At 57.3% G+C, this 230,686-nt stretch carries 205 protein-coding genes, 4 tRNA genes, 1 other RNA gene and 1 riboswitch (1 of these 211 cut by a window edge); of the genes, 67 read left to right on the top strand and 143 right to left on the bottom strand.

Translation table 11 applies throughout. The annotated features are described in order from the left end of the window. From C4N24_RS03430 to C4N24_RS15750, 4 genes are all read right to left on the bottom strand, one after another. On the bottom strand, positions 1 to 833 hold the 5' portion of the coding sequence (locus tag C4N24_RS03430) for a TRAP transporter large permease (RefSeq protein WP_055184998.1). It extends 508 nt beyond the left edge of the window; 833 of the gene's 1,341 nt are visible here — the first part of the coding sequence; its start codon is at positions 831 to 833; its stop codon lies off the left edge, out of view. Between the two features lies 1 nt (position 834). Further along, entirely contained in the window at positions 835 to 1,356 is a 522-nt protein-coding gene (locus tag C4N24_RS03425; RefSeq protein WP_055184996.1) for a TRAP transporter small permease, read from the bottom strand. A gap of 97 nt (positions 1,357 to 1,453) precedes the next feature. Then, positions 1,454 to 2,548, bottom strand: a complete 1,095-nt coding sequence (locus tag C4N24_RS03420; RefSeq protein WP_112090323.1) for a TRAP transporter substrate-binding protein — start codon at positions 2,546 to 2,548, stop codon at positions 1,454 to 1,456. A 314-nt stretch (positions 2,549 to 2,862) separates the two neighbouring features. Beyond that, complete coding sequence (locus tag C4N24_RS15750; RefSeq protein ID WP_181573041.1) at positions 2,863 to 5,565, bottom strand: right-handed parallel beta-helix repeat-containing protein; 2,703 nt, start codon at positions 5,563 to 5,565, stop codon at positions 2,863 to 2,865. A gap of 69 nt (positions 5,566 to 5,634) precedes the next feature. Between C4N24_RS15750 and C4N24_RS15120 the strand changes: the two genes are divergently transcribed. Beyond that, complete coding sequence (locus tag C4N24_RS15120) at positions 5,635 to 5,817, top strand: hypothetical protein (protein ID WP_146746788.1); 183 nt, start codon at positions 5,635 to 5,637, stop codon at positions 5,815 to 5,817. Positions 5,818 to 5,857: 40 nt separating this feature from the next. On the opposite strand, the gene C4N24_RS03410 is transcribed toward C4N24_RS15120, so the two are convergent. Genes C4N24_RS03410 through C4N24_RS03400 form a run of 3 tightly spaced genes read right to left on the bottom strand, consistent with a single transcriptional unit; the run spans position 5,858 to position 9,200 of the window. After that, positions 5,858 to 6,862, bottom strand: a complete 1,005-nt coding sequence (locus tag C4N24_RS03410; RefSeq protein WP_112090321.1) for a TRAP transporter substrate-binding protein — start codon at positions 6,860 to 6,862, stop codon at positions 5,858 to 5,860. After that, positions 6,859 to 7,674 (bottom strand): response regulator transcription factor, encoded by an 816-nt coding sequence (locus C4N24_RS03405; RefSeq protein WP_112090320.1) that lies wholly within the window; start codon positions 7,672 to 7,674, stop codon positions 6,859 to 6,861. Before C4N24_RS03405 ends, C4N24_RS03410 begins: the two co-directional genes overlap by 4 nt. Beyond that, positions 7,671 to 9,200, bottom strand: a complete 1,530-nt coding sequence (locus C4N24_RS03400; protein WP_112090319.1) for a sensor histidine kinase — start codon at positions 9,198 to 9,200, stop codon at positions 7,671 to 7,673. The genes C4N24_RS03405 and C4N24_RS03400 overlap by 4 nt, the downstream gene beginning before the upstream one ends. A 164-nt stretch (positions 9,201 to 9,364) precedes the next feature. Between C4N24_RS03400 and C4N24_RS03395 the strand changes: the two genes are divergently transcribed. Beyond that, positions 9,365 to 9,895, top strand: coding sequence for a YcxB family protein (locus tag C4N24_RS03395; protein WP_112090318.1), 531 nt, complete (start codon positions 9,365 to 9,367; stop codon positions 9,893 to 9,895). Between the two features lie 140 nt (positions 9,896 to 10,035). Here C4N24_RS03395 and C4N24_RS03390 read toward each other — a convergent pair whose 3' ends face one another. Together C4N24_RS03390 and uxuA are read right to left on the bottom strand one after the other, a co-directional pair. After that, the gene (locus C4N24_RS03390; protein ID WP_112090317.1) at positions 10,036 to 11,622 is read right to left on the bottom strand and encodes a mannitol dehydrogenase family protein; all 1,587 of its coding nucleotides are present in this window, start codon (positions 11,620 to 11,622) and stop codon (positions 10,036 to 10,038) included. A gap of 5 nt (positions 11,623 to 11,627) precedes the next feature. Further along, on the bottom strand, positions 11,628 to 12,725 hold the full coding sequence (gene uxuA / locus C4N24_RS03385) for a mannonate dehydratase (protein WP_112090316.1): 1,098 nt from the start codon (positions 12,723 to 12,725) through the stop codon (positions 11,628 to 11,630). 414 nt (positions 12,726 to 13,139) lie between these two features. On the opposite strand from uxuA, the gene C4N24_RS03380 reads away from it, so the two are divergent. Continuing rightward, complete coding sequence (locus tag C4N24_RS03380) at positions 13,140 to 14,510, top strand: D-serine ammonia-lyase (RefSeq protein WP_112090315.1); 1,371 nt, start codon at positions 13,140 to 13,142, stop codon at positions 14,508 to 14,510. A gap of 82 nt (positions 14,511 to 14,592) precedes the next feature. Here the strand turns inward: C4N24_RS03380 and C4N24_RS03375 are convergent, their stop codons facing one another. Both C4N24_RS03375 and C4N24_RS03370 read right to left on the bottom strand, forming a co-directional pair. Then, positions 14,593 to 15,330: a YebC/PmpR family DNA-binding transcriptional regulator gene (locus C4N24_RS03375; protein WP_112090314.1), complete on the bottom strand. Its 738-nt coding sequence runs from the start codon at positions 15,328 to 15,330 to the stop codon at positions 14,593 to 14,595. 168 nt (positions 15,331 to 15,498) lie between these two features. Continuing rightward, positions 15,499 to 17,037, bottom strand: coding sequence for an RsmB/NOP family class I SAM-dependent RNA methyltransferase (locus C4N24_RS03370; RefSeq protein WP_112090313.1), 1,539 nt, complete (start codon positions 17,035 to 17,037; stop codon positions 15,499 to 15,501). A gap of 106 nt (positions 17,038 to 17,143) precedes the next feature. On the opposite strand from C4N24_RS03370, the gene C4N24_RS03365 reads away from it, so the two are divergent. After that, positions 17,144 to 17,332 (top strand): hypothetical protein, encoded by a 189-nt coding sequence (locus C4N24_RS03365; RefSeq protein ID WP_097779635.1) that lies wholly within the window; start codon positions 17,144 to 17,146, stop codon positions 17,330 to 17,332. Between the two features lie 100 nt (positions 17,333 to 17,432). Here C4N24_RS03365 and C4N24_RS03360 read toward each other — a convergent pair whose 3' ends face one another. The 13 genes from C4N24_RS03360 to C4N24_RS03300 all read right to left on the bottom strand — a co-directional run bounded on the left by C4N24_RS03360 (position 17,433) and on the right by C4N24_RS03300 (position 31,300). Then, positions 17,433 to 17,837, bottom strand: a complete 405-nt coding sequence (locus C4N24_RS03360; RefSeq protein ID WP_005923368.1) for a Mini-ribonuclease 3 — start codon at positions 17,835 to 17,837, stop codon at positions 17,433 to 17,435. Positions 17,838 to 17,849: 12 nt separating this feature from the next. Further along, positions 17,850 to 19,133, bottom strand: coding sequence for a GTPase ObgE (obgE, locus tag C4N24_RS03355; RefSeq protein ID WP_112090312.1), 1,284 nt, complete (start codon positions 19,131 to 19,133; stop codon positions 17,850 to 17,852). Between the two features lie 142 nt (positions 19,134 to 19,275). Continuing rightward, positions 19,276 to 19,527: a 50S ribosomal protein L27 gene (gene rpmA / locus C4N24_RS03350; RefSeq protein ID WP_005923362.1), complete on the bottom strand. Its 252-nt coding sequence runs from the start codon at positions 19,525 to 19,527 to the stop codon at positions 19,276 to 19,278. 14 nt (positions 19,528 to 19,541) lie between these two features. Continuing rightward, positions 19,542 to 19,853, bottom strand: a complete 312-nt coding sequence (gene rplU, locus C4N24_RS03345) for a 50S ribosomal protein L21 (protein ID WP_015537858.1) — start codon at positions 19,851 to 19,853, stop codon at positions 19,542 to 19,544. 147 nt (positions 19,854 to 20,000) lie between these two features. Beyond that, complete coding sequence (gene lgt / locus C4N24_RS03340; RefSeq protein WP_112090311.1) at positions 20,001 to 21,050, bottom strand: prolipoprotein diacylglyceryl transferase; 1,050 nt, start codon at positions 21,048 to 21,050, stop codon at positions 20,001 to 20,003. Continuing rightward, positions 21,047 to 22,360: an EF-P 5-aminopentanol modification-associated protein YfmH gene (gene yfmH / locus C4N24_RS03335; protein WP_112090310.1), complete on the bottom strand. Its 1,314-nt coding sequence runs from the start codon at positions 22,358 to 22,360 to the stop codon at positions 21,047 to 21,049. The genes lgt and yfmH overlap by 4 nt, the downstream gene beginning before the upstream one ends. Continuing rightward, entirely contained in the window at positions 22,347 to 23,648 is a 1,302-nt protein-coding gene (locus C4N24_RS03330) for a M16 family metallopeptidase (RefSeq protein WP_181573040.1), read from the bottom strand. Before C4N24_RS03330 ends, yfmH begins: the two co-directional genes overlap by 14 nt. Before the next feature lie 43 nt (positions 23,649 to 23,691). Next, positions 23,692 to 24,513 (bottom strand): M15 family metallopeptidase, encoded by an 822-nt coding sequence (locus C4N24_RS03325; protein WP_112090309.1) that lies wholly within the window; start codon positions 24,511 to 24,513, stop codon positions 23,692 to 23,694. Between the two features lie 169 nt (positions 24,514 to 24,682). Continuing rightward, positions 24,683 to 25,882 (bottom strand): aspartate kinase, encoded by a 1,200-nt coding sequence (locus tag C4N24_RS03320; protein WP_112090308.1) that lies wholly within the window; start codon positions 25,880 to 25,882, stop codon positions 24,683 to 24,685. 82 nt (positions 25,883 to 25,964) lie between these two features. Next, entirely contained in the window at positions 25,965 to 26,870 is a 906-nt protein-coding gene (gene thrB / locus C4N24_RS03315) for a homoserine kinase (RefSeq protein ID WP_005923334.1), read from the bottom strand. An 18-nt stretch (positions 26,871 to 26,888) separates the two neighbouring features. Next, positions 26,889 to 28,124 (bottom strand): homoserine dehydrogenase, encoded by a 1,236-nt coding sequence (locus C4N24_RS03310; protein ID WP_112090307.1) that lies wholly within the window; start codon positions 28,122 to 28,124, stop codon positions 26,889 to 26,891. A 27-nt stretch (positions 28,125 to 28,151) separates the two neighbouring features. Then, positions 28,152 to 28,592, bottom strand: coding sequence for an ACT domain-containing protein (locus tag C4N24_RS03305; protein ID WP_005923329.1), 441 nt, complete (start codon positions 28,590 to 28,592; stop codon positions 28,152 to 28,154). Between the two features lie 164 nt (positions 28,593 to 28,756). After that, positions 28,757 to 31,300, bottom strand: a complete 2,544-nt coding sequence (locus C4N24_RS03300) for a transglycosylase domain-containing protein (RefSeq protein ID WP_112090306.1) — start codon at positions 31,298 to 31,300, stop codon at positions 28,757 to 28,759. A gap of 277 nt (positions 31,301 to 31,577) precedes the next feature. Here C4N24_RS03300 and C4N24_RS03295 point away from each other — a divergent pair, with 277 nt between their 5' ends. Beyond that, complete coding sequence (locus C4N24_RS03295; RefSeq protein ID WP_112090305.1) at positions 31,578 to 31,952, top strand: hypothetical protein; 375 nt, start codon at positions 31,578 to 31,580, stop codon at positions 31,950 to 31,952. Between the two features lie 50 nt (positions 31,953 to 32,002). On the opposite strand, the gene C4N24_RS03290 is transcribed toward C4N24_RS03295, so the two are convergent. From C4N24_RS03290 to C4N24_RS03280, 3 genes are all read right to left on the bottom strand, one after another. Beyond that, on the bottom strand, positions 32,003 to 33,781 hold the full coding sequence (locus C4N24_RS03290; protein ID WP_005923318.1) for a Na/Pi cotransporter family protein: 1,779 nt from the start codon (positions 33,779 to 33,781) through the stop codon (positions 32,003 to 32,005). An 868-nt stretch (positions 33,782 to 34,649) separates the two neighbouring features. Further along, positions 34,650 to 35,306, bottom strand: coding sequence for a sortase (locus C4N24_RS03285; RefSeq protein ID WP_112090304.1), 657 nt, complete (start codon positions 35,304 to 35,306; stop codon positions 34,650 to 34,652). A gap of 61 nt (positions 35,307 to 35,367) precedes the next feature. After that, positions 35,368 to 36,348 carry a Na/Pi cotransporter family protein gene (locus tag C4N24_RS03280; RefSeq protein ID WP_242983174.1) on the bottom strand — a complete coding sequence of 327 codons (981 nt, stop codon included), beginning with the start codon at positions 36,346 to 36,348 and terminating at the stop codon, positions 35,368 to 35,370. 222 nt (positions 36,349 to 36,570) lie between these two features. Between C4N24_RS03280 and C4N24_RS03275 the strand changes: the two genes are divergently transcribed. The 3 genes from C4N24_RS03275 to C4N24_RS03265 are packed head-to-tail and all read left to right on the top strand — an operon-like array spanning position 36,571 to position 41,174. Then, a complete protein-coding gene (locus C4N24_RS03275; RefSeq protein ID WP_242983173.1) occupies positions 36,571 to 37,080 on the top strand; it encodes a MarR family winged helix-turn-helix transcriptional regulator in 510 nt (169 codons plus the stop codon). Then, positions 37,064 to 39,361, top strand: a complete 2,298-nt coding sequence (locus C4N24_RS03270) for an ABC transporter ATP-binding protein (RefSeq protein ID WP_112090302.1) — start codon at positions 37,064 to 37,066, stop codon at positions 39,359 to 39,361. Before C4N24_RS03275 ends, C4N24_RS03270 begins: the two co-directional genes overlap by 17 nt. Position 39,362: 1 nt before the next feature. Continuing rightward, a complete protein-coding gene (locus C4N24_RS03265; RefSeq protein ID WP_112090301.1) occupies positions 39,363 to 41,174 on the top strand; it encodes an ABC transporter ATP-binding protein in 1,812 nt (603 codons plus the stop codon). Between the two features lie 208 nt (positions 41,175 to 41,382). Here the strand turns inward: C4N24_RS03265 and C4N24_RS03260 are convergent, their stop codons facing one another. Beyond that, complete coding sequence (locus C4N24_RS03260) at positions 41,383 to 42,306, bottom strand: LysR family transcriptional regulator (RefSeq protein ID WP_112090300.1); 924 nt, start codon at positions 42,304 to 42,306, stop codon at positions 41,383 to 41,385. Between the two features lie 173 nt (positions 42,307 to 42,479). Here C4N24_RS03260 and C4N24_RS03255 point away from each other — a divergent pair, with 173 nt between their 5' ends. The 4 genes from C4N24_RS03255 to C4N24_RS03240 all read left to right on the top strand — a co-directional run bounded on the left by C4N24_RS03255 (position 42,480) and on the right by C4N24_RS03240 (position 48,536). Further along, positions 42,480 to 44,519 (top strand): FAD-binding protein, encoded by a 2,040-nt coding sequence (locus C4N24_RS03255; protein ID WP_112090299.1) that lies wholly within the window; start codon positions 42,480 to 42,482, stop codon positions 44,517 to 44,519. A gap of 201 nt (positions 44,520 to 44,720) precedes the next feature. Continuing rightward, positions 44,721 to 45,641 carry an AAA family ATPase gene (locus tag C4N24_RS03250; RefSeq protein WP_112090298.1) on the top strand — a complete coding sequence of 307 codons (921 nt, stop codon included), beginning with the start codon at positions 44,721 to 44,723 and terminating at the stop codon, positions 45,639 to 45,641. Next, positions 45,641 to 47,395 (top strand): hypothetical protein, encoded by a 1,755-nt coding sequence (locus C4N24_RS03245; RefSeq protein WP_112090297.1) that lies wholly within the window; start codon positions 45,641 to 45,643, stop codon positions 47,393 to 47,395. The genes C4N24_RS03250 and C4N24_RS03245 overlap by 1 nt, the downstream gene beginning before the upstream one ends. Positions 47,396 to 47,777: 382 nt before the next feature. Beyond that, complete coding sequence (locus C4N24_RS03240) at positions 47,778 to 48,536, top strand: hypothetical protein (protein WP_112090296.1); 759 nt, start codon at positions 47,778 to 47,780, stop codon at positions 48,534 to 48,536. 176 nt (positions 48,537 to 48,712) lie between these two features. Here the strand turns inward: C4N24_RS03240 and C4N24_RS03235 are convergent, their stop codons facing one another. The 17 genes from C4N24_RS03235 to C4N24_RS03155 all read right to left on the bottom strand — a co-directional run bounded on the left by C4N24_RS03235 (position 48,713) and on the right by C4N24_RS03155 (position 68,103). Then, positions 48,713 to 50,440, bottom strand: coding sequence for a peptide ABC transporter substrate-binding protein (locus C4N24_RS03235; RefSeq protein WP_112090295.1), 1,728 nt, complete (start codon positions 50,438 to 50,440; stop codon positions 48,713 to 48,715). A 214-nt stretch (positions 50,441 to 50,654) separates the two neighbouring features. Beyond that, positions 50,655 to 51,650, bottom strand: a complete 996-nt coding sequence (locus tag C4N24_RS03230) for an ABC transporter ATP-binding protein (RefSeq protein WP_005923266.1) — start codon at positions 51,648 to 51,650, stop codon at positions 50,655 to 50,657. After that, on the bottom strand, positions 51,647 to 52,648 hold the full coding sequence (locus tag C4N24_RS03225) for an ABC transporter ATP-binding protein (RefSeq protein ID WP_005923264.1): 1,002 nt from the start codon (positions 52,646 to 52,648) through the stop codon (positions 51,647 to 51,649). Before C4N24_RS03225 ends, C4N24_RS03230 begins: the two co-directional genes overlap by 4 nt. Before the next feature lie 14 nt (positions 52,649 to 52,662). Continuing rightward, entirely contained in the window at positions 52,663 to 53,712 is a 1,050-nt protein-coding gene (locus C4N24_RS03220) for an ABC transporter permease (RefSeq protein ID WP_112090294.1), read from the bottom strand. An 18-nt stretch (positions 53,713 to 53,730) separates the two neighbouring features. Continuing rightward, the gene (locus C4N24_RS03215) at positions 53,731 to 54,648 is read right to left on the bottom strand and encodes an ABC transporter permease (RefSeq protein WP_112090293.1); all 918 of its coding nucleotides are present in this window, start codon (positions 54,646 to 54,648) and stop codon (positions 53,731 to 53,733) included. A gap of 539 nt (positions 54,649 to 55,187) precedes the next feature. Continuing rightward, the gene (locus C4N24_RS03210) at positions 55,188 to 55,976 is read right to left on the bottom strand and encodes a hypothetical protein (RefSeq protein ID WP_005923257.1); all 789 of its coding nucleotides are present in this window, start codon (positions 55,974 to 55,976) and stop codon (positions 55,188 to 55,190) included. A 64-nt stretch (positions 55,977 to 56,040) separates the two neighbouring features. Continuing rightward, entirely contained in the window at positions 56,041 to 56,793 is a 753-nt protein-coding gene (locus tag C4N24_RS03205) for a tyrosine-protein phosphatase (RefSeq protein ID WP_112090292.1), read from the bottom strand. A 12-nt stretch (positions 56,794 to 56,805) separates the two neighbouring features. Next, positions 56,806 to 57,573 carry a CpsD/CapB family tyrosine-protein kinase gene (locus C4N24_RS03200; protein ID WP_112090291.1) on the bottom strand — a complete coding sequence of 256 codons (768 nt, stop codon included), beginning with the start codon at positions 57,571 to 57,573 and terminating at the stop codon, positions 56,806 to 56,808. Between the two features lie 4 nt (positions 57,574 to 57,577). Continuing rightward, positions 57,578 to 58,288 carry a YveK family protein gene (locus tag C4N24_RS03195; RefSeq protein ID WP_112090290.1) on the bottom strand — a complete coding sequence of 237 codons (711 nt, stop codon included), beginning with the start codon at positions 58,286 to 58,288 and terminating at the stop codon, positions 57,578 to 57,580. A gap of 235 nt (positions 58,289 to 58,523) precedes the next feature. Next, the gene (locus C4N24_RS03190; protein WP_097785893.1) at positions 58,524 to 59,441 is read right to left on the bottom strand and encodes an ABC transporter permease; all 918 of its coding nucleotides are present in this window, start codon (positions 59,439 to 59,441) and stop codon (positions 58,524 to 58,526) included. Between the two features lies 1 nt (position 59,442). Further along, the gene (locus C4N24_RS03185; RefSeq protein WP_112090289.1) at positions 59,443 to 60,612 is read right to left on the bottom strand and encodes an ABC transporter permease; all 1,170 of its coding nucleotides are present in this window, start codon (positions 60,610 to 60,612) and stop codon (positions 59,443 to 59,445) included. 3 nt (positions 60,613 to 60,615) lie between these two features. After that, a complete protein-coding gene (locus tag C4N24_RS03180; RefSeq protein WP_112090363.1) occupies positions 60,616 to 62,130 on the bottom strand; it encodes an ABC transporter ATP-binding protein in 1,515 nt (504 codons plus the stop codon). 265 nt (positions 62,131 to 62,395) lie between these two features. Further along, entirely contained in the window at positions 62,396 to 63,577 is a 1,182-nt protein-coding gene (locus C4N24_RS03175; protein ID WP_112090288.1) for a BMP family lipoprotein, read from the bottom strand. A gap of 210 nt (positions 63,578 to 63,787) precedes the next feature. After that, a complete protein-coding gene (locus C4N24_RS03170; RefSeq protein ID WP_112090287.1) occupies positions 63,788 to 64,240 on the bottom strand; it encodes a cytidine deaminase in 453 nt (150 codons plus the stop codon). A 75-nt stretch (positions 64,241 to 64,315) separates the two neighbouring features. Then, positions 64,316 to 65,035, bottom strand: a complete 720-nt coding sequence (gene deoD / locus C4N24_RS03165; protein ID WP_044960247.1) for a purine-nucleoside phosphorylase — start codon at positions 65,033 to 65,035, stop codon at positions 64,316 to 64,318. 70 nt (positions 65,036 to 65,105) lie between these two features. Beyond that, entirely contained in the window at positions 65,106 to 67,001 is a 1,896-nt protein-coding gene (locus C4N24_RS03160; RefSeq protein WP_242983172.1) for a M23 family metallopeptidase, read from the bottom strand. 190 nt (positions 67,002 to 67,191) lie between these two features. Further along, positions 67,192 to 68,103: an RluA family pseudouridine synthase gene (locus tag C4N24_RS03155; protein ID WP_112090285.1), complete on the bottom strand. Its 912-nt coding sequence runs from the start codon at positions 68,101 to 68,103 to the stop codon at positions 67,192 to 67,194. A 108-nt stretch (positions 68,104 to 68,211) separates the two neighbouring features. On the opposite strand from C4N24_RS03155, the gene rnpB reads away from it, so the two are divergent. Then, an RNA gene (gene rnpB, locus C4N24_RS03150) (RNase P RNA component class A) lies at positions 68,212 to 68,549 on the top strand. A 123-nt stretch (positions 68,550 to 68,672) separates the two neighbouring features. Here the strand turns inward: rnpB and C4N24_RS03145 are convergent. The 4 genes from C4N24_RS03145 to C4N24_RS03130 all read right to left on the bottom strand — a co-directional run bounded on the left by C4N24_RS03145 (position 68,673) and on the right by C4N24_RS03130 (position 73,573). Beyond that, positions 68,673 to 70,361: an LCP family protein gene (locus C4N24_RS03145; protein WP_112090284.1), complete on the bottom strand. Its 1,689-nt coding sequence runs from the start codon at positions 70,359 to 70,361 to the stop codon at positions 68,673 to 68,675. Between the two features lie 15 nt (positions 70,362 to 70,376). Then, entirely contained in the window at positions 70,377 to 70,730 is a 354-nt protein-coding gene (locus C4N24_RS03140) for a NusG domain II-containing protein (protein WP_112090283.1), read from the bottom strand. A 3-nt stretch (positions 70,731 to 70,733) separates the two neighbouring features. Next, positions 70,734 to 72,662 carry an NAD(+) synthase gene (locus C4N24_RS03135; protein WP_112090282.1) on the bottom strand — a complete coding sequence of 643 codons (1,929 nt, stop codon included), beginning with the start codon at positions 72,660 to 72,662 and terminating at the stop codon, positions 70,734 to 70,736. Positions 72,663 to 73,123: 461 nt separating this feature from the next. Beyond that, the gene (locus C4N24_RS03130) at positions 73,124 to 73,573 is read right to left on the bottom strand and encodes a hypothetical protein (RefSeq protein WP_112090281.1); all 450 of its coding nucleotides are present in this window, start codon (positions 73,571 to 73,573) and stop codon (positions 73,124 to 73,126) included. A 258-nt stretch (positions 73,574 to 73,831) separates the two neighbouring features. Between C4N24_RS03130 and C4N24_RS03125 the strand changes: the two genes are divergently transcribed. The 3 genes from C4N24_RS03125 (at position 73,832) to sigG (ending at position 76,620) form a co-directional block, all read left to right on the top strand. After that, positions 73,832 to 74,668 (top strand): sigma-E processing peptidase SpoIIGA, encoded by an 837-nt coding sequence (locus C4N24_RS03125; RefSeq protein WP_112090280.1) that lies wholly within the window; start codon positions 73,832 to 73,834, stop codon positions 74,666 to 74,668. 322 nt (positions 74,669 to 74,990) lie between these two features. Continuing rightward, positions 74,991 to 75,695, top strand: coding sequence for an RNA polymerase sporulation sigma factor SigK (gene sigK / locus C4N24_RS03120; RefSeq protein WP_112090279.1), 705 nt, complete (start codon positions 74,991 to 74,993; stop codon positions 75,693 to 75,695). Positions 75,696 to 75,852: 157 nt separating this feature from the next. Continuing rightward, complete coding sequence (gene sigG, locus C4N24_RS03115; RefSeq protein WP_112090278.1) at positions 75,853 to 76,620, top strand: RNA polymerase sporulation sigma factor SigG; 768 nt, start codon at positions 75,853 to 75,855, stop codon at positions 76,618 to 76,620. An 82-nt stretch (positions 76,621 to 76,702) separates the two neighbouring features. On the opposite strand, the gene C4N24_RS03110 is transcribed toward sigG, so the two are convergent. Next, a complete protein-coding gene (locus tag C4N24_RS03110) occupies positions 76,703 to 76,951 on the bottom strand; it encodes a sporulation transcriptional regulator SpoIIID (protein WP_015537824.1) in 249 nt (82 codons plus the stop codon). 110 nt (positions 76,952 to 77,061) lie between these two features. Further along, positions 77,062 to 77,162: riboswitch (TPP riboswitch) on the top strand. Between the two features lie 85 nt (positions 77,163 to 77,247). On the opposite strand from C4N24_RS03110, the gene thiT reads away from it, so the two are divergent. Together thiT and C4N24_RS03100 are read left to right on the top strand one after the other, a co-directional pair. Continuing rightward, entirely contained in the window at positions 77,248 to 77,814 is a 567-nt protein-coding gene (thiT, locus tag C4N24_RS03105) for an energy-coupled thiamine transporter ThiT (protein WP_005923196.1), read from the top strand. A 161-nt stretch (positions 77,815 to 77,975) separates the two neighbouring features. Beyond that, a tRNA-Ala gene (locus C4N24_RS03100) sits at positions 77,976 to 78,051 on the top strand. Positions 78,052 to 78,153: 102 nt separating this feature from the next. Here C4N24_RS03100 and C4N24_RS03095 read toward each other — a convergent pair. The 6 genes from C4N24_RS03095 to C4N24_RS03070 form a co-directional block, all read right to left on the bottom strand. Beyond that, positions 78,154 to 79,365 carry a carboxynorspermidine decarboxylase gene (locus C4N24_RS03095; protein ID WP_112090277.1) on the bottom strand — a complete coding sequence of 404 codons (1,212 nt, stop codon included), beginning with the start codon at positions 79,363 to 79,365 and terminating at the stop codon, positions 78,154 to 78,156. After that, positions 79,365 to 80,624, bottom strand: coding sequence for a saccharopine dehydrogenase family protein (locus C4N24_RS03090; RefSeq protein ID WP_112090276.1), 1,260 nt, complete (start codon positions 80,622 to 80,624; stop codon positions 79,365 to 79,367). The genes C4N24_RS03095 and C4N24_RS03090 overlap by 1 nt, the downstream gene beginning before the upstream one ends. Before the next feature lie 39 nt (positions 80,625 to 80,663). Next, the gene (gene speB / locus C4N24_RS03085; protein WP_112090275.1) at positions 80,664 to 81,539 is read right to left on the bottom strand and encodes an agmatinase; all 876 of its coding nucleotides are present in this window, start codon (positions 81,537 to 81,539) and stop codon (positions 80,664 to 80,666) included. After that, entirely contained in the window at positions 81,539 to 82,396 is an 858-nt protein-coding gene (gene speE / locus C4N24_RS03080; RefSeq protein WP_055186663.1) for a polyamine aminopropyltransferase, read from the bottom strand. Before speE ends, speB begins: the two co-directional genes overlap by 1 nt. Before the next feature lie 12 nt (positions 82,397 to 82,408). Further along, on the bottom strand, positions 82,409 to 83,875 hold the full coding sequence (locus tag C4N24_RS03075) for an aminotransferase class I/II-fold pyridoxal phosphate-dependent enzyme (protein ID WP_015537818.1): 1,467 nt from the start codon (positions 83,873 to 83,875) through the stop codon (positions 82,409 to 82,411). A gap of 660 nt (positions 83,876 to 84,535) precedes the next feature. Beyond that, positions 84,536 to 85,546, bottom strand: a complete 1,011-nt coding sequence (locus tag C4N24_RS03070; protein ID WP_242983171.1) for a GDSL-type esterase/lipase family protein — start codon at positions 85,544 to 85,546, stop codon at positions 84,536 to 84,538. A gap of 339 nt (positions 85,547 to 85,885) precedes the next feature. On the opposite strand from C4N24_RS03070, the gene C4N24_RS03065 reads away from it, so the two are divergent. From C4N24_RS03065 to C4N24_RS03040, 5 genes are all read left to right on the top strand, one after another. Further along, positions 85,886 to 87,109 carry a 6-phosphofructokinase gene (locus tag C4N24_RS03065; RefSeq protein ID WP_015537805.1) on the top strand — a complete coding sequence of 408 codons (1,224 nt, stop codon included), beginning with the start codon at positions 85,886 to 85,888 and terminating at the stop codon, positions 87,107 to 87,109. An 84-nt stretch (positions 87,110 to 87,193) separates the two neighbouring features. Continuing rightward, positions 87,194 to 88,426: a 6-phosphofructokinase gene (locus C4N24_RS03060; protein WP_005922005.1), complete on the top strand. Its 1,233-nt coding sequence runs from the start codon at positions 87,194 to 87,196 to the stop codon at positions 88,424 to 88,426. Between the two features lie 192 nt (positions 88,427 to 88,618). Beyond that, positions 88,619 to 88,703, top strand: a tRNA-Tyr gene (locus tag C4N24_RS03055). Between the two features lie 345 nt (positions 88,704 to 89,048). After that, entirely contained in the window at positions 89,049 to 89,525 is a 477-nt protein-coding gene (locus C4N24_RS03045) for a YhcH/YjgK/YiaL family protein (RefSeq protein WP_112090273.1), read from the top strand. A 19-nt stretch (positions 89,526 to 89,544) separates the two neighbouring features. Further along, on the top strand, positions 89,545 to 89,784 hold the full coding sequence (locus C4N24_RS03040; protein WP_112090272.1) for a hypothetical protein: 240 nt from the start codon (positions 89,545 to 89,547) through the stop codon (positions 89,782 to 89,784). Positions 89,785 to 89,842: 58 nt separating this feature from the next. Here C4N24_RS03040 and C4N24_RS15295 read toward each other — a convergent pair whose 3' ends face one another. The 6 genes from C4N24_RS15295 to dapF all read right to left on the bottom strand — a co-directional run bounded on the left by C4N24_RS15295 (position 89,843) and on the right by dapF (position 94,197). Then, positions 89,843 to 90,001, bottom strand: coding sequence for a hypothetical protein (locus tag C4N24_RS15295; RefSeq protein ID WP_181573039.1), 159 nt, complete (start codon positions 89,999 to 90,001; stop codon positions 89,843 to 89,845). 1 nt (position 90,002) lies between these two features. Continuing rightward, a complete protein-coding gene (locus C4N24_RS03035; RefSeq protein ID WP_005922015.1) occupies positions 90,003 to 90,644 on the bottom strand; it encodes an ABC-2 transporter permease in 642 nt (213 codons plus the stop codon). Continuing rightward, entirely contained in the window at positions 90,641 to 91,486 is an 846-nt protein-coding gene (locus C4N24_RS03030; RefSeq protein WP_112090271.1) for an ABC transporter ATP-binding protein, read from the bottom strand. Before C4N24_RS03030 ends, C4N24_RS03035 begins: the two co-directional genes overlap by 4 nt. A gap of 2 nt (positions 91,487 to 91,488) precedes the next feature. Then, the gene (locus tag C4N24_RS03025; protein ID WP_347475207.1) at positions 91,489 to 91,908 is read right to left on the bottom strand and encodes a GntR family transcriptional regulator; all 420 of its coding nucleotides are present in this window, start codon (positions 91,906 to 91,908) and stop codon (positions 91,489 to 91,491) included. An 87-nt stretch (positions 91,909 to 91,995) separates the two neighbouring features. Further along, positions 91,996 to 93,183: an LL-diaminopimelate aminotransferase gene (locus tag C4N24_RS03020; RefSeq protein WP_055185828.1), complete on the bottom strand. Its 1,188-nt coding sequence runs from the start codon at positions 93,181 to 93,183 to the stop codon at positions 91,996 to 91,998. A 174-nt stretch (positions 93,184 to 93,357) separates the two neighbouring features. Beyond that, positions 93,358 to 94,197, bottom strand: a complete 840-nt coding sequence (gene dapF, locus C4N24_RS03015; RefSeq protein WP_112090270.1) for a diaminopimelate epimerase — start codon at positions 94,195 to 94,197, stop codon at positions 93,358 to 93,360. Between the two features lie 276 nt (positions 94,198 to 94,473). Here dapF and acpP point away from each other — a divergent pair, with 276 nt between their 5' ends. Both acpP and proS read left to right on the top strand, forming a co-directional pair. Continuing rightward, positions 94,474 to 94,710, top strand: a complete 237-nt coding sequence (gene acpP, locus C4N24_RS03010) for an acyl carrier protein (RefSeq protein WP_015537798.1) — start codon at positions 94,474 to 94,476, stop codon at positions 94,708 to 94,710. A gap of 123 nt (positions 94,711 to 94,833) precedes the next feature. Further along, the gene (proS, locus tag C4N24_RS03005; protein ID WP_005922033.1) at positions 94,834 to 96,273 is read left to right on the top strand and encodes a proline--tRNA ligase; all 1,440 of its coding nucleotides are present in this window, start codon (positions 94,834 to 94,836) and stop codon (positions 96,271 to 96,273) included. A gap of 383 nt (positions 96,274 to 96,656) precedes the next feature. Here the strand turns inward: proS and C4N24_RS03000 are convergent, their stop codons facing one another. From C4N24_RS03000 to C4N24_RS02990, 3 genes are all read right to left on the bottom strand, one after another. After that, positions 96,657 to 97,538: an aldose 1-epimerase family protein gene (locus C4N24_RS03000; protein WP_112090269.1), complete on the bottom strand. Its 882-nt coding sequence runs from the start codon at positions 97,536 to 97,538 to the stop codon at positions 96,657 to 96,659. Between the two features lie 95 nt (positions 97,539 to 97,633). After that, complete coding sequence (locus C4N24_RS02995; protein ID WP_112090268.1) at positions 97,634 to 98,782, bottom strand: sensor histidine kinase; 1,149 nt, start codon at positions 98,780 to 98,782, stop codon at positions 97,634 to 97,636. Then, complete coding sequence (locus C4N24_RS02990) at positions 98,779 to 99,456, bottom strand: response regulator transcription factor (RefSeq protein ID WP_112090267.1); 678 nt, start codon at positions 99,454 to 99,456, stop codon at positions 98,779 to 98,781. The genes C4N24_RS02995 and C4N24_RS02990 overlap by 4 nt, the downstream gene beginning before the upstream one ends. Before the next feature lie 157 nt (positions 99,457 to 99,613). Here C4N24_RS02990 and C4N24_RS15290 point away from each other — a divergent pair, with 157 nt between their 5' ends. The 4 genes from C4N24_RS15290 to C4N24_RS02975 all read left to right on the top strand — a co-directional run bounded on the left by C4N24_RS15290 (position 99,614) and on the right by C4N24_RS02975 (position 102,270). Further along, the gene (locus C4N24_RS15290; protein ID WP_333490614.1) at positions 99,614 to 99,757 is read left to right on the top strand and encodes a CD1871A family CXXC motif-containing protein; all 144 of its coding nucleotides are present in this window, start codon (positions 99,614 to 99,616) and stop codon (positions 99,755 to 99,757) included. Next, positions 99,750 to 100,634 carry a 4Fe-4S binding protein gene (locus C4N24_RS02985; protein ID WP_112090266.1) on the top strand — a complete coding sequence of 295 codons (885 nt, stop codon included), beginning with the start codon at positions 99,750 to 99,752 and terminating at the stop codon, positions 100,632 to 100,634. Before C4N24_RS15290 ends, C4N24_RS02985 begins: the two co-directional genes overlap by 8 nt. A gap of 4 nt (positions 100,635 to 100,638) precedes the next feature. Further along, positions 100,639 to 101,520, top strand: a complete 882-nt coding sequence (locus C4N24_RS02980) for a TlpA family protein disulfide reductase (RefSeq protein ID WP_112090265.1) — start codon at positions 100,639 to 100,641, stop codon at positions 101,518 to 101,520. 126 nt (positions 101,521 to 101,646) lie between these two features. Continuing rightward, on the top strand, positions 101,647 to 102,270 hold the full coding sequence (locus tag C4N24_RS02975) for a hypothetical protein (RefSeq protein ID WP_242983170.1): 624 nt from the start codon (positions 101,647 to 101,649) through the stop codon (positions 102,268 to 102,270). Here the strand turns inward: C4N24_RS02975 and C4N24_RS02970 are convergent. Continuing rightward, a complete protein-coding gene (locus C4N24_RS02970; protein ID WP_112090264.1) occupies positions 102,248 to 103,813 on the bottom strand; it encodes a recombinase family protein in 1,566 nt (521 codons plus the stop codon). The genes C4N24_RS02975 and C4N24_RS02970 overlap by 23 nt on opposite strands. Before the next feature lie 61 nt (positions 103,814 to 103,874). Then, on the bottom strand, positions 103,875 to 104,021 hold the full coding sequence (locus C4N24_RS15285) for a hypothetical protein (RefSeq protein ID WP_181573038.1): 147 nt from the start codon (positions 104,019 to 104,021) through the stop codon (positions 103,875 to 103,877). 290 nt (positions 104,022 to 104,311) lie between these two features. Here C4N24_RS15285 and C4N24_RS02960 point away from each other — a divergent pair, with 290 nt between their 5' ends. Both C4N24_RS02960 and C4N24_RS02955 read left to right on the top strand, forming a co-directional pair. Beyond that, positions 104,312 to 106,099, top strand: a complete 1,788-nt coding sequence (locus C4N24_RS02960; RefSeq protein ID WP_112090262.1) for an extracellular solute-binding protein — start codon at positions 104,312 to 104,314, stop codon at positions 106,097 to 106,099. A 25-nt stretch (positions 106,100 to 106,124) separates the two neighbouring features. Then, positions 106,125 to 108,386, top strand: a complete 2,262-nt coding sequence (locus tag C4N24_RS02955; protein WP_112090261.1) for a hybrid sensor histidine kinase/response regulator — start codon at positions 106,125 to 106,127, stop codon at positions 108,384 to 108,386. 131 nt (positions 108,387 to 108,517) lie between these two features. On the opposite strand, the gene C4N24_RS02950 is transcribed toward C4N24_RS02955, so the two are convergent. The 4 genes from C4N24_RS02950 to C4N24_RS02935 all read right to left on the bottom strand — a co-directional run bounded on the left by C4N24_RS02950 (position 108,518) and on the right by C4N24_RS02935 (position 113,327). Next, positions 108,518 to 108,988: a hypothetical protein gene (locus tag C4N24_RS02950; RefSeq protein ID WP_112090260.1), complete on the bottom strand. Its 471-nt coding sequence runs from the start codon at positions 108,986 to 108,988 to the stop codon at positions 108,518 to 108,520. Positions 108,989 to 109,223: 235 nt separating this feature from the next. Continuing rightward, complete coding sequence (gene bilR / locus C4N24_RS02945) at positions 109,224 to 111,149, bottom strand: bilirubin reductase, long form (protein WP_112090259.1); 1,926 nt, start codon at positions 111,147 to 111,149, stop codon at positions 109,224 to 109,226. 30 nt (positions 111,150 to 111,179) lie between these two features. Continuing rightward, complete coding sequence (locus C4N24_RS02940; protein ID WP_112090258.1) at positions 111,180 to 111,935, bottom strand: alpha/beta hydrolase family protein; 756 nt, start codon at positions 111,933 to 111,935, stop codon at positions 111,180 to 111,182. Positions 111,936 to 111,938: 3 nt separating this feature from the next. Then, positions 111,939 to 113,327 (bottom strand): MFS transporter, encoded by a 1,389-nt coding sequence (locus C4N24_RS02935; protein WP_055185386.1) that lies wholly within the window; start codon positions 113,325 to 113,327, stop codon positions 111,939 to 111,941. Positions 113,328 to 113,542: 215 nt separating this feature from the next. Here C4N24_RS02935 and C4N24_RS02930 point away from each other — a divergent pair, with 215 nt between their 5' ends. Further along, positions 113,543 to 114,373 carry a helix-turn-helix domain-containing protein gene (locus C4N24_RS02930; protein ID WP_242965898.1) on the top strand — a complete coding sequence of 277 codons (831 nt, stop codon included), beginning with the start codon at positions 113,543 to 113,545 and terminating at the stop codon, positions 114,371 to 114,373. Between the two features lie 68 nt (positions 114,374 to 114,441). Here the strand turns inward: C4N24_RS02930 and C4N24_RS02925 are convergent, their stop codons facing one another. The 3 genes from C4N24_RS02925 to fucO form a co-directional block, all read right to left on the bottom strand. Then, positions 114,442 to 115,401, bottom strand: coding sequence for a calcium/sodium antiporter (locus tag C4N24_RS02925; RefSeq protein WP_112090256.1), 960 nt, complete (start codon positions 115,399 to 115,401; stop codon positions 114,442 to 114,444). Between the two features lie 239 nt (positions 115,402 to 115,640). After that, positions 115,641 to 116,948 carry a putative ABC transporter permease gene (locus C4N24_RS02920; RefSeq protein WP_112090255.1) on the bottom strand — a complete coding sequence of 436 codons (1,308 nt, stop codon included), beginning with the start codon at positions 116,946 to 116,948 and terminating at the stop codon, positions 115,641 to 115,643. A gap of 182 nt (positions 116,949 to 117,130) precedes the next feature. After that, positions 117,131 to 118,279, bottom strand: a complete 1,149-nt coding sequence (gene fucO, locus C4N24_RS02915; protein ID WP_112090254.1) for a lactaldehyde reductase — start codon at positions 118,277 to 118,279, stop codon at positions 117,131 to 117,133. A 235-nt stretch (positions 118,280 to 118,514) separates the two neighbouring features. On the opposite strand from fucO, the gene C4N24_RS02910 reads away from it, so the two are divergent. Together C4N24_RS02910 and C4N24_RS02905 are read left to right on the top strand one after the other, a co-directional pair. After that, a tRNA-Thr gene (locus tag C4N24_RS02910) sits at positions 118,515 to 118,589 on the top strand. 269 nt (positions 118,590 to 118,858) lie between these two features. After that, entirely contained in the window at positions 118,859 to 119,707 is an 849-nt protein-coding gene (locus C4N24_RS02905; RefSeq protein WP_112090253.1) for a sugar phosphate isomerase/epimerase family protein, read from the top strand. A gap of 114 nt (positions 119,708 to 119,821) precedes the next feature. Here C4N24_RS02905 and rsmA read toward each other — a convergent pair whose 3' ends face one another. From rsmA to ybaK, 17 genes are all read right to left on the bottom strand, one after another. Then, positions 119,822 to 120,673, bottom strand: coding sequence for a 16S rRNA (adenine(1518)-N(6)/adenine(1519)-N(6))-dimethyltransferase RsmA (rsmA, locus tag C4N24_RS02900; RefSeq protein WP_112090252.1), 852 nt, complete (start codon positions 120,671 to 120,673; stop codon positions 119,822 to 119,824). Between the two features lie 78 nt (positions 120,674 to 120,751). Next, positions 120,752 to 122,101, bottom strand: coding sequence for a S41 family peptidase (locus tag C4N24_RS02895; protein ID WP_112090251.1), 1,350 nt, complete (start codon positions 122,099 to 122,101; stop codon positions 120,752 to 120,754). Between the two features lie 152 nt (positions 122,102 to 122,253). Continuing rightward, positions 122,254 to 123,618: a murein hydrolase activator EnvC family protein gene (locus C4N24_RS02890; protein ID WP_112090250.1), complete on the bottom strand. Its 1,365-nt coding sequence runs from the start codon at positions 123,616 to 123,618 to the stop codon at positions 122,254 to 122,256. 19 nt (positions 123,619 to 123,637) lie between these two features. Beyond that, positions 123,638 to 124,546, bottom strand: coding sequence for a cell division protein FtsX (locus tag C4N24_RS02885; protein ID WP_112090249.1), 909 nt, complete (start codon positions 124,544 to 124,546; stop codon positions 123,638 to 123,640). After that, the gene (ftsE, locus tag C4N24_RS02880; RefSeq protein ID WP_112090248.1) at positions 124,543 to 125,307 is read right to left on the bottom strand and encodes a cell division ATP-binding protein FtsE; all 765 of its coding nucleotides are present in this window, start codon (positions 125,305 to 125,307) and stop codon (positions 124,543 to 124,545) included. Before ftsE ends, C4N24_RS02885 begins: the two co-directional genes overlap by 4 nt. Positions 125,308 to 125,448: 141 nt before the next feature. Beyond that, positions 125,449 to 126,534, bottom strand: a complete 1,086-nt coding sequence (locus C4N24_RS02875; RefSeq protein ID WP_112090247.1) for a PucR family transcriptional regulator — start codon at positions 126,532 to 126,534, stop codon at positions 125,449 to 125,451. Positions 126,535 to 126,798: 264 nt separating this feature from the next. Continuing rightward, positions 126,799 to 127,500 (bottom strand): pseudouridine synthase, encoded by a 702-nt coding sequence (locus C4N24_RS02870; protein WP_112090246.1) that lies wholly within the window; start codon positions 127,498 to 127,500, stop codon positions 126,799 to 126,801. Between the two features lie 120 nt (positions 127,501 to 127,620). Then, positions 127,621 to 129,066, bottom strand: a complete 1,446-nt coding sequence (gene purB, locus C4N24_RS02865) for an adenylosuccinate lyase (RefSeq protein WP_055185348.1) — start codon at positions 129,064 to 129,066, stop codon at positions 127,621 to 127,623. A gap of 179 nt (positions 129,067 to 129,245) precedes the next feature. Then, positions 129,246 to 132,938 carry a phosphoribosylformylglycinamidine synthase gene (locus tag C4N24_RS02860; protein WP_112090245.1) on the bottom strand — a complete coding sequence of 1,231 codons (3,693 nt, stop codon included), beginning with the start codon at positions 132,936 to 132,938 and terminating at the stop codon, positions 129,246 to 129,248. Between the two features lie 200 nt (positions 132,939 to 133,138). Further along, entirely contained in the window at positions 133,139 to 134,443 is a 1,305-nt protein-coding gene (gene purD / locus C4N24_RS02855) for a phosphoribosylamine--glycine ligase (protein WP_112090244.1), read from the bottom strand. 185 nt (positions 134,444 to 134,628) lie between these two features. Continuing rightward, on the bottom strand, positions 134,629 to 135,810 hold the full coding sequence (locus C4N24_RS02850; RefSeq protein ID WP_112090243.1) for a phosphoribosylaminoimidazolecarboxamide formyltransferase: 1,182 nt from the start codon (positions 135,808 to 135,810) through the stop codon (positions 134,629 to 134,631). Between the two features lie 33 nt (positions 135,811 to 135,843). Continuing rightward, positions 135,844 to 136,644 carry an IMP cyclohydrolase gene (locus tag C4N24_RS02845; protein ID WP_112090242.1) on the bottom strand — a complete coding sequence of 267 codons (801 nt, stop codon included), beginning with the start codon at positions 136,642 to 136,644 and terminating at the stop codon, positions 135,844 to 135,846. A 176-nt stretch (positions 136,645 to 136,820) separates the two neighbouring features. Beyond that, positions 136,821 to 137,417 carry a phosphoribosylglycinamide formyltransferase gene (gene purN / locus C4N24_RS02840; protein WP_112090241.1) on the bottom strand — a complete coding sequence of 199 codons (597 nt, stop codon included), beginning with the start codon at positions 137,415 to 137,417 and terminating at the stop codon, positions 136,821 to 136,823. Then, positions 137,411 to 138,457, bottom strand: a complete 1,047-nt coding sequence (gene purM, locus C4N24_RS02835; RefSeq protein ID WP_015538200.1) for a phosphoribosylformylglycinamidine cyclo-ligase — start codon at positions 138,455 to 138,457, stop codon at positions 137,411 to 137,413. The genes purN and purM overlap by 7 nt, the downstream gene beginning before the upstream one ends. A gap of 4 nt (positions 138,458 to 138,461) precedes the next feature. Next, a complete protein-coding gene (purF, locus tag C4N24_RS02830; RefSeq protein ID WP_112090240.1) occupies positions 138,462 to 139,940 on the bottom strand; it encodes an amidophosphoribosyltransferase in 1,479 nt (492 codons plus the stop codon). 10 nt (positions 139,941 to 139,950) lie between these two features. After that, positions 139,951 to 140,451 carry a 5-(carboxyamino)imidazole ribonucleotide mutase gene (gene purE / locus C4N24_RS02825; RefSeq protein ID WP_097779922.1) on the bottom strand — a complete coding sequence of 167 codons (501 nt, stop codon included), beginning with the start codon at positions 140,449 to 140,451 and terminating at the stop codon, positions 139,951 to 139,953. A 461-nt stretch (positions 140,452 to 140,912) separates the two neighbouring features. Continuing rightward, positions 140,913 to 141,395, bottom strand: coding sequence for a Cys-tRNA(Pro) deacylase (gene ybaK / locus C4N24_RS02820; protein ID WP_112090239.1), 483 nt, complete (start codon positions 141,393 to 141,395; stop codon positions 140,913 to 140,915). A 208-nt stretch (positions 141,396 to 141,603) separates the two neighbouring features. On the opposite strand from ybaK, the gene aroF reads away from it, so the two are divergent. The 3 genes from aroF (at position 141,604) to C4N24_RS02805 (ending at position 144,250) form a co-directional block, all read left to right on the top strand. Beyond that, positions 141,604 to 142,617 carry a 3-deoxy-7-phosphoheptulonate synthase gene (gene aroF, locus C4N24_RS02815; protein WP_015538196.1) on the top strand — a complete coding sequence of 338 codons (1,014 nt, stop codon included), beginning with the start codon at positions 141,604 to 141,606 and terminating at the stop codon, positions 142,615 to 142,617. A gap of 131 nt (positions 142,618 to 142,748) precedes the next feature. Then, positions 142,749 to 143,171: a DUF3783 domain-containing protein gene (locus C4N24_RS02810; protein WP_112090238.1), complete on the top strand. Its 423-nt coding sequence runs from the start codon at positions 142,749 to 142,751 to the stop codon at positions 143,169 to 143,171. After that, complete coding sequence (locus C4N24_RS02805; protein ID WP_112090237.1) at positions 143,168 to 144,250, top strand: FAD:protein FMN transferase; 1,083 nt, start codon at positions 143,168 to 143,170, stop codon at positions 144,248 to 144,250. The genes C4N24_RS02810 and C4N24_RS02805 overlap by 4 nt, the downstream gene beginning before the upstream one ends. 342 nt (positions 144,251 to 144,592) lie before the next feature. Here the strand turns inward: C4N24_RS02805 and gpmI are convergent, their stop codons facing one another. From gpmI to C4N24_RS02730, 15 genes are all read right to left on the bottom strand, one after another. Beyond that, positions 144,593 to 146,119 (bottom strand): 2,3-bisphosphoglycerate-independent phosphoglycerate mutase, encoded by a 1,527-nt coding sequence (gene gpmI / locus C4N24_RS02800; protein ID WP_112090236.1) that lies wholly within the window; start codon positions 146,117 to 146,119, stop codon positions 144,593 to 144,595. Positions 146,120 to 146,302: 183 nt separating this feature from the next. Continuing rightward, entirely contained in the window at positions 146,303 to 147,073 is a 771-nt protein-coding gene (gene tpiA, locus C4N24_RS02795; RefSeq protein WP_112090235.1) for a triose-phosphate isomerase, read from the bottom strand. Between the two features lie 103 nt (positions 147,074 to 147,176). Further along, the gene (locus C4N24_RS02790) at positions 147,177 to 148,385 is read right to left on the bottom strand and encodes a phosphoglycerate kinase (RefSeq protein WP_112090234.1); all 1,209 of its coding nucleotides are present in this window, start codon (positions 148,383 to 148,385) and stop codon (positions 147,177 to 147,179) included. Positions 148,386 to 148,924: 539 nt separating this feature from the next. Beyond that, positions 148,925 to 149,842: a riboflavin biosynthesis protein RibF gene (ribF, locus tag C4N24_RS02785; RefSeq protein WP_112090233.1), complete on the bottom strand. Its 918-nt coding sequence runs from the start codon at positions 149,840 to 149,842 to the stop codon at positions 148,925 to 148,927. A gap of 21 nt (positions 149,843 to 149,863) precedes the next feature. Further along, positions 149,864 to 150,748 carry a tRNA pseudouridine(55) synthase TruB gene (gene truB / locus C4N24_RS02780; RefSeq protein WP_112090232.1) on the bottom strand — a complete coding sequence of 295 codons (885 nt, stop codon included), beginning with the start codon at positions 150,746 to 150,748 and terminating at the stop codon, positions 149,864 to 149,866. Further along, positions 150,748 to 151,737 carry a DHH family phosphoesterase gene (locus C4N24_RS02775; RefSeq protein ID WP_112090231.1) on the bottom strand — a complete coding sequence of 330 codons (990 nt, stop codon included), beginning with the start codon at positions 151,735 to 151,737 and terminating at the stop codon, positions 150,748 to 150,750. The genes truB and C4N24_RS02775 overlap by 1 nt, the downstream gene beginning before the upstream one ends. A 17-nt stretch (positions 151,738 to 151,754) precedes the next feature. Beyond that, on the bottom strand, positions 151,755 to 152,147 hold the full coding sequence (gene rbfA / locus C4N24_RS02770) for a 30S ribosome-binding factor RbfA (RefSeq protein ID WP_015538188.1): 393 nt from the start codon (positions 152,145 to 152,147) through the stop codon (positions 151,755 to 151,757). Between the two features lie 204 nt (positions 152,148 to 152,351). Then, the gene (gene infB, locus C4N24_RS02765) at positions 152,352 to 154,832 is read right to left on the bottom strand and encodes a translation initiation factor IF-2 (RefSeq protein ID WP_112090230.1); all 2,481 of its coding nucleotides are present in this window, start codon (positions 154,830 to 154,832) and stop codon (positions 152,352 to 152,354) included. Then, entirely contained in the window at positions 154,829 to 155,206 is a 378-nt protein-coding gene (locus C4N24_RS02760) for a L7Ae/L30e/S12e/Gadd45 family ribosomal protein (protein ID WP_005922333.1), read from the bottom strand. The genes infB and C4N24_RS02760 overlap by 4 nt, the downstream gene beginning before the upstream one ends. Beyond that, on the bottom strand, positions 155,190 to 155,489 hold the full coding sequence (gene rnpM / locus C4N24_RS02755) for an RNase P modulator RnpM (RefSeq protein ID WP_005922334.1): 300 nt from the start codon (positions 155,487 to 155,489) through the stop codon (positions 155,190 to 155,192). Before rnpM ends, C4N24_RS02760 begins: the two co-directional genes overlap by 17 nt. A 33-nt stretch (positions 155,490 to 155,522) precedes the next feature. Further along, positions 155,523 to 156,629, bottom strand: coding sequence for a transcription termination factor NusA (gene nusA / locus C4N24_RS02750; protein ID WP_097779910.1), 1,107 nt, complete (start codon positions 156,627 to 156,629; stop codon positions 155,523 to 155,525). A gap of 56 nt (positions 156,630 to 156,685) precedes the next feature. Beyond that, positions 156,686 to 157,171: a ribosome maturation factor RimP gene (gene rimP / locus C4N24_RS02745; protein WP_112090229.1), complete on the bottom strand. Its 486-nt coding sequence runs from the start codon at positions 157,169 to 157,171 to the stop codon at positions 156,686 to 156,688. A gap of 147 nt (positions 157,172 to 157,318) precedes the next feature. Then, entirely contained in the window at positions 157,319 to 158,560 is a 1,242-nt protein-coding gene (locus C4N24_RS02740; RefSeq protein WP_112090228.1) for an aminopeptidase, read from the bottom strand. 91 nt (positions 158,561 to 158,651) lie between these two features. Continuing rightward, positions 158,652 to 160,043 (bottom strand): alanine/glycine:cation symporter family protein, encoded by a 1,392-nt coding sequence (locus C4N24_RS02735; RefSeq protein WP_112090227.1) that lies wholly within the window; start codon positions 160,041 to 160,043, stop codon positions 158,652 to 158,654. 131 nt (positions 160,044 to 160,174) lie between these two features. After that, a complete protein-coding gene (locus C4N24_RS02730) occupies positions 160,175 to 161,509 on the bottom strand; it encodes an MATE family efflux transporter (protein WP_112090226.1) in 1,335 nt (444 codons plus the stop codon). 344 nt (positions 161,510 to 161,853) lie between these two features. On the opposite strand from C4N24_RS02730, the gene yfcE reads away from it, so the two are divergent. The 5 genes from yfcE to C4N24_RS02705 all read left to right on the top strand — a co-directional run bounded on the left by yfcE (position 161,854) and on the right by C4N24_RS02705 (position 166,749). Next, positions 161,854 to 162,399, top strand: coding sequence for a phosphodiesterase (gene yfcE, locus C4N24_RS02725; RefSeq protein WP_112090225.1), 546 nt, complete (start codon positions 161,854 to 161,856; stop codon positions 162,397 to 162,399). 283 nt (positions 162,400 to 162,682) lie between these two features. Beyond that, positions 162,683 to 163,636, top strand: a complete 954-nt coding sequence (gene pyk, locus C4N24_RS02720) for a pyruvate kinase (RefSeq protein ID WP_112090224.1) — start codon at positions 162,683 to 162,685, stop codon at positions 163,634 to 163,636. A 429-nt stretch (positions 163,637 to 164,065) separates the two neighbouring features. Continuing rightward, entirely contained in the window at positions 164,066 to 164,998 is a 933-nt protein-coding gene (locus C4N24_RS02715; protein ID WP_112090223.1) for a carbohydrate kinase family protein, read from the top strand. Positions 164,999 to 165,476: 478 nt separating this feature from the next. After that, positions 165,477 to 166,607: a sodium ion-translocating decarboxylase subunit beta gene (locus tag C4N24_RS02710; RefSeq protein WP_112090222.1), complete on the top strand. Its 1,131-nt coding sequence runs from the start codon at positions 165,477 to 165,479 to the stop codon at positions 166,605 to 166,607. 13 nt (positions 166,608 to 166,620) lie between these two features. Continuing rightward, entirely contained in the window at positions 166,621 to 166,749 is a 129-nt protein-coding gene (locus C4N24_RS02705; protein ID WP_015538181.1) for a hypothetical protein, read from the top strand. Positions 166,750 to 166,808: 59 nt separating this feature from the next. Here the strand turns inward: C4N24_RS02705 and C4N24_RS02700 are convergent, their stop codons facing one another. From C4N24_RS02700 to C4N24_RS02640, 14 genes are all read right to left on the bottom strand, one after another. Beyond that, the gene (locus C4N24_RS02700) at positions 166,809 to 168,125 is read right to left on the bottom strand and encodes a M18 family aminopeptidase (protein WP_055185406.1); all 1,317 of its coding nucleotides are present in this window, start codon (positions 168,123 to 168,125) and stop codon (positions 166,809 to 166,811) included. Positions 168,126 to 168,293: 168 nt separating this feature from the next. Beyond that, positions 168,294 to 169,736 (bottom strand): APC family permease, encoded by a 1,443-nt coding sequence (locus tag C4N24_RS02695; protein ID WP_112090221.1) that lies wholly within the window; start codon positions 169,734 to 169,736, stop codon positions 168,294 to 168,296. 205 nt (positions 169,737 to 169,941) lie between these two features. Continuing rightward, the gene (locus C4N24_RS02690) at positions 169,942 to 170,619 is read right to left on the bottom strand and encodes a GntR family transcriptional regulator (RefSeq protein WP_112090220.1); all 678 of its coding nucleotides are present in this window, start codon (positions 170,617 to 170,619) and stop codon (positions 169,942 to 169,944) included. Between the two features lie 267 nt (positions 170,620 to 170,886). Beyond that, the gene (locus C4N24_RS02685; RefSeq protein WP_112090219.1) at positions 170,887 to 171,351 is read right to left on the bottom strand and encodes an Hsp20/alpha crystallin family protein; all 465 of its coding nucleotides are present in this window, start codon (positions 171,349 to 171,351) and stop codon (positions 170,887 to 170,889) included. 238 nt (positions 171,352 to 171,589) lie between these two features. Then, positions 171,590 to 171,880: a hypothetical protein gene (locus C4N24_RS02680; RefSeq protein ID WP_146746787.1), complete on the bottom strand. Its 291-nt coding sequence runs from the start codon at positions 171,878 to 171,880 to the stop codon at positions 171,590 to 171,592. Between the two features lie 5 nt (positions 171,881 to 171,885). Further along, the gene (locus C4N24_RS02675) at positions 171,886 to 172,251 is read right to left on the bottom strand and encodes a DUF2500 domain-containing protein (RefSeq protein WP_112090217.1); all 366 of its coding nucleotides are present in this window, start codon (positions 172,249 to 172,251) and stop codon (positions 171,886 to 171,888) included. Between the two features lies 1 nt (position 172,252). Further along, positions 172,253 to 172,600, bottom strand: a complete 348-nt coding sequence (locus C4N24_RS02670) for a DUF6054 family protein (protein WP_112090216.1) — start codon at positions 172,598 to 172,600, stop codon at positions 172,253 to 172,255. 91 nt (positions 172,601 to 172,691) lie between these two features. Beyond that, the gene (locus C4N24_RS02665) at positions 172,692 to 173,069 is read right to left on the bottom strand and encodes an MmcQ/YjbR family DNA-binding protein (RefSeq protein ID WP_112090215.1); all 378 of its coding nucleotides are present in this window, start codon (positions 173,067 to 173,069) and stop codon (positions 172,692 to 172,694) included. A 13-nt stretch (positions 173,070 to 173,082) separates the two neighbouring features. After that, entirely contained in the window at positions 173,083 to 173,862 is a 780-nt protein-coding gene (locus C4N24_RS02660; protein WP_112090214.1) for an HAD hydrolase family protein, read from the bottom strand. Positions 173,863 to 173,957: 95 nt separating this feature from the next. Next, a complete protein-coding gene (locus C4N24_RS02655; protein ID WP_112090213.1) occupies positions 173,958 to 174,815 on the bottom strand; it encodes a YitT family protein in 858 nt (285 codons plus the stop codon). A gap of 133 nt (positions 174,816 to 174,948) precedes the next feature. Further along, the gene (locus C4N24_RS02650; RefSeq protein WP_112090212.1) at positions 174,949 to 175,719 is read right to left on the bottom strand and encodes a TraX family protein; all 771 of its coding nucleotides are present in this window, start codon (positions 175,717 to 175,719) and stop codon (positions 174,949 to 174,951) included. A gap of 109 nt (positions 175,720 to 175,828) precedes the next feature. After that, the gene (locus C4N24_RS15280; RefSeq protein WP_181573037.1) at positions 175,829 to 175,984 is read right to left on the bottom strand and encodes a hypothetical protein; all 156 of its coding nucleotides are present in this window, start codon (positions 175,982 to 175,984) and stop codon (positions 175,829 to 175,831) included. A gap of 416 nt (positions 175,985 to 176,400) precedes the next feature. Beyond that, positions 176,401 to 177,039 (bottom strand): hypothetical protein, encoded by a 639-nt coding sequence (locus tag C4N24_RS02645; RefSeq protein WP_097782421.1) that lies wholly within the window; start codon positions 177,037 to 177,039, stop codon positions 176,401 to 176,403. 161 nt (positions 177,040 to 177,200) lie between these two features. Continuing rightward, complete coding sequence (locus tag C4N24_RS02640) at positions 177,201 to 177,455, bottom strand: hypothetical protein (RefSeq protein WP_097782422.1); 255 nt, start codon at positions 177,453 to 177,455, stop codon at positions 177,201 to 177,203. 269 nt (positions 177,456 to 177,724) lie between these two features. On the opposite strand from C4N24_RS02640, the gene C4N24_RS02635 reads away from it, so the two are divergent. Both C4N24_RS02635 and C4N24_RS02630 read left to right on the top strand, forming a co-directional pair. Further along, positions 177,725 to 178,657, top strand: a complete 933-nt coding sequence (locus tag C4N24_RS02635) for an AraC family transcriptional regulator (RefSeq protein WP_097782423.1) — start codon at positions 177,725 to 177,727, stop codon at positions 178,655 to 178,657. A gap of 102 nt (positions 178,658 to 178,759) precedes the next feature. Beyond that, the gene (locus tag C4N24_RS02630) at positions 178,760 to 179,761 is read left to right on the top strand and encodes a glycosyltransferase family 2 protein (protein WP_112090211.1); all 1,002 of its coding nucleotides are present in this window, start codon (positions 178,760 to 178,762) and stop codon (positions 179,759 to 179,761) included. A 272-nt stretch (positions 179,762 to 180,033) separates the two neighbouring features. Here C4N24_RS02630 and C4N24_RS02625 read toward each other — a convergent pair whose 3' ends face one another. Both C4N24_RS02625 and C4N24_RS02620 read right to left on the bottom strand, forming a co-directional pair. Further along, entirely contained in the window at positions 180,034 to 180,942 is a 909-nt protein-coding gene (locus C4N24_RS02625; RefSeq protein ID WP_112090210.1) for an Ice-structuring protein, read from the bottom strand. A gap of 102 nt (positions 180,943 to 181,044) precedes the next feature. Then, complete coding sequence (locus C4N24_RS02620) at positions 181,045 to 181,386, bottom strand: arsenate reductase family protein (protein ID WP_112090209.1); 342 nt, start codon at positions 181,384 to 181,386, stop codon at positions 181,045 to 181,047. A gap of 112 nt (positions 181,387 to 181,498) precedes the next feature. On the opposite strand from C4N24_RS02620, the gene C4N24_RS02615 reads away from it, so the two are divergent. The 4 genes from C4N24_RS02615 to C4N24_RS02600 all read left to right on the top strand — a co-directional run bounded on the left by C4N24_RS02615 (position 181,499) and on the right by C4N24_RS02600 (position 186,297). Continuing rightward, a complete protein-coding gene (locus tag C4N24_RS02615) occupies positions 181,499 to 181,687 on the top strand; it encodes a ferredoxin (RefSeq protein WP_005925145.1) in 189 nt (62 codons plus the stop codon). Between the two features lie 274 nt (positions 181,688 to 181,961). After that, complete coding sequence (gene polA, locus C4N24_RS02610; RefSeq protein ID WP_112090208.1) at positions 181,962 to 184,532, top strand: DNA polymerase I; 2,571 nt, start codon at positions 181,962 to 181,964, stop codon at positions 184,530 to 184,532. 1 nt (position 184,533) lies between these two features. After that, on the top strand, positions 184,534 to 185,541 hold the full coding sequence (gene tsaD / locus C4N24_RS02605) for a tRNA (adenosine(37)-N6)-threonylcarbamoyltransferase complex transferase subunit TsaD (RefSeq protein WP_055186061.1): 1,008 nt from the start codon (positions 184,534 to 184,536) through the stop codon (positions 185,539 to 185,541). Positions 185,542 to 185,562: 21 nt separating this feature from the next. After that, positions 185,563 to 186,297: a nitroreductase family protein gene (locus C4N24_RS02600; protein ID WP_112090207.1), complete on the top strand. Its 735-nt coding sequence runs from the start codon at positions 185,563 to 185,565 to the stop codon at positions 186,295 to 186,297. A 282-nt stretch (positions 186,298 to 186,579) separates the two neighbouring features. Here C4N24_RS02600 and C4N24_RS02595 read toward each other — a convergent pair whose 3' ends face one another. From C4N24_RS02595 to C4N24_RS02560, 8 genes are all read right to left on the bottom strand, one after another. Next, the gene (locus C4N24_RS02595; protein WP_112090206.1) at positions 186,580 to 187,479 is read right to left on the bottom strand and encodes an NAD(P)H-hydrate dehydratase; all 900 of its coding nucleotides are present in this window, start codon (positions 187,477 to 187,479) and stop codon (positions 186,580 to 186,582) included. A gap of 138 nt (positions 187,480 to 187,617) precedes the next feature. Next, positions 187,618 to 190,200, bottom strand: a complete 2,583-nt coding sequence (locus tag C4N24_RS02590; protein WP_112090205.1) for a translation factor GTPase family protein — start codon at positions 190,198 to 190,200, stop codon at positions 187,618 to 187,620. Positions 190,201 to 190,329: 129 nt separating this feature from the next. Beyond that, on the bottom strand, positions 190,330 to 191,235 hold the full coding sequence (locus tag C4N24_RS02585) for a hypothetical protein (RefSeq protein ID WP_112090204.1): 906 nt from the start codon (positions 191,233 to 191,235) through the stop codon (positions 190,330 to 190,332). An 83-nt stretch (positions 191,236 to 191,318) separates the two neighbouring features. Then, positions 191,319 to 192,635, bottom strand: coding sequence for a 2-hydroxyacyl-CoA dehydratase (locus tag C4N24_RS02580; protein ID WP_112090203.1), 1,317 nt, complete (start codon positions 192,633 to 192,635; stop codon positions 191,319 to 191,321). An 89-nt stretch (positions 192,636 to 192,724) separates the two neighbouring features. Next, complete coding sequence (locus C4N24_RS02575) at positions 192,725 to 195,664, bottom strand: acyl-CoA dehydratase activase (protein WP_112090202.1); 2,940 nt, start codon at positions 195,662 to 195,664, stop codon at positions 192,725 to 192,727. A gap of 349 nt (positions 195,665 to 196,013) precedes the next feature. Further along, complete coding sequence (locus C4N24_RS02570; protein WP_112090201.1) at positions 196,014 to 196,853, bottom strand: sensor histidine kinase; 840 nt, start codon at positions 196,851 to 196,853, stop codon at positions 196,014 to 196,016. A gap of 23 nt (positions 196,854 to 196,876) precedes the next feature. Next, on the bottom strand, positions 196,877 to 197,608 hold the full coding sequence (locus C4N24_RS02565; RefSeq protein ID WP_112090200.1) for a response regulator: 732 nt from the start codon (positions 197,606 to 197,608) through the stop codon (positions 196,877 to 196,879). Then, positions 197,598 to 197,903 carry a hypothetical protein gene (locus tag C4N24_RS02560; protein ID WP_242983169.1) on the bottom strand — a complete coding sequence of 102 codons (306 nt, stop codon included), beginning with the start codon at positions 197,901 to 197,903 and terminating at the stop codon, positions 197,598 to 197,600. The genes C4N24_RS02565 and C4N24_RS02560 overlap by 11 nt, the downstream gene beginning before the upstream one ends. Before the next feature lie 439 nt (positions 197,904 to 198,342). Here C4N24_RS02560 and C4N24_RS02555 point away from each other — a divergent pair, with 439 nt between their 5' ends. The 3 genes from C4N24_RS02555 (at position 198,343) to C4N24_RS02545 (ending at position 202,724) form a co-directional block, all read left to right on the top strand. Next, complete coding sequence (locus tag C4N24_RS02555) at positions 198,343 to 201,540, top strand: ABC transporter ATP-binding protein/permease (RefSeq protein WP_112090198.1); 3,198 nt, start codon at positions 198,343 to 198,345, stop codon at positions 201,538 to 201,540. A gap of 118 nt (positions 201,541 to 201,658) precedes the next feature. Further along, positions 201,659 to 202,486 (top strand): TrmH family RNA methyltransferase, encoded by an 828-nt coding sequence (locus C4N24_RS02550; RefSeq protein ID WP_112090197.1) that lies wholly within the window; start codon positions 201,659 to 201,661, stop codon positions 202,484 to 202,486. A gap of 165 nt (positions 202,487 to 202,651) precedes the next feature. Then, positions 202,652 to 202,724 (top strand) — tRNA-Ala (locus C4N24_RS02545). Between the two features lie 73 nt (positions 202,725 to 202,797). On the opposite strand, the gene C4N24_RS02540 is transcribed toward C4N24_RS02545, so the two are convergent. The 7 genes from C4N24_RS02540 to C4N24_RS15575 form a co-directional block, all read right to left on the bottom strand. Further along, a complete protein-coding gene (locus C4N24_RS02540) occupies positions 202,798 to 204,522 on the bottom strand; it encodes a recombinase family protein (RefSeq protein ID WP_112090196.1) in 1,725 nt (574 codons plus the stop codon). 126 nt (positions 204,523 to 204,648) lie between these two features. Then, positions 204,649 to 204,804, bottom strand: a complete 156-nt coding sequence (locus C4N24_RS15275) for a hypothetical protein (protein ID WP_005922167.1) — start codon at positions 204,802 to 204,804, stop codon at positions 204,649 to 204,651. A 97-nt stretch (positions 204,805 to 204,901) separates the two neighbouring features. Next, complete coding sequence (locus tag C4N24_RS02535) at positions 204,902 to 205,723, bottom strand: DUF6551 family protein (RefSeq protein WP_112090195.1); 822 nt, start codon at positions 205,721 to 205,723, stop codon at positions 204,902 to 204,904. Then, complete coding sequence (locus C4N24_RS02530; protein WP_044959999.1) at positions 205,714 to 206,385, bottom strand: type II toxin-antitoxin system PemK/MazF family toxin; 672 nt, start codon at positions 206,383 to 206,385, stop codon at positions 205,714 to 205,716. The genes C4N24_RS02535 and C4N24_RS02530 overlap by 10 nt, the downstream gene beginning before the upstream one ends. Before the next feature lie 135 nt (positions 206,386 to 206,520). Beyond that, complete coding sequence (locus C4N24_RS02525) at positions 206,521 to 206,748, bottom strand: hypothetical protein (protein WP_112090194.1); 228 nt, start codon at positions 206,746 to 206,748, stop codon at positions 206,521 to 206,523. Positions 206,749 to 207,126: 378 nt separating this feature from the next. Beyond that, entirely contained in the window at positions 207,127 to 207,600 is a 474-nt protein-coding gene (locus C4N24_RS02520; RefSeq protein ID WP_112090193.1) for a sigma-70 family RNA polymerase sigma factor, read from the bottom strand. A gap of 524 nt (positions 207,601 to 208,124) precedes the next feature. Next, complete coding sequence (locus C4N24_RS15575; RefSeq protein ID WP_242983168.1) at positions 208,125 to 208,496, bottom strand: ImmA/IrrE family metallo-endopeptidase; 372 nt, start codon at positions 208,494 to 208,496, stop codon at positions 208,125 to 208,127. 3 nt (positions 208,497 to 208,499) lie between these two features. On the opposite strand from C4N24_RS15575, the gene C4N24_RS15570 reads away from it, so the two are divergent. Beyond that, positions 208,500 to 208,679, top strand: coding sequence for a hypothetical protein (locus C4N24_RS15570; protein ID WP_242983167.1), 180 nt, complete (start codon positions 208,500 to 208,502; stop codon positions 208,677 to 208,679). A 152-nt stretch (positions 208,680 to 208,831) separates the two neighbouring features. On the opposite strand, the gene C4N24_RS02510 is transcribed toward C4N24_RS15570, so the two are convergent. The 3 genes from C4N24_RS02510 to C4N24_RS02500 form a co-directional block, all read right to left on the bottom strand. After that, a complete protein-coding gene (locus tag C4N24_RS02510; protein ID WP_005922176.1) occupies positions 208,832 to 209,113 on the bottom strand; it encodes a hypothetical protein in 282 nt (93 codons plus the stop codon). A 344-nt stretch (positions 209,114 to 209,457) separates the two neighbouring features. Continuing rightward, positions 209,458 to 209,700, bottom strand: coding sequence for a helix-turn-helix domain-containing protein (locus C4N24_RS02505; RefSeq protein ID WP_112090191.1), 243 nt, complete (start codon positions 209,698 to 209,700; stop codon positions 209,458 to 209,460). 188 nt (positions 209,701 to 209,888) lie between these two features. Beyond that, positions 209,889 to 211,043 carry a tyrosine-type recombinase/integrase gene (locus C4N24_RS02500; RefSeq protein WP_112090190.1) on the bottom strand — a complete coding sequence of 385 codons (1,155 nt, stop codon included), beginning with the start codon at positions 211,041 to 211,043 and terminating at the stop codon, positions 209,889 to 209,891. Between the two features lie 283 nt (positions 211,044 to 211,326). Here C4N24_RS02500 and C4N24_RS02495 point away from each other — a divergent pair, with 283 nt between their 5' ends. The 15 genes from C4N24_RS02495 (at position 211,327) to C4N24_RS02425 (ending at position 228,093) form a co-directional block, all read left to right on the top strand. Further along, a complete protein-coding gene (locus C4N24_RS02495) occupies positions 211,327 to 213,483 on the top strand; it encodes a Helicase associated domain protein (RefSeq protein WP_242983166.1) in 2,157 nt (718 codons plus the stop codon). Positions 213,484 to 213,528: 45 nt separating this feature from the next. Continuing rightward, positions 213,529 to 214,203 (top strand): sugar transferase, encoded by a 675-nt coding sequence (locus C4N24_RS02490; protein ID WP_112090188.1) that lies wholly within the window; start codon positions 213,529 to 213,531, stop codon positions 214,201 to 214,203. A 40-nt stretch (positions 214,204 to 214,243) separates the two neighbouring features. Next, positions 214,244 to 215,374 carry a glycosyltransferase family 4 protein gene (locus tag C4N24_RS02485; RefSeq protein ID WP_112090187.1) on the top strand — a complete coding sequence of 377 codons (1,131 nt, stop codon included), beginning with the start codon at positions 214,244 to 214,246 and terminating at the stop codon, positions 215,372 to 215,374. Positions 215,375 to 215,377: 3 nt separating this feature from the next. Beyond that, positions 215,378 to 216,577, top strand: coding sequence for a glycosyltransferase (locus C4N24_RS02480; protein ID WP_112090186.1), 1,200 nt, complete (start codon positions 215,378 to 215,380; stop codon positions 216,575 to 216,577). 24 nt (positions 216,578 to 216,601) lie between these two features. Beyond that, a complete protein-coding gene (locus tag C4N24_RS02475; RefSeq protein ID WP_242983165.1) occupies positions 216,602 to 217,435 on the top strand; it encodes an acyltransferase family protein in 834 nt (277 codons plus the stop codon). A 180-nt stretch (positions 217,436 to 217,615) separates the two neighbouring features. Beyond that, entirely contained in the window at positions 217,616 to 218,797 is a 1,182-nt protein-coding gene (locus C4N24_RS02470; RefSeq protein WP_112090185.1) for a radical SAM protein, read from the top strand. Positions 218,798 to 218,800: 3 nt separating this feature from the next. Continuing rightward, a complete protein-coding gene (locus C4N24_RS02465; RefSeq protein ID WP_112090184.1) occupies positions 218,801 to 219,982 on the top strand; it encodes an O-antigen ligase family protein in 1,182 nt (393 codons plus the stop codon). Then, positions 219,975 to 221,153 carry a CDP-glycerol glycerophosphotransferase family protein gene (locus C4N24_RS02460; protein ID WP_112090183.1) on the top strand — a complete coding sequence of 393 codons (1,179 nt, stop codon included), beginning with the start codon at positions 219,975 to 219,977 and terminating at the stop codon, positions 221,151 to 221,153. The genes C4N24_RS02465 and C4N24_RS02460 overlap by 8 nt, the downstream gene beginning before the upstream one ends. Beyond that, entirely contained in the window at positions 221,140 to 222,582 is a 1,443-nt protein-coding gene (locus C4N24_RS02455; RefSeq protein WP_112090182.1) for a flippase, read from the top strand. Before C4N24_RS02460 ends, C4N24_RS02455 begins: the two co-directional genes overlap by 14 nt. After that, positions 222,579 to 223,589, top strand: coding sequence for a hypothetical protein (locus tag C4N24_RS02450; RefSeq protein WP_112090181.1), 1,011 nt, complete (start codon positions 222,579 to 222,581; stop codon positions 223,587 to 223,589). Before C4N24_RS02455 ends, C4N24_RS02450 begins: the two co-directional genes overlap by 4 nt. Beyond that, positions 223,586 to 224,437 carry a LicD family protein gene (locus tag C4N24_RS02445; protein ID WP_242983164.1) on the top strand — a complete coding sequence of 284 codons (852 nt, stop codon included), beginning with the start codon at positions 223,586 to 223,588 and terminating at the stop codon, positions 224,435 to 224,437. Before C4N24_RS02450 ends, C4N24_RS02445 begins: the two co-directional genes overlap by 4 nt. Next, on the top strand, positions 224,434 to 225,246 hold the full coding sequence (locus C4N24_RS02440) for a GNAT family N-acetyltransferase (protein ID WP_112090180.1): 813 nt from the start codon (positions 224,434 to 224,436) through the stop codon (positions 225,244 to 225,246). The genes C4N24_RS02445 and C4N24_RS02440 overlap by 4 nt, the downstream gene beginning before the upstream one ends. Before the next feature lie 2 nt (positions 225,247 to 225,248). Further along, a complete protein-coding gene (locus C4N24_RS02435; protein WP_112090179.1) occupies positions 225,249 to 226,322 on the top strand; it encodes a pyridoxal-phosphate-dependent aminotransferase family protein in 1,074 nt (357 codons plus the stop codon). A 20-nt stretch (positions 226,323 to 226,342) separates the two neighbouring features. Continuing rightward, entirely contained in the window at positions 226,343 to 227,680 is a 1,338-nt protein-coding gene (locus tag C4N24_RS02430; RefSeq protein ID WP_112090178.1) for a Gfo/Idh/MocA family oxidoreductase, read from the top strand. Between the two features lie 83 nt (positions 227,681 to 227,763). Then, complete coding sequence (locus tag C4N24_RS02425; RefSeq protein WP_112090177.1) at positions 227,764 to 228,093, top strand: hypothetical protein; 330 nt, start codon at positions 227,764 to 227,766, stop codon at positions 228,091 to 228,093. A 247-nt stretch (positions 228,094 to 228,340) separates the two neighbouring features. Here the strand turns inward: C4N24_RS02425 and C4N24_RS02420 are convergent, their stop codons facing one another. From C4N24_RS02420 to C4N24_RS02410, 3 genes are all read right to left on the bottom strand, one after another. Next, the gene (locus tag C4N24_RS02420) at positions 228,341 to 229,723 is read right to left on the bottom strand and encodes a relaxase/mobilization nuclease domain-containing protein (RefSeq protein ID WP_112090176.1); all 1,383 of its coding nucleotides are present in this window, start codon (positions 229,721 to 229,723) and stop codon (positions 228,341 to 228,343) included. 98 nt (positions 229,724 to 229,821) lie between these two features. Next, the gene (locus tag C4N24_RS02415; RefSeq protein WP_015537711.1) at positions 229,822 to 230,100 is read right to left on the bottom strand and encodes a hypothetical protein; all 279 of its coding nucleotides are present in this window, start codon (positions 230,098 to 230,100) and stop codon (positions 229,822 to 229,824) included. A 108-nt stretch (positions 230,101 to 230,208) separates the two neighbouring features. Continuing rightward, positions 230,209 to 230,541 (bottom strand): plasmid mobilization protein, encoded by a 333-nt coding sequence (locus C4N24_RS02410; RefSeq protein ID WP_112090175.1) that lies wholly within the window; start codon positions 230,539 to 230,541, stop codon positions 230,209 to 230,211. Positions 230,542 to 230,686 lie beyond the last annotated feature (145 nt).

Raw genomic sequence — 230,686 nt, 5'->3', positions numbered from 1 at the left:
TTGACGCACTCGTCCAGAGCGTGCCACACGCCCTTCCAGTCCAGACCCTTATAGACGAACACGGAAACGAGCAGAGAGTAGATAACGGCGATAGCAGCAGACTCGGTAGCGGTAAACACACCGCCGACAACGCCGAACACCACGATGATAACAGCGGCCAGTGCCCAGATAGAAGTGCCCAACTGCTTGACAAAAGCCTTGATGCTGAAGGGATCGCCCTTGGGGTAGTTGCGCTTGACCGAGATGATGTAGGAGCCGATCATCAGCACGATAGCCAGCAGAGCGCCGGGCAGGTAGCCGGCCAGGAACAGGCTGCCCACGGAGATACCACCGGCGGTGGTAGCGTAGATGACCATGTTATGGCTGGGGGGAACCAGCAGACCCTCGCAGGAGGAGGTAATGGTAACAGCGGTGGAGAAGTCTGCACCGTAGCCCTGATCCACCATCATGGGGATCATGATAGAGCCGATGGAGGCGGTATCGGCGGAAGCGGAACCGGAAATGCCGCCGAAGAAGTAGGAAGCCACGATGTTGACCATGGCCATGCCGCCGCGCATCCAGCCCACGCAGGCGTCAGCCAGTGCGATCAGCTTTTCAGAGATGCCGCCGGAGCCCATGAGCACGCCCATGGTGATGAAGAACGGAACTGCCATCAGACTGAAGGAAGAGATACCCTTGACCATCAGGCGGCAGACGTCGGTCAGTGCCTGTCCCTGCACCAGCATGCACAGCACGCTGGACAGACCAACGGCGTATGCAATAGGGAAGCGCAGGAAGATCATAACAAAGAAGCTGACAAGAAGGACAATGATTGCCAGTGTCTGAACTGTCATATTACATTTCCTCCTTTACAAAAAAGCTCTTGATATGGTTATACAGAGACTCGATCTCGAAGATGATCATGGCAACACCGGCCAGCGGCACCGGGAAGTACATCCAGAAGCGGCTCAGCCAAGGCATGGAAACATAGAAGCCACGGCCGCCCAGCGTGGTGGCGTAGTTCCAGCCGACCGCCATCATCACCACACCAAGGACCATCACAGCCACGTCGGACAGGATGTCCAGCGCCTTGACCACTTTCTTGGGCAGGTACATATCAAAGGCAGTCATGCGGATGTGTGCGCCGCGGCGGATGGCCAGTGCAGCGCTCAGCACAGCCATGTAGCTCATGCAGGTCAGAACGACCTCCTCAGACCAGGAGGGGTCCGGAATAAAGGGGACGTAACGACCGATGACCGACATCGTGGTAATGAGGATATCTGCAATCAGCAGGATCTTGCAGATGAACAGAACCACCTTGTAGGTAATGTCGTACGCCGGTCTGATCTTATCCAGAGTGGTAAAGATTTTCGGCATAGAAATTCCTCCATATAAAAGCCCGGCGAAGCCTGCGGGCGTATTCCCGTGGGCCCCCGCCGGGCAATGTACTACTTAGATTGGATGGAAAGCCAGCTTATGCCTTCATATCCAGCAGCTTCTGGTACAGCTCAGCCTGATCAGAGGTGTTGTCCTTGATGACCTTAGCGCAAGCTTCCTGCCAGGGAGTCTTGTCGTCCACATCCACAACGTTGCAGCCGGAGGAGCGCAGCTCTTCCAAAACCTTGTTCTCAGCGGTCTCGGACAGATCAGCGTTGAACTTCTGGGTGTCGGCAGCAGCAGCCATGACAGCAGCCTGCTGGTTAGCGGTCAGCTTGCCCCATGCGTTGTCGGTGATAACAGCCTGAACAGCGCCCAGAGTGTGGCCGTCCAGAATCAGGTTGTTAGCAACCTCGGGGAAGGCGTTGGACTTGTAGTTTGCGATGGGCTGCTCAGCGCCATCCACAACGCCGGTCTGCAGTGCGCTGTACAGCTCGCCGAAAGCAACGACGGTGGGGTTAGCGCCCAGACCCTCGACCATGCCGTTCATAACGGGGTCGTTGGACACACGCAGCTTCATGCCCTTCAGGTCGCCGATCGCAGCAACGGGCTTGACGGTGAAGAAGTGACGGAAGCCCTCCTCGCCGTAGAACAGGCCGCGAACGGGCAGGCCCAGCTCCTGGGGCTCGTTCAGGAACTCAGGAGCCAGATCGCTGTTGGCAAAGTTCCAGAAGTGAGCGCGGTTGTTGAAGGTGAAGGGGATGGACAGCAGCTTGGACTTGTTGCAGCCGTAGCTGGTCAGAGCGAAAGCAGAGATACGGCTGATATCAATGGAGGTAGAGCCGCCCAGAATAGCGTCCAGAACGTCGTTCTCAGAGCCCAGAACACCGGAAGCCTGCACATCGACGACCACAGAACCGCCGCTCAGCTCCTCGACCTTCTCCTTGAAGTGAGAACCGGTCTGGCCAACGATGGTATCCAGCGGGTTGACCTCGGCGTAGACCAGAGTCACCTTGGGATCGCTGGCAGCAGCAGCTGCATCACCGGCAGCAGCAGAAGCAGAAGCTGCGGTAGAGGTGGAAGCAGCGGTAGAAGTGGAGCCGCTCTTGGAACCACCGCAGGCGGTCAGAGCAACAGCAGCAGTAGCTGCACCGGCAACAGCCATAAAGCTACGACGAGAGATCATTTTCATAGGAATCGTCCTCCTTAAATAATTGTGAACTTCTCCGGGCGCACAGGTGCCGGAGCTTTCGTTCATTGACTGTACACACTTTAGCAAATTTTCCGAAATGAAACAAGGGCTTTCGAAAAATGTCCTGTTTTTCGAAAGAATGTCAAGATTGTTTTTGCTATTTTGCACAACCGTTTTCCGTTTTATTTGTGCAATACTAACGTACAGATGGATACAACTTGCGGTCCAAGTGGCTCCGAAACTGCTCTGGCCCCGGCCGGTCCGCTGTGGGGCAGACCAGCCGGGGCCTATGAGCAGGCAGAAAACCGACAGGATCACGCCACGGTGATCTTAACGGTCTTGCTTACGGGGATGACGCCGTCGTCCAGGGTAAAGGTGACCTTGTAGGTGCCCTTGGCCTTGGGGGTAAAGGTGAGGGTGTGAGAACCGGCGTCAAAGGATGCGCCCAGAGGCAGCAGGCCGGCGGTGCCGTAGGTCAGGCCGCCGTCCAGAGCCTCGATGACGGCAGCAGGCTGGGGCTGGGTGGTGCGGACGCCGTTGGCCGGGTTCCGGCCCGAGACCGTCAGGGTCAGGGTCTGGCCCAGTTGGACGGTCTGGTCTCCGATGTGGCTGAAGTAGGGGCGGTGCACCGTCAGAGGCAGGGGGTACTCCTGGGTCGGAATGGCGAACTGATAGCCGTTTTCCGGGATGGGCAGGCGGATGTTGCCATAGAGGCTGTCTGCCGGGGTGCCGGGGGCCGGGGTATCCACGGTGACCTGTTCACGGCTCAGCAGGCCCAGCTTCAGGTTCTCGCAGGTGGTGGTGAAATAGGGCTCCTCAGGCACATACTCGTTGCCCACATGGCGCTTGTAGTGGTTGGTCACGGTGACTACCGTCTTGACGCCCAGGGCAGTCTTGGCGGCCACGGTACGCAGGTCAGCGTTGGAAACGTCATCCAGCACGATGGCCGGACGCTTATCCTGGATCACATAGTTCAGGGCCACATTCTGCAGCACCAGACCCTCTATATGACGGGCGTAGATGCCGTAGGCCGGCAGGATGCCCAGGATGGAGGGCTCCGGGTACTCGGCTACCATCTCCGGCACATTGTAGGGGTCGTCTACCCAGGTGCCGTTCTTCCAGGCCACACGGGGCAGCAGGCCCTCGCACTTGCTGAAGAAGGTGTTCACCAGCCAGGGCAGCTTCTGCACAGTGGGGGCAGAGCCGCTCTGGGAGTAGACCCAGTAGGTGCCCAGCTGCCGCTGCTCCACAGCCTCCTGGAGGGACAGGCCGCCCCGGTACTGCACCGAGATGTTCCGCAGGATCACGTTCTTCACCTTGCTGTCCACCAGGCCCTCCAGCAGGATGGGGTACCGGGGATCTACGTTGGTGATGCGGATGTTGCTGATCTCCACGTTGCTGACGCTGGCCAGGTCCTTGGCAGCGGTAGCGTTGGCGTAGTAGACAGCGTCCTTCCGGCTGATCTCCCGGGTCATATCCGGCACATACTGGTGCTGGGCGTCATCCCAGCGGTAGAGGTACAGCTTGCCGTCGATCTCTGCCAGGTTGGCGTTGTTGATGCGAGTGGGGTTGGCAGGGTCTACCACCTTAAAGGAGGAAACGCCGTCGATGGAGACGGTCTTGCTCTTATTATAGGAGGGGCTGTAGCGGGCCACGGGGTACAGCTGATACTCGGCACGGTTGGGCAGCACCCAGCCGGAATTGTCCAGACGCACATCGTTGGCGGCGTTGATGGCCTGCTCAGTGGTGTGGCCGGTGACAGGGTACCGGGCACGATCGCCTACCCGGATAAAGATGGGGGAGGAGGAGACGGTGTCCATGGTGCAGTCGGTCATCACGATGTTGGTGAGGGAGCTGCCGTCCACGGCCTCCATGCAGAAGCCACGGGAACGCTCGAACCGCACCCGGGTGATGGTGACGGTGTGGTAGCCGCAGGTGGACTCAGTGCCAAACTTGACACGGGCGGTGGGGCCGCAGGCGTCGGTGGCCACGATCTTATCGGTGGTGCAGGCTCCGGTGATCACAGAACCGGCATCGTAGCCGCTGACCACACAGTCCTCGATCAGAACGTTCTGGGTGGGCATGAACACGCCGGCACCGTAGGAGGCCTTCATGACGATGGCGTCGTCCGTGAGGGAGTTGAAGTGGCTGTTGCGGACGGTAACGTCCTGGGTGCAATCGATGTTATAGGCGTCCCGGTTGGTGTCCACGATCAGGTCGTTGACGGTCATGTTCCGGGTGCCCTCAGCGATGATGGCAAAGTGGCCGCCGTTCAGGATGCGGATGCCGTCCAGCACCACATTCTCGCAGCGCACCAGTGCAATGGCCTTGTTGCCGTACCAGGTGGAGCTGTAGCCCCGGTCGGTGCGGTTTTTGGGGTTGGAGGGGTCGTTGCCGGACAGCACATTGATGAGGGTGCCGGTGTCGTCCATGTAGCTGCCGTCGATGAGGCCCTCGCCGTAGATCATGATGTCGTGCTTGTCGGCGGCGTAGAACAGGCTGTTGGCAAAGTAGGTGTGGCCGTGGTCCTGGAGACCGGCGTAGAGGTTCACTTCCGGCTCATCGTAGTTTCCGCCCTCGCCTACCATGGTCTGGTTGCCATACCAGTCGTACAGGTCTGCCCGGGCAGCCCGGATGATGCCGTTGGCGTCGATGCGGAGGTTGACGCCGCTCTGGAGACGGATGGTGTAGCTCTTAAAGTCACCTGCCGGCACCACCACGGTGCCGCCGCCGGCCTCACTGGCAGCCTGGATGGCGGCGTTGATGGCTTTAGTGTTCTGGACGGGGTCTCCCTCCGAAACAGCCCCAAAATCCGTGATGAGGTACAGGCGGCTCTCGTTCAGCAGGACGCTTTTGTCCACGGTGCTGCCGGTGGCCCGGGGGATGTTCAGGGTCTGGAAGCAGTTTTCCTCTGCCGTATCCTCTGCGGCAAAGGCAGGCAGGCCCATGGCGGCCATGGCGGTGGTCACAGCACTGACCTTCAGAAAGCTGCGGCGCGAGATCTTTTTGGAAAACATAACCCAATTTCCTCCTTTTTTGCTTTGCACGATCTGAATCCCGATGGGGTACATTTCAGGCGTTTTTGTATGGCACGATTGCTTGGTGACTTCATTGTAGTGCAAAAAAATTTAGCCAGCAAGGGGATTGATAAAATGTCCTGTTTTTTACAAAAAAGTGAAAATGCGGCTGTGCATATTCAACAAGCGTACTTGGGGGACATTGTCGATTATGCCGAAAAATGTTCGCAAAAAAACTCGTCTCTAAACTGATATATCACATAGAGACGAGCTATTTCGTATATTCTGTTCTTCAGCTCTCCCGGATCCGCTGGATCAGGTCTGCATGGCTGTGGAACCGGTCGTACATGGGCTGTACCGCTGCGCGGAAGCGGGCTTTTTCGGCCTCGTCCAGCTCGGTGACGCAGATGCCCCGCTTGCGCATATTCTGCTCTGCGTTCGCCTCCCGCCGCGCCCAGAGCTCCCGCTCTGTCTGCGCGCTCTCCCGGGCGCAGGCACGGATCACCTCCGGGAAGCTCTCGTCCAGCGCGGCAAGCTTTTCCATCACCGCCGGGCTGGCCAGCTGCACCTCCGGCACCCGGGTGTGCTCGTCCTTCAGGAAAAAGGGTGCTACCTCGTAGTGTCCCATCACTTCGTAGCTGGGCCAGTTGTTCTCTGCCCCATCGATCTCGGCGTTATGCAGGGCGGCATACACCTTGCTGTACACCACCTGCGCCGGCTTTGCGCCCAGTGCGGTGATCATGTCGCTCATCATGTCCGACTCCTGCACCCGGATGGTCAGCCCCTGCAAATCATCCAGCCCGGTCACCTTTTCCCGGGTGTAGAAGCTGCGCACACCGGCGTCGAACCACGAAAGCCCTACTAAGTCCATCCCATCCAATATGGCCAGAAACTCGTCCCCGATGCTGCCGTCCAGCACCCGCCACATCTGCTGGGCATCGCTGTACAGGTAAGGCAGCTGCAACACGCTGAGCTCCGGCTCGTACTCTGCCAGCTGGCTCAGGGACACGCGGGAAAAATCCACCCCGCCGAACTGCATCTGCTGGATGACGCTCTGCTCTGCGCCCAGTTCCGCCCCGCTGTAAACCAGCACCTTCACCCGGCCGCCCGTGCGCTGCGCCACAAGCTCGGCAAAGGCCTTTGCCGCCTTGCTGGTGGGGTAGTCCTCCGGCTGGTTCTCCGCATAGCGCAGGATGAGCGGCTTCTCCTGCTGCGAAGAAGCAGACTGCGCCGTACAGCCTGTAACTGCCAGCGCCGGAGCTGCCGCAAGCAGACGCAGCAGCTGACGGCGGGTCACAGCCGCGCCTCCCGGGCTGCCTTTGCCGCTTCCTTCCGGTACTGGGTGGGGGTCATGCCGGTGCGCTTTTTAAAGGCGCGGGCAAAGTAGCTGGCGTCCTCGTAGCCCACCATAGAGGCCACCTCCGCTGCGGAGCGGAAGGGGTCGGCCAGCAGCTCCTTGGCGGCGTTGATGCGCAGCTCGGTCAGGCAGTCCAGAAAGTTCATCTTCTGGTACTTCTTGAACTGTGCCGAAAGGTACGCCGGGCTGATGTGCAAAATTTCGCTCACGCTGTCCAGCGAGAGGTCGGCCATATAGTTATCTTCCATATACTTGCGCACATGATCCATCACCAGTGCGTTGCGGTCACTCTCCCCTTCCCCGGCGGGGTCGGTCTCCTGCTCCGGGGCGGTTTCCTGCTCCGGGGCTTCCGCAGCCAGCTCTGCCAGACGGCGTCCGGCTTCGATCTGCCGGATGGCGCGGCGGATGGCAGCTTCGGTCTCGTCCGGGTCCACCGGCTTCAGCAGATAGTCGCAGGCACCCAGATGCACCGCCTCGTGGGCGTACTGGAACAGGCTGTATGCCGTGATAAAAATCACCTTGCACTCCGGGCGCTGCTCCAGCACCGCGCGGGCGGCATCCAGGCCGTTCATTCCCGGCATCTCGATGTCCATCAAAATCAGGTCTGCACCCCAGAGCACGGCGGTATCGGCGGCTTTGCGTCCGTTTTCCGCCATTTCCACTGTTACCTCATGCTCGAACCGGCGCATGACGATATCCGCCAGCGCTTCCCGTTCCATCTTCTCATCATCCGCGATCAACAGACGAATCATTCCTCAAATTCCTCCTCATTCTCCACCAGCGGCAGATACAGGATCACCGCAGTCCCCCGCCCCGGCCGGGAGCGCACCACCACCCGGCAGCGGGCATCCAGCAGCCGCAAGCGGGCAGCCACATTATAAATACCGATATGTTCCCAGCGGGGTGCGGGCTGTTCCAGTGCCGTGCGCAGCTGCTGCAGCTGCTCCGGCTCAATGCCTACGCCGTTGTCCAGCACCCGGATGCACAGCAGACCTTTTTCCCGCAGGGGGATCATGCGGATGCGCACCACGCCGCCCTCTTCCTTGGGGCAGATGCCGTGCTTGAAGGCGTTTTCCACGATGGGCTGCAAGATAAAGGACGGCACCATGGTCTCGGTCAGGTCCAGCGAGTCCGAGAACGCCCACTGCATCTGCACCCGGTCGCCAAAGCGCACATGGTAGATGGAGTAGTATTCGTCCACAATGCGCACCTCCCGGGAGAGGGGCACCTGTTCATCGTTGCTCATCAGGCTGTAACGCAGCAGATGGGAAAGCGCCATAATGAGTGCCTGTGTGCGGTAGGCGGACTCTGTGCCCGCCATCTGCTGGATGACGTTCAGGGTGTTGAACAGAAAATGCGGGTCGATCTGGCTGCGCAGCTGCTGTAACCGGCTGCGCTCCATGCGGTTCTGCAATTCCAGTGCTTCGGTCTTTTGGCGGTGCAGCTCCCGCTCGATCTCGTTTTTCTCCTGTAAGGTACTCACCTGCTGCGCCATGGAGTGCTTCATGCGGTTGAAAGACTCCGCCAGCTGCCCGATCTCCGGCTGCTTGGGCAGCGGGATGTCCGGGGTATCGAGCTGGCTGCGACTGATGGCGCGGGAGGCCTCGATCATCTGGGAGACTGGGGTCAGCAGCCGCATGACCATCAGACCGGAAGCGCAGCCCAGTGCCACGCACAGCGCCACCACCACGATCTGCATCAGGGCGATCCGCTCGCCCAGCTCCGAGATCTCGGTGTAAGTAATCTGGGCGTCCAGAATCGAGGCTTTCAGCAGCTGCATGGTGTACTGGCTCAGATACCCGCCGCAGACCGAGACCTTGTTATAGTACAGCTGGGATGCCTTTGCATCCTGTCCGCTGGTAAGGTAACCTTCCAGCTCTTCCAGCAGGGTGTTATAGCTGCCGTAGGTGGTCTCCACCGCACCGTACAGCACCCACTGCTCATCGCTGACGTTCTGCAAGCCATCCATATTGGATCGGATGCGCCACAGCCATGCGTTGCTGGTGGAGCAGGCTGCCCGGAGCTTTTCCAGCATTTCCTCGGTCTCGCCGTTCTCCCAGCGGTACGCTTCCAGAATGCTGATGGAACTTTCCACACCGCCCTGAAACCGGCTGATGGCGTTAAAGTTGCCCATCTGGTCGTCCTGCACCTGCTGCACCGCCCGTGCCTGATAGCCGTTCAGGGCAAGCTGCAACGCAAAGGCCGCAAAAAAAGCCGCCAGACACAGCACCATACGCTGCTTGAGCGTAACGCTGCGCTTCCAGTTGCGCTTTTCCATGCAAAGCTTCCCCCTTTTTTTCGTTGGATAATATCCGTTAGATAATAACTTATTTTACCACGCTTTGCGGGCGGTTTGCAAGCCGGATGCACCGCCGCCGGTGCATCTTTTGCTTGCTTCTTGCTGATAAATGTGGTACTATGCCCAAAAAGGAGGGTAACTTTATGACCCAGAATGTTTGCGTTTCCGTTCAGATGGACGAAAAAAGCTTTCACGATTTTGCATCTTTCGACCTGCTGCGCCACAACAAGGGCTGGCAGCGCCCGGCGGTGTTCACTGCCATTCTACTGGTGTGCGCCGGGATCTGCCTGAGCCAGATCGGCAAACGGGAGGGTGCCGGGCTGCTGACCGCCGTGCTGGCCATCGTAGCCATCGGTCTGCCCGCCGTATACTTCGGTACCTTCTTTGCTAACCTCTCCAAGCAGATCAAAAAGCTGGGTCTGCCCCGCCCCTTCTACCGTTTGGAGCTGGACGCCGCCGGGCTTTCGGTCTGGATGGCCGGTGAGCAGAACAAGACCGAGCCCACCAACCGCTACACTTGGAACACCGTGTACTGCGCCTACCGCACCAAAGAGGCGGTGTACATCTACGTCCAGAAGAATCAGGCCTATCTGCTGAACGAGAGCATGGATGCCGCATGGAGCCTGCTGGGCAGTGCCCTGCCCGCCGCCAGCCTGCACGACTGCCGGAAGTAAGGAAGATTTTTTATAATTTGCAGAACAGCCAAGCCGACAGGCTTGGCTGTTCTGCTTTTTTTCACGCAGGGACAAAGCAAAAACCCACGCTGCGGCAAAGCAAAAGCGCAGCGTGGGTACGGAAATAGCGTTATAACATTTTAGCGGGCGAGGGTGTACTTGTGCAGGGTCTTGCGCACTGCGCCGTTACCGGCGTACAGCTCCTTGACCATGCCCTCGATCTTTTCGCCCAGACCAACGGCGTACAGATCCACACCGAACACATCGGCACGGCTGTACAGAGCCTTCAGGCAGCTGAAGTCCTGCTCGCCTTCCTTGACCTGCAAGGGGCTGACGATGGCCTGCAGTTCAGCCAGCAGCGGATCGGGAGAGATCTCGAAGGGCTGGCCGTTGTCGTCGATGCCCTTCAGGTAGCGGGCATAGCCTGCCAGCACCAGCGGGATCAGCACGAGGTTGGACTTGTCCAGACCGCGCTCCTCGTAAGCCTTGATGGTCTCGCCGAAGCGGATCGCCAGCTTCTGGGAGGTATCGGTAGCGATACGCTGGGGAGCATCAGGCATGAAGGGGTTGGGCAGACGGCGGTTGATGACAGCGCCGATGAACTCGTAGGGGTTCAGCACGCCGGGATCAACGACCACGGGCATCGCCTCGATATAGCCGACCTTCTGGATGAAGGAGCGCAGATCCTCGTCTGCCATCTCGGCAGAGATGAGGGTGTAGCCCAGCATACAGCCATAGATAGACATGGCAGTGTGCAGGGGGTTCAGGCAGGTGCAGACCTTCATCTTCTCGATCTTGTCCACGGTCTCGCGGTCGCAGTACAGCACACCGCCCAGCTCCAGCGGAGGACGGCCATTGGTGTAGTGATCCTCGATGCACAGGTACTGGGTCTCCTCAGCGTTGACGAAGGGAGCGGTGAAGGTGTGCTTCTCGGTAACGATGGTGTAGTTATCCTCAAAGCCATCCTTTGCCAGCATCTCCTGCACCTTTGCGTCCGGGCGCGGGGTGATCTTATCGATCATGCTCCACGGGAAGGTGATCTTGGTCTCGTCCTGCACATAGGCCAGGAACTCTGCGGGCACCAAACCCTGCTCCACCCACTTTGCAGCGTAGGCGTGGACGGCAGTCTTGACCTTATCGCCGTTGTGAGAGCAGTTATCCATGCTCTGGACGGTCAGGGGCAGCTTGCCGGCCTTGAAGCGCTCGTACAGCAGAACGGTGACCTTGCCCATAGCCAGCACGGGGGTCAGGCCGCGCTCCAAGTCAGCGGGAGCAACGCCGTAGCCCTTCTCAGTGATGGTAAAGGAGATCATCTGCAGGCTGGGGTTCTGGAAGATCTCCACCAGACGTGCCCAGTCGGCGCCGAAGGAATAGTCAGCCTTCAGGCTCTCGGTAACGGAAGCGATGACCTTCTTCTCGATCTCGCCGGTGGACTTCAGGCAGACCAGCAGGCTCAGGTTATCGTAGGGCTGGTAAGCCTTGTCGATGATCTCGTAGTCGAAGCTCTCGGCCACGATGACGCCGCGGTCGTACTTGCCGCTGTTCAGTGCGTCGTTCAGCACGGCAGCGGGGAAAGCGCGGAAGATGTTGCCGGCACCGAAGTGCACCCAAGTGGGCTCGGCGTGGGTCTTGGCCTTGACGGCCTCAATGTCGAATTTGGGCAGCTCGTAGCCCTTTTCTGCCCACTCGGCGGACAGATTGCCGTTTTTGATATCAGACAGCTTCATAGTAATCAGCCCTTCTTTTCTTCATCCAGACGGTCCAGCAGATCCCAGATACCCAGCATATACTGGATGCCCAGAGCACGGTCATACTTGCCATAGCCGGGGCGGCAGACGCCGGGGCCTTCCTCCCACAGCTGACGGCCGTGGTCGGGGCGGATGTAGCCCTCAAAGCCGCAGTCATGGTAAGCGCGCATCACCTCAATGATGCCGGTCTCGCCGCAGCAATCGCGGTGCGCAGCCTCAGAGAAGTCGCCGTTGGGGAAGTGGTGGATGTTGCGGACGTGACCGAAAGCAATACGGTCGCAGTGCTTGCGGATGATCTCAGCACAGTTATTGTTGGGGTTTGCGTTCAGGCTGCCGGTGCACAGGGTCAGGCAGTTGTACGGATCGTCCACCATCTTCAGGAAGCGGTCGATGCTGGGCTCGTCCACCAGCAGGCGGGGCAGGCCGAAGATATCCCAAGGAGGATCGTCCATGTGGATAGCCATCTTGATGTCGCACTCGCGGCAGGTGGGCATCAGGGCTTCGAGGAAGTACTTCAGGTTTTCCCACAGCTTCTCCTTGGTGACAGGGGCGTAGGCCTTGAACAGCTCGTCCAGCTTTGCCATGCGCTCCGGCTCCCAGCCGGGGAAGGTCATGTTATACTTCTCGGTGAAGGACATGATATACTCAGCCATGGCCTTGTAATCGCCCTTGATCTTGTCCTTCTCGTAGAACAGTGCGGTAGAACCGTCGCCTACCGGGTGGAACAGGTCGGTGCGAGTCCAGTCGAAGATGGGCATGAAGTTGTAGCAGATGACCTTGACACCAAACTTGGACAGGTTGCGGATGCACTGCTTGTAGTTCTCGATATACTGGTCGCGGGTGGGCAGACCGATCTTGATATCGTCGTGCACGTTGACGGACTCGACAACATCCATATCAAAGCCGTAGGCGTGGATCTGGTCTGCAACCTTCTGGATCTCGTCGATTTCCCAGATCTCGCCGGGCATCTTGTTGTGCAGTGCCCAGACGATGCTGGTCACGCCGGGGATCTGCTTGATGTCGCTCAGGGTGACGGGGTCGTTGCCCTCGCCATACCAGCGCCAACCCATTTTCATAGGCATAGAGAAGTTCCTCCTGTCGTTATTTATCATGTGGCACGCGCAGAACGCCTGCACGCTCTTCTTGCTTATATTCTAATATATCAGTTGTAAAATAGCAATACGCGCAATGCCAATTTTTTGTGTTTATTCTTGTATACTTTACACAAAAACGGCAAAATGCCAGTTTTTTAACAAGGTTTTTGGGCAGTGTGCTGCTTTCCTTCCATAAATTCCCTACTCTGCCGCTGGGCTGCCCAAGCAATAGCTTGTAACCGCCAAGCATGTAGTTCTCTGACCCGCCCGGCGCAACGCAGTCTGTTCCGGTTGACAATTCCTATAAAAACCTTTATATTCAAAACATTCAGCGCCCGCGAAACCTGCCGGGCGCACTCATCCGCTTCTATCCAAACTTCTATATATAAAGGAGGATCCGCTATGGTTTCACCTGACAAGTGCATCGCCGGGCGTTCCGCTGCCGATTGGATCGCGGCATATCCCGTGGTCTCCGACCTCTGCGCCCTGAAGGAGACTGCATGGGTAAACCCGGACAAGCTGCCCTTTGCACAGGCTGCGGCTGCCTGTCCGCTGACCCTTGCCGACATCGAGGACGCCGCCGCGCGGCTGGAGCGTTTTGCCCCCTACCTTGCCGCCGTCTTTCCAGAAACTGCTGCGACCGGCGGCATCATTGAATCCCCTGTCCGACCCATCCCCCGGATGCAAAAGGTGCTGGAAGAGCGCAGCGGCACCCCCATCGCCGGACAGATATGGGTCAAGCTGGACAGCCACCTGCCTATTTCCGGTTCCATCAAAGCCCGTGGCGGCATTTACGAGGTGCTGAAAACCGCCGAGGACATTGCCCTGCACAGCGGAATGCTGCACCTGACCGACAACTACGCCGTTCTGGCAGAGGAGCACTTCCGCAAGCTGTTCTCGCAGTATTCCATTGCGGTGGGTTCCACCGGAAATCTGGGGCTTTCCATCGGCATCATGAGCGCAAAGCTGGGGTTTCAGGTCACCGTGCATATGTCCGCTGACGCGCGGCAGTGGAAAAAAGACCTGCTCCGCAGCCGGGGCGTCAAGGTGGTGGAATACGCCTCCGATTACAGCATCGCCGTGACCGAGGGGCGCAAGCTGGCGGCGGGCGACCCCTACTGCCACTTTGTGGATGACGAAAACTCCAAGACACTCTTTCTTGGCTATGCCGTAGCCGCCCTGCGGCTGAAAAAGCAGCTGGACGCGCAGGGCGTCACCGTGGATGCAGAACATCCCCTCTTTGCCTATCTGCCCTGCGGCGTGGGCGGCGGCCCCGGCGGCGTGGCCTTTGGCCTGAAGATGCTGTTCGGCGATGCCGCACACTGCTTTTTTGCCGAGCCCACCCACTCCCCCTGCATGATGCTGGGCATGGCCACCGGCGAAAACAGCAGCGTCTGTGTGCAGGACTTTGGCATCGACAACCGTACCGCCGCCGATGGTCTTGCCGTGGGGCGTGCTTCCGGCTTTGTGGGCGGGCTGATGCGCCCCTTTATGAGCGGCTGCTACACCCTGCAGGACGAGCGGATGTATACCCTTCTGGCACAGCTGGCAGATGCCGAAGATCTTTACCTTGAGCCCAGCGCTCTGGCGGGAATGTATGGCCCGGTGCTCACCCAGCCCGGGCAGCTGCTTGGCGCTTACACCGAAGCTGCCCTGCCCGCCGGTACGCTGGCAAACGCCACCCATCTGGTCTGGGCCACCGGCGGGAATATGGTCCCCCGGGAAGAAATGCAGCGCTACTACGCAAAAGGCAAGGCGCTGGCACAGAAATAAACAAAAGCCGCCTTTCGTGCCAAACAGCACAAAAAGCGGCTTTTTATCGTCTTATTTCAAGAGCAAGGAGCCTTGCGGAAGCTTATTCCGGCAGATCCTCTTCGTTCTCGAGAGAGTGCCAGACGTTCTGGACGTCATCGTTATCCTCCAGAGAATCCAGCAGCTTGCCCATCATCTTCAGCTGATCGGGGTCGGTCAGGCGGGTGGTGGTCATGGGCACCATAGCCAGATCGTCGGACAGGATCTCGTAACCCTTCTCTTCCAGAGCCTTGACCACGGCAGAGTAGTTCTCGGGATCGGTGGTGACCTCGGCAGCGTCCTCGCTGGCATCAAAGTCCTCGGCACCGGCATCCAGAGCGTCCATCATGGCCTCGTCGGCGTCCTTATCCTCCAGAGAGATGTCAATGACGCCCTTCTGGTTGAACAGGAAAGCCACGCAGCCCATAGCGCCCAGATTGCCGCCGTTCTTGTCGAAGTAGTGGCGCAGGTCGGCAGCGGTACGGTTGCGGTTGTCGGTCAGGGTCTCCACCATGACTGCCACGCCGCCGGGGCCGTAGCCCTCGTAGGTGATGGCCTCGAACTCGGTCTTGTCGCCGCCCTCGGCCTTTTTGATGATACGCTGGATGTTATCGTTGGGCACGCTCATGCGCTTTGCCTTGGCGATCAGGTCTGCCAGCTTGCTGTTGGAAGCCGGGTTGGGGCCGCCGTCACGGACGGCAACGCTGATCTCGCGGCCGATCTTGGTAAAGACCTTGGCGCGGGCGCCGTCAGTCTTTTCCTTCTTGCGCTTAATGTTGTTCCATTTGCTATGTCCAGACATGGGAAAGAGCCTCCTAAATTTATCGGTATCTCCGCCTGCGGGCAGACGGGCTGTGGTCGCCCGCTTGTGGCAGCACACAAAATCTAACTCTGTTATTTTATCACAATCCACCGGCACGTTCAAGCCTGAAAAGCCCGATTTTCGCCCGGATGCGTGTAAATCTGCGGTTTACAGCAGCCGCAGTGCCTTGGGGTAGTGATTTTTCACCCGCCCGCCGGACACCTTGCCGCCGCCCAGCGGCCAGCCGTCCACGGTCACGCAGCACCAGCCGTCCGCTGCCGTGCGGGCTTCCACCTCACGGCCGGAGAGATACTCGGTGCAGCGGCAGTCGGCAAGGGTCAGCTGCTCGCAGTTCGTGCACAGGCTGCCAAAGGCCGTGAACAGATGGTGCTCCGGCACAAAGCGTCCCTTCTGCACACTGCCCACGAACACCCCTGCCCGCAGCACATGAAGTCCCGTCTGCGGAAAGGCCACCGGCAGCAGCACACCGCCGCCATGCACCACAGCCGGGCGCTGCGCCAGTGCGGGAAAATACTGCCGGGCAAACTCCTGCCATGCGGCAAGGCTCTGCGCCGGAGTGGCTTCCCCTGCCCCGGTGTCCCGGGTGCGGCGGCTCGTGCCCTGCACAGCGTCCCGGCAGGCACGGCTGTCCGCACGGCGGGTGCTGCGGGCATCTGCCGCCTTGGCAGGCTTTGCCTTACCCTTGCCCTTTTTGCCCGCCTGTGCAGCAGCGGCAAGCCAGAGCTGCTCCTCCGGGGTGTATTCCCCCTCCGGCGGCAGGGTGCGGGGCGTGCCCGCCTTGACCAGCCGTGCCATAAAATGCCCCTCGCCGCCCTGACAGGGCCAGATGCGGCGCACCTTGCTTACGTCCAGCGACAGGCCGCCGGTGCGGTTCTCTTCACCCGCGCTGCCAAAGGTGTAGTCCACGTTGCCCAGCACATCGGCCAGCGCAAACTCCGGGTGGCGCTGCAAAAAGGCCGCCACCTGTCCTTCGTCCTCCTCCGGCGCAAAGGTGCAGGTGGAGTACACCAGCTGCCCGCCGGGAGCCAGTGCCGCTGCGGCGCAGTCCAGAATCTGCGCGCCCAGCTCTGCGCACTGCTTTACCAGTGCTTCGCAGTGCTGCTGCAGCGCTACTGGTTCCTTGCGGAACATTCCCTCACCGGAGCAGGGCGCATCCACCAGCACCCGGTCGAAAAACTCCGGCAGTGCCTCGGCAATGCGGGCGGGGGTCTCGTTGAGCACCACGGCGTTGGAAACGCCCATGCGCTCAAGATTGCTTTTTAAAATTTCGGCGCGCGCAGCCACATACTCGTTGCTCACCAGCACACCGCGCCCCTGCAGTGCCGCCGCCAGCTGGCTGCTTTTGCCGCCGGGCGCGGCGCACAGGTCCAGCACCCGCATCCCCGGCTGCACTCCCAGCAGCGGCGCTGCCGAAGAAGCCGAAGGCTCCTGCGAGTAGAACACCCCCGCATGGTGGTACGGATGCCGCCCGGGCTTAAAATCCGGCTGATGCACCACAAAAGCCGCCTTGCAGAAGGGCGAGGGTTCCAGCGGGAAATCTGCCCGCTGCGCAAACTGCTCCGGCGTGGTGCGCAACGCCGACACGGTGACCCCGCGCTCTGCCGTCTGCTGCGGAGCGGCATACAGCTGCTCGTACCGCTGCCCCAGCAGGGCACGCTCCCGCTGCTCAAAATATTCCGTAGGCATATTCTTTTCCTCCCATGGGATGTATAAAGCCGCCGGCTGCGGCCACACTATGGACTGTGAGGGCGGCCCCGCCCCCACAGCAACGACCGAAAGGAGCATTCACACCATGGAAAACCGCAGTGAGAACCGCAGCACCAATTGCAAGAACCAGACCTCTAACCGTACCAGCAGCAAGACCACCAACAGCGCCACTAACGAGCACAAGCACCCCAACCAGTACACCAAGGGTGCCGATGACGAAAGCGCCAAGAACTCCACCAACAGCCGTTCCACCAACGCGAAGAACAGCCGCTGATGGCGTAAGCGGCATCTGACGGACCGCAGATGCCAACAAGCAAAGCCCGCTGCCTTCCACCACTGGTTTCCAGTGCGGAAAGCAGCGGGCTTTCGCATTCTTATTTCTGGTCAGGATCAAACTGCTGCCACAGCACCTCAAACAGCTGGTGCACGCGCTCCAGCTGTCCGTTCAGGTACAGCCAGCCCAGCAGGCACTCGAAGCCAGTGGAGGCACGGTATTCCTCCGGGGAGGCGTGCTTGGCGACGCTGGCCTTGCTGGCGTTGCGGCCGCGCTTGAACACAGCCAGCTCGTCCTCGGTGAACAGCGGCTCCAGCAGCTGCTCCTCCCGGAACTGCGCCTTGGCAGAGACATACTTGACCTTTTCGGCATTCAGCTTTCCGGCTGAAAGGCGGTGGTGCTCCACCAGACGCTGGCGCACCAGCAGTTCCAGCACGCTGTCCCCTACAAAGGCCAGCGCCAGCGGGCTGAGCTCCCGCGGGTCGATCTTTTCTGATTCGTTCATGATGCTTTATCCTTAGAAGATATAATCGAACTGATACTCGCCGATGAGAATGGTATCGTTCTCTTCCACGCCCTTCTGCACCAGCGCGTCCAGAATGCCGCTCTCGCCCAGCTGACGCTGGAAGAACTGCAGGCTCTCGTAGTCGTCCACGTTGCTGCCGGCCAGAATATACTCCAGCCACGGGGCATCCACGCTCCACACATGGGCTTCCATGCGCTGGATGGTGAAGTCGCGGCCGTTCTTCTTGGGCTCCGGCTTTTTGTACTCAGGGGTGAACACCGGCACCTGCGGGATATCCTTGAGACGGTTGTACACCAGACCCGGAAGCTGCTTGACGCCCTGCATGGTGGCGGCAGAGATGGGCACGAAGGTCAGACCCTTGCCCTCCACATACTGACGGAAGGTCTCGATCTGCTCCTCAGTGGCAAGGTCGCACTTGTTGCCCACCACGATCTGCGGACGCTCGGCCAGCACGGGGCTGAACTTTGCCAGCTCCTCGTTGATCTTCTCAAAGTCCTCGATGGGGTCGCGGCACTCGCTGCCGGAAACATCCACAACGTGCAGCAGCAGGCGGCAGCGCTCCACATGGCGCAGGAAATCGTGTCCCAGACCGACGCCCTCGCTGGCACCCTCGATCAGGCCGGGAATGTCGGCGCAGACAAAGCTTGCGCCCTCACCCACCGACACAACGCCCAGCGTGGGCACAAGGGTAGTAAAGTGGTAGTTTGCGATTTTGGGCTTTGCCGCGCTGATGGTGGAGATGAGGGTGGACTTGCCCACATTGGGGAAGCCGATCAGGCCCACGTCTGCGATCAGCTTCAGTTCCAAGGTCACCTGCAGATCCTCGCCGGGCATACCGGGCTTTGCAAACTTGGGGATCTGGCGGGTGGGGGTGGCAAAGTGTGCGTTGCCGTAGCCGCCGCGACCACCCTTAGCAATGGTGACCGGGGTGTGGTCGGACAGGTCTGCGATGACAAGGCCGCTCTCTGCGTCCTTGATCACGGTGCCCAGCGGCACCTTGATGACCAGATTCTCGGCATTTTTGCCGTGGCACAGGCTTGCGCCGCCCTTGCCGCCCTCCGGGGCCACATACTTGCGTTTATAGCGGAAGTCCATCAGGGTGGACAGATGGTCATCCGCCACAAAGATGATATCGCCGCCCCGGCCGCCGTCACCGCCGTCCGGGCCGCCTGCGGCCACGAATTTTTCGCGGTGGAAGCTCACCGCGCCATCGCCGCCCTTGCCCGCATGGAGCCATATCGTGGCGATGTCGATAAAGTTAGTCTGTGCTGCCATACAGCCCCTCCTTAGCTTTATAGGCTATTGCGTTTCAGCGCCCTCATCCGAGACAGCGCCACCCGAACACATAGCCTTATTTCATCAAAAAGAGCCGGGCCACAAGGGTCCGGCTCTACGATTGCAGTTATTCAGAAAGAAGTTACTGCTTAACGCTGCACTTCTTGCCGCTCTTGCCCACGCGCTCGAAACGGACGGTGCCGTCCACCAGAGCAAACAGGGTATCATCGCTGCCCTTGCCAACGTTCTCACCCGGCATGATGTGGGTGCCACGCTGACGAACCAGGATGTTGCCGGCCAGAACGAACTGACCGTCTGCACGCTTGGTGCCCAGACGCTGTGCTGCGGAATCGCGGCCGTTCTTGGTGCTGCCTACGCCCTTTTTATGTGCCATTGTAATTTACCTCCTTAGCCGTTGATCGCAGTGATCTCAACCTTGGTGTAGGGCTGACGATGGCCCATACGGCGAGCACTGTGCTTCTTTGCGCGATAGGTGATGATGTTCAGCTTCTTGCCCTTGCCATTCTTGATGACCTTGGCAGAAACGGTAGCACCCTCAACAACAGGAGCGCCAACCTTCACAGAACCCTCCTCGCCAATAGCGAGAACCTGATCAAACTTCACTTCGGAGTCGGCCTCAACGTCCAGCTTTTCGATGTAGACGATGTCGCCCTGCTCCACGCGGTACTGCTTACCGCCGGTAACAATGATTGCGTACATTTTGTTCATTCCTTTTCGTTGTACTCGCTGGTCGTAAAGGCAGACCCTTACTGCGGGCCATTTCAGGCGCCCACACCATGCGGCTAGAATATTATAGCAAAAACCAAACCGGATTGCAAGAGGAAATTTCCCCTTTTGCGCAGATTTTTACGCTTTTTTCTGCCCGGCCTGCTCTATGGCGGCTTTCACCTGCGCATTATAGGCCTCCGTCTTTTCCAAAAACAGCTTGCGCGGGCTGGAAGCCAGCAGCTGGGTGTCCTTACCTGCAAAGGAGATGGGGCCGTCCAGCTTCTTTTGAGCTGCCTTATTCTCGGCGTTCAGCGCCAGCGGCACCAGCAGGGGCTTGCCCTTGCACTTACGGGTGAAGTACACCTCTGCCGCAATGCCCGCCACCACGGCGATGCCTGCCACCAGCTGGGATGCCCGCAGCCCGATGGAGGGCACCAGCATCAGGCTGTCGGTGCGCAGGCCCTCGATCCAGAAACGCCCTGCGCCGTACCATACCAGATACCGCAGGGTAATGTCGCCGTTGAACTTGCGCTTTTTGATGTAGCGGAACAGCAGGAAGAAGCCCACAAAGCACCAGATGCTCTCATACAAAAAAGTGGGGTGCACCGGCAGGTTGGGGTCGATGACCACGCCCTTGGGTACCGTGACCGTGCTGCTCATCAGGTAAGCACGGGTCGTCTCGCTGTACATTCCCCACGGCAGGGTGGTGTTGCAGCCAAAGGCTTCCTGATTGAAAAAGTTGCCCCAGCGGCCGCAGCCCTGCCCGAGGAGAAAGCCCATAGCGGTCAGGTCAAACATGGGCAGCACCGGCACGCCCCGCCACTTGCAGGCCAGACCACCGAACAAAAAGCCGCCAATGATGCCGCCGTAGATGGCAAGGCCGCCATCGCGGATGGCGATCATCTCCCAGATGCTTTCATATTTAAAAGGTGCCATAGCCACATAGTAGGCGCGGGCGCTGATGATGCCCAGCACTACGCCAATAAGGATCACATCCACCATACTGTCGGGGTCTACGCCAAACTCGATGCTGTGCCGGAAGGCAAAGACCAGTGCCAGACACAGACCCACCGCAATGCACACGCCGTACCAGTAAATGCTGACCCCGCCGATGGTAAAGGCCACACGGTTCAGCTGAAAGCTCAGCCCCAGACCCGGGAACTGTACCAGATTTGTAAGATGGTTCATCCTTCTTCCTCCTCGTCCTCTTCTGCCGCCTGCGCCGTGCCGTCCGGCTGGATGTACATGGTAGCCATGCGGTCGGTGCACAGGATGTGCTGCAAAGCAGCGTCCGCATCCTCTGCGGTCAGCCCAGCCAGCATGGAGATCTGCTGCGCCACCGTCTGGCCGCTGAGGGCAAAGTCTGCCATCTGGCTGGCCGAGTCCTCCACATTTTCCAGATTTTCGATCAGCTGGCCGTACTTTTCGTTCTTGCACAGGGTAAACACTTCCCTGTCCACACCGGCGGCGCGCACCCGGGCGATCTCGTCCAGCAGCAGCTGGCGCACGGTATCCGGCACATCGCTCTCGCCGGTGAACAGGATGCAGCAGCAGCCGTCCACCCGCAGCACCTCGCCGCCAAAGCCGGGGTTCACAAGACCTTCGTCATACAGGCGGCGGTACAGCGGCGACATTCCGCCCACGATGCAGCTGAGCACAAGGTCGTACAGCGCCTCGGTGCGCAGATCGTCCGCAGGCAGCGGCTCTTCCTTAAAGCCCACGCCGAAGCAGGGCTTAGAAACCGGCATGGTCAGCGTTTTTTCCGTGGCGGCAAGGGTCATGGGCTCCGAAGCCCACAGCCGCTGCACCTTCTGTGCCGGGCGGGACTCCATCAGGCCGTGCCGCTTGCAGGCAGCCAAGATCTGCTCCATGGTGGTGTTGCCGGCCGCAGCCAGCACCATATTGCCCGGGGCATAAAAGGCCTTGCAGCTGTCGTACAGCATGGCGGGCGTGATCTCGGCAATGCTCTCCACCGTACCCGCGATGTCGCTGCGGATGGGGTGGCTGTGGTACAGGCACTCGAACAGACCGGTGATGAGCCGCCAGTCCGGGCTGTCATCGTACATTTTGATCTCCTGCCCGATGATGCCCTGCTCCTTGGCGATGGTCTGCTCGGTAAAGTAGGGGTGGCCTACCATGCCCAGCAGCACGTCCAAGCTTTCGTCCAGCTGCTGGGTGGCGGTGAACAGGTAGCAGGTGCGGTCAAAGCTGGTAAATGCGTTGGCGTTGGCACCGGTCTTTGCGTACTTGGCAAAGGCATCGCCGTCCTCGTCCTCGAACATCTTGTGTTCCAGAAAATGCGCCACACCCGCCGGCAGATGCACCGTTTGCCCGTTCAGGCAGAAATCCCGGTCGATGGAGCCGAACTTGGTGGCATAGATCACATGGGTGCTGGAATAGCCCGGCATGGGGCGCACCAGCACCGTCAGGCCGGAGGGCAGGGTCTGCCACTGGTCGGCCACGGTCTTTTCCAGCAGGGTCTGGTTATTCTGCGGCATGGGCAGCATCCTCCTTTGTAAGCAGATAGCTGACCGAGAGGGTCAGGCGGCGCAGGATATTCCGCACCTCGTCCTTGGTCACGGCGCGCAGGGCATTCCGTGCCTGCTCCGGGCTCTGGATAGGCGCAGCGCTGTTGGCACCGGCGCGCAGCACCTCGATGTAGTACCAGCTCTCGATGCCGCCAAGACTGTCCTCTACCCCGTTCATGCCGCTGAGCAAACCCCGGCGGCAGTCCTCAAATTCTTCGTCGGTAATGGGACCGGTGCACAGGTCGGCAAGCTCCTTCAAAATCGCCTGCTCTGCGCGGACAGCATCGGCGTGCTCCACACCGCTGTTCACCGCCATGCTGCCGGTAAAGCTCTGGAACGAGGAGGAGCAGTAGTAGCACAGATGGTCCCGTTCCCGCACATTGAGGAACAGGCGGCTGGTCACGCTGCCGCCGTACAGCGCCATGGCAAGGCGCACGGCTGCCAGCTGCTGCGGCTGCATGGGCTGCCCCAGCGTGAACAGCATACACAGCTTTGCCTGCACCATATCGTAGTTTTCGGTCTTGTGCACCGGTGCAATGGCGGGCATGGCCATGTTTTCCACCAGCGGCAGCGGGGCGCGGTCGATGCAGGCAAGCTCTGCCAGCAAAGCGTCCCGGATGGCAGCGGTCTGGGCGGCATCGCAGCCCAGCACCAGCAGCTCGATATTGGCGGTGCGCAGCATCTGCCGGTAGGCGGCGGTCAGCATAGCCGGGGTAAGGCCGTCCACCTCTTCCAGATAACCCTCCTGCCGCACGCCCGCCGGGCTGTCGCCAAAGAATTCCCGGTTGGCCTGATGCAGGCAATAGATGCGTTTATCGTTGATCTCGTCCTCAAGGCCTTTTTTCAGCATCTGCTTTTCAATGCTGACGGCCTGCGGGTCAAAGCAGCCGTCCACAAAATACGGATGGAAAGCCGCACCCAGCGCGATTTTGGTATACTCGGCGGTCAGCGCCTCGCCTTCCAGCGCAAAGGCATCCTTAATGCCGGTCACGCTGACGCAGAGGTTGTGGTTGCAGCCCATGGGGCGGGCGTCCACGGTCAGGTCTGCGCCGTAAAGCTTTGCCAGCTTTTTGGTCAGCCGGGTCATATCCGGGCAGTCCGCATAGCCGCGCTCCATCACCAGCGGCAAAAGCGCATGGGCAGTGGCTGTTTTACGCTCTGCCGGGAAGGCAAAGTGGATGCTGATGCGGCAGCGGTTGAATTTAGAAGCCGGGTCGCAGGAAAGATGCACGCCCGGTGCAATGAGAGTACGTTCCAATGATAGTTCCCTTCTCTCTGCGCCGCAGCACAGAGCATTTGATTCAGTCTGCCCGCTGCAGGGCGATGAACTCTTCCAAGCTCAGGCCGTTGGCGCGGATGGCAAGGGCGTTTTCCACCCCTACATAGCGCCAGTGCCACGGCTCGAACACGATGCCGGTGGCGGTCTGCCTGTCCTGCGGGTAGCGCAGGATAAAGCCGTATTCCGCCGCATAGGCCGTAAGCCACTCGTAGGCACGGGTCTCGGCAAAGCTAGTGTCCTGCTGCGGGTCGTCCGCGCTGAGGATATCTGCCGCGTAGCCGGTGCCGTGCTCGTTGGCGTTGGCAGCGGGCTGGATGGTAGCCGCCAGACGGGCGGCTTCCTCTTCGCTCTTGCGCTTATCGCGGTAGGTCTGCACCCGGGCTTCATAGGCATCCTGCCGGGTGTCGGCGTCCTGATAACCGGCCACAAGGGTCAGGCTGACGCCATCTGCCTGCGCGGCGGCGGCCATGCTGCGGTACTGCATGGCGGCTTCGGCTTCCAGCTGCTGGCCGGTGGTCTCGTCGGCAATATCCAGCAGCGGGGTCGGCTCGACGGTATAGGGCAGATTGGCATTTACCAGCGTAAGCCGCGTGTCTGCGGCGTCGAACACATAGTCTGCGCCGTTGTACACGCTGGCTGCAAATACCTTTGGCCCGGCCAGCAGGCTATGCACCTTGGGCAGCAGCCACAGGATGCCGCCGGTCAGCAGCGCCACCACTGCCGCGCAGCCGGCCAGAAACAGCACCCAGTTGCGGGCCAGCCGCAGCATTTTGCGGCGTTTCCATTGTTGATAGGTCAGGCGCTTATCAGCAGGCGCTCTGGAGGTACGGGTGGGTTCACTCATGCGGCGGGGCTCCTTTTCGGCATAGTTGCAGCGCCGGTGCGCCGCACAGATTCAAACTATATTATACACCCCTTTGCAATTTGTGTAAACGCCGCCGTGTGTAAAAAAATTATGACCTGCCCGCCCCCGGCAAGGAGCAGACAGGCCATAACCGAAAATTTCACGCAGATCAGTCAAACAGCATATCGTGGATGGCGCTGACAGCCTTGTCGGCGTCTGCACGGTCGATGATGCAGGAGATCTTGATCTCGCTGGTGGAGATCATCTTGATGTTGATATTGTTGTTGGACAGTGCCTCGAACATCTTGGAAGCAACGCCGCTGTGGCTCTGCATACCGGCACCCACGATGGAGACCTTGGCGCAGGTGGTGTCCACGCTGACATTGCTGAAGTGTGCGCTGTCCTTCAGCACACGCATGGCCACCTCGGCTTCGCCCTCGGCACAGGTAAAGCTGATGTCCTTCTTGCCGTCGCGGCCGGTGGACTGCAGGATGATGTCCACGTTGATGTTCTTCTGTGCCAGCAGACCAAAGATCTTAAAGCTCATGCCCGGCTCGTCGGGAACGTTGAGAATCGTGATAACAGCAACATCGGTGTCCTTGGCAACACCCTTGATCAGCATACCTTCCATGTCCTTTGTAACCTCCTTAACCACCGTACCCGGGATGGGGTTCAGGCTGGAGAGCACCTCCAGCTCCACATTGTACTTTTTGGCCAGCTCCACGCTGCGGTTGTTCAGCACCTGTGCGCCCAGAGATGCCAGCTCCAGCATCTCGTCAAAGGTGATCTCCTCCAGCTTGCGGGTGTTGCGCACCTTGCGCGGGTCAGCGGTGTAAACGCCCTCCACATCCGTATAGATCTGGCAGCGGTCAGCGTGCAGGGCAGCGGCAATGGCCACAGCACTGGTGTCGGAGCCGCCGCGTCCCAGGGTGGTGATATCGTCCAGCTTGTTCAGACCCTGGAAACCTGCCACCACCACCACACGGTTGCGCTCCAGCTCCGAGGAGATCCGCTCGGTCTCCAGCCGGGTGATGCGCGCCTTGGTGTAGGCGCGGTCGGTGCGGAAGCCAGCCTGCCAGCCGGTCAGGCTGATGGCATGGCAGCCCAGCTCGTTCAGCGCCATGGCCAGCAGTGCGATGCTGATCTGCTCGCCGGAGGCCAGCAGCATATCCATCTCACGCGCCGAGGGGTTATGGGTGATCTCCCCTGCCTTGGCGATCAGGTCATCGGTGGTGTCGCCCTGTGCGGAAACTACCACCACTACGTCATTGCCCGCGTTGTGGGTGTTGGCCACGATCCGCGCAACGTTGAAGATACGGTCACGGTCCTTTACGGAGGAACCGCCGAATTTCTGTACGATCAACGCCATATCTTGTCACTCTCCTCTTTACGCCCCGCGCTTGCGGGGGCTTACCGGGCGGAAGCGTTCTTTCACTTCCCTTACCCGTTTATCATTCCACAGTCGCGCCGGTGTTATCGGCATCCAGCTGCAACAGTGTAAATGCTTCACATCCGTCCAGACCTTCCAGCAGCTCCAGACCTTTTTCCAGCTTGGAATAGAACTTTTCGGCCTCGGCCTTTTCGGCCACTGCCATGACCGTGCTGCCTGCACCGGACACATACACGGCTTTTGCGCCGCACAGCCGCGCCATATCGAACACCTCGCGGGAGCCGGGCATCAGGGGCATCCGGTACTGCTGGTGCAGCTTATCCTCAGTGGCAATGGCCAGCAGGTCGTGCCGTCCCTCGCAGAAAGCTGCGGGCACCAGCGCCGCACGGGACAGGTTATACACCGCGTCCTTATGGGATACCTCCTTGGGCAGGGCAGCGCGGGCTGCTTCGGTCAGCAGCTTGTAGTCCGGCACGATGGCGGCAAAGCAGAGACTTTCGTCCACATTCCGCTTGACCGAATACACCTTGCCGTCCTCGAACACGCTGCTGGTCAGGCCGCCCAGCAGGGCCGGAGCCACGTTATCGGGGTGTCCCTCAATGGCAGTTGCCAGCGTGAGCAGCTCCTGCGTGTTGAGCACATCGCCCAGCATCCGGTTTGCGCCCAGCAGACCTGCGATGATGCAGGCCGAAGAAGAACCCAAACCCCGCGCCATGGGGATGGGGTTCGTCTGGGTGATCTTGAGGGGCGGGATCTGCTTGCCCACTTTTTCGAACAGACCCTTGGCGGAGCGGTACACGAGATTCGACTCGCCCCGGGGGATGCGGGTGCCGTCCGATGCTGAGATCTCCAGCACCTCGCTGTCCTCAAAGGTGACTGTGTTGTACAACGTAACTGCCAGACCCAGCGCATCGAAGCCGGAGCCTACGTTGGCGCTGGTAGCAGGAACCGAAACCTTGATCTTCATTGCCGCAGTTCCTTTCCGTTACACTTCTTCGGGCAGGCGCTTGAGCACCAGCTTCACGCTGCCGCCCACGGCCTCCACCTTGCGCGCGGCTTCTGCCAGCGCACGCTCATCGGCGCGCTCCACAAAGTAGGCGCAGCCCTCGTACCGCTCATCCACCACCTTGCCGTAGCCGTAGATGGCTTCCACCACAGCGGGTGCAATGCCCGCTACACGCACATAATATGCAGCGGGAGCCGGGTCGGTGAGCATTCCGTCCACCGGGTCTGCGGGCTGCCAGAACAGGCTGTCGTGCACCTGTGCGCCGTTTTTCAGGGCATCCACCACGTCTGCCACCACAGCGCTGGCGGTGGGCAGCTTGCCAGCGCCCTTGCCGTAGAACACCACATCGCCCAGCATATCGCCCTTGACCAGCACCGCGTTGAACACATCGTCCACGCTGGCCAGCTGGTTTGCCTTGGGCACCAGACACGGCTCTACACCGGCGGCAACACTGCCGTCCTTGCCAAGCTTCATCCATGCGATCAGCTTGATGACGCAGCCCAGCTTTTCGGCGCTGGCAACATCGGCGGCGGTAATGGCGCGGATGCCCCGGGTGGGAATGTTCTGGGGGTAGATCTGGTGGCCGCACACCATGGAGGACAGGATGGCGATCTTGCGGCAGGCATCGCGGCCGTCCACATCATCGCTGGGGTCCTTGGTCTCGGCGTAGCCCAGCTCCTGCGCAATGTGCAGCGCATCCTCAAAGTCAAGGCCCTCCCGCACCATCTTGGTGAGCATGAAGTTGGTGGTGCCGTTCACGATGCCCTCCACCTCGGTGATGACGTTAGCCGCCAGGCACTGGTGCATGGGGGTGATGATGGGCGTACCGCCGCCCACAGAAGCCTCGAACAGGAAGGCACAGTCGTGCTCCTTGGCCAGCGCCAGCAGCTCTGCGCCGTAGGTAGCCACCATCTCCTTGTTGGAGGTGCACACGCTGCGGCCGCTCTCCAGACACGCCTTGACATAGGGGTAAGCAAAGCGGGTGCCGCCGATGGTCTCCACCACCACCCGGATCTCCGGGTCCTGCAGGATCACATCAATGCTTTTGACCACCAAAGGCTCCACCGGGTTGCCTGTAAAGTCCTTCGGGTCCAGAATGTACTTTACCTCCACCGGTTCGCCAGCCCGGCGGGAGACGCTTGCGGCATTGCGGCGCAGCACCTCGTACACGCCGCTGCCCACCGTGCCAAAGCCCAGAATTGCAATTTTAGCCATACTCTCTTTCCCTCGTTTCCTGTTTTGTTACAGGTTATACCCACAGCGCACACCCACGACCATGCGCTGGCGCGAAAGCTTTTCGGTCAGCTCCTCCGGGGACATCTGCATGGTGTCGGTGCGGATGGTGACCGCCACCAGCGCAGCTCCGTTTTCCGGGGTGGACTGGTTGATGGTTACAATGCTGGCACCTGCGGCGCTGATGCCTGCCAGAAGGCTTTGCAGCGCACCGGTCTCGTCCCGCAGGGTGGCCATGACCGTGATGACCTCACGGCCGTTCTCGGAATCAAAGATACAATCCTTATACTTATAAAATGCGCTGCGCGAAAGCTCTACCGCACGGGTCGCAGCTGAAATACTGCGGGCTTCTCCGCTGGCCAGCAGCTCCTTGGCGCGCACCACCTTGAGAAAGACCTCCGGCAGCACCTGCGCATCCACCAGATAAAAACGGCGTTCCAACTTGTTCACCTCTCAAACACAAGTGTTCTTGTAGAAAATATAATAGCATCCGAACCCCTGCAATGCAAGAGCCCGGATGCTATTTTGTCACTTTGTCCAGTTTTGTCTTGTAAAGTGCGCCCCGTCCTTGCCGGATTTTTCAGCAAAGGGGCGAAAAAGTACGATTTTTACCCTTATTCCGTATCCAGCGCACTGGTATCGGTGGGGATGACCGGCTGGGTGGGCACAGCACCATCTGTGTTCTCGGTAGGGGCAGCAGCCTGCGGGGCTGCGTGGGAGTAGGTGCAGGTATCGGGCAGGTCATCGGCACGGTAGTAGCCCACAGCAGTGCTCGGGCAGCCTGCACCGGCCAGAAGGCCGCTCTGGGTGCAGTAGCGGCGCTCCACCACGCCTGCGGAGGTGGGGAATGCCTTATAGGGCAGGTCTGCCTGTGCCTGCTCCATCAGCGCCTTCCACGCGGTCACACAGGTGCGGGTCTTGGCCTGCTGCTTGGACAGGGTCTTGGTCATATCGTAGGGTGCATCGTAGCCCCACCACACAGCGGTGACATAGTAAGGCGTGCCGCCCACAAACCACAGATCCTTTTCGTCGCTGGCAGTACCGGTCTTACCAAAGGCTTCCATGCCGTTGGAGTTGGGGTAGCGGCCGCTGGCAGTACCCACACTGGAGAACAGAACGTTCTTCAGCAGACGGTTCATGACATAGGCAGTATCGGGGGTCAGCGCCTGATAGCTGGTGGCGTTGTTTTCCAGATAGATGTTGCCGTCCCGGTCCAGCACACGGGTGTACAGATGCGGGGTGGTGTACTCGCCATCATAGAAGATCTGGAAAGCTGCGGCCAGCGCCATGGGGGTAACGCCCTTGGTCTGGCTGCCCATGACCATCTGCGCCAGACCCACGTCGTTGGTGGGGTCCAGCGTATTCAGCTGTAAGGTGTTGTAGACAAAGTTGAAGATATTGCTTGCGCCCACAAGGTCGCCCACGCGGATCGCGATGGTGTTCAGCGAGCGGGCAAGGCCATTCCACAGCGGGAGATCGCTGCCGTCGCCGTAGTTGCCGCCGTAGTTGCGCGGCCAGCTGCGCCATGCGTTGGGGTAAGCACGGAGCTGCTTATCGGAAAGACCCATCAGGCCGTTCTTGCGGCAGTAGTCCTCATCCCGGATGATCATATCCTGCTTCTGGTACAGGGGGGAGTTGTTGAGCATGGTGGACCAGTTGACCAGACCGTACTCGATGCCCAGTGCATAGGCGCCGATGGGCTTGATGGTAGAACCGGTCTGCCGCTCCACGTTGTAGGCGCGGTTCAGGGAAAGGCTCTTGGTCTTTTCGCCCAAGCCGCCCACAATGGCCAGCACATTGCCGTCATAGTCCAGCGTAACCATGGCTGCCTGCGTGCGCACGTTGCGGTAGTAGTAGACGGTGCCGTCCTCGCCGGTGCGGGTCTTGGGGGTGCCGTCCTCGTTGAACACCTGCACATCATCGTCCGAAATGGAGGTGACCTCTTCCTCATGCCAGCCCGCCGGGAAGTAGGCATCGTCGGTGTTCAGCATCAGGTTTTCCATCTGGGACTGCAGCTTGGTGTTGACAGTGGCTTCGATGGTAAAGCCGCCGGTGTAGAGCAGCTTCTGCGCCTCGGACTCGCTGATGCCCTCCTTGACCATGATGTCCTGCACGACCTCGTTGAACAGTGCATCGGTGAAGTAGGAGGTGACGGTGCTGGGCTTTTTGCCGCTGTCCTCTTCGGCCAGCACAAGGGGCTGCGCAGCGCCGTTGCGGTAGTCCTCCTCGCTGATCACGCCCTGCTGCCACATATTGTACATGATGAAGTTGCGGCGGTTGATCAGGTTTTCGGGGTTCGTATAGGGGTTATAGTTGGTGGGGTTTTTGGTAATGGAGGCAATGGTGGCGCACTCCCACAGGCTCAACTGGCTGACGTCCTTGTTGAAGTACTCGTTGGCAGCCGTCTGCACACCCTGAATGGTGCCGGTAAAGCTGATGGTGTTCAGATAAGCTTCCAGAATGGTTTCTTTCGAGTAGCTGCGGCTCAGGCAGAGGGCGCGGTAGATCTCGCGCACCTTGCGCAGTGCACCATCGATGCCGCTGGCGCTGTTGTCATCGGTCAGGTTCTTGATGAGCTGCTGCTCCAGCGTGGATGCGCCCTGCTTGGAACTGTAAATAGGCAGCAGATACTCGTTGATCATTGCGCCGATGGTGCGCTTGAAGTTGACGCCGGGCTCTGAGTAGAAGTCCTTATCCTCGGTGCAGATGAACGCATACTGCAAGTTGGAAGGGATCTGCTCAAGGTCTGCCCACACGCGGTGGCTGTTGGAAGAGCGCAGGGTGGCATACTCCACCTGTGCGCCGGTATCCGGGTCGGTAGCCACCACCATACTGGACTGGCTCAACTGGATGTTGTCCAAGTCCAGCAGGTCGCCGTCGTTGGCAGTAGCCTGCACCACATAGAACACCATGCCCACGGCCACCACGCTGCCCAGCATGATGCCAAGGCAGAGCACCGTAGCGATGGTGCGGCCGATAAACCGCAGGATGGGGTGTTTGCTCTTTTCCTTCGGCGGCTTGGGAGTTTTGGGTGCTTTGGGTGCGCGGGTACGGTTTTCCGCTGCGGAGTGTACCTCGCGGCGGCTCTGGGAAACATTGACCTTACGTCCCATCGGGCGGGCAGGCTGCTCCTCGCCGCCCCGATGGATCTTTCTCATCTCATTGTTGGAGATAGGGATCGCCTCCTGACATTTCAAGACTGTTGCCGGGCATTGCTGCGCCGGGCTTTATCCACATCGTTTGTGACACGAAACTTCAAACTGCAATACCATATTATAGCACGCACGCCCCAGCCGGGCAAGAACCAATCTTTGCGCGCTGAGCAGATATAAATAGTATAGCACACTCCGCCACGGAAAGTACAGTGCCCGTGTGTGAAAATTGTCTGCCATCCGCCCAAATGGGGCATACTTACCGGGGAAGGGAGTGTTTTTTATGCGCAAGCTGTCTGTCTGCCTGTTCTACGGGCTTTGCGTATTCACCATTGTATTCAGTCTGTTCTGGATGGCGCTGCCAAAGCTGCCGCTGTCCCAAAGCCCCGCCGGATCCGAGACCGATCCCGCCTCTCCCCTGAGCCTTGCCGCACAGGCTGCGCCCCAGACGGATGCTGCCCGCTACTGCCTGCGGGACAGCGGCGGGCGGGTGGCGGTGTACACCTGCCGCGCCGACGGCACCCCGGGCACTTTGATCCGCGTGACCGGCATCTACACCAATCTTCTGCCGGAAAACGACGCTTTGCGCATCAAGCGCGGGCTTGTGGTCAACAGCCCCCGGGAGCTGGACCTGCTGCTGGAGGATCTGGGGGAATAAATGCAATAGGCCGCTGCACGATGTGCAGCGGCCTATTGCATTTATAGGATTCAAGCTTCCATTTCTTCCAGCGGCACAAGGTATTCCTTGCGGCACTGCTCGTATTCCAGCATATAGTCCTTGCTGGGGTTGTGGTGCATAATGCTTTTCAGGGTGTGGGAGTCGTAATCATCGCCGGCCTCCATGCCCACCATGCGCACCGCAATGTTGGAGCAGTGGTCGGAGATACGCTCGGCGTTGTTCAGCACATCGAGGAACACCACGCCGGTGTCGATGGAGCAAATGCCGTCCTTCAGGCGGCGGATGTGCTGGTCACGCAGACGCTCCACCATTACATCAATGATCTCCTCCAGCGGCTCCACCTGTGCAGCCTTCTGGGTATCATCGTTTTCAAAGGCCTCGTCCGTCAGAACCAGAATGCGCTCCAATGCGGCATCCAGCAATTGCAGTTCCTTTTTGGCGCTTTCGCTGAAGCTGGCTTCCTTGTCGTACAGCTCCTCGGCCTTTTCCATGATGTTCACGGCATAGTCGCCGATGCGCTCGAACTCGGTGACAAAGTTCAGCAGCTCGGTCACTGCGTGGCTCTCGTCATCGCCCAGTTCCTGATCGGTCAGCTTGATCAGGTAGTTGGTGATCTCCACCTCCATGCGGTCGATCAGGTTTTCGCGTACCTTGATGGCGCTCACGGTCTCCTCGTCCATCTTCAAAAGCAGCGGCGCGGCCAGACCCACATTGCGGGCAGCACGGCGGGACATCTTGATCACCGCGTTCTTAGCCTGCTGCAAAGCCACAGCCGGGCTCTTGTACAGACGCTCGTCCAGCACCGGCATACTCAGTTCCTGTGCTTCCTCCACGCTGCTGGGCACTGTGAGCATCGCCAAGCGGCTCAGCACCCCGCTGCAAGGCAGGAACAGCAGCATAGCGCACACGCTGGACATGGTATGGATGTTTGCAATGGAGCTCTTGTTCATCACATCGCCCCACATGGGGATGCCGATGGTAAACTGCACCGCATAGATCAGCGCCAGCAGGATCACGCTGCCGATGACGTTGAAGTACAGGTGGATGAGCGCTGCCCGCTTACCATCCTTGGAAGAGCCGCCGATGGTGAGCAGCGGGGTGAACGCCGTACCGATATGCGCGCCCAGAATGATAGGAATAGCAGAGCTGAAGGTGACAAGCCCTGTGCTGGACAGTGCCTGCAAAATACCCACGGAGGCGGAGGAGGACTGGATGATCACGGTGACCACCACGCCCACCAGAACACCCAGAATGGGGTTGGTCATGGTGACGAACAGATTCTGAAAGACTGCGCTCTCCCGCAGGGGTGCTACGCCGGTATCCATCAGGCTCATGCCGGTAAACAGGATACCGAAGCCCAGCATGATCTGGCCGATGTTCTTCTTTTTGGCATTGCGGAGGAACACATAAAAAATGCAGCCAATAAACGCCACCACGGGGGCAAAGGTCTTGGGCTGGATCAAGGTCAGCCACAGGCTGTCGCCTGAGATATCCGCCATGCGGATCAACTGACCTGTTACCGTAGTACCAATATTTGCACCCATAATCACGCCTACCGACTGCGTCAGTGTCATGATACCGGAGTTGACCAGACCAACACAAATAACCACCGTACCAGCCGACGACTGGATGACGCCGGTGATCAGTGTGCCGAAGATCACGCCCTTGATGGTAGAGGAGGTAAGCTTTTGCAATACGCCCTGCATCTTGCCGCCTGCCAGCTTTTCCAGTCCGGCGCCCATGATGGACATACCGTACAAGAACAGCGCAACGCCGCCCAGCAGAGAGGTAATGTGTGTGATATCCATAACGATACTCCTAATATGAAACTTCCCTTTTTATCCTTTACAGCACACAGCTGCCGAAACCTTGCACGTGCACAGCACTTGCCCTGTTCCGGCAGCCGCTTATTTTTATTATACCATCAAAGGGGGCGTCTCAACAAGGTTTATTTTACACGAAAATCACTTTTTCCACACATTCCGCAACATATTTCCGGGTGTAAAACCAAAAACTTTCTTTTATTTTACATACATTTTACATTGTGCCTTCTCAGGGCGCAGGATATCCCCACTTACCCGGCCAGCTCCTCCATGGCCTCGCGCACCGTATCGGCCGAAAACAGGAACACACCACTGCCGGTGTATACCTCCACATGACTGCCCACATAACGCAACTCAAAATCCTTCATGGTGTTTCCCTCCTGTGTGTCTGTTTTATTCCCGGGACTTCCCCGGTGAACACAGTATCGCACAATAGGGATACTATAAAAAGGACTTTCAAATGTTTTTGCAGACTTTTTGCGCAAAAATCGGATGATACCCCACGGTCTGCTCCCCCCTGTCCGCAGCCACCCCCTCGGAAATCGGGGCTTTGGCAGTTCCCCTCCGCAGCGCCGCATTTCCGCAGGAAACAGGTGCCGGAGCTGCCGTTTTCCGTCACGACCCCCTTCCGTGAAAATGGGATAGCGGAGCGTCCGCAGACGCTCCGCTATCCCGAAATTATAGCAGTTTGCGTTTTTAATGCACAAGCAACATCCGCAAACTGCATATCGCAAAGCTGCCGTTTTGATTGGCACTATTTTTGAAAATTGCGATAAAAATATATTTTCCGCTGATCATGCCCAAAGCACACGCGGCGGGCATTCCAAATCGTCCCGCCCCGCAAAAGATGGCATCACTCTGCCGCATCCGTCACCCGGACGGGGTAGCCCGTCCGCACACAGCGCACCGCATACCGAGCGTTGCCGCCGGAGGTGCAGGTGAACAGGGTCAGATCCCAGCTGTCTGTCTCGGTGGCGGTGGTCATCTCCTCGATCTGGGTGGGGTGCAAAGTCTCCACGCTCTCCACCTCGTAGCTCCAGCGCAGACCATCCGCATCCGTAAAGTAGACCGGGCTGCCGATCGCCAGCCACTTGATGGGACTGAAATGCTTTGCATAGTTGTGGCCGCAGAGCACCAGATCATCGGCATAGGTAGTGCCGCTGTACCGTCCGGGGGCGACCTTCAGCCCGGCGTAGCTCCACTGCGCCATCACCGGCAGTTCCAGCCCTGCCGCCGGGATGGAAAGCACCCCGATGTAGTCATGCCCCTCCACCTCTACGGTGGTCATCTCCTGCGCCGGGTCCAGCACCGGCTGCGGGGCTGCGGTCTCGTTTTCCTGCCGGTGCTCCGTAATGGTCTTTTGCATGGTCTGCTCCAGTTCGCCCAATACTTCCTGCGAAGCCTTTTCTGCCCGGGCGGCATCCCACCGGTTGTAACCCAGCAGCCCGGCGGCGCTCAAGATCAGCACCGCACCCAGCACCATGCACAGCCTGCCGATTTTCCGTTTCATTGCATTCCATCCTTTATATAATAGTATCCGTCTGCTTCAGTATACCATTCCCCGCTCCGGTTTACAACCGTTCTTTCGGGCGATTTTTATCGGGCAGCAGCGCGCAGACCAGCCGCACCATCTGCCCGGTCAGGGGCAGCCAGACCAGCGCACACAGCCCGTTGAACAGGGTGTGGGCGTTAGCGATCTGCCGGGCGATCACGGCACACTCTGCCCCCGTGGGCGAGCACAGCTGCACCAGCGCCGCAAAGGGCTGCAGCAGTGCGCAGCACACCGCCGCGCCGCTCAGGTTGAAGATGGCGTGGGCTGCCGCCACCCGCTTGGCGTCTCTTCCCTGCCCGATGGCGGCAAGCACCGCCGTAACGGTGGTGCCGATGTTATCCCCCAGCAGAATGGGAATGGCAGCGGTCAGCCCCAGCAGGCTGTGCACGCCGTCCGCCCCGGGCTGCGCCGCCATGCTTTGCAGCAGCGCCACCGTGGCAGAGCTGCTCTGCACCGTCAAGGTCATGCAGACGCCCGTCAGCAGCCCATGCAAGGGGCTTTGCTGCACCCGGGCAAGCTCCAACCGGAGCAACGGGCTTTGCAGCAGCGGCTCCATGGCGCTGCGCATCACCGTGACGCCCTCGAACAGCAGTCCAAAGCCGAACACCGCCTCGCCCACGCAGCGGCCCCGCCAGTTTTTGCAGGCCAGACAGAGCAGCACCCCGCAAAACAGCAGCAGATACCGCCAGCTTTCCACCCGGAACGCCAGCAGCTGTGCTGTGACCGTTGTACCGATATTTGCCCCGAACACCACCGGCACCGCCTGCCGCAGCTGCAGCAGCCCCGCTGCCAGAAAAGCAATAACCATGACCGTGACCGCCGAGCTGCTTTGCAGCACCGCCGTGACCGCCGCCCCGGTCAGCAGCCCCGCCACCGGGTTTGCGGTGCACCGCGCCAGCAGGCTGCGCAGCCGCCTGCCCGCCCCCTGCTGTACTGCCCTGCACAGGCTGTCCGTCCCATATAAAAACAGCGCCAATCCGCCGAATACCTGTAACAACACTTGGAATCCCTGCTCCATCCGCACCCTCCGTTTCTGCCTGTCCTTTATTTTTATGCAGCGAGAGCCGGTTTGCGCATTGACAAAGCCTACAAGTTTTTTGTGAATTTTTGTTTAATATTTCCCTATTCTCTTGCAATCCCGCTGCAAAAGGAATATGCTTATCAGGCGTTAATACTTAACAACTGTTAAGTATTTGAAAAATGCAAACGAGGAGGAACTGTTATGTCCGAGCCAAGCACCCCCAGCTTTCAGGGGATGTGCCACTATATCGGGCAGCTGAGCAAGGCATCCAAGGCCGGGATACGGGCGGCGCTGGCTGATTGCCCCAAATGCCATTTTAATATGCTGGAAGGCCTGCTGCATTCCATCAACTGCCACGGCAAGGACGGCGCTATCTATGTCTCCGACCTTGCCCGAGAGATCCGTCAGCCGCTGCCGGCGGTCTCGCGCGGGCTGCGGCTGATGGAGCAGGACGGCACTGTGGTGCGGGAACCGGACCCCGCCGACCGCCGCAAAACGCTGGTGCGCGTCACCCCCAAAGGGTATGAGCTGTGCCACCAGTGTGAGCAGGCTCTGCGCGACTACTTTGCCAGCGTGCTAGCACGGTTAGAGCCGGAGCAGGTAGCCCAGATGGACGCGCTGCGCGGCGCGCTGATGGATGCCATTCTTGCGGAAAATGCCGCGCGCAACATTGACCCGAAGGGAGAAACGAACCATGACAAAGATCTTTAAGCAGCTGGCCCGGCACTGGGCGGTCTGCCTTGTGGTGTTCGCGCTGCTGTTCGTGCAGGCGTACTGCGACCTTGCACTGCCGGACTACACCAGCAAGATCGTGGACACCGGCATCCAGCAGGGCGGCATTGAAAGTCCCCTGCCCCAGACGGTGCGCCAGAGCACGCTGGACACGCTGAGCCTGCTGATGAGCGAAGAGGATGCACAAAAGCTGCAAAACGCCTACCAGTACTACCTGCAGGACGATGGCGTGTTGCAGCTGCGCTCTGACCTGACCGAGGACGAGCGCACCGCGCTGGAAGATGCCGTGACCACCCCGGACATCGTGCTGTATATGGCTGCCGCACAGGCCGCCAACACCCCCGCTGGGCAGAACAGCATGGGCATGACCGGCCTTGCCGAGATGCCCTCTGCCGCTGCGGACACCGACACCGAGACCATTACCCCCACGGCAGCGGATCTGGACACCGTTTGCAGCCAGTTTGCCGCCATGAGCCAGATGCCCGGCTTTGACCGCAGTATGCTGCAAAAGCAGCTGGACGGAGCCATGAGCCAGATGGACAGCACCCTGCTGGAAAACCTGAAAAGCCAGTCCCTGCTGCTGGTGCAGCTGGAATACGAGGCACAGGGCGTTGCACGGAATGTGCAGATGCAGTACCTCTTCCGGGTGGGCGGCCAGATGCTTGCCCTTACTCTGCTGATGGTGGTCGTGGCTGTGGCCGTGGGCTTCCTTGCCTCCCGGGTGTCCGCTGCCATCGGTCGTGACCTGCGCCGGGAGACCTTCTCCAGCGTCATCGACTTTTCCAACGCAGAGATTGAGAATTTTTCCACCGCCTCCCTCATCACCCGCACCACCAACGATATCCAGCAGGTGCAGTTCGTCTGCGTCATCCTGCTGCGCATGGTGGCCTATGCGCCCATTCTGGGCATTGGCGGTGTGCTGCACGTTGTGGGCAGCAGCTCCGGCCTTTCCTGGATCGTGGTGCTGGACGTGGCCATCCTGCTGTTGCTCATCATTTTCCTGATGAGCGTTGCCATGCCCAAATTCAAGGTGATGCAGCAGCTGGTGGACCGGCTGAATCTGGTCAGCCGCGAAATTTTGACCGGCATCATGCCGGTGCGCGCCTTCAGCCGCGAAAAGTTTGAGGAGCAGCGCTTTGACAAGGCCAACCGGGAGCTGATGGGCACCCAGCTGTTCACCAACCGCGCCATGGTGGCTATGATGCCCTTTATGACCCTGATCATGAACGGTACCAGCCTGCTCATCGTCTGGTTCGGCGGCAAAGCCATGGATGCCGGCACCATGCAGGTGGGCGAGATGATCGCCTTTATCACCTACACCATGCAGATCGTCATGTCCTTCCTGATGCTGGCGATGGTGGCCGTCATGCTGCCCCGCGCCGGTGTGGCTGCGGATCGTATCGACGAGGTCATCCGCACCAAAGCCACCATCCACGACCCGGATGAAGCCGCCGCAAAGGCCGCAAAGGCACACACCGACTGGCAGGGCGTTGTGCAGTTCGAGGATGTGAGCTTCCGCTACCCCGGTGCGGACAGCGATGCACTGGAGCACATCAGCTTTACCGCAAAGCCCGGCGAGACTACCGCCATCATCGGCTCCACCGGCTGCGGCAAATCCACCCTGCTCAACCTGATTCCCCGCTTTTACGATGTGACCGGCGGCAAGGTGACTGTGGACGGCATTGACGTGCGCAAGATGCCGCAGGCACAGCTGCACGACCTGCTGGGCTATGTGCCCCAGAAGGGTGTGCTGTTCAGCGGCACCATCGACAGCAACCTGAAATTCGGCGGCGAAGATATCACCGATGCGCAGGTACAAAAAGCTGCTGCCATTGCGCAGGCCACTGATTTTATTGAAGCAAAGCCGGAGGGCTACCAAAGCCCCATCGCACAGGGCGGCTCCAACGTATCGGGCGGCCAGAAGCAGCGGCTTTCCATTGCCCGGGCAATTGCCAAAAATCCCAAGGTCTATCTGTTTGACGACAGCTTCTCGGCGCTGGACTACAAGACCGATGTAGCCCTGCGCCGCGCCCTGAAGGCACAGACCGACAACGCCACCGTGATCATTGTGGCACAGCGCATCTCCACCGTGCTGCACGCAAACCAGATTCTTGTACTGGATGAAGGCAGGCTGGTGGGCAAGGGCACCCACGCCCAGCTGATGGTCAGCTGCCCGGAATATCAGGAGATCGCCCGCAGCCAGCTGAGCCAGAAAGAGCTGGCGCTGGATACCTTGAATACGGAAAAGGAGGGTGAGTGATATGCCCAGACCCGGACGTCCCACCACCGAGCGCGCCAAGGACTTTAAAGGCACGCTGCGGCAGATCATCCGCACCATGAGCCACTACAAGCTGCCCCTTGCGGCAGCCATGCTGTTTGCTGTTCTGTCCACCATCTTCAACATTGCAGGCCCCAAGGTGCTGGCAAAGGCCACCACCGCCCTTGCCACCGGCTGGATCGCCCGGCTGCGCGGCACCGGCAGCATCGATTTTGTGTATATCGGCCGCATCCTGCTGTTTTTGCTGGGGATGTACCTGCTGAGCAGCGCTTTCAGCTTTATTCAGGGCTGGCTGATGACCGGCCTTTCCCAGAAGGTCTGCTACGACTTCCGCCGCCAGATCAGCGAAAAGATCAACCGCCTGCCGCTGGCGTACTTTGAAAAGCGCACCGTGGGCGAGGTGCTCTCCCGCATCACCAACGATGTGGACACGCTGGGACAGAGCCTGAACCAGAGCATCACCCAGCTGATCACCAGCGTGACTACCATGATCGGTGTGCTGGTGATGATGCTTTCCATCAGCCCCCGCATGACCCTGATCGCCCTGCTGATCCTGCCGGTGTCGCTGGCGCTGGTGCTGGTGGTTGTCAAGTTCAGCCAGAAGTACTTCAAAGCGCAGCAGGCCACGCTGGGCGTGGTCAACGGTCAGGTAGAGGAGGTCTACGCCGGCCACAACGTGGTCAAGGCCTTCAACCGTGAAGCCGTGGTGCTGGCAGACTTCAACGCCGCCAACGATAAGCTGTACGAATCCGCATGGAAGAGCCAGTTCCTCTCCGGCCTGATGATGCCCATCATGAACTTTGTGGGCAACTTGGGCTATGTGGCGGTGGCTATCGTGGGCAGCATTTTTGCCGCAAACGGGGTTATCACCATTGGTGATATTCAGGCCTTTATCCAGTACGTCAAAAACTTTACCCAGCCCATCCAGCAGCTTTCGCAGGTGTCCAATATGCTGCAAAGCATGGCCGCTGCCGCCGAGCGGGTGTTCGAATTCCTGAACGAGCCGGAAGAAGAGCAGCTGGCAGACCCCGCCCACCGCGCCGACCCCGCCGATATTGACGGACAGGTCACCTTTGACCATGTGCGCTTCGGCTACACCCCCGACAAGACTGTTATCCACGATTTCAGCTGCACGGTGCAGCCCGGCCAGAAGGTAGCCATCGTGGGTCCCACCGGCGCGGGCAAGACCACCATGGTCAAGCTGCTGATGCGCTTTTACGATGTGGATTCCGGTTCCATCACCCTGAACGGCCACAATGTGCGGGACTTTGACCGCAGCGCTCTGCGCGAGGGCTTTGGCATGGTGCTGCAGGACACATGGCTGTTCAAGGGCACCATCATGGAGAACATCCGTTACGGTCGGCTGGACGCCACCGATGAAGAGGTGATCGCCGCCGCAAAGGCTGCCAACGCCGACCACTTTATCCGCACCCTGCCCGGCGGCTACCAGATGGAGCTGAACGAGGACGCCTCCAACGTCAGTCAGGGACAGAAACAGCTGCTTACCATCGCCCGCACCATTCTGGCAGATAACCGCATCCTGATTTTGGACGAGGCTACCAGCAGCGTGGATACCCGCACCGAACAGCGTATCCAGACCGCTATGGATCGTCTGATGGAGGGCCGCACCAGCTTTGTTATTGCCCACCGCCTTTCCACCATCCGGGACGCCGACCTCATTCTTGTGATGCGGGACGGCGACATTGTGGAGCAGGGCACCCACGACCAGCTGATCGAGGCCGGCGGCTTCTACGCCGATCTGTACAACAGCCAGTTCGAGGATGTTGTGGATTAAAGCACCTGTTATCGCAATATAACTGCAAAAATAGCACCTGTCGCCTTTTTAAGGCAGCAGGTGCTATTTTGTTTTACCCTCTCAGTCATCGCTGCGCGATGCCAGCTCCCCCGAGAGGGGGAGCTTTTCAGCATCTGTCGGTCAGCTGCAATAGGGCTCTCACCTCGGGAGAGCTGGCGCGAATGCGCCTGAGAGGGTTTCCGTTTTTTTATTCCTCCACCGGTTCCAGCTTCAGGCCGAACAGCTTTTCCGAGAGGGACGGCAGCTGTTGCTGCAACGCGCGGACATAAGCCATTACCACCGGGTCCTCGCGCTTTTGCCCCAGCACGATGCCAAACCGGTGTCCTCTGCCCCAGTCCAGCACCCGTACAAAGCTGAGGTCGGGTCTGCGGTAATAGACCGCCGGGACCATCTTGAGCGCCGGGTCTCCGTAGGCTGCACTGCGGATGCCGCCCACCGGCGTAAAGCTCACCCCGCGTTCCAGCCCCTCCTGTACCAGACTTGTCTCGTAAACGGTCTGGTACATTTCCTTGATAAGCAGCCAGCGGTACTGCAATGCCTGCTCTAAAGTCAGCCTGCCCACTGGCATATCGGCGGGCGGGTGGATGGGGATGCAAAGCTCCGGCACATAAAGCAGCGGCACAAAGGTAAGCCCCTGTGCGTAAAATTCTGCGCTTTCCAGCTGGAAGGAAAGATCCATCTCCCCTTTTTTCAGGCTGCGCCAAACCTCGCTGCGGTTGGCACACCACCCCAGAATGGGGGTATACCGCAGGCACAAGTCACTCGTCAGGGAAAACAGGTCGTATGCGAACATCCGCATTGCCTCATGACACCCTGCGATGATCAGATGTCTTTCCGGCGGGTTTTCCTGCTGCTGCACCGCGCGGGCATGGCGCACCGCCTGCTGATACAGGGCTACCAGCTGCTTTGCCTTGGGGTAAAAATCCTGCCCCGCCGGGGTCAGCACCACCCGGCGGGGCAGATGCTGGAACAGCTCAAACTGCAGCTGCCCTTCCAGCGTGCGGATCTGCTGCGAAAGTGCCGACTGGGAAAGATACAGTGCCTCTGCCGCCGCAGAAAAGCTGTTCATTTCCACGATCTTTACAAAGCCTTCCAGTGCGCTCTCGTTCATGCGTTTCTCCCTCCCGCGATACATTAGGTTACCCTAAATTATAATATAAAAAATATGAATTGTAAACAGCACCCTTCTACGCTACAATTGTTAAGGATTCAGCAAAGTACCTTTCACCTTGCTGCAGGATAAGAAGGAACACAAAGAAGAATAAAAAGAAAGAGAGCGTACCTATGAACAAGATCTCCCGTAAGGGCTTTATCAAGATTGCCGCTGCCGCCGCCATGAGCGGTGTGACCGCCGGTGCTCTGGCAGCCTGCAATGCCGCCTCCGGCTCTGCTTCCGCTTCCACTTCCGGTGCTGCCGGTCAGTACATTCCCGGCACCTACGAAGGCACTGCCGAGGGTATCTCCTCCACCGTCAAGGTCACCATGACCTTCTCCGACAGCGCTGTGACCGATGTGGTGGTGGACACCTCCGGCGAGACCGCTTCCTTCGGCGCTGCCGCTGCCGACGAGCTGCGCGAGCAGCTGATGGCTGCCGGTTCTGCCGAGATCGACGGCGTTTCCGGCTCCACCATCACCTCCGATGCCGTGATGAAGGCCGCCAAGAGCTGCTACGCACAGGCCAAGGGCGAGACCGTGGTCTCCAGCGTGCAGCTGCCCACCGGTGACGAGAACGACTGGCTGGGCAAAGAGCCCGACATCGACGAGGCTGCCATCACCGAGACCGTGGACACCGACATCCTGATCGTGGGCGCAGGCAACGGCGGTATGTTTGCTGCCGCCTATGCTGCTGCCAACGGCCTGAACTTCCGTGTTATCGAGCAGAACGCCAACGTGCAGGACACCCGTCACTGGTACGGCGCTGTTGATTCTGCTGCCGCTAAGGAGGCTGGCGAACCCGCCACCGATAAGGCAAAGCTGCTGAGCGAGATCTCCCGCTACGCCTCCGGCAAGTGCGACCAGCGCGTGGTCAAGACCTGGATCAACGAGTCTGCCGCCATGCACGACTTCATGCGCAGCATTCTGGAGGATAAGTACGGCTGGGTGTGCGATTTCACCTCCGGCAGCGAGGCTGCATGGCCCGCAGAGAATGCCGAGCACAACACCGACTACCTCTACCCTGTGCAGGAGCACAACTACATGGCCAGCGAGAGCGCTTCCGGCACACCCCGCAACGAGCTGCTGCTGCAGTACATTCAGGAGCTGGGCTACGATGTGGACTTCAAGACCAGCCTTGCCAAGCTGGAAAAGAACAGCGATGGCCGCATTACCGGCATCATCGCCCAGAGCACCGAGGATGACCACTTCATCCGCTACAACGCCAATCAGGGCGTGCTGCTGGCCTGCGGCGGCTTCCCCGGCAACCCCTACATGATGGAGCAGCTGGACCCGCTGGGCACCAGCGTGACCACTGCCTGCTCCTACTCCCCCGCCGACAAGGGCTACGGCATCCGCGCTGCTGTGTGGGCAGGCGCTAATCTGGACAAGGAAGCCGCTCCCATGCTGTTTGACCGCGGCATCGTAGCCCCCGGTGTGGATGCCGGTTATGTGGACAGCGACTCCGCCTTTGGCGGCAAGGCTTTCCCCGGTAAAATCCGCCAGTATAATCCCGGCACCCAGCCCTTCCTGAAGGTGAACCGCAACGGCGAGCGCTTTGCCAACGAGAGCTGCCCCTACAACGATATCGTCTACGCTGCCGCCCACCAGCCGGGCCGCGTCTACGCACAGATCTGCGATGCCAACATTTTGGAGGACGCAAAGCGTTTCCACACCATCGGCTGCTCTGCCCAGACCCGCAACGGCGGTGAAAAGTACATTCAGGGCAAGATGGACGAGGCTATCGAGGCCGGTGCACTGTTCAAGTGCGATACTCTGGACGAGCTGGCCGACAAGATGGGCTTTACCGGCGCTGCCAAGGATACCTTCCTTGCTACCGTGGAGCGCTACAATGAGCTGTACGATAAGCAGAACGATGAGGACTTCGGCAAGCCCGCTTACCGCCTGAGCGCCATTCGCACCGCGCCCTTCTACGGCTGCTGGCTGGGTGCTTCCCTGCTGACCACTGAGCAGGGCATCGCCATCAACGAAAAGGGTCAGGCTCTGGACACCAACAACCAGCCCATGGAGGGTCTGTACATCACCGGTGATATGTCCGGCAGCTTCTTTGCCAACAACTACCCCTGCCTGATGGCCGGTGTGGCTATGGGCCGCACCCTGACCTTCGCCATGAAGGCCATCAAGCAGATGGCCGGTCTGGAAAACGCCTGATAAAGCGCAGTTCTCCGGCATACTCTAAGCGTTTCTTCTTTTCTTCTTTTTCATGTGAAGAGGGGCGGTCCCATTTGGGGCTGCCCCTCTTTGCGTTTTGCCCCGCACGCCCCCTACACAAATGGCCGCGATTGTGCTATGATAAGGCTGAAAACCGGGCAGTTCATTCCCGCCCGGTCAGAGATCGAGGTGTTTGTACAAATGTCGGATATTCTGGATACCTTACGGCAGGAAGGGGTGGACCCCGCCCTGCTTACGGCGGTGCAGGAATACCGCGCCGCCCATCCGCTCAGCGAGACGCTGCGCCCGCGTATCCCCGCCCCTGCCTTTACCTACTACGGCAAGGAGGTGTGGGAGCAGGCGCTGGCGGCTATCCTCTGCGGCGAAAACCTGCTGCTGGCCGGCGGAAAGGCCACCGGCAAAAACGTGCTGGCAGAAAACCTTGCCGCCGCCTTTGGCCGTCCTGCGTGGGACATCTCCTTTCATGTAAACATGGACGCCGCCTCCCTCATCGGCATGGATACCTTTGCGGGCGGACAGGTGGTGTTCCGTCCCGGGCCGGTGTACCGCTGCGCACAGTGCGGCGGCTTCGGCGTGCTGGACGAGATCAACATGGCCAAAAACGAGGCGCTGGCGGTGCTGCACGCGGTACTGGATTTCCGCCGCGCCATCGACGTGCCCGGGTACGACCGCATCCCGCTGGCTGAGGAGACCCGCTTTATCGCCACCATGAACTACGGCTACGCGGGCACCCGGGAGCTGAACGAAGCGCTCACCTCCCGCTTTGCGGTGGTGCAGATGCCCACCATTACGCAGGATAATCTGGAAAAGCTGCTGCGGGCGCAGTTCCCGGATCTTGCCGCCAAATATGTGCACCAGTTTGCACTGCTGTTTCTGGACCTGCAGAAAAAGTGCGACAGTGCCGAGATCTCCACCAAGGCGCTGGATCTGCGCGGTATGCTGGACGCGCTGCGGCTGATCCGCAGGGGCATCCCCGCCGGGGCGGCGCTGGATATGGGCATCACCAACAAGGCCTTTGACTCCTACGAGCAGGGACTGATCCGGGACGTGATCGCCGCGCGCATCCCGGCCAAGCTGGATGCCGGAAAGCTGTTTGCCTGATGGACGCCCAGAGCTACACCGCGCAGGAGCGGCGTGCGGCCAATCAGGTCTGGGCCGCTGCTGGTGCTTACGGCTTCGAGCCGCTGTTTCTGGCCCGCAACACGGACGGCACCATTGATTTTTACATGAACTGCATCGTGGGGCTGGTGCACAAATACTACGGTGACGCGCTGATCCGGGACATTTTTTCCGCATGGGAGGGCGACACGCGCCAGCCCATGCTGGACGATATGGCGTGGCTGTACTTAGAAAACGCCGCCTACCGGCTGGAGCTGCCCCGCCGCCCGGTGCTGGAAGCGCTGCGGTTTGCCCACGCGGACTACTTTTTTGCCATTCAGTACAAGCTTTCGCGGCAGGAGTGGATGGCGAAAAACCAGCTGGTGTACACCATGCAGGCTGCACGCTGGCGCAAGGTGCTGGGACGCACCGCTCCGGTCATGACTCCTTACGAGAGCAGCCTTGCCGCAGCGCTGGCACCGGAGAACATACCGGAGCCCGCGTTGCTCAAAAAAGACCTGCTGGCGTTGTTTGCAAAGTTCGCCCTGTTTGACGGCAAGGTGCGCCAAAAGCCCGCGCTGCACCTGCGGCTACAGGGCTTTTGGGCAAAGCTGGCTACCAAAGCCATGCCCACCCAGATGATCAAGACCGACCGGGTGACGGTGGAGCATTCCGGCGCGGTGGATGCCGCAGGCAGCGGGCTGGCGGTGGACAAGCGCCGGGCAAACATTACCCTGAAGCAGCGCGCCGCGCAGGATCGCGCCTACATTGAAAGCTGCTTTGGGCGCTGTTTCTACCCGCCGGAGCAGCTGCGCAAGACCGAGCAGGAGTTGTGCACCGGGGTGCATCTGGGCTGTCATCTGTGGTTCAGCGCCGGTGTACCCAGCCCAGCGCAGGCACCCACCCCGGAGGCGCGGCAGCTGGCGCAGCAGGCCGAATTACAGGCCGAACGCAACCGCGCCTACTATGCCAAAAATCAGGAGCTGCACCGCAGCGTGGTGCTGCGCCTTACCGAGCAGATCCGCAACTGCATTCTGGTGCATCAGCAGCCCGACCAGCGGATAGCGCGCAGCGGTGATCTGTGCGCCGGGCGGGTGTGGCGTGCCCCTTACCTGAACGATGACCGGGTGTTTTTGTGCCCGGAGGAGGAGAACTGCCCCGCCTTTACAGTGGATCTGCTACTGGACGCTTCCGCTTCCCGCCTGCACTGTCAGGAAGTGATCGCGGCGCAGGGTGTTATTCTGGCCGAAAGTCTGGCCAACTGCGGCATTCCGGTGCGGGTAAGCGCCTTCAGCAGCCTGCGGGGCTATACCGTGCTACGGGTGCTGAAAGGCTTTGCGGACAAAAACCGGCAGAATATCTTCCGTTACTTCGCCTCAGGCTGGAACCGGGACGGTCTGGCGCTGCGGGCAGCAGGTGATTTGATCCGGTATGCCCCCGGCCCTGCCCCGCGCCACCTGATGATCCTGCTGACCGATGCCAGCCCCAACGACAGCCGCCGCATCCCACCCACAGCGGAGAACCCGCTGGGCTGCGCCTACGAGGACGCCGCCGGTGTAGCCGACACCGCCGCGCAGGTGCGCACCTTGCAGCGGCAGGGCGTGCGGGTGTCTGCCGTTTTTATGGGCGAGGACAGCAGCGCCGGTGCCGCCGCGCAGATCTACGGCAAAAACATGGCACGCATCCGCGGCATGGATCAGCTTGCCCGCGCTGCCGGACGGCTGATCCAGAACGAGATCCGGGAACTTGGCGACTGAAAAAACAAAACGACCCCTGTGGGAGCAGTTCCGGCCTTAGCCGGCATCTCCCGCAGGGGTCGTTTTTTACAACCGCACATCTCAGTGCACAACCATACTTTGAACTTTTGTTTGCAATGCGCTGTAGATTTTTGCAAAAATTTGTTGTTTCGGAAAACTTACAGTTGTTTTTCATTCAAAGGTATGCTATACTATGTTCAGAGAAGTTTTATGCAGCCTGACGGCCCGATCACCCGGCTGGCGCTTTTACAACGTTTCGCTGTTTGCTTTTGTCGTAAGGCAAGAAATTAGTGCAACATTCAAACAGCATATTTGCGATATGCAATTCAACGTTGTTGCTGTTGCATTAAAAAGTTGAATTGCTATAGGAAGGAGATCAATCATGGACGCTTCCCGTTATTTTGACGCCATGCACAACGCCATGTCCACCCAGCACGTCGGTGCACAGTTGCTGCTTACCGTCCGTTTGCAGGATACCTGCGGCAACGACGCCTATCTTGAAGTAAAACAGCTGCCCGGGGAGCAAAGCGCCCTTGTGTGCTACTCCACCATGGGGCGGCGCTGCCTGAATTTCCAGCTGTTCCGCAAGGGCTGGCAGCTGTGCCACAATGCGGATGGGCAGTTGACCGGGCGTTTTCCGTCCAGTGCCGACAGCCTGCTGAGCCAGACCGACTTCCGCGCCTACTGCCGGGAGGATCGGCTGGATGCCGCCCGCACCCAGCGCCTTATTGAGGAGCTGGGGCAGCGCGCCGGGACCAACTATGTTGGCTCCATCCCGCAGAATGCCCGCACCGGCGCACAGATCACAGTCGAAAGCCACCTTGGCTGCGGTGCACGCTGGAGCTACTGGAATCAGGACACTTCTCCCTGCCTGCCGCTGGGCGCAATTTTGTACTGGCTGGCAGATTTTCTGGCCGGGAACGAGCGCCGTGCCTTGCAGTCTGACCCGCAGGCTGCCGCACTGGCTGCGCAGTGGCTGGCAAAGGACACTGCTGTGTTCTTCTGCCCCTCCCCTGCCCTGACGGTATCCTCTGCGACCGGTCATAGTGCTCCTGCTACACGGCGCACCCGCCCCGCGCCGGTGCCTGCCGCACGCAGCAAGAGCTGGCAGAGCGTTCTGGCTGCCATGGCTGCGGTGTAAGCTGGTACCTTTTCAATCTGGTTTACATATAAAAGACGAGTGCTCGGCAAAACCGAGCACTCGTCTTTTTTGCAGGATAACAGCAAAAAAGCACCCCGCCAACCGTTTCCGGTCAGCGGGGTGCTTAGTGCTTAGAGTTTACGGTTCAGCTTACGCTGCACAGCACAGGGAGGAGATCACTCCTCGATGTAGCCGTACTGGAAGTACCAGTAGCCGTAGGGGCTGTGCCAGACGCCCTTCAGAGAAGAGCTCTGCAGCCAGAAGTCGTTGTAGTAAGCAACGGGGATGCAGCCCATATCCTCCATCAGGATGTCCTCAGCCTTATGCAGCTGCGCAAAGTGCTCGGCAGGATCAGCAACCTTGGAAGCCTCCATAGCAGCATCGAAGTCAGGGTTGGAGTACTTACCATCATTGTTGCCGTTGTCGGTGCAGAACATCTCGATCATGTTGGAAGGATCGTTGTAGTCCATGACCCAGCCGTTACGGGCAACATCGTACTCGCCGGCACGGCGAGCAGCGGTGAAGGCAGACCACTCCATCTTGCTGATGCTCAAAGTGATGCCCAGATCGCCCCAAGTCTGCTGCAGGTACTCTGCCAGAGGCACATGGTAGCCGGAATCGTTGGTGCTGTACTCGATGGTGGGGAAGCCCTCGCCATTGGGGTAGCCAGCGTCCTCCAGCAGCTTTTTAGCCTCGGCCATATTTGCCTCGTAGTCATCAGCAATGTAGGGAGAACCGCCGTTCGCGTTGTCGTAGAAGTAGCCCTGCTCGTCCACGATGCCAGGGCCGACAATGTTGGAAGCAGCAGAGTAGGTGCCCTGCATGATGGTGTTGGCAACGTAGTCGCGGTCGATAGCCAGAGCCAGAGCCTTGCGGACCTTGGCATCCTGGAAGGCATCGCGCTGCAGGTTCATGCTGACGTAATAGGTGCCCAGAATGGTGTCAACATAGAAGTCGCCGCCGTCCTCTGCCTTGGTCAGGCTGGGGATCTCGTCGGTGGGCACGTCCTTGATCAGGACAGCCTCGCCGCTGTTATAAGCAGCGAAGGAAGCGGAAGAGTCCTCCAGCAGCAGCAGGGTGATGCTGTCGGAAACGATCTTGGAGTTATCCCAGCCGCCAACGTAGTTGGGGTTCTTGGTCAGGACGATACGCTCGGAGGGAGTCCACTCGGTGATCATGTAGGGGCCATTGGAGACGAAGGTCTCAGCGGAGGTGCACCATGCATCGCCGTTGGCCTCAACGGTAGCCTGCTGCACAGGGCTCATGGATGCGAATGCGGCCATCTTGTCGAAGTAGGAGCAGGGGTAGGACAGCACGATGGTCAGGGTCTTGCCGTCATCGCTTGCCTTAACGTTCAGAGCATCGGGGTTGGGCTCTGCAGTGGGGTTGCCGTCTGCATCGGGGAAGCCGGCAGCTGCGTCGTAGCCGTCGATCATGCCCAGGCAGGTCGCTGCATAGGGAGCAGCGGTAGCAGGATCAGCCATACGCTTGAAGCTGTACTCGAAGTCCTTAGCAGTCAGGTCGGTGCCATCGCTCCACTTCAGACCGTCACGCATGGTGAAGGTCCAGGTCAGGCCGTCCTCGCTTTCTTCCCAGCTCTCAGCCTGGCCACCAATAACTTCGTTGTTCTCGTTGATGATCAGCAGGGGCTCGAAGATGGTGATGATGGTGTTGGCGCCATCAACAGCGCTGTTCAAAGAGGGATCCAGAGTCTCGGGGTTGGGGCCGTACTGGACGGTGAAGCCAGCGGTGTTGACACTGCCGGTAGAAGAGCCAGCAGCGGAAGAAGCAGTGCCGGAGGTTGCGGTAGAACCGGACTTGCTGCCGCCACAGGCTGCCAGACCCAGAGCAGCGGCACCCACGCCTGCAACCTTGAGGAAATTACGACGAGAAATGCGTTTCATAATAATATCCTTCCCTTATATCAAATTTGAGTGTGCCAGGTTCCCCCAGCCGCCTCTATATTCGATCCGGTGCAAATGTACACCGGAGGAACACGAATGATTATAATGCGTTCTCACGGCGGTTACAAGTCCAAAACTTGGACTGTAACCATTTTGTGACAACATTTCAGCGCTAAGTTGAATTGCTTTCACCTTTTACTGATGTGAAGTGTTCTCACTTCACGCGGTCAAGGTGATGGCAGGCTGCCCAGTGGCCGGTGGAGACCTCCTTGAACTCGGGCACCTCGTTGGCGCACTGCTCATCTGCATAGGGGCAGCGGGTGCGGAAACGGCAGCCGGACGGCGGGTTCAGGGGGCTGGGCACATCGCCCTGCAGCACGATACGCTTGGACTGGCGAGCCGTAATGGGGTCTGCCACCGGAATAGCGGAAATCAGGCTGCGGGTGTAGGGGTGGATGCTGTGGGTGATCAGCTCGTAGCTGTCGGCCAGCTCCACCATCTTGCCCAGATACATCACGCCGATGCGGTTGGAGATGTGCTTGACAACGCTCAGGTCATGGGCGATGAACAGGTAGGTCAGACCCATCTCCTGCTGCAGATCCTCGAACATATTGACGACCTGAGCCTGAATGGAAACGTCCAGTGCAGAGACAGGCTCGTCACAAACGATGAACTCGGGGTTCACGGCCAGTGCACGGGCAATGCCCACGCGCTGACGCTGACCGCCGGAGAACTCGTGGCAGTAGCGGTTTGCGTGCTCGCTGTTCAGGCCAACGCGCTCCAGCAGGGCGATGATCTTATCGTGGCGGTCCTTTTCGTTCTCGGCCAGATGATGGATATCAATGCCCTCACCCACGATGTCGCCAATGGTCATGCGGGGGTCCAGACTTGCGTAAGGATCCTGAAAAACGATCTGCATCCGGCGGCGGTAGGGCAGCATATCCACTGCGATCTTGTTGTCCTTATCGAACAGCAGGTTGCCGTCATAGTAGATCTTGCCGCCGGTGGGCTCGTACAGGCGCAGCAGGGTGCGGCCGGTAGTGGTCTTGCCACAACCGGACTCGCCTACCAGACCAAGGGTCTCGCCCTTGCGGATGGCAAAGCTTACGTCATCCACAGCCTGAACGTACTTGCGGTTCTTGCCCACACCGCCGGCGGGGAAATACTGCTGCAGGTGCTGGACTTCAACCAGCGTCTTATGTTCACTCATTCTGCCTTTTCCCCTTTCTCAAATGCAGCCTTCTGCTGCAGCCAGCAGTAGGTATAGTGGGTATCGCTGAGCTCGGTGCGCGGGGGCATCTTGCTCAGACAAATCTTCATGCAGTTCTTGCAGCGGGGCGCAAAGGGGCAGCCGGCCGGCGGATTCAGCAGATCCACAGGGGTACCCTCGATGGGCACAAGGCGCTCGTGCTCTGCGGTGTTCAGCTTGGGGATGGAGTTGATCAGACCCTTGGTGTACTCGTGACCCGGCTGGTAGAAGATCTCGTCGGTGGTGCCGTACTCCACGATGTGGCCGGCGTACATGACGGCGATCTTCTCGCACATGGAAGCCACAACGCCCAGATCGTGGGTGATCATGATGATGCTCATGCCCAGCTTCTTGCGCAGATCCTGCATCAGCTCAAGGATCTGTGCCTGAATGGTCACGTCCAGTGCGGTGGTAGGCTCGTCAGCGATCAGCAGCTTGGGCTCACAGGCCAGTGCAATCGCGATCATCACGCGCTGGCGCATACCGCCGGACAGCTCGTGGGGGTACTGCTTCAGGCGCTTCTCGGGCTCATTGATGCCAACCAGCTCCAGCAGTTCCTTGGCGCGTGCCCATGCATCGGCCTTGTTCTTATCGGTGTGCAGGCGGATGACCTCCACGATCTGGTTACCGATGGTGTACACCGGGTTCAGGCTGGTCATGGGGTCCTGGAAGATGATGGAGACCTCGTTGCCGCGGATCTTGCGGAAGTCCTTCTCCTTCATGTTCTCGATCTCGTGGCCGTTAAACCACACCTTGCCGCCCACCAGCTTGCCGGGATAAGCGGTCAGGCCCATAACGGAGTAGGCGGTGACCGACTTACCGGAGCCGGACTCACCCACAACGCCCAGAACATCGCCCTGATTCATGGTAAAGGAAACGCCGTTCAGTGCCTTTACTTCGCCCGCAGGGGTGAAGAAAGAAAGGCGTTCTTCTTTGATGTCAAGAATTTTCTCGCTCATTTCTGTTCACCTCATCAATTCTTCAGCTTCGGGTCAAAGGCATCGCGCAGGCCATCGCCGAACAGGTTGAACACAAGGATCATCACGCTGATCATCAGTGCGGGAGCGATCAGCAGATGGGGGTAGGTGTTCATGCCCTTGACGGCATCGGTAGCCAGAGAACCCAGAGAAGGCAGCGGGGCTGCAACACCCAGACCGATGAAGCTCAGGTAGCTCTCAGTAAAGATGGAAGCCGGGATCTGCAGGGTGGTGGTAACGATCAGGGTACCGATGCAGTTGGTGAGCAGATGCTTTTTGATGATACGGCCGCTGGAAGCGCCCAGTGCGCGGGCAGCGGTAACGTACTCGCTCTCCTTCAGGATCAGGATCTGGCTGCGGACGATACGCGCCATACCGACCCAGTACAGCAGAGCAAAGATGATGAAGATGGAGATCATGTTGGGGCCAAGGGTCTGCATCCACTTGAAGCCGGGCTGGGTGGACAGCTTGTCCAGCGGGTCCTTCAGGGCCATGCCCAGCAGGATGATCAACAGAATGTCCGGGATGGTGTACAGAATATCGGTGATACGCATCATGATATTGTCCACCCAGCCGCCGGCAAAAGCCGCAACCGCACCATAGGTGGCGCCGATGATCAGCACCAGCACAGAAGCGATCAGACCAACAGACAGGCTAACGCGGGTGCCCATCATGATACGCACAGCGAAGTCACGACCCATACGGTCGGTGCCCAGAATGTGCGGGAACACCTTTTCGCCTGCGTCGATACGCGCCTGCTCGGAGACAGAGTATTCGAAGGGCTTCAGGTTGTTGCTGCCCTTCATCTGCTCGGAATAGCTGTAAGGCCAGACGGCGGGCAGCAGATAGGCAAAGATGGCAATGGCAATGATGAACACAAAGCTGACCATGGCGATCTTGTTCTTCTTCAGGCGGCGGATACCGTCCTTCCAGAAGTTGACGCTTTCGCGCATGACCACCAGGCTCTGCTTTTCCTCATTGCTGGCGGGCAGAAAATCCTCCGCGTTGAGCTGCAGGCTGAGCGGATTCTTTTTAATGTTTTCCATGAAAATCGCTCCTTTCTCTTACTGCAGTTTGATGCGCGGGTCGATGATCTTATAAAGGATATCCACGATCACGTTTGCAATGATGACCATGCTGGACAGCAGGATGGTGGTGCCCATGATCATGGTGTAGTCACGGTTGGTGATAGCAGACACGAAATCGCGGCCCAGACCGGGCACGGAGAAGATCTTTTCCACCACAAAAGAACCGGTCATCAGGCTGGCCAGCATGGGGCCAACGTAGGTGATGACAGGCAGAATGGCGTTGCGCAGTGCGTGCTTGAACAGGATCATAAACTGGGACACGCCCTTTGCGCGGGCAGTGCGCATATAGTCCTGACCCATGACGTCCAGCAGGCTGGAGCGCATCAGACGGGTGATATAAGCCGAGGGATAGATGGCCAGTGCGGTAACCGGCATGATATAGGCGGCTGCGCTGTTCAGGCCAACGGTGGGCAGCACCTTCATGTTCATACCAAACTGGTACAAAAGCAGCACGCTGGAGATAAAGCTGGGGATCGCGATGCCGCAGGTAGCAAACACGATAATAACGTTATCCAGCCACTTGCCGCGGTTATAAGCGGAAATGCAGCCCAGCGGGATGCCCACGCACAGAGCCACCACCACTGCAATGCCTGCCAGACGGCAGGACACCGGCAGTTTGCTGGCGATGATCTGGTTCACGGTACGGCCGCGCTGACGCAGGCTCAGACCCAGATCGCCGTGCAGAAGGCTCTCCATGTAGTTGACGTACTGCACACCCAGCGGCTTATCCAGGCCATACTTTTCGGCCAGAGCCTGCTGAGCAGCGGCACTGATGGACTTTTCTGCCACGAACGGGCCACCGGGGACCAGGTTCATGACAAAAAAGGTAACCGTAGCCACAATAAAGATACTGAAGATACCCATTGCGACACGCTTGATGATGTACTTTGCCATCGTTTGATGCCACTCCAATCCTATCAATGAATTACTGTTTTTGCTCTCAGGCCGAGCCACACTTTCCCGCAGTCCGCCAGCCTCACACATAGCGGACGTCTGTCCTTGGCACGCGGACAGAAAAGCGAATAATAAAACGATGGCATCTTGCGGTTGCATAAACACCATCGTCCATACCCGAGAAACACTCTATCTATTATAAAGATAACCACGATTTTTGTCAATTTACATGAAAAGAATTCACTTCATTATAGCAAAGCATGAGTGAAATCTTATACTTTATACAAATTTCCTGTACATTTGTAGGTAAAAGTGCTACTTTTCCGGCCTTTTGGGGGATTGTTCCGTTGGCGCGTACAATCCGCCCTCCCCTGTCGGCGTAAAAGGCAGCGTCTCTGCCGCAGAGTCATCCGTCCATGTCATCGGCATTTTTCTCCATGTTGGAGGAAACTTGGCAAAAAAGACCACCCGCAGCCCCTTCTCCGGCACGGTCGGTGCCCGGGAGATATGCTGCGGGTGGTCATGGGTCGTTTTGCGGGTCAGGAGTACAATTTTGCGGTCAGCTGGGAGTACATGGCGCTCTTTTGTGCCTTATAGGAAGCCATTGCCTGATCAGCCAAGGCGGTGCTCTGGCCGTTGGCGGTCAGCACAGTGCGCATCTGGCTGACGATGTTCTCCACTTCCTTATCGTAAGATGCCTGCATCGCATACAGTCTGCCGCTTCTCGCCAGTGCAATGGAGATTTTGCGCGCCTGTGTCTGCTGAGACTCCGGCAGCGCCTTGTATTCTGCCTTTGCCCCGGCAATGCAGCTGTTCAGCTCCGACTCAGCGCGCGCCTTGACACTGTACAGCTGCTTCAGCAGCGCCTTGACCTCCGTCTCGTAGGCAGCTTCCTGTTTACCGGAAGAGGACGCCGGTTTTTCTGCGGCAGAAGCAGTGCTGGAGCCGGATGTGCCGGTAGTGTTCTCCTTCTTGCCGGAAGAGGACGCATTGCTGCTCTCCGTCTGGGAGCCAGAGCTCCCCGAGGAAGCGGCAGAACCTGCTTCCTCCTGCGGAGCACTGGCCGCCGCCTCCTGTTCCCCGCCGCTGGATGCAGCAGCTTCGCCGGTCAGCTCCTCCAGCGTGATCTCGCCGCTGAGCAGCTTATCCAGATCATCATCCGTCAGGGTGAACTGTGTGCTGTCCGCCGGGGCATCCGGCAGGGTTTCCGGCAGACTGGCTGCCATGCTGCGAAGATAGAGCAGCACACCAAGGACAGCTGCTGCCAACAATGCCACCAGCGTGCCCAGCACGATCAACACGATTTTCAGGACCTTATTTTTCTTCATATCAAAATCCGCTGCCCGGACAGAGTATTCCTCCGCCCGGGCAGTTTTCTCCTTACTAATTGGATCAGACCCACATTCCCAAAAACTTTTTGGGCTGATGCAGGGTCGCAGCGTCCAGCTCCTGATCATGGAACAGTTCATCGCCGTTGCGCACGATGCGGGCAGCCGTCTCCTTGCCAAGCAGCTTTTCCAGCTGCTGCACGCCCTGTGCCATACGGGGCGGGCGCTTGTCCGGGGAATGGGTGTCGGTGGAGATGACATGGACCAATCCCCACTGAATGAACTTGCACAGTTTTTTGCACAGCTTGGGCTCCAGCAGTGCCCCTGCATTGATCTGTGCATAAGCACCGGCGGCCACCCAGTCGTACAGCAGAGTGGGGTCCTCCAGCACATAGGGATAGCGCTCGATATGCGCGATCAGCGGCACGATGCCCTGCTGCTGCAGCTGGTACAGCGTCTGCCGGATAAAGTGCGGCTTGTGGGTGGTGGGAAACTCCAGCAGCAGATAGGCGGTATCCCCCATACACAGCGCCCGGGTATCCAGCTCGCACAGACCGGGAGAGAAGAACACCTCTGCGCCCAGCTTGAAGTCAAACTGCATGGGCTGTCCCTCCAGTGCGGCGGTCAGCTGCTCAAAGGCAGCCTGCCGCTTTGCTGTAAAGGCTTCCACCGTGGTACGTTCGCTGTTGAAGTGGCTGGTGAAGGCGATATTGCGCACACCGTCCTCATATTCCCTGCGCAGCAGCTCCAGCGAGACTGCTGTATCCTTTGCGCCGTCATCAATGCCGGGCAAAATGTGACAATGCAGATCAGTCATAGCAGCGCTTCCTTATTCAACAACATCAGCCTTCTGTTTTTCGTAGGCATAATTGTAATTATAGGCATAGCTGTATGCGTAGCTGGAGCCCTTGAGCGCCTTCTTCATGTCGTAGCGGGTCAGCACGCTGCCCAGCACCCGGACACCGGCATCCTGCAGCTTTTTCACTGCGCCGCGCACCGCATCGGCGGGGGCGTAGTCCGAGCGCACAACGAAAACCGCGCCGTCCACATAGCGGCCGATGACGGCTGCATCGGTGACCACGGACACCGGGGGTGCATCAAAGATGACCACATCGAACTTTTCCCGCAGGGTGTTGACCATGGCCTGCATCTGCGGCTGGCTCAGCATCTCGGAGGGGTTCGGCGGCGGGGTACCTGCGGGCAGGAAGGTCAGATTCATTTCCTTCAGCTCCTGCAGCGCCTCGTCCAGCGTGCACTGGTTGGACAGCACGTTGGAAACGCCCTTTACGTTGTGACCGGCCTTCAGATAGCGGTGCAGCACCGGCTTGCGCAGGTCGCAATCCACCAGAGCCACCTTTTTGCCGCTTTCGGCCATCGTCATCGCCAGATTGACCGCCACATTGCTCTTGGATTCCTCCGGCACGGTACTGGTGATGACCAGCGTGTGCACGTCCATGGAGCCCGCCATAAAGTCCAGATTGGTGCGCAGAGACTTATAGGCCTCCACATAGCCAAAGGGCATCCCCTTATCGGTGATCAGCTGCAGGGTACGGTGCTCGCCGTCAGTTTTGTTCTTTTTGTTAAACAGATTCCACATCGTCTTACACCTCCGGGATCAGGCCCAGCACGGGCAGGCCGAGCTTCTTCTGAACATCTTCGTCATCCACAATGGTATCGTGCAGCAGGTGTGCCAGCACCAGCACGCCGCACACCACCACAGCGCCCAGCAGACCGGCCAGCACAACGTACTTCTTGGTCTGGGGGAACACCTTGTTGGGATCGATGATCACATCGCTCACCGCCTTGCAGGAACCGGCTTCCACCTTTTCCACCAGCACATCGGGCACGATGTCGGCAATGGTCTGTGCGATCTCGCCTGCGCGCTCTGCATCGGTATCGGTGACCGTGATCTGCATGATCTGGGTAGAGTCCACATCGGCAACATCCACCATCTTATACAACTCGGTGTAGGTCATATCCAGATCCAGTTTGTCGATCACCTCGTTCAGCACGGTGTTGCCCTTGATGATGACCGCATAGGTGCTGATCAGGTTCTTGGCAGAGTTGAAGTTATCACTGGTAAAGGTAGAGGAATTATCCTGCCGGGTGTTCACGATCATATTGATAGAAGCCTGATACTTGGGTGTAAGCGCAAACATACACACCAGCAGGCAGATCAGCGCTGCCGCAACAGCTGCTGCCACGATCTGCACAATATGCGCCCACAGCAGGCGCGCCAACTCCATCAGATCAATGGTCTCCTCGTCCTCCATGCTTCGGAGCGGCTGTCCCATAGTTGTTTTTTCGTCCATAGTAGAGAAACTCACCTTTCTTGTTGTTCCGCAGTGCAAGAAATGTACACCGGGTTCCTATAGATACACATTCGTTTTTTAATGATAACATATCCCGGCGTATTTTACAAGCAGAAAATGCCATTTTCTGCCGGCAAACAGATGAACAAAATTTGCCATTTCCCGTACAAAAAAGGGCATCCGCAGCACTTTGATGGCTGCGGATGCCCTTTTTATGGATTTTTAGCGAAAGCGTTTAACGGGAGCCCTTGTCGTAGGGAATACCCTCGGCCTTGGGTGCCATGCTGTTCTTGGAAGTGAAGGCCAGAATGACCATGGATGCCACGAAGGGCATCATATTATAGATGTTGCTGGACCAGTGCAGCTGTGCAAGGAAGGTGGAGTCTGCAATGTTGGCAAGACTCTTGAACACAGCAAAGAACATGGCTGCGCCAAAGATGTGGAAGGGCTTCCACTGGCCAAAGATCATAACTGCCAGTGCCAGAAAGCCTGCACCGGCCACGCCGACTTCAAAGTTCCAGGTCTGCACCGGGGGCACGATATAAGCCAGACCGCCGATCGCGCCCAGCGCACCGGAAAGGATGACACCGGCGTAGCGCATCTTGTAGACGTTGATGCCCACCGAGTCCGCAGCCTGCGGATGCTCGCCGCAGGCACGCAGACGCAGGCCGAAGCGGGTCTTGTACAGCACGATATAGCTGACCACCAGCAAGATCAGCCCCAGCGGCACGAACACGCTGAGCTCCAGCCCGCCGATGCTGAACAGGAAGGGCTTGTTGGAGTAGTTCAGCTTGGCGCTGCCGCTCTCGCTGAAGTACTTGGAGATGACCACGGCAATGGCGGTAGCCAGCAGGTTCAGTGCCGTGCCGCCGATGGTCTGGTCCGCCTTCAGGTTGATGGAAGCAAAAGCCAGCAGCAGGCTGTAGATCACGCCCGCCAGCGCTGCCACCAGAATGGAGATCAGCACCACAAGGAAGGGCGAAAGGCTTGCAGGCAGCATGGTCAGGGTAAGCACACCGGCCACACCGCCGATGACCATAATGCCCTCCAGTGCAATGTTGATGATGCCGGAATGTTCGCTGAACATACCGCCCAGTGCCACCAGCATCAGCACGATGCCGTACAGCAGGGTATATTTGATCAGAAGCAGCATATTACTTGCCCTCCTTTTTGGTCTTTTCTGCGGCAGGCGCAGGCTCTGCGTTCACATTGGTCTTTTCGGCATTTCGGAACAGCAGGCTCTGGATCTTGCCCCGGAACAGCATGGAGAATGCGCACAGGTAGATGATGATGCCGCTGATCAGATCCGAGATCTCAGTGGGGTAGAATTTGGTGGACAGGAAGGAGCCGCCGACCGAGATATGGGAGATGAACAGCGCAGAGAACACGGTACCGATGGGGTTCGAGCTTGCCAGCAGTGCCACCGAGATACCGTTGAAGCCCATGCCCGGCAGGCTGGTGGAGTTCAGCGGGTTCCACTGGGACACGTTGGACAGATAGAACAGACCTGCGCCGAAGCCCGCCAGCGCACCGGCAATGGCCATGGAGAGGATGATGTTCTTCTTCTCGTTGATACCGGCATAGCGGGCGGCGTTCTTGTTCAGGCCAACGGCCTTGAGCTCGTAGCCGAAGGTGGTCTTGTTCAGCACCACCCAGATCAGCACAGCCACCGCTGCCGCCAAGAAGATGGCAATGGTGGTGCTGTTGGTCTGGAACAGCTTGTTCAGGCCGAAGTCCGGGATCAGGGACTGGGCAAAATCGGCGTTCTTACTCAGGTTCAAAGTACGGGTGTTGCGCACGTCGTACATGGGGCCGGTGCCGTTCTGGTAGATGAGCTCATTTACCAGATACAGGCCGATCCAGTTGAACATAATGGAGGTAATGACCTCGTTGATGTTGAAGTAGGCCTTGAAAAAGCCGGGGATCGCGCCCCACAGGCCGCCCAGCACTGCTGCTGCCAGCAGGCAGACGAACCAAGGCAGCTTGAGCATAATGGCGCAGTACAGCGCACCGTAAGCGCCCAGCGTGTACTGACCGGCTGCACCGATGTTGAACAGGCCAGTCTTGAAGGCAAACGCCACGGACAAGCCGGTCATGATCAGGGGTGCGGCATTGGCAAGCTCCTTGCCTACGCCGTAGGGGGCATCGTGGAAGCCGCCCTTGATGATGCGCACAAAGCCATCGTCCCATGCGTGTGCGGGGTTGATGGCTACCAGCACCAGAAAGCCCACCAGCAAACCAATCAGGATGCACAGCAGTGCAGCCAGCACGCTGGTAACAGAGCTTTGCAGGCTGCCGCCGCGGGAAAGTTTTTTCTTATTCATGTGTTACTGCTCCTCCTTTCCCTGCTTGCGGGCGCCTGCCATATACAGACCCAGCTCCTGCACGGTGGTGGTCTTGGGGTCAAACTCGCCCACGATCTCGCCCTCGTACATTACAAGGATGCGGTCAGAAAGGTTCATCACCTCGTCCAGCTCCAAGCTGACCAGCAGCACGGCCTTGCCCTTGTCGCGCTCGGCCACGATCTGGCGGTGAATGTACTCAATGGCACCCACGTCCAGACCACGGGTGGGCTGCACTGCCACCAGCAGCTTGGGGTCGCGGTCGATCTCGCGGGCGATGATTGCCTTCTGCTGGTTGCCGCCGGACATACTGCGCACGGTGGTCACACTGCCCTGACCGCTGCGCACGTCGTACTGCTCGATCAGCCGGTCGGAGTACTCGCGCACCTTATCGGCACGGATAAAGCCGCCCTTCTGGAACTCCGGCTGCCAGTAGCGCTGCAGCACGATGTTGTTTTCCAGACTGAAATCCAGCACCAGACCGTGCTTGTGGCGGTCCTCCGGGATGTGACCCATGCCGTCCTTGGAGCGCTGGCGGATGCTCTCGTGGGTGATATCCTTGCCGTCCAGCGTAAGCTTGCCGCTAGACAGCTTGCTCAGGCCGGTCAGGCCGTAGATGAACTCGGTCTGGCCGTTGCCCTCGATGCCCGCCAGACAAACGATCTCGCCTGCGTGCACCTTGAAGGACACATCCTTCACCACGTCCTTCTTGCGCTGGTCGTTGTGGATGGTAACATTCTCCACGTCCAGCACGGTCTCGCCGGGGTGTGCGGGCTGCTTTTCTACCTGCAGCTGCACGTCACGACCCACCATGCGGCGGGAAAGCTCTTCCTTGGTAGTGTCCTTGATATCCACCGTGCCCATATATTTGCCCTTGCGCAGCACGGTGCAGCGGTCAGCCACAGCCATGATCTCGTTGAGCTTATGGGTAATGAACAGGATGGACTTGCCCTCCTTCTTGAACCCGCGCATGATCTCCATCAGCTCGTCGATCTCCTGCGGGGTCAGCACAGCGGTGGGCTCGTCAAAGATCAGGATCTCGTTGTCGCGGTACAGCATCTTCAGGATCTCCACGCGCTGCTGCATACCCACCGAGATATCGCTGACGAGTGCGTCCGGGTCTACCCGCAGACCGTACTTTTCGCTCAGCGCCATCACCTTTTTGCGTGCCTCGGCCTTCTGCAAAAAGCCCATCTTGTTGGGCTCCACGCCCAGAATGATGTTGTCCAACACGCTGAAGCATTCCACCAGCTTGAAGTGCTGATGCACCATGCCGATGCCCAGTGCGTTGGCATCATTGGGGTTGCGGATGGCGACCTCCTTGCCGTTTTTCAGGATCTTGCCCTGTTCCGGCTGATACAGGCCGAACAGCACGCTCATCAGCGTACTTTTGCCCGCACCGTTCTCGCCCAGAAGGGCGTGTACCTCGCCCTTGCGCAGCTGCAGGGTGATATCATCGTTTGCCTTGATACCGGGGAATTCCTTGGTAATGTGGAGCATCTCGATCACATAATCCTCTGCCAATCTGCTCACTCTCCTTTCGTGCCGTAACGACACCTTTTCTATACTACAAACCATTATACCTGATTTTTTGCAGTTTGCACACGGCTTTTTGATTTTTTGTCAAAAAGCACAAGTAAAAGTATTACTTTTGTACGGTCTGCACGATTTCCAATCTGATTCTCCCACACAGGCATACAAAAAGGGCGGGGTGCCCCTGCATGAGCACCCCGCCCCTATTACGGGAGTAATTCCGGGAAAGCGATTACTGGATGTAGTTGACCTTGGTGAACTCGCTGACGGTGGGCTTGGTAGCGTCGTCGGAGCTGTTGTCCACAACGAGCTCGCCGGAAGCGATCTTGGTCTTCAGGGTCTCGTACTCGTCCTTGGTGAAGGTCTTGAAGTTCCAGCTGTCATCAGCAGTGGGCAGACCAACGTAGTCGCCGTCCTCCAGACCGAAGTTGCCGTTGGTAGCAGCGATGTTGCTCCACTCGCCGGCCTCGATGTTGCCCAGAGCGGTGCTGACAGACTCAGACAGACCCTTCATGGCAGAGGTGATGAACGGGTTGTAAGCGTAGCCGTCCTTTGCCACGCCGTTGACACCGATGTAGTTCTGGTCAACGTCAACGCCCACAACGTAGCCGTTGTTCTTCAGAGCAGCCTCAACAGCGGAAGTGTAGATGCCGCCGCCGCAGGCAAAGACGATCTGAGTGCCGTTGGCATACCAGCCCTCCATACGGGAGGTGATGTTGGCATCGCCGTAGAACTGGCCGCCGTAGAAGTAGTTGATGTCAATGTTGGTGCCCAGCTCCTTTGCAGCAGCGTCAGCGCCCTGCACATAGCCGTAGCCGTAACGGATCACAGCGGGCACAGCCATGCCGCCCAGGAAGCCCAGCTTGGTGTAGCCGTCCTTAACAACGGCGTAGCCTGCCAGATAGCCTGCCTGCTCCTCCTTGAAGGTGATGCAGTAGCAGTTGGCGGGGATGCTGTCGGTGCCGATATCGCCCTGAGTCACATCGATAGCGATGAGCTTGACGTCGGGGTACTGCTCAGCAGCCCATGCCAGAGAGGCACCGTACAGGTAGCCAACGCAGACGATAACGTCAGCGCCATCGTTGACAGCCTGACGGATCATGGTCTCGCGATCCTCATCGGAAGCATCGGAATCGGGGATGTAGTACTGGCAGTTATCGCCCATGTAGCTGGAAACAGCAGCCCAGCAAGCCTGGTTGAAGCTCTCATCATCGATCGTGCCGGTATCGCAGGTCAGAGCGACCTTGGCGATCTTCTCAGCGCCGTCTGCTGCGCCGGAAGCGGCGGCAGAGCTGGCAGCGGCGGAAGAAGCAGTGCTGGTAGAAGAAGCGGAAGAACCGCCGCAGGCGGTCAGAGCAGCGGCAGCGGCAGCAGCACCGGCCACAGCCAGAAAGTTACGACGAGAAATCTTCATAAGAAACTCTCCTTTTATTTTAAAAAATTGCGTCAAAAGAATGAAATGTGCGCTCTGGCACATTTGCTGGCTCAAGTATAGCGGGTGGAAGTGACAGATGCAAGCAATTTCCGATTACAAATTCTTTACAAATCCCTTGTATAATTTATAAAAAAGCAATGCTTATTCACCAATTTTCCCCTGCTTGCGCTGTTTTTCAAAGAAGAACACTTACTCCCCTTCCACGGCGCTGTTGCCCGCCACGTTGGAGGGGCCAAAGCCGAAGGGCAGCAGCTCATCCATGCTGCGCTCGATGAAATCCTCCGGGGTCTTTGCCATAATGACGTTCAGCTCCGGCCCGCCAAACTCGAATAGTGCCTGACGGCACACCCCGCAGGGCGAGGTGATCTGCCGGTTCACTTCGCCCCGGCGGCTGCCCACCACGGCGATATCCGTAAACGCGGTCACGCCCTCGGCCACCGCCTTGAACAGGGCGGTGCGCTCGGCGCAGCTGGTGGGGGTAAAGGCGGCGTTCTCCACGTTGCAGCCGGTAAAGATGCGGCCGTCCGCAGCGCGCAGCGCAGCGCCCACCATAAAATCACTGTAAGGTACATAGGCCTTTTCCCGCGCGACCAGTGCCATGCGGATCAGCTCCTGCTTTTCTTCCATGGTCAATTTTGTCATGCCGTTTCCTCCTTTTATGGGCAAAAACAGCGCGGCTGTGCCTTGGGGCGGCAGCCGCGCTGGAAAATTATGCGATCAGTACTCTGCGCCCAGAGCGACCTTCATCATATCGGTAAAGCTCTTCTGGCGCTCCTCGGCGGTGGTGATGCCGGGGGCCACAAAGCTGTCCGAGATGGTCAACAGGCAGGCGGCGTTCTTGCCCAGCACCTGCGCGTTGGCAAACAGGGCAAAGCTTTCCATCTCCACGCACAGGCAGCCATCCTCGTCCCGCAGCTTTTCCCAGTAGGTGGGCTTTGCGTCCGAGGGCTGGCGGTAGAACACATCCGAGGAGTGGATGTTGCCCTCGATCAGGGGGATGCCCTGCTTTGCAGCGGAGGCACGCAGCTTTTCGTTCAAAGCTGCACTGGGCAGGGTGATGTTGCCGGTAAATCCGCTCTGTACCCGGGCGTAGTTGCTCTCGCTCACAGCGCCGGTAGCCAGCACGGTGTCGAACAGCTTAGCCTTTTCGGTATAGCTGCCGGCAGAGCCGATGCGGATGATGTTCTCCACGCCGTAGAAGCTGAACAGCTCGTAGGAGTAGATGCCGATGGAGGGCATACCCATACCGCTGCCCATCACGCTGATGGGACGGCCTTCGTAGGTGCCGGTAAAGCCCAGCATCCCGCGCACACCGGTCACCTGCCGGACATCCTGCAAAAAGGTATCGGCAATAAACTTGGCACGCAGGGGGTCACCCGGCATAAGGACTGTCTTGGCGAAATCGCCCATTTCTGCGCTGATGTGAGGGGTAGACATAGATGATCTCTCCTTTTTATTCAAGATACAGCAGAGGGGCTTTCCCCTGTGGAAAAGCCCTTGCTGCTATTTACCGATATTTGCTGCGGTTGAACACGTTCTGCGGTGCGATGTAAGAGCCGTTGCGCCGGATCTCGAAGTGGCAGTGGTTGCCGCTGGAACGTCCGGTACTGCCCACATAGCCGATGAGCTGCCCCTGCTTGACCGACTGACCGGCGTGCACCACCAGCGACAAGCAGTGGGCGTACAAGGTGGTGTAGCCGTTGCCATGGCTGATGATGATGGAGTTGCCGTAGCCGTTGCCTGCACCGGCGCGGTTATAGCCGGCCTTGGTCACCGTACCGCCTGCCGAAGCATAGATAGGCGTACCGGCGGCGGCGCAGATATCTACGCCCTTGTGGCTGCCGCCGTACCAGCGGGAGCAGTTCCGATAGCCGGGCACCGGCCAGATAAACTGTCCTCTGCCGGTGATATAGGATGCACCGGAGGACACCTTTTTGGTGCCCACCGTAACTTTTTCGGTCACAGGCTCCTTGGTCACCACAGTGCTCAAAATCTGCTGGGAAAGCTGATTGCCGTTTGCATCGTACACCCGCTGTGCCGTCACGGTGCGGATGCCGTTCTCGCCCTTCTGGGTAACGCGCTTGGTACCGGAGTTCAGCTCGTTGGACTTGGTGGTCTCGGTGGTGTAGGCGATCTCTTCCTCCCAGCTTTCCACCTTGGTGATGCGCACCTCCAGCGTTTCCTCCTCCCGCACCACGGTCAGTGCATCGCCGGGCAGGATCTTGGAGTTCTGGGTCAGGCCGTTTTCGCCGTTGGCGGTAAAGCCGGTGTTCATTTCGCACAGTTCCTTCACGGTCAGGCCGTTTTTCTGGGCAATGGACCAGATGGTATCGCCGTTCTGCACCGTATAGGATTTTTCTGCCTGCTGCACGCCAGAGAGCAGCTGCTCCACCTCGGCTTCCTCCTGAAAGCTCTCGTTGAAGTAGATGCCGTTTTCCAGCGTGACATCCTTGTTGAAGCCCACGGTGGTGTTGGGGTCGTCCGGGTTCTCGTAGGGTTCCAGCAGGCTGCTGATGTATCGTTGCAGACCGGTGCCGTCCGCGCATACGGCGGTCAGCTCGCCGTCCAGATACAAAGCCGTACCCTCGCTGATCTGGTCGCTGGAGGTTTTGAGGATAGCGTCAGCCACGTCATTTTCGTCCATCACGTCATGGGCGACGGTCACGGAATAAGTAGGCTCCACGGTAAAGCGCGCCTGCTCTGTACCGGAATAGTTGATACGCTGCTGCACAGCCTCCAGCGCAGAGTTGAACACCTCTTCGTTGGCCACATAGCCCACAGTTTTATCGTCCACCTGCACCTGCAAAGCGTAAGGCTGACGGATGGTGGTCTGGAACACCGTCACCATAACAGCCAGTGCTGCCGCCGGCAGCACATACATGGCCATGCGGGGCACAAGGCGGATGTTATCGGCGATGCCCTCCGCAATGAAGTGCCCGCTTGCGCGCAGCGCAGCGCCAAAGCCTTTTTGCTTGCGCACCCGGTGTGCGTGGCGCAGCAGCGCCCCGGTGCCCCGCAGGGCAAGCACCACCGGGCCAAACAGATCCCGCAGCAGCCGCGCCGCCCCGGGAAAGGCCATGGATGCAATATTTTTCAGCAGATCTCTGCCCATCTGCAGCAGACGCTGCAGCCCGTGCTGCAAACGGCGCCCGGTACGGATGACCGCATACTCGGCGGAAAAGCCGATGGCGTACAGCGTCTCGCCCACCATGGGCGCTACGGGGTTGTGCAGCAGCTTATGCCACAGCGTTTCCCGGCGGTGCTGACGCTTGCGGCGCAGTCTGTGCCGCCGCAGCACACCCCGGCACTGGAGCTGTGCCCACAGCGAGCGCAGCTTTTGGCGGCGGGTCTGCCGTACCGGCTGCGCAGCGGGCTGCTGCTCCTTTGTTTTATCTTCAGTCAACGGGATTTTCTCCTTCCTGCGCCGCTGCAGGGCATTTTTTCGGCCCGGAACGCAGCAGCTAGATGGTGTACGTTCCCCTGTTCAAAAGGCCAACAGGGCCTGTACACAATATGCTCTCTTTTTTATTATACACTTTGCATGGTTTGAAACAAGCGCTTACATAAAATTTGGCTACTTTTTCACGCAGTTTTCACGAAAAAAGCGCTTCCATATCCGGCGGCAGCGGGCTTTCCACCGTGACCGTGCGCAGCTGCAAGGGCATTTCCACCCGGATGCCGTCCGGCAGCGGGGTGTACACAGGCACCGCAAAGCTCTGCCGGGCGCAGTGCAGCGCCTGCCGGCCAATGCGCTCCCGGCTGCCGCCGTAAAGGTCGTCCCCGGCAAGCGGATGGCCAATAGACGCAAAATGCACCCGGATCTGGTGGGTGCGGCCGGTCACCGGCACACAGGCTGCAAGGCTAAGGCCGTTTTCTTCCTTTATAATAGTATACTCCGTGCGGCTGGGCTTGCCCTCGGGGGTGACGCAGCGCCCGATGATGCTGTCGCCCCGGCGGCCGATGGGTGCATCGATGACCCCTTCCCCCGGCGGCAGCGCGCCCTGCGCAACGGCATAGTACAGCTTTTCCACCCCGCCTGCCAGCAGCGGTGCGGCGTAGGCGTTTTTCGCCGCCAGCACAAGGCCGCTGGTGTCCTTATCAATGCGGTTCACCGGGCGGAACACCGGGCTGTGGCCGTGGGCAGTCGCCCACGCCGCGTAGCCGTTTGCCAGCGTACCGCCGGGGTAGTTCAGGGTGGGGTGCACCGCCAGCTGCGGCGGCTTTTCCAGCACCACAGCAAAGGCATCCTCGTAGACCACCTTGACCGGGATCTCCGGCTGCGGGGTCACACCGTCCCCTTCCGGCGGCAGGGCAAAGGAAAGCACCTGCCCGGGGAAGATGCGCCGGTTTGCCAGCACAGGCACACCGTCCGCAAAAAAGCCGCCGCCCCGGAACTTGACCGCCCGGGCAAGGTCGGTAGAGACGGCACACTGGCGCAGAAAGCTGCGCACCAGCACCCCCTCGTGGGTGGCTGCCGTATCCGGCACGGCAAAATACAGCTGCATGGCCTGCCCCTCCCCTGCAAAATCCACAAAAAATACAAATGATATTATAACAAAAATCCGTTTCACTTGCAAATCTTACTTTTTTATGGTATCATGAGGAACGGAAAACGAGTGGAACATACGGCGGCGGGGCGGCTTTGACCGCTCTGAGGAAAGTCCGGGCCTCACAGAGCACGGTAACTGCTAACGGCAGCCGAGGGTGACCTTAGGGAAAGTGCAACAGAAAACAAACCGCCGCAGCAATGCGGTAAGGATGAAACGGCGAGGTAAGAGCTCACCAGCGCATGGGTGACCATGCGGCTTTGTAAACCCTACCGGAAGCAACGCCTATATGGGACGTACAGCGCTGCTCGCGTGTCCCGAAGGCGGCACGAGCCTGTCAGCAATGGCAGGCCTAGACAGATCGTCGTTTAATACAGAACCCGGCTTACGGTCTATCTCGTTTTCCCTTTTGTGTTTTTGCGCTGTCTGCTGCTATGCAGGCAGCTTTTTTGTTGCAGCAACGTAAAAAGAGGCCACCGCACAGGATTTGTGCAGTGACCTCTTTGTTGTTTACGCAAAAGGGATGCTCAGTTCCCGCTGCCGCCAAGGATGGCGTCCAGCACGGTGGAAGCGGCACTGTACAGCGAGCCTGCGGTCTGCTCTACCTGCTCCTGCGTGGGCAGGCTGACGGCGGGCGTCTCGGTGCTGCCGCCCTCGGCGGGGGTCTCCGGCTGTGGCGTCTCGGTGGCAGCGGGCTGCTCGGCGGGCGTTTCTGCAGGCTGCTCTGCCGGCTGTTCGGCGGGCTGCTCCGCAGGCTGCTCACCAGACTGTTCGGGCACGCTTTCCACCGGTTCTTCCACGATCACGCTGTCGGCGGGCGTCTCAGGCACAGAGACAGCGGCATCGGGGTCGGCGGTGGGGGTGTACACGTCCGTCTTTTCCGGGGTCTGGGTGGTGGAGCTTACCGTGCCCTCGCCGCCCAACACCGCCGCGACCATCGCCTTGGCCTTTGCCACGGAGTTTTCGTCCGGTTTCATGACATAGAGCTTCTGCCCCTTGGCAGAGTAGCACTTGGTGCTGCTGCCGGAGGAGCCGGTAACGGTGTAGCTTTCAATGTTCCACTCTGCAAAATCGCTGAGCTGCATCCGCACCAGTGCGCTGATCTGGTTCTGGGAAAGGCTGGTGACGAAGCAATCGGCGGCAGAATCCATGATCTTGGAAAATCCCATCAGCAGCGCCGGGGACTTGATCTTGTTCAGCATGGCATCGATCACCTTCATCTGGTTGATGCCGCGCTGCACGTCGCCGGTCTTAAAGGCATGGCGCTCGCGGGCAAAGGCCAGCGCAGCCTTGCCGTCCAGATGGTTCCAGCCCTCGGCAAAGGTGGTGGGGTCGTAGTAGCCGGGGCTGCCCACCGAGGTGAACGCCTGATCGGAGTATACGTCCACGCCGCCCAGCGCATCAACGATGTTGATAAAGCCTGCAAAATTGATGCGGATGTAGTGCTGCACATCCACCCCGTAAAGGTTGCCAAGGGTGTCCATGCTGGTCTGCACGCCGTAAAGGCCGGCATGGGTCAGCTTATCCTTGCTGTTTGTTCCGGCAAGATCCACATAGTAATCGCGCGGGGTGTTGATCAGCACCACCTGCTTGGTCTCGGGGTTCACGGCGGCAAGGATATTCACATCGCTGCGGGCTTTTTCGGTCAGCTCGCCGCGGGTATCCACGCCGCTCAGGTACACCACAAAAGGCTCTTTGGTGATCTTTTTCGCCTCGGCGTCGCTCAAAAAGCCGGTGGTCATATCGCCCAGCGCCGTCAGACCCTGCTGCGCCCACACGCAGCCCAGCGCCATGGCAGCACACAGCACCACCGAGAATGCCCGGGACACCGCGCCTGCAGTTTTGTACTCCTGACAGCGCTTGACCAGCAGCCACAGCAGTGCAAGCAGCGCCGCCAGCACCACCAGATACAGCACCGGCAGCATCTGGGTGCGCCATAGCTGCACCAGCGCCAGAACGCTTAAAATTGCCTGTACGATCAGCAAGATCTTCCCTCGTTTCGGGGGCTGGTATGCCCCATTTCCCCCGGACACCGTGGTGCGGGGGGTGTTTTGCTGCGGGCGGCGGGGCGGCGGAGCAGATTGCTCCGGCGGCAGCTCCGAGAAAAATGCGGCGCTGTCCACCTCCACGGTGGCGTCCTGCTGCTCAGTCTTGTGCAAAAGGCGGTGCAGGGAGCGGCCGTCCTCCTTGCGGGAATGCTCGTTTTCGTCCAACATGAGAATACTCCTTTTTTAGCCCACCGGAACGATGGTCAGCACGGCGCGGGCGGGCAGGCAGGTGGCGGTCTGATCCTCCGCCGACAGCCAGCCAAAGCCCTCGCAGATGTGATCCGGGCAGGGCGATTCAATAAACCGCGCGCTGCCGTCCTTTACCTCTATATGCACCGTATAATAACCGGTGTCCACACTGTAAGTCTCGTCCTTGTCCAGCGGAATGTCCAGCACGGCATTGTTGTCGCCGTAGATCAGCTGGGCAGCCAGTTTTCCGCCGGTGGCGCTGCGGCTGCGCGCAGCCAGCAGTACCGCTGCGATGGCCAGCACCACCGCTGCAAACAGGATATTGGTCAAAAGCTTTTTGTTCTTCATAGCTTACTGCTCCCCGGGCTTGAGCTGCTCCAGCTCTGCCAGCCAAAGGGTGGCGCAAGCGTCGCTGGGCATCCGCCAGTCGCCCCGGGGCGAAAGGGTCACGCTGCCCACCTTGGGGCCATCCGGCAGGCAGCTGCGTTTGAACTGCTGGGCAAAAAAGCGCCAGTAGAAGTTGCGCAGCCACTTGTACAGCACGGCGTCCGTGTACTCTGCCCTGCCCGCAAAGGCAGCCTTTGCCAGCCGGTAGATCTTTGCCGGGCCAAAGCCGCAGCGCAGCACATAATACAAGTAAAAATCGTGCAGCTCGTAGGGGCCCACCAGATCCTCGGTGATCTGTGCAATTTCGCCGTCCTTGGCGGGCAGCAGCTCCGGCGAGACCGGGGTAGCCAGAATATCCAGCAGCACATCGTGCAAAGCGGCGGTGGCGGCAGTCTCGGCTTCGTACTGCACCAGATAACGCACCAGCGTTTTGGGCACACCGGCATTTACGCCGTACATACTCATGTGGTCGCCGTTGTAGGTCGCCCAGCCCAGCGCCAGCTCCGAAAGGTCGCCCGTGCCCACCACAAGGCCGCCGGTGCGGTTGGCAAGATCCATCAGCTCCAGCGTGCGCACACGCGCCTGCCCGTTTTCAAAGGTGACGTCCAGCACCTTCTCGTCCTGTCCGATATCCGCAAAGTGGCTGCGCACAGTGTTGGCAATGCGGATCTCCTGAAAGCTCACGCCCAGCTCCCCGCACAAAATCTCGGCGTTGCTGCGGGTGCGCTTGGTGGTGCCAAAGCAGGGCATGGTCACCGCCAGCACATCGGCGGCGAGGCGGTGCAGCTGCTTCATGGCGCGCACTGCCACCAGCAGGGCAAGGCAGCTGTCCAAGCCGCCGGAAATGCCAATGACCGCCGTTTTTGCGCGGGCGTGCTCCAGCCGCTTGGCAAGGCCGTCGGCCTGCATTTTTAAAATCAGCTCGCACCGGGCGGCGCGGCGCTGCGGGTCGCCCGGCACAAAGGGCGCAGGGTCAATGCGGCGGGTGAGCACCGTTTCCTCCGGTGCAAGGTCAAATTCCACCGTGACGTAGCCCTCGGCGCTGGGCTCAAAGCTGGTGTTGCGGGCACGCTCGGCTTCCATGCGCTGGCAGTCCAGCTCGGTCTCGGCATGGTCGCCCGCAAAGGGCGCAGTCTCGGCAAGAATGCTGCCGTCCTCGGCGATGAGGTCGTGGCCGGCAAACACCATGTCCGTGGTGCTTTCACCGTGCCCTGCCGAGGCGTACAGGTAGCCGCACAGCAGCCGGGCGGACTGGTTTGCCACCAGTGCGCGGCGGTACTCGGCTTTGCCCACGGTCTCGTCGCTGGCAGAAAGGTTTGCAATGACGGTAGCGCCCGCCAGCGCGTGGAAGGTGGAAGGCGGCAGCGCGCTCCACAAGTCCTCGCACAGCTCCACGCCCAGCACAAAGCTGGGCATCTGGCGGCAGCGGAACAGCAGCGACGTACCAAAAAGCACCTGCTGCCCGCAGACAGTCACCGTCTGCACCTCGGTGCTGCCGGGGGTGAACTGCCGTTTTTCGTAGAACTCGCCGTAGTTGGGCAGGTAGGTCTTGGGCACGATGCCCAGCAGCTGCCCGCGGCACAGCACGGCGGCGCAGTTGTACAGCTTGCCGTGTACCAGCAGCGGCAAGCCCACCAGCGCCACGGTATCCAGCGTGCGGGTCTGCGCAAGCAGCCATTCCAGCGCATCCAGTGCGCCCTGCTGCAAAGTGCGCTGCAAAAACAAATCGCCGCAGGTGTAGCCGGTAAGGCAAAACTCCGGGAATACCGCCAGCTTTACCCCGCGCTGCGCGGCAGCTTGCAGCTGCGCCAGCACCTGCTGCGCGTTATAGGTGCAGTCTGCCACCCGCAAGGCGGGCGAAAAGGCAGCTGCCTTTAAAAAACCATCTTTCATAAGAGGATTTCACATCCTGTCTGTTTCAGTGTAGCCATGGTGACCCATGTTGACCATAGTATACCACAAACCGCATAAAACGGAAAGTAACAGTCTGGTAAAAGAAGTGTGAACGTGGGAAAACCCTCTCAGTCTCGTTTTTCCGGTTAGCGACTTCCCGGAGTGTACCCCTTCCGTCTGCTCACTACGTTCGCAGCCACCCGCTCCCCACTCTGTCGCTAACGCGACATCTCTCCCCGGCCGGGGAGAGTCTGTCCAAGGGGACGGCTTTGGGCGGTGATAGCAAACTTTCCGGCTGCACCTAAGGCGCCCCCTTGGGGGAGCTGGCGAGCGCAGCGAGACGGAAGGGGTAAAAAAACACCCCCGCAGGCTTACGCCCACGGGGGTGTCATTATGCTGTTATGTTCCCTGCACCCCTAAAGGTACAGTCACGCAAGCATGATCTAGTCAGTTAAAACTGATTAGAAAGCGAAATCGCCATTCTTAACGAAGGTGCTCTCGGAAGCAGCGTTCTTCACGGTGCCGAAGCCCAGGTTGTAGATAGCAGCCAGGTTGCCAACAACGTTCAGAGCGATGTTGCCAGCGCCCTTCAGGCCCCACTTGAACTTCTGGAAGCCGGTGGTGTCATCGCCCAGCTTGTTGGTGTAGTTAACAGCCCAGATGTCGCCGAACTGCTTGCCGAAGCCAGCCATGCCAACGCCGGGCTTCCAGGTGCCGCTGAACATAGCGCCAACGGTGTTGGTCAGGAAACCGCTCAGGTACTTGTTACCGACCACAGTCACCATGTTCTTGCTGAAGTTCTGCCACTGAGCAGACTCCATCACGGGGGCCAGGTAGTCAGCAACGCCGCCACCGATAACGTAGGTCATTTCGTTCTCAGACACAGCAGAGAAATTTGCAGGCATCATCATAATGAATTACTCCCTTCAAAAATAGAAAAAATATTTTCGAACCGGTGTTTCCGGCTCAATCCTTACTAGGATGGCAATAATATACCACACTTTCCAGAAATGTTCAAGTACTTTTTTGAAAAAAGTGTAAAAACTGTGAAACCCAGTCCCGGCTTTTGTAGCAAATATGCACTGTTCATGCGGGTTTTTCTGGTGTGACAGTTTTTTTCGCAATTTTATGAAAAACTGGCTCTCAGAACCATAAGGCGGTGCTTTGCAATGAAAACAGTTGTTTTTGTGGACGAATTGCTGCTGGTAAACTTTGCCGCAGCCGCCGCGCTGCTGCTGGGCGCGGGGCTTTTGTGCGGGCGCAGCTGCACCGGGCTGCGGCTGTGCGCGGGCAGCGCGGCGGCTGCCGTAAGCACCCTTGCCCTGCTGGCGCCGCCGTGGTGCACCCCGCTGGCGGTACTATATAAAATAGTCAGCTGCTGCTGCGTGGTAGCGGTGTGCTACGGCGTGCCCGGGGCGCGCAGCTTTGCCCGCCTGTGCGGGTGGTACGCGGCGCTGAACGGCGTGCTGTGCGGCGCGGTGGTGCTGCCCGGGGTGCAGGCCAACAACCTGAGCGTGCTTTTGCCGGTGCGCCCGGGGCAGCTTTTGCTCTGCTGCGCCGGGGTGTATGCGCTGCTGCGCGGGCTGCTGGCGGTGTTTGGACGCCCGCAGCGGGGCTGCTTTGCCGCCGTGCTGCATCTGGCAGGGGCGGCTGTGCCGGTGCAGGCTTACCACGACACCGGCTTTACCCTGCAGGACCCCCTTGCCGGGCGGCGGGTGGTGCTGGTGCAGTACCCGCCGGTGCGCAGCCGGCTGCCCGCGCCGCTGCGGGAAACCTTAGACAGCTGGTTTGCCGCCGGCGCTGCCCCGCCCCCCGGGCTTGGGGTACAGTTTGTGCCCTGCGCCGCCGTTACCGGCCGCTGCCTGCTGCCTGCCGTGCCCGCCGCACTGTGCTGCGGGCAGCGCCGCGTGCCCGGCCTGCTGGCGGCTTTTTGCGCCCCGGACGCCCCCGCCGGCGCATGGACGCTGCTGCTGGGGGACGACGTAGCGGAGGATGTGGGGGTGTAGTTTTACCCCCCCTCAGTCAAAGCCTTGCGGCTTTGCTGGTTAGCGGGCTCGCCCTCTCAGGCGCTGACGCGCCAGCTCTCCCAAAGGGAGAGCCCTTGGCAGTCCACACTTGCTCCATCTTTTTACAAGAGTTCTTCCCTTTGCAGAGAAACACTTTCAGATGGAACTATTGCATCTGAAAACTTTACGATGTAACCGGAAACTTTTCCGCTATGCCAAAGCCTCTCCCTTTGGGAGAGGTGGCACGGCGCAAGCCGTGACGGAGAGGGCGAGCACGCTCCCCTGTCATACATATAATAATTATTGCACAGGAGGGATATCCATGTTGCAGTTTTTCCGGCAGATGTGGCAGCGGCTGTGGGGGCGTTTGCGCTACTGCGGCGCGGTGCATTATCTGGCGGGCGGGCCCAGCCTGCCCCCGCCCCTGACCACCGAGCAGGAAAAAACCCTGCTTGACCGCATGGCCGCCGGGGACGCCGCCGCCCGCGAGGAGCTGATCACCCACAACCTGCGGCTGGTGGTGTATCTGGCAAAAAAGTACGAAAACAGCGGCGTGCCCGCCGAGGACTTGGTAAGCATTGGCACCATCGGGCTGATCAAGGCGGTAAACACCTTTACCCCTGCCCGCAGCATCAAGCTTGCCACCTACGCCAGCCGCTGCATCGGCAACGAGATCCTGATGTACCTGCGCAAAAGCTCCAACCGCCGGCAGGAAGCCAGCATCGACGAGCCTTTGAACGTGGACGGCGACGGCAACGAGCTGCTGCTTTCGGACATCCTTGGCAGCGATGCCAACGCGGTAAGCCAGCAGCTGGAGCAGGACGCCGAGCGCGCCGTGCTGCGCCGCGCCGTGGCAGCGCTTTCGGCACGGGAGCGGCAGATCATGGAGCTGCGCTTCGGCCTTACCGACGGCGTGGAGCGCACCCAGAAGGAAGCCGCCGACGCCCTTGGCATCAGCCAGAGCTATATCTCCCGGCTGGAAAAGCGCATCATCCACACCCTGAAAACCCGCCTTGAAAGCGAGTAGCCGCAGGTACAGCGCTTGACATTCCGCGTGGGAACGTGTATCAGGTTTGTCTATAATGCGTCCCTCTTTTGCGGAGGGGCGCTCAATTTTTTCCACGCATAGCGCCCGGCGCACAGAGCCATACTTCCGGTAAAGCTAAAAGACCGGGGGCGTTTGGATGTACAACAAGGTGGAGCTATGCGGTGTAAACACGGGGCAGCTGCCTGTGCTGACCGAAGCGGAAAAGCGGCAGCTGCTCACCCTTGCCCACGCCGGGGACAAAGCTGCCCGGGCGCGGATGGTGGAGGGCAACCTGCGGCTGGTGCTCAGCGTGGTGCAGCGGTTTGCCCAGCGGGGCGAAAATCTGGACGATCTGTTTCAGGTGGGGTGCATCGGGCTGATCAAAGCCATCGACAATTTTGACCCCGCGCAGCCGGTGCGTTTCTCCACCTACGGCGTGCCGATGATCATCGGGGAGATACGGCGATTCCTGCGGGACAACAACGCTCTGCGGGTAAGCCGCACCCTGCGGGACACCGCCTATCGCGCCATGCAGGCGCGGGAAGCGCTGGAAAAGCAGCTGGGGCGCGAGCCCACCATGGACGAGATCGCCGCCGCAGCGGGCCTTGCCCGGCGCGAGGTGACCGCCGCGCTGGAATCGGTGGTGGAGCCGCTCAGCCTTGACGAGCCGGTGTACACCGACGGCGGCGATGCGATGTATGTCATCGATCAGGTGCGCGACCTGGACAGCGAGGAAAGCTGGATCAGCGGGTTGCAGTTCCGGGACACGGTAGCCGCCCTTACGCCCCGGGAAAAGCGCATTATGGAGCTGCGGTATCTGCGCGGTAAGACCCAGATGGAGGTGGCGCAGGAGATCGGCATCAGTCAGGCACAGGTAAGCCGGCTGGAAAAAGGCGCATTGCAGCAGTTCCACACCGGGGGATAAAAGCAGCCGCTTTTCGCTGCGCCCCTCCATGAAAAAGTGGCTCAAAAAAGACCGCTGCACAATGCAGCGGTCTTTTTGGGGTTTAGCGGCGGCTGTATCTGCGCCGGGTGGCAGCCCCGCCCCGCAGGTGACGCTCGGCCTTGTTGCGCGCCAGCACGGCACGCACCTGCCCGTACAGCGCAGGGCTGATGCTGCGCAGCCGCACGGCAACGTCCTTGTGCACGGTGGACTTGCTGCACCCGAACGCAGCCGCCGCTGCCCGCACCGTGGCGTTGTGGGCGGCAATGTACTCGCCCAGCTGCACGGCGCGCTGTTCCGGATCGGCTTTCATATCCCGCCTCCCTGCGTTCCAGCTTTGCAATGGTATAACATACGCGCCGCCGGGGCGGAATATGTCTGCGGGCTTGACATTTTGTCCCCCGGCGCGTATACTGTGGGCGGACATAAAAACAGGGGTGCCGTAAGGCTGAGATCCGCATCGCGCGGAGTACCCTTTACCTGATCCGGGCAATGCCGGCGTAGGGAGTTTGCGGAACTGTCCGGTACGTTCAACAAACCTCCATGCGTCTGCTGTCGGCAGGCGCATTTTGTTTTTGTGTACTACTATGAGAGAGGAATTTTTTCATCATGTCCAAAACCTATTCCAAGACCCGTATTCTGGTGGAATGCGCCCTGATGATCGCCATTGGCACGGTGCTTTCCAACATCAAGTTCTTCACCATGCCCAACGGCGGCAGCATTACCCTGCTGAGCATGCTGCCCTTTGTGCTGGTGTCCTTCCGCCACGGCGCAAAGTGGGGCCTGTTCACCGGTTTTGTAAACGCCTGCCTGCAAATGATCATGGGCTTCTACCCTCCTCCCGCTTCCACCTTCCTCTACTTCCTCGGTGAGGTGCTGCTGGACTATGTGCTGGCCTTTATGGCACTGGGTCTGGCCGAGCTGTTCGCCCGCCCCTTCAAGAACCGCACCGTGGGCGTAGCCGTAGGCACCTTTGCCGCCGGTTTCCTGCGCTTTATGTGCAGCTTTTTGTCCGGCGTGCTGGTGTGGGGCAACCTGAATGATGGTCTGGCCGCATGGACTTACAGCCTGACCTACAACGGCAGTTATATGCTGCCCGAGACCCTGCTCACCATGGTGGCCGCTGTGCTGCTGTGCCGCGTGGCTCCGCAGATCTTTGACCGTCAGGCACGCTAAGGCGTAGTTTTTCAAAAAAGAGCACTTTCCCGCTTTTCGATCCCCGCCGGGCACACGCCCTGCGGGGATCTTTTGCTGCAAAAAATTTTCAAAAACCTGTTGACAAGCGCCCCTCCGGCTGGTATAATTACACACGTCGTCAGGCACGAGGACAAACATCTGGGGGTTTAGCTCAGCTGGGAGAGCGCTTGCATGGCATGCAAGAGGTCACCGGTTCGATCCCGGTAATCTCCACCAGAACGAAGGCACTACACGGAAACGTGTGGTGCTTTTTTGTTGTTTTTTTTGCGTAAAAAAGCGTTTGTCGCAACTCCGCAGAGTGCGACAAACGCTTTTACTTTACTTTGCGCCCAGACGCATTTTAAAGTCCTGATAGCCGAAATGCACCAGCTCCCGGCAGCTGCCGTCTGCGCCCAGCAGCCAGATGGGCGGCAGGGGCATCCCGTTGAAGGTGTTGTTCTTGCAGGTGGTGTAGATGGCCATATCGCCAAAGATGAGCTTATCCCCCTCGGTAAGAGGAACGTCAAAGCTGTAATCCCCGACGATATCCCCCGCAAGGCAGGTGGGGCCGCCCAGCCGGACGGTGCACGCCTTCTCCCCTGCCTCACCGGCATCCAGCAGCGGCGGGCGGTAGGGCATCTCGATGACGTCCGGGGTGTGGCAGGCTGCAGACATATCCAGAATGGCAAGGCTGGTATCTCCATTGTGCAGGGTGTCCAGCACGGTGGTAACCAGATAGCCCGCGTTCAGCGCCCAAGCCTCGCCGGGCTCCAGATACACCTGCACGCCGTACTTCTGCCGCACCGACAGGATGCAGCTTTCCAGCGTAGCAAGGTCGTAGCCCGGACGGGTGATGTGATGTCCCCCGCCGAAGTTGAGCCACTGCATCTTGGGCAGCAGGTCTGCAAATTTTTCCTCCACCGCTGCCAGCGTCACCGCCAACGCATCCGCGTCCTGCTCGCACAGGGTGTGGAAGTGCAGACCGTCCAGCAGGGCGGGCAGTTCCGGGTGCGCCGCCACGGCGGCGTCCCACTGGGCACGGGTGGTGCCCAGACGGCTGCCGGGGGCGCAGGGGTCGTAGATTTCGTGGCCTTCCTGCGTGGAGCACTCCGGGTTGATGCGCAGACCAATGCTTTTGCCCGCCGCCTTTGCCGCCGGGCCGAACTTTGCCAGCTGGCTGGGCGAGTTGAACACGATATGGTCAGCGTATTGCAGTAATTCCTCAAACTCGTCTGCCCGGTAGGCGGCGCAGAACACATGGTTCTCCTTCTCCGGCAGCTCTTCCCTGCCCAAGCGGCTCTCGTACAGGCCGCTGGCCTCGGTACCCGCCAGATAGGGTGCCAGCACCGGGTAGACATTGAAGTTGGAAAAAGCCTTCTGCGCCAGCAGGATGCGGCAGCCAGTGCGCTGCTGCACACCCAGCAGAATTTCGCCGTTGCGGCGCAGCTGGGCTTCGTCCAGCAGATAGCAGGGGGTGGGCAGGCGGTGCAGCTGCTCCTCGGACAGGTTTGCCAGCCCCGCAAAGGGCGGGCGGCTGTCGCGCACCCGCATCAGTCCACCAGAGCCGGGTCGTGGCTCTCGGAGCGGGGCAGGCCGTACTTGTCCAGTGCATCCAGATACGGATCGGGATCAAACTCCTCGACGGTGTGCACACCCTTGGTGTTCCACTTGCCGGTGAGCAGCATCAGCGCGCCGCACATAGCCGGCACGCCGGTGGTGTAGCTGATGGCCTGAGAGCCCACTTCCTTGTAGCACTCCTGATGGTCGCAGACGTTGTAGATGTAGTAGGTCTTGTCCTTGCCGTCCTTTTTGCCGGTAAAGATGCAGCCGATGTTGGTCTTACCCTTGGTGCGGGGACCAAGGCTGGCGGGGTCCGGCAGCAGCGCCTTAAGGAACTGGATGGGCACGATCTCCTGTCCGTTGAAGCTGACAGGGGTGGTGGACAGCATTCCCACGTCCTCCAGACAGCGCATATGATCCAGATAGCTCTGACCAAAGGTCATGAAGAAGCGGATGCGCTTTGCCTCCGGGATGTTCTTTGCCAGAGACTCGATCTCCTCGTGGTGCAGCAGGTACATATCCTTGTCGCCCACCTGATCGAAGTTGTACTCCCGCTTGATGCTCATAGCGGGAATTTCTACCCAGTGGCCGTTCTCCCAGTAGCTGCCGGGAGCGGACACCTCGCGCAGGTTGATCTCGGGGTTGAAGTTGGTGGCAAAAGCATAGCCGTGGTCGCCGCCGTTGCAGTCCAGAATGTCGATGGTGTCGATGGTATCGAACTCGTGCTTTTTGGCGTAGGCGCAGTATGCCTGGGTCACACCCGGGTCAAAGCCGCTGCCCAGCAGGGCGGTCAGGCCGGCTTCCTCGAACTTTTTGGCGTAGGCCCACTGCCAGCTGTAATCAAAGTAGGCAGAGAAGCCGGCTTCCTTGCAGCGCTTCTCGTAGATGGCGCGCCACTCCGGGTCGTCGGTGTTCTCAGGCTCGTAGTTGGCGGTATCCATATAGTTGACGCCGCAGGCAAGGCAGGCGTCCATGATGGTCAGATCCTGATAAGGCAGGGCGATGTTCATCACGAGATCGGGCTGGTAAGCCTTGATCAGGGCGATGACCTCTTCCACCTTGTCTGCGTCCACCTGTGCGGTGGTGATCTTGGTAGCGGTGGTGGGAGCCAGCTCGGCAGCCAGCTTATCGCACTTTGCCTTGGTACGGCTGGCGATGCAGATCTCGGTGAACACCTCGGGCACCTGGCAGCACTTATGGATGGCAACGGAGGCCACGCCGCCGCAGCCGATGATCAGAACTTTGCTCATATCGGTTACTCCTTTATCTGTAAAATGGTAGTTTCGTATTTATACCTGAAAGCCCGGCCAGCCCTTGTCCAGCGCGATCAGGGTCTCGCGCAGCACCTTGCAGGCGGTGGCGGTGGAAACGCCGGTGGTGTCCAGCGTGGGAGCCAGCTCGTTCAGGTCTGCGCCGATGATGTTGGCCTTGGTCACAGTGCGGATGGCATCCAGCAGCTGCAAAAAGCTTACGCCGCCAGCCTCCGGGGTACCGGTACCCGGGAAGCAGGAGGGGTCAAGGCAGTCCAGATCGATGGTCAGGTACACCGGCACCTTGCTCTCGCACAGCTGTGCGGTCAGCTCGGCAAGGCCGGTAAAATCGAACTTGTGCATCTCGGTGTGCTGAGCAGCAAACTCGAACTCTGCCCGGTCTCCGCTGCGGATGCAGAACTGATGGATACGGCCATCCCCTACCAGCTCGTGGCAGCGGCGCAGCACACAGGCGTGGCTCAGCTTCGCGCCCAGATAGTCGTCCCGCAGGTCGGCATGGGCATCGAAGTGGACGATGTGCAGGTCGGGATATTTCTTCACCGCAGCCCGCACTGCGCCCAGCGTGACCAGATGCTCGCCGCCCAGCAGCAGCGGGAACTTGCCGTCCTTCAAAATTTCCTCTGCCCGGGCCTCGATATCGGCCAGCGCCAGCTCGCTGGAGCCGAAGCACAGCTCCAGATCGCCGCTGTCGAACACGTCAAAATCGGTCAGGTCGGCGTTCTGGTAGGGGCTGTAAGTCTCCAGACCATAGCTCTCGTGCCGGATAGCCGCCGGGCCGAACCGTGCGCCGGGGCGGTAGCTGGTGGTGGAATCGTAAGGCGCACCGTACAGCACGATGCTGGCGGCGCGGTAGCTGCTGTCGCAGCCGATAAAGTTCTCAACGTTGGGGTGCATCAGTGTTCCTCCACTTCCCGCAGCATCTCCTCCAGAAAAGCCGGCAGGTAGAATGCTCCGATATGCAGTTTTGTGGTGTAGTAGCGGGTGCGCATATTCAGCGCCTTCCACGATTCAGCGTCCAGATCATCGATGGGATGATACTTTTTACTTGCAAAGCCGAACAGCCAGTACCCCGCCGCAAAGGTGGGGATATGTGCCTGATACACCCGGCTGATGGGGAAGGTGGACGCAATACGCTTGTGGCTGCGCTGCATGGCGCTGGCGTCCTCGGCGTAGAAGGGGCTGCCCTGCTGGTTGACCATGATGCCGTCCTCTTTCAGGGCGTTGAAGCAGCTGCCGTAGAACTCGCGGGTGAACAGACCCTCGGAGGGGCCGAAGGGGTCGGAGGAGTCCACGATGATCAGGTCGTATTCCTCCTCGCAGCGGCGGATATACTTCAGGGCGTTCTCAAAGTAGATATGCACCCGGCGGTCATCCATACGGCAGGCATTGCCGGGCAGGTAGGCGCGGCAGGCTTCCACCACCTGCGGGTCCATCTCCACAAGGTCGATGCGCTCCACACGGTCGTAGCGGGTCAGTTCCCGCACCACGCCGCCGTCACCGGCGCCGATGACCAGAATATCCTTGGCTTCCTTGTGCACCGCCATGGGCACATGGACGATCATTTCATCGTAGATGAACTCGTCGCGCTCGGTCAGCATCACGTTGCCGTCCAGCGTGAGCACCCGGCCGAACTCCGGGGTCTCAAAGATATCAATGCGCTGGTAATCGCTCTGCTTGGAGTAGAGCTGTTTGTTCACCCGGATGCTGTGCTTCACATCCGGGGTGTGAAACTCTGAAAACCAAAATTCCATCTTTTTCCCTCCTTATGCCAGAACATTCAGGTGCAAAATTTCAGGATCCTCCGGGCCGGTCATGCTGCAGCCCTTGGCCTTGGCGTACTCGATATAGTTCAAAATCTCCTTGGTGATGCGCTCGCCGGGTGCAAGGATGGGGATGCCCGGGGGATAGCACATGACGAACTCGCTGCACACCATGCCCTCGGTCTCCCGCAGGGGCAGGCTCTTTTTGGGGGCGTAGAAGGCCTCCTGCGGACTGGCAGCCACCACGGGGTCGATGTATTCCTGACTCAGCAGACCCGAGCCGTCGGTGCGGTAGCGGCGCTTGATCTCGGCCAGTGCACTGACCAGACGCTCCACCTCCTGCGGACGGTCGCCGATGGACAGGTAGGCAAGGATGTTGCCAATGTCGCCGAACTCGATCTGGATATCGTACTCATCGCGCAGGATATCGTAAACCTCAATGCCGGCAAGACCGATATCCAGCGTATGGACGCTGAGCTTGGTGGTGTCAAAGTCAAAGACGGAATCGCCGTTGCACAGCTCCTTGCCAAAGGCGTAGTAACCGCCTACGGCGTTGATCTCCTCGCGGGCATACTCGGCAATGTCCGCCACCTGATGGAACACCTGCCGTCCCCGCAGCGCCAGATTGCGGCGGGAGATATCCAGACTGGACATCAGCAGATAGCTGCCGGAGGTAGTCTGGGTCAGGTTGATGATCTGGCGCACATAGCCCGGGTGCACGTTGGGGCCGATGAGCAGCAGGCTGGACTGGGTCAGGCTGCCGCCGCTCTTGTGCATGGACACCGAGGCCATATCCGCGCCTGCCGCCATGGCAGACACCGGCAGACCGCCGCCAAAGTAGAAGTGGGTGCCGTGGGCTTCATCCGCAAGGCAGAGCATTCCGGCGTCGTGCGCCATTTTTACGATGGCACGCAGATCGGAGCAGATGCCGTAGTAGGTGGGGTTATTCACCAGCACGGCCACAGCGTTGGGGTGCTCCTTGATGGCCTTGGCCACCTGCTCCCGCTTCATACCCAGCGAGATGCCCAGACGCTTATCCACCTCCGGGTTCACATACACCGGTACAGCGCCACACAGCACCAGCGCGTTCAGCACGCTGCGGTGCACATTGCGGGGCAGAATGATCTCATCGCCCCGCTTGCAGGCGGTAAGCACCATGCTCTGCACACTGCTGGTGGTGCCGCCTACCATTAAAAAGGCGTGTGCCGCGCCAAAGGCATCGGCGGCAAGCTCCTCAGCTTCCCGGATGACCGACACCGGGTGGCAGAGGTTATCCAGCGGCTTCATACTGTTCACGTCCACGCCCACGCACTGCTGACCCAGAAAAGCGGTCAGCTCCGGGTTGCCACGGCCCCGCTTGTGGCCGGGCACGTCGAAAGGCACCACCCGCATCTGCCGGAACCGCTCCAGCGCCTCGTAGATGGGCGCACGGCGCTGGTCCAGCCGGGAACGTGCTTTGTTCTCGTTCATCTTTTCCTCCGTCCCTGTTCTCTTTTTGCACAACAAAAAAGCGCAGACACTGCACAAATGTGCAGACCTGCGCTTGGAACAGCTTTTTCCGCGCTGATAAAGCACCCAGCCATAAGTGCCGGTGCTGCGCGTTATCTGTGATCCAAAAAGACGGGGTGATGAGAGTCTATATAGCAACTACACTTTTACTACTCTTATTGACCGTTTCACAAGTCTGCGCATAGGCTGCGCAATTTCATGGTTGTAAAGGAACCAACTTATAAAATTTAGAGCTTTGCCGCAAGGGCAGCCGCTGCTTCTAATCAAAACAGCAGCGCTGCGGCACGCGAGCCAACGCAAGGTTTGAAACTCGTTTCATCGTTGTCTCGCAGTAACTCAATCAATAATGGCAGCTTGCGCCGCCGGTCGGCAGTGGACCCGGCTGTCCGTATGGCCTTAGCCCCGTTGGGCGGTCCCGAGTAAATTGCTTTGAAAAGACTCTGCAAGGCGGTGTCTCTCAAAATCAACAAAAGAATAACATGATTCGCCTTTTCTGTCAACTAAAACTTTTTGGCAGACAGCCTTTTCCATGCAGAAAAGACTGTTTTGTGCAAAAACATCCCGCTGAACCCGCAAAAGAAGGACAGCCGCATCGTTTGGTGCAGCTGTCCTTTGCTCTGGTTATTCTGCGCTGTATGCGCTGCCCATGATCCACGGGTTACTTGCGGAATATTTCGCGTGGTTGCGCAGGTAAGTGACCCATGCGCCGTAGCCGTTGCCGGCCGAAAGGTGCACGCCGTCCGGTGCGGCGATCATCTCTTTCAGGTTGCCCTCGCCGTCAGCCAGTGTCTCCCACAGATCCAGATAAACGCAGCCCTTGCTGGCAGCCAGCTGCGCCAGCTGCTCATTGACGCCGCGCAGCACGTCCGAGGCAAGACCCGGCTTTTTTTCCGCTGCCGCAGGCCGTACCGGCGGGATGGACTGTACATAAATAATGCAGTCCTCGCCCAGCGTCTGGCGCAGCTCGTCCAGCATCTGTCCGTAGTATGCCAGAAAACGGTCCGCAGCGCCCAAGGTGGTCAGGGTGTTGGTGCCCAGCAGAATATACAGCTTTTTGGGCTGCGCCGCTGCCAGCACATCCAGCGCCACCTCCTGCCCGCGGGTGGGGCTCTTGACGGCGGCGCGGTTGACGATGGCGTCCGGTCCCACGCCTGTGTAGCCGCAGATGAGCGCGCCGCTCAGATTGATCTGATAATCCGAGAAGCCCACCGTCAGGCTGTCGCCCAGAAAGGCAGCGTCCGAAAAATAACTCAGGTCTACCTGACCGCAGGTCGGTTGCCGGATGACGCTGGCATCATAAGCCTTAACGGTATAGGCACCATCGGTCTGCCGGGCAGGGCCGAAGCTTTCCAGCTGTACCGCCTGCGCCGTGCCGCTGTCCCCTGCTGCGCTCTCGCTGCCAGAGTCCGTCTCGCCCTGCATGGGCAGCGGTGCCAGAATGTTCTGCGCAATGCCGCCCGCGCTGGTCTGCGGGGTGCTGTCCTCCGTCGCTGTTCCCTTTTCCAGAATAGCGGTCACCGCATAGGCGACCAGCAGGATGACCACAATGACCCCTGCCAGCCGCAGTTTGCCGCTGATGCCCCCGCCCGTGCGCCGCCGGGGTGCCGAATGATATTCGTGTGAAATGCCCATAATCTCTGTCCAGCTTTCTGCAGTTATCCCAACAGGCAGGTACTTCTGCCCGGTAATTTTGGAGTGCGCACCCATTTTATCATATTTTTTTTGCCTGTGCAACCAATTGGGTCTTGCATACAACAGGCAAAACGGGTACAATAGGATTGCAGCTTATTTTGCACATTTTACAAAAAGCGAATACACAAGCCGCAAACATTTTTGTGTCAGTTGCGGCAGGCGGCTGTTTTGCCGTTCCGGTCTGTTGGCAGTGCAGGGCCGACAGACTACTTTACCGGACGGTGCGGAAAACCGTTTGCCCGGCAGTGATACATTTTAAATGATCTGAAGGAGGTTTCCATGGCCAAGAATATCATCATTGGTCAGAGCGGCGGCCCTACCGCCGTGATCAACTCCAGCCTTGCGGGCGTATACAAAGCCGCCCGCAGTCTGGGTGCAGACAAGGTGTACGGCATGAAGTACGGCATCGAAGGTCTGCTCAAGGAGGAGCTGCTGGAGCTCAACATCCTGCTGGACGACCGCATGAGCATCGAGCTGCTCAAGCGTACTCCGTCCAGCTATCTGGGCAGCTGCCGCTTCAAGCTGCCCGACCCGGACACCGATGCCACCCCGTTCGTCAAGCTGTTCACCCTGTTTGACAAGTACGACATCTGCGCCGTGTTCTACATCGGCGGCAACGACTCGATGGATACCATCGCGAAGTTGTCCCGCTACGGGCAGCAGGTGGGCAGCAGTGTGCGGTTCATCGGTGTGCCCAAGACCATCGACAACGACCTGTGTCTTACCGACCACACCCCCGGCTACGGCTCTGCCGCAAAGTACATTGCCACCATCTTGAAGGAAGTCATCCGCGACTCCTCGGTTTACAACATCCGCAGCGTGACGGTGGCCGAGATCATGGGCCGCCACGCTGGCTGGCTGGCCGGTGCGGCCTGTCTGGCAGGCGGCGAGGACTGTGAAGGCCCCGACCTGATCCTGCTGCCGGAAGTGCCCTTTGATCAGGACAAGTTCCTTGCCCGGGTGGACGAGCTGCAGCGGGTAAAGTCCAACGTTATCATCGCAGCCAGCGAGGGCGTAAAGACCGCAGACGGCACTTATCTGTGCGATCTGGTTTCCACCGCCGGGCAGCTGGACGCCTTTGGTCACAAGGCCATCCTCAGCGGCACCAGCCGTTACCTTTCGGAGCTCATCCACGACAAGCTGCAGTGCAAGAGCCGCGCCATCGAGTTCTCCACCCTGCAGCGCTGCGCCAGCCATCTGGCCAGCCGCACGGATGTGAACGAGGCCTACGCCGTTGGCGGTGCCGCTGCCGCTGCTGCCTTTGCGGGCGAGAGCGGCCGCATGATCGCCCTCAAGCGCGTTTCCAACTACCCGTACCAGTGCATCACCGAGTCTGTGGATGTGCAGCAGGTGGCAAATCTGGAAAAGAAAGTCCCGCTGGAATGGATCACTCCGGACGGGATGCAGGTGACCGAAGCCTTTGAGGAGTACGCCCGTCCGCTGATCCTGGACGAGGTTACTCCTGTGTATGTGAACGGTACCCCCCGCCACATCCGTCTGTGATCTCCCTTTCCCTTCCGCGTCTGTTTTCGTGCAACTGCACGTTTTTATAGCCGAAACAGAAAAAACAAAAAAGGAGAAATCATCATGGGAAAAAACGCAATCGTCGGTCAGTCCGGCGGCCCCACCTCTGTCATCAATGCCAGTCTGGCGGGTGTCTTTGAAAGCTGCAAGAACCGCGGCGCAGACATCGTGTACGGTATGTGCAACGGTGTTGCCGGTCTGCTGGAGGAGCGGGTGGTGGATCTTTCCACCCTGCTGACCGATGACCTGGACATCGAGCTGCTCAAGCGCACCCCGTCCAGCTTTCTGGGCAGCTGCCGCTACAAGCTGCCCGACTGGCGGGATGACGAGGCGGTGTACAAAAAGCTGTTCGCCATTCTGGAAAAGCTGAACATCGGCTACTTTTTCTACATCGGCGGCAACGACTCCATGGACACCATCGGCAAGCTGGCAGACTACGGCCAGCGCGTTGGCAGCGACATCCGCTTTATGGGCGTGCCCAAGACCATCGACAACGACCTGATGGTCACCGACCACACCCCCGGTTACGGCTCTGCGGCCAAGTACATCGGCGTTGTGATGAAGGAGATCATCCGTGACGCCACCGTGTACGGCACCAAGTACGTCACCGTGGTGGAGATCATGGGCCGCAACGCCGGCTGGCTGACTGCCGCTGCCGCACTGGCCAAGAGCGACGATTGCGAGGGCGTGGACATGATCTGCCTGCCCGAAGTTCCCTTCAATGTGGAGCGCTTTGTGGAAAAGGTGCGTGTGATGCAGGAAAAAAAGCCCAGCATCGTCATTGCCGTGTCCGAGGGCGTAAAGCTGGAGGACGGCCGCTATGTCTGTGAGCTGGCGGACGACGTGCACGCAGTGGACGCTTTCGGCCACAAGGCACTGACCGGTACTGCACGTTATCTGGCCAATGTGGTTGCCCGCAATCTGGACACCAAGACCCGCTGCATCGAGCTTTCCACCCTGCAGCGCTGCGCCGGTCACCTGACCAGCCGCACCGACATCACCGAAGCCTATCAGGTAGGCGGTGCCGCTGCCAAGGCAGCCTTTGAGGGCGTTACCGGGCAGATGGTGGCGCTGAAGCGTATCTCCAACAACCCCTACCAGTGCACCACCGAGCTGCATCCCATCAGCGAGGTCGCCAACTTGGAAAAGAAGGTTCCCCTGAGCTGGATGAACAACAACCACACCCAGATGACCGAGGACTTCTTGGACTACGCCCGTCCGCTGATCCAGGCCGAGCTGACCCCGCTGTACATTGCCGGTCTGCCGCACCACATCTACATGAAGAACCAGAAGTGATTTTCTCCTGATTTTTTGTCAGGCTGAAAAGCCCTCCCGCCCGGACGCTGTAAAGCACACCCGGACGGGAGGGCTTTTGTGTTTGCTGCATTTCTTTCTTATTTTTTGCGCTCAGCCCAAATTATGGGTTGACAAACCGCGTTTTCAGTGGTAACATATACAAGCAGTCCGCACGGCTGTAAAAAAGAATATGGGCGTGTTCCCGAGTGGCCAATGGGGACAGACTGTAAATCTGCTGCTTTCAGCTTCGGTGGTTCGAATCCACCCGCGCCCACCAAAAAACCTCAGCGTATACAAGTACGCTGAGGTTTTTGTTTTGTAACAAGGCCAGACTCATAGAGCGGGTGGATTCGAACCGCTGCGGCGACGGCGCTGAAGACGGCGCAAAAACAGCCCAGTGGGCTGTTTTTAGCAGCGCGGCTCGCGCAATCCACCCGCGCCCGCCAAGAACTCCAATATCCGAACCGGGTACTGGAGTTTCTGTTTTATCTGCTATGCAAAAGGGATGCAAGGGGAGATTCGAGCAATATCGATTTATACTCTCCCCCACAGATATTGCATCTGCCCCCGACCTGTGATACCATACAAGTAACCAAAACGATACAGATGGAGGACTTTTTCCATGATCTACGATACCCTGAACAACCTGCCCAATTATCTGGGCGTAAGCGACAATCTGGACACTGTCATCGAGTACATTATGGCGCGGGATATCACCACCCTGCCTGCCGGGCGCACCCGCATCGATGGGGACAAGGCGGTGGTCACTGTGAGTACCGTCACACCCCAGACCTCCGACAAGGCACTGTTCCAGCAGCACGACAATCACATCACGCTGGAGACCGACTTGGACGGCAGCGAGCTGTTTGAGGTAAGTCTGGCAGAGCTGACTCCCACCAAGCCCACCGATGAAGCCGCCGACACCACCGTAGGCACTGCCGGTACCAGCATTGCCGGGATGCTGTGCGAGGGACGTTTTGCCCTGTATCTGGCCGGGGAGCCGTATAAATCCGGTCTGAAGGCGCAGGGCTGCGGCAAGCTGAAAAAAGCCGTGTTCAGCATTGAGCTGGACCCGGACGAGGAAGAAACGGAAGAATAAGCGAAAGGAGACTTTCTGTATGGGATTTTTTGCTGTACTGGCTGCAAGCCTGTTTGCCGTGTTTCTCTTTACTGTGTTTGGCGGCTATTCGCTGCTGCTCTGGTGCCAGCAGTCCCTGTGGATGGTTGTTCCTCCCGCGCTGGTGCTGGCTGTTCTGGTCTGGACATTTTTGAAAATGGACGATAAGATCACCGCCCTGCAAAAGCGGGTGGACGAGCTGGAAGCCGCGCAGAAAAACGCCGAAAATCCCGAGAAATAAATACAGCGCCGCCCTTACCGGAGAAGCTTTTCCGGCAGGGGCGGCGCATTTTTACACCTTATTTTTTATCCTGCGGGTCATCCAGCCCTTCAAACATCACCATGCCCAGACCGACAAAACCGGCACCCAGCGCAAAACCCACTGTCCCCATCGACACACTGAACAAAACGCCCATGGCAACGCCGAACAGGATGCCCGCGATTTTGCTTTTCTTCATTTTACTGCTCTGCCTTTCCGTACCATGCAACGGACAACCGCCACGAGAGGGCATACAGCGCCAGCACCGCTGCCAGCACGACCACTCCCACCAGCGCAGAGCTATGGGCGGGTAGGATGCTGTTCAGCAAAATCCCACCGGAGGACACCGTAATGCCCATCAAGGCTCCCAGCATACCAATGCAAAGATAATACACATATTTTGCCTTCTCGTAGCCAAAGCGGTAGGTCAACGGCAGCAGGATAATGTTGCCCAGCAGGGTCAGCATCGCCACCTGAAGCAGAGTCGCCACGGTGAGCTTCACCGTCACTGTACCCCAGAGCAGCTGTGCTGCTGCCAGCGCCGCCATACTCAGCAGCTCCGCCAGCGCCATACCGCACAGACCAATGAGGTATTTGCCGCCCACCAGCTGCTCTTTTGTCACCGGCAGGGCGGCACTGCAAATGCTGAACCGGCTGCTCTGGTCGTAAGCCAGTAAGGACATTGGCGACAGCCCCAGCAAAAGCCCGCCGTACAGCATAAAGAAATTAGACCCTTCCTTCATGAAAAACGTTCCCATCAATATCATGGCTACCGACGCCAGAATGATCCATCTGGTGTAGCTCCACATCTGATAGGCATCCTTCAATAACAGACCTTTCATTGCACATCTTCCCCTTTCACCATCAGTACAAACAATTCCTCAATGCTTACCGGGGTAAGCTCTGCCCCGGCGGGCAGTGCATCCCGGCGTACAAGCGCCTCGGCGCCGTAAGGAGTGACACGCTTACCGTACACCTGTGCATCCAGTGCCGCCAGCTGCGCCGCCGTGCCATGCCACAGGGCATATTCCTCCCGCAGGGCGTCCTTTTCTTCACAGAGCAGCAACCTGCCCTTGTGCAGGAAGGCGATGGTGTCGCACAGCTTTTCCAAGTCACTGACGATGTGGGAGGAAATGAGGATGGAGCGTTCTTCGTCCCGGGCAAAATCCAGCAGGATATCCACCACTTCATCCCGCACCACCGGGTCCAGCCCGTTGGTGGCTTCGTCCAACAGCAACAGCTTCGGGTGGTGCGCCAGCGCCACGGCGATGCACAGCTTCATCTTCATGCCGGTGGAGTAGTCCTTATATTGCTTTTTGTCCGGCAGGCCGAACTTCCGGCACAGCTCCGCATAGGCGGCAGCGTCCCAGTTCTGATAGATGCCCGCCATCACCTTGCCCGCCTGCACCGCGTTCAGGCACAGGGGGATGCCCTCGCTGCCCAACACCACGCCGATCTCCTCTTTGGTGCGGACGGAAGCAGTGCGGCTGTCCCTGCCGAGGATGGTCACGGTGCCGCCGTCCCGCTGCACCATGTCCAGGATCAGCCGGATAGTGGTGCTCTTGCCTGCTCCGTTTTCGCCGATCAGGCCGCAGATGGTGCCGCCGGGCAGGGTCAGGTCCAGCGGCCCAAGGGTAAAGTCCTTATAGTGTTTTGTAAGTCCCTGCAGTTCCAGTGCGTTCATATTCAGCCCTCCCATAGCAGTTCCAGCATCTCCCGCAGTTCTTCCCTGCTCAGCCCGCAGGATGCGGACAGGCGGACGGCTTCGGTAAGATGCGCTTCAATCTTTTTCAGGTTTTCTTCCCGCAGCAGCTCGGTGTTTTTAGGAGCTACAAAAAAGCCCTTTGCCGGTACTGCGTAAAGAAAGCCCTCTTTTTCCAGTTCATCGTAGGCGCGCTTGGTGGTAATGACGCTGATGCGCAGATCCCGCGCCAGCCCCCGGATGGAGGGCATAGCTTCGTCCGGCTGCAAAGCCCCGCTGATGATCTGCTGCTTGATCTGGTTGTAGATCTGGTCATAGATGGGCGCGCCGCTTTTGTTGTTGATAAACAGTTCCATCGGCTGCTCCTTTGACGCTTGTGTTTCGTCTGTATATGCACAGTATATACAGTAGATACAGATTTGTCAAGAGGGTGCGCAAAAAAAAACACACCCGCCGCCCAAAACGGACAGCGGGTGCAATTTTTATGGGTTTTACAGTGCCTTGATAGCGGTCTTGATGCGCTCGGCGGCAAGCTTGGTCTTTTCCGCATCGCCGAAGGCGGTCAGGCGGAAGTAGCCCTCGCCGCACTCGCCAAAGCCCACGCCGGGGGTGCCCACCACGCCGCAGTTTTCCAGCAGCCAGTCGAAGAACTCCCAGCTCTTCATGTTGCCGGGGCAGCGCAGCCAGATGTAGGGGCTGTTCTTGCCGCCGCAGTACCACACGCCGCACTCGTCCAGTGCATCGGCGATCACCTTTGCGTTGCGGCGGTAGTAATCCAGATTGGACTGGATCTCGGCCATGCCGCTCTCGGTGAACACGGCAGCAGCGGCGCGCTGCACCACATAGGGTACGCCGTTGAACTTGGTGGTCTGGCGGCGCAGCCACAGCTTGTTGATGCTCATGCCCTCGCGCTCCAGCTCCTTGGGCACGACGGTGTAGCCGCAGCGGGTGCCGGTAAAGCCTGCGATCTTGGAGAAGGAGCAGATCTCCACAGCACACTGCCGTGCACCCTCGATCTCGAAGATGCTGCGGGCCAGCTCGCCGTCCGAGATAAAGCACTCGTAAGCGGCATCGTACAGGATGATGGCATCATTCTTGCGGGCGTAATCCACCCATGCCTTCAGCTGTGCGCGGGTGTAGGCAGCGCCGGTGGGGTTGTTGGGGCTGCAGATATAGATGATATCTGCCTTCACGCTCTCGTCCGGCATACCAAGGAAGCCGTTCTCCTGCCCCGTGCGGCTGTAAATGATCTTGCGGCCATCGGTGACGTTATCGTCCACATAGGTGGGGTACACGGGATCCGGCACCAGCACGGTGTTGTCCACATCGAACAGCCCCAGCAGGTTTGCAAGGTCGCTCTTCGCGCCGTCCGAGATAAAGATCTCGTCCTCGGCAAGCTGGGTGCCGCGGCTGGCGTAGTAGCCCTGAATAGCCTGCTTGAGGAAGGGGTAGCCCTGCTCCGGGCCGTAGCCGTGGAAGCCCTCCTTGGTGCCCATTTCCTCGGCAGCGTCACGCATAGCCTGCACCACGCACTTTGCCAGCGGCTGGGTCACATCGCCGATGCCCAGACGGATGATCTCCTTTTCCGGGTGTGCTTCCTGATACGCAGCCACCTTGTGGGCAATGTCCACGAACAGGTAGCTGGCCTTCAGCTCATTGTAATGCTTGTTCATCTTCATGATACTTTCCCTCGCTTCTATATTGTGGAACCCTCTCAGTCATCTCGCATCCGCTCGATGCCAGCTCCCCCGAGGGGGGAGCTTTTCATTTTGAAGGGAAACTTTTCCTCTTGATGCAGAAAAGCTCGCCCTTCGGGAGAGCTGTCGCCGTCAGGCGACTGAGAGGGTTCTTATTTACACTTCGGTCGTGCCCTCGCACACGGTCTCGGCAGCGCCGGTCATCAGCAGCTGTTTGCCGGGCAGCACCCGGATGGTCAGCTCGCCGCCGCGCAGCTGCACATGGACATCCTCCCCGGCGGGGCAGATGCCCAGCTCGGTCAGGGCTGCCACAGTGGCACAGGTGCCGGTACCGCAGGCCCATGTCTCGCCGCTGCCGCGCTCCCACACACGCATTTTCAGGTGGGTGGCGTCCACCACCTGCACAAACTCGGTGTTGATGCGCTCCGGGAAGTTTTCGTGGTGCTCAAAGCCCGGGCCGATCTGCTCCAGCTTCAGGCTGTCCACATCCGGCACAATGGTCACACAATGGGGATTGCCCACGCTGATGCAGGTCACCCGCCACAGGTTCTCTTCCACCTGCAGGGGTAGGTCTACCAGCGGCCCTTCGCCCATGTTCACGGCGGGCAGCGCCGCTGCCATGGCGGTGTAGGTGCCCATCTCTACCTGCCACAGCCCCTCGCCCATGCGTGCAACGGTCTTTAAGCCGCTGAGGGTGTCGATGGCAAGCTTCGGCTTTGCAATGCCGTGGGTATACAGCCACTCGGCCACGCAGCGGATGCCGTTGCCGCACATCTTGCCCTCGCTGCCGTCCGCATTGAAGATGCGCATCATGGCGTCTGCCCCGGCTGTGACCGGTGCGCAGATGCAGATGATTCCGTCCGCGCCGATGGAAAAGTGCCGCCGGGACAGCCGCTGTGAAAGCGCTGCGATATCCTCCGGCACGCCGGAGGTGCGGCAGTCCAGATAGATATAATCGTTGGCGCAGCCCTGCATTTTGGTGAATGAAAGCTTCATGCTTATCGCTCCTTATAAAAGGGACTGGTCAGTCCCCGTAAACTCATTACTTTATAATGATAAAAAAACCGGCACGAGATGTCAAGGGAAAAAGCAGCTTTCAGACAATTTTCTTCAGTTGCTGCAAAACAGGGCTTGACAATACGCACTGCATGGGATATAAAAAAAGAGAGCGCTTTGTACAGCAGGCAAGGCCGTGCCGGATACCGGAGGTTTTTCCGGGGCACGGCGGGCTGTACGCGTATGCAATACAACTGCAAAAAGGAGACCACAGGAATGGATACTTTTGAGAAAATCCGTGCATTGCTGGCTGAGCAGCTGGACGTTGACCCGGCAAAGATCACGCTGGAAAGTGATATCATGAGCGATTTTGAGGCTGACAGTCTGGATATCGTAGACATGGTGATGACGCTGGAGGACGAGTTTGGCATTGAGGTGCCGGACGACGCCATCGAGTCCCTGCGCACCGTAGGCGATGTGGTAAACTTTGTGGACAGCCACGCGCAGAACTGATTCTTTTAGGCAAAAGCCCCGCCTTTGCAGTGCGGCACACGGCCGTGCAGGCAGACGGGGCTTTATTATGGTTCGTGCGGAACGCGCAGCGTTTGGCGCACGGCCTTGGGAGGATATAACAAAATGGCAAAAGACAACAAGAAGCTCGTGCAGGCGATCACCAGTCAGGAAGAAAACTTTGCACAGTGGTACACCGACATCTGCGTGAAGGCAGAGCTGGTGGAGTATTCCAGTGTGAAGGGCTTTATCATCCTGCGCCCCTATGGTCAGGCCATCTGGGAGCTGATCCAGAAGGATCTGGATGCCCGGTTCAAGGCTACCGGCCATGAGAATGTGGCTATGCCGGTGCTGATCCCGGAGAGCCTGCTGCAGAAGGAAGGCGAGCTCGTCAATGGCTTCGCGCCGGAGGTGGCGTGGGTCACGATGGGCGGCTCCGACAAGCTGGAGGAGCGTCTGGCGGTGCGTCCCACCAGCGAGACCATGTTCTGCGACCACTGGTCCCGCGTGCTGCACAGCTACCGTGAGCTTCCCATGAAGTACAACCAGTGGTGCAGCGTAGTGCGCTGGGAAAAGACCACCCGTCCCTTCCTGCGCAGCCGCGAGTTCTGGTGGCAGGAGGGTCACACCATCCACGAGACCGCTGCCGAGGCCGAGGCTGAGACCCAGCAGCAGCTGAACTGCTATGCAGACACCTGCGAGCAGGATCTGGCGATCCCCGTGGTGAAGGGCCGCAAGACCGACAAGGAAAAGTTTGCCGGTGCCGAGGCCACCTACACCATCGAAGCCATGATGAAGGACGGCAAGGCACTGCAGAGCGGCACCAGCCACTACTTTGGCGATAAGTTCAGCAAGGCTTACGACGTTACCTTTACCGGCCGCGACAACCAGCTGCATCATCCGTTCCAGACCAGCTGGGGCGTTTCTACCCGTCTGGTGGGTGCCATCATCATGACCCATGGCGATGACGACGGCCTGATCCTGCCCCCGGCCATTGCCCCCATTCAGGTGGTGGTGGTGCCCATTGCCGCCCACAAACCCGGCGTCTCCGAGAAGGCTGCCGAGCTGGCCGAGAAGATCAGCAAGTACGCCCGCGTGAAGCTGGACGACAGCGACAACGCCCCCGGCTGGAAGTTTGCCCAGTGGGAGATGAAGGGCGTGCCCCTGCGCCTTGAGATCGGCCCCAAGGATCTGGAAAAGAACCAGTGCGTGCTGGTGCGCCGCGACACCCGTGAGAAGGTCTTTGTAAGCTTGGACGAGCTGGAGACCGCCATCCCCGCCCAGCTGGAGGCTCTGCGCAAGGATCTGTACCAGCGTGCGCTGGAAAACCGCGAAAAGCGCACCTGGGCTGCCACCACCATGGACGAGGTGAAGGAGCTGGCCAAGGCTAACACCGGCTACATTAAGACCATGTGGTGCGGCGATCTGGCCTGCGAGATGAAGATGAAGGAAGAGGCCGGACTTTCCAGCCGTTGTATGCCCTTTGAGCAGGAGCAGCTCAGCGATGTGTGCCCCTGCTGCGGCAAGCCCGCCAAGGCCATGGTCTACTGGGGCGTTGCTTACTAAGCATTTGCCTTTCTGACCCGATACAAAACCCCCGGAGCGCTTTTGTGCTCCGGGGGTTTTACTTGTCATTTGTCGAATTATATGCTATTATAGAGTTGCTGCTCTAGCAGCAAGGCACTGCACATAACGGCAGGCGGTTCGGCCCCACTTCCGAAAGGAGGTGAAGCTTATGCCAATTACTTTGACGTTCCATATCTTCGGATTGGTATTTACCATCAAGGTAAAAAGCGAGAACCGCCACCCTGGCCGGTGACGGTTCTTAGTTTCTAAGACGGTTCATCAAAAGGGCTGACCGCTTGTCGCAGTGCCTTTTCTATTTACAGTATACCCACTTTTGAGGTTTCTGTCAAGAGCACGCAGCTTCGTTTCTGCGTGCTTTTTTCTTACCGGTCAAAGGTGGTGCTGAGGGTGGTCTGCCAGCTTTCGCCGGGGGCAAGGCAGGCGGCTGCGGCGCGCTGCTCCCAGTCCTGCGGGTCGGTAGCAGCGGCGGGCAGGCTGTGCCACGGTTCAATGCACACAAAGCGCACCGGCTTTGCAGGAGCCGACCAGATGAGCGAATAGGGGTAGCCCTCCACCTTGCAGGTGATATTGCGGCCGGTGTCCTTCTCGCAGATGCCGATGGTGCCAGTGCGTAGGCCTGCCATGCAGAAGCTGTCGTCGGCAAACAGGTCGTCGGTCAGCGGGATGGCCTGCTGATTCTTCCACTGGTAATAACTCTTGCCGCTCAGCAGGCCGTTGGGGCTGGCGTCAAGGATGACCGGGCTTTCCGGCCGGTCAAAACGGAACTCGTAGTCAGTGGTGGTATGCTTGGCATCGAACGGCACATTGAACGCCGGATGAAAACCAATGCCGAAGCGCAGCTCCTCCGTGCCGGGGTTCGTCACCTGCAAAGTGTGGTGCACAGTCTTACCCTCCAGACGGAAGGTGCTGGTGAGCACAAAGTCATAGGGGAAGCGCTCTGCCTTGATAGCATCGTCTGCCCGCAGCTCCAGCTGGATGGTGTCCCCTTCTGCCCGCAGCAGGGTATGCTCCAGATCCCGGGCAAAGCCATGCTGACCGCCCTTCCATGTTTTGCCTTTGGCTGCAAAGGTGCCGTCCACCAGCTTGCCCGTCCACGGGAACAGGATGGGCGCGTGGCGCTTCCAGATGGCAGGGTCAGCCTGCCAGAGCAGCTCTTCGCCTGCGGCGTTCTTCAGGCTGACGGCCTCTGCACCGTGGGTGTCCACGGTCAGGGTCAGGAATTCGTTGTGAATGGTTGCCTGCATTTTCAGTATCTCCTTTGTCCTTCTTATTTTCCGGGGCCTGCTGTTTCCAGTATACTCCCCTGTGTGCCAAAAATAAAGCCCCAGTCCGCCCGGTTTCAACAGGGCTGTGCCAGCGGCAGGGCGACGGCAAAGGTAGTGCCGTTTTCGCTGCTGCTCTCCACAGTCACACTGCCGCCGTGCAACACGGCGATCTCCCGCACAAGGGCAAGCCCAAGCCCCACGCCGCCCATTTCCCGGCTGCGGGACTTATCCACCCGGAAAAAGGGCTGGAAAATGCTCTCCCGGCAGTCTGCGGGGATGCCCGGGCCGGTATCCGCAACGCGCAGCACGGCGGCTTGCTTTTCCTGCCGCAGGGTAACGCGCACCGCACCGCCGGGGCGGTTATACTTGATGCCGTTTTCCACCAGATTGAACACCAGCCGGTAGATCAGTGCATCGCTGCCCACCATGCCAAGCTCCTCACAGTCCTGCTGCAAGGAGATGTTGTTTTTCTGGGCGAGGGGGGTCAGGTCGGTCAAAATTTCCTCCACCAGCGGCGCAAGGGCGATCTGGTCGGTACGGGAGACCGATTGCAGATTGCTCATTTCCAGCAAAGTGCGCACAAGGGCAGTCAGACGGTCCAGCTGCTCCCGCAGAGAGATGACCAGCCCGGCGGTCTCGGCGTCCATGGCCGGGTGCTCCTCTGCAAACAGTTCCAGCTTTGTCTGCAAAATGGCCAGTGGAGTGCGCAGCTCGTGGGCGGCGTTGCCCGCAAACTGCCGCTGCAATTCAAAGGACTGCGCCAGCCCATCCAGCATCCGGTTCACCGACCGGCTCAACTGCCCGAATTCCCGCACGGTATCCTCGTCCAACCGGGCGGTGGCAATGCTGTCCTGATCGACCCGCTGCGCCTGTTGCGCAAGCTGCTGCAACGGTTTCAGCGCTCTGCCGCTGACAAAATAAGCGATGGCTGCGCTGAGGATGGTGACCACGGCGGTGATGCACCAGCCCTTGCGTCCAAAAACCACCTTTGCATCGTAGACTTCCTGCGAAAAATGTGCCAGCAGGCTGGACATTTCCTCCTGCGGGATCTCGATTGTCAAGGAATCCGCGCTGCCGGGCTGATACTGCATCATAAAGCCGTTGAGGGCGTCCATGCCGGTAACGCCGGTGCGATACAAAAGCAGGTTCATGCACACGCAGGCGCAGGCGATGAGCAGCGCCGTCAGCAGGGTGATGCGCCATTGCAGGGATAAACGCTTCATTGTACCTCTCCTCCGATCTCGTAGCCTTCCCCGATGCGGTTGCGGATGGGGTCGTAGCCCAGCGCCGCCCGCAGCTTTTTGCGCAGGGCAGAGATATGCACCCGGATGGAGTTGCTAAAGCTGTCCACGCTGCCGTCCCAGACGTGCTCGATGAGTTCTTCCTGACTGACCGGGCGTCCCTGATGCAGCAGCAGATATTCCAGTACGCCGCTCTCCTTCCGCGTCAGGGCAAGAGTCTGGCCGTCCACCGTGGCAACGCGGCTGCGGGTATTGAAGCTGAGCCGCCCACAGCACAGGCAGACATCCTGCTGGATGAACTTGCGCCGGGTCAGGCTGCGCACCCGGGCTTCCAGCTCTGCAAGGTGGAAGGGCTTGGAAAGATAATCGTTCGCTCCGGCATCCAGTCCCTCCACCTTATCTGAAATTTCACTGCGCGCTGATAAGATCAGCACACAGGTCTCAAGGTCGTGCTGCCGTAAGCTGCGCAGCACCTGCATCCCGTCCACCTTGGGCAGGTTGAGGTCCAGCAGTACAAGGTCGTACCGCTCTGCCGCCAGCGCTTCCAGTGCGGCTTCGCCGTCTGCACAGGCGTCCACCTCGTACCCGGACAGCCGCAGCTTCCGGGCAATGTCCTCCCGCAGGGAGTGCTCGTCCTCTACTACCAAAAGGCGCATTTTGTTTTCCACCCTTCCCGTAAAAAATCCATTTCTTGCGTTTTCTTCATTATAACAGATTATAGCAGACGGTGTTAAGATTCGTGTTAAGATTTTCTTAGCAGAAATTTTATCCCGGATAGTGTATACTGGTGCCATCAAACAACAGGAGGCTATGATGTTCATGACAAAAAAACAGGCGCAGCTACTTTTGCTTGCCGCCGGGGTGCTGATGCTGCTCTTCGGTGTATGGCGGGGCGAGGCAGACACCGTATTTTCAAAAGCCATCCGGCTGTGTATGGAGTGTGTGGGCATTGGATAAGAAAAAACTAGATCCCCTCGCCCGATTCCGGGGCTTTATACAGGCCGGGGCAACCCTTTTGACCAATATCCACCTGCCCAACTTTGCCAAAGGGACGCTGTATCAGGGCAGCGGAAAATATGTCTGCGTGCCGGGACTGAACTGCTATTCCTGCCCGGGCGCTGCGGGTGCCTGCCCGGTGGGGGCGTTCCAAGCGGTGGTGGGTTCCTCCAAGTTCCGCTTTTCCTACTACATCACAGGCATCCTCATCCTTTTCGGGGTACTGCTGGGGCGGTTCATCTGCGGCTTCCTCTGCCCGTTCGGCTGGTTTCAGGAACTTTTGCACAAGATACCCTCCCCTAAGTTCTCCACCAAAAAGCTAAAGCCGCTGCGCTATTTAAAGTATGCAGTGCTGCTGGTCATGGTGGTGCTGCTGCCATTGCTGGCGGTCAACGAGCTGGGCATGGGCGACCCGTTCTTCTGCAAATACCTCTGCCCGCAGGGCGTGCTGGAAGGTGCCATTCCCCTCTCCCTGACCAATGCGGGCATCCGCGCCTCGCTGGGCAAACTGTTCACATGGAAAGCCTGCATTCTGCTGGCAGTCATTGTGGGCAGCGTGGTGTTCTACCGCCCCTTCTGCAAGTGGCTGTGCCCGCTGGGCGCTTTCTATGCGCTGCTGAACAAGGTCTCGCTGTTCCAGATGCGCGTAGACACCCACAAATGCGTCTCCTGCGGTGCCTGTGCAAGGGCCTGCAAGATGGACGTAGACATTACCAAGACCCCCAACCACGCCGAATGTATCCGCTGCGGGATGTGCATGAAAGCCTGTCCTACGGATGCCATCCAGTACAAGTTCGGGTTGGGAGACAAATCAAACACTGAAGCAACAAAGGAGTAAAACCATGAAGCTTAACCGTGTAACCGCACTTTCGCTCAGCCTTGTGCTGGCTTTCAGCCTTGCCGCCTGCGGGCAGGGCGCATCCTCTGCATCTTCTGCATCCTCTTCTTCCGCTTCCTCTGCGGCAGCGGAAAGCAAGACCGAGGAGCAGCTGCTGGCCGAGGAAAACGAGATCCTTTCCGCAAACGATGCCCTTTGGGAGAAGGTGTTCTCCTCCATGGACAAAAACGTGACCGAGACCACCCTCAGCACGAACTACGGCGATTTTCTGCTCAGTGCCGTGGAAAAGACAAAGGACCAATTCTCGGACGAGGAGTACAAAACCCTGACCGCCGATGCAGAAAAGATTCGGGATATCGAAAATCAGATCGCCGCCCTTGCCCCCGCGGACGCGGCTGCTTCCAGTGCCGCCGCACAGGGCACTGCTTTCCCCCAGTTTGAGGGCAGCGATTTAGAGGGCAACCCGGTGGACAACAGCCTGTTTGCGGGCAACGCCTTTACTGTGGTGAACTTCTGGTTCAACGGCTGCAAGCCCTGCGTAGAGGAGCTGGACGACCTGAACGCCCTGAACGAAAAGGTCAAGGCACAGGGCGGCGAGGTGGTCGGCATCAACACCGAGACGCTGGATGGCAGCCAGCAGGGCATCGAAGCTGCCAAAAAGCTGCTGGCAGCAAAGGGCGCAAGTTACCGCAACATCTACTTTGCTTCCGGCAGCGAGGCCGGCAAGTTTGCGCTGAACATCATGGCCTTCCCCACCACCTACGTTTTTGACCGGGACGGCAACGTTGTGGGTCAGCCCCTGCTGGGCGGCATTGACAAGGAAGAAAACCTTGCCGCCCTGCAAAAAAACATTGACGCCGCCCTTGCCAAGGACAGCGCCAAATAAGCGATTCTCCCCTGCCGCCTTCGGGCGGCTTTTTTGTTTGCCGCGGACATTGCCATGCACGTCCGGGCACCGGACGGAATACGCTGGGGCAGAAGCATACTTTTACCAGCAAAGGAGCGTATCTCCATGAAAAACACCGGAACTCTCCGCATCCAGACCTTTGCGGCACGCCAGTCTGCCCCCGTGGAGGGGGTGACCGTTGCGGTGCAGGGGGACGGCTTCACCCTGCACTGCATCACTGATGCCACCGGCAGCGCCGCCGATATTCCCGTTGAAGCCCCCGCCTGCGCCCTCTCGCTGGACGAGGACAACACCACCCGCCCCTATGCCATTGTCAGCCTGACCGCCGCAAAGCCCGGCTACCGCACCGTGCGCATTGAGGGCATCCAGATCTTTGCCGGGCAGGTAACGCTGGCGCAGCCCCAGATGCTGCCCGTCACCGAGGAAGACCGGGACATCCCGAACGCGCCCATCATCATCCCGCCGCACGCTTTGTTTGCGGGCAGCGGCGGCAGCGGCCCGCAGCCGGTGCAGCACTGCACGCCCCGGGTGCTGGATCAGGTCGTCATCCCTAAAAATATCACGGTGCATCTGGGCAAGCCGGCGGCTTCTGCCCGCAACGTGACGGTATCCTTCCGGGATTATATCGCAAACGTTGCTTCCAGTGAGGTCTACCCCACATGGGCAGACGAAAATACCCCAACGGGCAGACAGGGTGTTTTCCGGCTCAGAACGCCCATTCGATCGTGATCTCCTGCTGCCCGGTCAGCGGGTCTTTTGTTCCGACAATAACCCGCCGCACCAAAAGCACCGCAAGCTCCCGGGTCAGATGGGAAACCTGTGCCAGCTCCCGCACACGCTGCCTTTGCGCCGGAGCGGCGTCCGTTTCCTCCGGCTGCTGTTCCAGTTCTGCTTCCAAGCCACGGATACGGTTTTCCGCACTTTTTATTTCCTCCCCAAACGCCCGGTTCATCTCTGAAAACTGCGCGGCATCGATCAACCCAGATACCTTATCCAGATACAGCTGCTGCAAAGCCCTGCGCCGCCGGTCTGCTTCGCATTGCAGCCGTTTCAGCTCGCTGCGCTTTGCCTGCGCCCGCTGCCGCACCGGGTCATCCTGCCGGGGCAGCTCCACCTTTTCCGGGTCAACATAGACCTCTGCGTATTCCCGGATACGCTCCCGCACGGTGTTTTCCAATGCGTTCAGGTCAGTGCAGGTCTTATTGCTGCACCGTTCCGGCGCACGCTGGTGCATCCGGCAGCGGACATAGCGTCTTTGAACGCCATCCGCTCTTGGCTGATGGGCAGTCTGCTCCATATAGCTGCCGCAGCAGCCGCAAACCACCTTTTTGGCAAGCGGATGGATCGTCCCCTGCACGCCGCTCCGGGTGCGCGCTGCCAGCATCCGCTGTACCGTTTCAAAGGTGTCACGGTCTATGATAGGCTCGTGGGTATTTTCTACAACGATCCACTGGGACTTTGGCAGCCAGACCGTCTTTTTGGATTTATAGCCCACCTTTTTGTGCCGCCCCTGTACCAGATCTCCGATGTACGTCTGATTATGGAGCATCTGATAAACAGTCGGGCTGCCCCACAGCGAATAATCCGTTTTTTTCATGGCAGTGTGGTACTGCGCACCGTGCAGCTGTTTGTATGCTGTCGGGCTGGGAATACCTTCATTGTTCAGGATCTGCGCGATCTTATGCGCACCCATCCCGCTAAGCGCCAATGCAAAAATGCGCCTTACCACCTCAGCCGCTTCCGGGTCGATGACAAGCTTTCCCTTGGCGTCCGGGGCTTTGCAGTACCCATACAGTGCAAAGGAGCCGATGAACAGCCCCTCTCTGCGTTTGTGGTCCAGCACGGCGCGGACATTGTTGGACAGGTCCTCCAGATACCACTCGTTGATCAGCCCATTGATCTGGCGGGATTTTTTGTTTGCCGCCTCGCCGGTATCCACATGGTCCACCACGGCAATAAACCGGATGCCCCATTCGATGAACTTTCCGTGCAGATATTTTTCCACCAGCTCCATATCACGGGTAAAGCGGGACTGCGTCTTTGCCAGCACCACATCAAACCTGTGTTCGCTGGCAGCCCGGATCATTTCATTGAACGCCGGGCGCTCCCGGTCGATGCCGGAATAATCCTCGTCCGAATAGATCTGGTAAACTTCAAAGCCCTTTTCTGCGGCATACGCGGTCAGCATGGACTTTTGGTTCTGGATGCTCTCCGATTCACCGCTTTTCCCTTCATCCTCCTTGCTCAGGCGGCAGTAAATTGCCGCTTTCATGGTCTGCGCCCTTTGTTTCCGGCACAGGTATCCCTGCACAGCATCTTAATCGCCCTCCCTTCTATGCTCCGTCCTGCAAGGGTATGGGCGTATCGTTTTGCAGTGCATCCGTGAGATAGCGCTCAAACGCCTTTTTAAACTGTTCCCTGCGCTGTTCCCCGCTGTCGGAGCAGAATTTTTCGTACAGAATAAAAGCCGTGTTTTCCATAAGCACCCTCTTTTCGGTCTGCATGGTCGTTTTGTGCGTCATCTCAGTCTATTTCCGGCTTCTGCGGTTCAGAACTCCGCCGGACGGAAAGCACCTGCAAAGCACGCGGTTTTTCGCCTTTTTCCATGCAAAAACCTTTAAAAACAGCTTGAAACGCTTTTGTTGCAATGATACAATAAGAATGTCATTTTATGGGAAAATCGGCGTATGCCCAGTGCGGACAGGCCGCGAGCGTGGGAGTTCCTGTGGGGTGTGTAAGAATAGCCAAACTGTGAGGAAGGTATTATTGTATGATGAAGAAAATCTCCCGCCGCTCGTTTTTGCAGGCTTGCAGTATTGCTGCCGCCACGGCAGCGCTGACCGCCTGCGGCGGCGGCAAGACCGAAACGGCGAAAAAAGACGATGCGCACGAAGCCGTCACCTTTATGGCACCTTATAAGGAGATAGAAGCCTTTATTGAGCAAGTACACAGCGTTTACCCGGAAGTGAACATCGAGGTCGTGCCCTACAGCGGCGATAACACCACCACCTGTTTGGAGAATATGTTTGCGGCGGGCGACCTGCCGGACGTCTGCACCTTGACCTACTACGATCCCCAGATTGATCTGGTCTCCGACAAACTGCTGGACCTTTCCGGCTACGATTTTACGGATAACTATGTGGAGTCCCGTCTGCAGGACGTGTTCGACAATGGTGCCATCTACCTGCTGCCCTCGACCTACAACTGCTACGGCATCACCTACAACAAGACCTTGCTGCGGGCACACGGCTGGGAACTGCCCAATTCTTTTGCTGAACTGGAAGTGCTGGCTGCAAAGGCCAAGGAAGCCGGGGTCGATCTCTGCCTGTCACAGATCCAGTATCCGGGCTACGGTTTCCAGTATCTGTGCAACATTGCAGATGCCGATTTCCTCGGCACGCTGGATGGCAGACTGTGGCAGAAGGATTATCTTTCCGGCAAGGCAAACGTCAGCAACACCCCCGGCATGATGCAGGCAATGGCGTATGTCAAAAAGTGGAAGGACATCGGGATGCTGAACGGCTCCGGTGATGCTCTTGACGACAACGTGACCCGGCAGAGGATGGCCGAGGGGAACACCCTGTTTTTGATCGGAAACACCAACGGCATTGTGGAGGCAGACGGCAACGCCGATAAATTTGGGCTGATGCCGTTTCTCTCGGAGGACGGCACCCAGAACGTTTTTGTGCTGAATGTGAACCGTTTCTACGGTCTGAATAAAAAGCTGAAACAGAACCCCCAGAAGCTGGAAGATGCGCTCAAGGTGATGCGTGTGCTTTCCACCGTTGCAGGCACCAGCGCTCTGCAGCCCGCAACGGCGCTGAAAAGCAGCCTGTTGCCCTTCAAGGGTGCAAAGGCAGACGGCACCTATTACGCCGATGTTGCCGATGCCCTGAATGCAGGCAACACCGCGCCCTTTATCTATTCCGGCTGGGAAAACACCATCGTGACCACCGGCCTTAAAATGCTGGACTTCATCAAGGGCAATGCTACTATGGAGGATGTCATCCGTCAGCTGGACGAGGATCAGGACAGTGTGGTGAACAACACCCCGGATGTCATCACTACCGTTACGGAGGAGCTTTCGCAGCAGGACTGCGCCATGCTGGTAGGCCGCTGCTTTGCACAGGCCACCGGCAGCGACCTTGCGCTGGTCTCGCTGAGCACATGGATCCCCGGCAACCCCACCGAGCAGAACCACCACGGCGTAGCCGCCAAGCTGTACGCCAAGGGCATTACGGATTACGACCTTTCGGCCATCCTGCCCACCGGCTGGAACCGCACCATCCAGACCGTCACCCTGACCGGGCAGCAGATCAGCGACCTGCTGGCTTCTGGTTACGATGCCTACGGCAACGGCAAGGGCTACCCCTATGTGCTGGTAAGCCCGGTGCAGCCGGAGGCGGGCAAGACCTATCAGGTTGCTATCTGCGGTGTGAGCGACCAGCTGGCTGCTGAAGCAACGGTGACAGACAGCGGCGTGGTGGGCATGGATGCCGCAAAAGCCTTCTTTGGTGCTTACACCACTATCAGCCGGGCAGACACCGCATGGAATTAAACAGAACAGACAGGAGATACTGGATGTGAACAAGAAAAAATACCAAAAGCTGCTTTGGGGCACCGGCTTTGTCATCATCGTGTTGATTCTGACCCTTTTTGTCATGAGCCAGACCTACATCCAAAACCTTGTCTACCATGAGCGGCTGAGCCAGATGGAAGAGGTCACCCACCAGATGTTCCACAGTCTGGAGGATGTGATCGACAACCACTGGGACGAGGTGAATGTACAATGCAATTATTTGTACTATACTCCGCTGGAGACTGATACCGATCTCTACCGCTATCTGAAAAAGCTGTCGGAGCTTTCCAATTACCATGAAAAACAGATTGAACTGATCGCCGTGGATGCTGCCGGGCGTTATTATACCGAGTATGGCCACACGGGTCTACTGCGGGAAATGAACTATCTGGAAAACGCGCCGCAGCGGGTCAGCTATGTTTCCAATTCGTTGACCGTGGACGACTCCCGGATGGTGTTCCTGAAACAGCTCCCCACCCCCATCACACTGCAAAGCGGAGAGAAAGAGATCACCCTGCGCTACTTTGGCATCGCCCAGAGTATGACCCAGCTGAACGATAATTTCCGCTGCGACGCCTACGAAAATAACAACAGCGTCTATGTGCTGGACAACAACGGCTTCAAGCTGTTCAACGCCAATGACACTGAGCTGCTGAAGGGGCATAACGTATACACCGTGCTCTCCCAGATGTCCTATCTGCACGGTTCTTCCTTTGCAGCAGCAAAGGAGCGGCTTGCCCGCACAGGCTCCTGTTATTCCAACGCCGTGCTGGACGGGACTGAGTATTACTACGCCCTGAAGCAGATGGAAAACGCCCAGTGGACGCTGGCGTTCCTTGTTCCGGCAGAATATGTGGCCGTGAACACGCAGAAGCTGGTCAATATCGTCATGGTCGTTATTGTAGGCTTTGCAACGGTGTTTTCGATCATGGCAGTCATTGCTGGCTGGTTCCTTTTGCGGGAAAAGCAGCAGCGGGAGCTGCAGGCTGAAAAAAAGACGAACCTCCGTCTGGAGCAGTATAACATCCAGCTGACGCAGGCTAACGACGAGATGCGGCGGGCGCAGGATGCTGCCGCCGAGGCGTTACAGTCCGCCGAGCGTGCCAGCAAGGCCAAGACGGACTTTCTTTCCAACATGAGCCACGATATCCGCACCCCCATGAACGCCATCATCGGCATTACCACCCTGATGAAAAACGAGCTGCACGAGCCGGAAAAACTTGCCGAGCATCTGGGCAAGCTGGAAACTTCCGGTCAACTGCTGCTGGGCATCATCAACAATATTCTGGATATGAGCCGCATCGAGAGCGGCAAGACCACCCTGAATGTGGAAAAGATGAACCTGCCCCAGCAGATCAGTCAGCTGGACAGCATCATCCGCCAGCAGGCAGGTCAGCGCAGTCAGACCTTTACGGTAAGCACCAATCTGCAGCACGAAAACGTGCTGGCCGACCCCAACCGTCTGAATCAGGTACTGATGAACATCCTCTCCAACGCAGTCAAGTATACGCCCACCGGCGGGCATATCCGGTTCGAGGTGGAAGAGCTGCCCCGGAACGAGCACTACGCCCGGTACCGCTTTGTGGTGCAGGATGACGGCATCGGCATGAGCGCGGACTACCAAAAGACCCTTTTCGACCCCTTTACCCGGGAGGAGCGCTCCGGCATCAACAAGGTGCAGGGCACGGGTCTGGGTATGGCTATTACCAAAAGCGTCATAGACCTGATGGGCGGCTCCATCAGCGTGGAGAGTGCCACCGGCAAGGGCACCCGCTTTGAGGTAGTGCTGGAATTTCCCATTGATACCGAAGCGGACACGGTGCAAAAGGCGCAGACGCTCCCGGAGGAAGAAGAGACCACCTCTCCCCTGTCCGGCATGAAGTTCCTCTGCGCCGAGGATAACGCCATCAACGCCGAGATCTTGCAGATGCTGCTGGAAACAAAAGGCGCAGGCTGCACCATCTGCCCCAACGGTCAGGAGATCGTGGATGCCTTTGCCAGCGTCAAGCCCGGCGATTATGACATGATCCTGATGGATATCCAGATGCCGGTGATGGATGGTCTGGAAGCCACCCGCCGCATCCGCAGCGGTGAAAACCCGCTGGGCAGAACCATTCCCATCCTTGCCATGACGGCAAACGCCTTCCTTGAGGATATGCAAAAGAGCAAGGAAGCCGGCATGGACGAGCATCTGTCCAAGCCTGTGGATATCAGCGCACTGGAACAGGTGGTGAAGCGCTTCCGCGTTACCCCCCCCCGAAAATAAATAGCGGTATACAGCGTTTTTGCCGCAAAACGCCGCATAACCTTGCATAAAAATCTGCTGCCCCTTTGCCCGGACGCTCTGGCATCCGGTGCGGGGCAGCAGTTTTTTGCGTTATAGAGGGAATGTTACGCTCAGATGGGCATGGTCTGGTAGAACCAGTCCGAAATGGCCTTGCGGGTGTCGGCAAAGAACTTCTTCACCGGGCAGGCGGCATCGCGGGCTTCCTGTTCCAGATCCGTGCCTGCGGGGAAGTTGCGGATGACGGTATACGCCACCGACTGCGGCGGCAGCGACATCATCACAGCCGGGTCGTGCACCACGCAGATCTGCTCGCCTACCGCAAGGGTGGCGGGGTCAGAGGTGGTCTTTTCGTCATGATCCTGCCAAACGGTGCTGTCGGTGACGATCATCTGGTAGGTTTCCTGCTCTTCCGCAGAAACCAGAATGGACTCCACCTTGCCCTCCACGGTGCGGCTGACGCCCTCTACCGTGCCATAATAGTAAAGCTTTTTGGAAAACAGCGCCGAAGCAGAGGGCAGCACGCTGACGCTGAGCAGCAGCACTGCAAGCAGGCAAAAGAGCGAGCGATAGGTCTTTTTCATAGAAAACCTCCATTTTTCATGTTGCAGCGGAGCGCCCGGCGCTCCCGGATGCCTTATTTTACCACAACTACCGTTGGATTTCTATATCCGGGCTTAACCGGGGGAAATATTGCAAAAGGCATTGCGTCATGACCCTTTCAGTCATCGCCGTCAAGGCTTTGCCTGAGAGGGTGAAAAAAGTGGGTCAGAAACACCCACAGATGTTTCTGACCCACAAATAGAACGATTTTTTGTTTTACAGCTGGCAAGCGGTATCGTAACCGGTGCGGATGGCGTTGGAGATATCCGCAGCCTTGCCGGCGGCATCGCCGATGGAATACACCGGGATACCGGCAGCTTCCAGCGCAGCAGCGTCAAATTCGTTGGAGCGTGCGCCCATGGCCAGCACGATGTAATCGCAGGGGATGGTCACCTCTGCGCCGTCCTTGTTCTCGCAGACAACGGCGTCCATGCGGAACTCCTTGACCTTGTGGCTGGGGTACTGCTCCACGCCGTAGGTCTTGTAGTTTTCCAGCAGGGTGGGCAGAATGGTGACGCTCTCGCCTGCGGCGATCTTGTCCATCATCTCGATAACGGACACCTTGCAGCCGCGGGCAGCCAGATACTCTGCGGTCTCGCAGCCTACCATGCCGCCGCCGATGACAGCAACCGTGCCGTACACCTGCTGCTCACCCGCCAGCACCTTCCAGGCGTCGGCCACGTTCACGCTGTCAATGCCGGGGATGCGGGGTGCGGCGCTGTGTGCGCCCACAGCGTTGATGACAGCCTCGAAACCGGCGTCCTTCAGCTGCTCGGCGGTGCGGGTCTGACCCATGCACAGGTGCACACCGGCGTTGCAGACCGCGTGGATCAGATCCTGTGCGGCGCGGCGCATCTCCTCCTTGCGGGGAGGCACGCAGGCAATGTTCAGCTGACCGCCCAGAGAGGTGGTCTTTTCAAACAGGGTCACGTCGTGGCCGCGCAGCGCTGCCACACGGGCGGCTTCCAGACCGGCAGGGCCGCCGCCAAGGACGGCAATCTTCTTTTTCTGCGCTGCGGGCTGGATGCTGCGGGTGTTCTCGTAGCCGTTCTCCGCGTTCAGCACGCAGGAGAGGAACTGACGGTTCTGGATGGCATCGGTGCAGCCCTTGTTGCAGCTGATGCAGCGGCGGATATCGCAGGCCTTCCCGGCAGCGATCTTGGTGCCCCAGTCGGGGTCTGCCAGCAGCGGACGACCCATGGCAACCATGTCAGCCATACCGCTCTCGATGACACGCGCAGCCATGTCGGCATCCACGATACGACCCACGGCGCTGACCGGCACATTGACGGCCTTTTTGATGTCCCCGGCGATCTTGACGAAGAAGCCGTAGGGCTGCACGCCCATGGGAGGAATGGTGTCGGCCATGTTGCCGGTGTGGTTGGCCTGTGCAACGTGGAACATATCCACGCCGTCCTCCACCAGCCACTGGGCAAACTGCACGGCGTCGGCTTCGTCAATGCCGCCCTTGCCGCGCTGCGGGGTGACGATGGACAGCTTATAGTCGATGACCATACCCGGCACAGCCTTGCGGATGGCGCGGGTCAGCATCCGGGCAAAGCGAACGCGGTTCTCCAGACTGCCGCCGAACTTATCGGTGCGGTGGTTCATGCGGGTGGAGCACAGGCAGCCGTTCAGGCGGTCGCCGTGGATCTGAATGACGTCCACACCGGCCTTCTGGGCACGCACTGCGCAGGCGCACATCTTATCGATGATGGACATCAGCATCTCCTCGCTGGCCTCATCGGTAAAGAACATCATGTCGTGGTGCAGGCGCTGACGCATCTCGTCAAACTTCTTCTGCATAAACAGGCTGTTGATGGCGTCCACATCGTACTCCGGGTGGAAGAGCTGGACGCCCAGCTTGGTGCCGTAGGCGTGTACGCTGTCGGCCAGTGCCTTGAAGGCAGGGATCTGGCTGTCATCAAACAGCTTGGGGGTGGGAGAAAAGCTGTTGATGGGTGCCACATCGCCCATAACGATGTAGCCCACGCCGCCCTTTGCCAGACGGGTGTAGAAGCCCATGTCCTGCTCGCTGATCATGCCGTTTTTCTCGTAGCCGGTGGTCAGCGGGGGGAACATGATGCGGTTTTTAAAGGTCTGTCCGCCCACCTCGATGGGCTGCAGAATTACGTTTTCCATACAAAAGCCTCCTTGCAGATACGCTTTGCTTTACAGATTTGCTTTGATGAATGCTGCGGTCTTTTCCTCCACGGCGGCACGGGCTGCCAGCGTGGCAAAGTTGTGGCCGCCGCCTGCAATGGTGTCCACCTCGGGTGCGGTGTACACCTGTGCGTAACGGCTGCAGGTGCCCTCGTCCACCAGACGGTCATCGTCGGCGCGCAGCAGCAGCACCGGGCCGTTGTAGCCCTTGGCCTCGGTAAAGGGATCGGGGTGCTTTGCCATCTCGTAGTTAAAGGCCATCTTGTAGCACAGACCCTCCATGTCGGTGTAGTCCCTGCCGGTCTGCACAACACCGTCGGCACGCTGTGCGCAGCCGAACCACATCCCGGCGCCCGGGCACAGCAGGATCAGGCCGTGGGGCTGGATGACCGGTGCGCAGGAAGCGGCAATGTAGCCGCCCATGCTCTGGCCGGAGAGGAACAGCTTTTCGCTGTCCACATAGGGCTGCTCAGCGGCCCATGCAAAGATATCCTGTGCATCGGTGTGCAGGCCGTCGAAGCTCATATCCTCGAACTCGCCGTCGCTCTCGCCGTTGCCGTAGAAATCGAACCGGGCGCTGCCGATGCCCTGCGCTGCCAGAGCGCGGGACAGGTGGGTGTACATGGACTTATAGCCGCTGCAGCTGCCGGCAAAGCCGTGCAGGTGCACCACAAAGGGTACCTTGCCCTCGGTGTCGGGCAGGGTCACGATGCCGCGCAGGGTGTGACCATTGCGGTTTTTAAACTGAACCTGTAAGATTTTCATGGTTTACTTGCTCTCCTTTGCGGCGCGGCGAGCCTTCAGCTCGGTCAGCATCTCAGCAGTCTTCTGCTTGGTCAGGGGGTAGACGAAGAACAGGATGGCAACTGCAATGCCGTAGCCCAGGAAGTAGACGCCGGTGTAGCTCTTCCAGATAGCGTTTACAACGCCTGCGGTCTGCACAGCGCCTGCGGTCACGTTGTAGCCGATGGCACCCAGCACAAAGCTAGACAGGCTGCCGGAAATGGCGCTTGCAAGCTTGCGGAAGAAGGAGTAGGTGGAGTAGACGATGCCCTCGTTACGCTCGCCGGTCTGCAGCTCGTGGTAGTCGATGGCGTCGTTGACCATGGCCCAGATCAGCACCTGCATACCGGAAGCGCCCAGATAGCAGATACCGTTGATGACGATGAAGGCCACAGGGTTATGGACGGGGAAGAAGAACAGGATGCCGAACACGATGGCGGCAAAGCCTGCGCCCATGCAGCACCACTCCTTCTTGCCGAACTTGTTGGCAAGAGGCTGGGTGATGGCAAAGGACAGCACAGCGTACAGCACGCTCAGCATACCGGAGACAGCCTGAATTTTAACGTTGCCGAAGAAGTCCTTGTACAGATAGGTGTTCAGACCGTTGACCACGGAAGCACCGATCATGCCGGTCAGGCTGAAGAACATAACGCCCAGCAGAGCCTTGTTGTGAGAGATCTCCTTGAGCACGTGCAGGTAGTTCAGCTTTTCGCCCTGCGGACGCTCGGGCACTTCCACGCGCTCCTTGCACCACACGCAGGTGATCTGCAGGCACAGCAGACCCAGCATAGCGCAGATGCAGGCCAGCATCAGGAAGCGGCCAGCCACGGGCTTGTTGTCTACATACAGGAACAGGGGGCCGATCATGACCATGACGGTCATGAAGATGGTGCCGCCAAGGCTGCGGTAGCGGGACAGTGCGGTGCGCTGGCTGACATCATCGGTCATCACGCTGGACAGGGTACCGAAGGGCACGTTGACGCAGGTGTACAGTGCCTCGTACAGAACGTAGGTGACGAACATATAGGCCAGACGCAGGCCGTAGTTGATATTGCCCACATTGACAAAGCCCAGTATGCACAGCACTGCCATGGGGAAGGAGAAGGCGCGGATCCAAGGGATGAACTTGCCGCCCTTGGTGGCCTTGCGGGAGTCCACGATCGCGCCGATGATGGGGTCGTTCACGGCGTCCCAGATCTTGGTGACCAGCAGCAGGATACCCACATGGAAGGGGTTGACCTGCAGGATCAGGGTGTAGAAGATCGACAGATACATGGCACGGTACTGCTCAGTAAAGCAGCAGCCCAGATCGCCCAGTGTATAGCCGATCTTGTCCTTCATGGAGAAGGGTCGGACGGTCTTTTTCTGGTCCATTGTGTTTTATCCTCCTTAAAAACAGTGAAACCACGAGACTTTTCGCACAAGTCTCTTTTCTACACTTTGCATTATACGTTAAATTTCCATCAATACATATCCAAAAAATGATTGAAAACTATCACGAATTGATGTATTATGCAATTATAACAGTTGTACTTTTCTGTTGTGTACAACAAATTGTTGCACATGACAGTTTCACGGAGGTTTTTTTGGTGAACTATACAGTCAAGCGTTATTTTTTTGAGCAGAGCGCCGTCCGGGAGTTTTATTCCGGCGCGTATTATGATTTGTTTCTGGTCATGCGGGGCAGCGGTGTGTTCCGGTGCAGTGAGGTGGTGCTGCCCGCCCAACAGCAGAACCTCATCATCTTCAAGCCCGGTCAGGGCGGCAGGCTGGAATATGCCGGTGCCTACGGCCCGCTGGAGCTTATCCGGGTACAGCTGTCCCCCCAGACGCTGGCGCAGCTTTCGGATGCAGACACCGACCTTGAAAAAAGCTTCAACGTCGTCCCCTTCCGGCAGGTGGCTGTCCGCCCGGACAGCCAGATCTATATGCTGCTGAAAAACCTTGCCCGGAAGCTGCTGATGCTCCCGCAGGAGCGCACCCAGTTCGGCGCAGCGGTGTTCGAGCACGGTATTCTGCAGATGTTCGTGGTGCTGGCGCTGCGTGCCTGCATCCATGCGGAGTTCCACACCGCATCGGTCAGCCGCCACCACCTGATGCTGGACGAGGTGTTCCTGTTTATTCAGGCGCATCTTACCGAGGAGCTGACGCTGGAACGGTTGGAGAAGGAGTTCTTCGTCTCCCGGGAGCATATTGCCCGGGAATTCAAGCGCCAGACTGGGCAGACGGTGCACCGCTACATCGTAAAGGCGCGGTTGGACCGCTGCTGCACCCTCATTGAGCAGGGGCTGCCCATCACCGAGGTGTACAAGACCAGCGGCTTTGGCGGCTACAACCACTTTTTCCGTGCCTTTAAAAAAGAGTACGGCATGACCCCCAAGGAATATTTCAGCACCACCCGGCAGGACGCCCGGGGATGATTATTGTAAAAAAGAACCCCGGAGCATCCGCAGACGCTCCGGGGTTCTTTGATCATAAAAACTTTGGATCAGATGCTGAACTGCACGGCGCAGAAAGCAGCATAGATGCACAGCAGTGCAATGCCCTGCGGGCGGCTCAGCTTGCCCTTGATCAGCGCGGGCAGGGTGAGCAGCAGCATCACGGCAAACATCACCGGGATATCCATCACCAGAGAGGCGTTCATGCCTGCGATGGTGGAGTTCTGCGGAATGCTGAAGGGTGCCAGCGTGACAGACACGCCGCTGACCAGCACCAGATTGAACACGTTTGCACCGATGACGTTGCCCAGCGACAGCGCACCGTGGCCCTTAGCCAGCGAGGTGATGGCGGTGACCAGCTCCGGCAGCGAGGTGCCCAGTGCCACAAAGGTCAGCGCAATGACCGACTCCGGCACGCCCAGTGCCTGTGCGATGAGGGTGCCGTTGTCCACCAACAGGTCAGCGCCCACAGCAATGAGCACTGCGCCGATGGCCAGCAGCCCCAGCTCCTTGGCAAAAGACCCTTCCTCTGCCTGCTCCTCCTCTTCCGGGGCGGGGGCGTTTTTCATGGCCAGCACGTTGCACACGATGTAAGCCACGAACATCGCCAGCAGGATCAGGCCCACCGGGCGGGTGAAGGAGCCGGTGGTGTAAGCCACACCGGCATAGAAAGCGGCAGCCACAAAGAAGAAGGCTACCGGGGTGCGCAGGCTTTTGGGGTCAACCTTGCCCGGGCGCACCGCAATGGTAATGGCGGCGATCAGTGCAGAGTTGCAGATGACCGAGCCGATGGCGTTGCCGTAGGCGATCTCGCCGTGACCGGTGAGTGCAGAGGTGGTGGACACCATGACCTCCGGCAGGGTGGTACCAATGGACACCACCGTAGCACCGATGAGCAGCTCCGGCACATGGAAGCGGCGGGCGATGCCGGTGGCACCGTCCACAAACCAGTCGCCGCCCTTGATCAGGCACAGCAGACCCACGATAAACAACAGAACAGGGATCAGCATAAAATCTCTCCTTTTTCGAATGGTGTCGGCAGAAGCGCAATAAAAAAGACCTTTATCACATCCTGCCCGGAACGGGGAAATGTGATAAAAGTCTCAAGCATCGGTACTGCATCGGGCATCTCTGCCGGGTCTGTCGCTGCAGCACAGCGCACTTTTTTACAAAGGTACGCCCCTTACTCCCTTTTATCCAGAGGGTATTATACCTGCTTTGGGACAAAAACGCAAGGGGAAAATGGAATTTATTCTGCCTTGGTCACTTTTTTGGCGTTGGGATAAATGCGCTCCATGCGGGCATTGTCGAAATGCTCGTCCAAAAATACCTCCAGCTGCCCGTTGGGCGCTTCGCCGCTGGTGCGGGCATCGTACCGCGCCAGTGCCAGCGCACTGGTGAGCATATTCACCGCCATAAACACCGCCAGCACCGCCGTCATCCACGGGCGGATATGGCTGCGCACCTTTTTCATCAGCCTGAGCACCAGTGGGTAGCCGTAGCGCATCCACAGCACCGCCGCAATGCCCCAGAAAAAGCAGTACAGCAGGTTGATGCGCCCGCCCAGATTGAACTTGAACTTGCTGTAATCCCAGAACACCGTGCCGAACAGCAGCTCGGTGACAGCGCTGCACACATACTCGTACACGCCGCCCAGCACCGTGCCGAAGGCGAAGAGATAGCGGTCGCTTTTTTCCTGATTCTGCCGCAGCAGCACGGTAGCCATGGCCAGCGCCAGACCCCACACCACGCTGAAGGGCCCCCATACCAGACTGGAACGGCTCATCCACACCCCGGCGGTCAGGCGGCAGAACACCGTCTCCACCAGATCGCCCAGAAACGCCCCGATGACGAACAGCCACAGCAGGTCTGCCGCGCTGAGGAAGTCGGCTTTCCCCTTCTGCACTGCCGTGGGCTGCTGCCGGGCGGCTTCCGGGTAGGCGCGCTGGATGCGCTTTTCCACATACACGGCAATGCGGCGGCGCAAGGTATCGGAGCGCGCTTCCAGTTTCTGGTTCAGCTGTTCCAGCACCGGGTGCTGCGCCGCGTACCGCCCCACCAGCACCGCCGAGCCCAGCTGATCCAGCGCCGCAATGCCAAGCGCGACCCATACCAGCGGATGCAGCAGCCAGTCCGGCACAAGAGCACACAGCCGCAGCAGCAGCCCGTTGCCCCACAGCACAGTCACCATGCCCAGCGCACCCCACAGTACCGAATACTGCAGGCAGACGTAGCCGTTCAGGTTGAATTTTTTATCCGAGTAGTCCCACCATTTGCGGTTGTGCAGCCGCTCCAGCAGTTTTGCCGTGAGCCACTCCACCACGGTAGCCGTGAGCATACAGGCCACAAACAGCGCCACCGGCTTTGTACGCATATCTGCAAAGCCTACTGCCATCAGGATGGCCGTGGTGCCGTAGACAAAGCAGAACGGCCCCGCCGCCATACCGCGGTTTGCAAACCGCTTGCCCCGGAAGGTGGCCACCACGGTCTCCCCTACCCACCCAAGGAAGGAATAGACCAGATACAGCACACCCAGCGTGTAGAAGTTCAGTGTCATCGCGCTTTCCTCGCCTTCAAGTTTTATGTTTTGATTGTACTCGCTTGCGCCGGTTTATACAAGGGGGTGGTGGAAAATGTTACAATTGGCGTGGGATTTCCTTTTACAAACGCATCCTTCCCAGCAAAAAGAGCCGCTGCACAAGCACGGTGCAGCGGCTCTCGGAGTTCTTATTTTACAGCTTACAGCTGGCTCTTATACAGTTCCACGATCTCCTCCACGCTGGTGTCGCGGGGGTTGCCGGGACGGCAGGCGTCTGCAAAAGCGGACTCGGCGAGGAACTGGATATCCTCTTCCTTCAGGATGCCGTGCAGATTTGTGGGGATGCCCACGTCTGCGCTCAGCTGCTTGACGGCGGCGATGGTAGCATCAGCGGCCTCCACATCGTTCATCTCGTCGATGCCCATAACGCCCATAGCCTTGCCCACAGCGCGGTAACGCTCGCCGGCAACGCTCTTGTTGTACTCCAGACCCACCGGCAGCAGGATAGCGCAGGCCACGCCATGGGGAGTGTCATACAGAGCGGACAGGCCGTGTGCCATGGAGTGCACAATGCCCAGACCCACGTTGGAGAAGCCCATACCGGCAATGTACTGGCCCAGAGCCATGCCCTCGCGGCCCTCCGGGGTGTTCTGCACAGCGCCGCGCAGGCTCTGGCTGATCAGCTTGATGGCTTCCAGATGGAACATATCAGAGATGACGCAGTGACCCTTGGTGATGTAGCCCTCAATGGCATGGGTCAGCGCGTCCATACCGGTGGCGGCAGTCAGACCCTTGGGCATGGAGGACATCATGTCGGGGTCGACCACAGCGATCTCGGGGATATCGTTGGTGTCCACGCAGACGAACTTGCGCTTCTTCTCCACGTCGGTGATGACGTAGTTGATGGTGACCTCGGCAGCAGTACCGGCGGTGGTGGGCACTGCAATGGTGAACACTGCGTGCTTCTTGGTGGGAGCAACACCTTCCAAAGAGCGGACGTCCGCAAACTCGGGGTTATTGATGATGATGCCGATGGCCTTTGCGGTATCCATGGAGGAGCCGCCGCCGATGGTCACGATGCAGTCAGCCTCGGCAGCCTTGAAGGCAGCCACACCGTCCTGCACGTTAGCGATGGTGGGGTTAGGCTTGATCTCGCTGTAAACAGCGTAGGCAAAGTTTGCAGCATCCAGCAGGTCGGTGACCTTTTTGGTAACGCCAAACTTGATCAGGTCGGGGTCGGAGCAGACGAAAGCCTTCTTGTAGCCGCGGGCGGTCAGCTCGGGAACGATGTTCTCGATGGCACCGTGGCCGTGGTAGGAGATGGTATTCAGAACAATGCGGTCAGCCATAATACAAATCCTCCAAATCTGTTTGCAGCCGCCTTTCCGGCGGCGTTTCTCTACGTTTCAGCATAGCACATCGTCAAAAAATTTGCAATGTAAAATTGTTTAAAATTGTAGTATATTTTTATACTTGTGCACTGTTTTCTATTATTTTTGTCTGTTTTCCAGCATTATTATCCCATGCCAAAAAACAATCCTTGCCAAATGGCCGTGCCTGTGTTATACTATTTAGGTAACCTTTGCTGGTGTGGCGCAATGGCAGCGCAACTGATTTGTAATCAGTGGGTTGCAGGTTCAACTCCTGTCACCAGCTCCAAAGAAAACCGCTTGGATCCTTAGAGTTCCGGGCGGTTTTCTTTTTGCTATGGCACATCTTAAAATATCTAAAAATATCCAAAATCTCACCATAATCTAACAAACAAGCTAACAAATCAGCACTTTACCCTCTGCACAACACACTTCTGTGTTCCTTGCATTCGCCCGGGGCGGCGAACGGCAGCGCTAAAAGAGGTTTAAGGTGTTCCCCCGCGGACATTTTTGGTGTATAATGGTAAAAACAACCCCATACCAAAGGAGGAACCAAGCATGATCCAATTCGGTCTGCGTCTGCACGACGCGGAAAAGCTGCCCATTGAGCAGGTGCTGCCGCTGGTGCACCAGAAGGGCTTTTCTTGCGTGCATCTGGCGCTGAGCAAGTCCCTGAAGGAGGTGCCCAACACCCCCTCTGCCCTCACCCCCGGCTACGCGGCCTATCTGCGCCGCCTGTTTGCCAAAAACGAGCTGGACATTGCGGTGCTGGGCAACTACCTGAATCTGGCGCATCCGGATGCGGATGCTCTGCACGCCATTCAGGAAAAGTACTACGCCCACATCCGCTTTGCCAGCCTGCTGGGCTGCGGCATGGTGGGCACCGAGACCGGCGCACCCAACGCGGAGTACAAGTTCTGCCCGGAGTGCCGCAGCGATGCCGCCCTTGCCGCTTTTATCAAGAACTTCAAGCCGGTGGTGCGCTGCGCCGAGCAGTACGGCGTGACCATTGCCATTGAGCCGGTGGTCAAGCACATCGTGTATGACGCCCGCCGCGCCCGCACCGTGCTGGACGAGATCGGCAGCCCCAATCTGCAGATCCTGCTCGACCCGGTGAATCTTTTGAACATGGAAAACGTGGACCAACGAGAGGAAGTGTTTGCCGAAGCCATCGAGCTGCTGGGCAAGGACGTGGCCATGATCCACTTCAAGGACTTCTTGCGGCAGGATGCCGGCGGGCAGCTGGCTGCCACCGGTGCCGGACAGGGCGGCATGGGCGACTACCGCACCATTCTGCGGTTCGCCAAGGAGCAAAAGCCCTATGTGTTCGCCACCTTGGAGAACACCACCCCGGAAAACGCCGTTCAGTGCCTGCAGTATCTGCAAAAGCAGTACGACGAGTGCTAAATTTATTTCGGGTCGGAAGACCGCTTGCAAGCGTTCCTCCGACCCTTTTTGCTGTCTAAAAAAATAAGTCGGGAAAATCGTAGATTTTCCCGACTTATCGCTATAATATAGTGCTCAGCCCAGCGCCTGCTGGATCTTGGCAAAGTCCTCCAGCGTCAGGGCTTCCGGGCGGATGCGGGCATCAAAGCCTGCGGATTCGATGGCGGCAATGACCTTCTCCTTGGGCAGGTTCAGCCCGCCTGCAATGGCGTTGGCAGCGGTCTTGCGGCGCTGCCCAAAGGCGGCGCGCACCAGCGCAAAGTAGCCCACCTCGTCCTCCACCTGCACGGCGGGGGTGGGACGGATGTCCATGCGCACCACAGCGCTGGTCACCTTGGGGGCGGGGTAAAAGCTGCCCGGTGCGGCGGTGAACATCAGCTTGGAGGTGGCGTAGTAGTTCACTGCGCAGCTGATGGCGCTGGAAGCGCGGGTGCCGGGCACGGCGGCCAGACGGTCGGCGGCCTCCTTCTGCACCATGACGGTCAGACTCTCGATAGGCAGACGGTTGCCCAGCAGCTTCATCACGATGGGGCTGGTGATGTAGTAGGGCAGGTTTGCGCACACCGCCACCGGCATCCCCGGGAACTCCTCGGCGATAAGGGCTTTCAGGTCCACCTTCAACACGTCCTGCAGCACCAGTTTGAAATTGTCCACCCCGGCCATGGTCTCGGCCAGCAGGGGCGGCAGACGCTCGTCCACCTCGATGGACACTACCTTGGCGGCACGCTTAGCCAGCTCCTTGGTCAGCACACCGATGCCGGGGCCGATCTCAATGACACCGTAGCGCTTGTCTACCCCGCTGGCATCCACGATCTTGGTGGGGATGCCCGGGTTGATGATAAAGTTCTGCCCAAAGCCCTTGGAAAGTGCAAAATCGTATTTTTCGCACAGGGCACGGATCACAGAAAGGTCGGTCAGTTCCGGCATAGGGTCAATTCCTTTCTCAGAAAAAGGCTGTTGCAGAACGCAGCAGCCTTTTTGGTGTTATGGTTCAGATCTGCGGGCTCACTCCGCTGCGCTTGCAGCCGTTTCCGGCTCAGACGCAGCAGTCTCGCCTTCCGCAGTCTCTGCAGGGGCGGTATCCTCTGCTGCGGCAGAAGCTGCGGCACTGTCCGCTGCGGCGGCAGAGCTTGCGCCTGCCAGCGTGGTAGTGCCGCTCAGCTGCTGGGCAGCGCTGACAGCGCGCTGCACCTGCGGGTCGGTCTGGGGCGTGTAGTCGTAGAAGTTCGTCGCTTCCTCTGTGCTCAAAGCGCGCTCTACGTCCACGGTCAGGCCGGTGCCGTCAAAGCAGCTGCCATCGCCGCAGACCAGCTTTGCCACCGTGATGACCACGGCACTGCCGTCCGACAGGCGCTGCGGGCTGCTCTGGATGGTGCCCTTGCCCATGGTGGTGGTGCCCACCAGACGGGCACCGTTCATGGTGCGCAGGGTGGCTGCGAACAACTCGGCTGCGCTGGCAGTGTTGCCGTTTACAAGGCAGACCATGGGCAGGCTGACGGAGCTTTCGGCATCGCTGCTGCCGATGACGGTGCGGTTGCCGTTTTTATCCTCGGCGTAGGCCACGGTGCCCTCCGGGGCGATCAGGTCGATGCAGCTGACTGCATCTTCCAGAATGCCGCCGCCGTTATCCCGCAGGTCGAATACCAGACTGGCTGCGCCGTTTGCGGTCAGGGTGCGCAGGGCGTAGTCCAGCTCGCTGGGCGTAGTGCCATCAAACTGACGGATGCGGATGTAGCCCACATTGTCCAGCAGCTGGTAGTCCACGGTGGTGCTGGTGTAGCCGGAATGGGTCAGCTCAGCCGTTTTGCTGGCGGCAGCACTGTTCAGCCATGTCACAGTAACGGTCGTACCGGCCTCGCCCTGCAGGGCTTTGTACACGGCATCTGCACTGGACAGGCTCTTGACATCGGTATCGCCTACGGTGGTGATGTAGTCACCCACGGCGATGCCTGCTTCCTGCGCGGGAGAGCCGTCGTAGACGCGGGTCACCTTGGCGTAGCCGGTCTGGTCGATGCCAAGCTCCACGCCAATGCCCAGGATTTTGCCGCTCTGGATGTTCATCAGCTCGGTGTAGGCGTTGGCGGTGTAGTAGCGGGCGTACTTGTCGCCCGTGCCCAGCAGATAACCGGCGGTCAGACGGTCGTACAGCATCGTCTCGTCGATGGTGTAGTAATCGTTGCTGCGGACATAGCGGTCCACCTCAGCGATCTTGTTGTACATACTTTCCTTTTCTTTTACGCTGTTGACCGTGCTGTCGAACAGACGCATGGCGATGAGCATCGTGATGGAAAAGGTCACGGTCATGGCAAGGATCACGATGGTGACTGCCATACCCAAAGAAATTTTACGGTTCATGGTTCGTTCCTCCCGGTCAGAGCAGCAGCATCATAAGGATGCTGCCCAGCAGCGAGAGTACAAACACCCCTGCCAGAACCAGACAGCCGATGCGCAGCACGCGCTTGCGTTTTTGTTCGTTCATAGATCAACCAGACTCCTTGCGTTGCTTGTTAGTTGTGCGGGATGGGGATGCAGCTGCGGGGGTTCACGGCGTTGGCCTTGGAGCCGCCCTTCCACACCTCCAGATGTAGGTGGTTGCCGGTGGAATTGCCGGTGGTGCCCACATAACCGATCAGTTCACCCTGCTTCACATACTTGCCTGCACTGGTAGCCACCGAGCGCATATGCGCGTACAGGGTGGAATAGGTATTGCCATCGGACATTTTGCCGTGGTAGATGATAACGTAGTTGCCATAGCCGCCGGTAGACCAGCCTGCCACCTGCACATAGCCGCTGGCGGCTGCGTAGATAGGCGTGCCGCCGGCTGCCGCAAAGTCGATACCGGCATGGAGCTTGTTCACGCCGGAGACAGGGTTCTTGCGCCAGCCGTACTCGCTGGAGATGCGGCTGTAACTCTTCAGCGGGCAGGCAAAGCCGTTAAAGCTCAGCTGCGGCTTGCTGGCAGAGGCCGCTGCAATCAGCTTCTGGATCTCCTTTTTCACGGCCTCGTAGTTCAACTCGTCGGATTCAATGGCTGCCTGTGCCTTCTGCTGCGCCGCCTGTGCCTCGGCAGCGGAAAGCTTTGCCGCAGAGATGCTGTTGTTCAGCTCGCTCTGCTTGCCCTTCATCTGGGCGTTCTGGCTGTCCAGCTCGCTCTTCTGGCTTTGCAGCTCTGCCTTTTCGGCTTCCAGACCGGCCTTCTGCTCTTCCAGCGCGGCCTTATCGTCCTCCAGCCCCTGCTTGGCAGACTTCATGTTGTTCATGATCTCGGTGTCCTTGATGGAGATATCCTGCATCACCTCGTTGAAGGTAAGCAGCTCGTACAGGTCGTTCACTGCACTGAGCATGGCCACACTGCCGCCGTCCCGCAGCTCCTGCATGGCAGCCATGTGCTTTTTGAAATCATCCCACTGAGCATCTATCTCGTTCTGCTTTTGCTCGATCTGGGTCTGCTTGTCCGTGATCTGGGTCTGCATCACACCGATCTGCTGTTCCTTCTCGCCGATGCTGTTCTGCACTGCGGCGATCTGACCGCCCAGCACACTGATCTGATCCTGCAGAACGGTGACCCGCTCCTTCAGTTCGCTTTCCAGCGCCTTTGCGGCAGATTCCTTCTTTTTGGCATCCGAAAGCTCCTTTTTGTGCTGATTGATGGACTGGGAAAGCTTGTCCAGCTTGGTCTGCAAGCTGGCCATGCTGGTGCTATTGGTAGCTGCCGAGGCCGGGTACACCGTGGCTGTCAGCAGCAGGCAGACACAGGCCAGCCCAAGGCTGACCGCACGGATCAGCCTGCTGCGGGGGTTTTCCGGCCGGGCGTGCCGGGCGGTATAAGGGCCTGTGAGCCGGAAGGGCTTTGCGTGCATTGCTTTACTCATAAAACGCGGCTCCTTTCGGTCACACATTCAGATGTTTGCGGATAGAGAACGTACTGCCCACGCCGCCTACGATGGCGCCGCTGAGCAGGCTTGTTACCACGATGGTCGGCAGCACATTGGCCACCGGCACCAGTGCGCGGCCCATGAGCATCTGCCAGATGCCGCCCAGACCACCGGCGGCGTTGACCACATAGGTGTAACAGCCAAGGCTGACCGCTGCGGTCAAGATACCGGAGATCAGTCCCATGGTCAAGCCCTCCACAAAGAAAGGCAGGGTGACCATGCGGTTGGTGGCACCCACATACTTCATGATCTCGATCTCGCGGCGGCGGGCAAAAACGCTCAGACGGATGGTGCTGCCCACCGTGATGATGCTGACCACCATCAGCACCAGCACGATCATGCGGCCGCCCTTGGTGACGGCTTTCTGGATCTCCACAAAGATATTGGTCATCTCCACCGGGGCGGTAACGCTGACAACGCCCGGGATGGCCTGCATCTTCACGCTCATGCTCTCCATCTGGGTCAGGTCGCTCAGGGTGACCCGGTAGTTGGCCTTAAAGGGATTATCGGTCTCAAATTCATCCCACAGGGAGGAATAATCCTGCATATAGCCGCGGTAGGTGTTGAGCACATCCTGCTTGGAAACGTACTGCACCCCGCTGACCCCCGGCATGGCCGAAAGGGTCGCGCCTACCTGCGCGGCGGTGGCATCATCGCACGCGGGATCCAGATAGACCACCGTCTCGTTCTGGCTGCCCAGATAGGCCACCATGTTGCCCACGTTCACTTCGGCCAAGCTGGCAAAGATGTTCAGGGTCATGCAAACGCTCAAAGAAGCGATGCAGGCAATGGTCATAGCCCAGTGCTTGCCCAGATTGCGCACACCGCGCCGGGTAAGGAAGAAGAAGGTAGAGGGTCGCATCATACGGCAGCCACCTCCTTTTTGGCAGCGGACGCATCGTCCGCATCAAAGGCGGCAACATCCAGCGAAAGATCGTCCTCGGCGGCAGCCACAGGGTCTGCGGGCACGTCCGAGATGATGCGGCCATGGCTCAGGGTGACCACACGCTGATGGAAGCGGTGCACCAGCTCGTGCTCGTGGGTGACCACCAGCACCGTGATGCCCATCTTGCTCACCCGCTCCAGCAGCTGCATCATTTCCAGACTCAGCTCCGGGTCAATGTTGCCGGTGGGCTCGTCCGCGATGACCAGCTTGGGGTTATGCACCAGCGCACGCGCCACAGCCACACGCTGCTGCTCGCCGCCGGAAAGGGTATCCGGGTAGCACTTGGCCTTATCCTCCAGATGCACCAGCTCCAGAATGTATTCCACGCGGGGACGGATCTCCTTGCGGGGCACGTTGAGGACGTGCATGGCAAAAGCCACGTTCTCGTACACGGTCATACTGGGGATCAGCCGGAAGTCCTGAAAGATGATGCCCATCTGGCGGCGCAGGTAAGGGATCTTGCGGCGGCGCAGCTTGGCAACGTCCTTGCCCAGCACGGTCACCTTGCCGGAGGTAGGCAGTGCCTCCCGCAGGATCAGCTTGAGCAGGGTAGATTTGCCCGCGCCGGAGTGACCCAGCAGAAAGACGAACTCGCCTTCATCCACATGGAAGTTTATATCCTCCAGCGCAAGGCGTCCGCCCTTTTTATATTCTTTGGAAACGTGTTCAAAATCGATCATGGAATCGTATTAGCTCCTGACATCAAGATTTTTGACGGTCAAGACAGCCCGTCCGCAGCCCATGCTGCAAAAAGAACCGGCCAGCATCGGTTTCGAGCGGCCGGTTCGGCGCCGGCGGGGCAAGGCCCGCACAGCGAAATATCAGTATTTGGCCGGGTTGTTGGACAGGTACTTCTTTACCATCAGCGCTACCTTAAAGACGATAGCGTCGTCGAACTCACGCAGATCCAGACCGGTCAGCTTTTTGATCTTTTCCAGACGATACACCAGCGTGTTGCGGTGCACAAACAGGCCGCGGCTGGTCTCGGACACATTCAGGTTGTTCTCGAAGAAGCGCTGGATGGTGAACAAAGTCTCCTGATCCAAGCTTTCGATGCTGCCCTGCTTGAACACCTCGCGCAGGAACATCTCGCAAACGGTGGTGGGCAGCTGGTAGATCAGACGAGCAATGCCCAGGTTATCGTAGCGGATGATCTGCTTTTCGGTATCGAACACCTTGCTCACTTCCATGGCGATCTGAGCTTCCTTAAAGGAGGTAGCCAGATCCTTCACGTTGGCAATGGGGGTGCCAATGCCGACCACGGCCTTGATGTAGTGCTCGCCGGAGAGGGTATCCACAATGCTGGCAGCCAGCTTTTCCATATCAGTGCGGTCGATGCCCTTGCGGATCTCCTTGACCAGCACAGTATCGGTCTCGCTGATATTGAACACAAAGTCCTTCTGCTTATCGGGGAACAGGCTGCTGACCACATCGTAGGCAGAGATATCGCCGCCGCTGATCACCCGCACGATGAACACCACGCGGGAGACATCGGTAGCAAAATGCAGCTCCCGTGCCTTGGCGTAGATATCGCCGGGCAGGATGTTGTCCAGCACTACGTTCTTGATAAAGTTGGACTTATCGAATTTTTCGTCGTGGTACTGCTTGATGCTCTGCAGGCTGATGGCCAGCACACCGGCAAACTGCCCTGCAGTCTCATCGACGCCCTCCACGAACACGGCATAATCGTTATGCTTGGCGTTGGAGAACTGCTGGTAAGTATAGCCGTCGCGCACAAAGCGGTCGCCTGCGGTCAGTCGCTCGGCCATATAGCCCTCGCGCACCTCGCCGATCAGGTTCAGCTCCGAGCAGGAAATGACAGCGCCGGTCTCATCCACAACGCCGACCACCCGATTGATCGCGTCCTTCATCTGGTAGATCACGCTTTGAAATACTCTATTGGCCATAAATGGATACCCCTTTTCCTCGTTTGTGCAAGCCGCGGCGGCATGGGTTGTGATTTTAAACAATTTAGCCGCATTACAATCTATATTTTACACAAAAGAATTTACTTTTGCAACAGATTTCAACAAAAAAAATAATTCTTTCTTGTTGAAATTATCTTTCGGGACCATTTTTTGCCAAAAAAGTGCCTTTTTGCGTGGTTCTTACCGTTATTTTACCGGTAAATTGTGATACATTTTTGAAAACCGCGTGAAAAGCGCAGCGTTTTATCTGGTAATTTTTCCCACTTCTTCGTCAGAAAGCTCCCGCCACTGCCCCGGCGCAAGCTGCGCATCCAGTGCAAGGCCGCCAATGGCCTCCCGGTGCAGGGCATTCACCCCGGCACCGTACACACCGAACATCCGTTTGATCTGGTGGTACACCCCCTGCCGCAGCACCACCCGCACGGTAAGCCCATCGGGAGAAAGGGCGGTCACTTCGGCGGGCGAAAGGGCGGTGCCGTCCGCCAGTGTGACCCCCGCCGCAAAACCGGTGCACATTTCCTGCGTGAGCGGGGTGTCGATCGTCACGGTATAGGTCTTGGAAACATGGTGCCGTGGGGACAGGATATCGTGGGCAAAGCCGCCATCATCGGTCAGCAGCACAAAACCGGTACTGGTCTTATCCAGCCGCCCTGCCGGGAACAGCTCCCGCCGGGGGTAGGCGTCCCCTACCAGATCCACCACAGTGGTGTCCCGCTTATCGGTAGAAGCGCTCACCACCCCTTCGGGTTTATTGAGCATGAGGTAGACGAATTTCTGATAGGTCAGCAGCGCGCCATCCACCGCCACGGTGTCGGTATCCTTCAGCTGGGTGTCCCCTTTTTTGCACACCGCACCATTTACCTGCACGCGCCCCTTTGCCAGCATGGTTTTGGCCTCGCTGCGGGTGCACTGGGCAGTCTCGGCCAGATATTTATCCAAACGCATAAGCGGTTCTCCTTTGTTGATGATGCCCTCAGTGTAACATGACAGACAAAATCGTGCAAGGCACAAACGCAAAAAAGGAGAAGCCCATGGGCTTCTCCTTTTTTGCAATTGATCTTGTTATCAGACGCTCAGGGAAGCGTGCTGTTCCACATCCTCGGGGTCAGCATCGAAGATGGGCTGCAGGACGTTGGCGATGAACTCCTCCACCTGCTGGGGTGCACGGCCCACAAAGTTCTCCGGCACAAGCCCCGCCACGATCTCCTCGCGGGTCAGGCCAAAGGCCGGGTCTGCGGCAATGCGGTCCACCATATCGTTGGGCAGACCCTCTTCCTTGACCTGCTTGCCGGCGGCGATGGCGTGCTGGCGCAGGCGCTCGTGCAGCTCCTGACGGTTGCCGCCCTTTTCCACAGCCTGCATCATGATGTTCTCGCTGGCCATGAAGGGCAGCTCGGCCATCAGGCGGCTGCGCACCACCTTGGGGTACACCACCAGACCATCGGTGACGTTGAGCATGATGTTCAGGATGGCATCGGTGGCAAGGAAGCCCTCAGCCATAGCCACGCGCTTGTTGGCGCTGTCGTCCAGCGTGCGCTCAAACCACTGGGTGCCGGTGGTAAAGCTGGGGTTCAGCACGTCCACCATCAGGTAGCGGGCAAGGGCGCAGATGCGCTCGCAGCGCATGGGATTGCGCTTATAGGGCATAGCGGAGGAACCGATCTGGTTCTTCTCAAAGGGCTCCTCCATCTCCTTGAAGTTTGCCAGCAGGCGCAGGTCGGTGGCAAACTTCATGCAGCTCTGTCCAATACCTGCCAGTGCGTTCAGGATAAAAGCATCCACCTTGCGGCTGTAGGTCTGGCCGGACACCGGCACAACGGCCTTGGGGTCAAAGCCCATCTCCTTTGCAATGGAAGCATCCACGGCACGGATCTTGTCGGCATCGCCCTTGAACAGTTCCATAAAGGAAGCCTGCGTACCGGTGGTGCCCTTGACACCGCGCAGCTGCAGGGTAGCCAGACGATGGTCGATCTCAGCCAGATCCATCACCAGCTCGTTGGCCCACAGGGTAGCGCGCTTGCCCACGGTGGTGGGCTGTGCGGGCTGGCAGTGGGTGTAGGCCATGCAGGGCATATCCTTGTACTCCTTGGCAAAGTGCGCCAGCTTTGCCAGCACACCCACCAGCTTTTTGCGCACCAGCTCAAGACCCTGCCGCATCACGATGATATCGGTGTTATCGCCCACATAGCAGCTGGTGGCACCCAGATGGATGATGCCTGCTGCCTTGGGGCACTGCTGGCCGTAAGCGTAGACGTGGCTCATGACGTCGTGGCGCACCAGCTTTTCCCGCTCGATAGCCACTTCGTAGTTGATATCGTCCACATGAGCTTCCAGCTCGGCTACCATGTCCGGGGTGATGTTGGTCAGCCCCTGATTCATTTCGGCACGAGCCAGCGCCACCCACAGCCGCCGCCAAGTGCGGAACTTGTTGTCGTCCGAGAAGATGTACTGCATTTCATCGGAAGCGTAGCGGGTGGAAAAAGGGCTGATATAGCGATCATGCTGTGACATTGGTTGTTTTCCTCCTATGATCTGACGGAACTCAAGGGCAACAGCTGCCTGCGGTGCGCCCTCATCCGGCGCTTGCGCGCCACCTTCCCCCGTCCGGGGGAAGGCTTTACCAGCGCTGCATTGGCGGTTGAAGGCGCTGCCTATATAGGCAGACACCCTTTTGCTTATTTATTCTACCATCAAACCTTGAAATAGTCCACGCCGCCCTCAAAGATCGGCTGGTATTTATCGCCGGTGACATTCTTGTACAGATACTCGCCGCTGCGCTCCGAGTGACCCATCTTGCCGAACACGCGGCCGTCCGGGCTGGTGATGCCCTCGATAGCCAGCACAGAGCCGTTGGGGTTGAAGCGCTGATCCATGGTGGGCACGCCGGTCAGATCCACATACTGGGTGGCCACCTGACCGTTGCGCAGCATGGTGTCCAGCACCTCCTGCGGCGCTACAAAGCGGCCCTCGCCGTGGCTGATGGCAACGGTGTGCATCTCGCCCACCTCACACTTGCTGAGCCACGGACTGCCGGTGGAAGCCACACGGGTGTGCACCAGCATACTCTGGTGACGGCCGATGGTGTTGAAGGTCAGGGTGGGGTCGCAGGCGGTGATGGGGCGGATATCGCCGTAGGGCACCAGACCCAGCTTGATCAGAGCCTGGAAGCCGTTGCAGATGCCCAGCATCAGGCCGTCGCGCTGCTGCAGCAGACGGCGTACAGCCTCGGTGACCGCAGGGTTGCGGAAGAAGGAAGCGATGAACTTGGCGCTGCCGTCCGGCTCGTCGCCGCCGGAGAAGCCGCCGGGCAGCATGACGATCTGGCTTGCGTCAATGGCCTTGACCAGTGCCTCGCAGCTCTCGGCAACGTCGGCGGGGGTCAGGTTGCGCACCACCAGAATTTCGGGGTCGGCACCGGCGCGGGCAAAGGCCTTGGCGGTGTCGTACTCACAGTTAGTGCCGGGGAACACCGGGATGATGACCTTGGGCTTTGCCACACCGATCTTGGGTGCGGCGGGGGCGGTCAGGCTGCCGTTGATCTTCTCCACGGCGGGGCCGGCCTTGCGGTAGGGATACACGGGCTCCAGCTTGCTCTCCCAGATCTCCTGCAGCTCGGCCATATCCAGCTTTTCGCCGCAGGATTCAAAGGTGTACTCCTTGGTGGTCTCGCCCAGCAGCATACCGGCGGGAGAATCAGACACCATTTCCAGAATGATGGAGCCGTACATGGGCTCGAACATCTGGTGGGTGGTCATATCTGCACGCATCTTGAAGCCGATGCGGTTGCCCAGACCCATCTTGAACAGTGCCTCGGCAATGCCGCCGTAGCCCACGGAGCAGGCAGCAGCGACCATGCCCTCTTCGATCATGTTCTCTACGATTCTATAGTTGGCCTTCAGGGAGAAGAAGTTGGGGCAGCCGGTCTCCGGGTCGATGATGGGACGGATGAGCACCACAGTGCTCTCGGGCTTCTTGAACTCGGTGGAGACTACGCGGCTTGCCTTGCCGATGGCGGTGGCAAAGGACACCAGCGTGGGGGGCACATCCAGCTGCTCGAAGGAGCCGGACATACTGTCCTTGCCGCCGATGGAAGCAATGCCCAGACCGATCTGTGCATCCAGTGCGCCCAGCAGGGCAGCCAGCGGCTTGCCCCAGCGCTCGGGCTTGTTGCCCAGACGCTCGAAGTACTCCTGGAAAGTCAGGTAGGCGTCCTCGTAGCGGAAGCCGGTGGCAACCAGCTTGGTCACGCTCTCAATAACAGCCAGCCGTGCGCCCACATACTGGTTGGCGCTCATCAGGTAGGGGTTATAGCCCCATGCCATGCCGGAGCAGGTGCTGGTCTCGCCGTCCACCGGCAGCTTGGCTACCATGGCGTTCTGGGGGGTCAGCTGGTATGCACCGCCAAAGGGCATGAGCACGGTAGCAGCACCGATGGTGGAGTCGAACCGCTCGGAAAGGCCCTTCTTGCTGCAGACGTTCAGATCGCCCACCATGGACTTCATCTTCTGGCTGAAGGTCAGGCCGGACCACTGGGGCTGCCAGACGCTGCCCTTTTCCACATGGACGTTCTGGTGCTTCTCTGCACCGTTGGAGTTCAAAAACTCGCGGCTGATGTTCACGATGGAAACGCCGTTCCACACCATGTTCAGGCGCTTTTCCTCAGTGACCTTGGCCACAGGGGTAGCCTCGAGGTTCTCCTCGGTGGCAATGGCGATGAACTTGTCCACATCCTCCGGGGCAAGGGCAACAGCCATACGCTCCTGACTCTCGCTGATGGCCAGCTCGGTGCCGTCCAGACCCTCGTACTTCTTGGTGACCTTGTTCAGGTCGATGTATAGACCGTCGGCCAGCTCGCCGATGGCAACGGAAACGCCGCCGGCACCAAAGTCGTTGCAGCGCTTGATCATCTTGCAGGCGTCCTCACGGCGGAACAGGCGCTGCAGCTTGCGCTCGATGGGCGCATTGCCCTTCTGCACCTCGGCACCGCAGTGCTCAAGGCTGTCCAGCTTGTGAGCCTTGGAGGAGCCGGTAGCGCCGCCGATGCCGTCACGGCCGGTGCGGCCGCCCAGCAGCACGATCACATCGCCGGGAGCGGGGCACTCGCGGCGGACGTGGGAAGCAGGGGTAGCGCCCACAACAGCGCCGATCTCCATGCGCTTTGCCACGTAGCCGGGGTGGTAGATCTCGTCCACCTGACCGGTAGCCAGACCGATCTGGTTGCCGTAGGAGGAGTAACCGGCGGCTGCGGTGGTGACCAGCTTGCGCTGGGGCAGCTTGCCGGGCATGGTCTCGCTGACCGGCTTGAGCGGGTCGCCTGCGCCGGTGACGCGCATGGCCTGATAGACGTAGCTGCGGCCGGACAGCGGGTCACGGATGGCACCGCCGATGCAGGTAGCAGCGCCGCCGAAGGGCTCGATCTCGGTGGGGTGGTTGTGGGTCTCGTTCTTGAACAGGAACAGCCAGTCCTCGTCCTTGCCGTTGACATCGCACTTGATCTTGACGGTGCAGGCGTTGATCTCCTCGGACTCGTCCAGATTCTTCAGGATACCCTGCTTCTTCAGCTCCTTGGCACCAATGGTGGCAAGGTCCATCATGCAGCGGGGCTTGTTCTCACGGCCCAGCTCGGTGCGCATAGCCATGTAGCGGTCAAAGGCTTCCTGCACCACGGCGTCGTCGATCTGCACATCGTCCAGAATGGTGCCGAAGGTGGTGTGGCGGCAGTGATCGGACCAGTAGGTGTCGATCATCTTGATCTCGGTGATGGTGGGGTCGCGCTGCTCGGAGCGGAAATACTCCTGACAGAACTTGATGTCCCCCAGATCCATTGCCAGACCCTTTTCCTCGATGAACTTGGCAAGGCCAGCCTCATCCAGCTGGTTAAAGCCCTCCAGCACTGCCACGGCAGCGGGCACGGGGTACTCCATCTTCAGGGTCTCTTTGGGCTCCAGAGAAGCTTCGCGGGCTTCCACGGGGTTGATGACATACTTCTTGATCTCGGCCACCTGCTCGGGGGTCAGAGCACCCTCCAGCAGGTAGACGCGGGCAGAGCGCACCAGCGGGCGCTCGCCTTGACTGATGAGCTGGATGCACTCGGCGGCAGAAGCTGCGCGCTGGTCGAACTGACCGGGCAGGTACTCCACGGCGAAGGACACGCCCTCGGCAGCGGGCAGCTCGGCGTAGGTGTTATCCACCGGCGGCTCGCTGAACACGGTGCTGACGCACTGGTTGAACAGTGCTTCGTCGATGCCTTCCACATCGTAGCGGTTCAGCAGGCGCAGACCGGTCAGGTCCTTGATGCCCAGCAGGCTGATGAGTTCGTTTTTCAGACCGTTGGCCTCGACATCAAAGCCGGGCTTTTTTTCCACATAAATACGATAGACCATTGGGTAGGTTCCCCCTTTGTATTTTATCGAATGGACTTTTGTGTAGGTTTTATCATCCGGCAGTCAACTCCCCCAGTCGCCTTCGGCGACAGCCCCCTCTGAGATGGGGCCTTTGGCAAAACCGGAAAGTTCCCCTTCTCGCCAGAGGCTCCCTCCCAGAGGGAGCTGGCACGCCGTAAGGCGTGACTGAGGGAGTTTTCTTACTGCTTTTCTGCCAGCGCTTTCAGGGCACGCAGGCCGATATCGCTGCGCTTATGCAGCTTTTCAAAGCTGATCTTCTCGGCTGCTTCGTAGGCGTGGCTCAAGGCGTTGGTCAGGCGCGGGCCGGTGGCGGTAACGCCCAGCACGCGGCCGCCGTTGGTCACCAGCTGGCCGTCCTGGGTAATGGCAGTGCCGGAATGGTACACCGTCACGTTCTCCTCGCCGGGCAGCTGACCGTCCACAAGGCCGGAGATGGGCTTGCCCTTCTCGTAGGCCACAGGGTAGCCGCCGGAAGCCAGAATGACACAGGCCGCAGCACCATCGGAGAATTTGACCTCCTGCTCTGCCAGCGTGCCGTCGGTGCAGGCCTGCATGATGTGCAGCAGGTCGCTTTCCAGCAGCGGCAGCACCACCTGCGTTTCGGGGTCGCCGAAGCGGCAGTTATACTCGATGACCTTGGGGCCGTCCGGGGTGAGCATAAGACCGAAGTACAGGCAGCCCTTGAAGGGGCAGCCCTCGGCGTTCATGGCGTGGATGGTGGGCAGGAAGATCTTTTCCATGCACTCCGCAGCCACTTCCGGGGTGTAGTAGGGGTTGGGGGCAATGGTGCCCATGCCGCCGGTGTTCAGGCCGGTGTCGTGGTCGTTGGCGCGCTTATGGTCCATGCTGGAGACCATGGGCTTGACCACCTTGCCGTCCGTAAAGCTCAGCACGCTGACCTCCGGCCCGGTGAGGAACTCTTCCACCACCACATGGTTGCCGGATGCGCCGAACTTTTTGTCCAGCATGATCTCCTTGACGCCGTCGGCGGCCTGCTGCTCGTTCTCACAGATCAGCACGCCCTTGCCCAGTGCAAGGCCGTCTGCCTTGATGACCACCGGGTACTTGCCCTCGGCGCGGATGTAATCCATAACCTTTGCGGGGTCATCGAAGGTCTCGTACTTTGCGGTGGGGATGCCGTATTTCTTCATCAGGTCCTTGGAGAACACCTTGGAAGCCTCGATGCGGGCAGCGGCCTTGTCCGGGCCAAAGGCGGGGATGCCTGCCTTTGCCAGCGCATCCACCATGCCCAGTGCAAGGGGATCGTCCTGCGCCACTACAACGTAATCGAACTTTTCTTCCACTGCAAAGCCTACCATGGTATCCACATCGGTGGCCTTGATGTTTTTGCACTTGGCGTCATAGCTGATGCCGCCGTTGCCCGGTGCGCACCAGATCTCGCCGCAGTCGGGGCTCTTTTTCAGTGCCTTGATGATGGCGTGCTCGCGGCCACCGCCGCCCACTACTAAGATTTTCTTAGCCATATCATTTTCTCCTAAACTTTCGTTCTTTCCGTCAGCTGCCTCGCCCTCTCAGTCCGCTTCGCGTCCAGCTCTCCCAAGGGGAGAGCCCTTGGCAAAACCGGAAACTTTGCCGTACTGCCAAAGCCTCTCCCCTTGGGAGAGGTGGCATTGCGCAAGCAATGACGGAGAGGGCGAGCCCGTTCCCCTTAGTGATGGAACAGCCGCAGGCCGCAGAAGGCCATGGCGATGCCGTACTTGTTGCAGGTGTCGATGACCTGCTGGTCGCGGATGGAGCCGCCGGGCTGCACGATAGCGGTCACGCCGGAGCGGCGGGCACGCTCGATGTTGTCGCCGAAGGGGAAGAAAGCATCCGAGCCAAGGCACACACCGGTCACCTTGCTGAGGTAAGCCTTCTTTTCCTCGGCGGTCAGCGGCTCGGGCTGGCGGGTGAAGGTCTCGGCCCAGACGTCATCACCGATGACGTCCTCCGGGGTATCGCCGATGTAAACATCAATGGCGTTGTCGCGGTTGGGCTTTGCCACATCGTCACGGAAGGGCAGGTCCAGCACCTTGTCCATGTGGCGCAGCTGCCAGTTGTCGGCCTTCTGACCGGCCAGACGGGTGCAGTGGATGCGGCTCTGCTGGCCGGCACCCACACCGATGGTCTGACCATTATAGGTGTAGCACACGCTGTTGGACTGGGTGTACTTCAGGGTGATGAGGGCAATAATGAGGTCGCGCTTCTGCTCCTCGGTCACATCCTTGTTCTCGGTGACCCAGTTGTTCAGCATGGTGTCTGCGTTGATGACCAGCTCGTTGCGGCCCTGCTCGAAGGTGATGCCGTACACCTGCTTATGCTCGATGGGCGTGGGCTTATAGGCGGGGTCGATGGCGACCACGTTGTAGTTGCCCTTCTTTTTGCCGGACAGGATGGCCAGTGCCTCCGGCTCGTAGCCCGGAGCGATGATGCCGTCAGAGACCTCGTGCTGGATCAGCTTTGCGGTGGGCACATCGCAGATGTCAGACAGGGCGATCCAGTCGCCGAAGGAGGACATCCGGTCTGCGCCGCGGGCGCGGGCGTAGGCACAGGCCAGCGGAGAAAGCTCTGTCTCCGGGGCAATGTGGTACATCCGGCGCTCCACCTCGGTCAGGGGCAGACCCAGTGCTGCGCCCGCCGGGGAAACGTGCTTGAAGGAAGCCGCTGCGGGCAGACCGCAGGCAGTCTTTAACTCCTTGACCAGCTGGATGGAGTTGAGGGCATCCAGAAAGTTGATGTAGCCGGGCTTGCCGTTCAGCACGGTAACGGGCAGGTCGGAGCCATCTTCCATATAAATGCGGCTGGGCTTCTGGTTGGGGTTGCAGCCGTACTTCAGTGCGAGTTCATTCATTGGTGCATCCTCCTTATATCCTAAGGTTTACTCTTATTTTTCCTCGGCGTCAAGCTTTTTGAGCAGTTCCAGCTCCTCGGGCAGCAGCTCCGGCTCCTCAGGGTCGTCAAGATCGCTGCAAACGGAGTCGTACTTGTTGTAGATCATATCGCCGCTCTCGCTGGTGTCCAGATCGATGACCCGGGCAAACAGGCTCACCTTGTTGTCCATGTTCAGGCTGCTCCACAGACCGGCGGCAAAATCACCGATGGTGCGGGGGCAGGCAAAGCGCAGGGGCTCGCCCTCAAAGCTGGGGATGGGGTTGCCGTTGTGCTTGTAGGTGCTGATGAAGTGACCCTCGCCTGCAACGGGCTGGGGGTAATCAAAGAAATAGCGCTGCACGCTGTCGCCGTTGCCGTCGGCAGACTTGAGGATGCTCATCTGGTAGCTGCCGTCAGCGTACACCACAGCGGAGATGCGGGGGGTGTAGTTGGGGCAGTCCGGCTCAAAGGTGCGGGTGCGCAGGGCATCGGCAAAGCTCTTGCCCTGGCTCATCAGGTCGTAGATGGTATCGGTCTGGTCACCGTTGGTCACGATATGGGTCTTGCCAAGGGTCAGCACCGGGTTATAAATGATCAGGCTGGGATCTTCCAGCTTTGCGGGGTCGGCTGCCATGGTGCAGATACCGCCGCGCTCGGGCACGGGGTCAAACACGCGGTTGCGGCTATTCTCGCTGCGTCCCATGATAAAGTAGCCGATAAACATCTGCCGTCCGTCCGGTGCCATTGCCACCGCAATGCCGCGGCCAGGGTACTCGTTGGCGGCCAGATACTCGTTCAGGTTGATCTTTTCCATTGTTGTTCTCCTTTACGGATAACGACCTCGCCCTCTCCGTCAGCGCTGACGCGCTGCCACCTCCCCCAAAGTGGGAGGCTTTGGCAGTCCACACAAAGTTCATGGTTTTGCCAAGGGCTCTCCCTTTGGGAGAGCTGGACGCGAAGCGGCCTGAGAGGGCGAGCCAGTTTATTTTTTCACTCGATCTCTCCGCTGCACACCATAGCCACCGCCTTGGGCAGCAGCTTCCACTCTGCCTGTTCCATCACCCGCTTCTGCAGCACCTCGGGGGTGTCGCCGGGCAGGATATCCACGGCCTTCTGCAGCAGGATAGGTCCGCCGTCGCACTCCTCGTTGACAAAGTGGACGGTAGCGCCGGTCACCTTGCAGCCACGAGCCAGTGCGGCTTCGTGGGGGCGCAGACCGTACATTCCCGGCCCGCAGAAGGAAGGGATCAGCGCAGGGTGCACGTTCAGGATGCGGCGCGGATAGGCCGCAATGACGCTGGGGCCCAGCACGGACAGAAAGCCCGCCAGCACCACCAGATCAATGTTGTGCGCCCGCAGCGTTTCCAGCAGCGCAGCGTCAAATTCCTCGCTGGCGGCGTAGTCCTTGCGGCGCACCACGCAGCCCTCTACACCGGCCTTGGCGGCGCGTTCCAGCGCAAAGACACCGGGCTTGGAAGCCACTACCAGCGTAATTTTACCATTGGGGTTCTCGCCCCGGGCCTCGCTGTCCAGCAGCGCCTGCAGATTGGTGCCGCCGCCGGACACTAACACGGCAATGTTCAGCACAGTTCCACGCCCTCACCTTCTGCGATGACGCCCAGACGGTAGGCTTCCGGCTCGCCGTTGGCGTGCAGGATCTCCAGTGCCTTATCGGCCTGCTCGGCGGGCACAGTGAGCACCATACCCACGCCCATGTTGAAGGTGTTGAACATATCGTGCTCGGAGATGCCGCCCACCTTCTGCATCAGGTGGAACAGCGCCGGGGTGCGCACATCTGCCTTGTTGATGCGGGCGCAGCAGCCCTTCTTCAGGCTGCGGGGGATATTCTCGTAGAAGCCGCCGCCGGTGATGTGGGAGATGCCCTTGACCTGCACCTCTTCCAGCACCTTCAGCACGGGCTTGACGTAGATCTTGGTGGGAGCCAGCAGCGCCTCGCCAAGGGTCTTGCCGCCCAGTTCTGCGGGGGTGGAGAACAGCACATCGGGGTCGGCGTCGATGTTGAACACCTTGCGCACCAGCGAGAAGCCGTTGGAGTGCACACCGGTGGAGGGCAGGGCGAGGATCACGTCACCGGCTGCCATGGTCTCGTTATTCAGGATCTTCTCCTTGTCCACAACGCCTACGGTGAAGCCGGCCAGATCGTACTCGTCCTCTGGCATCATGCCCGGGTGCTCGGCAGTTTCGCCGCCCACCAGTGCACAATCGGCCTGCACGCAGCCCTCGGCCACGCCCTTGACGATGTTGGCGATCTTTTCCGGCACGTTGCGGCCGCAGGCGATGTAATCCAGGAACACCAGCGGCTTTGCACCGGCGCAGATGACATCGTTGACGCACATGGCCACGCAGTCAATACCAATGGTATCGTGCTTATCCATGATCATGGCAACCTTCAGCTTGGTGCCCACACCGTCGGTGCCGGAGATCAGCACCGGGTGCTTGTAACCGGTGCAGTCCAGCTCAAACAGGCCGCCAAAGCCGCCCAAGCCGCCGATGCAGTGCTCGTTCATGGTACGGGCGACATACTGCTTCATCAGCTCCACAGAGCGGTAACCGGCGGTAATGTCCACGCCTGCTGCGGCGTAGCTTTCAGAATAGCTCTTTTCCATGTTCTTACTCTCCTAACTTTTTGGCGTCCTTGGGACGGTCGTTCAGGTGACGGTCGTGAATATCGGTAGAAAGCACACTTTCCGGCTCTACGGCATACTCGCCGGTAAAGCAGGCGGTGCAGAACCCGCATTTTGCGTTTTTGGCAAGCTGGACAACGTGTTCGTTGGAAAGGTAGCCCAGCGTATCGGCGCCGATGACCTCGTTGATCTGCTCCAGCGTGCGGCCGGTGGCCACCAGCAGCTTCTGGTCCGGGATATCGGTGCCGAAGTAGCACGGATACTTGAAGGGAGGTGCAGAGACCATAAAGTGCACCTCGGCAGCACCGGCATCCCGCAGCAGCTTGATGATGCGGGCAGATGTGGTGCCGCGCACGATGGAGTCATCCACCAGCACCACGCGCTTGCCCTTGACGGTGCTGGACACCACGTTCAGCTTGATGCGCACGCTGTTCTCGCGCTGCTTCTGGCTGCCCTGAATGAAGGTGCGGCCGATGTATTTGTTCTTGATGAAGCCGATGCCGTAGGGGATGCCGCTCTCCTGCGAGTAGCCCAAGGCTGCATCCAGACCGGAATCCGGCACGCCGATGACCACATCGGCCTCCACAGGGTGCTCCTGTGCAAGGAAGCGGCCTGCCTGCTTGCGGGCTTCGTGCACCGAGCTGCCCTCGATGACGCTGTCCGGGCGGGCGAAGTAGATGAACTCGAACACGCACATCTGGGTGTCCGGGCGGCCGCAGTGATCCTTGATGCTGCGCAGCTCGCCGGTCTTGGTGTCCACCACCACGATCTCGCCGGGCTCCACATCCCGCAACAGGGCGGCACCGGTGGCATCCAGTGCGCAGCTCTCGCTGGCAAAGACGTAGCCGCCGCCGGGCAGGGTGCCGATGCACAGGGGACGGTAGCCCCGGGGGTCGCGCACCGCGATGAGCTTGGTGGCAGACATGATCACAAGGCTGTATGCGCCTTCCAGCACGTCCATGGTCTTGCTGATGGCAGTCTCGATGCTGCCCATGCGCAGACGGTTGCGGGTGATGAGGTAGCAGATGACCTCAGTGTCCGAGGAGCCGTGGAAGATCGCGCCCTCGTTTTCCAGCTGGCGGCGCAGCTCCACGGCATTGGTCAGGTTGCCGTTGTGGCACAGCGCCATGGTGCCGCGGCCATGACGGACGATCATGGGCTGGGCGTTGGCGCGGACGCGGGTGCCCGCAGTGGCGTAGCGCACATGACCGGTGGCCATGTGTGCCGTGGTAGTGGACAGACTTGCCAGCACCTCCGGGGTGAACACCTCGTTCACAAGGCCCAGATCCCGGTGGCCGGTGATCACGCCGTCATCGTTGACGGCAATACCGCAGCTCTCCTGCCCGCGGTGCTGCAGCGCATACAGCGCCGAATAAGCCGCTGCAGCCACATCCTCGGTACCGGCACGGTCGTAGATGCCGAAAACGCCGCACTCCTCATGCAGCGGATATGCAAAATCAGACATTGGTTCTCCTTTACAGCTCGTTCAGTTCGTTCTGCAGCTTCTCTTCCTTGGCTGCGATCTGCTGTGCCATGGCTACGCGCTCGGCTTCCAGCTTTTCAGCCAGTGCATCATCGCTCAGCGCCAGAATTTCAGCAGCCAGCCATGCGGCGTTCTTGGCACCGTTCAGTGCCACCGTTGCCACCGGGATGCCGCTGGGCATCTGCACGGTAGCCAGCAGAGCGTCCAAGCCATCCATCGCGCCGCCCTTCATGGGGATGCCGATGACCGGCAGGGTGGTGTTGGCGGCAAAAGCACCTGCTAGATGTGCTGCCATGCCTGCCGCGCACAGGATGACTCCAAAGCCGTTGGCCTTTGCGCTTTTTGCAAAGGCTGCTGCCTCGGCGGGGGTGCGGTGTGCCGAAAGGATGTGTGCCTCAAAGGGGATGTCCAGTGCCTTCAGCTGGGCGCAGGCACCCTTGACCACCGGCCAATCGCTGTCCGAACCCATGATCACTGCCACTTTACGAACCATTTTCCAAAGCCTCTCTTTCTCATGTCCAACAAGACCGACAAACAAAAAAGGCTGCGGTACACCTGTACCACGGCCTTTATTTCCAGTTTTTCTGTCCGCGCATTTTGCACAAGGCTGCACCATGCCCCTGATTGCAGTGAATGTGACCCCATTCCATGCGACCCGGCACCAGCAGCATCATTGAAGTTTCCCTCCGCAGTTTCCTGTGCAAGCGTTTTTTCAGGCGGCGATGCAAGCCCGTTTTTTGGGGCATCGTCCCTGTACTAGATACAGTTTACGGCAAAAAAAACGCTTTGCAAAGAGCGTTTGGGCAAATTCTCCCTTGTGTTCCCATGCCGTCAAAAAACTTTCGAAAGTTTTGTGCAGTTTCGCCATCCTTTTTCTTTTTAAGTATGACTTATGCAGCGGGTATATTTTATGTAAAGGCTGTGTTGATGTATCCCAGATAGAAAGCCGGATTTTTAAAAAATGATCTTTGCGGTGTCGGCGCGTGCAGCGCGGATCAGATCTGCCGGGGCACAGCACACCTGCGTACCGATGCGCCCGCCGGAAACATAGACCTTCTGCTGGGTCAGCACGCTTTCGTCAAAGACGGTGCGGTACTGCTTTTTCATGCCCACCGGGCTGCAGCCGCCCCGCACATAGCCGGTGACCTTGTTGATATCCGCCACATGGATCATCGCCACGCTCTTTTCGCCCACGCTGCGGGCGGCGGCCTTTAAATCCAGCTCTGCCGCCACCGGAATGACGAACACAAAATAGTTTTTGCTGCTGCCCTGCGTTACCAGCGTCTTGTAAACGCAGGCGGGGTCCTCGCCCATGCTGGCGGCTACGGTCACGCCGTCCACCGCCACCCCCTCCTCGTGGGGGTACTCGTGGGCGGTATAGGCCACCTTTTCCCGTTCCAGAATGCGCATTGCGTTGGTTTTAGCTTCTTTTCCCATTGTTATTCCCTCTTTTACATTTGCTCTGTTTCTATTCTACCACTTTTTCTAAAAAAATTCAAAATTTCTCTTGACTTCAGTTTCATGAAGTGATATCATAGCGTCACGCACTTCAGAGCACTGAAGTTTGACACTGCAAGCTGCGGCAAAGGAGCCGGTCTCCCTCGCCGTTTTACACGATAGGAAAAGGCAAAGGAGACAAAACACTATGATCATCGTACTCAAACAGGATGCACCCGACGTACAGGTACGCGAATTCTGCCACGAGCTGGAAGATATGGGGCTGCAGATCAACGATTCCAAGGGCAGCGATACCCATATTCTGGGTCTGATCGGCGACACCAAGGCCATTGCGGAGAGCTGGGTGCTGGCGAACCCGGTGGTGGAGACCTGCCGCCGCGTGTCCGAGCCCTACAAAAAGGCCAACCGCAAGTTCCACCCGGACGACAGCGTTATCGACGTAGAAGGCGTCAAAATCGGCGGCGGCAACTTTGCAGTCATCGCCGGGCCGTGCAGCATTGAGAGCGAGGAGCAGATCACCTACTGCGCCCAGCGGGTAAAGGCGGCAGGCGCTTCCCTGCTGCGTGGCGGTGCGTTCAAGCCCCGCACCTCCCCCTACTCTTTTCAGGGTATGCGCAGTGAGGGTCTGGATCTGCTCAAGCTGGCGCGCCGCGCCACCGGTTCGCCCATCGTGACCGAGATTATGAACACCGAGCACCTGCCCCTGTTTGAAAACGTGGACCTGATCCAGGTGGGTGCCCGCAATATGCAGAACTTTGAGCTGCTCAAGGCCGTTGGCCGCCAGAAAAAGCCTGTGTTGCTCAAGCGCGGCCTTGCCAACACGCTGGAAGAGTTCGTGATGAGCGCCGAGTACATCATGGCAGAGGGCAACGAGAACGTCATCCTGTGCGAGCGCGGCATCCGCACCTTTGAAACCAGTATGCGCAATACGCTGGACCTTGCCGGTGTGGTCATGCTGCACAAGATGACCCACCTGCCGGTGGTGGTGGACCCCAGCCACGCCTGCGGCCACGCATGGATGGTGCCGGAGCTGGCGAAAGCTGCGGTCGCCGCCGGTGCAGACGGTCTGATGATCGAGGTGCACAACAACCCCGCCAAGGCCAAGTGCGACGGCGCACAGAGCCTGACCCCGGATCAGTTCGATGCGCTGATGCAGTTCATCGGCAAAGAGGTAGAGTTCTTCGGCAAAAAAATGAACTGAGCCCGCTCCGTCCGCTCCCCCGCAAGGGGGAGTTTTTTTGTATGCACCGGCGGGTTTTCATTTTCTTTTCACGGGTTTTATGGTATACTAAAGCGTATTTTGAAAAAACACTGCCGAAAGAGGTTTTAAAGATGAAAGCACACATTGCACGCAACCAGAACGCCGGGGTGCCGCTGGCGCTGGGCTGGAACCTTTCCCCCGCCGACCGGGGCAAGCTGGAGGGCATGGCACCCGCCCTTGGCATGAAGCTGCTGCCCGTTGCCCCCGCCGATGCCGGTAAGACCGTTGCCCAGCTGCTGGGCGAGGTGGAGGTAAAAGCCCCCAGAACGCTGGTGCTGGAGCCGGGCGCCTATCCCCCGGCGCTGGTGCTGGCAAACTTCCGTGATAAGGACGTGGACACCTTGCTGGATCTGATGCGGCAGGCACAGGTGACCATCCCGCTCAAGGCGGTGGTCACCCCCGCAAACCGCAACTGGATGTTTGCAGACCTGCTGGCACATTTGCAGGAGGAGCACACCGCCTTTAGCGCTGCAAAGGAGAGCCAGACCGTATGAAGAGCCGCATCACCCGCATAACCGCTGCACTGCTGGCGGCAGTGCTGAGCCTTGGCCTGCTGGTCGGCTGCAAGCCCAAAAAGGAGCTGACCCGGTACACCACCATCTTCTATGATGTGTTCGACACGGTGACGCAGGTCATCGCCTACTGCGAGAGCGAGGAAGAGTTCAACACCCAGATGCAGGCGCTGCATCAGGATCTGATTGCCTACAATCAGCTCTACGATATCTACAACGACTACAACGGCGTTGTGAACGTTAAGACCATCAACGAAAACGCCGGCAAAGCCCCGGTACAGGTAGATGACCGCATCCTCTCCATGCTGGAGCTGGCGCGGCAGATGTACGACCTGACCGGCGGCAAGATCAACATTGCCATGGGCAGCGTGCTGGGCATCTGGCACGACTACCGCGAAGCCGCCGAAAAAGACGCTTCTGACGCCGACAACACCCTGCCCACACAGGAGGAGCTGGAAGCCGCTGCCCGGCACTGCGATATCAATGACCTCGTCATTGACGAGGATGCCAAAACGGTCTATCTGTCCGACCCGGAGATGTCTCTGGACGTGGGCAGTGTGGGCAAGGGCTACGCAGTGGAGATGGTCTGCCGTGCCGCCGAAGCCCGGGGTCTGACCAGTGCACTGGTGAGCGTAGGCGGCAACCTGCGTGCCATCGGCACAAAGCCGGACGGTAGCCAGTGGACGGGCGGCGTGGAGAACCCGTGGAACGCCTCGGAGGTGTACACCAACACCAACTCCATCTTCGGCTCGCCCATCAACATGAGCGACCTTGCACTGGTGACCAGCGGCGACTATCAGCGCTACTTTGTGGTGGACGGCAAGCGCTACCACCACATCATCGACCCCGACACCCTGTGGCCGGCTGCCTACTACAACGGCGTCACTGTGCTGTGCCCGGACTCCGGCATGGCAGACTGCCTGACCACTGCCCTGTTCTGTATGCCGCTGGAAGAGGGGCAGAAGCTGGTGGAGTCGCTGGACGGCGTAGAAGCCATGTGGTGCACGCCCGATAAGCAGGCCACCACCTCCAGCGGCTGGGACAGCCACCTGAAAAAGTAAGTTTTTTGCAGGTGGGACGATCAAAATTGCCTCCGCGTGCGCTCTGGCCATCTTCAGCGGAAAAATTTTTTTATTTCGGAATAGCGGAGCGTCTGCGGACGCTCCGCTATTCCCTTTTCACAGAAGGGGTCGTAAAGGACAACGGCATTGCACCCCCTCCCGTGAAAAAGTTTTTCCGAAAAGTCCGCAGACTTTTCGGAAAAACAAACAAAAAATTTTCTTTCCGCTATTTATGCCCAGAGCAAAGCGGAGGGCATTCAAAATCGTCTCTTTACGCAAAAAGGCTGCCGCACGCAATGTGCAGCAGCCTTTTCTTTGTTTATCCGGTTATCCCGTCTGGCATCACTCCACGATGATGCTCTTGCCGGTCATCTCGGCGGGAACGGGCAGGCCGATATAGGGCAGCATGGTGGGTGCGATATCGGCAAGGCAACCGCCCTCGCGCAGCTTCACGTCACCGCAGCCAACTGCCACAAAGGGCACAACGTTGGTAGTGTGGGCGGTGAAGGGGGTGCCGTCCGGGTTCATCATCTTTTCGGCGTTGCCGTGGTCGGCGGTGATGAAGGCGCAGCCGCCGGCGTTCAGCACAGCGGTGACCACCTGATCCACGCAGGTATCCACAGCCTCAACGGCCTTGACAGCAGCATCGAACACGCCGGTGTGGCCGACCATATCGCAGTTTGCAAAGTTCAGGATGACCACATCGTACTTGCCGCTCTCGATGCGCTTGACGCACTCGGCAGCAACTTCGGGGGCGCTCATCTCGGGCTTCAGGTCGTAGGTGGCAACCTTGGGGCTGGGGATGACGCAGCGATCCTCGCCCTCGTAGGGAGCCTCCACGCCGCCGTTGAAGAAGAAGGTAACGTGAGCGTACTTCTCGGTCTCGGCAATGCGCAGCTGGGTCTTGCCGTGGGCAGACAGATACTCGCCCAGAACGTTCTTCAGCTCCACCGGGGGATAAGCAACCTCGCAGTTGGGCATGGTGGCATCGTACTCGGCCATGCAGACGTAGTTCACCTGCTTGCGGCCGCCGCGGCGCTCGAAGCCGGTAAAGGCATCGTCACAAAAGATGCGGGTCATCTGGCGGGCACGGTCGGGGCGGAAGTTCATGAAGATGACGGTGTCGCCATCCTGCACGCGGCCACCCTCGCAGGTGACGCAGGGCAGCACGAACTCATCGGTCTTGTCTGCGGCATAGGAAGCCTCGATGGCCTCGGCAGCGTTGGCAGCGTGCTCACCCTCGCCGTAGACGAAGGCAGCATAGGCCTTCTCCTCGCGGTCCCAGTTGTTATCGCGGTCCATGGCGTAGTAACGGCCGGAAACGCTGGCGATCTTGCCCACGCCCAGCTCGTCCAGCTTAGCCTGCAGGTCAGCCAGGAAGCCCTTGCCGGAGTGGGGGTCGGTGTCGCGGCCGTCGGTGATGCAGTGCAGGTAAATTTCCTTTGCACCCAGATGCTTTGCCATTTCCAGCACGCCGAACCAGTGGTCGGCATGGCTGTGCACGCCGCCGGTGCCCACCAGACCCATCAGGTGGATGGCTTTACCGGCCTCGATGGCAGCCTTCATGTTCTTGACCAGCACAGGGTTCTTGAGCATCTCGCCGTCGCGGATGGACTTGGTGATGAGGGTCAGCTGCTGGTACACGATGCGGCCTGCGCCCATGTTGGTGTGGCCGACCTCGGAGTTGCCCATCTGGCCGTCGGGCAGACCGACAGCCATGCCGGAAGCATCAATGGTGGTCATGGGGTACTTTTCCATCAGAGCATCCAGATGGGGGGTCTTGGCAGCCACAACGGCGTTGCCGAAGGTCTCGTTCGGCACCCAGCCGAAGCCATCCATGATGCACAGAAGAACAGGTTTCTTTGCCATAAAATTGAATCTCCTTTGAATTTATCACGCGTTGCGGGCAAGGCTAAGCGCCCTGCCTGCAGGTACAGCCTGCGGGTGCATAGCACCCGAGCGGCTGCTGTAAAAACAGATCAGCGCCCGGCTCAGCGCTGAAAAAACGGCGCAGCCGGGCGCTGAAACAGCTAATTAAGAAAAGGCAGTTGCTCAGCCCTTGGTGGCTGCGTTGACGATAACTGCAAAGTCGGGAGCCTTCAGGGATGCGCCGCCGATCAGGCCGCCGTCCACGTCCTTCTTGCTCAGCAGCTCCTCGCAGTTCTTGGCGTTCATGCTGCCGCCGTACTGCACGGTGGTAGCCTCGGCCACAGCCTCGCCGTACAGCTCGCCCACCACCTTGCGGATCTGAGCGCAGACTTCCTCTGCCTGATCAGCGGTAGCGGTCTTGCCGGTGCCGATGGCCCAGACAGGCTCGTAGGCGATGACAACGTTTGCCATCTGCTCGGCGGTCACGTCACGCAGGGCGATCTTGGTCTGCATACGGACCAGCTCCTCGGTAACGCCCTCCTCGCGCTGCTGCAGGCTCTCGCCCACGCACAGAATGACCTTCAGACCGGCGTTCAGAGCAGCCAGCGCGCGCTTGTTGACGGTCTGGTCGGTCTCTGCAAAGTACTGACGGCGCTCAGAGTGGCCGACGATGACATACTCCACGCCCAGATCCACCAGCATATCAGCGCTGATCTCGCCGGTGAAAGCACCGGACTTCTCAAAGTGGACGTTCTCGGCACCCACATGGATGTTGGTGCCCTTGGTCTTAGCCACAGCGGTGACCAGATCGGTAAACGGGGTGCAGATGACCACCTCGCAGGCGGCGTCCTTCACAGCGGGGATCAGCTCGTCCACCAGAACAGCAGCCTCGGAGGCGGTCTTGTTCATCTTCCAGTTGCCAGCGATAATAGCCTTGCGCTTTGCCTTATCCATTGTTATTTTCTCCTTACCTTCGTAAATATTTACAATTTGCCTGCACAAAAAGAAAAGATGCGGCGGCGTAAATGCCGCCGCACCCATTGTGATGCCGGAAAAATTATGCGTTCTGGATGACTGCGATGCCGGGCAGCTCCTTGCCCTCCAGATACTCCAGAGAAGCGCCGCCGCCGGTGGAGATGTGGGTCATCTTGTCGCCCAGACCCATCTGCTGCACAGCTGCTGCGCTGTCGCCGCCGCCGATAACGGTGGTAGCATCACTCTCAGCCATAGCCTTGGCAACAGCCAGAGTACCAGCTGCCAGAGTGGGGTTCTCGAACACGCCCATGGGGCCGTTCCAGACAACAGTCTTGGAAGCCTTGACAGCGTCAGCAAACAGCTTCATGGTCTCGGGGCCGATGTCGCAGCCCTCCATGTCAGCGGGGATCGCAGTGACAGGCACCACGGTCACGTCCACAGGAGCGTCGATGGGATCGGGGAAGTCCTTGATGCAGACTGCATCCACGGGCAGCAGCAGCTTGACGCCCTTCTCCTGTGCCTTAGCCATCATTTCCTTGCAGTAGTCCAGCTTGGTGTCGTCGCACAGGCTCTTGCCCACTTCGTAGCCCTGAGCCTTGACGAAGGTGTAAGCCATGCCGCCGCCGATGATCAGGGTATCGACCTTCTCCAGCAGGTTGGAGATGACGTTCAGCTTATCAGCAACCTTGGCGCCGCCCAGAATAGCGGTGAAGGGACGGACGGGGTCGTTGACGGCGTTGCCCAGATACTTGATCTCCTTCTCCATCAGGTAACCGACAGCAGTATCCTTGATGTAGTCGGTGACACCTGCGGTGGAGCAGTGTGCACGGTGGCAGCTGCCGAAGGCGTCGTCCACATAAGCGTCAGCCAGAGAAGCCAGCTCCTCGCTGAACTCAGGCATATTCTTGGTCTCTTCCTTGCGGAAACGGGTGTTCTGCAGCAGAACGACATCGCCGTTGTTCATAGCAGCCACAGCAGCCTTTGCGTTCTCGCCCACAACGTTGTCGTCGTCGGCAAACACAACAGTCTTGCCCAGCTTTGCGCTCAGAGCCACAGCAACAGGAGCCAGGCTGAACTTAGCCTCGGGGCCGTTCTTGGGCTTGCCCAGATGGCTGCACAGGATGACCTTAGCGCCATCGTTGACCAGCTTCTGGATGGTGGGCAGAGCTGCATTGATGCGGTTCTCGTTGGTGATGACACCGTCCTTCATCGGGACGTTGAAATCGCAGCGGACAAGCACCTTCTTGCCGCAGTAGTTCTGATCGTCGATCGTCTTCTTACCTAAACCCATGGTAAAAACTCCTCTCAAGTTATAATTCTGAACCAGAGTCTCGCTCACAATCGGGGCGTTGCCCCGTACAGTTACTATTATAAACAAAAACTGTGTGTATTGCAAGGATAAGAGATAGATAATTGTTTAACAAACATTTACCGTTGTTGCACGGAAATGTGTCTATTTTGCCCGAAGTGTGGTTTTTTCTGCCCGCAGACGCCGGAAATTGCGCCGTCCAAAGAAGAATCTTTCGAAACAAACGCGTTTGTCTCCCGAAAAATTCTTGCTCATGGGTAGCGTCCTCGCCCTCTCAGTCATCGCTGCGCGATGCCAGCTCCCCCAAAGTGGGAGCCCTTGGCAGTCCACGCAAAGTTCATCTCTTTGCCAAGGCCTCTCCCTTTGGGAGAGGTGTCGCGGCGTAAGCCGCGACGGAGAGGGCGAGGACGTTAAAGTAAAAATATTTTCCGTTCCGTCCTCTTTCATGAAAAAAGGCTTCCGAAAAGTCCGCAGACCTTTCGGAAGCCCAAATAAAAATACTTTTTTCCGCTGTTGATGCGTTATGCAAAATATTCCTGTGCGCGGCGGGCGGCATTGTTGATGCAGTCCCGCAGCTGGTCCAGCGTATCAAACTTTTTGCTGGGGCTCAGGTAGGCGTGGAACTCCACCACCGGGTCGGTGCCGTACAAGTCGCCGGAAAAGCCCGGGATAAAGGTCTCGCAGGTCACCTTGGTGGCGTCATCGTTCACGGTAGGGCGGCTGCCCAGACCGGTGGCCGAGGGATACCACACCCCGTTGATGCAGGTGCGGGTGATATAAATGCCGCTGCGGGGCATCTGGAAGCCCTGCGGGTACAGCTGGTTGATGGTGGGCACCCCAAGGGTGTGTCCCAGCCCTGCCCCGTGCTGCACCGCAAAGCGGATGGCATAGGGCATCCCCAGCATGGCGTTGGCGGCGGGGATATCCCCGCCCTCCAGCGCGGTGCGGATGCGGGTGGAGGACACCGGCTTTTCCTCAAACTGTGCCATAGGCACCACCACCACCTCTACCCCAAGGGGGGCACAGAGGGTGCGCAGCAGCTCCGGCGTACCGGCAGCCTTTGCACCAAAGGTGAAGTTTTCGCCGCAGAACAGCGCCCGGGCGTGGCAGTTTTCCACAATGCCGCGCACGAACTCCTCCGGGCTCAGCGCTTTGATCGCTTCAAAGTCCGGGGTGAGGTAATACTCCACCCCAAGGCTGTGGATCAAGGCGTGCTTATCCTCGGTAGAAAGCAGGCGCTTGCCCTTCATTTTATTTTCCACCGGCAGGCGGAAGGTGAACACCGCCGGGGCTGCGTCATGGGTCTTTGCCCACTGCACAGCCCCCTCGATCACCGCCCGGTGGCCGATATGGATGCCGTCAAAGTAGCCCATAGCCACGGCGGTGCCTTTTTCGGGCTGCGTCAGCGGCAGCGGGGCAAACTGAGAAATGATCTGCATGGGTCTTGTTTCCTTTATTGCTCAATTACGTTCCACGAACAGTTTTTCCACCCGGAGCACCCCGCCGGTAATGTTGGCAAGGCCAAGGAACTGCCCGGCGGCGCTGCGCACCCGGTAGCGTCCGTCTGCTGCGGGGTAGCGGCTGGTGGGGCAGCCGTTGTACAGATGCTGCTCCACCCATGGCTCCACCACCAGCAGCGGCAACGGGGTGAACACGCTTTCCACCGGCAGCATCAGTGCTTCCAGCGCAGCGCTCCCCTGCTCCTTTGCGGCAAGGATTTCCTCCAGCGTGTGGGCATCTGCTTCGGTGTACAGACCGGCAGCGGTGCGGCGCAGAGCGCTCATGGTGCCCTTCTGCCCCATGGCGGCGGCGATATCCTCCAGCAGTGTGCGGATGTAGGTGCCCTTGGAGCAGCGCACCGTCAGCACATACTCGTTTTCTGCCGGACTGCCGCCGTACTCGATGCCGTAAATTTCAATAGGGCGCGCCTTGCGCTCCACGGTCACGCCCTCGCGCGCCAGCTTATACAGCGGTTGTCCGTTGATCTTGACCGCCGAGTACATGGGCGGCACCTGCATCTGCGGGCCGATAAACTGCGGCAGCACAGCCAGCAGTTCCTTCTCTCCGGCGGTGACGGGTGCAGTCTCCAGCACCGTGCCGGTGCTGTCGCCGGTATCGGTGCGTGCACCCAGGCGCAGGGTGGCGCGGTAAGTCTTGTCGTGGTTCAGCTGCAGGTCCACCGCCTTGCTGGCACCGCCGCAGAACACCGGCAGCACACCGGTGGCCATGGGGTCCAGTGTACCGCTGTGTCCCAGCTTGCGGGTGCCCAGCACGCCGCGCAGCTTTGCCACCACGTCAAAGCTGGTCCAGTCCATGGGCTTGTCTACGTTCAGGATGCCCTGCATCATGCTTCCTCCTGTGGTGCGTCCAGTTCGGCTTCCACCTCTGCAAGGATCGCATTTTTGGCGTTTTCAAGGTCGCCCAGCAGCTCACAGCCCGCTGCGCGGGTGTGGCCGCCGCCGCCCAGCCGCCGTGCGATGGCACAGGCATCCACGCCCTTTGCGGTGCGCACGCTGATGCGGTAGCTGCCGCCGGGCTGCTGGCGCAGGGTCAGACCCACCTTGACCCCCTCAATGCTGATGGGCAGGCTGGTCAGCTCCTCCAGATCCGCGGGGTCTACCCCGCTCTGCCGGATCTCGTCCCGTGTCAGGTAGATCAGGGCGCAGCGGCCGTCCAGATAGTACTCCAGATGGTTGCGGGCGATGCGCTCGGCCTCCATGCGGGCACGGGGCTTGGTGTCGAAGAGCAGGGTGTTCAGTTCCTCCACATGACAGCCGGCTTCAATAAGCTTTGCCGCCACCGTGTGGGTGTTGGCTGTGGTGGAGGAGAACTTGAAGCAACCGGTGTCGGTGGCAATGCCGGTGTACAGACAGTCCGCAATGTGGGGGGTGATGGGCACGCCCATCTCCACGATGACCTGATACAGCAGCTCTGCTGCCGCAGCGGCACCGGCATCCAGAAGGGTGAAATCGGCATAGCCGTTGTTGCCAGCGTGGTGGTCGATGCACAGGTCCACATGGCGTGCAAACTGCGGAACACCGTTATTTTCGCCAAACAGCTGCAAGCCTGCCACGTCCACCGCGATCACGGTGCGGGGCTCGAACTCACCCTTGAACAGCCGTGGGTTCGTAAAGGCGTAGCGGGACGGCACGGTATCGGAGCAGAGCACCGCCGTTGTTTTTTCCAACGCTTTGAGCGCGTAGTACAGGGCGCTGCCGCAGCCGATGGTGTCACCGTCCGGGTTTTTGTGGCACAGAATCAAAATGTTGTCCGCAGCCAGCAGGCGCTGCGCCATCTGCTGCACATTCAGTTGTTCTGTCATCCAATGATCCATCCTTTCCGCAAAGGCAGTCAGTCCTCGGTCTGTTCAGTATCGGCAGGCTGTGCTTCCTCCTCGCCGTTCACGTTCAGGCTGCGCAGCAGCTCGTTGATGTGGGCGGCGTAGGCAGCACCGTCATCCTCCACAAAGATGAAGCGGGGTGCCTTGCGGATGTGCATTTTTTTGCTGACCTCGGTGCGCACATGGCCTGCGGCACGGTTCAGCGCTTCGATTGCGGGCTTGGGGCCGTCCGCACGGCCCATCACGCTTACATACACCTTTGCCACATCCAGATCCGGCGTCACGTCCAAACGGGTGACGGTCAGCAGACCGCCCTCCAGCCGCGGGTCCTTCAGCCGGCCGATGATGGCAATGACCTCGCGCTTCATATCCTGCGCAAGACGGCCCATATTTTTCTGAGACATAGTTTTCTCCAAATTCTGTCGGCAGCTTCCCAAAGCCCTTCCCCGCCCGGGGAAAGGCGGCATCTGTCTGCCAGAACGACGGATGAGGGCGCACGCTCCACACCTGCGAAAGATACGCCCTCATCAGTCTCACTTCGTTCGACAGCTTCCCCCGGACGGGGGAAGCCTTTTCTGCCGGGAAGCTGTTATATATTCGGTTTTTGCTTAGTCGCGGTACTCTTCCATCTTGAAGGCTTCGTACACGTCGCCTTCCTTGACGTCCGCAAACTTCTCCAGGGTAACGCCGCACTCGTAGCCCTCGGCCACTTCCTTGGCGTCATCCTTGAAGCGCTTCAGGGATGCGATCTCGTCCTCGGCAATGACGATGCCGTCACGCACCACGCGCACCTTGCTGTCGCGGGTGATTTTGCCGCTGGTCACGCGGCAGCCTGCAACGGTGCCCACGTTGGAGATCTTGTACACCTGACGCACCTGCAGCTCGCCCAGAGCAACCTCGCGGAACTTGGGTGCCAGCATACCCTTCATAGCATCGGTGACATCGTTGATGGCGTCGTAAATAACGCGGTACATACGCATTTCCACCTTGGTGGCAGCGGCTTCTTCCTTGGCCACATTGTCCGGGCGGACGTTGAAGCCGATGATGATGGCGTTGGAGGCATCGGCCAGATCGACGTCAGACTTGCTGATGGCGCCGACACCGGCGTGGATGACGCGCACACGCACCTCGTCGTTGGAGATCTTCTCCAGACTCTGCTTCACAGCCTCGGCAGAGCCCTGCACGTCGGCCTTGACCACGATGGCCAGCTCCTTCATGTCGTTCTGTGCCATCTGGCTGAACAGGTTATCCAGCGTGACCTTCTGGAAGGAGGAGAACTGCTTCTCCTTGGCGGCAGCAACGCGCTGTTCGGCCAGCTCACGGGCCAGACGCTCGTCCTCAACAGCCTCGAACAGGTCGCCTGCTTCCGGCACTGCGGTCAGGCCGGTGATCTCCACAGGGGTAGAGGGGCCGGCATCGGTCAGCAGCTGGCCCTTGTCGCTGCGCATGGTGCGCACGCGGCCCACAGCGGTACCGGCAATGATGACGTCGCCGGAGTGCAGGGTGCCGTTCTGCACCAGAATGGTGGCAATGGGGCCCTGGCCCTTGTCCAGACGGGCCTCGACGACCGCACCCTTGGCGCGGCGATTGGGGTTTGCCTTCAGCTCCATGACCTCAGCTTCCAGAGCAATGCGCTCCAGCAGGTCGTTGATGCCCATGCCGGTCAGGGCAGACACCGGGATGCAGGCCACATCGCCGCCCCAGTCCTCGGTGATGATGCCGTACTTGGTCAGGCCTTCCATCACGCGCTCGGGGTTTGCGGTGGGCTTATCCATCTTGTTCATTGCCACGATGAGCTTGACATTTGCAGCCTTGGCGTGGTTGATGGACTCGATGGTCTGGGGCATGATGCCGTCATCGGCAGCAACCACCAGAACGGCGATATCGGTCATGTTGGCGCCGCGGGCACGCATGGAGGTGAATGCCTCGTGGCCCGGGGTATCCAGGAAGGTAATGAGACTATCGTTGACCTTGACCTGATATGCACCGATGGCCTGTGTAATGCCGCCGGCCTCGCCTGCGGTGACGTTGGTCTTGCGGATAGCATCCAGAATACTGGTCTTGCCATGGTCAACGTGACCCATGACACAGACCACCGGGGGACGCTCCACCAGATCCTCCTGTGCATCCTCTTCCTGCGTGAACAGGCGCTCCTCGATAGTGACGTGCACCTCGTGCTCGACCTTTGCGTGGAACTCCTCTGCCAGCAGAGCTGCGGTGTCGAAATCGATCACATCGTTGATGGCGTGCATCTCGCCCATCTGCATGAACTTGGCAATGACCTTACCGGCCTGCTGCTTCAGGCGGGTAGCCAGCTCGCCCACGGTGATCTCATCGGGGATCAGTACCTTCAGCTGGGCGTTGCGGGCCTTCTCCAGCTGGATGCGCTGCAGACGCTCGAACTCAGTCTCGCGCTTGCCCTTCTGGAACTGCTGGCGCTGGCGCTGACCGCGCTGGGTGAACTTCTGCTTGTTGCCCTGCGGGGTGGGCTTGCGGCGGTTCTCGGTGTTCTTGGTAGAGGCCAGATCATCGTAACGGGCATCGAAGCGATCCACGTTCATATCCACAGTGCGGGTATCCACAGTGACCTGATTGTCCTCGCGGCGGACAGAGACTGCCTGTGCGGGGGCAGCGGTGGCCTTTGCGCCGGTCTCGCGTGCCAGCTCGCTGAAGGAAACGGTCTTTTCCTCGCGCTTCTTGTGCTGCTCGGGCTTCTTGTCGCCGTGCTTGCCGTTATTGTTATTATTGTTTGCCTTGGGCTGCTCGGCCTTTGCGGCGGGCTGCTGGGGCTTTTTATCGGCCTTGGGAGTCTCGGGCTTCTTCTCAGCCTTCTTTTCGACCTTCTGCTCAGCCTTCTTCTCAGCCTTGGGCTCCTCCTTGGGAGCCTTGGCGCTGTTCAGGAACTCGTCCAGATTTGCCACGCTGTTGTCCTTGCTGAACTTCTCCAGCAGGTAGTTCAGCTCGTTTTCCTCCAGATTGGAGCTGTTCTTCTTACCGGTGCTGCCCATAGCAGCCAGCTCGTCCAGCACCTTCTTTGCAGAAAGGTTCAGATCCTTTGCAAAGTCACTCACTTTATATTTTACGATCATTCGCTCATATCCTCCTCATTTTTGATTGCTCCGCAGTCCGACAGGCGGTCGAAGCAGAGCTTTGCGAGGTTGCGGTCGGTCACCGCGTAAACAGCCACGGGCTTGTGGCTGATATCGGCAAGCTTATCCTGCGTCAGCGGCATGGTGAACACGTCCACTAAGTCCCCCACGGCGTAGTTCAAACGCTGCAGGGTCTTGGGGCTGATGTCCGATGCGGTCATCACCAGCCACGCCTTGCTTTTTACGCAGGCCTCCTCCACGGCGTCAAAGCCCATGGTCAGCGCACCGGCCTTGCGGCACAGGCTCACGGCCTGATACAGTGCTTCCTCCGGGGGCAGCTTGGGTTTTGCGGGAGCGTTATTCTTTTTTGCCATCGGCTGCTGCCTCCTTTGCGGCTGCGGCCAGCTGTACAGCCAGCGCGTCGTATACCTCGGCGGGGACCGGCTGCTCAAAGCAGCGCTCCAGCGCCTTTTTCTTCTTTGCCTTGGTCAGGCAGTCCGGGTCCGGGCAGAGATATGCGCCGCGCCCCGGCTTTTTGCCTACCAGATCAATGCTGATCTCCCCGCTGGGTGCGCGCACCACGCGCACCAGCTCCTTTTTGGGGCGGCTGGTCATGCAGCCGATGCACTGGCGGGCAGGGATCTTTTTTTGTGCCATCCGGTTTCCCTCCTTCGGCAGATGGTGCCGGGCTTATTCAGCGTCTGCTGCGTCCTTCTTGGGCTCTTCGTCCTCGCCGTAGTAGCCGCTCTCGGGACGGATATCAATGTTGTAGCCGGTCAGGCGGGCGCACAGGCGGGCGTTCTGACCCTTGTTGCCGATGGCCAGACTCAGCTGCTGGTCGGGCACGGTGACACGGCAGGAGCGGGTCTCGCCGGGCAGCAGCTCCACCTTGACCACCTTGGCGGGGCTCAGGGCTGCGGAGATGAACTCAGAGATATCCTCGCTCCACTTGACGATATCGATCTTCTCACCGCCCAGCTTTTCCACAACAGCAGCCACACGGGCACCGTGCTCGCCGATGCAGGCAGAAACAGGGTTGACGTTGGGGTCCTTGGACCAGACAGCCATCTTGGTGCGGGCACCGGCTTCGCGGCTGATGGCCTTTACCTCCACAGTGCCGTCAAAGATCTCGGGCACTTCCAGCTCAAACAGGCGCTTGACAAGGCCGGGATGGGTGCGGCTGATCATCACGCGGGGGCCGCGCTCGGTGCTGACCACATCCACGATGTAGACCTGCAGGGTCTCGCCCTCGGTGTACACCTCGCCGGGCACCTGCTCGTTGCGGGGCAGAACAGCCTCGCCGCCCTTGCCCAGATCCAGCGCAACGATGCCCTTCTCGGTATCCACGCGGGTAACGGTAGCCTGCACGATATCATGTGCGCGGGACTGGATCTCGCTGAGCTGCTGGTTGCGCTCGGCTTCGCGGATGCCCTGACGGATGACGTGCTTTGCGGTCTGGGCGGCAATGCGGCCAAAATCGCGGGTCTTGAGCGGGGTGATGATGCGGTCGCCGACCTCATAGCTGCTGCGGATCTTGCGTGCTTCGGTCACACCGATCTCGGCGTGCTCGTCGTACCAGTCCTCGTCTGCCACGATGTCCTGAATCAGTGCCACGTCAAAGCGGCCGGTGTCGGGGTCGATGTCCACCCGGATGTGATCCTCCTCGACCTCATAGTTCTTCTTGACGGCAATGATGATAGCCGCCTTGATCTTTTCGATCAGGTACTCTGCGGTGATGCCGCGCTCATGCTCCAGCATGGAGAGCGCTTCAAAAAAGTCCTTATTCTCTGCTGTCATTTTTCGGGTTCCTCCTATATATTTTGTTCTCTTTTCTCTCTCAGAGACGGTTATTTTCAGTTGAACAGATCCTCGTCGTCGCACAGCTGCACGCCGGAGACTGCATTCACCTCAAAGGTCACAGGGCCGTTTTCGGTCTCCAGCGTCACGGTGCTGCCCTCGCGGCCGGTCAGGATGCCGGACAGTTCCCGCACGCCGTCGGCGTTGGGGCGGATGAGCTTTGCCCGCACCTTCTGGCCCTTCAGCACCTCGTAGTGCTCCGGGCGGGTCAGCTTGCGGCCAAGGCCGGGGCTGCCCACTTCCAGATAATAGCTCTGGTCGATGGGGTCCGCTTCGTCCAGAATGGGGTCCAGTGCGTGGGACACCTCAGCACAGGTGTCGGTATCCATGGTGCCGTCCCGGTCGATGAGGATGCGAAGATACCAGTCCGGCCCTTCCTTCTCAAAAACCACATCCCACAGGCGCAGACCCATGCCTTCCACCGTGGGACGGACAAGCGCTTCCACTCTCTGCGCGGTGTTGCCGCCAGACTGCTTCGCCATAAAAAACCTCCAAACAAACAAGAAACGCGGACCTTGCGGCCCACGTTTCAGGTTAAACTATATCGTACTACTAGAATATAGCATACTCTTGCGATTTATGCAAGCATTTTCGCAATTTTTTTGCAGTTGCGCGCCCTTTGGGGCTTTTTACAGCACCCAGACACCGTTCTCGAACAGCTGTACAGTGCGGCCATCGCGGCATTTGCCGGTGATGCGGCTGTCCTCTGCACCCACCATCACATCCTCGTGCAGGGAGGAGTGGTTCATGCCGCGGGCTGCCAGCTCTTCCTTGGAAAGGCCGGTGCCGCCCACGGTGGTGCCGGGGTAGCTGTCGCCAAAGGCGATGTGGCAGGCGGCGTTCTCGTCAAACAGGGTGTTGTAGAACAGCTTGCCGCTGCGGTTGATGGGGCTGGAGGCAGGCACCAGTGCCACCTCGCCGATGTGGCGTGCGCCCTCGTCGGTGTCCAGCAGCTGACCCAGCAGATCTGCGCCCTCGTCCGCGCCGTGCTCCACTACCTTGCCGTCCTTGAAGGTGACATGGAAGTTTTTGATCAGCTGTCCGTTAAAGACGTAGGGCTTTGTGCCGTAAACGATGCCGTCCACCTTATCCTTATGGGGTGCGGTGAACACCTCCTCGGTGGGGATGTTGGGCAGAAAGGGCACGCCCTTCTCGTTTTTGCTGCCGGCGCTCTCCCACACAGCCTGTTCCGCCAGACCCACAGTCAGGTCGGTGCCGTTGGCGCTTTCAAAATGCACGCTTTCCAGATCAAGGGCGTTCATCTTTGCGCCCAGCTCGTTCAGGCGGTCCAGATGCTTCTGCCACTCCCCTACCGGGTCGCCGCCGGTCACACGGCAGGTGTCAAAAATGAGCTTCCACTGTGCTTCAATGGCGGCGGCAGTGTCCAGCTCCGGGAACATCTTCTTTGCCCACGGCTCTGCGGGCAGAGCAGCGATGGACCACTGCACCCGGTCGTTCATGGTGTACTCCCGCCACGGCTGCATAAAGCTGCGGTTCGCGCTGTTCACACGGCTGATCTTAGCGCCGTCCAGCCCGGCAAACAGTTCCGGGTCGTCCGCAATAAGATGCAGCACGCACACGCCGCCCTCGCTCTCGGCGTAGTCCAGATAGCGGCGCAGCTGCCAGCCCTTGTGGTCGGTCAGTGCGTCCTCGCTGCCCAGCTCCATGCGGATGCGGGTAACGGCGTCATCCTGCCAGTTCACCTGCACGTCCCGCGCACCGGCTTCGTAGGCGCTGCGCACGCACAGCCGTGCCAGCGGGGCACCCTCCAGCGGGCAGTTGATGATAAGGGTCTGTCCCGGCTGCGGGTTCACACCCACCCGGACGATAAAATCTGCATACTTTTGCAGCAATTCGTTAAAGTTTTCCACGTCAGAACCTCCTGTGGTGTATAGCCACCGTTGTTTTTCTCTCAGTATACCACGTTCCGGCGTTTCTGTCCACTATGGACGGGAATACCGCTCACCCTTCCGATTCAAAAAAGGCGCGGGTCATCTGTACCACCGTGCCGGAAAGCAGCAGCAATGCAATGAGGTTCGGGATGCTCATCAGGCCGTTGAAGGTGTCGGCGATGCTCCACAGCAGACCAAGGTCCATGGTAGCGCCCAGAATGGCTACCAGAGCATACACCACAAAGAAGGGGCGCGCCACCTTGTTGCTCTTGCACAGGAACACCAGAAAACGGGAGCCGTACAGACCCCAGCCGATGATGGTGGAAAAGGCAAAGCAGCACAGCGCCACAGCGGTAAAGATAGACGCCCAGCCGCCGTAGGTGGTGGTAAAGCCGGAGATGGTCAGCTCTGCACCGGCCGCTGCGCCGTAGCTGACCGAGGTGCCGCTGCACAGGATGACCAGCGCGGTCAGGGTGCAGATGACGATGGTATCGGCAAACACCTCAAAAATGCCGAACATACCCTGCTTGACCGGCTTTTTGGTGTCGGCGCAGGCATGGGCGATGGAGCCGGTGCCAAGACCGGCCTCGTTGGAAAAGATGCCGCGGGAAACGCCCTTTTGCATACTGACGAACAGGCTGCCAATAGTGCCGCCGGTAAAGGCAGCGGGGTTGAACGCGCCCGCCACGATGGATTCCAGCACATAGGGCAGACGGGAAAAGTTGAGCACCACCACGCCCACCGACAGCACAATGTAGAACAGTGCCATAAAGGGCACCAGCTTCTCGCTTACGCTGCCAATACGCTTGATGCCGCCCAGCAGCACCAGCGCCACCAGCACCGCCACAAGAATACCCACGATGAGGTTGAGGGTGGGCAGAAAGCTGCCGCCCACCAGCCCGTATTCCAGCAGAGCGGTATCCACCGCCGCTACGATGGTGTTCACCTGCGTTGCGTTGCCGGTGCCGAACACGGTCAGCACACCGAACAGTGCGTACAGCACGGCCAGAAACTGCCAGCGGCGGCCAAGGCCGTTTTTAATATAGTACATCGGGCCGCCCACCCACTCGCCGGTATCGCTGCGCTCCCGGAAATGCACAGCCAGCGTCACCTCGGCAAACTTGGTGCACATCCCCAGCAGCGCAGAGCACCACATCCAGAACACGGCACCCGGGCCGCCGATGGCGATAGCGCCCGCCACACCGGCAATGTTGCCGGTGCCCACCGTGCCCGCCAGCGCGGTGCACACCGCCTGAAAAGGGGTCATGGCACCGTCCGAAGCATCCCGCTTGCGGAACATCCGTCCCACGGTGGTGCGGATGGCGTAGGGGAATTTGCGGATCTGCAAAAAGCCCGTGCGGACACTGAGCAGCAGCCCCACGCCAATGATGCACACCATGGCGGGGATGCCCCAGATAAAGCTGTTCACCGCCTGATTGACGGCGGCAATGGTCTCGATCATATACTTCCACATCCTCTGTAATATCTTGCGCACTGACAGTTTTTGTCAAAACACGAAGAATATTTTACCGTACTTTTACCGTAGTGTCAATGAAAAATAGGGACGTTATGAAACGCCCCTATCAAAAATTCTTATTTTTTATGTGTGACCGCCCGGCGGTAGACGATGCCGGAGACCGCCGCTGCCAGCACCTCGGTAAGCCAGAAGGCGTGCCATACGCCGTCTGCGCCCAGCCAGTTACACAGCAGTGCAGCCAGCGGCATGATGAAAACAACATACCGGCACAGCGCGATGACCAGCGATTCTGCGCCCTTGCCCAGTCCCTCCAGTGCACCGGAAGCGGTGGTGGAGACTGCCGAGATGACAAAGCCGATGCTGATGATGCGCAAGGCAGTCTGCCCGGCGGCGATGGTTTCGGGGTTCTGGGTGAACAGCCCCATCAGCTGCCCGGAGGCAAACTGACAGATCACCGTGCCCGCCGCCATGATGGCTGCGCTCATGAGCAGGGTCAGCTGGAACAGCTTTTTCACCCGAGCGTGCTCCCGCGCGCCGTAATTGTAGCCGATGAGGGGGCGCATTCCCTGCACGAAGCCGTTGGCGGGCAGGTACAAAAAGGTCTGCAATTTATAGTAGATGCCCAGCACCACCACATAGCTCTGGGAGAAAGCTGCCAGCAGCCCGTTGAGGAAGGTGACCAGCAGCGAGGGCAGCGCCAGATTGAGGATGGCCGGAATGCCGATGGCGTACAGTCTGCCGTCCAGCGCTGCGTCCGGGCGCAGGCAGCGGCGGCGCAGCCGCACCGGCAGCTCGGTGCGCAGATAGACCACAAGGTAAACTACCACGCTGAGCGCCTGACCGATGCCGGTGGCCAGTGCCGCGCCCGCAATGCCCATGGCAGGCACCGGCCCAAGGCCGAAAATGAGCACAGGGTCCAGTAAAATATTGCACACGCAGCCGGTGATCAAGGCGACCATGGACACCTTCATGCGGCCCACTGCCTGAAAGATCTTTTCAAAGGCCAGCGAGACCATGTTCACGACCAAAAACAGGAACACGATGGTGGAGTAGGTGATGCCGGCGGCGATCAGCGCCTCGTCCTGCGTAAAGCGGCGCAGAAAGCCGGGCATGATGGCGATGCTGACCACCATCATCACCACGCCGTGCACAAGGCTGAGCACAAAGCCGTGGGTGGCGGCCGTCTCGGCCTTTTCGCGGTCGCCCGCGCCCAGATACAGCGCGATCATGGCGTTGATGCCGATGCCAAAGCCGATGGCAATGGCGTTGGAAAAGTTCTGGATGGGGAACACCAGACTTAACGCGGTCATGGCGTCCTCGCTGATGCGCGCCACAAACAGGCTGTCCACAATGTTGTACAGGCTGTTTACCAGCATGGAGAGCACGTTGGGCAGCGCCATCGAGAGCAGCAGCGGCAGCACCGGCTTCTCCTTCATAAAAGTTTCGTTCATAAAAAATTTCACCTGCTATCCGTAAAAAGCAAAAATGTGGCGGGCACAGCATCGGCTTGCAGCCGGTTTCCGGCGCAAAAAAAGCCACACAATGACCCTTTAAAGGTCATTGTGTGGCGAAAAGTAGCAATGTTGCTGTAAAAATCCACACGGTTTTTATGATCGCGGCAGCTGTCCGCGATATGCAGCCTGCGCATTTGCGGGTTGCAACCCTAGCAGAATACCACATCCTCAGCGGCGTGTCAAGGGGTTTTGGTGCAAAAGTATGACTTTTGTAATTACTTGACCATTTTTACAGCAGGCGCTACAATAAGGCAAACCGGCTCTGAGGGAGGGCATTGTATATGAAATGGATGATCGCATCAGACCTGCACGGCTCCTATTATTATGCGCAGCAGCTGCAGCAGGCCTTTGAACGGGAGCAGGCCGACCGCCTGCTGTTCTTGGGAGACCTGCTCTACCACGGCCCCCGCAACGACCTGCCCCGGGATTACGCCCCCAAAAAGGTGATTCCGCTGCTGAACAGCCTTGCGCCCAAGCTGCTGTGCGTGCGGGGCAACTGCGACGCCGATGTAGACCAGATGGTGCTCAATTTCCCGGTGCTGGCGGATTACGCCGTGCTGCCGGTGGGGCAGCGGCTGGTCTACGTCACCCACGGCCATGTGTTCAACCTGAACCATCTGCCGCCCCTTGCCCCGGGGGATATTTTGCTCCACGGTCACACCCATGTGCCCGCATGGACAAACTTCGGGCAGGGGAACCTTTACTTAAACCCCGGCTCCGTGAGCATTCCCAAGGAAAACACCGCCCACAGCTACATGACCTTGGAGGGAAGCACCGCCTGTTGGAAGACCATGGAGGGCGCGTGCTACCACCAGCTGCAGTTGTGATAATGTTGTGATATTCCAGTTTTTCCCGGCAAAAGCTGGAAAAAGCCCTTGACGAACTGCCCGAAATGCTGTAAACTAAGTACAACCTTTAAAAATAGAGGGAGCTGTAAGCTTTGTACTGAACGCAGGCGGTGCAAAGTATCGCAGTAAACCCCATAAGGCATCATAAAAAGACACCGGAGGCTTTGCATCGGCTTCCGGTGTTTTTTTATGCGCCGCCGGGCTATCTTTTGCCGCGCGGTCATGCTACAATAGAAAGAAAACGCGAATTGCAGGAGGAATTATGGATTTTTACGGAACCATCGGCCCTGCCTGTGCCGATGTAAAGCTTTTGCAGCAGATGGTGGAAGCCGGCATGACCGGCATCCGCATGAATCTTTCTCACGGGCCGCTGGCAGCGCACGCGGACTGGCTGGCGCTGCTGCGCAAGGCCGGGGTCAAAAAGCTGCTCATCGACCTGCAGGGGCCGGAACTGCGCATTGGACGTCTGCCGCAGCCGCTGTCCCTGACCGCCGGGCAGACCGTGCGTTTGGGCGCGCAGGGCATCCCCTGCCCTGCCGCGCTGGTGCACAGCGTGCAGCCCGGGCAGGAGCTGCTGCTGGATGACGGCAAGCTGCTGGCGCGGGTGGACGCCGTGGAGCCGGAAGCGCTCGTGTGCACCGTAGTGCGGGGCGGCGTGCTGCAAAGCCGCAAAAGTCTGGCAGCACCGGGGGCAGACATCCAGATGCCCACCCTGACCACCGAGGACAAGGAGAACCTTGCCATCGCCGCCGGTTGCGGCGTTACCGGGGTCATGCTGCCCTTTGTGCGCGGCGCTGAAGATATCCGCAGCCTGCGGCAGGCGCTGGCAGAGGCCGGTGCGCCGCAGCTGAAGATCCTTGCCAAAATTGAAAGCCTTGCGGGCGTGCAGGCGCTGCCGGAGTTTTTGCCGCTGGTGGACGAGGTAGTCATTGCCCGGGGCGACCTTGGCAACGCGATGCCCCTGTGGGAGCTGCCCCGCTGCCAGAAGCAGCTTTCTGCCGCCTGCCGGGCAGCCGGAGTACCCTTTATGGTGGTAACCCAGATGCTGGACAGTATGCACACCCGGGCGGTGCCCACCCGCGCCGAGGTGAACGACATCTACAACGCCGTACTGGACGGCGCATCCAGCCTGATGCTCACCGGCGAGACCGCCGCCGGGCAGTACCCGGTACAGGCTATGGAGTATCTGGTGCGCACCGCCCGCACGGCGATGTGACAGGGGCTGATTCAGAATGCCCTCCGCTGCGCTCTGGGCATTTTTAGCGGAAAGACTATTTATATTTGCCAATCGGGAAAATCTGCGGATTTTCCCGATTGGCCTTTTCACGGGAGGGTCGTAGCGGGAAAAAGCATCTATAACAATCATTATAGACTTTCCAAAATGCAAAAATAAATCTTGAAGCTGCCACTTCCGGTCACGACCCCTTTCCGTGAAAAAGGGATTCCGAAAAGTCCGCAGACTTTTCGGAATCCAAAATAAAAATAATTTTTCCTCTGACGATGCCCAAAGCGCAAGCGGCGGGCATTCCCAATCGTCCCACCCGGAAGATATTTTTCCGCAAAAAACGGCAAAGGGATAGCATCTTTTTTCTGCTTCCTGTATAATACAGGTAAAATCAACTGAAGTCAGAAAGGTTTATCGTTTATGGGTATCGTAGTCATCGGAGCTGTTTTTGTGGATATCAAGGGCTATCCCCTTTCCACCTATATCCCGGGCGGGCGCAACGCCGGACGCATCGAGCAGGTACACGGCGGCGTGAGCCGCAACGTGGTGGAGGATATTGCCAACGTGGAGCTGCGCCCCACCTTTGTGGGTCTGGTGGACGACACCGGCATGGGACAGGACGTCATCGACAAGCTGGCAAGGCACAAGGTCAACACCCTCTTTATCCAGAAAGTGCCGGACGGCATGGGCACATGGCTGGCCATTTTTGACAACGATGGCGATGTGCACGCCGCCATCTCCAAGCGGCCGGACACCACCCCGCTGACCGGTCTGCTGCAGGAGCAGGGCGATGCCATTTTTGCAGACTGCGATTCCATTGCACTGGAGCTGGACCTCGAAAAAGAAACGGTGAAGCAGACCCTGCGCTACGCCAAAAAGTACGGCAAAAAGGTGTTTGCCGTGGTCTCCAACATGAGCATCGCCATGGAGCGGCGGGATTTTTTGCAGCAGATCGATTGTTTCGTCTGCAACCAGCAGGAGGCCGGGCTGCTGTTCTCGGACGACTACGACCACCTCTCCCCGGACGAGATGTGCCGGGTGCTCACGGGCAACGTGCGCAGCGCCAACATTCCCAGCATGGTGGTGACCATGGGCGGACAGGGCGCGGTATACGCCTGTGCAGACGGCAACTGCGGCATCGTGCCCGCCAAAAAGGTGGATGTCATGGACACCACCGGCGCAGGGGACGCCTTCTTTGCAGGCACGGTCATCGGCCTGACCTACGGCAAAACGCTGGCAGAGTCCTGCGAGATCGGCAGCCGTCTGGCCGCCTCGGTCATCTGCATCACCGAGAACGTCTGTCCCCGCTTCCGCCCGCAGGAGTTCGGGCTGGATGTACCGGTGGTGGATTAACGGTTTGGAATGGTCTCCGCTATCGGGTTGCGGCACCCAGCATCCGCATCGTGCCTTGGGCGGCGCTTGCGTCTTGCTGGCCGCTGCCCCAACAACTCCTCCCTGTTTCCGCCACTGGCGGCGGTCGTCGTCGTTGCACTTTGGCCATTTTCAGCGGAAAAATTATTTATATTTTGCCAACCGGGAAAATCTGCGGATTTTCCCGGTTGGCCTTTTCACGGTTGAATTTTTGCGCAAAACCGCATTCCCCTCTTGACAGAAGCGGCAGTTTCTGGTATCAATAAAAATGATAAAGGGGAGTAAAGGGCAGCCTGCCGGTCAAGGCTTTTTTCCGGCAGGCCGCTGCATGGCAGCGTCATCACGGCAGCAATGCCCGATGTCATGTGTTCGCTTGAGACTTTTGTCACAGATCTTACGCTGTGGCAAGGGTCTTTTTTTCTTGCCGCAGCATCAGAACAAAAGGAGGCAGAAAAACAATATGAATTTCTGGAACACATTCGCCGCGCTCTTTTCAAACTTCGGGGCGCTGACATGGCAGATGGTGGTCATGTGGGGCATCGGTGCCCTGCTCATCTACCTTGCCATCGTCAAAAAGATGGAGCCCAGTCTGCTGCTGCCCATGGGGTTCGGTGCCATTCTGGTCAATCTTCCCGCATCCGGTGCCATCACGCAGGGGGACACCGTCGGCCCTATCTCTGCCCTGTTTGAAGCAGGGATGTCCAACGAGCTGTTCCCGCTGCTGCTGTTCATCGGCATCGGTGCCATGATCGATTTTGGCCCGCTGCTGGAAAAGCCGTGGCTCATGCTGTTTGGCGCAGCGGCACAGTTCGGCATCTTTTTCACCCTGTTTCTGGCCGGGTTCTTCTTTGATATGAAGGATGCCGCATCCATTGCGGTCATCGGCGCAGCGGATGGCCCCACCGCCATTTTTGTGGCAAACACCCTGAAATCCCAGTATCTGGGCGCTATTATGGTGGCAGCTTACAGCTACATGGCGCTGGTGCCCATCGTGCAGCCGCCGGTCATCCGTCTGCTGACCACCCAGAAGGAGCGCCGCATCCGTATGCCCTACGAAAAAGGCAATGTCACCCAGCTGACCAAGATCCTGTTCCCTGTTGTGGTCACGGTGGTCGCCGGTCTGGTAGCCCCGGCCAGCGTGGCGCTGGTAGGCTTTTTGATGTTCGGCAACCTGCTGCGGGAATGCGGCGTGCTGAACTCCCTGAGCGAGACCGCCCAGAACGTACTGGCAAACCTCATCACCCTGCTGCTGGGTCTGACCGTTGCCGGGCAGATGACCGCCGACAAGTTCGTCCGGCCGGACACTTTGCTCATCATGGCGCTGGGTCTTGTAGCCTTTATCTTTGATACCGCTGGCGGCGTGCTGTTCGCCAAGCTGCTGAACCTGTTCCTGCCCGAGGGCAAAAAGCTGAACCCCATGATCGGCGCGGCAGGCATTTCGGCCTTCCCCATGAGCGGACGCGTGGTCAACAAGATGGGTCTGGCCGAGGACAGCCAGAATTTCCTGCTGATGTACTCCATCAGCGTCAACGTTTCCGGACAGATCGCATCCGTCCTTGCCGGCGGACTGATCCTTTCCCTGATGGCTTAACGGAGGTGCCTTTATGCTTCATCTTTCTTCCTGGATGACCACCCTGCCCATGATGCTCATCGGCATGACCGGTATCCTGCTGGTCATCGGTTTTCTTGTGCTGGTCGTGATGGCGCTGAACTGTCTCACCCGCCGCAAATAAAGAGTCATAAATGCAAAAAGGACTGCCGTGCAGCGCACGGCAGTCCTTTTTATATCAATTTACTTGCTGATAGAAAGCGTGCCGAAAGCAGTCTCTTCAAAGTGGCTGCTGTACAGCTCCTGCATCAGCTTGATGAGCGAGAGGGTATCCTCTGCACCGGCGGTCTCGTAGCAGGAGTGCATGGCCAGCTGGGGCAGGCCGATGTCCACACAATTCATGGACACCTGTGCCATCGCCAGATTGCCCAGCGTGCTGCCGCCTACCTTATCGGAACGGTTTGCAAAGTATTGCAGCGGCACACCGGCGCGGGCAGCCAGCTCCCGGGCGGCTGCAACGCTCATGCCGTCGCTGGTGTACTTCTGACCGGCGTGGGTCTTGATGACCACACCCTTGTTCATGTAGGTGCAGTTGTTCACATCGGTGTGCTCCGGGTGGTTGGGGTGCACGGCGTGGGCGTTGTCGGCGCTGACCATAAAGCTGGAAGCCACCGCGCGGTGGAAGTCCTCGTCGCTGCCGCCAAGGCTCTGGGCAATGCGGTGCAGCACATCGTACAGGAAGGTGGAGGCTGCGCCCTGCTTGGTGCCGGAGCCGACCTCCTCGTTATCAAAGAAGGCTGCCACACCGATGGAGCGGGCGTTCTTGGCAGTCAGCAGACCTTTCAGGATGCCGTAAACGCACTGCTGATCGTCCAGACGGCCGCAGGAGATGAACTCCTCGTTGCAGCCCCAGACGGTGGCTTTTTCCCGCACATAGAGGAACAGATCGCTGCCAAGGATCTGCTCCTCAGACACCTGCAGCTCCTCTGCGATCAGCTTTTTCAGCGCGCCCTCCTCGCAGGCACCGCCCAGCACGGGCAGCATATCCACCTGCTTGTTGAAGGAAGCCTTATCGTTGACCTCGCGGTTCATGTGGATGGCAACGCTGGGGATCATCAGCAGGTCGCGGTCCAGTGCCACCAGACGGGATACGATAGCGCCGTTCTCCTGCACCAGCACACGGCCCGCCACAGACAGCGGACGATCCATCCATGTGGCGCAGATCATGCCGCCGTAGCCCTCGGTGTTCAGCTTGGTGTAGTTCTGCCCCATGTGGATCTCGGCGTTCTCCTTGATGCGGAAGCAGGGAGAATCCGTATGGGCGGCGGCAACGTTGAAGCTGTAATTCTCCAGCTGGTCGCCCATGCGGAAGGCGATGATGCTGGAACCGTTGCGGCAGACAAAGTAGTCCTTGCCGGGTTCCAGCGCCCACTTGCGGCTTTCCAGCAGCTCTGCAAAGCCTGCCTTCAGCAGGATATCCCGCACAGCGGCGGTGGTGTGGTATGCGGTGGGGTTGCCGTCGATGAAGGACAGCATTTCACGGACTTCGGATGCGATCATAAAAATAAACCTCCTAAGGTGTATCTGAAAAGAGCCGGTCAGTGCTGACCGGCCCTTTTTATCGCAAGTCAAGAAATTAGTGCAACATTCAAACAGCATATTTGCGATATGCAATTCAACGCTGTTGCCGTTGCATTAAAAAGTTGAATTGCTATAAGCATATTCAGGTTACTTTTTGGCAGCGGTCTGTTCGCGCTTTGCAAGGGCGGGCAGAATGAATCCCAGCACAGTCAGTACCACGGGGGTGATGACGTTCAGTGCAAAGGTGAAGGGGTCCTTATCATACATACCCAGCACGCAGCACACGGCGGTAACGGCAAAGCACCAGCCGCCGAAGAACTTGGCCACGGCCTGATTTTTGACAAAGCGGTACTCGGCGGGGATGGTATCGTAGGCATTGCGCAGGGCAATGTAGGCGGCAAACACCCACAGGTAGCGCATGGGCATACACACAGAGTTCAGCTTGGTCAGCTGGCGCAGAACGGCGGCAGCACCGGGCACGAAGGACTGTGCCAGAATGATGGAGCCGGACAGCACAGCCACCATCTTGATGCCGTTGCTGTGCACGCCGTGGGCGTTGACCTTGTGCAGAGCCTGCGGGATGAACTGCTTGGTGTGCTCGTTATCCAGCAGCATACGCAGGGGTGCGTCGATGCTCAAAATCAGCACGGCGAGCTGGCTGATGACGTTGCACAGGGCGTAGATGATCATGAACAGATCGCCCACATGGTAGTACTGACCCAGCTTCTGGAAAGCCCAGTAGGAACTGTTGGCGACATAGGCGTTGAAGCTTTCGGCGCTGGCGTTGATGATGGCGGGGTCGAACATACGGCTCATGGCCAGCGTGCCCAGAATGGCGCAGGCGACCACCATGACGGCCAGCGTGATCATGCCGCGGGGGAAGCCCTTGCTGGGGTTCTCGACCTTATTGACGTAGGGAGAGATCTTTTCGCAGCCGCCCACGGCGAACACCAGAATGGACAGAGACGTGAAGTAGGTGACGTTAAAGTTGGGGATCATGCTGCTGAAGCTCAGGTTGGCGTGGACGTACTCTGCGGTGGGGTTGATGGCCGGGGCAGCGAACATCATCACGATGTACAGCAGGGACATGACGAAGGTACAGGTGCCTGCGGCAGTCAGCAGCTTTTTCAGGGGGTTCAGACCCAGGCTTGCAATGTAGCAGCCCAGCAGCAGGATGCAGAAGGTAGCCAGCTGGATGTAGCGGGTGGGGAAGGAATCGTAGGTCTCCGCGTTGCGGAAAACCGCCCAGCTCAGCGCCTTCAAAAAGCCGCTGCCCTTGCTGGCGATGTAGGTGATGTGGCACGCCCAGTAGGTCCAGCCGGCGTAGTAAGCCAGCTTGGCGTTGGTGGTCTGGTGCAGCCATGAACTGACACCGCCGCCCTCGTTTTTAAAGGCTGAGCCCAGCTCGCCCACCATCAGCGCATAGGGGATAAAGTAAAGGGCAAACATGAAGATCCAGCTGAAGATGACCTGCGGACCGTTAAAGTACACAAAGCCGTTGGTAATGTTGCCGAAGCCCCAGACCGTAGAAAAGGCCATGAAGGCAAGGGTAAGCCACGAGATCTTTGTAGCTTTTTCTTTGTTAGACATACGGATAATTCCTCTCTTTCTTCTCCACACAGGGCGGAAGTTCCTGTAAGAAGGCCGAGGTTCCGCATACATTTTGCAATTTTTACCAAAAATACAGCAACTCTCGACCAGTCACTTTGACAGTATAGCATAATTGCAGATTGTAGACAATCTGCAATTTCCATAAAATGATTGGTCAAAATTTAGACGTTCAGCCAAATTCCCCTTATTTTGCCGTGCCGTCTGCTGCCTGTCCAGCGCTGTTCGCGCTGCGCATCCGCTCCATAGGCTCCATGTAGTGGGCGTAGACGGCGCGGCAGGCAGCCTCGGTGTCGCCGCTTGCCAGCGCCTCGTACAGCTTGGTGTGGATGCCGTTCTGCCGCTGCGCCAGCGTCTCGTGGTTAGAGCCGCTGCTCGCCCCAACGAGCAGGTTGCCGTAGTTCAGGTCGTCCCAGAATTTCAGCAGTCTGGGCAGCCCTGCCCGCTGCACGATGACCGCGTGGAAGCGGTTGTCATTCTCCACGATCTGCGAAAGATCCCCCGGCCGGACATTGCGCATCTCCTCCAGTATCCCGCGCAGGGTGCGCAGATCCTCCTCCTGGAATTTGCAGTCAAAATAGCGCAGCGCCGTCATTTCCAGATTTGCCCGCAGCAGATAGATCTCGTAGGCGTCCTCCGGTTTCACCCGGCGCACAGAGCACCCCACATTGCGCGAATACTCGACCATGCCCTCCTGTTCCAACTGCCGCAGCGCTTCCCGGATGGGTGCCCGGCTGGAGCCGAACTCCTCGGCAAGCCGCTGCTCAGCCAGCTTTGCGCCCGGCTGCAGCTCCCCGGTAAGGATCTTGCTCCTGATGGCAGAGGTGATACTTTCCCGTAAAGTCTGAAAGGCAAATTCGCCCATGACTTTTATCCCCCTTTTCTCTTCTATACGTTCTTTTTTTGCCGCACGCAGTCCGCAGCCGCTGCCAGTGCAGCCGCAGGCCTGTATTGCGTGCGCCTTATAAGGATACCACGAAATGGTAGAAAAATAAAGTTTTCTGGCAAAAACAGGTACTTTCTCCCCTCTCCGTCATCGAAAGCCTGCACACAAAAAATGCCCCCGGAGGGCTTGTTGCAGCTCTCCGGGGGCATCCTATATACGTTATGCCTTGGCGCACACGGCCGGCATTTACTCGATCTCGATCAGGTTCGGGTTCTCAGGCAGAGCCTTCGTCTGCTGAGGAGCGGGCAGCTGGATGTGCAGGACACCATCCTCGAACTTTGCGTGGATATCCTCCTTCTTCACTTCGCCCACATAGAAGCTGCGGGCGCAGCTGCCGGAGAAGGTCTCGCGCCGCACATAACGGCCCTTGTTGTCCTTTTCATCGTTAGAGTGGCTGCGCACTGCCTGAATGGTCAGGTAGCCGTCGTTCAGATCCATCTGAACGTCCTCCTTCTTGCAGCCCGGCAGATCAACGTCTACTTCGTAGCCGTTGTCCGTCTGCTTGACATCGGTCTTCATCATGTTTGCGCCGCGCTTACCAAAGGTGTCGCGGGCTTCGCGGTTCATCACACGCTCCAGTGCACCCTCGTTCCAGAACGGATCAAAGAGATCATCGAACAGGTTCTCATGAAAAACAGTCGGCATAAACATAAAACATACCTCCAATCCCGGCGTTCGGGTCGGGTATAAAATTACATTTTGAAGCTCTTTGCAAAGGGCTTTTCGGGGAGCCTTGCGGCTCTCCTTTTGCCCTTCCTCCTGAGCACGCCACTGTTATAACACGATTTTTTAGCACTGTCAAGTGTAGAGTGCTAAAATTCACAAAAGAATAATACTTTTGTCACAGCTTCTGCGATTTCTTCAAAAATACTGCGCAGCAGCGCGTTTATCATACCACAAGTGGAACAAGCGTTCCTTGGATATACCCCGCAAAATACGCAACACCTGTGCTTGCAGCAATGCAGACGCCCCACAAGGCCCATGCGGCAAGCTTTTTGCCGGTCAGCCTGTAAACGGCGTTCCAATACTCCATGTTGCACCATACAAGCGCCGCCGAGAACAAGACCGAGAGCCACTGCGCACGGAAGGACAGCTCCATGCTGATAAGCAGATAGTTCGTCAACGTATAAAACAGGCTTCTGCCCACGATTTCCGGCACACTTGAATGCTTTTGCTGCATATCGGTCACCCGTTCTTCCGTTCAAACCCCAGATACCGCGTGCCCTGAAAGCTCAGCTTTCCGGTGTCGCCTTCTACAAGCATTCCGTAGTCCGAACCATCTACTTCAAGTTCCATGCGGTCACCGCTTTCTACCTGAAAGGTGGCATAATAGGTAGTGAACGTATGCGACATCGTATTGTCCGTATGATGGCGGGAAACGTTCATCCGCTTGGCCACCACAGTAGCCGGGACGGTAAGGCGCGGGGACGCATTATTTTTGCTCCATCTGCGCAGGTTGCTCACCACGGTAAACAGGATCATGCCCAGCACCACCAGAAACACCAGCGGGAACAGGATGCTGAACAGCGCGTCAAACCCACTATAAAACATTTTAGCCCTCCAAAATTTCCTCCAGCAGCTGCTTTACATCCTCCAGAAAAGCGTCCTCGCCGAGGGTGTTCATTTTAAAGAACACCGCCTGACTGCCGCCCGCTGCAATGGCCGACAGCCGGATGGGCTCGTCCCCGTTCTGGAACAAGGTCAGTGTCAGGCTGAGACGGTTGCCGCCCACCATGCTGTACCGCTCAAACACCCGCACGCTGCACCGGGCGCTGCCCTCCTTGAAATCGCTGCCGGCTTCCAGCTCTGCCGACCAGCTGCTGTCCGGGATGGCGAGTTCCAGCTTGCGGAGCAGGGTATCAAAGTTCTGGTTGCGGATGGTCTTTTCAAAAATAGCCATAGCTTCCTCCTTTTGCAAAATGCAGTCCCTTTACCCTGAATACGAATGAGAGCGGGCAGCAATTGCAGCGCCCGCCCTTATTTTGCTGCGGTCAAGCTTTCTTTTTGCGCAGCTTGGGTGCGGTGGCGTTGTAGCTCATGTCCAGCACCAGACGGAGCTTATCCTCCGGGGCGCTGCCGTCCAGCGCGGCGGTGATCCAATTTTCCTTATTCATGTGGTAGGCCGGGTAAAAGCCCGGCTCTGCCCGCAGAGAACCGATGAGGATGGGGTCACATTTCAGGTTCACGATATCCACCGGCTGCTGTCCGGGCAGACCCAGCTTGCTTCTGGGCACGGTGGTGACCAGCGCAAACCACTTGCGGTTTGCCGCATGACGGAACACCGCCGACTCCGGGGTGTCCATCCACGGATAGTCCGGCTCTACGCTGTAAGTATCAAAAATGAGCTGTTCCAAGCCCTTGCGGTCCATGGGTTCTCCCCCTTTACGGCTGCTGTGCCAGCAGCTGCGCCAGCACATCCTCCGGGCGGGGGGTGTGGTTTTTGTATTTTGCCCGCAGCGGGGCGGCGGCGTTGTCCATGATGTAAGGCACGCCCACCACGTCCAGCATGGTCTCGTCATTGTAGTTATCGCCAAAGGCCATCACCTGTGCAGGGTCGATGCCAAGGGTGCTGCACACGCACTGCACCCCGATGCCCTTGTTGGCAAAGGTGGTATCGATCCAGAACGGGCCCGCCACGGCGCAGTTAGCCTGTTTCCAGCGGGGCACAAAGCGCTCCACATAGTTCTCCACGCCCTCGTGCAGGTACACCGACACCTTGGTGATGTCCTCCGGCACCTCGGCGGGGCTATGGATGATCTGGTAGTGGTTGCCCACAAACTGCACCCGCTGCAGCATCCCAAGGCCGCGCTCCATCAGGTAGGCAGTGTTCTGGCCGGAGAGCATCACCTCGCCCCGCCCCTCGCTGCGCGTCCACATATCGTTGGCAATTTCCTCTGCCAGCGCCCGGGGCATGGGATTTTTGGCGATGCACTGTTCTTCCTGAAAAATAGTGCCGCCGTTTTCACAGATAAACACGCAGCAGTCCGCCACCGGTGCAAAGAGCTTGCGCAGGCTGGTATACTGCCGCCCGGAGGCCGGGCAGAACCAGATCCTCCGCTGATGCAGCGCCCGGATCTGGTCGAATATCTCGCCCTCCAGTTCCTTTTTACCGTATTGCAGCAGCGTACCGTCAATGTCGCTGCAAACCAGTCTGATGTCCATGGCTGTCGTTCCCTTTCCGTTTTTTCTTATTTTACCACGGTTTTCCGCTGCGGAAAAGCCCCGGTCACGGCTTTTGCATCCTTTCCCTGTGCCGCTCAGCGCTTGGGCTGATAGTGCATACTGGATACATTATAAATCGTGACAAAGGCCTTGGGGTCCTCGCGGTTGATGAAGTTCATCAGCTTCTGATACTCGTTTTTGTCCACGATGGTAATGATCTCGTTGTGCTTTTCAAAGTTGTATGCACCGATAGCCTCGTACATGGTGGCACCACTGTGCAGGTCGTTGATGATGAACTGCCGCAGCGCCTCTTCCTTCTCGGTAATGATGCACACCCGGCGCTTGATGCTGTTATCGAAGATGAAATGATCCAGCACCATGCCATTGAAGTAGGTACCAAGAATGCTCAGCACCACGGTCTTTTTATCGTAGACAAGGGCAGCGGAAAGTGCCACGCACATGCCCGAAAGGGACATAGCCTTGCCCAGTTCCATGTGCAGATACTTATTCATGATCTTTGCCACGATATCCAGCCCGCCTGAGGATGCGTTGCGGTTGAACAGGATGCTCAGACCCACGCTGACCACCAGAATATAACACAGCACATCCAGTTCCTGACTGCCTGTCATGGAGCCAAAATCCGGGAACAGCCGCTCAAAAAGCCCCAGAAATACCGGCAGCATCACGCTGGTATACACGGTTTTTGCGCCAAACTCCCTGCCGCAGGTGAAAAAACCGATGATGAGCAGCACGGTATTCAGCACCATAGTAATGACCGAAAGCGGCAGCGGCACAAAATTAGAAAGCACGATGCCAAGGCCGGAAATACTGCTGACGGATGTATGGCTGGGTGCCAGAAAAAAATAGACCGCCGCCGCAATGATAGCGATAGCTCCGGTCAGGATAGCCGTCTCCTTGGCGATTGCGGGGTAGTTCAGCTTCTTGTTTGTCATTGTTGCTCCTCCAAGCTTTTGTTTTCCGCCTTCAGTATACCATGCTTTGCGTTTATAGGAAAGCACCCCCGGCAAAAGACTAAAAAACGGGTCAGAAACACCTGTGGGGGTTTCTGACCCGTTTCCTAATATCTTATCGGTTCACGAAGTTCAGCACCAGAACCAACAGCAGCATATGCACAGGGTAAAAGGCGTAGCAGGCATACTGGAACGGCTTGCTGTGGTAGCCCTGCCGCCCGCGGTACAGCCAGATAGGCACCAGTGCCAGCAGCGCCAGCCCCTGCTGGCAAAGCTCAAAGTCCATACCGAAGAGCTGGATGGGGTACATAAGCCCGCCCAGCAGTTCCACGTTGACCCAGTACAGCGCCGCCAGCTGCCCCAGCAGGCACCACCACTTGCGCCCATGGAAGAAGTAAAAGATGAACACGGTCAGCACACCGGTGCCGTAGTAGTCCACCATGCCCAGCGTGCCCAGCACTGCGCCTGCCGCCACCACAAGGGCGGATACCAGCAGGTACATCCATGTTTTCTGCTTTTTGCGCACGGTTTCCATCAAATGGACGCCCAGAATGCCCAAAAGCAACGTCCAGATGACGTTCTGGTGCACCGGGTAGAACCATGTGCCGCCGTACATCAGGTCGAAGGGGATCTCTGAAAGCAGGGCAAACAGCAGCAGACGCAAGGTGTATTTTTTCAGGTCGTGGGTGTGGAAGTAGCCCTCCACCGCCATAAAGGCAAAGATGGGAAACGCCACCCGCCCCGCGCAGGTCAGCCATTCCTGCGCAGGCAGCAGGGTCGCCCACAGGTGGTCCATCAGCATCAGCGCCATGGCAAGGATATGAAGTGCCGCAGCGCTCAGGTCAAAGCGGGTCGCGGCAGTGGAATAGATCGTTTTGGTTGACATGATCATACCTCGTTTTTGTCGAAATTCAGTCGTTCTGTCTGGAATACGAACGAGCCCCGCAAAGAATTGCAGCCCCGGCAGCTTTTCCCGCCGGGGCTAGTCTGCTGCTTTATTTTTTCTGCTGCGAATACCCCAGACACAAAAAGCTGGAGCCAAGGCAGAGCCACACCACCGCCGTGGAGTGACCCTCGCCAGTGATAAAGTTCAGCGCCGCAGCAAGATAAAACAGCAGTCCACCGAGATAAAACAGGTTGCACTTTTTCATAGTACGTCCCTTCGGTTTTGGTTTTTTCACCGGCTATTTTGGATACGGCAAGCGCAGGGGCGGCTGCCATTTTACTCCGCGTGCAAAGGGGCGCAGAGCGCCCACCCGGCACGCAGAAAGTGTGTGCCCGCAGCAGTCTGCGGGCAAATTCATGAAGGGTGGCTTGCCTGCCTGCCCATGGAGACGTAAGCACAAAAGCAGGAATGCGGGAAGGAGCAAGGGACGGTTTCGGCGAAAAAGCGTCTGGCGGTGGCGGAAAAGCCGAACGCAAGATTTTTTCATAATAGCTGGCTCGTAAGGTGAGCCGTACCGAAGCTTCCTTGCGGAAATGTGCAGCGTTATAGTTCATCTGCACCTGAACCGGCAGCCGCGCGCCCGGCGCTTGCCGCACCCAAAATAGCCGGTGGAACGTTCATTTAGTTTTTGGCGTTTTCCAGATAGATCTCAAAGGCTTCGGCAAAGCTGGCATTTACATCAAAGGGGACAGTGTAGTCCACCTTGGAGGTCACAAGGCAGAGGTCCAGCCGGTTGGAGGTCTCGTCTGCCTGCCGGTTCAGCTTGCTCAGCGCGGCATGGATGACCTTGCGGTCGTAGTTGATGGTGGTCACCCGCTTCACATCGCAGCAGTAGGAGATCTGGTTGCCCTCGGCGTTGAAGCGGTAGCCGGTGCCCCCGCCGGAGAGCAGCTGCTCGGAGCTGCGCAGGTCGTTCATCCGCTTGAAGGTGCGGGCGATGCTCTGGCGCGCGGCATTCAGGCTGACCTCGCTGTCCATATCCATGTCCAGTGCATCCTTTGCCTTGCGGATGGCGGCAAACAGGCGGCTTTTTTCCTCCAGCAGATAGAGCATGAACCGGGCAATGTCGGTGATCTGCTCCGCATATTCGGTCTGTGCTACGTCCATAACGGTCTCGTCCTCAGCCTCGGGCATCACCTTATGGCGCAGATAGGTGTTGGCCACCTTGGTCACGTTGGCATCGCAATCCAGAATGCCCTGCGCCTCGTCCAGCAGGGACTGGAGCTTGTTCTGGTAGCGGAATGCTTCCTTCAGGTTCATAGTCGTTCCCTCCATCTTGTTTTTTCTGCTTTCAGCTTACCACAGACCGCCCGCCTGCGCAAGCTTTCCGGTAAAACAGGCAAAGCGCCCGCCCCGGCTTTGACCGGAGCGGGCGCTTTGCCTTAGTTGTGACACTTATTGGGATAAGAGATTGGCATTACTCAGCCGGCCACGCGCTCGGTTCGGCCTGCCTCCAGCATATAGCGCAGGAAGCCGGTCACGTCGGCGGGGTCGGTCACGGTGAGGTCAAAGCCCTTTTTGGGGGCAGTGTCCATCATCTGCAGCATGGAGCGTGCGGTAGCGTCCTGCTTCAGGTCGCAGGTCTTGCCGTTGTCCAGATGCAGCAGCACGCTGCCGTGGCTGGCAGAAAGCTGGCGCATGAAACGTTCCTTATCAAAATACTCGATACGAAGCATAGGAATACCTCCTTGATAAAATGGTTTATATTACACTTGCCGTCCGGCTGTAACTCCGTCAGACGGCGGGAGGATAGCGGTTTTGCCCGGCATGGGAATGCTTGCACAGCTTGCGTTCCCGCTGCCTTGGTGCTATACTGAGCTTGGAAGCTCTGATAGGATAATACCACAAAACAATCTTGAATCATAGAACAAAACCGCATAGTATATGCAACAAAATCGGCATTGACAAAAAACATTCAAAGTATTGCGGAAAGGAATTGGTGAATATGGCATATCAGACAAGCTGTGCCTCTTATACCAGCGGCCGGGTGGGGCTTTCCAGTGCTACTGCCGTGGTGGCCGATGCCGCCGGGCGGGAGCAGACCCAGCACGGCAGCCCGTTGTTCCCCATTGCCTGCTACGCCGAAGATCTTTCCTGCTACTCGGTGGCGTGGCACTGGCACGAGGAATTTGAGTTTATTCTGGCGGCGCTGGGACCCATTCATGTGGATGTGAACAAGACCCGCCTGACTCTGCAGACCGGGCAGGGCGTGTTTATCAACTCCGGTGCGCTGCACGCGGTAGAGCCTGCCGAGGGCAGGGCGCTGCTGCACTCCGGTGTATTTCAGCCCAGGCTTGTCGGCGGCATGGACACCGTGTTCTGGCAAAAACTCATCCGCCCGCTTTTGCAGCCGGGCACGCCGCCCTTCTTTTTGCTGGACGAGGCCGTGCCATGGCAGCGGCAGGTGCTGCTCTGCCTGCGGGAGGCGTGGAAAGGCGTGGCGGACGAGCCCTTTGACTACGAGAACCGGGTGCGGTACCACCTTACCGCCGCCCTGCGGCTGCTCATTACCCAATGCGTCAGCGGCAAGGTGAAGGTATCGGAGCAGGAACAGATCGCCTCGGAGCGGATGAAACAGATGCTGCGCTATGTAGAGGAGCACTACGCCGAGGAACTGACCGTGGAAAAGCTGGCCGGATGCGTAGCCCTGAGCGAAAGTGCCTGTCTGCGCAGTTTCCGGCAGTTTCTGGGCATCACGCCCATCCAGTACGTCAAGCAGTTCCGGGTGGAAAAAGCCGCCGAGCTGCTGCGCTCCACCCGGCTCAAGACCGGCGAGGTGGGGCTGGAATGCGGTTTTTCGGACGCAAGCTACTTTATCAAGACCTTCCGGGAGATCAAGCACTGCACCCCCCGGGAGTACCGCATCCGCTTCTGCTGAGCAAAGGGCAAGCTTCCCCGGGCGCAGCATTTGCCCGTTTCTTTTTGCGGGGGGTTATGCTATAATACCCCTTGGATCTGTACATCCGCAGGAGAAAAACTTATGAGCAAAGCAACCATCGTTATCCCCAATATCAACGGCAAGGGCTGGCTGAAGGACTCCATCGAGTCCATCTACGCCCAGACCGAGCAGGATTTTGACCTGATCGTGGTGGACAACGGTTCCACCGACGAAAGTCTGGAACAAGCCCGCAGCTACTGCACCCGTCCCAACTTTACCCTGATTGAAAACGGACGCAATACCGGCTTTTCCTACGCAGTGAATCAGGGCATTGCCCGGACGCAGAGCAAATATGTGGTGCTGTTCAACAACGACGCCTTTGCCGAGCCGCAGTGGCTGACCGAGCTTTTGCGCACCGCCGATGCCGACCCGAAGATCTTTGCGGTGCAAAGCCTGATGATCCGTCACTTTGAGCGGAAACTGGCCGATGATGCCGGGGACTATGTAACATGGATGGGCTTTGCCTGCAAGACCGGCGATGGCCGCCGCGTCAGCCGCTACACCAAGCAAAAGCGTATCTTCTCGGCCTGCGGCGGCGCAGCGCTGTACCGCAAAAGCATTCTGGACGAGATCGGCGGCTTTGACGAAAACTTTTTTGCCTACTTTGAGGACGTAGACCTGAGCTGGCGCGCCAACAATGCCGGCTACAAAAATGTGCTCTGCCCCGCCGCCAAGTGCTACCATATCTGCGGTGCCAGCACCGGCGCTGTCAAATACAACGCCTTTAAAAGCCAGCAGAGCGGCCGCAACAGCATTCTGCTGCCGCTCAAAAACGAGCCGCTGCTGATGCTGGTGCTCAACTTTATCCCGCTGGCGCTGGGCTATCTGCTCAAGTGCTACAAGTTCCACAAGCAGGGCTTTGGCGAGGCTTGGGACAAGGGAATGCACGAGGCCTTTGCCCTGCTCAAAGCGGGCAAGCTGGGCAAGCGCCCCTTCCGCCTGAAAGACCTGCCCAATTATATCCTGATGGAACTGTGGATGATATGGAACATGGTTCCCTACCTGTGGTATCGGCTGGTAGTGGTAAGGTTTGACTTGAAATAACACCAACTACTATAAAGCACCTTCTCATACGCGGTCAGCAACCTCGCCCTCTCCGTCACGGCTTACGCCGTGCCACCTCTCCCAAAGGGAGAGGCCTTGGCAAAGAGATGAACTTTGCGTGGACTGCCAAGGGCTCCCACTTTGGGGGAGCTGTCAAAGCTGCTAGGCTTTGACTGAGAGGGCGAACCCGTTACTCTTTACAACGATTTCTATTATACCAAAAACACCCGACTGTGAAAGCAAACTCACAGTCGGGTGTTTCCATTTACATTTTACGCTGCGGTGCTGGCGGCATCCTCAGCGGCGGGGGCTTCTGCCACGGCGCTGTCTGCACCCGCTTCTGCCTGTGCTTCCGGCTGCACAGCCGAGACAGCAGCCGAATCTGCCGCAGCGGAATCTCCGGCAGTGGCCAGAATGGCGTCCTGCACATCGCTTTCCGCCATAGGCTCCGGCTGCGCAGCAGCGGAACTTGCGGCGCTTTCGGGCTTGGTCTCGCTCTCGGTCAGGCCGGTCAGATACCAGCTGCCGCTCTGGCGCTCGAACAGGTAATCCATATACTTGGTGGGGGTGTCCGAGGAGGGGTTGATGATGCTGTCGTCCGCGCTGGCGGTGGGGATATAGCCCACGGTAACGTGCAGCTTGCCGCTGCGCTTGAACAGCTTGACCACGGTGGCGCGGTAGTAGCCCACCGTACCGGTGATGGGGATCTTGTAGCACTGGGTGGTCTCGTCAAACTCGACGGTCATATCCTCCATGTCAAAGCTGCGGTGGGTCAGCTTAAAGCCGGGGCCCAGCAGCTTTGCCAGATAGGCGTCCACCTCCACCGAGGGCAGCAGCAGCTGCTCGGTCTCGGGGTCGGTGTTATAGTTGTCAAAACCGCCCTGTGTCTCCTGAATGCTGTACACACAGCCCCATACGGCTGCTTCCCGCAGGGTCAGGTCGTCGATGTTCTCAATGCCGTCAAAGGGCATGGGGTCGAACAATACCAGACCCTCCAGCTTGTCCTCGTATTCCTGTTTTTGTGCAGTATCGTCAAAGAGGTTTGCCACAAGGCCCACACCGGCCCGCAGCACCGTGATAAACCCGATGAGCACCAGCACCGTGATCAGCAGACCCAAGGTCTGCCGCCAGCGGCGGCGCTTGATCCGGGCGTGTTCTTCCGGGGTGATCGTATTTTTCATTGGTCTGAGTCTCCCAAAGTTTTTTGTCTGCCTAACAGTATACCACATCCGGCCGCAGAGTGCAAAACCTATACCGGTGGTTTTTTTGTGAAAGCAGGCTTTTTATTCCCAGTCCTTCCATATCTCGGGCTGGTAGCCCACGGTGGCCTTGCGTCCGTTGCGCACGATGGGGGTCTTGAACAGCTGCTGGTTTTCAAACAGCTTGTCCTCCTTCTGCCAGTCCACCAGCGCGTCCAGCAGCGCAAGGGTCTGCTTGTCCTTTGCTGCCGGGTCAACCAGCGCTTCCCAGCCGCCCAAGGCACGCGCCACGTTATCAAACTCGCCCCGGCTCATGCCCTTTTCCTTCAGGTCGATCATCTGAAACTTGATGCCGCGCTCCTTGAAATAGCGCTGCGCCTTTTTGGTATCAAAGCACTTGCTCGTGCCAAAGATCTGGATATTCATCTTATCTCCTCCTGCCGGTTCCCGGCGGTCTTATTGTACCACACCGCAAACCGCTTGCATAGGCATAATTTGCGGCAAAACGGGCAATGCTTTCCGCAAAGGAGGTGTTTGCATGAATGCATTCGTAGACCCTGAGCTGTGCATCGGCTGTACCCAGTGCGCCGGGCTGTGCCCCGCTGTGTTCCGCATGGAGGGAGTTCTGGCTGTGGCAGAGCCCGGCCCCATCCCGCCGGAGGAGGTGCCGCAGGCCGTCACCGCAGCCCAGAGCTGCCCGGTAAGCGCCATCCGCATCGAGGAATAAGCCCGGCATCGCTAAGGCTGCTGCACAGCTTGTGCGGCAGCTTTTTTGCAGCGGGACGATTTAAAATGTCCTCCGCGCTGCTCCGGGCATAAGCAGCGGAAGAACATTATAAATTATGCGATCGTCACGGCTTACGAGCCGTGACGATCGCATTTTTACGAGAGACGGCATCACGAAAAGCAGCCGTTTCTCTTTTTTGCGCAAAAAGCTCCCGCGCGGTGCGGTTTTGTGCTATACTATAAGATGTGAAATTACGCAACGGAGGAACTGCATTATGCGTTTACTGGTCATTGACGGCAACAGCATTGCCAACCGCGCTTTTTACGGCATCAAGCTGCTGACCACCAAGGACGGACGTTACACCAACGCCATCTATGGCTTTTTGAACATTCTGCTCTCCCTGCTCAAGGAGTGCCAGCCGGACGAGGTGGCCGTGGCTTTTGACCTGAAAGCTCCCACCTTCCGGCATAAAATGTACGATGGCTACAAGGCCACCCGCCACGCCATGCCCGAGGAACTGGCGCAGCAGATGCCGGTGCTCAAGCAGCTGCTGGCAGACCTTGGCTACCGCACCGTTACCGCCGAGGGCTGGGAAGCGGACGATATTCTGGGCACACTGGCTGCTGCCTGCGCCGCCCGGAAGGACGACTGCTTCCTTGCCACCGGAGACCGCGACAGCCTGCAGCTGGTGAGCGAGAGCACCACCGTACTGCTGGCTGCTACCGTGATGGGGCGCAGCAAGACCGTGGTGATGGACGAGGATGCCATTCAGGAAAAGTACGGCCTTGCGCCTAAGCAGCTTATTGAGGTGAAGAGCCTGATGGGCGACACCTCGGATAACATCCCCGGCGTGAAGGGCATCGGCGAAAAGACCGCCCTTTCGCTGGTGCAGACTTTCGGCTCGCTGGAGGGCGTGTACCAGAACATTGATGACAAGCGCATCAAGCCCAAGCAGCGGGAGCACTTGTTAGAAGATAAGCCCATGGCCGAGCTGAGCCACACACTGGGCACCATCCGCACCGACGCTCCCATCGACACCGCCGAGGGGTCCTACACCGTGGGCGAGGGCAACAAGCCTGCCGCTGTGCGGCTTTTGCAGGAATTGGAGATCCACTCCCTGATCCCCCGGTTCGGGCTGGACGGCGTAGCGCCGGAAGCCGCCGAGGAGCAGGCTGTGGAGCTGCCGGAAGCCGAGCTTGCTCCCCTGCCCCTGACCCCCGCCGGGCATTATCTGGTGGCTGCCCGCCCCGCCGTTACCGGCAAGCAGGGCACCCGCAACGTGGTATTGCAGCCGGAAAGCTGGTACGCCGTACAGGATACCACCGTCTATCCGCTGGAAGATGCCGACCTAGTGCGGCTGCTGGACAACGCCGATGTGACGCTGGATGTGTTCAACTCCGCGCCCCTCTACGCCAAAGCCATGGCTGCCGGCGGCTGGGGCAGCAGCATCGTCTGGGACGGCAAGCTGGCCGCCTATCTGCTGGACGCCTCTGCCTCCAAGTACCAGATCAGCGAACTGATCCCCGCCTACAAGGCCGCTGCCGCCTTTACCTGCACCGATTACCCGGACGCCGGGCGGCTGGCCGACCTGTTTGCCCGGATGAAGGCCGAGATCACCGCCTGCGGCGAGGATGCACTGTACAACGAGATCGAGTTCCCGCTGGCACAGGTGCTGGCCGATATGACCCGCACCGGCGTGCTGGTGGATAAGGACGGCATCGAGCAGTTCGGCGTAAAGCTGCGGGAGGAGCTGGAGCAGGTGCTGACCCGCATCCACATGGAGACCGGCAGCGCCACCTTCAACCCCAACAGCCCCAAGCAGCTGGGCGAGATGCTGTTCGACACCATGGGTCTGCCCCACGGCAAAAAGACCCAGCGCGGCTGGTCCACCGACGCCGAAACGCTGGAAAGCCTGCGCGAGTACCCGCTGGTGGAGGACGTTTTGCAGTACCGCGCCTACCAGAAGCTGAACTCCACCTATGTGGAGGGTCTGCTCAAGGTCATTGGCGAGGACGGGCGCATCCACTCCACCTTCAACCAGACCGAAGCCCGCACCGGACGGCTTTCCTCCGATAATCCCAACCTGCAGAATATCCCCATCCGCACCGAGCTGGGCAGCCAGCTGCGCGCCTACTTTGTTGCAAAGCCGGGCTGCGTGCTGGTGGACGCGGATTACAGCCAGATCGAGCTGCGCATTCTGGCGCATATCACCGGGGACGCACATATGCAACAGGCCTTTTTGAACGGTGAGGATATCCACCGCAGCACCGCCGCCAAGATCTACGGCATTCCGCAGAGCGAGGTGACGCCACGGCTGCGCTCCTCTGCCAAGGCCATCAACTTTGGCATCATGTACGGCAAGGGCGCGTACAGCCTTTCCAAGGATATCGGCGTGACTGTGAAGGAGGCAGACGCCTTCCTCAAGAACTATCTGGCGGCTTTCCCCAGCGTGAGCGGCTATATGGACAAGACCATCGCGGACGCCAAGGCAAACGGCTATGTGTCCACCCTGTTCGGCCGCCGCCGCACCCTGCCGGAGTTGGCCAGCACAAACTTCAACGTGCGCGCCAGCGGCGAGCGTATGGCCCGCAACACCCCCATTCAGGGCACCGCTGCGGACGTGATCAAGCTGGCCATGGTGCGGGTGTGGAAGCGCCTGCGGGACGAAAAGATGGCAAGCCGCCTGATCCTGACTGTCCACGATGAACTGATCGTGGAGGCCCCGGAGGCAGAGGCCGAGCAGGCCGCCCGCATCCTGCGGGAGGAAATGGAAGGCTGCGTACAGTACGCGGTGCCCCTGAGCACCGATGTGCACGCAGGCAAAAACTGGCTGGAGGCACACTAAAATGATCATTCTCGGAATCGAGTCTACCTGTGATGAGACCGCCGCTGCACTGGTGGAGGACGGGCGGCATCTGCTGAGCAACGTCATCTCCACCAGCGTCAAGGAGCAGGCGCTGTACGGCGGTGTTGTGCCGGAAATCGCCAGCCGCCGCCACTGCGAATTTATCAGTGCTACGGTCAAAAAAGCCCTGCTGGACGCCGGCAAGACCATAGACGATGTGGACGCCGTGGCCGTCACCTTTGCGCCGGGGCTTATCGGCGCGGTGCTGGTGGGCGTAAATTTTGCCAAAGGGCTGGCCTACTCGGCGGGCAAGCCGCTGGTGCCGGTGCACCATCTGCGGGGACACATCGCCGCGCTCTATCTGACCCACCCGGAACTCAAGCCGCCCTTTTTGTGTCTGGTGGCCTCCGGCGGGCACAGCCATATCGTAGAAGTGCAGGACTACACCCACTACCACATTCTGGGGCACACCGTAGACGATGCTGCGGGCGAAGCCTTTGACAAGGTAGCCCGCACGCTGGGTCTGCCCTACCCCGGCGGCCCCAGCGTAGCCGCTGCCGCCAAGACCGGCGACCCCAAGGCCTACCGTCTGCCGGTGCCCCATGTGGAGGGCAAATATAACGTGAGCTTTTCCGGTTTAAAGACCGCCGTACTCAACGAGGTGAACAAGGCGCAGATGAAGGGCGAGGAAGTGAACGTACCCGACCTTGCTGCCAGCTTTCAGGAGCGCATTGCGGGCATTCTGGCCGAAAAACTGCTGCTTGCCGCTGCCGATACCGGGGCAAAGCAGGTGTGCCTTGCCGGCGGCGTAGCCGCCAACGGCCGTCTGCGTCAGCTGGTGAATGACGGTGCCCAGAAGCTGGGTGCAAAGGTCTACCTGCCGGAACTGAAGTTCTGCGGCGACAACGGCGCGATGATTGCTGCACAGGGCTACTACCAGTACATTGCCGGGCACACCGCCGGGCTGGAACTGAACGGCCTGCCCACCCTGCCCATCGACTATGAATAAACACAACACGGAGGTGTTCCCATGACCGAGCGCAATCCTATCCTGCAAAGCCTGTTCGACCGCAAGTCGGTGCGGGTGTATGAAGAAAAGCCCATTCCTGCCGAGATGAAGCAGGCCATTTTAGAAGCTGCCACACAGGCGCCCTCTGCGGGCTGTCAGCAGCTGTATACCATTTTAGACGTCACCGACCCGGCACTGAAGGAAGTGCTGGCCGAAAGCTGCGACCACCAGCCCTTTATTGCCAAAGCGCCGCTGGTGCTGGTGTTCTGCGCCGACTGCAAAAAGTGGTACGATGCCTACTTAGAGGTCGGCTGCACGCCCCGCACCCCGGGTGTGGGCGATTTGATGCTGGCAGTCACGGATGCCGCCATTGCCGCCCAGAACGCCGTAGTCGCCGCCGAAAGCTTTGGCATCGGCTCGTGCTACATCGGGGATATCATGGAGAACTGCGAAACCCAGCGCAGCCTGCTGCATCTGCCGGACTATGTGTTCCCGGCGGTGATGCTGGTGTTCGGCTGGCCCACCCAGCAGCAGAAAGACCGCGTAAAGCCCCAGCGCTGCGCCATGGAGCACATCGTGCACGAAAACGGCTACCGCACCATGGACGGCGCGGAGCTGCGGGATGCCTTTGGCTACAAGGCTGGCAACGCGCCCTTTGAGCAGTGGTGCACCGCCTTCTGCAACCGCAAGTATAACTCCGATTTTTCCAAGGAGATGACCCGCTCGGTGGAGGAATATCTCAGCCAGTTCCGCTAAATCCGGCGGACATTCTGCATTCCATTTTCACCGGGTTGAATCTGCATGGTTCTATTACAGCGCAACCGTTTCCGCAGGAAACGAGCGCTGTAACTGCCGTTTCCCATCACGACCCCTATCGTGAAAAAGTGGTTCAGAAACGTCCGCAGACGTTTCTGAACCACAAATTATAATAATCATTCCGCTGAATATGCCCAGAGCGCAAGCGGAGGGCATTCCAAATCGTTTTACCCCAAAAAGCGGCAGCTGCACGGCGTTTTGTGCAGCTGCCGCTTTTCTCGTTTATCTCTGGTTTTCCGCAAACAGTGCGCCCAGCTCCGGCAGGATATCGTGGGGCAGCATCCCGTACTCGCCGCGCTTTGCAGCGGCGCGGTCGGCGGCGGCACCGTGCAGGTATACCGCACAGGCAGCGGCTTCGTAAGCGGGCAGACCGCAGGCCAGCAGCGCCGCCAGCATCCCCGCCAGCACATCCCCGCTGCCGCCCCGGGCAAGCCCCGGGTTGCCGGTGGGGTTCACGCACACCCGCCCGTCCGGGCTTGCCACCACGGTGTGTGCCCCTTTCAGCACCACCACGGCGTTCCATTCTTTGGCATACCGCAGGGCAATGCCTTCCCGGTCGGCGGCAAGTTCTGCCGCCAAAAACCCGGTCAGCCGCGCCATCTCGCCGGGGTGCGGGGTGACTACCAGTTCTCCCGCTGGGTGGGGGAAGGGCTTGCCCTCGGCCAGCAGCTGGGCGGCGGCGTTCAGGCCGTCTGCGTCCAGCACCGCAGCCCCGGCAAAGCCGGGCAGAAGCTGCTGCACCAGCGTGCGGGTCTCGGTAGCCCGGGCAGCGCTTTGCGCTGTGCCGCCAAGGCCGAGCCCCAGCAACAGCACGGTAGCCTTCTGCCGCCGGAGCAGCGGCACATTTTCCGGCGCAATGCCGCCCTGTGCGCCCTCCTTACAGGGACACAGACAGCACTCCGGCAGGCGGGTGACGGCGGCACTGACCACCGGTTCCACACTGGCAAGGGTAACGATGCCTGCCCCGGTGCGCAGTGCACCCTCGGCTGCCAGCAGCGCAGCACCCCGGTAAAAGGCACTGCCCGCCACCGCCAGCACGCTGCCAAAGGTGCCCTTATGGCTGTCCCGGGCACGGGGCGGGATGCTCTGCCAGACAAATTCTTCGGTAATTTCCACAGCCATGGGTGCACCTCCAGTGGAACGATTTGAATGCCCTCCGCGTTGCTCTGGGCATTTCTAGCGGAATAATTATTTTAGATTTAGCATTTGCAGCGGCCAATAGGCCGCTGCAAATGCATTCTCTCAAAATCAGGGGCGGCATTACGCCTGTCCCTGCACAAGGGCGCGGATCTGCTTTTCCACGTTCTGCACTTCCTCGTGAAACATCCGGGCGGACACGCGCAGCGCGCCGTGACCAAGGATAATGACCTGCTCCATGCCGTCCGAGGTCGCCACCCGGACGCGGCGGCTTTTGCCGATCTCGTGGGTGACCCGCTCGATGAACATATCGGCGGTCTCGGCTTCCTTGGTATAGACCACATGGATGTTGTGGTACTGCTCAATGGCACCCGGGCTGCCGGGCACGCGGTAGGCATCGAACACCAGAATGAGCACGCATTTCTGGTAGCCCTGATAGTTGCACAGGATGTCCATCAGCCGATGGCGGGCAGTGTCTAAGCTTTCCTTTGCCAGCGCATTCAGCTCGTCCCACGCAAAGATGATGTTGTAGCCGTCCACCAGCAGATACTCCGGGGCAATTTCCCACTGTTCGGCGGCAAAATCCGGGCGTTCGGTCTTTTGCACCGGACGGAAAGCCGCCAGCGGGTCCCGCTTGATGGGGCCGTAGGTGCGCTCAAAAATCTTGAGCAGCTCGGCATCCTCTTCCAGCGTGGCGCGGTAAGCCATGGCACGGCGCTGGGGCGCAGCCTGCACCTCCGGGCGGGCAGGCTTTGCCTTGCCCCAGCCGCTTTCAACGTGCATATGGCTGCGCACCTCGCTCCACGGCACCACAAAGCCGGCACCATGGGCGCAGAACACGGAATCTGCGGGGTTTTCCAGATCATGCTCCGGCTGATAGCCGCTCTCTGCAATGACCTGCCGCGCGTTGTGGCAGGGGCGGTAGCCGTCCAGCGTCAGGCTCAGGTGTCCCCTGCCGCGGGTGTAGCTGACCACTTCCATGGGGTAGCTGCGCATGGTAGATACCGGCGCAAAGCCGGTCAGGGTAGCCGTGTCGGTGCCGCTTTCCGGCGGGTCAAAGCTGCCCTCCATGCGCTGGATATCACTCATGGCGCGGCCAATGTTCTCCACCGGCACTTCCAGCCGGAAGGCATACCACGGCTCTAACAGCTGGCTTTTTGCCAGCATCAGCCCCTGCCGCACGGCACGGTAGGTAGCCTGCCGGAAATCGCCGCCCTCGGTGTGCTTGAGGTGCGCTTTGCCGGTGAGCAGAGTGATTTTCACATCGGTCAACGGTGCGCCGGTCAAAACGCCAAGGTGCTGTTTTTCTTCCAGATGGGTCAATACCAACCGCTGCCAGTTTTTGTCCAGAACCTCTTCCCGGCAGTCGGCGGCAAACTGCATCCCGCTGCCCCGGGGCAGCGGTTCCAGCAGCAGATGCACCTCGGCATAGTGGCGCAGCGGCTCGTAATGGCCTACGCCCTCCATGGGCTCGGTGATGGTCTCCTTATACAAAATGCCACCCGGGCCAAAGGATACTTCCAGCCCGAACCGCTCTGCCAGCAGGCTGCGCAGCACCTCCAGCTGCACCTCGCCCATCAGCTGCACATGGATCTCGCCCAAGCTTTCGTTCCACACCACATGGAGCTGGGGCTCTTCCTCTTCCAGCCGATGCAGTTTGGCCAGTGCAGCGTGTACGTCCGCGCCCTCCGGCAGCAGCACCTGATAGCTGAGCACCGGTTCCAGCACCGGCACATCGCTGTCCCGCTCTGCCCCAAGCCCGATGCCGGGCTTTGCGTGGGTCAGGCCGGTCACGGCACACACCTGTCCCGGGCCGATGACCTCGGTCAGGGTATACTTTGCGCCGGAGTACAGCCGCAGCTGGTTCGCTTTTTCTGCCCACGGCTCGCCGTCTGCTTCGCCGGTAAGCAGAGCCTTTACCTTCAGCTCCCCGCCGGTGACCCGCAGCCATGTCAGGCGGGTGCCCTGCTCATCCTGTGATACCTTGAACACCCTTGCACCAAAGGCGTGCAGCGCCGGTGCGGGGCGGGTGCAGCGGTCAAGCCCATCCAGAAGTGCATCCACTCCGTCCAGACGCAGTGCCGCCCCGAACCAGCACGGAAAAACGTGCCGCCGGGCAACTGCGGGGATAATGTCTGCATCGGTCAGGGTGCCTGCATCCAGCATTTTCTCCATCAGCTGTTCATCGCACAGCGCCAGTGCTTCGTTGCGGGCGGCAGGCTCTGCGCCAAAATCCACAAAGCCCTCGCCAAGGCGGTGGTTCAGCTGGGTGAGCAGCTGTTCCCGGGTCATGCCGGGCAGGTCCATTTTATTCACAAATACAAAGGTGGGCACATGGTAGCGCCGCAGCAGCCGCCACAGCGTTTCGGTATGGCTCTGCACGCCGTCCGTTCCGCTGACCACCAGCACGGCGTAGTCCAGCACCTGCAAGGTGCGCTCAGTCTCGGTGGAAAAATCCACATGGCCGGGGGTATCCAGCAGAGTAATGGCAGTATTGCCCGCCGTAAGCAGCGCCTGCTTGGAAAAGATGGTGATGCCGCGTGCTTTTTCCAAGCTGTCGGTATCCAGAAAGGCGTCTCCGTGATCCACCCGCCCCAGCTTGCGGATAGCACCGGCGCGGTAGAGCATGGCCTCGGAGAGGGTGGTCTTGCCGGAGTCCACATGGGCCAGAATGCCCAGTACGATCTGTTTTTGCGTTGTTTCCATGCACTGCTCCTATAAAAAAGTTTCTCATTTATTGTAGCACGCTTTGCCGGGAAAAGAAAGTTTTCCGGTATAAATCCCGCAGGCAAAAAACAGCACCGGACAGAAAACGGTCTGCCCGGTGCGATTTTCTTAAAAAAGATCCAGCATATTGTCCAGATAAATTGTCTCCCGCACCTGCAGCTGGTATTCCGGCTTTGTCATGTAGTAGAGCAGAAATTCCAGCACCAGTGCGCTGCCAAGTCCCCTGCCCTCTATTTTAAAGTGGGAAAAACCTGCGGGCAGATACCGCTGCCGGATATCCTCCACCCCGATAAATCCGGGGCTGCGCATCGCCTTGGAAAAGCGATAGCCCCCGGCAGCATCCGGGGCGGCGCAGCGGTGGTCCGGGCAGTCCTCGCCCAGATTCTGACGGCTGACCGTCTCGTAGCAGCGCTTGCGCTCTGTGCAGCCGAACCAGCAGCACTCGTTGCACAAAAACTCTACCTTGGCTTTTTGCTCCGGCGGCAGGGTGCGCAGCTGTTCCAGTGCCGGGTTCAGCCGGAAATCCGGCACCACATACCGGAACTGCGGCTTTTCCAGTTCCTGCCGCAGCTGCGCAAAATCGGTGAGCACCTTGGTGGTGGAGGAAACCAGATACAGCTCCGGCCAGCGCTGTTGCAGATAATCCGCCAGCAAATCGGAATGGACGATAACGCCGTTTGGCACACTGCCGCCTTTTGCAAACTGCTCACACAGGGCGTTGCACTGCGGGTCGGCAAGGTGCTCAGCCCGCAGCAGGGAGTTGCTGAAGGTCAGCCGCCCGGAGATGCCGTATTCCCGCAGCAGCGCCAGCACCTCGCGCGCAGCCGTCCCGCCGCAGGAGATGCGTCCCCCGCCCCAGATGCAGCCCGCCGGTGCGCCGTAGATAGAGCCGATGGCGCACCAGTCGTAAAAATATTCCCGGTGTTCCCGGTACAGCGGCAAAAAACGGCGGTACAACTCGTAAAACTCGAACAGGCCGGGCAGATGATAACAGGCAGCTGCGGGCTTTTCCATGGCGGTTCCTTTCCTGCAAAAAGGGAGCTGCTGCGTAAAAATGCCGTGCAGCGGCTCCCCTGTTTTTATCGTATTTGCTTTTGTTACACGGTAGCGCCGACCTGAGGAGCGCCGCCGGCAAGCTGCTCTGCCGTAAGCGGCTGAGCTTCCACAGGGGCGTTCAGCCGCTCCTTTGCCACAGCCAGCATCAGCTTGATGCGGTTTTCCTGATTGACCCGGGTGGCGCTGGGGTCGTAGTCGATGGGGGTGATGTTGGCGCTGGGGTACAGCGCACGGATCTTGTTCACCATGCCCTTGCCCACGATATGGTTGGGCAGGCAGCCAAAGGGCTGCGCACACACAATGTTGCCGTAGCCGCCCTGCACCAGCTCGATCATCTCGGCGGTCAGCAGCCAGCCCTCGCCCATTTTTGCGCCCAGCGAGATAACCCCCTTGGGCTTTTCCACCAGCTCCTTGAAGGGGCCCGGCGCATAGAACCCGGCGTCCGTCTCGGCCTTGAGCATGGCACGCTCCACGCTGTCCAACCAGTTGAGGAACTGGTCGGTGCCCACCTTTACAGCCAGCTTGCCGCCGTACAGCACATGATCCTCGCCCATGTTGAAAGCGCAGTACTGCACAAAGCCCATCAAGCCGGGGAAGTTCACCTCGCAGTCCTGACTTTCAAGGAATTTTTGCAGATCGTTGTTGCCCAGCGGGCTGTACTTGACGTAGATCTCGCCCACAACGCCCACCTTGACCTTGGGCACCCGGGTGACCGGGATGGCGGCAAAGTCCTTGGCGATGAGCGGGAAGGTGTGCTTCATTTCCCGGGAAGTAAAGCCCTTTCCGGCCAGCAGGGCACGACCCAGACGGGCGATCCAGCGATCCACCATGCGGTCGGCGGCACCCTTTTCGTTCTCGTAAGGGGCAACCTGATTGCGCAGCGCACACAGCATATCACCGTAGAAGATGCAGGCGATGCACTTGCGTGCCAGCGGGAGGGTCATCTGGAAGCCGCTGTCCTTTTCCAGACCGGAAAAGTTCAGGCTTGCCACCGGGATCTGCGGGTAACCGGCCTTGACCAGCGCCTTGCGCAGCAGATGGATGTAATTGGAGGCACGACAGCCGCCGCCGGTCTGGGTGATCAGCAGGGCGGTGTGCTCCAGATCATACTTGCCGCTGTTCAGCGCATCCAGAAACTGGCCGATGACCAGCAGCGCCGGGTAGCAGGTATCGTTATGCACATACTTCAGCCCCAGCTGTGCCACGGCACTGCCGCAGTTGCCCAGCAGCTCACACTTATAGCCTTCGCAGCGCAGTGCGTACTCCATAAGCCGGAACTGGGTCACGGCCATGTTGGGGATCAGGATGGTGTGGGTCTTTTTCATCTCCGGGGTAAATTTAGGATAATGATATTCCATAGGTTCCTCCTATGTTACTCTAAACAAGATAGTCCCCGCAAAAACTTCCCCCGCCGGGGGAAGCCTTTCAGCCTATCTCAAGGTTTCTTTTACTCTGCCTTTTCTGCGGCGGCTTCGTCCCGCTCGTCCAGTGCGGCAAACAGGCTGCGCAGGCGGATGTTCACGGCACCGAGGTTCGTGATCTCATCGATCTTCAGCTGGGTATACAGCTTATTGCCCCGCTGCAAAATCTCTCGGGTCTCGTCGGTGGTAATGGCATCCACACCGCAGCCGAAGGACACCAGCTGCACCAGATCCATATCCTTCTGGGTGGTGCAGTACTTGGCGGCGGCATACAGGCGGCTGTGGTAGGTCCACTGGTTCAGCACGCTGGTGGGGAACTTCTGCACTCGGTTAGAGATGCTGTCCTCGGTGACCACCGCAGCCCCGTGGCGGGTGATCAGGTGGTCAATGCCGTGGTTGACCTCCGGGTCCACATGGTAGGGACGACCTGCCAGCACGATGATGCGCTTGCCCTGACGGCGTGCCTCGTCGATGATCTCGCTGCCCTTTACTCGGATCTTTGCCATGTGTGCTTCGTACTCCGCGTAGGCAGCATCGGCTGCGGCCTGCACTTCCCGCTCGGAGATGCCGCCAAAGTACTTGGGCAGCACCTCTTTTGCCATTTTGTGCACAAAGTCCTTGGGGCGATGGATGCCCACATAATCATAGATGAACTTTTTGCCCTCCAGCTCCGGGCAGTTGCCTGCCAGAACCTCCGGGTAATAGGCCACCACCGGGCAGTTATAGTGGTTATCGCCCAAGCCTTCGTCCACATTGTAGGTCAGGCAGGGGTAGAAGATGGCGTCCAGCTGCATCTGGCTCAGCGCCTTGATGTGGCCGTGGCTCAGCTTTGCCGGGAAGCAGGCGGTATCGCTGGGGATGGTAGCCTGTCCGGCCAGATACAGCCCGCGGGTGGACACCGGGCTGGTGTGCACCGCAAAGCCAAGGCTCGTCCAGAAGGCGTACCAGAAGGGCAGCAGTTCGTAGAAGCCCAGACACAGCGGGATGCCGATGGAGCCGCGCTTGCCGGGCACAGGCTTGTAGCTGGCCAGCAGCTGCTGCTTGTAGGCGTACAGGTTCAGGCTGTTATCCTCGCTTTTGCCGGTAACGGGCTTATCGCAGCGGTTGCCGGAGATGAACTTGCGGCCATCGGCAAAGGTGTTGACGGTCAGCTGGCAATGGTTGCCGCAGCCGCCGCACTTGACGCTGACCACCTGCTGTGCAAAGCTTTCCAGCTCCTGCTCGTCCATCATGGCAGAGGTGGTCTGGTTATTTTTATGGCTCTGGCGCAGGCCGTACAAAGCAGCGCCGTAAGCGCCCATCAAGCCGGCGATATCCGGCCGGATGACCTCCACGCCCATCTCCTTTTCAAAGGCGCGGAGCACGGCTTCATTATAGAAGGTACCGCCCTGCACCACGATCTTGCGGCCCAGCTCTTCCGGGCTGGAAGCGCGGATCACCTTGTACAGCGCGTTCTTGACCACGCTGATGGACAGGCCTGCGGAGATATTCTCGATGCTGGCACCGTCCTTCTGTGCCTGCTTGACCGAGCTGTTCATGAACACGGTGCAGCGGCTGCCCAAGTCCACCGGGCGGTCCGCGAACAGCCCCAGCGCAGCGAACTCCTTGACATCATAGCCCAGTGCCTGTGCAAAGGTCTGCAAAAAGCTGCCGCAGCCGGAGGAACAGGCTTCGTTCAGGAAGATGTTGCTGATCGCGCCATCCTCGATCTTAAAGCACTTCATGTCCTGTCCGCCGATGTCGATGATGAAATCCACGTCCGGCATAAAGTACTTGGCAGCGGTAAAATGCGCCACCGTTTCCACCAGACCGTAATCACAGCGGAAGGCGTTTTTCACCAGTTCCTCGCCGTAGCCGGTGGTGGTGACGCTCGCTACCTGCAGCCCCGGGTGCTCCTTATAGATCTTGAGCAGCTGTTCCCGGATGAGGGGCAGCGGGTTGCCGAGGTTGGGCTGATAATTGGTGTACAGGATCTGGCTCTTTTCGTCCACCACCACCAGCTTGACGGTGGTAGAGCCGGAGTCGATGCCGATATGCACCGGCCCGCAGTGGGCACTAAAAGCCACGCGGGGCACACTGTGGGACATATGCCGTGCATGGAAGGTCTCGTACTCCTCCTTGCTGGCAAACAGCGGCGGCTCGCTGGCATAGGTAGCGGTAGCGGCGTACCTGTCCAGCGCAGCGGCTACCTCGGTGAGCACAAATTCCTTATCGGCATATAGGGCAGCGCCCAGCGCCACATACAGCAGGCTGTTTTCCGGGCAGGTGCCGGTCACGTTCAGCGCTTCGTCAAAGCTCTTGCGCAGCACGGTGCTGAAGGTGAGCGGGCCGCCCAGATAAAGGATGTTGCCCTTGATGGGGCGTCCCTGCGCCAGACCGGCGATGGTCTGGTTGACCACCGCCTTATAGATGCTGGCGGCGATATCCTCGGTGCGGGCACCCTGATTGATCAAAGGCTGCACATCGCTTTTGGCAAACACGCCGCAGCGGGAAGCGATGGTATAGGTGCGCTGCGCCTGTTCGGCAGCCTTGTTCATCTCATCGGCGCTCATCTTCAGCAGGGTGGCCATCTGGTCGATGAAGGCACCGGTGCCGCCGGCGCAGCTACCGTTCATGCGCACCTCGGTGCCGTTGGTCAGAAACAGGATCTTGGCGTCCTCACCGCCCAGCTCGATGACACAGTCGGTCTTAGGCATAAAGCGCTTGACCGCCACGCGGGTGGAGAACACCTCCTGCACAAAGGGCACGCCGCAGCTGTCTGCCAAGCCCATACCGGCAGAACCGGAGATGCTGAGCAGCGCCTTGCAGCCATGCAGCTGCTCGGCATCAATGCGCCGCAGCAGCTCCTGCGCCTTTTCCAGAATATGACTATAATGTCGTTCGTATGTAGAATACAGCAGTTCATCATGCTCGCCCAGCACCACACACTTGATGGTGGTACTGCCGATGTCAAGACCTACTCTCACCTTGTTTTCCCTCCTAAGGACAAATAACCGGAGCGTAACGCCCCGGCTGCCATGGCAAACAGCCGTTTGCAGCAAAGGTGTGCAACGGCAGCTTTCTCTTTTCAGCAGCCCGCATCGCGCAGCTACGCTGTTTTTAAGCAGCATTCGCTATAAAAAATGCAGTAAATGCGTTTTTGCATACACTATTATTATAATCCAATCGCGGGCAGCATTCAATCCATGTTGTCTATTTTACACGAAAAAAATAGTATTTTTTGCTCAAAAGGCTGAACTTTTTGTGAACAAGTGTCGTTTTTTCCCTCAAAAAAAGCTGCCGCACAAAACGCTGTGCAGCAGCCCCTCTACATTATTAAAGCTCCTTCTCCGGGTCTCCGCGCTCCGGCATGGTGCGCATCTCCCGCACCAGCATAGCGCGCAGATGATACCGGCGCTGCTCCTGCTCGGTCTCCGTGTCGGTGCGCAGCTCCACTGTGCCGTCGGGACGGCTTTCGCCCGCATACAGCGGAATGCTTACCACCGCTCTGGTGCCCTTTTCAGGCGCAGGCTCCAGCTGCAGGCTCCAGCCCATCCTGCGGCAGCACTCCTGACAGAGCAGCAGCCCCAACTGTGCCCCGCCCAGAAAGCTGCGGCGGTTTTCCAGCGCCGCCTGCGCATCTTCGCCGGGCAGGCCGCAGCCATCATCGGTAAAGGTCAGCAGCCATGCCGTCTGGGTGCGGCGCAGCGCAATATTGACACTGCCGCCCTCCCGGCTGGCACGCAGTGCATTGGAGAGCAGATGCAGACACAGCAGCTCTGCATCGCTGCGGTCTGCCAGCGCACAGCAGGAGGTCCACCCGCCGTAATCCAGATGGATCTCCACCCCAAGCTGCGCCCGGATCATATCAGCCTGCGCCGCCACCTGCCGCAGCAGATCACACAGATCGACCGGATACAGCTGCGGCTTTTCGTCCCCGCGCAGAAACTCCAGCAAAGTCATAGCTTCGCTGAGGGTGCGGTCCAGCTTCACAGCAGCGGCGTTGATATCCGCCACTGCCTGCCGGGTAGACTCATCTGCACCGGTGCGGTCAAAATGCTGTTCCAGATATTCACAGTTGTGTCCGATCAGCGCCAGCGAGCGAAAGCAGACCTCCTCGATCCGCTTTTGCTGATCCGCCGTAAGTGACCTCGCGTCTGTCCTTTGCTGCTTCATTGCTCTGCCTCCCGGGACACCACTTATTTATCTGTTTTCTGCCGGAGCACAGCACTTCTGACCGCATAGATCAGCTTGCCGGTGGTGGGCTTGCCGCTGCCCAGCCCCGTATCGGCTTTAAACGCCAGCCATGCAGGCCCCGGCCTTGCTTCCAGCTGATCCACCATGCGGCGGATGCCGCTGTCCACCGCAGTGACCGATGCTTCAAACTGCTCGCTCACCGCCTGCAGGATCTCCTTGCGGATCGCCAGCTTCTGGCTGGTGCTGCACACAATGCTGACCGCACAGGTGAGGTATCTGGCATTGATGTCTGCACGTGAGATGCCCCATGTCTCGTACAGCTGGCCGCACTGCTGCTCCAATTGCTGGTTTTGCTGGCCCGGCATACGGTAAAGCTGCCACAGCAGCCTTTTCAGCTCAGTGCCTTCTACGCAGTAACAGCGGTCGCAGCCTTCCGGCAGCACCGCAGCTCTGCGTCGGCCTGCACACTGCACCAGCAGCACCGGCCTTTCCTTCAGCTGATACAGCTGCCGGACAAACTGCTCCATAGACATATCCGCCAGCTCACTGCACAGCACCACGGCATCGCAGCGGGCACCCTGCTGCAGCCGCTGCAGCAGCTTTTCCCCGCTGCAAAAGCAGGTACATTCAATGGCGCTTCCCTGTTCCTGCAGATAGCGCTTTTGAACACGGAGTTCCTTCAGATCATAGCTTGCAAGGGCAACCCGCAGCTGGGCTGTTCGCTCACTGTTCACACCAAGCGCCGCCTTTCCCTCCTGCCGGGTCGACAGCCGTCAGCTCTGTGACAACGTCCTGCCAGATCTCCGGCTGAACTCCATTCTCGCACAGATAGCGCAGGATCCGATAGCAGAATTCCGGCGCAGCCGCAACATACTGACTGTCCACCCGCTGTCGGTTGCCCAGCCTGCATAAGGTCAGTCGGCAGCCTTGTGCGCCCTCCACCTCCATGGCATACACCAGCGTATACGCCTTCTGCAAGCCATCAATGGCAGAATACTGCCGGATCATGGGTGAAAATGTACGTTCCATTTCAGTTCCTCCTTACCGCAAGGGCATTGCTTTTTTGCCTTGAATGTCCTTTTTTATTGTATGGAGCAGGAGAAGCTGTTACAATCCTAAAGAAATGTTTGTCCATGTCTGGTTTATGCGGCTTTTCAGAAATGTGTCGTCAGTTTTTCAATTCCGACACATTTTTCATGCGGCGCAATGGGTGTCCGTGTTTTGTTCCGTGCGCCGCTGACAATTTTAGAATAGCACGTTCACCCCGTAAATTCAACCGGTATCTTTTTCCGTTTTCTCTTTTTTGTCCTATACACGCAGATAAACGCCGGCTTTGTCCTTCCTGCTTTATCTTGTCATGGTTTATTCACAAGATTTTGCTATAATAAATTATATATTGTCTGTAACTCTCACCTACTTTGATCCATAGGCTCAGCGCCCGGCGGCGCGGTACCGGAAAGGCACATCTATGCTCAAACTCAAACAGATCAACAAGGAATACAAGACCGGCGAGCTGGTGCAGCACGCACTGAACAACGTCAGTCTGAACCTCCGGGATAACGAATTTGTGGCCATTCTGGGGCCCAGCGGCTCCGGCAAGACCACGCTGCTGAACATCATCGGCGGTCTGGACCGCTACGACAGCGGCGACCTTATCATCAACGGCATCTCCACCAAAAAGTATACTGACCGCGACTGGGACTCCTACCGGAACCACACCATCGGCTTTGTGTTCCAGAGCTATAACCTGATCCCTCACCAGACCGTGCTGGGCAACGTGGAGCTGGCACTGACTATCTCGGGCGTTTCCAAGGCCGAGCGCCGCCGCCGTGCCGCCAAGGCTTTGGAGCAGGTGGGACTGGGCAACCAGCTGCACAAGCGCCCCAGTGAGATGTCCGGCGGACAGATGCAGCGGGTAGCCATTGCCCGTGCGCTGGTGAACAACCCCGATATCCTGCTGGCAGACGAGCCCACCGGCGCTCTGGACAGTGAGACCAGCCTTCAGGTGATGGAGCTGCTCAAGGAGGTGGCACGTGACCGGCTGGTGGTCATGGTCACCCACAACCCGGAGCTGGCCGAGCGCTACGCCACCCGCATCGTAACGCTGAAGGACGGCGTCATCTGCTCCGACTCCATGCCCTACGAGCCCGAGGACGATGCTGTTTGCGCAGCCCCCGTGCACCGGAACATGGGGCACTCTTCCATGTCCCTGCTCACCTCCCTTTCCCTCAGCTTCAACAACCTGCTCACCAAAAAGGCGCGCACCCTGCTCACCGCCTTCGCCGGTTCCATTGGCATCATCGGTATTGCGCTGATCCTTTCGCTTTCCAACGGTGTAAACCGCTATATCAGCGAAACGGAGCGTTCCACGCTGGCCTCTTATCCGCTGCAGATCAGCAGCTCCGGCATGGATCTGACCAGCCTGCTGGACCCCAGCACCCATGCCGACGCGCTTGGCTCTGCCCCCGCCCCGGAGGGCATGGTGACGGTCCGGCAGATGCTGGCACAGCTGAATATCGGCGCTGCCACCAATGACCTGCGCTCTTTGAAGGCTTATCTGGACAGCGACGCCTGTTCCATCCGGGATAATGCCACGGTGGAATACACCTACAACGCTTCCCCGCTGATCTACCGGCAGGACGCAGACGGCACGGTGCATAAGCTGAACCCGGACACCACCTTTACTGACCTTGCCGGTCAGAACACCTCGGTATCCAGTCTGCTCACCTCGGTATCCAGTCCCCATGTGTTCGGCGAAATGGCCGAGACCCCTGCCCTATATGAGGATCAGTACGACGTAAAAGCCGGCCGCTGGCCGGAAAAGTACAATGAGCTGGTGCTGGTGCTGAGCGCCAACGGCAGCATTTCGGACTATGCCCTATACGCCATGGGAATGCGGGATCAGGCAGAGCTGGATAAGATCCTGCAGCAGTACGCCAGCAACCAGCTGGTCGATCTGCCCGATGATTACGGCACCTACACCTACGAAGAGTTTCTCGGCAAGACCTTCCGGCTGGTCAACAAAGCCGACTGCTACACCTATGATGCCGAACACAAGCTCTGGCTGAACAAGCAGGCCGATGCCGATTATATGCAGCAGGTCGTGGCCGACAGCGAGGAGCTGACCGTTGTGGGCGTTGTTCAGCCCAAGGCTGATGCCACCTCTGCCATCCTGTACACCGGGCTGGACTATCTGCATGAGCTGACCTATCATGTGATCGATCAGGCTGCCGACAGCGCCATCGTGCGCCAGCAGCTGGCCGACCCGGACACGAACGTGCTGACCGGCGAGCCCTTTGGCGCTGCCGGCGGCACTGTGCTGGACATCGCCTCCCTGTTCTCTGTGGACACGGATGCCCTCAAGGATGCTTTTCAGTTCGATACCAGTGCCCTGCATTTTGACCTGAGCGGCGCCTTTGACCTGACAGATGGCTCCTTTGACCTTTCCACCCTCATCGACCCCTCCAGCTTCCAGCTGGATCTGAGCGAACTGCCCCTGCCGGACATGGATATGCGGGAGCTGTTCGATGGTGTAGAGCTGCACCTTTCGCAGGATGCGCTGCAGGAGCTGATGAAAAAGATCATGAATGGCTACAAGCGCTATCTCATCAGCAATGGTCTGCTGAATCTGGACAAGCTGGGCTTTTCCTCCTATATGAAAACTGAAGCCTTCCAGAAGCTGCTGTCGGAATCCATCGGGGATCTGCTGGAGGACTCCGGGCTGGAGGAGCAGTTTGCCGATGTGCTGCAGCAGAATATGCAGGCTGTCATGGAGACCTACTCCACCCAGCTGGGCGAGGCATTGCAGACCCAGCTTACTGCTGCCGTACAAAGCCAGATCGGCCCCGCCATCCAGCAGCTGGCAGGACAGCTGGAGCAGAAGATCGCACAGGCGATTCAAAGCAACATTGCGCAGCTGAGCGGGCAGGTGGAAAGCGCCCTCAAGGTCGATCCTGCTGCCTTCCAGAACGCGATCCAGCTTAACATGACCGGCTCCGACCTTACCGATCTGATCAGGAGCACCCTGCTCTCCTCCGCTTCCAGCTACGACAGTGTTCTGAGCAGCATCGGCTATATAGACTACGCCAAGCCCGACTGCATTTATATCTACCCCAACAGCTTTGATACCAAAGCGCTGATCGTGGACGAGCTGGACGCCTACAACGCCGCCATGCGGCAGCAGGGCGAAGAGGACAAGGTGATCCTTTACACCGACATGGTAGGCACCCTGATGACCTCGGTCACCGAGATCATCAGCATGGTCAGCCACCTGCTCATTGCCTTTGTGGGCATCTCGCTGGTGGTGTCCTCCATCATGATCGGCATTATCACCTATATCAGCGTGCTGGAACGCCGCAAGGAGATCGGCATCCTGCGTGCCATCGGTGCTTCCAAACACAATGTCTCGCAGGTGTTCAACGCCGAAACCTTTATCATCGGCCTGTGCTCCGGCGTAATGGGCGTGGTGCTCTGCCTTGTGCTGCTGATCCCCGGCAATATGCTGATCCACCACCTTGCCGGGAACGCCAATGTGGTGGCCGCTCTGCCGCCGCTGGGTGCGCTGATTTTGATCGTTCTGGCCACCCTGCTTACCATGCTGGGCGGCCTGATCCCCGCCCGCAGCGCCGCAAAGAGCAACCCCGTCAAGGCGCTGCGCTCTGAGTAAGCGGCTGCTTTTCCTTCTGCATTCAAATCCCTGCTGTGTTCTGTGTGCAGCAGGGATTTTGCATTCTGCCCCGGCTTGTGCTACAATAAGGAAAAATCTGTTTTGAAGGAGCGTTTCCATGCCTGTCATTCACGAGATCACCGACCTTACCGCCCCGGAACTGGACATCTACGCCCGGCTCACGCAGGCGCAGCTGCGCAACCGGCTGGAGCCGGAAAAGGGCATTTTTATCGCCGAAAGCCCCAAGGTGATCGCCCGGGCGCTGGACGCCGGATATCAGCCCCTTTCCCTGCTGATGGAGCGCAGGCAGATCACCGGCCCGGCACAGGAGATCTTGACCCGCTGCGGCGATGTGCCGGTGTACACCGCCGACCGGGAACTGCTGGCACAGCTCACCGGCTTTGCGCTGACCCGGGGCGTGTTGTGCGCCTTCCGCCGCCCTGCGCCCCGCACGGTGGAGCAGGTTTGTGCTCACGCCCGCCGGGTGGCTGTACTGGAAGGCATCGTGGATTCCACCAACGTGGGCGCTATCTTCCGCAGCGCTGCCGCGCTGAACATGGATGCCGTGCTCATCACCCCCTCCTGCTGCGACCCGCTGTGCCGCCGCGCGGTGCGGGTGAGCATGGGCACCGTGTTTCAGGTGCCGTGGGCGCAGATCGGCACCTGCCCTGCCGACTGGCCGGAAAACGGCAGCGCCCAGCTCCACGCGCTGGGCTTCAAGACCGCTGCCATGGCGCTGAGCGACCGCTCGGTCAGCATTGACAACCCCGCTCTTGCCGCCGAGCCAAAGCTTGCCATCGTGCTGGGCACCGAGGGCGATGGGCTGGCAGGCAGCACCATCGCCGCCTGCGATTACACCGTAAAGATCCCCATGTCCCATGGGGTGGATTCCCTCAACGTAGCCGCCGCCAGCGCCGTAGCCTTCTGGCAGCTTGGCCGGTTGTAAGTCTCCGCTCATGCTCTCCAAAACTGCTTGACAAACGCCCTAAAACGCGGTACACTATCAGCGTCATCATCATGGGCCTATAGCTCAGCTGGGAGAGCAAGCGTTGCATTCCCGATCTGGTGTTATAGCTCATTTGCCTCCATTAGAAATTGGGTGCTTTTTTGTGGGCTCGTAGCTCAGTTGGGAGAGCGTTCGGTTCGCATCCGAAAGGTCGAGGGTTCGACTCCCTTCGAGTCCATAAAACGCCGTATCGTTTAACACGATACGGCGTTTCTTTTTGCTATTCTTCGCAAAATCGTGCATCATTCGTCTTAACAGCGCAAAATCGCGTGTGCAGCATTTTTAGGCACAATGCTTATGGTTTCACCTGCTGTTTTGTCTAAAACGACGATTCCGGCATTTGATGCACAACGCCCAACTTTTTGAGGATTTTGCGACTTGTTTTTCTGATTTTTGCCCCGTCCGGCCGATGCTGCGTGACGCTTGAACTCCTCAAATTCGTCCAGCGGTACATTGAGAACGATCTCGATATTATAGTCGCGTCCGACACGCACTTCTTTGATAAACTGTTTCAAAATAGCCTGACGCCTTTCAAAACTGGCTCCCTTATAGGTGCTTGCCCATGTGAATAAATCACTGCAATTACGTTCAGCCTTCTGGTTCTGCTCCTCGATTTCCTTCAACTTCTTTTCCGAGTCTGCCAGATTGGTCTGTGCGGTAAGCAGTGCTTCCTTGTTTTCATTGACCATCTGCTGGATCATCTCGCGGTCGAGTCCGCTTGTTCCTTGGATGACACGAATCATTTCCTTTTTTAACGCATCCTGTTCGTCAACCTTGGTCTGGACTTCCTCTTTCCAACGAGTTGCTTCCTTTTTGGCAGCATCCAAATCTTTACGCCGCATTTCTTCCAGAAGATTGCTCTTGGAGCACTCCAGAATTTCTTCAAACTTCATGCACACGATGCTTTCTACAACTGCGTCCAGTGTCGTCACACCATAACCGGACTGTCCATCGCACTGCCCCGGATGCCGAACATTAAAGTTGCAGCTATAACGATAACGCTTTTCTTTTACGACAGTACCATCTGCCCGAAGCCGAGTGCGTCCGCTGCTGGTAATATTCAAACGATTGCCGCAGTGGGCACAGAACACTTTACCACAAAGCAAAGCATGAGGACTGTACGAATCTGCGTCCTCACCCTTTTCTCTGCGGCGGGCATCCCGCAGTTCCTGAGCTTTTTCAAATACTTCCGGCTCGATGATCCGCAACTCAGGGCATTCTTTTTCAACGTTGCCATTGATAAGATAACCCGTGTATCCTTTGTTACGAATCATCCTGCCAATCGTAATATTAGGGATGTTCTTTCCATTGCGCCCCATAATATTGTGTTCGACAAGATAGTTGCAGATCCGTTTTGCGCCGTATCCCTCATAAACATACTTCTGAAAGATCAGTCGCACCACGGCGGCTTCTTCCTCGTTGATTTCCAAATCGCAGACAGCTTGGTTCTTTTTGTTCAAGCGGCCTTTCTGGACACGCTTGTAACCAAAAGCTACAATGCCGCCAGTGTAGTGACCTTCTTCCGTAAGCTGTTCTATACGGGTGCGAGTACGGATAGAGGTCTTGATGCTCTCGCCGGATGCTTGCCAGTAGCGGATATAGTTCATCAGCTTATCGACATGGGAATCAAAACGTTGCTGACCTTCATTTACGCTCCAGACCTCGACCCCTTGCTTCGTGAACCATTCCACGATAAAGGGCGTTTCGTCGTCACGCCGACCCAGACGGTCAAACATGAACACCAGCAGAACATCAAACTCTCCGGCAGCAGCCGCCTGCTGAAGCAGCTGGAGCTGATCGCGGTCTTTTGCAGATTTCTTAAAACCGGAAACGCCTTTTTCGGAAAACTCCTTGACGATTTCCCAGCCCTGCCGTTCTGCAAATTCGTGGCAGGCTTCTTTTTGCATGGGTATGTCATCCTTTTCGACCTGTCCAATGGTCGAAACACGGTATAAGGTATATACACGTTTTTTCATCGTTGTTACTCCTTATGTAAAACTAAAACAACGATACTGTGCGCACACTCGTTTGTTTGAATTGGTTGCTGCATCAACTGTACCATTATTTTAGTGCTGGACTATCCTTGTTGCAAGGATGTCGGTTCAACTGCAATTCTTGGCTTCCTCGCAGAGGGTATCATGAATCAGTTTCTGAAGAACCTCCATGCTGTCACCATCTTCTGCATAAGTGATTTTCACTTTGCAGCCATTAACGATATACGAATCCTGCGACACAGGAATCACATTCATATTGGTCATATCTAGCCCTTCTTTCAAAAGTAGCGATAGCGCGATATAATTATGTAATAAGAGGCACCCGCAGCTTGCAGGTGCCTCTTGGCAGAGAAAATATGTTTTAGAACTTCATCGGCAGAGCGTCCTTGCGGCCTTTGCCGTTGTAAGCCATGTAGATGGGAAAAACGTATTTCTTCCATCCGGGCAGCTTTGCAGGGTTATCCCTGCCGACACGGTAAATCTCCATGGGATGGACGCTGCCAAGCGCACGAACCAGCCGTTCCTCGCTGAACTCGCCGTGATACAACTCCACAAAGTGCATCATGCCACGCAGGACAGATGCACGGAACGAATCGGGTTTGCCATCCCACGCAGCCACGATCAACCGCAGGGATTCGCAGTAGATCTTTTCGCCCATCTCGTTATACAACTTGAGCGCGGTGCCCACGCAGCTGATGCGGTAATCGCTCAACTGCAAACTGTCATAGTTGAATGCCAGCCCCACCCGGTTGGTAGCAGCGAGAAATTCTTTGGAAGGAGCATCATCGCCCGCAACCTTTGCTCGTAGCTTGATGCCCGCAGACAAAGGGGCAGAATGGCCGTTCTGCTCGGCAAAGAGCAGGGCTTCCTGCTGCATGGTCATACCGGTGTAGACCTTGCAGAGAATCGGCAAGGCTCTGCCGCCGTTACGAAGGATGCGCGCTTCGATGGTGTGCTGGCCATCCACCACATAATACTTGCCGTTGCGGAAGCTGATCTTCGGCTCATTCGCAACGTATTCATTGAAGTCAGCAGCAATCAGTTCCACCCGCTTGCGCTGTACCCCCCGCTGGTAGATTTCACGGGGGTAGATCAGCTTACTGCTGTGAATCACCCTCATTTGGTAAGGCGGGGTGATATTGAAGGAAGCTGCAAAATTTTCAGTGTCATTCTTCAGGCGCATCTGATTTCCTCCTTAATTCGCCAAATGTATTTTTCAGCTTCGGTCAAAATCTCAGTCACTTGCTTCTTACGCTTCGGGCTGGTGAGCAAGCTGGGATTAAAGGTGAAGCTGTATTCAAGCCGCTGGATCATTGCGTGAACAGCGGATTGCAGTTCGGTGTATAACATCATTTCTTCGACTGTTCCTGCATCCTCAAAATCGGATTTGATAGGAGTGTAGGGATAGACAGGCGGCTTACCGTCAACTACTTCTGGCGGTGCGTAAGCCGCCGTAGAACGGACGATCGGTTTGAGTTTTTGGATACTTCCCATCGGGTTCAGCGCAAGGCTGATTTTCACAGCATCATCGACCCGCCCCATCTCTTCTGGGGTGAGGTGTCCGACAAATCTTTTGACACGGCTTTTGTCGATGGTGAAGATTTGCTCAGCCTGAACGATGGACGGCTCCAGCCCCTCCGGTTCCACCAGACAATGCGTCGGCTGCGTAGCTTTCTTTTCTGTCTTACTTGTCAAAGTCGCAACGATCAATGTCGGTGAACAGGAGTTTCCCACATCGTTTTGTAAGATGACCGCTGGACGGGTTCCGCTTTGTTCGGAACCCGTGCGGTTGTCAAGTCGAACAAAGTAGATGTCTCCGCGTTGGAATTTCAAAGTAGATTCCAAATTGCGAAACCTCCGTTTGGATATGTAAGAGACCCACTGCACCTCCTAGGCAGCGGGTTTCTGTTGAAGTATGGGAGCAATTCTTTTTATACGATACACATCATCTCCTTCGATGACTGAGATAAAGCACCGGTATCAACGGTGCATTACAACATAATCGTAACCACGCCGGGTCTGACAGACAGTGCAAGTGTCCATGCTGTTGTCTGCACTCGGCACGATAGCAATTTTGAAAGCCTTGGCTTCTACGAAATGTCGCAGACAGGTTGCACAGAGGGTTCGGATGGACTTGATCATTTCCGGGGTCAGTTCCATCTCCTTATAAATTTCCTGTTCGCGCACCGTAGGATTCAACTCGTCCATTTGAGTAGTCCTCCGTGTTAGTAAAAGTGGATAGCGGATAAATATGTAAAAGAACAGGAGTGACCGGAGACCGAAAACAGCATCCGGTCACTCCTGATAAAATATGTTCAGGTCTCGCATATTCGCCCTCGGCTCCCTGCGAGTGGGGCATAAACATCTGGCAGCGGACTTGTACCGCTTCATTGGCATTTCAGCCACCCCGTCTGCTTTGTGACCGGGCCGCGAATTACGGAAGTATCATTATCGGAGTACCAGATGACGGAACTATTCAGTTTTCAAGGTGCGCGAGGTCGGACGCTTTGCCCTGCGGCAGATGCCGCTTGGGAAATTGTCCCTTCACTTGGTAGCCGACGAAAATGGTCATTCTGCACCCTAAAATTAAAAGTTCTTCAAAAAATTAGTGATTTTAATAATTCGCTTACTAATGTTCTGGTGAGCGATGCCATAAGCTTTAGATAATTCAACCGTGCTATAACCCTCATAGATGTAGAGTGTTAAGAGTTCAAGATCCTCATCGGACAGCTTTTCAAGTGCCGACAGAAGATGCTCGTCCTCGATTTCACCGATCCATACAAATTTACTCTTAGTTTCGTGATAGGTATCCTTTGTGGTAATGGCCTCCTGATAGCGCAACATCAAGGGAGATGCTTCTTCCTCGGAACTTTCATACGCAGGAGCAGTGAATTCCTGCGTCCGCTCGACGAAGGTACGCTCTGAATTGAACTGCTGACGGTCATAGTCGTACATCTTCTGGATGGCATCTTCCGTCATTCCCGCAGCTGCGTACTCAATGCGCAGCTTTTCCCAGTGTGCTTCAAACTTCTTCAACTCATAGCCCTTATTAAAAGACATCGTAAACCTCCAAATTTTCGATAAGTCGTGAAAAGTCGAAAATTTGGAAGGCTACGGATATTTCGCTGCTTGGGGCATCCACGAAAAATGGACAAACATAAAGCCTGCTCCTTTTTACGGGAGCAGGCTACCTGAAGGCTAAAAAAATAGCCGGACAACAGCCAACTGAGGGATCTTCAAAGAAAATCTCTCAATCAGCTGTTGCCCGGCTATTTGGAGCGCGTTTCATTCATTGCCTTGCGGCAATGGCCCGTTGCTCGGAGCGAACAGTCCATATTCAGGGTGCAGTGCACCCGTATTTGTTAAAATGACTGGAAAATCACCGGCGTCTGAACGCCAGATCAAGCCTCAGGGTCTCCTTGCACTTACTGCATTTTACTTGCAGTGTACCGGAACACCCATCAATTTTTTTGTATAGTTTATTACCGCAAACAGGGCAGAACCTCCAGCCAATGCTGAATTGTGCCTGCTGTATATTGCTCAGTGGTTTATTTTAAAAGAACGACTATTTGACTGAATCATGTTCATTCTCCAAATCGGATGATGTCCAATGGATGGCAGTGGATGGGCTTGCCGTTTATGACCTGCATCTGCTGTAATCTGATTCTGATAGCAGACCACGATACTCCCATCCGCGCAGCCATCTCCAGAATTTTATTATAGTTCGGGTCAGATGCGGATTTGTACAGGATTCCATTCGGCAAACGCAGCGCTGCACGTTCTATTTCGGCGTTGACCAGAAATGTTGGCATCAGCAACTCTGCCGCAAGGGTATTCGCCTGCCATTCTTCCCACGAGGGCTGTCCGTTTCGTTCCCGATAGGCAATGTGCCCACGGCACTTGACTGCTTTTCCGTAGTCGTTCGGGAATAGGTCAGCCAAAATCTGATGTGCCACTTCATGCGCTATCGTGAAATTCCGGCATCCAGTGCACCTGTCTGCCGCAAGGGCGGAATCGATTACAACGTCCCTCGGCATAAAAACCTCTACAAGCTTTGTCCCATCCCCCAAGATTACAGTAAACCTGCATTTCTGGAAAACGGTCAGTCCAAGGATGCTGCCATCGCTGCACAGCGGTAGCATTTTCACATTCAGCCCAAGAACAGAACTTGCAAATTGCTCTAGGTTAATAGGTGACGGGTTATCTTTGCTGATCCCGAAGCAGGTATAGTACTGGTCGATATACTTACCCGCTATGCGCGAAAGGTCTGCGCGGGATAAGTACCTTGCCATCACGAAGCACGGCTTTCCGGCACGGAGCAGTAGGCTTCCACGAACCACTTGCCTTGTTCAAGCCAAAGATTCCGCTTCTGCCCGCAGATCATGCAGGTGAAGCACTGCCCCTTCCCGCCAAGGCGCGATGTGCCACGCCTGACAGCCAAAACACGGTCGATTCCATAGATATGGCTTTTGTCGTAGTTGATGGCAAGAGGGCGGATCTTGCCATCAGGTGTAAAGCGAACGTCCACTTCAACGTATCTCTTTTCACGGTGGAGCTTGTTGTCATCACGCATCGAGGGGCCTCCTTCTCATTTTTTAGGTTGTTTTTGCGATGGTTTAATTTGGATTTTTTACACCAATTTGGCGTTTTCGGCTTGATTATACCGCGATTAGTTTTAGTTGTCAACTACAAATTTACGAAAATATTTTCGAAGTCCTGTTGATTTCGCTCAAATCGCGTATAACAACACCCATAACAACCTACCGTAGCATTACACAGAACACGGGAATCATCCGAAAAATTTCTAGGGGTTTCCCATCAAATAAATTAGAAATAAAAAGGGCATCGGAGTTCCCCACATATCCAAAGGATACAGAGGGCTCCGGTGCCGATTTATTATGCAATAGAAATACGATTTTAGTGGATTTCCTGCTCTAATTCATCGAATAGTGCACAGGAAAAGAACTGACCAAGCGTAATATCAAGGCCGTCACAGAGCTTTTTTATGGTGGCGATGGATACACGCTGACGGGACGGGTCGAGCATGCTATATACCGTAGATGGTGTTACACCGGCGCGGGTCGCTAACTCGTTAGGACGTATCCCACGCTGGTCGCAGAGCTGTTCAAAGCGTTTGGCAACGGCATCTTTTACAGTCATGATGAAGTTCACCTCAACATGATAGTACAGAAGTTTGTGCAGCTTCGTATACGCAGTTGCGTATATTGTGAGATTGTTTTATGATATAAGAGGTACGCGGTTGCGTAACGATATGAGAATGCAGTTACCAGCAAAACAAAAAAGTATCCTCCATATGGAAAATGAAAGACCGTGACTAAAATTGAGCGTTATTCCAACAGATTTGGCGCTTTTCTGCCCCTCACAGACACCTGATGGGAGAAAATTCGGTTCATCTCCCGGCGCTTTCGGGTCAGATCAGAGTGCACATAACGCTGCAAGGTGATGTTGGCATTGGCGTGTCCTAACAATTCGCTGAGGGTCTTTACATCGCACCCCGCCTGCAGACAGGTGGTAGCAAAGGTATGGCGCAGCGCGTGCGGACGTACCTGCCGGACAGCTGCCTGTTTCAGATACGCCTTGATGCTTTTTCGATAGCAGCGGGGTTCTGTGGGCTTGGATTCAGTACCAGATAGAAGCCATGTAGAATTATTGGTGTTTCCGCGCAGCCTTTTCAGCATAATAAGCAGCTGCTTCGGGATTGGAATTTCCCGGCGGGAGGTGCGGGTTTTAGGCGTTTGGATGACTACCTTTGTATGTCCATTTCCGCAGGAAATTCGGCAGACCGTCCGGTTGATCTTCAGCGTTCCGAGTTTCAGGTCGAAATCGCCCCACTGTAAGCCGCAGATCTCGCCAATACGCAGCCCCAATTCCACCCCTAATAATAAGCCAATTTTGCGGGGCGTGGGGTTCTCCTGTACATACTGATAAAGCCGCTGCTGCTCTGCCGGGGAAAGGGGGACGGGTGTTTTATCAATAACTTTTGGCAGCGCTACTTCCAGTTCCATCGGACGGATCAGGCGTAAATGTGCGGCATATTTGCAGATGCGGCGCAACATCGAGAGGCATTCCCGGGCAGAGGAGTTTCCCAGCGGCTTGTGCGTGGCATCTGTAGGCGCAATGATTTGCTGCATGGCCTGTTCCAGAAAGCTCTCGTCAAGGGACGCAACGGGCACTTTGCTCAAAACAGGGAGAAGATACTTGTGCAGTGTGTACGAATAATGTGCATAGGTGGATTCTTTTACGGCATTCCGTTGGGAGTGCAGCCATACCTCAGCCAATGCTTCAAAGGTCAGGTCGGTTCTTTTCAGGTTGTAAAACCCCGCCTCAGCTTTCTTTTGGACCAGCACATATTTGACCTCTGCGTAGATCGTGCCATAGACGTAGCCCCACTGAATTTTGCCTTCCGATGTGCGTGCCTTGATGTATCGGCCTTCCCATCGACCATCCTTGCGTTTATGAATGTTTTCTCCCCGTCGTGCCATTTCTGCTTCCTCCTGCGATTTGGACACCCATTTGACCACTTATTTTGTCCGCCTTCATTTTCAGCTGGATTTTTCATGCGAAACTGGGCAATGTGCAAAAAAGTTTCAGCTTCTGCGAGTTTTTTTCTAAGGTCATGTGAGATGCATTTGTAAAGATTTCTATTGAATCCCAGATATAACCATGATAAAATAATAGAAGAATTCAAACAACGATGTCGAAAGATCGGTATCCTCCATTTTCCATGTGGAGGATACCCCTTTATTGCGGAAAGGGGTGAACAAGGTGGCATTGCGCCTGTTTGAGCACAACGAGAAAGCGTACAAATCGGCGGTTCGGATGATGGAGCAGTACGGCAAGGCTGCCATTGTTCATCCCACCGGCACCGGAAAGAGCTACATTGCGTTCAAGCTGATCGAGGACAACCCAGAGAAGGTCGTAATCTGGCTTTCTCCAAGTGAATATATCTTTAAGACCCAGCTGGAGAGCCTGAAAAGGAACGACCCGGATTTTCCGTTGGCAAACGTTCACTTTTATACCTACGCCAAACTGATGTGTTGCACGCAGACGCAGCTGGAGAAAATTGCAGCGCAGAAGCCTGCCTATATTATACTCGATGAATTCCACCGTGCCGGTGCGGAATGCTGGGGCGAAAGCACGGTGGCTTTATTAAAGTTATGCCCAGAGGCAAAGCTTCTGGGGCTGACGGCAACAAACATCCGGTATCTGGATAATAACCGTGACATGGCCGAAGAGCTCTTTGATGGGCATACGGCGAGCGACATGACCCTTGGCGAAGCAGTCGTCAGGGGCATTTTGCCTGCCCCGAAATATGTAACTACGGTCTACCAGTACCAGAAAGCCCTTGCAAAGTATCAGGCGCGGGTGGATAACCTGCGGACACCGGGCATTCAGGACGCCAACCAAAAATATCTGGATGCGCTGCGCCGGGCACTGGAGCAGGCGGACGGTCTGGACAGGGTCTTTGCCCATCATATCACAAACAAATCTGGCAAGTACATTGTGTTCTGCGCCAACAAGGAGCACATGGACGAGATGGTATCCCATGTGCCGGAGTGGTTCGCCGGGGTCAACCCAGATGTGGTGGTGTACGAAGCCTACTCGGATGACCCGAATACGGACAAGGCGTTTGCGGACTTCAAAACGGACACAAGCGACCGTCTGAAGCTGCTGTTCTGCATCGACATGCTCAACGAGGGCGTCCATGTGGAGGGCATTTCCGGCGTCATTTTGTTCCGTCCAACGATTTCGCCCATTATCTACAAGCAGCAGATAGGGCGTGCCCTGACCGCTGGGGATAATACAACGCCGCTTATCCTAGATGTTGTCAACAATTTCGAGGGCTTGACCAGTATTTCCGGTTTGCAAGGCGAGATGCAGGAGGCGGTCCACCGGCTCTATGCCAACGGTGAGGGCGATAGGATCGTCACCGAGCGATTCGAGGTCATCGAGCAGGTGCATGACTGCCGGGTGCTGTTCGAGCAGCTGCAGGCGAGCCTTTCGTCCGGTTGGGAGCACTATTTCTCCGAGGCGAGCATCTACTATGCGGAGCATGGCAACCTGAACGTCCCGAAACTGTATACCACGCCCGGCGGTCTGAGCCTTGGCGTGTGGCTGGTCACTCAGCGTCGTGTGCGCGAGGGACAAATTCAAGGCATCCTGACCGAACAACAGATTCAACGGCTGGACAGCATCGGCATGGTCTGGGGCAACCGGAAGGAAATTGCGTGGCAGCACGGATTTGAGGTCGCAAAGAAATACCACGACACCTACGGAAACCTGATGGTGCCCGGAAAGTATGTGGATCCGGACGGCTATCCCTTAGGACAGTGGATCATCAAGACCCGGCAGCAAAAGCTGAACGGCCGACTGAAGGAAGAACGCATCGCACAGCTTGATGAGATCGGCATGGTGTGGAACATTTTCGATGCCAAGTGGGAAAAGGCTTATGCGCTGGCTGCGGCTTATTATGAGGAAAACGGCAACCTGAATATCCCACGTTCCTATGTGACAGCGGCTGGCGAACGGCTGGGACAATGGGTCGAAAGCCAGCAATGGGCGTACCCGAAAGGAAAACTGACGGAGGAACAGGTCGAGCGGCTCAGCCGGATCGGGATGTACTGGGGCAATCGCAATGACCGCAAGTGGAACGAGGGGTATCAGGAGGCAAAGCGCTATTTTGATGCCCACGGCGACCTGAACGTCCCAGCAGAATATGTGTCACCGGGCGGTTACAACCTCGGAAATTGGGTCAAACGGCAACGGTATACCCGCCAGAATCCAGAAAAAAGCGGTGCGGTGCTGACAGAGGAACGTATTGCAAAGCTGGATGCCATCGGGATGCGGTGGGGGAAAAGTAACTCGAAGCACCCATCTAAGCAAGCGATACAAGCTGAAACAGTTACCGCAAAAGCGGGTTAAAACAAGAAATCTATAAACAAACGCGAATTTATGTGAGGAGAAAAAATGGCTACGAATACTGTCGGAATCGATAAGGAAGTTGAAGTTAACCGCAAGGAAAATCTGCGGAACCATCGCCTGTACTGGATCGGGCGTCGGACGCAGGACGTAATCTTGTCATCGCTGGCACTGGTGGTGCTGTCGCCGGTCATGCTGGCTACGGCTATTGCAATTGTGGTGGATGACCCGTCTGCGGGGCCTGTTTTCAGTCAGGAGCGCATTGGCCGCAACGGCAAGCCCTTTAAGTTCTATAAGTTCCGCTCCATGTGCCCAAATGCAGAGGCAAAGCTGGACGATTTGCTTGACCAGAACGAGATGGATGGTCCTGTGTTCAAGATCAAGGACGACCCCCGCATTACCCGTGTGGGCAAGTTTATCCGGAAGACCAGCATTGATGAGTTGCCGCAGCTGTGGAACATCCTGAAGGGTGATATGAGCATTGTGGGTCCCCGCCCGGCACTTCCCCGCGAGGTGGAGCAGTACGGCGACTACGAAAAGCAGCGTCTGTATGTGACTCCCGGCCTGAGTTGCTACTGGCAGATCGCCCCGCACCGCAACGATCTCACTTTTGAAGAGTGGATGGATCTGGATGTGAAATACGTCAAGGAGCGCAGCTTCTGGGTGGATTGGAAGATTATTTTTAAGACCTTCAAGGTGTGCTTGCTGGGGCGTGGGGAGTAAAAATAACAGTACATGGAAGGAAAACGGTTGGAAAGACGAGATGGAAAAAGACCTTAGAATTGCGGTATTGGGACAGAAGCGATTGTCGAGAGAGGGCGGCGTAGAAATTGTCGTAAAGGAGCTTTGCACGCGGATGGCACAGCAAGGCTGTCAGGTGACCTGCTACAACCGGTCGGGACATCATGTAAGCGGCGCAGAGTATGACGATATCGATAACACGAACTATGAAGGAATCCGGCAGAAGTACGTTCCAACGATAGAGAAAAAAGGCCTTGCAGCGGTAAGCGCATCGGCTTTTGCAGCGCTTTACAGTGCATTTGGAAAATACGATGTGGTGCATATCCATGCAGAGGGACCGGCTTTCTTCTCATGGTTGCCCAAAATGTTTGGCAAAAGGGTGGTGGTTACCATCCATGGCGTTGACTGGCAGCGTGAGAAGTGGCAGTCGGGGTTTGGTTCCAAATTTATCCGTCAGGGCGAAAAAAATGCCGTGAAATATGCGGATGAGATCATCGTTCTGAGCAAGGGCGTGCAGGACTATTTCAAGGAAACTTATGGTAGAGAAACGCACTTTATCCCCAATGGCGTGAATAGGCCGCAGATTCGGGAAGCAAATCTGATCACAGATAAGTTCGGGCTGAAAAAAGATTCCTACATATTGTTCCTCGGGCGTCTTGTGCCGGAAAAGGGTATTCGATATCTGGTCGAGGCATTCAAAAATGTCAGGACGGATAAGAAACTGGTCATCGCAGGTGGCTCCAGTGATACCGATTCCTTTATGGAAGAACTGAAAGAACTGGCGAAGGATGACAATCGAATCCTCTTTACCGGGTTCGTGCAGGGAGCGATGCTGGATGAACTGTACAGCAACGCCTATATCTATACGCTGCCGTCTGATCTGGAGGGAATGCCCTTGAGCCTGCTGGAGGCGATGAGCTACGGCAATTGCTGTCTGGTTTCTGATATTCCAGAGTGTGCAGAGGTTGTGGAAGATAAGGCGCTGATTTTCAAAAAGGCTGATGTGCAGGATCTGCAAGAAAAGCTGCAGGACGCCTGTGACCATCCTGAAATGGTTATGAAAATGAAGAAGCAGGCAGCTGACTTTATCTGCGAGAAATATAACTGGGATGAAGTTGTAAAGGAAACGATGAAACTGTACAGGAGAAAATAATAGATGAGAGTATTGATTATAAATAAGTTTTTGTATCCCAACGGTGGATCAGAGACGTACATATTTAAGCTGGGTGAGGCGCTGGAGCAGCACGGACATGAGGTTCAGTACTTCGGCATGGAGCATGAAGGTCGCTGCGTGGGCAACCGCGTCAATGCTTATACATCTGATATGGACTTCCACGGTGGCAGCAAACTGAGCAAGCTGACCTACCCGATCAAGACCATCTACAGCAAGGAAGCACGGGTGCAGCTGAGAAAAGTTCTGGACGACTTCAAGCCGGATGTCTGTCACCTGAACAACTTCAACTACCAGCTGACACCTTCCATCATCCTGGAAATCGTGAAGTGGCGCAAGGAGACCGGAAGGAATTGTAAAATCATCTTCACGGCACATGACTACCAGCTGGTCTGCCCGAACCACATGCTGAACAATCCGAACACCCACCAGAACTGTGAGAAGTGCCTCGGCGGTCATTTCGTGAACTGCATGAAAGGCAAGTGCATCCACGGCTCCACGGCGAAATCTGCCATCGGCATGATGGAGGCTGAGTTCTGGAAGTGGAAGGGCACCTACAAGTACATTGACACCATGATCTGCTGCTCCGAGTTCATGAAGACCAAGATGGACAGCAACCCGCTGTTTGCAACGAAGACCGTGGCAATGCACAACTTCATCGACAAGGTGGAGTGGAAAGAGACGGAAAAGAAGGATTACATCCTTTACTTTGGCCGATTCTCTGAGGAAAAGGGCATTGGCACACTCATCAAGGTCTGCAAGGATCTGCCGGATGTACAGTTCATCTTCGCCGGTACTGGCCCGCTGGAAGAGACGGTAAATGGCATTAAGAACATCAAGAACGTTGGTTTCCAGAAAGGCGAGGCACTGGAAAAACTCATCCGTGAGGCACGCTTCTCTATCTACCCGTCTGAGTGGTATGAGAACTGCCCGTTCTCTGTAATGGAATCCCAGATGTACGGCACGCCGGTGCTGGGTGCAAACATCGGCGGCATCCCGGAACTGATTCAGGTTGGCAAGACCGGCGAGCTGTTTGAGAGTGGTAATGCCGAAGATCTGAAGAAGAAAATCGAGAAGCTCTGGGGTGATAAGGAGCTGTGTGCGAAGTACAGTGCGAACTGTAAGGACATCAGCTTCGATACCATTGATGAGTATTACGAGAAAATTATGAAGGTGTATCAGTAAGACTGGTACGTGAGGAGAGAATTTGTGGCTACAAAAGCGGATCGATACGAGGGAATAGATGGATTGAAGGCATATGCCATTATTGGAATTGCTCTGATGCACGTATTATCGAATGGAAAATACGAAATTGGAGGATTTGCATTTAACCAGCTTATTCCGTCTTTCACAAACCTCGTTTTCCTTTTTATGATGGTCAGCGGCTTTGGTATGTGCTGCGGCTATTACCAGAGAATAATTGACCAGAAGATCAGCGTAGAGGATTTCTACAAGAAACGGTACATCAAAATCTGGCCGTATTTTGCACTGCTTTGTGCGTTAGACTTTGTGATTTCACCAAGCAAGGAATCCTTGTTTGAAGTTTTCACAAATTTGACATTATGCCAAGGGTTACTGCCGAATGCCAAGATTTCGGTCATTGGTGTGAGCTGGACACTGGCAGTTATTTTTGTGTTCTATATGCTGTTCCCGTTCTTCTGTTTTCTGATTGGAAATAAGAAGAGAGCGTGGGGCGTAGCAGTTGTGGCACTGATGTTTAACTGGCTGTGCGCTAATTACTTCAAAGCTGGAAGGACTAGTATCGTCTACGATGCGATTTACTTTATCGCAGGTGGCCTGATTTTTCTCTATCGAAAAGAACTGGCCGAGTTCGCATCGAAGTACAAAATCATCGCCGGAGCGGTTCTGTTGATTGCCACGGTTGCATATTTTGCGTTAGGCAGTTCTACACTTACGATGCTGTTCTTCTGTGTGGCAGCACTGGTCTATACCCTCGGCTGTAAAGTGGGGGGGTACTGGTCAATCCAGTTGCCAAGTTCCTCGGGGGTATCAGCTTCGAGATTTACCTGTGCCACATGGTGATTTATCGTGTGCTTGAGAAGCTGCACCTCGTTCATCTATTTGGAAACGGTCTGCTGGCATATATCTTCACGGCAGTCGCAGTTATATGCGGCTCGGTTGTGTTCTCAGTATGCGCCAAGTGGTTCTTAAATAAAATCGAAACATTCTTAAAAGAGAGAGTAAACAATAGGAGAGCTAATCATGTCTGAAGAAAAGAAGTTAAATGGTACGGTCATCGTTACTTATCGCTGCAACGCTCGTTGTTCTATGTGCAACCGTTATAAGGCACCTTCCAAGCCGGAAGAGGAAATCAGCATCGAGACCATTAAGAAGCTGCCAAAGATGTACTTCACAAACATCACCGGCGGTGAACCGTTCATCCGTACTGACCTGAAGGATATCGTGCGTGAACTGTACAAGAAGTCTGACCGTATCGTTATTTCCACGAACGGTTTCTTCACAGATCGTATCGTTGATCTGTGTAAGGAGTTCCCTCAGATCGGTATTCGTATCTCTATCGAGGGTCTGGAGCAGACCAACAATGAGATTCGTGGCCTGCAGAACGGCTACCAGCGTGGTTACAGCACACTGAAGAAGCTGCGTGAAATGGGCATGAAGGATGTCGGTTTTGGTATGACCGTTCAGGACAAGAATGCTCCTGACCTGGTTCCGCTGTACAAGATTTCCGATGAGATGGGCATGGAGTTTGCTACGGCTTCTTTGCATAACAGCTTCTACTTTGTTGAAGCAAAGAACATCATCCATGATCGTCCGATGGTCGCAAAGAACTTCGAGAATCTGGTCAACGAACTGCTCCGTAGCAACAGCCCGAAGAAGTGGTTCCGTGCTTACTTTAACCACGGTCTGATCAATTACATCTACGGCCAGAAGCGTCTGCTGCCTTGCGATATGAGCTTCGATACCTTCTTCATCGACCCGTATGGCGATGTTATGCCTTGCAATGGCACAAAGGATAAAGAGGTCATGGGCAACCTGAACAATCAGACTTGGGATGAGCTGTGGAACAGCCCGGAGGCAGAGAAGGTTCGTGCAAAGGTTCGTTGCTGCGACCGTGACTGCTGGATGATCGGCAGCGTAAGTCCTGCGATGCACAAGTACATCTGGAAACCTGCTACCTGGGTTCTGGTACACAAGTTCAAGGCACTGTTCACCAAGCATCCGTACAGCATGTATGAGCTGAAGATTTGCCGTGATTATCGTGATGGCAAAGTCGCCAAAGAGGAACTCGATAAGTGCAGCACCTGCGATATGAACTGTGTGATCAACAACGGTCTGAGTGAAGCATCCAAGGAACAGCTGAAGCATAAGACCGGCGAGGAAATTGTGGATGCCGATATCGCACAGCAGATGGAGAAGAGATAAGAAATGAATGCAAATAAACTATTATGTAGGTTACTTTTGCTATTTCCAGTTTTTACTTTGTTTCAGTCATTTCCGCTTTTGAGATGGATTAATAAGGCACTGTTGATTTGTGTAATTATTGTATTACTTTTTTTAACAGTCCGAAAAATGAAAAAAAGATGGGCTGGAATATTGGTTACGGTTGTAGTCGTGCATGTATATGCGCTCATGCAGACAACTTTCCCACTGTATAACAGCAACATGCTTTTTTATTATGGATTTTGGATATTGCTAACAATTTATTATACGAGTTATCCCGAATGTGCAGCAAGTCATTTTAAAGAAAATGAAAGATACATAGAAAAAATTGTACAGTTGTGGTCTGTCATTGTCGGAATTTCTATTTTTATGCCATCGTCATATGTAATCAATAAAGCATGGGGGAGCGGAAGATATTTTGTGTCTATAACGGGTGATTCGTTTCGACTTGCACCAACATGTCTTATGATTGTAACTTTGGTATTGGGACTTTACTGCTTAACAAAAAGTAAAAAATATTTGTTTTACACCATTATTCCAATGTATGGCTTTTTGATGTGTGGTTCAAGAACCTATCTTGGAATAGGACTGTTAGTGGTTCCTGCTTTTTGGTATATATATTGTGAGAAAAAACGGTACTTCTATTTTTCTCTTATTCCATTAGTGATACTAATGGGGATTTTAATTTTGAATTCGGCAGCAGGATCTAAAATCGCAGCAACGACATATACGACTAATAGTTTCTTTGACAAATGGGGAACGATTACTAACGGCCGAACAGTTTTCTGGAATTTGGATCTTAAGTACTTCTTTAAAGAAAATATCCTTAATCAATTATTGGGCTGTGGGTTTAATTTTGATTATCAGATTACTAAAAGGTTCTATACAGCAGCGCATTGGGCACATAATGATTTTATAAGTGTTCTGTTGAATTTTGGTTATATTGGATTGGGCATTTATATTTATTCAGTGTATGGACTATTAAAGACATTTATTCTCGATATGAGAATGCCAAAGTTAGTGGTAACTTTAGTGTTTATGATATGGTTTTTAAATGCGATGTTTAATATGTTTTACACATACACGTGCAGTATGGTGTGTTTTCCAATGATGCTCATTGCGCTTAAAGAATATTATATGTTTAAGGTGGAAATAGCAAATGAATAGAATCAAATTCAAACGTAGAATTGGTCAGGTGCGATGTGCTGCAAAATATTATATTGTATATGTTATATCAAAATTATATCGTGTCCATGACAATGCATGGCTGATTGCAGAGCGAGGGACGGATGCACGTGATAATGGATATGTTTTTTATAGATATTTAAAAAAGGTACACCCGGAAATTAGTGTGAAGTTTGTAATATCAGATACATCTCCAGATAGAGACAGATTGGAAACAGGTGATATCGTTCGATATGGCTCTTTTGAACATTATTTAAGATATATTACAGCGCCGATGCTTTTGTCTACACATTACCAGGGTTATTCGCCTAATTTTGAGTTGTTTTCTCAGTTAGATAAAAGGGGCCTGATAAGTGTCAAAGGAAAAAAGGTATTGCTTGATCATTGTGTTCGAATGGGAAAGGCTGGCTGTACAGCCAATACAGTAAAAATAGATTTAATGATATGCTCAATTCCGAGAGAATATGAGGCACTTTCAAAGAACTCTGGATACAAACCGAGCGTTTTATGTGATATAGGCATGCCGAGATTTGACAATTTGATCGACGAGTCTGAAAAACTTCCAATAAAGCAAATTTTATTTATGCCGACATGGAGAGTTAAATATACAAATGCAAGCGAAATGGATTTCGTTCGAGATGAATATTTCATTGGTTGCAAAGAATTGTTGGAGAGCGATGAACTAGCTTCATTTCTTGAAGAGAAAAATATGAATTTTGTTTTTTACCCTCATATTGAAATGCAAAAGTATATTCATCTGTTTTCTGCCAAATCGAAAAGAATTGTAATACGTGATGCTGGCTCTGCAATTGTTGAAAATCTTCTTTTGGAAAGTTCAATATTGATTACAGATTACTCTAGCGTGTTTTTTGATTTCGCTTATATGCTAAAACCAGTAATCTATTATCAGTTTGACAACGATGAGAACGAACGAGCAGCGAGCAAAAGATGGTTCGATTTTGAAAAAGATGGATTTGGACCAATTTGCAGAAAAAGTACGGAAGTAATTAAGATATTGCATGAGTTGGAAAATACACGGTTGGGTGAAAAATATCAAAAACGGGTTAAAGAAATGTTTCCTATCCGAGATAAAAATAATTCAGAACGAGTGTACCAAGCAATTATAGGTTTAGAGAAAGATGAAAGAAAATAGAAATGGCTTGAAAAAAAATTATGCATACAATTTGCTTTATCGAATTGTAACATTAGTCACACCATTGATTACATCTCCGTATATTTCGCGAGTGATTGGAGCAGATGGAATTGGTCAATACAGTTATACATATGCAATTTCCCATTATTTTTTGATTTTTGCAGTGCTGGGCGTTTCCGACTATGGTAATAGATGTATTGCAAAAGTAAGAGATTCTAAAGAAGAACGAAACAAAGTTTTTAGTGAGATTGTATCCCTGCAAATACTATTATCAGTAGGAATGAGTATATTATACATTATATACTGCTTGGTGGTTACTGAAAATAGAAGACTTGCTTATATGCAGGGGTTTAACGTTCTCTCTGCGATATTTGATGTGACATGGCTGCTATTTGGATTGGAACTCTTTTATGTTACAACATTGCGAAATGTTATTGTAAAAATAGGAACAGTGTTGTTGATTCTTTTATTGGTTAAATCACCAAATGATGTTTGGAAATATACATTAATTATGTCAGGAGGAACACTGGTAGGTCAGTTATCGGTTTGGCCAATTTTAAGAAATTACGTTTGTTTTATAAGACCAAAATGGAATGATGTTATAAAACACTTGAAGCCGAATCTAGTGCTGTTTTTACCAGTTATTGCAAATGATCTACTGGGATATTTTGATAAGATTATGATTGGAAACATGTCTATTGATGCCGAATTAGGCTGCTACGATAATGCTGAAAAATTGCTGAGTATTCCTAATAGCTTAGTGACAGCGTTAGGTACTGTTATGCTGCCACGAGTATCCAATTCAATCGCAAAAGGAGAACTAAAATCGGTCAATGAAATGATTCAAAAATCAATGCTATTTGTAGTATTTGCAACGAGTGCATTGGTTTTTGGAATATGCGCAGTAGCTAAAGAGTTTGTTCCCTTGTTTTTTGGGACAGGGTTTGATTTGGTTGTTCCACTATTATACACTTTAGCGCCATATATTATTTTCGTTAGTTGGGCGAATGTTTTGAAAACACAGGTTTTACTTCCAAATAATAAAGATATGACATTTGTCGTTTGCTTAATCTTGGGTGCATTTGTTAATGTGGTGTTAAATTACTGTTTAATCGGAACTAGCGGTGCAGTTGGAGCTGCAATCGCAACAACAATTTCTGAGGGATTGATTGCGGTTTCAGAAACAGTTGCGCTAAGAAAACTTATTGATGTAAAGCGTTATCTAATTCAAGGACTACCCTTTATATTATTTGGTTTTTTAATGTTCAGTGTGATTCATGATTTATATGTTTTGAATGATATCATTACGTTAATCTGTAAAGTAATGATTGGCGCTATCGTATATTTGGTATGCTCATGGCTGTATATTTATAGATTCTATCCGGATGTGATCACGTCCTTAAAAGTATTTCGGAGGAAAAAAGAATGAAAAAAGTAACATGCATCAGCTATCATGCTACCGGCTCAGGAGCGGTAGATGATTATTTGCGGGAATTCGATGGTTTTACATATGCTCCTTCAGATGTTGAATGTAGGTTTTTACAGGATCCGGACGGAATTTCTGATCTAGAATATAACCTTGTTGATAATTGGCACAGGCTCAATAGCGGATTTGCAGTAAAACGTTATAAAAAATTTGCCAGAATGAATAAGAGAACGTATCAGCTGATATTTGGTAAGTGCTGGCTGGATGAGACTGACAAATATATCCGTGATTTGGTGGATTTTGAATTTCCTGGTTATTGGCATGGGGATGTAAACGAACAGCCCTTTATCCCATGGGCGATTTATAAAATACGGAGAGCTTTTTCAAAAATAATGCCGCGTAAATATAGAAAAACGCAGGATTACAACTATTTTCCGTATTTAACAAGTTATCATTGCGCTTGTAGCAGAGAAGAATTCTATCAAAAAACCCAGGATTACACGGAGGCACTGTGCGAGAAAATGGCAAGGCCTGATACAGAATACCTTGTACTGGATCAATGTGTATCGACTACAAATGTAAAAAGATACTTAAATTACATTCGGGATCTAAAGGTTATTATAGTAGATAGAGATCCAAGGGATGTTTATATTCAAGCAATGAGGGATGGAGACCATGTTTTGCCGCATGATCCTCTTTTGTTCGCAAAGCAATATCGAGATATGCGGCGAACGATTGACGATGAGATAAAGGATCCCAGAATACTGAGAATTCATTTTGAGGATTTGATTTATCGGTATGATTTTACCACCAAACAGATAAATGAATTTCTGGGAATTTCCGAGGAAAAACATAAAGATCTTCGAAAACATTTTAATCCGGACATATCAATAAGAAATACGCAACTGTGGATAAATGATAAAAACTATAATAACCAGATAAAAATTATAGAACAAGAACTCGAGGATTTTTTATACCTATTTCCTAACAGGGAGGATGATAGACAGTGATTAAAGAAATCAAAGGCGAAGACTTTCGGAAAATGCAACTAACAGAACTGGATATGTTGGTTGAATTTGATAAGGTTTGTAGAAAGTATAATATCAACTATGTCTTATTTGGTGGAAGTCTGCTTGGAGCGGTGAGACATCAGGGGTATATTCCATGGGATGATGATGCTGACATTGGAATGCTTCGCGAAGATTACGAAACATTCAAGAAGCATAAAGACGAGATGAATCCTAATATTTGCTTCTTTCAAGATCATGATACAGACCCTGAATATAGATGGGAATATGGAAAACTACGACGTACAGGCTCTACTTATATTCGAGTTGGTCAGGAACACTTGAAATGTAAAACCGGAATTTTTGTTGATGTGTTTCCAATGGATGATATTCCGCTTTCAATTGTTGGGCAAATATTTCAGGATTTGCATTGCTATTGTTTGCGGAAGATTCTATGGTCTGAGGTGGCAAAAGAAAACACAGTGGGATTTTGGAAGGTATGGTTTACCCTTCTATCGAAGATTTCGGTCGATTTTGCATTTCATGGATATGAAAAATATTCAAAGAAGAGCAGAAATTCTTCGCTCAATCGGGTTCGATGCTTAGGATTTCCTGCAACAGGGATGTTATATAAAAAGAACCCACTGAGTGAGCGATATGGGATGCCAAAATCATGGTTTACAGACCGCGCAGAATATATGTTTGAAGAAAAAAAGTTGTACAGTTCAAAAGACTATGATACGGTTTTGAAATATATCTATGGCGATTATATGAAGCTTCCTCCTGAAGATCAGAGAGAGCCACATTCGCCTTGTTCGGAGATAGTATTTCCAGGTGAGGAAAATATATGATTATAAGGTGTCAAAAAGAAGATGAGAAAATCATCGAATCATATATTGGAACAGAATATTATAAATGTCTTTATCTCTATATGAATTTGCAAAGATATGGAACTGGTTCACAAGCTATTGATGTCTATATGGATAAATTTGAAAATAAAATAAAAGCGGTTTATTTATTTTATTTTTCGTGTGTCCATGTATACTCGATAGATAATGATTTTAGTGTACCAGAATTAAAAGAACTGCTTAAAAGTCATCCAATAAAAATGATTTATTGCGAAAAAAGTACAGCAGAGTATATAGGAGGTAATTATTCCAGTAGCGAACGGCCTTTTACTATAACGTATGGTTGGGTAGCAGAAATCACTAATGTTGATGAAAAACATAGAGAATCAGTACAATTAGCATCTGCGAACGATTTTAAACAGATTGTTCAAATGATCTATGGCGATGAAGATATTGGAAAATCTTATAATAAAAATGAACTGGCTGAGCAGCTTCTTCAGCGTTCCAAAGAAGGATATTCCAGAAATTATGTGATAAAAAAGAACGATGTGGTAATTGCTCATGCGTGTACAAATGCAGAAATAGATGGAGTAGCTATTGTCGCAGAGCTAATAGTTAATAAAGAGTATCGAAGGAGAGGCTATGCACTAGAAATATGGAGAGCTATTTGCGAAGAAGTATTAAAAGAGGGAAAAAGAGTTTTTTCCTTCTATTATTCAAACGAATCCAGAAATCTCCATAGGAAAGTAGGCTTTCACGAAGTTTGCGAATGGGGAAAAATTGTATTTAATAATAATTACATGGAGGTATAAATATGTTGAATTTTACAGTTGGACCGGTTATGTCAGATGAAAAGATTAGAGCAATTGGTGCAGAACAGGTTCCATATTTCAGAACGCCTGAGTTCTCTGCTGTTATGCTTGAAAATGAAAAGCTGATGAAGCAGTTTGCGAAAGCTGGCGATGATGCTAGAGTGGTGTTTATCACTGGCTCTGGTACAGCAGCTATGGAAGCAACTGTTATGAATGTCTTTGATAAGAAGGATAAAGTTTTGGTCGTAAACGGCGGCAGTTTTGGTCAGCGGTTTGTTGAGTTGTGCCAGATTCATGAGATTCCGTATGAGGAAATCAAGCTGGAGAAAGGTAAAGCACTCAAAAAAGAGCAGTTGGATATGTACGACGGTAAAGGCTTTACAGGGTTCCTCGTTAATGTACATGAAACCTCAACAGGTGTTCACTATGACATTGAGATGATCAGTGAGTTTTGTAAGAAAAACGGAATTTTTTTGGTCGTGGACGCCATTAGTTCCTTCCTTGCAGACGATTTTGATATGAACAAATTGGGTGTGCAGGTAATGATTACTGGTTCTCAGAAAGCATTGGCTTGTCCTCCGGGCGTATCAGTTATTGTCTTGTCCGATGAAGCGGTCAAACGTGTAGAGGCCCGCGATGTGAAGTGTATGTATCTAAATCTGAAGTCTGCTCTTAAAAATGGCGAGCGGGGACAAACACCCTTTACACCAGCAGTTGGTACTTTACGCCAGATCAATGCTCGTCTGAAAGAAATAGAAGCCGCTGGCGGTGTTGAGAGTGAAACAAAGAAAATTGCGGAACTTGCTCAAGATTTCAGAGATAAGATTAAGGGATTACCGCTTGAAATCGTTTCTGAGTCGATGTCCAATGCAGTTACACCGTTGCATCCTTTGAATGTATCGGCCTATGATGTTTTTACGATACTCAAAGATGAGTATGGTATTTGGATTTGTCCCAATGGTGGAGAAATGAAAGAGACCATTTTCCGTGTGGGGCATATTGGTGCATTGACAAAAGAGGACAACTCCACGCTTGTAAATGCTTTAAAGGATTTACAGAAGCGTGGACTTTTGTAAAAAGTGAGAGGAAGCAAGAAATGGTAAAAGTAATTACATACGGAACGTATGACTTGCTTCACTATGGTCATATCAAACTGCTAGAACGTGCAAAAGCACTGGGAGATTATTTGATCGTTGGCGTTACAGCGGATGATTTTGATAAAACCCGTGGAAAAATCAATGTACAGCAGTCCTTGATGGAGCGTATTGAGGCTGTACGTGCCACAGGACTTGCGGATAAGATCATCGTGGAAGAATATGAGGGTCAGAAAATTGATGATATTCGTAGGTACGATGTAGATATTTTCACGGTGGGTTCTGATTGGGCTGGAAAATTTGATTATCTGAATGAATATTGTAAGGTGGTGTATCTTCCGAGAACGGAGGGAATCTCTAGTTCTGAAGTACGGAGTGAACAATGTAAACTTCGTATGGGAATTGTTGGAAAGGCTGCTTTCAGAACAAAGTTTGTAGCAGAGTCTAAATATGTAAACGGCGTTGATGTAATTGGTGTATGTGCATCTCAGAAGAGTGAAGAACCTGAGTTTGATGGGATGTTCTATACCGAAAACTATGATGAACTTCTTGAAAAAGTGGATGCCGTGTATATTGTTTCCAAACCAGAGAAACATTATATTGATACAAAAAAAGCTCTTTTGGCGGGAAAGCATGTTTTGTGTGAATCACCAATTGCTTTAAAAGAAGCGGATTGTGAAGAACTATATTCGATTGCTGAAGAACATGGGCTGGTTCTTATGGATGCTATTAAAACGGCATACTCAACGGCATATGAACGGTTAGTCCTTCTAGCTAAGACTGGAAAAATTGGTAAGGTTGTATCGGTTGATGCTGTTTGTACTAGTCTGCGAGATGGTATTTCAATTGCTGGAACAGATTTAACCCAGAAATGGAATAGTATGTGCGGCTGGGCTCCTGCAGCATTGTTGCCCGTTTTTCAAATACTTGGAACGGAGTACAGGAAAAAAGTAATAACTACGAAATTTTTGGATGAAGCTGCCAATATGGATGCCTATACAAAAATTGATTTTACCTATGGTGGTGCAGTAGCTTCAATCAAAGTAGCAAAAGCTGCAAAATCTGAGGGTGAGTTGATTGTTACGGGAACGAAAGGCTATATCTATGTTCCAGCACCTTGGTGGAAAACAGATTATTTTGAGGTTCGTTATGAGAACGCCGAAGACAATCAAAGATTTTTTTATCAACTTGATGGTGAAGGCATTCGATATGAAATTGTAGCATTTGCAAAATCTGTTGAAGTTAAAAAGCCAATGAACTATGTTGAAAAAGGAGTTTCAAAATCAATAGCTAAAATCATAGAAAGCTTTAATGATCGTACTGATATGATAGTAATATAATACGAAACAGAAATTTGCAGTGATTGAAATAAATGAGATAGAGTGCTATACTAATATTACTATAATTTTCTGGAGGTTTTATTATGCCCAGAACTAAAGGTAGCAAGAATAGGCCCCAAACTGTGACTGCTGATTTTGCAACGCAGATTGCGGAAAAGCAGTCCGCGAAGGAAGCACTCACAGCGGAAATCGCATCCATCACCGCCAACATTGACACTTTAAAGGCTGACCTGAAAACCAAGAAGGCAGCGCTGAAATCTATCGACAAGGAAATTGCCAGAATCGAGGCTAAAAAGGTCAAAGCTGAAACCAAAGCAGCGGAATCCGCAAAGAAAGCCGAAGCAGAGGACGTGCTGAAAAAGCTGCTGGCAAGCGGCGTGAGCGCAGACGATATCCTTGCAAAGTTGAAGTAATCTGAAAATTTCTGACGCAGCAGTTGACGGAAACATCTACGTCGCAAGCAGTGCAACTTGGTACCAACTTGCGATTTTTGAATCGGATTTTTCAAAATCCAAATTCAAAATGCTTGTTGGGCTGTGCCCAATCCCCTTTCGTTCTGCATCGTGCGATGCAGGCTGCGCGTTTGCTCCAAACACTTCTATAACAAAAAAAGATAGCCTAGGGCTCTTCCATAAGGGAAGAATCCTAGGCTATCTTCGTTTATCGGGACTTCATTTTTTCAGCGCCACTCTTTTCCTCTGCAAAGAACAGTTCTACATTTTTCTTTGCACGAAGAAGCTCCTGCATTTCTTCTTTCGCTTTGCGGTAGTCCGGGTAGCGTGCTTTCTTTTCTGTCAGCAGCTTGGAATATTCCGCATCCAACTCCTTGACCTTGGGGAGCGTTTTCAAATTGGCTTCATCAAACGCCGCTTTCGCCGCCTTGTGCAGCGTGATTTCTGTGCGGTGCGTTTCCAGAAAGCGCTTGCTGTATCCGGTCTTGCGGTAGGCGTCATAGACCGGTCGCGTTTTGGCGTAGTTGATGATATGCGCTTTCAGCACTGCAATTTCCGCCAGCCGCTTCTCTGATGCTTTAATGGAATCGCCCAGTTCATGATAGCGTGCAGTTGCAGCGTCCACACGCTCCTGCATTTCCTCGATGCTGCCGATTTTATTTTCCTGTAAGAAGATCAGCGTCCGGGACATTTCTTTTAAGTTGTGCTGCTTTGCCCAGCGGGCAAAACCCGTGCCTTTTCCCTCGGCCAGTTTTGCCTGAATGTCCACCAGCATCTGAAATTTTTGTTCCGGTGCTGGGCACTTTTGCCGAGGCCGATGCTCCGCTTCTCCGGCAAGGACAGCTTTCAATTCTTCCTCGCTGTACCCTGCCCCCAAAGTGCGGAACCGGATGAATCGCTTCTGCCGTGCGCCCTTGACGGAGGTGTACTTTCCGCGTTTGACTTCATAGCCCTGCTGCTCCAGCTTTTGCAGAAAATCCTCGTAGTCATTGGGCTTTTCAGCCAGAGTCCTGTCAATTACACTGCATAGCCGGTCACGGTTGCTCTCCCTTGGCGGGTAAAGTGTGCGCTTCTGCCGCTCCCGGTAAGGCTTTATCTCAATGACGGAGAGCTGATGCTCTAAGCAGATCAGGTCACTCAACCGCTGCACTGCCAATGCCGAAAAGAAAAAATCCCGGAATTTTCGTGTTCCATCCAACGCAGTGGAGTTGTAAATAATGTGGTTGTGGATGTGTTCCCTGTCCGTGTGGGTGGCAACGATAAATGCATATTTGCCTTTGGTAAAGCGCATTGCCAGCTCGTAGCCCACCTTATTGGCTTCCTCGGCGGTGATCTCACCGGGGCGAAAAGACTGCCGTATCTGATAGGCAATCACATCATTTTTCTGTCTGCGCCCTGTGGCAAGTTCGTATTGACGCTTGGAAAGCATAAATTCTTCGTCTGCGGTCAATGGGCTGCACTCGTAGCTACTGACCAGCTCTCCCCTGTTTGTTTTGTCAGGATTCTTCGCGTAGTCCGTGCGGCTTTTCAGGCAGGCCGCAACCGACTTGCCTTTGTTTTTGTGCAGCGCAATCAAACGTATTGCAGCCATTCTGAATCACCCCCGTGTGACAGTCAATACTTGAGCCACTTGTAGCGTTCGCAGCCCCAAACAAAAAAGCCGCCCGAAGGCGGCAAAGATAAAAATACTTACAGTTCTGCAAGCCATTCGCTGAACCGTCCGATGCCCTCTGTGATAGCAGTTGCGCCGAAAAAGAGAACGAAGCAGATAAACTCCGCCACCAGCAGAATGAAAAACTGATCCCAAGTCTGGCGGTAGGCGGTGTAAATGCCGCAGCCGAAGATGTAGAGCATCAGCGGCGCGACCACATAGCTGGACAGAGTCAGCAGCCACTTTGCCATCAGAGCCAGAAACGCCACAAAGAGAGAAATCGGGAAAAGAGCAATTTTCTTCAGCGTAAACATCATATCGAACACCAACCTTTCTTTTCGGCTCTATTATAAAGGTATCAGCTATTGCGTTGCAAGGATGTCAACTGTTATGTACCCCGCAGTCCTCCAACTGCGGGGAAAGTTTTAAAGTTCTGCCAACCGGGAAAGAATCTGCTTGCCGATGCTGATTAGTTCATCCAGCCGCTGCTGCAGGTCCTCCAGATCGGCGGCGTAAACCCGACCATTTTCATTGGCGGCTTTGGCGTACTGGTTCAGATTGTTACTGCACATCTGCAAAAGATACGCCATGCGGCGCAGTTGCGGCAGATCCAAATGCAGACAATATCCGTCCAGTGCCATTTTTCGCAGATAGGAGCCGATGCTCAGAATGCCGCTGGATTCCATTTTGTTCCGAATCCGCTCCAACTCCGGTTTGCTGACCCGGAAATGGAGTTGCTGGTCGCGGCGGTCGCTCACCGGGCATCACCATCCTTATCATAATAGCTGCGGAACGGTTTGACAGGCTCCGACTGATTGGTCTTTTTCCCCAGTGCAGCCAGCACAGACGGACGAGTTGCAGGTGTTTCGGTTTCCTCGGTTTCTTCGGGAGCATCCTGCGAGG

The sequence above is a fragment of the Faecalibacterium prausnitzii genome, from assembly GCF_003287405.1.
Lineage (GTDB): Bacteria > Bacillota > Clostridia > Oscillospirales > Ruminococcaceae > Faecalibacterium > Faecalibacterium intestinale.
This window is presented reverse-complemented; position numbering and strand designations above follow the sequence as displayed.

Bases quoted from the DNA above. Each gene is read 5' to 3' on its own strand.
- C4N24_RS02680 (WP_146746787.1), bottom strand. From the start codon at position 171,880: ATGCAGCAAAAGCATTCAAGTGTGCCGGAAATCGTGGGCAGAAGCCTG.
- C4N24_RS03090 (WP_112090276.1), bottom strand. From the start codon at position 80,624: ATGAGCAAAGTTCTGATCATCGGCTGCGGCGGCGTGGCCTCCGTTGCC.
- C4N24_RS02970 (WP_112090264.1), bottom strand. From the start codon at position 103,813: ATGAAAGCGGCAATTTACTGCCGCCTGAGCAAGGAGGATGAAGGGAAA.
- C4N24_RS03170 (WP_112090287.1), bottom strand. From the start codon at position 64,240: ATGACAAAATTGACCATGGAAGAAAAGCAGGAGCTGATCCGCATGGCA.
- rnpM (WP_005922334.1), bottom strand. From the start codon at position 155,489: ATGGCACAAAAAAAGATCCCTGCCCGCCAGTGCATCGGCTGCATGACC.
- C4N24_RS02920 (WP_112090255.1), bottom strand. From the start codon at position 116,948: ATGACACTGAACTTCTACACGCTGGGTGTGCTGTATCTGGTCTATTCC.
- C4N24_RS02455 (WP_112090182.1), top strand. From the start codon at position 221,140: ATGAAAGAAAATAGAAATGGCTTGAAAAAAAATTATGCATACAATTTG.
- C4N24_RS03380 (WP_112090315.1), top strand. From the start codon at position 13,140: ATGGTTTCACCTGACAAGTGCATCGCCGGGCGTTCCGCTGCCGATTGG.
- C4N24_RS02630 (WP_112090211.1), top strand. From the start codon at position 178,760: ATGAGCAAAGCAACCATCGTTATCCCCAATATCAACGGCAAGGGCTGG.
- C4N24_RS03420 (WP_112090323.1), bottom strand. From the start codon at position 2,548: ATGAAAATGATCTCTCGTCGTAGCTTTATGGCTGTTGCCGGTGCAGCT.
- pyk (WP_112090224.1), top strand. From the start codon at position 162,683: ATGGATTTTTACGGAACCATCGGCCCTGCCTGTGCCGATGTAAAGCTT.
- deoD (WP_044960247.1), bottom strand. From the start codon at position 65,035: ATGTCTACCCCTCACATCAGCGCAGAAATGGGCGATTTCGCCAAGACA.
- ribF (WP_112090233.1), bottom strand. From the start codon at position 149,842: ATGCAGATCATTTCTCAGTTTGCCCCGCTGCCGCTGACGCAGCCCGAA.
- C4N24_RS03390 (WP_112090317.1), bottom strand. From the start codon at position 11,622: ATGAAGCTGTCTGATATCAAAAACGGCAATCTGTCCGCCGAGTGGGCA.
- C4N24_RS02980 (WP_112090265.1), top strand. From the start codon at position 100,639: ATGAAGCTTAACCGTGTAACCGCACTTTCGCTCAGCCTTGTGCTGGCT.
- polA (WP_112090208.1), top strand. From the start codon at position 181,962: ATGCGTTTACTGGTCATTGACGGCAACAGCATTGCCAACCGCGCTTTT.
- C4N24_RS03265 (WP_112090301.1), top strand. From the start codon at position 39,363: ATGCCCAGACCCGGACGTCCCACCACCGAGCGCGCCAAGGACTTTAAA.
- C4N24_RS02560 (WP_242983169.1), bottom strand. From the start codon at position 197,903: ATGGAACGTACATTTTCACCCATGATCCGGCAGTATTCTGCCATTGAT.
- C4N24_RS02600 (WP_112090207.1), top strand. From the start codon at position 185,563: ATGACCGAGCGCAATCCTATCCTGCAAAGCCTGTTCGACCGCAAGTCG.
- C4N24_RS02430 (WP_112090178.1), top strand. From the start codon at position 226,343: ATGGTAAAAGTAATTACATACGGAACGTATGACTTGCTTCACTATGGT.
- C4N24_RS15285 (WP_181573038.1), bottom strand. From the start codon at position 104,021: ATGGAAAACACGGCTTTTATTCTGTACGAAAAATTCTGCTCCGACAGC.
- C4N24_RS02535 (WP_112090195.1), bottom strand. From the start codon at position 205,723: ATGCGCCTGAAGAATGACACTGAAAATTTTGCAGCTTCCTTCAATATC.
- C4N24_RS03250 (WP_112090298.1), top strand. From the start codon at position 44,721: ATGTCGGATATTCTGGATACCTTACGGCAGGAAGGGGTGGACCCCGCC.
- C4N24_RS15290 (WP_333490614.1), top strand. From the start codon at position 99,614: ATGTTCATGACAAAAAAACAGGCGCAGCTACTTTTGCTTGCCGCCGGG.
- C4N24_RS03195 (WP_112090290.1), bottom strand. From the start codon at position 58,288: ATGGACGAAAAAACAACTATGGGACAGCCGCTCCGAAGCATGGAGGAC.
- C4N24_RS02695 (WP_112090221.1), bottom strand. From the start codon at position 169,736: ATGTCTAACAAAGAAAAAGCTACAAAGATCTCGTGGCTTACCCTTGCC.
- C4N24_RS03000 (WP_112090269.1), bottom strand. From the start codon at position 97,538: ATGCAGGCAACCATTCACAACGAATTCCTGACCCTGACCGTGGACACC.
- C4N24_RS02665 (WP_112090215.1), bottom strand. From the start codon at position 173,069: ATGGACCGCAAGGGCTTGGAACAGCTCATTTTTGATACTTACAGCGTA.
- C4N24_RS03310 (WP_112090307.1), bottom strand. From the start codon at position 28,124: ATGGCTAAAATTGCAATTCTGGGCTTTGGCACGGTGGGCAGCGGCGTG.
- C4N24_RS02615 (WP_005925145.1), top strand. From the start codon at position 181,499: ATGAATGCATTCGTAGACCCTGAGCTGTGCATCGGCTGTACCCAGTGC.
- C4N24_RS02705 (WP_015538181.1), top strand. From the start codon at position 166,621: ATGCTTCATCTTTCTTCCTGGATGACCACCCTGCCCATGATGCTCATC.
- C4N24_RS03375 (WP_112090314.1), bottom strand. From the start codon at position 15,330: ATGTCTGGACATAGCAAATGGAACAACATTAAGCGCAAGAAGGAAAAG.
- truB (WP_112090232.1), bottom strand. From the start codon at position 150,748: ATGCAGGGCATCCTGAACGTAGACAAGCCCATGGACTGGACCAGCTTT.
- C4N24_RS03135 (WP_112090282.1), bottom strand. From the start codon at position 72,662: ATGAAAGATGGTTTTTTAAAGGCAGCTGCCTTTTCGCCCGCCTTGCGG.
- C4N24_RS02860 (WP_112090245.1), bottom strand. From the start codon at position 132,938: ATGGTCTATCGTATTTATGTGGAAAAAAAGCCCGGCTTTGATGTCGAG.
- C4N24_RS02655 (WP_112090213.1), bottom strand. From the start codon at position 174,815: ATGACAAACAAGAAGCTGAACTACCCCGCAATCGCCAAGGAGACGGCT.
- C4N24_RS03300 (WP_112090306.1), bottom strand. From the start codon at position 31,300: ATGAGAAAGATCCATCGGGGCGGCGAGGAGCAGCCTGCCCGCCCGATG.
- C4N24_RS03190 (WP_097785893.1), bottom strand. From the start codon at position 59,441: ATGCTGCTTCTGATCAAATATACCCTGCTGTACGGCATCGTGCTGATG.
- C4N24_RS02585 (WP_112090204.1), bottom strand. From the start codon at position 191,235: ATGGAAAAGCCCGCAGCTGCCTGTTATCATCTGCCCGGCCTGTTCGAG.
- C4N24_RS03130 (WP_112090281.1), bottom strand. From the start codon at position 73,573: ATGATGATGCCTGCAAATTTCTCTGCTGTGTCTGAGAACGAAATGACC.
- C4N24_RS03060 (WP_005922005.1), top strand. From the start codon at position 87,194: ATGGGAAAAAACGCAATCGTCGGTCAGTCCGGCGGCCCCACCTCTGTC.
- lgt (WP_112090311.1), bottom strand. From the start codon at position 21,050: ATGAACCATCTTACAAATCTGGTACAGTTCCCGGGTCTGGGGCTGAGC.
- C4N24_RS03400 (WP_112090319.1), bottom strand. From the start codon at position 9,200: ATGGAAAAGCGCAACTGGAAGCGCAGCGTTACGCTCAAGCAGCGTATG.
- C4N24_RS03405 (WP_112090320.1), bottom strand. From the start codon at position 7,674: ATGATTCGTCTGTTGATCGCGGATGATGAGAAGATGGAACGGGAAGCG.
- C4N24_RS02555 (WP_112090198.1), top strand. From the start codon at position 198,343: ATGCTCAAACTCAAACAGATCAACAAGGAATACAAGACCGGCGAGCTG.
- C4N24_RS02710 (WP_112090222.1), top strand. From the start codon at position 165,477: ATGAATTTCTGGAACACATTCGCCGCGCTCTTTTCAAACTTCGGGGCG.
- C4N24_RS03045 (WP_112090273.1), top strand. From the start codon at position 89,049: ATGATCTACGATACCCTGAACAACCTGCCCAATTATCTGGGCGTAAGC.
- C4N24_RS02975 (WP_242983170.1), top strand. From the start codon at position 101,647: ATGAAAAACACCGGAACTCTCCGCATCCAGACCTTTGCGGCACGCCAG.
- C4N24_RS03210 (WP_005923257.1), bottom strand. From the start codon at position 55,976: ATGAAGAAAAATAAGGTCCTGAAAATCGTGTTGATCGTGCTGGGCACG.
- C4N24_RS02870 (WP_112090246.1), bottom strand. From the start codon at position 127,500: ATGCGTTTGGATAAATATCTGGCCGAGACTGCCCAGTGCACCCGCAGC.
- C4N24_RS03040 (WP_112090272.1), top strand. From the start codon at position 89,545: ATGGGATTTTTTGCTGTACTGGCTGCAAGCCTGTTTGCCGTGTTTCTC.
- C4N24_RS03220 (WP_112090294.1), bottom strand. From the start codon at position 53,712: ATGGAAAACATTAAAAAGAATCCGCTCAGCCTGCAGCTCAACGCGGAG.
- C4N24_RS15750 (WP_181573041.1), bottom strand. From the start codon at position 5,565: ATGTTTTCCAAAAAGATCTCGCGCCGCAGCTTTCTGAAGGTCAGTGCT.
- rbfA (WP_015538188.1), bottom strand. From the start codon at position 152,147: ATGTCTCAGAAAAATATGGGCCGTCTTGCGCAGGATATGAAGCGCGAG.
- C4N24_RS02640 (WP_097782422.1), bottom strand. From the start codon at position 177,455: ATGCTTCGTATCGAGTATTTTGATAAGGAACGTTTCATGCGCCAGCTT.
- C4N24_RS02590 (WP_112090205.1), bottom strand. From the start codon at position 190,200: ATGGAAACAACGCAAAAACAGATCGTACTGGGCATTCTGGCCCATGTG.
- C4N24_RS03020 (WP_055185828.1), bottom strand. From the start codon at position 93,183: ATGAAGATGAACAAGCATTACAATGAGCTGAAGGCCAGCTACCTGTTC.
- C4N24_RS03035 (WP_005922015.1), bottom strand. From the start codon at position 90,644: ATGAAAGGTCTGTTATTGAAGGATGCCTATCAGATGTGGAGCTACACC.
- C4N24_RS03245 (WP_112090297.1), top strand. From the start codon at position 45,641: ATGGACGCCCAGAGCTACACCGCGCAGGAGCGGCGTGCGGCCAATCAG.
- rpmA (WP_005923362.1), bottom strand. From the start codon at position 19,527: ATGGCACATAAAAAGGGCGTAGGCAGCACCAAGAACGGCCGCGATTCC.
- C4N24_RS02940 (WP_112090258.1), bottom strand. From the start codon at position 111,935: ATGAAAATCTTACAGGTTCAGTTTAAAAACCGCAATGGTCACACCCTG.
- C4N24_RS03270 (WP_112090302.1), top strand. From the start codon at position 37,064: ATGACAAAGATCTTTAAGCAGCTGGCCCGGCACTGGGCGGTCTGCCTT.
- tpiA (WP_112090235.1), bottom strand. From the start codon at position 147,073: ATGGATAAGGCAAAGCGCAAGGCTATTATCGCTGGCAACTGGAAGATG.
- C4N24_RS03140 (WP_112090283.1), bottom strand. From the start codon at position 70,730: ATGAAGAACAAAAAGCTTTTGACCAATATCCTGTTTGCAGCGGTGGTG.
- C4N24_RS03175 (WP_112090288.1), bottom strand. From the start codon at position 63,577: ATGAAGATTTCTCGTCGTAACTTTCTGGCTGTGGCCGGTGCTGCTGCC.
- C4N24_RS03215 (WP_112090293.1), bottom strand. From the start codon at position 54,648: ATGGCAAAGTACATCATCAAGCGTGTCGCAATGGGTATCTTCAGTATC.
- C4N24_RS02690 (WP_112090220.1), bottom strand. From the start codon at position 170,619: ATGGGCGAATTTGCCTTTCAGACTTTACGGGAAAGTATCACCTCTGCC.
- C4N24_RS03360 (WP_005923368.1), bottom strand. From the start codon at position 17,837: ATGAACGAATCAGAAAAGATCGACCCGCGGGAGCTCAGCCCGCTGGCG.
- C4N24_RS03285 (WP_112090304.1), bottom strand. From the start codon at position 35,306: ATGAAACGGAAAATCGGCAGGCTGTGCATGGTGCTGGGTGCGGTGCTG.
- C4N24_RS02730 (WP_112090226.1), bottom strand. From the start codon at position 161,509: ATGAACGAAACTTTTATGAAGGAGAAGCCGGTGCTGCCGCTGCTGCTC.
- yfmH (WP_112090310.1), bottom strand. From the start codon at position 22,360: ATGCCGCAGAATAACCAGACCCTGCTGGAAAAGACCGTGGCCGACCAG.
- C4N24_RS03275 (WP_242983173.1), top strand. From the start codon at position 36,571: ATGTCCGAGCCAAGCACCCCCAGCTTTCAGGGGATGTGCCACTATATC.
- C4N24_RS02935 (WP_055185386.1), bottom strand. From the start codon at position 113,327: ATGGACCAGAAAAAGACCGTCCGACCCTTCTCCATGAAGGACAAGATC.
- speE (WP_055186663.1), bottom strand. From the start codon at position 82,396: ATGGAATTTTGGTTTTCAGAGTTTCACACCCCGGATGTGAAGCACAGC.
- C4N24_RS02645 (WP_097782421.1), bottom strand. From the start codon at position 177,039: ATGAACCTGAAGGAAGCATTCCGCTACCAGAACAAGCTCCAGTCCCTG.
- C4N24_RS02660 (WP_112090214.1), bottom strand. From the start codon at position 173,862: ATGGACATCAGACTGGTTTGCAGCGACATTGACGGTACGCTGCTGCAA.
- C4N24_RS03225 (WP_005923264.1), bottom strand. From the start codon at position 52,648: ATGAGCGAGAAAATTCTTGACATCAAAGAAGAACGCCTTTCTTTCTTC.
- C4N24_RS02650 (WP_112090212.1), bottom strand. From the start codon at position 175,719: ATGTCAACCAAAACGATCTATTCCACTGCCGCGACCCGCTTTGACCTG.
- C4N24_RS02420 (WP_112090176.1), bottom strand. From the start codon at position 229,723: ATGGCTGCAATACGTTTGATTGCGCTGCACAAAAACAAAGGCAAGTCG.
- uxuA (WP_112090316.1), bottom strand. From the start codon at position 12,725: ATGCCTATGAAAATGGGTTGGCGCTGGTATGGCGAGGGCAACGACCCC.
- C4N24_RS03145 (WP_112090284.1), bottom strand. From the start codon at position 70,361: ATGTTGGACGAAAACGAGCATTCCCGCAAGGAGGACGGCCGCTCCCTG.
- C4N24_RS02775 (WP_112090231.1), bottom strand. From the start codon at position 151,737: ATGGATCATTGGATGACAGAACAACTGAATGTGCAGCAGATGGCGCAG.
- ybaK (WP_112090239.1), bottom strand. From the start codon at position 141,395: ATGGGAAAAGAAGCTAAAACCAACGCAATGCGCATTCTGGAACGGGAA.
- C4N24_RS02995 (WP_112090268.1), bottom strand. From the start codon at position 98,782: ATGAAGCGTTTATCCCTGCAATGGCGCATCACCCTGCTGACGGCGCTG.
- C4N24_RS02435 (WP_112090179.1), top strand. From the start codon at position 225,249: ATGTTGAATTTTACAGTTGGACCGGTTATGTCAGATGAAAAGATTAGA.
- C4N24_RS02620 (WP_112090209.1), bottom strand. From the start codon at position 181,386: ATGAATATCCAGATCTTTGGCACGAGCAAGTGCTTTGATACCAAAAAG.
- C4N24_RS03125 (WP_112090280.1), top strand. From the start codon at position 73,832: ATGAAAACAGTTGTTTTTGTGGACGAATTGCTGCTGGTAAACTTTGCC.
- C4N24_RS15120 (WP_146746788.1), top strand. From the start codon at position 5,635: ATGGCACGATTGCTTGGTGACTTCATTGTAGTGCAAAAAAATTTAGCC.
- C4N24_RS03185 (WP_112090289.1), bottom strand. From the start codon at position 60,612: ATGAATAAGAAAAAACTTTCCCGCGGCGGCAGCCTGCAAAGCTCTGTT.
- rsmA (WP_112090252.1), bottom strand. From the start codon at position 120,673: ATGCCGGAACTGACCGACCTTTCTGTGATCCGTGCCCTGTGCGAAAAA.
- C4N24_RS02895 (WP_112090251.1), bottom strand. From the start codon at position 122,101: ATGAACCGTAAAATTTCTTTGGGTATGGCAGTCACCATCGTGATCCTT.
- C4N24_RS02805 (WP_112090237.1), top strand. From the start codon at position 143,168: ATGAAGAGCCGCATCACCCGCATAACCGCTGCACTGCTGGCGGCAGTG.
- infB (WP_112090230.1), bottom strand. From the start codon at position 154,832: ATGATCGTAAAATATAAAGTGAGTGACTTTGCAAAGGATCTGAACCTT.
- C4N24_RS02925 (WP_112090256.1), bottom strand. From the start codon at position 115,401: ATGCTGATCCCTGTTCTGTTGTTTATCGTGGGTCTGCTGTGCCTGATC.
- thiT (WP_005923196.1), top strand. From the start codon at position 77,248: ATGTCCAAAACCTATTCCAAGACCCGTATTCTGGTGGAATGCGCCCTG.
- C4N24_RS02875 (WP_112090247.1), bottom strand. From the start codon at position 126,534: ATGGCCAATAGAGTATTTCAAAGCGTGATCTACCAGATGAAGGACGCG.
- acpP (WP_015537798.1), top strand. From the start codon at position 94,474: ATGGATACTTTTGAGAAAATCCGTGCATTGCTGGCTGAGCAGCTGGAC.
- yfcE (WP_112090225.1), top strand. From the start codon at position 161,854: ATGAAATGGATGATCGCATCAGACCTGCACGGCTCCTATTATTATGCG.
- C4N24_RS02580 (WP_112090203.1), bottom strand. From the start codon at position 192,635: ATGGAATATCATTATCCTAAATTTACCCCGGAGATGAAAAAGACCCAC.
- rimP (WP_112090229.1), bottom strand. From the start codon at position 157,171: ATGGCGAAGCAGTCTGGCGGCAACACCGCGCAGAGAGTGGAAGCGCTT.
- C4N24_RS15275 (WP_005922167.1), bottom strand. From the start codon at position 204,804: ATGACCAATATGAATGTGATTCCTGTGTCGCAGGATTCGTATATCGTT.
- C4N24_RS02845 (WP_112090242.1), bottom strand. From the start codon at position 136,644: ATGGAAAAGATCAACCTGAACGAGTATCTGGCCGCCAACGAGTACCCT.
- C4N24_RS03070 (WP_242983171.1), bottom strand. From the start codon at position 85,546: ATGGGCATTTCACACGAATATCATTCGGCACCCCGGCGGCGCACGGGC.
- nusA (WP_097779910.1), bottom strand. From the start codon at position 156,629: ATGACAGCAGAGAATAAGGACTTTTTTGAAGCGCTCTCCATGCTGGAG.
- C4N24_RS02525 (WP_112090194.1), bottom strand. From the start codon at position 206,748: ATGGACGAGTTGAATCCTACGGTGCGCGAACAGGAAATTTATAAGGAG.
- purF (WP_112090240.1), bottom strand. From the start codon at position 139,940: ATGTCTGATTTTGCATATCCGCTGCATGAGGAGTGCGGCGTTTTCGGC.
- obgE (WP_112090312.1), bottom strand. From the start codon at position 19,133: ATGGCAGCACAGACTAACTTTATCGACATCGCCACGATATGGCTCCAT.
- C4N24_RS03230 (WP_005923266.1), bottom strand. From the start codon at position 51,650: ATGAGTGAACATAAGACGCTGGTTGAAGTCCAGCACCTGCAGCAGTAT.
- C4N24_RS02625 (WP_112090210.1), bottom strand. From the start codon at position 180,942: ATGAAAAATACGATCACCCCGGAAGAACACGCCCGGATCAAGCGCCGC.
- C4N24_RS02735 (WP_112090227.1), bottom strand. From the start codon at position 160,043: ATGATCGAGACCATTGCCGCCGTCAATCAGGCGGTGAACAGCTTTATC.
- C4N24_RS03240 (WP_112090296.1), top strand. From the start codon at position 47,778: ATGGACGCTTCCCGTTATTTTGACGCCATGCACAACGCCATGTCCACC.
- C4N24_RS02670 (WP_112090216.1), bottom strand. From the start codon at position 172,600: ATGGCTATTTTTGAAAAGACCATCCGCAACCAGAACTTTGATACCCTG.
- C4N24_RS03065 (WP_015537805.1), top strand. From the start codon at position 85,886: ATGGCCAAGAATATCATCATTGGTCAGAGCGGCGGCCCTACCGCCGTG.
- C4N24_RS15295 (WP_181573039.1), bottom strand. From the start codon at position 90,001: ATGAAGAAAAGCAAAATCGCGGGCATCCTGTTCGGCGTTGCCATGGGC.
- sigG (WP_112090278.1), top strand. From the start codon at position 75,853: ATGTACAACAAGGTGGAGCTATGCGGTGTAAACACGGGGCAGCTGCCT.
- C4N24_RS02960 (WP_112090262.1), top strand. From the start codon at position 104,312: ATGATGAAGAAAATCTCCCGCCGCTCGTTTTTGCAGGCTTGCAGTATT.
- C4N24_RS02550 (WP_112090197.1), top strand. From the start codon at position 201,659: ATGCCTGTCATTCACGAGATCACCGACCTTACCGCCCCGGAACTGGAC.
- ftsE (WP_112090248.1), bottom strand. From the start codon at position 125,307: ATGATCGATTTTGAACACGTTTCCAAAGAATATAAAAAGGGCGGACGC.
- C4N24_RS02425 (WP_112090177.1), top strand. From the start codon at position 227,764: ATGCCCAGAACTAAAGGTAGCAAGAATAGGCCCCAAACTGTGACTGCT.
- purM (WP_015538200.1), bottom strand. From the start codon at position 138,457: ATGGAAAAGAGCTATTCTGAAAGCTACGCCGCAGCAGGCGTGGACATT.
- speB (WP_112090275.1), bottom strand. From the start codon at position 81,539: ATGCACCCCAACGTTGAGAACTTTATCGGCTGCGACAGCAGCTACCGC.
- C4N24_RS02490 (WP_112090188.1), top strand. From the start codon at position 213,529: ATGGCTACGAATACTGTCGGAATCGATAAGGAAGTTGAAGTTAACCGC.
- C4N24_RS03205 (WP_112090292.1), bottom strand. From the start codon at position 56,793: ATGACTGATCTGCATTGTCACATTTTGCCCGGCATTGATGACGGCGCA.
- C4N24_RS02790 (WP_112090234.1), bottom strand. From the start codon at position 148,385: ATGGGTTTAGGTAAGAAGACGATCGACGATCAGAACTACTGCGGCAAG.
- C4N24_RS03255 (WP_112090299.1), top strand. From the start codon at position 42,480: ATGAACAAGATCTCCCGTAAGGGCTTTATCAAGATTGCCGCTGCCGCC.
- C4N24_RS03295 (WP_112090305.1), top strand. From the start codon at position 31,578: ATGCGCAAGCTGTCTGTCTGCCTGTTCTACGGGCTTTGCGTATTCACC.
- C4N24_RS02520 (WP_112090193.1), bottom strand. From the start codon at position 207,600: ATGTCTTTTAATAAGGGCTATGAGTTGAAGAAGTTTGAAGCACACTGG.
- C4N24_RS03030 (WP_112090271.1), bottom strand. From the start codon at position 91,486: ATGAACGCACTGGAACTGCAGGGACTTACAAAACACTATAAGGACTTT.
- C4N24_RS03395 (WP_112090318.1), top strand. From the start codon at position 9,365: ATGACCCAGAATGTTTGCGTTTCCGTTCAGATGGACGAAAAAAGCTTT.
- C4N24_RS02715 (WP_112090223.1), top strand. From the start codon at position 164,066: ATGGGTATCGTAGTCATCGGAGCTGTTTTTGTGGATATCAAGGGCTAT.
- C4N24_RS02415 (WP_015537711.1), bottom strand. From the start codon at position 230,100: ATGATGTTTACGCTGAAGAAAATTGCTCTTTTCCCGATTTCTCTCTTT.
- C4N24_RS02950 (WP_112090260.1), bottom strand. From the start codon at position 108,988: ATGAAAAAGACCTATCGCTCGCTCTTTTGCCTGCTTGCAGTGCTGCTG.
- C4N24_RS02450 (WP_112090181.1), top strand. From the start codon at position 222,579: ATGAAAAAAGTAACATGCATCAGCTATCATGCTACCGGCTCAGGAGCG.
- rplU (WP_015537858.1), bottom strand. From the start codon at position 19,853: ATGTACGCAATCATTGTTACCGGCGGTAAGCAGTACCGCGTGGAGCAG.
- aroF (WP_015538196.1), top strand. From the start codon at position 141,604: ATGATCATCGTACTCAAACAGGATGCACCCGACGTACAGGTACGCGAA.
- tsaD (WP_055186061.1), top strand. From the start codon at position 184,534: ATGATCATTCTCGGAATCGAGTCTACCTGTGATGAGACCGCCGCTGCA.
- C4N24_RS02460 (WP_112090183.1), top strand. From the start codon at position 219,975: ATGAATAGAATCAAATTCAAACGTAGAATTGGTCAGGTGCGATGTGCT.
- C4N24_RS02685 (WP_112090219.1), bottom strand. From the start codon at position 171,351: ATGTTTATGCCGACTGTTTTTCATGAGAACCTGTTCGATGATCTCTTT.
- C4N24_RS03155 (WP_112090285.1), bottom strand. From the start codon at position 68,103: ATGCAGCTGTATTTTGCCGTGCCGGATACGGCAGCCACCCACGAGGGG.
- C4N24_RS02850 (WP_112090243.1), bottom strand. From the start codon at position 135,810: ATGAATGAACTCGCACTGAAGTACGGCTGCAACCCCAACCAGAAGCCC.
- C4N24_RS02570 (WP_112090201.1), bottom strand. From the start codon at position 196,853: ATGAAGCAGCAAAGGACAGACGCGAGGTCACTTACGGCGGATCAGCAA.
- C4N24_RS03290 (WP_005923318.1), bottom strand. From the start codon at position 33,781: ATGGATATCACACACATTACCTCTCTGCTGGGCGGCGTTGCGCTGTTC.
- C4N24_RS02990 (WP_112090267.1), bottom strand. From the start codon at position 99,456: ATGCGCCTTTTGGTAGTAGAGGACGAGCACTCCCTGCGGGAGGACATT.
- fucO (WP_112090254.1), bottom strand. From the start codon at position 118,279: ATGGCTGACCGCATTGTTCTGAATACCATCTCCTACCACGGCCACGGT.
- C4N24_RS02540 (WP_112090196.1), bottom strand. From the start codon at position 204,522: ATGAAAAAACGTGTATATACCTTATACCGTGTTTCGACCATTGGACAG.
- C4N24_RS03180 (WP_112090363.1), bottom strand. From the start codon at position 62,130: ATGCTCCACATTACCAAGGAATTCCCCGGTATCAAGGCAAACGATGAT.
- C4N24_RS03320 (WP_112090308.1), bottom strand. From the start codon at position 25,882: ATGGCGTTGATCGTACAGAAATTCGGCGGTTCCTCCGTAAAGGACCGT.
- C4N24_RS03095 (WP_112090277.1), bottom strand. From the start codon at position 79,365: ATGCGGGTGCGCGACAGCCGCCCGCCCTTTGCGGGGCTGGCAAACCTG.
- C4N24_RS02480 (WP_112090186.1), top strand. From the start codon at position 215,378: ATGAGAGTATTGATTATAAATAAGTTTTTGTATCCCAACGGTGGATCA.
- C4N24_RS03200 (WP_112090291.1), bottom strand. From the start codon at position 57,573: ATGTGGAATCTGTTTAACAAAAAGAACAAAACTGACGGCGAGCACCGT.
- purB (WP_055185348.1), bottom strand. From the start codon at position 129,066: ATGTCACAGCATGATCGCTATATCAGCCCTTTTTCCACCCGCTACGCT.
- bilR (WP_112090259.1), bottom strand. From the start codon at position 111,149: ATGGAAAACGTAATTCTGCAGCCCATCGAGGTGGGCGGACAGACCTTT.
- C4N24_RS02810 (WP_112090238.1), top strand. From the start codon at position 142,749: ATGAAAGCACACATTGCACGCAACCAGAACGCCGGGGTGCCGCTGGCG.
- C4N24_RS02700 (WP_055185406.1), bottom strand. From the start codon at position 168,125: ATGATCGCATCCGAAGTCCGTGAAATGCTGTCCTTCATCGACGGCAAC.
- C4N24_RS03325 (WP_112090309.1), bottom strand. From the start codon at position 24,513: ATGAGTGAACCCACCCGTACCTCCAGAGCGCCTGCTGATAAGCGCCTG.
- gpmI (WP_112090236.1), bottom strand. From the start codon at position 146,119: ATGGCAAAGAAACCTGTTCTTCTGTGCATCATGGATGGCTTCGGCTGG.
- C4N24_RS15280 (WP_181573037.1), bottom strand. From the start codon at position 175,984: ATGAAAAAGTGCAACCTGTTTTATCTCGGTGGACTGCTGTTTTATCTT.
- C4N24_RS02505 (WP_112090191.1), bottom strand. From the start codon at position 209,700: ATGACTGTAAAAGATGCCGTTGCCAAACGCTTTGAACAGCTCTGCGAC.
- C4N24_RS02470 (WP_112090185.1), top strand. From the start codon at position 217,616: ATGTCTGAAGAAAAGAAGTTAAATGGTACGGTCATCGTTACTTATCGC.
- purE (WP_097779922.1), bottom strand. From the start codon at position 140,451: ATGGTTCGTAAAGTGGCAGTGATCATGGGTTCGGACAGCGATTGGCCG.
- C4N24_RS03425 (WP_055184996.1), bottom strand. From the start codon at position 1,356: ATGCCGAAAATCTTTACCACTCTGGATAAGATCAGACCGGCGTACGAC.
- C4N24_RS15570 (WP_242983167.1), top strand. From the start codon at position 208,500: ATGCGCTATCGTGAAATTCCGGCATCCAGTGCACCTGTCTGCCGCAAG.
- C4N24_RS02635 (WP_097782423.1), top strand. From the start codon at position 177,725: ATGGCATATCAGACAAGCTGTGCCTCTTATACCAGCGGCCGGGTGGGG.
- proS (WP_005922033.1), top strand. From the start codon at position 94,834: ATGGCAAAAGACAACAAGAAGCTCGTGCAGGCGATCACCAGTCAGGAA.
- C4N24_RS03235 (WP_112090295.1), bottom strand. From the start codon at position 50,440: ATGAAACGCATTTCTCGTCGTAATTTCCTCAAGGTTGCAGGCGTGGGT.
- C4N24_RS03370 (WP_112090313.1), bottom strand. From the start codon at position 17,037: ATGCCTACGGAATATTTTGAGCAGCGGGAGCGTGCCCTGCTGGGGCAG.
- purD (WP_112090244.1), bottom strand. From the start codon at position 134,443: ATGGCTAAGAAAATCTTAGTAGTGGGCGGCGGTGGCCGCGAGCACGCC.
- C4N24_RS02510 (WP_005922176.1), bottom strand. From the start codon at position 209,113: ATGCGTGATGACAACAAGCTCCACCGTGAAAAGAGATACGTTGAAGTG.
- sigK (WP_112090279.1), top strand. From the start codon at position 74,991: ATGTTGCAGTTTTTCCGGCAGATGTGGCAGCGGCTGTGGGGGCGTTTG.
- C4N24_RS02485 (WP_112090187.1), top strand. From the start codon at position 214,244: ATGGAAAAAGACCTTAGAATTGCGGTATTGGGACAGAAGCGATTGTCG.
- dapF (WP_112090270.1), bottom strand. From the start codon at position 94,197: ATGAAGCTTTCATTCACCAAAATGCAGGGCTGCGCCAACGATTATATC.
- C4N24_RS02905 (WP_112090253.1), top strand. From the start codon at position 118,859: ATGATCCAATTCGGTCTGCGTCTGCACGACGCGGAAAAGCTGCCCATT.
- C4N24_RS02675 (WP_112090217.1), bottom strand. From the start codon at position 172,251: ATGTTTTATAGTGGGTTTGACGCGCTGTTCAGCATCCTGTTCCCGCTG.
- thrB (WP_005923334.1), bottom strand. From the start codon at position 26,870: ATGAAGATCAAGGTTTCGGTTCCTGCTACCAGCGCCAACGTAGGCTCC.
- C4N24_RS03110 (WP_015537824.1), bottom strand. From the start codon at position 76,951: ATGAAAGCCGATCCGGAACAGCGCGCCGTGCAGCTGGGCGAGTACATT.
- C4N24_RS02885 (WP_112090249.1), bottom strand. From the start codon at position 124,546: ATGATGCGACCCTCTACCTTCTTCTTCCTTACCCGGCGCGGTGTGCGC.
- C4N24_RS02500 (WP_112090190.1), bottom strand. From the start codon at position 211,043: ATGGCACGACGGGGAGAAAACATTCATAAACGCAAGGATGGTCGATGG.
- C4N24_RS02440 (WP_112090180.1), top strand. From the start codon at position 224,434: ATGATTATAAGGTGTCAAAAAGAAGATGAGAAAATCATCGAATCATAT.
- C4N24_RS03365 (WP_097779635.1), top strand. From the start codon at position 17,144: ATGGAAAACCGCAGTGAGAACCGCAGCACCAATTGCAAGAACCAGACC.
- C4N24_RS03260 (WP_112090300.1), bottom strand. From the start codon at position 42,306: ATGAACGAGAGCGCACTGGAAGGCTTTGTAAAGATCGTGGAAATGAAC.
- C4N24_RS02595 (WP_112090206.1), bottom strand. From the start codon at position 187,479: ATGGCTGTGGAAATTACCGAAGAATTTGTCTGGCAGAGCATCCCGCCC.
- C4N24_RS02760 (WP_005922333.1), bottom strand. From the start codon at position 155,206: ATGGCAAAAAAGAATAACGCTCCCGCAAAACCCAAGCTGCCCCCGGAG.
- C4N24_RS02465 (WP_112090184.1), top strand. From the start codon at position 218,801: ATGAATGCAAATAAACTATTATGTAGGTTACTTTTGCTATTTCCAGTT.
- C4N24_RS02890 (WP_112090250.1), bottom strand. From the start codon at position 123,618: ATGAGTAAAGCAATGCACGCAAAGCCCTTCCGGCTCACAGGCCCTTAT.
- C4N24_RS03075 (WP_015537818.1), bottom strand. From the start codon at position 83,875: ATGAACGAGAACAAAGCACGTTCCCGGCTGGACCAGCGCCGTGCGCCC.